This window comes from Pseudomonas sp. MF6755, from assembly GCF_016405635.1.
GTDB classification, from domain to species: domain Bacteria; phylum Pseudomonadota; class Gammaproteobacteria; order Pseudomonadales; family Pseudomonadaceae; genus Aquipseudomonas; species Aquipseudomonas haemolytica.
In genome coordinates, this window is the sequence record NZ_JAEKDA010000006.1 from 1 (window position 1) to 230,165 (window position 230,165).

Here is a 230,165-nt window from a genome sequence, read left to right on the forward strand (position 1 = left end):
AGGATTACATCGCCTACTACAACCAAGACCGCATAAGCCTCAGACTGAATGGCTTGAGTCCGATACAATTTCGGACCCAGGCACTAAATCAATAGCGTCTCCTGTCCAACTTTTGGGGGGCAGTTCATGTAAGAGCGGAACCCATAGTAGCCGTCACCTAAACAATGGATATGTACTCGAACCAACCCAACATTCTGGTCGGCTGCCAGGCCGCCTTCGCAGGCAAGCCACACAGTTCGATCGCGTCGCATCAAGTAGATAGTCGGTGGCTGTCACGCCGCCACGGGAGCAAGCCCCCTCCCACATTGGACCAAGGTGTATCAGTTGGATTATGCCCGGCCCAGGCGTTTATCCAGCCCCACCATCGCCAACGCCACCAGCACAAACCCCACCAATAATCCGCCGGCATTCACAAACACTTGGGGATAACCCAGGGTCAGCACATCAATGAACGGGTACTGATACTGCCCGAGCAAATCCCCCCGCAACAGCACATACCCGAAGTACACCAACGGGTAGATCACCCAAACACCAACGTGTCTGAACCGCAACTGGCCCTTGGGCACGCAACGCCACCAATAGATCAAAAACAACAGCGGCATCACGTCGTGCAGCAATTCGTCGGCGATAAATTGAAAGCCTTGGGGGCTCCACAAATGCCGCAGCAGCAGGTTATAGACCAGGCTCACCACGATGATGCTGGCGGCAATCGCACTGCTGACCTGGGGCGCCAGGAAAAACTGCTTCGCCGCAGATTCGCGGTTCACCAACGCATAGCTCAACACCACCATCACCAGGGTGTTGGTCAGTACGGTGAAGAAACTGAAAAAGCTGATCAAGCCGCCCAGCAGACTGGCGTCAATGCTCCAGCGCGAATAGAAAATCAGATATTGCTGGATCCCCAGTCCTACCCAACCGGCCAGCGCTGCCGCTGCGACAAAGCGCTTCATGGCCTCAATCCAGCGGGCGTTTGGTACGCATCAGCTTGACGTACAGACCTTCGACCTTCTCCCGCGCCCAAGGGGTTTTGCGCAGGAAGGTCAAGCTCGACTTGATGCTCGGGTCGCTCTTGAAGCAGCGGATATCAATACGCTCGGCCAGGCCGCTCCACTCGTAGTGTTCCACCAGGGTGGTGAGGACGTGTTGCAGGGTCACCCCGTGGAGCGGGTCGTTGCTTGTCGCGGTCATGCCAGGCCTATTGCAAAAAGAGGAAACACAGCCGCGCACCTTAGCCGACGAGGCGTGCAGGTGGAAGCATTGCATTGAATATAGCCCGCCAGGGAAAGTTCCCCCTCCAGACGAAAAAAGAGATGTTATATTGTAACCATATCTATCAGACGTTTTGCCTAGGAATATCCGATGTCCCTGCCTTCTCTCTGGCGCTTGTCCCCCCTCGCCGCCGCCCTGTTGATCAGTTCCCAAGCCCACGCCCTGGAACTGCCGCCCCAAGTTGTCACCGGCAACCCGTTGGGCAGCGAACAACTCGCTTCGCCCACCACCGTGCTGGAAGGTGATGACCTGACCCTGCAACAAAAAGGCAGCCTCGGCGAAACCCTGAACAAGCAGCCGGGTGTGTCGTCGTCGTACTTCGGCCCGGGCGCCAGTCGCCCGATCATTCGGGGCCAGGATGGCGACCGTATTCGCATCTTGCGCAATGGTGTGGGCGCACTGGATGCCTCGTCGCTGTCCTATGACCACGCGGTGCCGCTGGACCCGATCAACGTAGATCGCATCGAAATTGTGCGCGGCCCGGCCGCCCTGCTGTACGGCGGCAGCGCCATCGGCGGTGTGGTCAACACCTTCGATAACCGCATCCCCACCGAAGCCATCGAAGGCATCCACGGCGCCGGCGAACTTCGCTACGGCGGCGCCGACACCACCCGCAGCAGCGCGGGCAAGCTGGAAGCCGGCAACGGCACCTTCGCGTTGCACCTGGACGCCAATGCGCGGGAATTCAACGACCTGAAAATTCCGGGCTACGCCCGCACCCGGCACGCCCCGGCGACCGAAGACGGCCCAGGTAAAAATGGGCGCCTGGGTAACAGCGACGGGCGCCAGGACGGCGGTGCCGTGGGCGGTTCATACACCTGGGAGGATGGGTATGCCGGGCTGTCCTACAGCAACTACGACAGCAACTACGGCTCGCCGGCCGAGCAGGATGTGCGCATCCGCATGCAGCAGGATCACTACGCCTTCGCGTCCGAGATCCGCAACCTGCAAGGGCCGTTCACCTCGGTGAAACTCGACGCGGGCTACACCGATTACGAACACCGCGAAATCGAAGGCGGCGAGACCGGTACGACCTTCAAGAACAAGGGCTATGAGGCCCGAGTTGAAGCCCGTCACCAGCCTATCGGCCCGTTCGATGGCGTGGTAGGCGCCCAAGTGACCCGCAACGAGTTCTCGGCCCTGGGCGAAGAAGCCTTCGTGCCCCAGACCGACACCAACGCCGGCGCACTGTTTATCCTCGAAGAGATGCAAGCCACCGAGCGTCTGAAACTCAGCCTCGGCGCCCGCGTGGAACACACTACCGTCGACCCGGACGCCAAGGGCAACGAGCGTTTCGCCAATGCAAACAAGAGCAATCACTTCACCGCCGGCAGCCTGTCGTCCGGCGCGGTGTACAGCCTCACGCCCATCTGGTCGCTGGCCGCCACCTTGGGCTACACCGAACGCGCACCGACTTTCTACGAGCTGTATGCCAACGGCGCCCACGTCGCCACCGGCACCTACGAGTTGGGCGATGCCAACCTGAAGAAAGAAAAAGCCGTGTCCAGCGACCTGGCGCTGCGCTTTGACAATGGCACCCACAAGGGCAGCTTCGGCGTGTTCTACAGCCGTTTCTCCAATTACATTGGCCTGCTGGGCACTGGCCGCACCTTGAACGATGAAGGTGAAGAGGACGCGGGCGGTATTCCTGAATACGGATATTCCGGCGTGCGTGCGCGGTTCGCGGGCTTCGAAGCGCAGGATCACTGGAAGCTGGGTGAAGGCGCCTACGGCAAGTTCGCGCTGGAACTGTCGGGCGACTACACCCGCGCTACCAACCTGGACACCGGTGAAGCCTTGCCACGCATTGCACCGTTGCGCTTGAGCAGCGGCCTGCTGTGGGAGCTGGACCGCTGGCAGGCACGTATTGATGTGGAACATGCGGCAGGCCAAGGGCGTGCGCCGGATAACGAGAGCGGCACCGATGGCTACACCACGCTCGGTGCCAGCGCCGGTTATCGCTTCAATGTCGGCGGTAGCCAGTGGCTGGCCTTCGTCAATGGCGAAAACCTGACCAACCAGACCGTGCGCTATGCCAGCTCGATCCTGCGCGATATTGCGCCGGCGCCAGGCAGAAGCGTGCAATTCGGAGTCCGCACCACCTTCTAACAACACCGCAGTTCCCCTGTGGGAGCGGGCTTGCTCGCGAATGCGGTGTGTCAGTCAGCATCATTAGTGACCGATACACCGCATTCGCGAGCAAGCCCGCTCCCACACTTGTTTTGCAGCGACGATTCGTCACTGTTACCAGATCTGAAATGATGTATCTCGCGATTTACGCTTTCTCTTGACGCTCCAGCACCTTATCCTTGCAGCAACAAACTGAAACGTTTCACGCCTGCGATCGACCCCATCTTGCCGAATTTCCATTTACGCAAAGACAGCGCTGTCTTAAATCGATCTGCGCCCGGCGATCAATCGCACGCCTGTGGATAACCGAGTTATCCCCAGAAAAACCGAAATTACCGATGAACCAAGCCCGCGCCGAATCGTCATCTACAGTGAAGCACGGGGTTACATAATTATTCCAACGTCACGGAGAAACACACTATGAGCACTGATGGTGCTTCAAGCCCAAGCCGCCTGCTGCCCAGGCTGCTGGGGATCTTGCTGCTGATCATGGGGCTGGCCTTGCTGGCTGGCGGCGTCAAGCTGAGCATGCTCGGCGGGTCGCTGTACTACCTGCTGGCGGGTATCGGCATCGCCCTGACCGGCGTGCTGCTGCTGGCTACCCGCCGCGCCGCGCTGGGCCTGTATGCACTGGTGTTGTTCGCCAGCACCGTGTGGGCACTGTGGGAAGTCGGCCTGGACTGGTGGCAGTTGGTACCGCGCCTTGCCCTGCTGTTTGCCTTGGGCATCGTCATGCTGCTGCCGTGGTTTCGTCGTCCGTTGCTGCGTGGCCAAGCCGCGCCGCTGGGCACTGGCGCGCTGAGCGTTGCCGTGGTGCTGGCCGGTGCTACCGCCCTGGCCAGCCAGTTCACCAACCCAGGTGAAATGGTCAAGACCGGCCAACTGGACCGCGACGCGGTGCCGGGCATGGCCAACGCTGCGCCGACCCAGGCCGATGGTGACTGGAACTCCTATGGCCGTTCGGCCTACGGTGACCGTTACTCGCCACTGGCGCAGATCACCCCGGAAAACGCGCATAAGTTGGTGCCTGCGTGGACCTTCCGTACCGGCGACATTCCTGGCGCAGGCGACCCCGGTGAAACCACCGCGGAAAACACCCCGCTGAAAGTCAATGGCATGCTTTACGTGTGCACACCGCACAGCCAAGTGATTGCCCTGGACCCGGACACCGGCAAGGAAATCTGGCGTTTCGACCCGAAGATCACCACCCAGGGTGCTGAAAACTTCAAGGGTTGGGCACACATGACCTGCCGTGGCGTGTCGTATCACGATGACGCTGCCTACGCTTCCGAGCAGAGCCCGACCGGCAGCGCCAGCCCGGCTGCTGCGCCGAACGCCTGCCCGAAACGCATCTTCGTCCCGACTGCCGACACCCGTCTGATCGCCCTGAACGCCGACACCGGCAAGATGTGCGAAGACTTCGGTGACAAAGGCCAGGTCGACCTGCGTGCCAACATCGGCAGCTTCGCCCCAGGTGGTTACTACTCCACCTCGCCACCGGCCGTGACCAAGAACCTGGTCGTGATCGGCGGTCACGTGACCGACAACGTTTCCATCGACGAGCCAAGCGGTGTGATCCGCGCGTTCGACGTGCACACCGGCAAACTGGTGTGGAACTGGGACAGCGGCAACCCGGACGACACCACCCCGTTGGCCGAGGGCAAGACCTACACCCGCAACTCGCCGAACATGTGGTCCATGTTCAGCGTCGATGAAAAACTCGGCATGCTCTACCTGCCGATGGGCAACCAGATGCCCGACCAGTACGGCGGCGACCGTACCGACGATTCCGAAAAATACGCCGCTGGCCTGACCGCCCTGGACATCGACACCGGCCACGTGAAGTGGACCTTCCAGTTCACCCACCACGACCTGTGGGACATGGACGTAGGCGGCCAGCCTTCGCTGATCGACATCAAGACCGAAGCCGGCGTCAAGCAGGCGGTGATGGCGTCGACCAAGCAAGGCAGCATCTACGTGCTGGACCGTGCCACCGGCCAGCCGGTTGTGCCGATCCACGAAGTCGCGGTGCCGCAAGGCGCAGTGGCGGGCGACCGTACCTCCCCTACCCAACCGAAGTCCGACCTGAACTTCATGCCGCCGCCGTTGAAAGAACGCGACATGTGGGGCGTCACGCCGTTCGACCAGTTGATCTGCCGGATCGACTTCAAGTCGCTGCGCTACGACGGCCCGTTCACCCCGCCATCGCTGCAAGGCTCGATCGTTTACCCGGGTAACTTCGGCGTGTTCGACTGGGGCGGCATCTCGGTCGATCCGGTTCGCCAGATCGCTTTCGTGAACCCGAGCTACATGGCGTTCAAATCGAAGCTGATCCCGGCTGCCGACATCGCCAAGCAAGGCCCACGCGTCAGTGAAACCGAAGGCGTACAGCCGAACAAAGGCGCACCGTACGGTGTGATCCTCGAAGCACTGCTGTCGCCAATGGGCCTGCCGTGCCAGGCGCCGGCCTGGGGCTACGTGGCAGCGGTCGACCTGACCAACCACCAGACCATCTGGATGCACAAGAACGGCACCGTGCGTGACAGCTCGCCGGTTCCGATCCCGCTGACCATGGGCGTGCCTAGCCTGGGCGGTACGTTCACCACCGCCGGCGGCGTTGCTTTCCTCAGCGGTACTCTCGACCAGTACCTGCGCGCCTATGACGTGAAAAACGGCAAGCAATTGTGGGAAGGCCGCCTGCCTGCAGGCGCGCAAACCACACCGATGACCTACACCGGCAAGGACGGCAAGCAATACGTGCTGGTCATGGCGGGGGGCCATGGTTCCCTGGGTACTAAGCAGGGTGACTATGTGATGGCGTTCAAACTGCCGGATTAAGCAGAACCGGCGGTAAAACAAAGGCGGCTACCTGATGGGTAGCCGCCTTTTTTTCGTCCTGACAACCATCAACAATCGTCAACGTGTGAGCCATCAGTCGGCTAAAAAACCGGCGTTTCAAGATAAATCCTATCCGTCCTCTGTTCCCTTGAAACTAATTTAGTGCACACGCCCTGCGTACCCTATAAGCACACTGATAAAACTCAAAAGGGAGCTTCTGAACATGATGGACCATGCCGCGACAAAACCAACCACGTCCAAGACAACAAAAATCATAGAGCTTGAATATCTCGATACTTCAAGTCTGAAAAAGCTTATCAGTGGAGAAGTACTTGCCATTCGAGTACCTGAGTTTGCGAACGCAAAAACCAGCGAGCGATTAAATCAAATCATCGGTGATGCCGCCACGCTGGAGCAATACAGTCACGAAACCTACGAAGATGGCCGCGTCGTACAGCACTTTTATGGCGTACATCGCTGGGGCACCCCGTTCAACTCCACTTACGGCAAGGCCGTCGGCAGCGATGCCCACGTCAAATATTATGCTGACGCAGCCCATATGCGCGGGGTGATCGACAGCATTTGCGCACCTGAAAAACCTCCCATCCAACACCTGATGGAACAGCTCCAGGAGATCTGGCCGCAAGGCGCCGTCGCCGCTGCGTTTCAAGGCCAACCGATGTTCTGCGGCATTATCCGCGCCATGTTTCCCGAGACGGCGCACCTCTCGGAAACGGTGCCCCATGTGGATTGCCTACCCCGCTCGATCGCAGAACTGGAACACCAATTCAGCGCCAATATTTATCTTGAAACGCCGCCTTCAGGGGGAGAGTTGATCATCTGGGATACCGAGGCCTTTGCCTATGACGAGGTCAAGCGTTTCGAAGGCGACCAACTGCCCGAGCACCGTTTACAAAAGCCGCTGCATATCCAGCCGCGTAAAAACGAACTCGTGATTATCAATACCCGCCGCCCCCACGCCATTTGCGGATTCGAGTCGGGAAAACGCATCAGCATGCAGTCGTTTATCGGCTATAACGCGGGTGAACCGTTTTATTTCTGGTGCTAATACTTTTAACACTCTTGCAGATGGACCTCTTTTTATGACGCCCGAAGAATTCCGTCGCCATGGCTACGCCATGATCGACCTGATCGCAGACTATCGACAAAATATAGAGCAGCGCGGCGTACAGCCCACCACGGTGCCTGGCGAAATCAAGGCCGCCCTGCCGGTGAACCCGCCAGAAAGCGCCGAACCGTTTGAACAGATCATGGGCGATGTGGAAAAGCTGATCATGCCCGGGCTGCTGCATTGGCAGCATCCGAGCTTTTTCGGTTTCTTCCCTTCCAATGTGGAATTGTCCTCTGTGCTGGGCGATTGCCTGAGCACCGGCCTGGGTGTAGTGGGACTGTCTTGGCAATCAAGCCCGGCACTCACCGAAATTGAAGAAGTCACCACCGATTGGCTGCGCGACATGATCGGCCTGAGCCGTGAGTGGAGCGGCGTGATCCAGGACTCCGCGTCTACCTCCACCCTGGTGGCCCTCATCAGCGCCAGGGAACGTAGCTCCCAGTACGCACTGGTGCATGACGGCCTGCAAAACAGCGGCGCGCCGCTGATCGTCTACACCTCAGCCCATGCGCATAGTTCGGTGAACAAGGCGGCGATCCTGGCCGGGTTCGGCCAGAACAACATCCGCATGGTCGCCACCGACGCACACAATGCGATGTCGCCGCAGGCATTGGCGTACGCCATCGAACAGGACCTGGCCGCCGGCAACCGACCCTGCGCGGTCATTGCTACCACCGGGACCACGGCCGCCATGGCGATCGACCCTCTGGATGCGATTGGCGAGCTGACCCAACGCCATGGCCTGTGGCTGCATGTCGACTCGGCCATGGCCGGCGCCGCGATGATCCTGCCGGAATGCCGGGCACTGTGGAATGGCATCGAAAAAGCTGACTCGCTGGTCCTCAACCCGCACAAATGGCTGGGCGCGGCCTTCGATTGCTCGGTGTACTTCGTTCGCGACCCCGAGCATTTGATTCGCATCATGACCACCAACCCGAGCTACCTGCAGTCCAACGCCGACGGCCAGGTCAGAAACTACCGCGACTGGCGGATCTCCCTGGGCAGCCGCTTCCGCGCCCTGAAGCTGTGGTTCCTGATCCGCGAGCAGGGTGTCAGCGGCCTGCAAGCGCGGCTACGCAGAGACCTGGCCAATGCACGTTGGCTGGCGGAGCAGATTGAAGGCAGCGAGCACTGGAAGCTGGTGGCCGCGCCCGCCCTGCAAACCCTGTGTATTCGCCATGAGCCGCCAGGGTTGAACGGCGAAGCGCTGGACAATTACACGCGTGCCTGGGCAGAAAGGCTCAACCAGTCTGGAAACGCCTACGTCACCCCGGCCATCCTCGACGAACGCTGGATGGTGCGCGTGTCCATCGGGGCACTGGGCACCGAACGCCAGCACGTCGAACGGTTATGGACGTTATTGCAAACCCTGGTGGTTTAAACCGCGCTCAAGTCGGTACGCGCTCACGCCTCATCCACATCTCGAACGCCATGGCATTCAACGGCCGGCTGATCAGGTAGCCCTGGGCGGTGTCGCATTTCCAGCGTTTGAGCAGGGTGAGGCTGTGTTCGAACTCCACACCCTCGGCGACTACCTTGAGGCCCAGGTTGTGGCTCATCTCGATGGTGGAGCGCACGATCACACCGTCGCCGCTGGTGCTGTCGAGGTTGCGCACAAAGGACTGGTCAATCTTCAATTCCTGCACCGGCAAGCGTTGCAGTTGCGCCAGGGATGAATAACCGGTGCCGAAATCATCCACCGACAGGCTGATACCGCAGTCGCGCAGTTGCTCCAGGACGCTGAGGGCTTGCTGTGGGTTGTGCATGATTGCGCTCTCGGTAATCTCGAAAACCAAATGCTCGGCGGCCACGCCGTGTTGGGCCAGTAGCGCAGTGACGCGAATGGCCAAGTCGTCATCGGCCAGGTCGTTCACGGAGATATTCACCGACAACTGCATAACCAGGCCACGCTGAGCCCATTCGGCAATCTGGCGGATGGCTTCTTCAATCACCCACAAGGTCAGGGCGCCCATGCTGCCGGTGCGTTCGGCCAAGGGAATGAACTCCGTGGGGGACACCTGCCCAAGGGTCCGATGCTGCCAACGCAGCAAGGCTTCCGCCTGATCCACGTGGCCGTGCTTGAGGTCGAGTTTGGGTTGGTAGCACAGGAACAATTCGCCCTCGATCACCGCGCGGCGCAGGTCGCGAATCAAGGTGATCTGGCGTTGGTGAGCGAGGTCGCGGTCGGGCTGGTAGATCTGCAAATGCCCCGGCAGATTGGCAGCGTCATGCCGAGCAATGGCGGCGCGGTTGATCAGTTCTTCCACCTGCTGCCCGTCAGCGGGGTACGCGGCGATGCCGATGCTCACTTCATGGCGCACTTCGTCGTTGCCGATGCGCTGGGGTTCGGTCAGCAGCCCATAGAGGCGATCGGCACGGGCCACAGCACTCTCGACTTCGGTGTTTTCCAGCAAGAGTAAAAACTCACTCCCAGCGATGCGCGCTGCGGTGTCGCTGGCCGACAGACTCATGGACAGGCAACGGCTCGCTTCGCACAACATCTCCTCGACGCCTTGTGGGCCAAAGCCTTCGTTGATAACCCGGTAGTTTTCAATCCCCAGGTACAGCAACACCACCGGCCGTCGGGCGCTGATTGCACTGCCCAGGCGCTCCATGGCCAGGGCGCGGTTGGGCAGGCCGGTGAGCGAGTCGTGCAAGGCGTTATGGGCCAGTTGCCGCTCGCGCACGGCGATACCGCTTTGCATGGCGTTGAAAGCGCGGGCCAGCAGGCCGAATTCATCGTCACTGCGCACCCGCACTGGCGTGCGGTAGTCACCGGCACCAATCCGCTCGGCGGCTTGCACCAACGCATTGAGCGGGCGTGACACGCGCCGCGCCAGAAACAACGCCGCCGCCAGCGAAACCAGCAGCACCGCCAGGGCAATCCCGAGAAATTGCCGGTCCAGCGGCGCAAAGGATTCCAGGGCGTGGTCCAGCGGGCTTTGCAACAGCACACGTACCTCATCACCCTGGCCGCTATTGGCCAATGGCAATACCTGGCTGAGTACACGCTGACCATAAAACAGGTGGATCCGCGCCTCGGGATCCAGTTGCGTGCCATGCAGGAAGCCGACAACGGCGGGCCTGAACGCACCAGGCTGGGTGGTGAAAAGCTGGCCGACATGGCCGTCCTGCACACAGAGGAACGACACCTCAAGGTTGCTCATGGAGCGCAGCTCGTGGGCGAATTGCGTGTCCATGGGAAAGCCCATGACCACGCGGGCGATGGGCGCCGGGTCGAACACATCCTTTTGCACCAGCAAATAGGGGCGCCCCGCCATAGCGACGATCAACATTTGCAGGCCGCTGCGCCGCGCCTTGCGCAAGGCCTCGGCATAAGGGAACGACTGACCTGGCTTCAGCTCCAGCAAGGTACTGACCATGACCTTGTCATCCAGGCCCAGCACAACCACTTCGCTGGAGCTGACACCGGTACCATGGCGCCCCAGGGCCTCCAGGATCGGCACCGTCTCGCCACGGGCCACGGCCTGCTTGAACGGGCCGTCGGCGGTGAGCCAGTCCAACCCGTATTGCAGGCGGCGGCCGCGCAGGTCCAGCAGGCGCTCGAACACCTGCCGCCCGGTGTCCAACTGCACCTCGGCCTGATTCTCCACCGCCCGGGTGGTGGCGGTCTTGACGGCAAAATAGGTCGCGGCCACGACCACCAGCAACAACAGCGCCAGCACCCCGGCAATACGGGTTTGAAAGGTGTGGCGCCACTGCGTGGCCGTGCCCTCTGGCCGCGCTCGTCGCTCTGTGCTCAACCTTCCTTCTGTCATACGCGTCCCTGCCGACTGCTGACCTGGCGTCAAAAAAACATCCTTTTATGGCTACGTGTTGCCATAGAAGATTAGCCGGGACTGTGGATAAGTAAAACCCAATAATTACCGGGTCTTCAGCGTCATATTTTTGACCAAAAAGCAGTCGAGTGGCCCGGATTAGGCCTGCCCATCTGCTCCGCCAGATGACCACTGGTCTGCCGCGTTATTTCATGCAATATGTTGCTATCTCGCCTGCACCATTGAAACCACCGCCACCCCGCCCCATCTAACCTGCATACTTCCTTATGCAGGTGCCCCATGAGCGACCAGCAAGACGTCCCTGATTACGACCTGAACGACTACGCCGACCCCGAAAACGCTGAAACCACCTCGTCCAACACCGGCCTGGCGCTGCCTGGGCAAAACCTGCCGGACAAGGTCTACATTATCCCGATCCACAACCGGCCGTTTTTCCCGGCGCAAGTATTGCCGGTGATCGTCAATGAAGAACCCTGGGCCGAAACCCTGGAACTGGTGAGCAAATCCGACCACCACTCTCTTGCCCTGTTTTTCATGGACACGCCGCCCGAAGACCCACGGCATTTCGACACCTCGGCCCTGCCGCTGTACGGCACCCTGGTCAAGGTGCACCACGCCAGCCGTGAGAACGGCAAGCTGCAATTCGTCGCCCAGGGCCTGACCCGCGTGCGCATCAAGACCTGGCTCAAGCACCACCGCCCACCGTACCTGGTGGAAGTCGAATACCCGCACCAGCCCAGCGAGCCGACCGACGAGGTCAAGGCCTACGGCATGGCGCTGATCAATGCGATCAAGGAACTGCTGCCCCTCAACCCGCTGTACAGCGAAGAGTTGAAGAACTACCTCAACCGCTTCAGCCCCAACGATCCGTCGCCGCTTACCGACTTCGCCGCCGCGCTGACCTCGGCCACCGGTAACGAGTTGCAGGAAGTGCTGGACTGCGTGCCCATGCTCAAGCGCATGGAAAAAGTCTTGCCGATGCTGCGCAAGGAAGTCGAAGTCGCACGCCTGCAAAAAGAGCTCTCCGCCGAAGTGAACCGCAAGATCGGCGAGCACCAGCGCGAGTTTTTCCTCAAGGAACAGCTCAAGGTCATCCAGCAAGAGCTGGGCCTGACCAAGGACGACCGCAGCGCCGATGTCGAGCAGTTCGAGCAGCGCCTGGAAGGCAAGGTGCTGCCGGCCCAGGCGAAAAAACGCATCGATGAAGAACTGAACAAACTGTCGATCCTCGAGACTGGCTCGCCGGAATACGCAGTAACGCGCAATTATCTGGACTGGGCCACCTCGGTCCCCTGGGGCGTGTACGGCGCAGACAAACTCGACCTGAAACATGCGCGCAAGGTGTTGGACAAGCACCATGCAGGCCTGGACGACATCAAGAGCCGCATCCTCGAGTTCCTCGCAGTGGGCGCCTATAAAGGCGAAGTCGCCGGCTCCATCGTGCTGCTGGTGGGCCCGCCGGGCGTGGGCAAGACCAGCGTGGGTAAATCCATCGCTGAATCCCTGGGCCGGCCGTTCTACCGTTTCAGCGTCGGCGGCATGCGTGACGAGGCCGAGATCAAGGGCCACCGCCGCACCTACATCGGCGCTATGCCCGGCAAGCTGGTGCAGGCGTTGAAAGACGTGGAAGTCATGAACCCGGTGATCATGCTCGACGAGATCGACAAGATGGGCCAGAGCTTCCAGGGCGACCCGGCTTCTGCACTGCTGGAAACCCTGGACCCGGAGCAGAACGTCGAATTCCTCGACCATTACCTGGACCTGCGCCTGGACCTGTCCAAAGTGCTGTTCGTGTGCACCGCCAACACCCTGGACTCGATCCCAGGCCCGTTGCTGGACCGTATGGAAGTGATTCGCCTGTCGGGCTATATCACCGAAGAAAAAGTCGCCATCGCCAAGCGCCACCTGTGGCCAAAACAGTTGGAAAAAGCCGGCGTCGCAAAAAACAGCCTGACCATCAGCGACGGCGCACTGCGTGCGTTGATCGACGGTTATGCGCGCGAAGCCGGTGTGCGTCAGTTGGAGAAGCAACTGGGCAAGCTGGTGCGCAAGGCGGTGGTCAAGCTGCTGGATGAGCCCGACAGCGTGATCAAGATCGGCAACAAGGACCTGGAAAGCTCGTTGGGCATGCCGGTATTCCGTAACGAGCAAGTGCTGTCCGGCACCGGGGTGATCACCGGCCTGGCCTGGACCAGCATGGGCGGCGCAACCTTGCCAATCGAGGCGACGCGTATCCATACGCTCAATCGCGGCTTCAAGCTCACCGGGCAGTTGGGTGAAGTGATGAAGGAGTCCGCCGAAATCGCCTACAGCTACATCAGCTCGAACCTGAAGTCGTTTGGCGGTGATCCGAAGTTCTTCGATGAAGCCTTCGTACACTTGCATGTGCCGGAGGGTGCCACACCGAAAGACGGCCCGAGTGCCGGGGTGACCATGGCCAGTGCGTTGCTGTCCCTGGCACGTAACCAGCCGCCGAAGAAAGGCGTGGCAATGACCGGCGAGCTGACCCTGACCGGGCATGTACTGCCGATTGGCGGGGTACGTGAAAAAGTGATTGCGGCGCGGCGCCAGAAGATTCACGAGTTGATCCTGCCGGAGCCAAACCGTGGGAGCTTTGAAGAGCTGCCGGAGTATCTGAAGGAAGGCATGACTGTGCACTTTGCCAAGCGCTTTGCGGATGTGGCGAAGGTGCTGTTCTGACAGTTATGTAGTGCCTGAGCTGGCCCTTTCGCGAGCAAGCCCGCTCCCACATTTGACCGAGTTCATCCTTTGGAATGCGGTCACATGTGGGAGCGGGCTTGCTCGCGAAGAGGCCAGCCAAATCAACACAAAACCCTGCCTTGTCACACCTTGTCTCATCTTCGGTTATGCTCCCCCTTCGTCGTGAATCAACGGAGCCCCCATGACCGCTGCCCGCCTGCTTCTCCCCTTGAGCCTTGCCCTGCTGGCTGCCTGCGCCAGTGCGCCAAAGCAAAACATCAGCGTGGAAAAACAGAGCAGTTGCCCGCTCCAGCTTAAAACCGGGCAAAACCTGATCCTCACCCTGCCGAGCAATCCCACCACCGGTTATCGCTGGGCCATCCAGGATTCCGCCGGCGGTGTTTTGCACGCCTTGAGCCCCGAGGTCTACAGCAGCACCGAATCCGGTGTGATCGGTGGCGGCGGCCAGTCTACCTGGCGCTTCCAGGCGTTCGCCGCCGGCCAGGGCCGTTTGCGCCTGACCTCCCAGCAACCTTGGGAGCCGGAAGCCGAGCCCGTCGAAACCTTTGACTGCGCCATTACGGTGAACTGATATGCCATGGCTGATTCTTGCCTTGATGGGCGCCGGCACCTTTATCTACGGCTTGGCGACTCATGCGACGCTGCTGTGCCTGCTGGTCAAGCCGCTGCCGGTGCTGGCGCTGCTGGGTTGGCTGCATGACGCGCCGCCCACTGACTATCGACGCTGGATCAGCCTGGGGCTGATTTTTTCCCTGGTGGGCGATGTGTTGCTCGCCTGGCCAGGGGACCTGTTTATCTTCGGCCTGGGTGCGTTTCTGTTTGCGCACCTGGCCTATCTCAAAGCCTATTTCAGCGACTGTCGGCGTCTGGCGTTGCTGCCGCTGGTGTTGGCCCTGGGTGTCGGGGCGATCCTGCTGAGTATTCTGATTTCCCACGGCTTGGGCGAGCTACTGATACCGGTGGTGGTTTACGCACTGGTGATCAGCGCCATGCTCTGGCGTGCGTTGGCGCGGCTGGGCAGCGACGTGCCGAAACGCTCGGCTCTGCTGGCGGCGGCGGGTGCGGTGTCGTTTGTGTTTTCCGATACGTTGATCGGTATCAATCGGTTTGTGCTGGCGTTCGATGCGGCGCCGTATCTGTTGATCACCACGTATTGGCTTGGGCAGTGGGGCATCACCGCCTCTGCTTTCCATCAGACAACCCGCGCATCCGAGGGCCAACTTGGCTAAAATGCCGGCCTTTCCCCTTCGTCGCCGGAACAGCCGTGAGCAAAGAACCCGATCGCCTATTCGCCCAGCCCCTGCCCCAGGTGCCGGACTTCGCCTTTAACGAGGATGTGGTGCGGGTGTTCCCGGACATGATCAAGCGCTCGGTGCCGGGTTACCCGACCATCGTCGAAAACCTTGGCGTGCTGGCCGCGCAATTCGCCCAGCCCAATAGCGTGCTGTATGACCTGGGCTCATCCCTGGGTGCCGTCACCCAAGCTTTGCGTCGCCATGTTCGCACCGAGGGTTGCCGGGTGATCGCGGTGGATAACTCGGCGGCGATGGTCGAGCGTTGCCGCCAATACCTCAATGGCCAGGACTCGATGTTCCAGGAGTTGCTGCCGGTGGAGGTGATCGAGGGCGATATTCTCGCCCTGCAGTTCCAGCCCGCCTCGGTGGTGGCGCTGAACTTTACCCTGCAATTTATCGCCCCCGATGAACGCCTGGCGTTGCTCGGGCGTATCCGCCAATCGCTGCTGCCGGGCGGCGCGTTGATCCTTTCGGAAAAGCTGCGTTTCAACGATGTTGAAGAGCACGCACTGCTGACCGACCTGCATATCGCGTTCAAGCGCGCCAACGGCTACAGCGAACTGGAAATCGCCCAGAAGCGCAGCGCCATCGAAAACGTCATGAAGCCCGACAGCCTCGAAGAACACCGCGAACGCCTGCTGGCGGCCGGGTTCTCGAAAGTCGTGCCGTGGTTCCAGTGTCTTAACTTTGCCTCGTTGATTGCCTTGCCATGATTGATTTGTCCCCCCTCGCCCGCCACCTGGTCGGTACTCCTCTGGCCGTTTGGGCCCAGGGCCTGCAAGCGCAGCTTGATAGCAAGATGGAAAAGGGCCATGGCGACCTGGAGCGCTGGCAGAGCGCGTTGGATGCGCTGCCGCAGATCCAGCCCAGCGCAGTCGACTTGCTCAATGGCCTGGTACTGGATACCGATTGCGACGACGCCACCCGCGCACAAATGCACACCGCCTTGATGGGCCTGAGCCCGTGGCGCAAAGGCCCGTTCCACCTGTTCGGCGTGCATGTAGACACCGAATGGCGTTCGGACTGGAAGTGGTCGCGGGTGGCGCCGCACCTGGACCTGAACGGCAAGCGCATCCTCGATGTCGGCTGCGGCAACGGTTATTACATGTGGCGCATGCTCGGCGCGGGGGCCGACAGCGTGATTGGGGTGGACCCGAACTGGCTGTTCTTCTGCCAGTTCCAGGCGGTGCAGCGTTACCTGTCTGAGCCCAGGGCGTGGCACCTGCCATTCCCATTCGAAGACTTGCCGGCGAACCTGGAGGGCTTTGATACGGTATTTTCCATGGGCGTGTTCTACCACCGCCGCTCGCCCATCGAGCACCTGCTGGCACTGAAAGACTGCCTGGTCAAAGGTGGCGAACTGGTGTTGGAGACCCTGGTGGTAGAAGGCGATCAGCAACAGGTGCTGGTGCCAGAAGACCGTTACGCACAAATGCGCAACGTGTGGTTCCTGCCCTCGGTACCGGCGTTGATGCTGTGGCTGCGGCGTGCCGGGTTCAGTGAGGTGCGGTGCGTGGATGTGAGCGTGACCACGGTTGAGGAACAGCGTGGGACTGAGTGGATGAAGTATCAGTCCCTGAGTGACTTTCTCGACCCCGAAGATCACAGCAAGACGATTGAAGGGCTGCCAGCGCCGATGCGGGCGGTGATCATCGCCAAGAAGTAACGGTGAGATATCACTGAATAAACGAAGATCCAAATGTGGGAGGGGGCTTGCTCCCGATGGCGGTGGCTCAGCTGAAAACATGCTGACTGACACACTGCTATCGGGAGCAAGCCCCCTCCCACATTGGATCTCCTTTGTTGGCTAGAGTGGGGGTTTGGCCCTTCTGGCCTTGAAGAACTCACTCAAGACAGCCCCGCACTCCTCGGCCAGCACCCCACCTTCAAACAACACCCGATGATTCAGAAACCCCTGGGTAAAAAACTGCCCCTGGCTCTGCACAATCCCGGCCTTGGGCTCCAGTGCGCCGTACACCACCCTTGCGATTCGCGAATGCACAATCAAGCCGGCGCACATGCTGCACGGCTCCAGGGTCACATACAGCGTGCTGCCCACCAGGCGGTAGTTGCTGATCGCCTGGGCGGCAGCGCGGATCGCGACCATTTCGGCATGGGCGCTGGGGTCGTTGCCGCTGATCGGGCAGTTGAAGCCGCGACCGATGATTTCACCGTCCTGCACCACCACCGCGCCGACCGGCACTTCACCCAGCGCGGCGCCTTGGGCGGCGAGGGCCAAGGCTTCGCGCATGAAATCCTGGTCGCGGCTGCGGTCGATAATCGCCGCGGGGCGAATCTGGCGCATCACGCCACCTCGATGGCGGCCATCAGGCCGGTTTCCATGTGGTCGATCACATGGCAGTGGAACATCCACACCCCCGGGTTATCCGCCACCAACGCCACGCGGGCACGCTCGTTCTTGCCCAGCAGATAGGTGTCGGTGAAGTACGGGATCACCTTGTGGCGGTTCGAGGCGATCACCTTGAAACTCATGCCGTGCAGGTGGATCGGGTGTTGGTATTGGGTCATGTTCTTCAATTCGAAAATGTAGCTCTTGCCCTTTTCCAGCTTGGCAATCGGGCGGTCGGCGCAGGTCTTGTCGGTGATGTCCCAGGCCTGGCCGTTGATCTGCCACAGGCTCGGCGGCTTGCCGTTGTCCACGTTCACCGAGACCGAACCGACCCATTCAAAATTGAAGTTGAGTTTCTCGGCATTGGCCAGGTCCGGCTCGGCAATCGGGTTGGCCGGTAATGCCGGTGGCCACTCAGTGGGCGCGTCGGTATTGGCCACTGAACGAAAGGTGCCAAGGCGCACCGGGCCGTTGCGGATCGACAGCTCTTCGCCCGCCGGCGGTGCCTTGATCGCCAGGCAAATGCGCATGCCCGGGCCCAGCCAGTATTCCTTGCCCAAGGGGCGCGGCTCGATCGGGTTGCCGTCCAGCGCGTAGATCTGCGCTTCAACGCCGGGAATGTTGAGGCGGTAGGTCAGGGTGTTGTCGAGGTTGAGCAAGCGCACGCGCGTGATCTGCCCGGCCGGCAGGTCGACCACTGCCTGGGACACGCCGTTGATCGTCGACAAGCGCCCCGCCGTGCCGCCCCGCGCCGCTTCACGGGGGATGCTGAAGGCGACGAAGGCGCCCTCTTCGTCCACATGCCAGCTTTTCAGGCTGAGGGTGCGCTCGTATTTGAAACCGGTGGGCTCGCGCTCTTCGATGATCAGCGGGCCGACCAGGCCACGGCCGAGTTCTTCGCTGCTGTTCACGTGGGGGTGGTACCAGTAGCTGCCGGCGTCGGGCACGCGGAATTGGTAATCGAAATACTCGCCAGGCAGTACCGGTAACTGCGAGACGTAGGGCACGCCGTCCATTTCCAGCGGCAGGCGGATGCCGTGCCAGTGAATGGTGGTGGCAACCGGTAAATGATTGATGAAGCGTACTCGCAGCCATTCGCCCTGGCGCACGCGCAACTCGGTGCCAGGCGCCGAAGGGCCGAATGCCCAGGCTTGGGTCTGGTGCCCCGGCACCAATTCCACGTCCAGGGGCGCGGCAATCAGTTGGTAATCGCTTCCTGCGTTGGCATCGGCAACCTTACCCAGCCAGTAGCGGTAGGCACCACCGGCGCCCACACCTACAACGGCCAGGCCGGCAAGGCCACCGAGGATCTGTCGACGGGAAAACGATTGGGACACAACAACCTCACGTATCTGCCGCAGGCCAAGGCCCGCAAAGGGCAGATACGATACACCTGCATCGGCTAAACAGTAAGACTTCGCATTGCCGCATGGCGCAATTGTAAAGCCCGGCGAAGATCAAATGTGGGAGCGGGCTTGCTCGCGAAAGCAGTGTGTCAGCGAATACATCGTTAACTGATCTACCGCATTCGCGAGCAAGCCCGCTCCCACATTCTGGTCCTCAGTGTCCTTTAGACTGTGTTCGCTCAGGTCCTGGCAGCCGCCAGAATCAAGGCCTTCATCTCGGCAACCGCACCCTTGAAACCGACGAACAGCGCATGGGCCACCAACGCATGGCCGATGTTCAGCTCGTTGATGCCCTTGATCGCTGCCACCGCTTCGACGTTGTGGTAGTGCAAGCCATGGCCGGCGTTGACGATCAAACCTTCATTGAGCCCGCAGTTCACGCCATCGATGATGCGTTGCAGCTCGTCGGCCACTTCGGTCGGGGTGGTGGCATCGGCGTAGCGGCCGGTATGCAGCTCAATGGCAGGGGCACCGACACGGCGCGAGGCTTCGATCTGGCGCTCGTCAGCGTCGATGAACAGCGACACTTCACTGCCGATCTTCGACAGGCGCTCCACTGCGGCCTTGATGCGCGCTTCCTGACCGGCGACATCGAGGCCGCCTTCGGTGGTCAGTTCCTGGCGGGTTTCCGGCACCAGGCAGATGTGTGCCGGGCGGATGCGTTCGGCAAACACCATCATTTCTTCGGTGACGCCCATTTCGAAGTTCATGCGGGTTTGCAGCACGTCCTTGAGCAGCAGCACGTCGCGCTCCTGGATGTGGCGGCGGTCTTCGCGCAGGTGCACGGTGATGCCGTCGGCGCCCGCTTCTTCGGCGTCCAGCGCGGCCTTGACCGGGTCAGGGTAACGGGTGCCCCGAGCCTGGCGCAGGGTGGCGACGTGGTCGATGTTGACGCCAAGAAGAATGCGATTGCTGGTGGTCACGGAAGCGCTCCTGAAAAGGGAAAGAATCGGTGCACAGCATACACGGGGATGTCAGGGCTTTCGAAACAACTCGCGACTGACCAGCGGTCGCCCGCCCAGATGCACGGCCAGCGCCTGGCGCATCAAACGCTTGGCAGCAGACAAGGCACCCGGTGCGCTCCAATCCGCTTCGCTCATGGCCAGCAGCTCGGAGCCCTGAAACAGCCCCGGTTGCAACAGGTACACGCGTTCCAGGCCGGCATCCACTTGCAGGCGGTACATGCCATCGGCGGCGATGGGCTCGCCGTGCAGGTCGTTGCTCAGTTCAAAGCCGTAGCCGAGGTCGTCGAGCAGGCGCCATTCGAAGGCACGCAGCAGCGGTTCCAGGGGCCGCCCTTCGGCCAGGGCCAGCAGCGTGGCGGCGTAGTGATCGAAGACCGCCGGGTGTGGATCTTCAGCGGGCAGCAGGCGGATCAGCAGTTCATTGAGGTAAAGGCCGCTGAACAGCGCATCGCCGTTAAGCCAGGCGGAGGTGCCGACGCTCTCCAGGCGGCCGACGTTTTTCAGCTCGCCCTTGCCACGAAACTCCACATCCAGGGCCACGAACGGCCGCGCCAACGTACCCGCCTTGCCCCGTGCGCTGCGCAACACCGCACGCAGGCGGCCTTGGGGCGTGAGGAAATCCACCAGCGCGCTGGTCTCACGGTAGGCGCGGCTGTGCAGGACGTAGGCGAGTTGGCTGGGAGGTGGGGATTGGGACATGAGTGCTCACTGCTGGCATGCATTTTTGAAAACTACACAAACCTAAAGTGGGAGGGGGCTTGCCCCCGATGGCAGTGTGTCAGTCACTTATTTGTTAACTGACCCACCGCTATCGGGGGCAAGCCCCCTCCCACATTTTTTGCCCTGCGGTGTCCTTACAGGTCGCCATAGCCCAGGGAGCGCAGTGCACGCTCATCATCGGACCAGCCACCCTTAACCTTCACCCACAGGTTAAGCATGATCTTGGAGTCGAACAGCAACTCCATGTCCTTGCGCGCTTCGGTGCCGATGCGCTTGATGCGCTCGCCCTTGTCGCCAATGATGATTTTCTTCTGGCCGTCACGTTCGACGAGGATCAACGCATGGATATGCAGGGTCTTGCCCTGCTGCTTGAACTCTTCGATTTCGACGGTGATCTGGTACGGCAGCTCGGCACCCATCTGGCGCATGATTTTCTCACGGACCAGTTCGGCGGCGAGGAAGCGGCTGCTGCGGTCGGTGATCTGGTCTTCCGGGAAGAAGTGCTCGTTCTCCGGCAAGTAACCGGCGATCACGCGCTCCAGGGCTTCAAGGTTGTGGCCGTGCTGGGCCGAGATCGGCATGATCTGGGCGTTCGGCAGTTGTTCCTGCAGCCAGGTCAGATGCGGCATCAACTCGGCTTTGTCTTCGATGCGATCGGTCTTGTTCAGCGCGACGATCAACGGGCCGGTGACGTACTGCACGCGCTCGAGAACCATCTGGTCTTCATCGGTCCACTTGGTGCGGTCGACCACGAAGATCACCACGTCGACGTCTTTCAACGCCGCCGAAGCGGTCTTGTTCATGTAGCGGTTCAGGGCTTTCTCGCCGCCTTTGTGCATGCCCGGGGTATCGACATAGACCGCTTGCACGTTGCCTTCGGTCTTGATGCCCAGCATGTTGTGGCGGGTGGTCTGCGGCTTGCGCGAGGTGATCGCAAGCTTCTGGCCGAGGATATGGTTCAGCAGCGTGGACTTGCCCACGTTCGGGCGGCCGACGATGGCAACATAGCCACAGCGTGTTGCGGTTGAATCAGTCATGGCCATTCTCCACGCCCAGGGCAATCAGTGCTGCAGCGGCCGCTACCTGTTCGGCAATACGACGGCTCACACCCTGACCTCGGCTTTTTTCGTTCAATAAGGTGATTTCACATTCCACGAAGAACACGCGGCAATGAGGCTCACCCTGGATATCCACCACTTCGTAGCGTGGCAGTTCGCACCCGCGCGACTGCAGGAATTCCTGCAGGCGGGTCTTGGGATCTTTGTTGGTATCGACCAGCGTGAGGCTTTCGATCTCGGAGGTCAGCCAGGCCGTGACACGTGCCTTGGCGGCCTCCATGCCAGCATCCAGGTAGATCGCACCAATCAACGCTTCAAGCGCATCGGCCAGGATCGACTCACGGCGGAAACCGCCGCTCTTCAACTCACCGGACCCCAGGCGCAGGTACTCGCCCAAGCCGAAACCACGGGCCAGCACGGCCAGGGTCTCGCCCTTCACCAAGCGTGCACGCAGGCGCGACAGCTGGCCTTCACGGGCTTGGGGGAAACGCTCGAACAGCGCTTCACCGGCGACAAAATTGAGGATGGCATCACCGAGGAATTCCAGGCGCTCGTTATTGCGCCCTGCAAAGCTGCGGTGTGTGAGGGCAAGGACCATCAATTCCGGGTCCTTGAAGGTGTAGCCGAGCTGGCGCTCGAGACGACTTAGAGAAACGGTCACGGTTTATCCATATCTAGTTGGTGGCACCGGCGGCCATCGACGATTGACGCAGTGTTCAAATTCACATCCTGGTTGGTGCTGCATGGGGCCGGACGGTTAATTGTCCAAGCCCCAGAAAAGCATTCGGCGCTGTGTTCACAGCGCCGCCTGTATTACTTGATCAGCCCGACCCGCGAGAAGTTCGGCAGGTGGCTGAGCTTGGGCTCCGGCCAACTCATCCAGACCGCGAAGGCTTTGCCGACGATATTCTCGTCGGGCACCATGCCCAGCAGGTCCTTGGGAATGTTGGGGTCATCCCAGTAGCGGCTGTCATTGGAGTTGTCGCGGTTGTCGCCCATCATGAAGTAGTGCCCGGCAGGCACTTTCCACTCGCCATCAGGCATCGCGCGGTAGCGGCTGATTTCCTTGCGGATTTCGTGCTCTACCGCACCGAGTTTTTCCTGGTACAGCTCGGCGCTGCCCAGGGTGTTCGGCTCGGCGCCCAGCAGCTTCTCGGCCACCGACTCACCGTTGATGAACAGGCGCTTGTCGCTGGTGTAGCGCACCACGTCGCCCGGCAGGCCGACTACACGCTTGATGTAGTTGACGTTCGGGTCGCTTGGGTAGCGGAACACCATCACATCGCCGCGCTGCGGGTCACCGACCGGGATGACTTTCTTGTCGATCACCGGTAAACGAATTCCGTAGGAAAACTTGTTCACCAGGATGAAGTCGCCCACGTCCAGGGTCGGTTTCATCGACCCCGAAGGGATCTGGAACGGCTCTACAAGGAACGAGCGCAACACCAGCACGATGAACAACACCGGGAAGAACGACTTGCCGTATTCAACCAGCAAGGGCTCTTTGTTGAGCTTCTCGACCACCACTGCATCGGGCTGGCTGACGCTGCCCTGATAGGAAGCGATGGCAGCCCGCCGACGCGGGGCGAAGAACACCAGATCGAGCAACGCCAGGAAACCACAGACGGCAACGGCGATGACCAGCAACAGCGGGAAATTTAGTGACATAGGACCTAACTATCCAACCTGAGCACCGCAAGGAAGGCTTCTTGTGGAATTTCCACGTTACCCACTTGCTTCATGCGTTTTTTACCGGCCTTTTGCTTCTCAAGCAGCTTGCGCTTACGGCTTACGTCACCGCCGTAGCATTTGGCCAGTACGTTCTTTCTGAGAGCCTTGACGGAAGTCCGCGCAATGATCTGCCCGCCAATGGCGGCCTGGATCGCGACGTCGAACATCTGGCGCGGAATCAGTTCTTTCATCTTCTCGGTCAACTGGCGACCTTTGTAGTGCGCGTTGTCCTTGTGCACGATCAGTGCCAGGGCATCGACCTTGTCGCCGTTGATCAACACATCCAGTTTCACCAGATTAGCCGATTGGTAACGGTCGAAATGGTAGTCCAGCGAAGCATAGCCGCGGCTGGTGGATTTGAGACGGTCGAAGAAGTCCAGGACCACTTCGTTCATCGGCAAATCGTAGGTCACTTGCACCTGGGTACCGAGGAACAGCATGTCGTGTTGTACGCCACGCTTTTCGATACACAAGGTAATCACGTTGCCCAGGTGTTCCTGTGGCACAAGAATATTGGCGCGCACAATCGGTTCGCGCATGTCTTCGATGGAAGACAGGTCTGGGAGCTTGGACGGGTTGTCGACGTAAATCGTTTCACCGGTTTTCAGCGCCAGCTCAAAAATAACGGTCGGTGCCGTGGTGATCAGGTCCAGGTCGTATTCGCGCTCAAGGCGCTCCTGGATGATTTCCATGTGCAGCATGCCCAGGAACCCGCAACGGAAGCCGAAGCCCAGGGCGTCGGAGCTTTCCGGGGTGTACTGCAACGAAGAGTCGTTGAGGGTCAGCTTCTGCAGGGCTTCACGGAAGTCTTCGAAGTCGTCGGAGCTGACCGGGAACAGGCCGGCGTAGACCTGCGGCTGGATACGTTTGAAGCCCGGCAGCACGTCTACATCAGGCGTGGAGCTCAAAGTCAGGGTGTCACCGACCGGCGCACCGTGGATGTCTTTGATACCGGCGATGATGAAGCCCACTTCACCGGCCTTGAGGTCGGTGGTGGCGGTGTGTTTCGGGTTGAACACACCAACGCTGTCCACCAGGTGGATCTTGCCGGTGGACTTGACCAGGATCTTGTCGCCCTTCTTCACACGGCCATGGCGCACGCGTACCAGGGAAACAACGCCCAGGTAGTTGTCGAACCAGGAGTCGATGATCAACGCTTGCAGCGGATCTTCGTAGTTGCCGGTGGGGGCTGGAATGGTCTTGACCAGGCGCTCGAGCACTTCGTCGACGCCCAGGCCGGTCTTGGCGCTGCACTCGACGGCGTCGGTGGCGTCAATACCAATGATTTTTTCGATTTCTTCTTTGACGCGATCAGGGTCGGCTTGAGGCAAGTCGATCTTGTTCAGCACCGGCATGACTTCAAGGCCCTGCTCGATGGCGGTGTAGCAGTTGGCCACGGACTGGGCTTCAACGCCCTGCCCCGCATCCACCACCAGCAATGCGCCTTCGCAGGCCGCCAGGGAACGGCTGACTTCATAGGTAAAGTCGACGTGGCCTGGGGTGTCAATGAAGTTCAGCTGGTACTTGATACCGTCTTTGGCGGTGTAGTACAGGGTAACGCTGTGGGCCTTGATGGTGATCCCGCGCTCGCGTTCAAGGTCCATGGAGTCCAGGACCTGGGCCTCCATTTCACGTTCGGCAAGGCCGCCGCACATCTGGATAAATCGATCGGCCAGCGTCGACTTGCCATGGTCAATGTGGGCGATGATGGAGAAATTGCGGATATGACTCAAATCACTCACGGATCAACACTCAAAAAGGCTGCAGGCAGATTGCCCGCTGAAAAATAGCCGGGAATTGTACCTGATGCTCAGGCCAGACGTCATCTTTGCTGACCAGAACAAAAATGCCCCACTCATGGGAGCGGGGCATTTTTTGTGCATAAGCGCGGTTTCAACCGGCCCGGCGCAGTAGCCAGAACCCGGCCAGGGTGCAGATGGCGGTCGGCACCAGCACCGCAAACAGCGGCGAGAAACCAAACACCAGGCTCGACGGCCCGAGCAAGTCCTGGGCGATACGGAAGGTAAAGCCCACCAGTACGCCGGTGAATACCCGCTGGCCGAGGGTCACGGAACGCAATGGCCCGAAGATGAAGGAGATCGCCATCAACACCAGCGCGGCGGTGACCACCGGCTGCAGCACCTTGACCCAGAACGCCAGCCAGTAGCGGCCATTGTTCAGGCCCTGCTCCTTGAGGTAATGGATATAACTCCACAAACCAGAGATCGGCAACGTTTCCGGGACCATGATCACGGTATTGAGCAACTCCGGCTTCAGGGCGATATCCCATTGCTCGGTCGCTACGTTGATCACTTCGGTGCTGGACTGGGTGCCCTGCCCCACATTACGGAAATACGTGGTGGTGACGTCGCTCAGTTGCCATTGCTCGGCACTGTACTGCGCGCGCTTGGCGAAGCTGGAGGACAGCATGTGCCGCTCTTTATCGAACGTGTAGCGCGTCACCCCGATCAACAGGCCGCCTGGCTGCACGGCGTTGATGTGGATGAACTCATCACCCTGGCGGTGCCACAGGCCGTGCTTGGCGCTTTGCGCATCGCCTGACCCCTGGGCCAGGGCGCGATTGGCCTGGGCGGTAGCTTCAGCCGGGGGCGCGACGTATTCGCCGATCAGCACGCTGCACGCCATCAGCAGCAGCATCGGCTTCATCACCGCCCAGACAATGCGGCCAATGGAAACGCCAGCGGCGCGCATGATGGTCAGCTCGCTGTTGCTGGCCAGGGTACCCAGGCCGATCAGGCAACCGATCAGCGCGGCCATCGGCATCATGTCGTAGAGGCGGCGCGGCGCGGTCAGTGCGACGTAGCCCAGTACATCCGAGACCGTGTAGGTGTCGGTGACGTTGCCCACTTCATCAATGAAGGCGAACAACAAGGCCAGGCCGAGGATGATGCCCAATACCGCCAGGATGGCGATCAGTACGCTGCTGCCAATGTAGCGATCAAGCTTAGCCACGGGCCAACTCCTTCAGGCCACGACGGCTCTTCATTTTCAAACGGATAGGTTCCCAGTAGAGCAGCCCCAGGCCGATCACCAGGAAAACCCCGTGCACCCACCACAGGCCCAGGGCCGGCGGCAACTTGCCTTTCTCCAGGGAGCCACGGGCGGAAATCAGGATGGTCAGGTAGGCCATATACAGCAGGATCGCCGGCAGCAGCTTGAGGAAACGCCCCTGGCGCGGATTGACGCGCGACAGCGGTACGGCCATCAAGGTCACGATAAACACCAGCAGCGGCAGGGAAATACGCCATTGCAGCTCGGCGATGGAGCGCAGCTCCTGGCTGCCGAACAGCGATGAGGTCGGCAGTGCGTCGCGGTCGGTGACCTCGTCGCTGATCTCAGGCTTGGGCAGCATCACGCCATAAGTGTCGTACTTGATCGCCCGATAGTCCGCCAGGCCGGGGCTGCCGTCGTAGCGATAGCCATTTTCCAGGATCAGGTAGCGGTTGCCGTCAGGGCGTACTTCCTGGCGTCCGCTGTCGGCCACCAGAATCGAAATGCCACGGTCTTTCTGGTTCTCGCCAAGGTTCTTCTGGGAAATGAACACGCCGCCGAGGTTGGAACGGTCCTCGTTCATGGTTTCGGTATAGGTCACCCGCGTGCCGTCGCTGAGCGCCTGAAAGCGCCCGGGCTCGAGGGTGTCGAACTCGGTCATCGCATCCTGCTTGTTCAGCAGCAGCTGGAACTGCATGGCACCCTGGGGCGCCAGGCTCATGCTCAACCAGGCCACCACCAGGGCAACGCCGGCGGCCGGCACCATGGTCATGGCCAGCAGGCGCTGCTGGCTCATGCCGGTGGCCGACAGCACGGTCATTTCGCTTTCAAGGTACAACCGGCCATAGGCCAGCAGCACGCCGAGAAACAGCCCGAGCGGCAGAATCAACTGCAGCATGCCGGGCATCCGGTAGCCCATGATCAAAAACAGTGAGCCCGGATCCAGGGCGCCAGCGGCGGCTTGAGCCAGGAACTTGACGAAACGACCACTCATGATGATGACCAGCAATACCGCACTCACGGCACTCAGGGTCAACAGGACTTCGCGGGACAGATAACGGAAGACGATCAAACCAGACACTCCAGGGTTGTCAGGCTAAGGCGGCCAAACAAGCAAGCATACCGAGTCAGCCCGTTTGCACGGGCCGGCTAAAAAGATGGGGCATTATCCTGTGATTGGTCTCGCCTGTCACTGCGCAACCTCATGCGCACGCACAAAGCGTGCGCCAAGGGTTGTCAGGCTCCGCCGGCGAGGTTCAAACTGCGGCCTTTGTCGCGGGCGGCTTACAACGCCGCCAAGCTTTAAAGCCTGGGTACAAACGCCAGGCTCACCGACCTTTATAAGGGACCCGAAAATGGAACTGGTTGTAAAAAGCGTTAGCCCCGAAACGTTGAAAACCGCCACCCTCGTGGTCGCTGTCGGCGAAGGCCGCAAACTCGGCGTCGCCGCCAAGCAACTGGACGAACTGAGCGGTGGCGCGATCAGCGCGGTGCTCAAGCGCGGCGACCTGGCCGGCAAAGTCGGCCAGAGCCTGTTGCTGCAAAGCCTGCCCAACCTTAAAGCCGACCGCGTCTTGCTGGTGGGCGTGGGCAAGGACGCCGAACTGGGCGACCGCCCGTTCCGCAAGATCGTCAGCGGCATCCTTACGACCCTCAAGGGCCTGGGCGGCACTGATGCGGCACTGGCACTCGATGAAATCGTCGTCAAGGGCCGTGACAGCTACGGCAAGACCCGCCTGTTGGCCGAAAGCCTGGTGGACGGCGGCTATACCTTCGACCAATTCAAGAGCCAGAAAGCCGAACCCCGCGCGCTGAAGAAAATCACCCTGCTGACCATCAAGGCCGCCCAGGCTGAAGTCGAACGCGCCGTGACACACGCCCAGGCGATCGCCAACGGCATGTCGTTCACCCGCGACCTGGGCAACCTGCCGCCGAACATCTGCCACCCGACGTTCCTGGGCGAACAGGCCAAGGCATTGGGCAAAGAGTTCAAGAGCCTGAAAGTCGAAGTGCTCGACGAGAAGAAGATCAAGGAACTGGGCATGGGCTCGTTCTATGCCGTGGGCCAGGGCAGCGACCAGCCGCCACGCCTGATCGTGATGCAATACAACGGCGCCAAGAAGTCCGAGAAGCCTTACGCCCTGGTGGGTAAAGGCATCACCTTCGACACCGGCGGCATCAGCCTCAAGCCGGGCGCGGGCATGGATGAGATGAAGTACGACATGGGCGGCGCCGCCAGCGTGTTCGGCACCCTGCGTGCGGTGCTGGAACTCAAGCTGCCGGTCAACCTGGTGTGCATCCTGGCCTGTGCCGAGAACATGCCGAGCGGCGGTGCTGCGCGCCCAGGCGATATCGTCACGACCATGAGCGGCCAGACCGTGGAAATCCTCAACACCGACGCCGAAGGCCGCCTGGTGCTGTGTGATGCCCTGACCTACGCCGAGCGCTTCAAGCCGCAAGCCGTCATCGACATTGCTACCCTGACCGGCGCCTGCATCGTTGCGCTGGGTTCCCATACATCGGGCCTGTTGGGCAACAACGACGAACTGATCGAGCAACTGCTCAGCGCCGGCAAGGCCGCCGACGACCGCGCCTGGCAATTGCCGCTGTTCGATGAGTACCAGGAACAACTGGACAGCCCGTTTGCCGACATCGCCAACATTGGCGGCCCGAAAGCCGGCACCATCACGGCGGCCTGCTTCCTGTCGCGCTTTGCCAAGAACTTCAACTGGGCCCACTTGGACATCGCCGGCACGGCATGGACCAGCGGCGGCAAGGACAAGGGCGCCACTGGCCGTCCGGTGCCACTGCTGACCCAATACCTGCTGGATCGCGCCAAAGCCTAACCCTGTAGGAGCGAGCTTGCTCGCGAAGGTCGTTAACGATGACTCGGGAAACCAGGTTGATCGCGGCGACCTTGCGTTTTTCGCGAGCAAGCTCGCTCCTACAGATTGCGGGGCGGCCGTCACGCCGCCCCGGTCTCAGGAACCCCAATGACCCAAGTCGACTTCTATATATTGCCCAGCGCCGATCCCCTCGCGCGCCTGGACTTTGCCTGCAAACTCACCGAAAAAGCCTGGCGCATGGGCCACCGTATCTACCTGCATTGCAGCGATGCCGCCCAACGCGATGAGCTGGATGCACGCCTGTGGCGCTTCAAGGGCGAAAGCTTCGTGCCCCACGGCCCAGCCGAATCCGAACCCGAAGGCCTGGTTGCCCTGGGTTTGGGCGACAGTTGCGGCGATCACCAGGACCTGCTGGTCAACCTCGACCTGAAAGTACCGCCCTTTGCCAAGGCTTTTGCCCGCGTGGCGGAAGTGGTAGTGGAAGACCCCGCTATTCGTCAGGCTGCGCGGGAGAGTTTCCGTTTCTACCGCGAACAGGGCTATTCTCTGCAAGATCACCGGCTACAACGACTTTGAGCACACGATGGACACTCCCAACCCGCTGAAAAAAGACGACCACCTGCTGGATGACCTGGAGTCGATCCGTCAGTTGCTGGGTGATGACAACCTGCAACCGCCGCTGCTGACCGACACGGTCGATGGCGAGGTACAGATTCCGCTGTTGTTCGACATGGTCGGTGGCACGCCTGCTGCGCCGGAGCCTGTCATTACAGAGCCCGCTCCCGCCACGGAAAAAGCCCCCGATGCCCTGCTGTTGCACTTGGACAACGAACTGCGCGCCGCCGCGCAACTGATCATGCAAGACGTGATCGACGACTTTGCCCCGCATATCGAGGCCGAGATCAAGCGCCGTATGGATGCGCGGATGGAGCGGTTGCTCAGCCAATACCAGTCCTGAACCACACACAAATCCCTTGTGGGAGGGGGCTTGCTCCCGATAGCGGTGAGCCCGTCAATACAAGTGCCGACTGACACACCGTCATCGGGAGCAAGCCCCCTCCCACATTTTGATCAGCGTACTGCCCAAGTCTGTCTTCAACTCGCCCTCGCCCCTATCCCCCGTTATACTTGCCGGCTTTCCTGAATAAATGCCAACTAGGGTCCCGCCGCGCATGGATAAGACCTATCAGCCCCACGCTATCGAAACTTCCTGGTACAACACCTGGGAGTCCGAGAACTATTTCGCCCCACAAGGTGCGGGCGACTCGTACACCATCATGATTCCGCCACCGAACGTCACTGGCAGCCTGCACATGGGCCATGGCTTCAACAATGCGATCATGGATGCGTTGATCCGTTTCCGCCGCATGCAGGGCCGCAATACCCTGTGGCAGCCAGGCACCGACCACGCCGGCATCGCCACCCAGATGCTGGTAGAACGCCAACTGGAAGCCACCGGCCAGAGCCGTCACGACCTGGGCCGCGAGAAATTCCTGGAAAAAATCTGGGAATGGAAAGACCAGTCCGGCGGCAACATCAGCCGTCAGATCCGTCGCCTCGGTTCGTCCGTAGACTGGAGCCGCGAGCGCTTCACCATGGACGACGGCCTGTCCGAAGCCGTGAAAGAAGCCTTCGTGCGCCTGCATGAAGACGGCCTGATCTACCGCGGCAAGCGCCTGGTCAACTGGGACACCAAGCTGCACACGGCGATCTCCGACCTCGAAGTGGAAAACCACGACGAGAAAGGTTTCCTGTGGAACCTCAAGTACCCGCTTGCCGACGGCGCCAAGACCGCTGAAGGTAACGACTACCTGATCGTCGCCACCACCCGTCCGGAAACCATGCTCGGCGACGCTGCCGTGGCCGTTAACCCGAACGACGAGCGCTATCAGGCGCTGATCGGCAAGTTCGTTGAACTGCCGTTGGTTGGCCGTCGCATCCCGATTATCGCGGATGACTACTGCGACCCTGAATTCGGCACCGGCTGCGTGAAAATCACCCCGGCCCACGACTTCAACGACTACGAAGTCGGCAAGCGCCACAACCTGCCGCTGCTGAACATCTTCGACAAGAATGCCGCCGTATTGCCGGCCTGCCAGGTATTCAACCTGGACGGCACGCTGAACGACAGCATCGATGGCAAGATCCCGGCCGAATACGCAGGTCTGGACCGTTTTGAAGCGCGCAAGCAGATCGTTGCCGCCTTCGACGCCGCCGGCTTGCTGGTCAGCGTTGACGATCACGGCCTGAAAGTGCCGAAGGGCGACCGCTCCGGCACCGTGATCGAGCCGTGGCTGACCGACCAGTGGTACGTGTCCACCAAGCCGCTGGCCGAGCCGGCGATTGCCGCCGTGGAAGATGGCCGTATCCAGTTCGTGCCCAAGCAGTACGAAAACATGTACTTCTCATGGATGCGCGACATCCAGGACTGGTGCATCAGCCGTCAGCTGTGGTGGGGCCATCGCATCCCGGCCTGGTACGACGAGTCGGGCAAGGTCTATGTCGGCCGCGACGAAGCCGAAGTACGTGCCAAGCACAACCTGGGCCCGGACGTTGCGCTGCAACAGGACAACGACGTACTGGACACCTGGTTCAGCTCGGGCCTGTGGACCTTCTCCACCCTGGGTTGGCCTCAGCAGACCGAGTTCCTGAAGAAATTCCACTCCACCGATGTGCTGGTCACCGGTTTCGACATCATTTTCTTCTGGGTCGCCCGGATGATCATGCTCACCATGCATTTGGTGAAGAACGAAGACGGCACACCGCAGGTACCGTTCAAGACTGTGTACGTGCACGGCCTGGTACGTGACGGCCAGGGCCAGAAGATGTCCAAGTCCAAGGGCAACGTCCTGGACCCGCTGGACATCATCGACGGCATCGACCTGGAAACCCTGGTGCAGAAACGCACCTCGGGCCTGATGCAGCCGAAGCTGGCGAAGAAGATCGAGAAGCAGACCCGCGACGAGTTCGAAGGCGGTATCGCCAGCTATGGCACCGATGCCCTGCGCTTCACCTTCTGCTCGCTGGCCTCCACCGGCCGCGACATCAAGTTCGACATGGGCCGCGTCGAAGGCTATCGCAACTTCTGCAACAAGATCTGGAACGCCGCGCGTTATGTGCTGGACAAGGGCGAGGACTGCGGCCAGAACGGCGAAGCCTATGAGCTGAGCCTGGCCGACCGCTGGATCATCTCGCAACTGCAACGCACCGAAGCCGAAGTGACCCGCCAGCTCGACCAGTTCCGTTTCGACCTGGCCGCACAGGCTCTGTACGAGTTCATCTGGAACCAGTATTGCGACTGGTACCTGGAACTGTCCAAGCCCGTTCTGTGGGACGAAAACGCCCCGGTCGAACGCCAGCGCGGCACCCGTCGCACCCTGGTGCGCGTGCTGGAAGTGGCCTTGCGCCTGGCGCATCCGTTCATGCCGTTCATTACCGAAGAAATCTGGCAACGCCTGGCGCCGCTGGCCGGTATCGAAGGCAAGACCATCATGCTGCAACCTTGGCCGGTGGCCAATGAAGCACGCATTGATGAGGCGGCCGAAAGCGATATCGAATGGCTCAAGACCCTGATGCTCGGCACGCGCAACATCCGCGCCGAGATGAACATCGGGCCGGGCAAGCCACTGGCCGTGTTCGTCAAGAACGCCAGTGCCGAAGATCAGCGTCGCCTCAGCGAGAACGACGCGCTGCTCAAGAAGCTGGCGAAGCTGGAATCGATCACCGTATTGGCTGCCGATGCCGAAGCACCACTGTCCGCCACCGCGTTGGTCGGCGACATGGAAGTGCTGGTACCGATGGCTGGCTTGATCGACAAGGGCGCGGAACTGGCCCGTCTCGACAAGGAAATCGCCCGCCTCCAAGGCGAAGTGCAGCGAGTGGGCGGCAAGTTGTCCAACGCGGCGTTCGTCGACAAGGCGCCAGCGGAAGTGATCGACAAAGAACGCGCCAAACTGGCCGAAGCTGAACAGGCTTTGGGCAAGCTGGCGGAGCAACATGCGCGGATTTCCAGCCTGTAAGGCTTGAGTCGCGTAAAAAAAGAGACCTTCGGGTCTCTTTTTTTGCCTCTATGGGAGGGGACTTGCCCCCGATGGCGGTGTATCAGTCTCAGTATTTTTGACAGTCATACCGCTATCGGGGGCAAGCCCCCTCCCACATTTGACCGAGTTGTGCTCGGGAATGTGTGACAATGGCCGCCACTTTGAGCCAACACCAGAATCAACATGACCGCCCCCACTACGCCTAAACCTCCGCGCAAGAAGCCTAAATCCGCTACCCCGGCCAAGCCCGTGGTGCCGCGCAAAGAGGCCACCCTGCATCCGCGCAACCGCCACACAGGCCGCTACGACTTCCCGGCGCTGATCAAGACCACGCCGGAACTGGCGCAATTCGTGATCATCAATCCCTATGGCAAAGAGAGCATCGATTTTGCCAGCCCGGACGCGGTGCGGGTGTTCAACCGGGCGTTGCTCAAGTCGTTCTATGGCGTCCAGCATTGGGATATCCCGGCCGATTACCTGTGCCCTCCTGTACCAGGGCGTGCCGACTATGTGCATTTCCTCGCCGACCTGCTGGCCAGCGTCAACGACGGCAAGATTCCCCGGGGCTCCATCGTCAAGGTGCTGGACATCGGCATGGGCGCCAACTGCGTCTACCCGCTGATTGGCTATATGGAGTACCGCTGGAACTTCCTGGGCTCGGAAGTCGACCCTATCGCCGTGGCCGCCGCCAAGGCGATCGTGCAGTCCAACGACCTGAGCAAGGTCATCCAGCTGCGCCAGCAATCCAACCCCAAGCAGATCCTGCTGGGCTTGCTGGAGCCGGGCGAACGCTTTGACCTGACCATGTGCAACCCGCCGTTCCATGCGTCCATGGACGAAGCCACCAAGGGCAGCGAGCGCAAGTGGCGCGCCTTGGGCAAGGCAGATCCGAAACGCAAGTTGCCGGTACTCAACTTCGGTGGCCAATCGGCCGAGTTGTGGTGTGAAGGCGGTGAAGCGCGCTTTGTGACGCAGTTGATTGCCGAGAGCGCGCATTTTGCCCACAAGGTGCTGTGGTTCAGCACCCTGGTGTCAAAAGCGTCAAACCTGCCCGTGATCCAGACCGCGCTGAAAAAAGCCGGCGTACTGGAAAGCCAGGTGGTGGAGATGTCCCAGGGGCAGAAGCAAAGCCGGTTTGTGGCCTGGACGTTCCAGACCAAGAACGAGCAGCAGATCTGGCGCCAGCGCTGGGTTCGCGACTAGCCCTTCATCAGGGTAAAACCGCAGGCAACAAAAAACCGTGCCCGGATCACTCCGGAGCACGGTTTTTTTTTACTGCGTCTTACTTGTTAACAGCGTCGGTCAGGCCTTTAGCCACAACCAGCTTGATAACTTTCTTGGCAGCGATTTCGATGGCAGCGCCAGTCGAAGGGTTACGGCCAGTACGGGCAGGACGCTCGGTCACTTTCAGCTTGCCAATGCCTGGCAGAGTGATTTCGCCGCCGTTTTCCAGCTGATCAGCAACGATCTGGCCCAGTTGATCCAGAGCAGCACGCGCGGTGGTTTTTGGCGCGTCGATAGCTTCAGCGATATCAGCGATCAGTTGGTCTTTAGTCAAAGCCATTGTGGTGTTCCTTCCCTATCAAATTCATATGGATTGCAGAGTGCAGTGTCAGCCGTCGAGCCCGACCGTCATGGCCTGGCATCCCCGACCATAACCACAGAGATCGGGGTTATAGATGCTTGAAACGGGGATTGGTTCGACCTGACAAATGCTGAATGCACGCTTAACGCCGAGACTTGGCGTAAGACGGGGCAAAACTAGCACAGAGACGGGGAAATATCCGCCTCAACATACCCATTTGGTCAGCTTTATCGCTCTAAACCGTGAAAAAAAGGCATATGGCCGGTCGGAGGGGGCCAAAACGCGCTTCAAGGCACGTCTTGACCAATGGGTGCGGTACACTGGGCGACTTTTCGGGGAGGCCAACCGCTCCCCCTTCAACCAGCCGAGAAGCCTATGCCGATCCGTCATTGCATCGTCCACCTGATCGACAAAAAACCCGACGGCACACCCGCAGTTCTCCATGCCCGCGACTCCGAGCTTGCCGAGTCAGCCGCCATCGAGAACATGCTTGCCGACCTCAACGAGAGCTACAACGCCAAACAAGGCAAGGCCTGGGGTTTCTTCCATGCCGAGTCCGGCGCGCACCCGTTCAGCGGCTTGTTGAAAGAATACTTTGACGGTGGCCAGGATTTCACCAGCTTCAGTCGTATCGCCGTGGAGCACCTGCAAAAGCTGATGGAAGAATCCAACCTTTCCACCGGCGGCCACGTGCTGTTTGCCCACTACCAGCAAGGCATGACCGACTACCTGGCCATCGCCCTGCTGCACCACAGTGAAGGCGTGGCGGTGACCGATGAGCTGGACGTGACGCCGTCGCGTCACCTGGACCTGGGCCAGTTGCACCTGGCGGCGCGCATCAACGTCTCCGAATGGCAGAACAACAAGCAGTCCAAGCAATACATCTCCTTTATCAAAGGCAAGAACGGCAAGAAGGTCTCGGAGTACTTCCGCGACTTCATCGGCTGCCAGGAAGGCGTCGACGGCCCCGGCGAAACCCGCACGCTGCTCAAGGCCTTCAGTGACTTCGTTGAAAGCGAAGACCTGCCTGACGAATCCGCCCGCGAAAAAACCAAGACCCTGGTGGACTACGCCAGCAGCCAGGCCAAGCTCGGTGAACCGATGGGCCTGGAAGAACTCTCCGGCTTGATCGATGAAGATCGGCCAAAAGCCTTCTACGACCACATCCGCAACAAGGACTATGGCCTGTCGCCGGAAATCCCGGCGGACAAACGCACCCTCAACCAGTTCCGCCGCTTCACCGGGCGCGCCGAGGGCTTGTCGATCAGCTTTGAAGCACACCTGCTGGGCGACAAGATCGAATACGACGAAGCCGCCGGCACCTTGATCATCAAGGGCCTGCCGACCCAACTGACCGACCAGCTAAAGCGCCGTAACTGATGCTGGGCGGGGTGTTCAAGAAAGTCCTGCTGGTGTTGCTGGTGGTGGTAGTGATCCAGAACTGGGGCAAGGTCGAGCGACTGTTCAACCCGTCCCAGGTGGTGTCGGAGCAAGTACGCGCCTCGGCACGCGTGGTGCTCTATGCCACCGAATGGTGTGGCTACTGCAAGCAGATCCGACGCTTCCTGGACCAGAAGGGTATTCCTTACCAGGCGCTGGATATCGAGAAAGACGCCCAGGCGCGCAAGGCGTATGAGGCGTTGGGCGGCGGTGGGATTCCGTTTGTGGACGTCAATGGCACATTGATTCGCGACTACAACCCGGATGCGATCATGGCGGCCCTGAAATAACCCCCTTCTCAAAAGCACAGCAGAACTAAATGTGGGAGGGGGCTTGCTCCCGATTACGGTGTGTCAGATACAAATTAGCTGACTGACACACCGCTATCGGGAGCAAGCCCCCTCCCACATTTTTCCGCGACAGCCTGATTAAAAGTTGGCTTCCAGAGACACCATCGCCGTGCGCTCCTCCCCCACGTTGTAGTACGCCGTGCTCGGCGCCAGGCCGTTGACCGGCGCCGAGTTGAACGCCACGGTACGCGCCGAACTCAAGTACTCCTTGTCGAAGACGTTGAGCATCGACAGGCGCAGGGTCGCCGACTTGATGACCCTCTTATCCACCGGTAAGTAAATACCGGCGTTGAGATCAAACACCGTACGGCCTTCGATTTTTTCCTTGTTGGTCAAATCGCCGTAGAAGCTGCCGACGTACTTGCCCGCAATGTTGCCGTAGAACCGCGAGTCGTCATACCCGAACACCAGGTTGAACATGTTTTCCGGCACATTGGCCAATTGGTTGCCCGAGGTCGGAAGCAGCACATTCTTGCTGAGCAAATCATCCTTCTGCTCGGACTTGGTGTAGGTGTAAGACGCGTAGTAGTTGAAGTTGTGCGGCAACAGGCCACTCCACTCCAGTTCCAAACCTTTGTTAGCAACGCTGCCGACGTTGAGCACCATGTAGTCACCGGCGGCGTCGGTGGTCGACACTTGGCGATCCTTGAAGCTGATGTAGAACAGGGTTGCGCTCAACGCCATGTCGTCTTCGGTGTAGCGCCAGCCCAGTTCCTGGTTCCAGCTCAACTCGGACTTGAGGCTGACGGAGTCGCCCTTGTTGTACAGCACATAGTTGGGCGGCGTGCGCATGTTGCGGGTGACGTTGTAGAACGCCTGGTTGCTCTCATCGACCTGGTACTTGGCGCTGAAGCTGGGCAGGAACTGGTGATAGCGGGTGTTACGTTTTTCCGGTTTGTCGTAAAGGCTGCCGAGGTTGTTGCCGTCACGCTCGACGTATTGGTAGGCCACGCCACCGACAAAACTCAGGTCCGGCGTGGCTTGCCAGCTGTCCTGCACCCAGAGTTTCTGCGACGGGGTGACGGTGTAGTAGTGGCGGCCTTGTACGGTCGCGCCGTTCTTGTCGACCACCTGGCCACCGCTGTTGTAGTCGCCCCACACATCATCCGGCGCGCCTTCGCCGTTGATCCCGATAAATGGCTGGGTCTGGCGCTGGCGTGCGCGTTCATACCAGTAGCCATAGTCCAGGCTGTGCTCTTCGTTGATGTCCCACTTCATTTTGGCAGTGACACCGGGACGCCAGGTCTCGGTCCATGACGGGCGATAGTAGTTGGCCGATTGCAAGTTACTCAGGTCGTAGTTGCCGGCCTTGTCGGACTTCGGCCCCAGGCTGGAGGCGGTCTGGCCGCTGAAGCTGCCACCATTGGACCAGTAGTAGTACGGCGTGACCGTCAGCGACAAATTGTCCTGCAGTTGCCAGCGCTGGGTCAGCGTGGCGTTGACGCTTTCGAATGGGTTGCGGTTGAGTTTGTAGGAGGCAGACAACAAGCCGGCCTTATACACCGGGCTTTCGGCGTAGTCCTTGCGCCGTCCCTCATTGTCGAACTGCGACTTGCTCAGGCTGTTGTAGTTGTAGTTTTCCTGTTTGTTGTACTTCACCGTGGCCAGTGTGGAGTTGCCGTTGTCACCTTCAAACAGGCTGCTCCACTCGATTTTATCGCTGCGCAGGGTGCCCTTGCCGCGCCACTTGTCCCCTTCCAGGTGTGACGCCGAGACCCAGGTTTTCAGGCCACCAAAATCACCGGTGTTCGCCCGCACGAACGTTTTGCGCAGGGCATTGGCGCCGACGATCTGCTTGGCGAACACCCCGGCGTCCTTGGTCGGCCGGATGGTGATCATGCCGATATTGCCGCCGCTGGAGCCGATGTGCGGGCCGTCGGCCTCGGAGGAACCCTGGGTGGCGAATACCTCGGCGAGGTTTTCCGGGTCACCCAACTGGTTAGAGTAAACGCTGTAGTTGCCTGAATCGTTGATCGGTACGCCGTCCACCGAAACACCGACCTGGTCCGAACTCATGCCACGCATGGTGAAGTTGGTGCCGCTGGTACCGCTGGCGTCGTCGCTGGAAACGTTGATGCCCGGGGTGTATTTGAGCTTGTCGATGGCGTTGGCGGTGGCCGACATTTCGTCCATGGCTTCCTTGGTCACCGTCGAGCGCGCCTTGGCACTTTCTTCGCGAATCATGTGGCCGTTGCCCAGGGTTTGCTTGCCGGCAACGTTCACCGAACCCACGTCCTGTGTGTCATCAGCCATCACCAGCGGCGCAAAGCCGCCCAGGCCCGATGCCAGAAGCAGGGCATAAAGAGTGTTGTAGTTCACGTGTAGATCCCTTACTGACATTGTTGTGTTGTATGGGGCAGAGGTGCTCTTCCTGACCACTTGCTCAGGAACCCAGGGATGATCCACGGCACGTGTAACCGTTTGGTGACAGGTTTTGGTGATTGCGATGAAGGTTCGGTGAACGGTGCTGCGCCTAGCGCAACACGATGACGCGCCCCAGAAGGCTGTGCTGTTCAAAGCCCAGCACTGCTTGCAAGGCGTTCAAGGCCGCCACCGGGTCTTTGCTCGGGAAACTGCCGCTGACGCGCTTGGCGCCCATCTCGTCATTAAGCAGAAGAATTCGGCCAGGGTAATAACGCCGCAAGTCCTCAACCACATCGGCCAGCGGCGCCTTGTAGTAGTTGAGCCAGCCATCGCGCCAGGCCAGGCGAGATTCGCCGTCGACAGCGTGCATGACATCGGCGACACCATCGGCGTAAGCCACTTGCTGGCCGGCTGTCAGAACCTGCTGCGGGCCCTGTTTCGATGGCGTCACGCCCACCCGGCCGGACAACACAGTGACCTCTGCCCCGGCGGGTTGCAGGCGAACCTCAAACTGTGTGCCCAGTACCCGCGCTTCACCGCCACGCGCCTGCACCACAAAGGGCTGGCCGGTGTGGGTCACGCTGAAAAAGCCCGCCCCCCGCCGCAGTTGGATACGCCGTTCGCCATGCCTGAAATCTAGGGCGATGGCACTGTCGGCGTCGAGGGTGACCCTGGAGTAATCGGCCAGGGTGAAGGTCTTCACCTCCCCCGGCGCCGTCACGTAATCGGCACCCAGTTCATCGACCCAGCGCGACGGCTGCCAACCGGCGCCCATCGACACCATCGCCAGCAGGCAGGCGGCAATGGCCAAGGCGCCGGACCAACGCGCTGCACGGGAGCGCTTGGCGGTGTTCATTTTATTGAGGTACGCCTGCAAGGCCAGCGCATCCTCATCGGCCAGCTTGCGTGCGGGTACTTCGCTCAGCTCCCACAGCACCTGGGCCTGGGCGTAAGCCTCGACATGCGCAGGATCGGCGCGCAGCCAGCGGCTGAACGTGGCCTGGTCGCCGCTGCTGGGCTGGTCATGCAGCAGGCTTAGCCAGTCGAGTGCGGCCTGCTCCTGGGCGGGCGTGGGCGTAACGTTCACGGTGCTTTCCCTGGCGTGCGTGGCGGCGATGGTTCACGAAGGCTGGCCTTGCAGGCTTCGAGGGCGCGCATCATATGTTTTTCCACGGCACTTTGGGACAGCCCCATGGCCTTGGCAATTTCTGCGTACTTGCGCCCGTGGATACGGTTAAGCAGGAAAATCTGGCGGGTGCGCTCGGGCAAACTGCGCAAAGCAGCCTCCACATGGCGCAGGTCGTTACCCGCTTCCAGCGCCGCCTGGGGTTCGCAACCCTGGTGATCTGGCTGTTCGGGCAACCAGCCTTCACTGCTGCGGGCCCGCGCACCTTCGCTGCGCAGGTGGTCGATGGCGATATTGCCGGCGCAGCGCAGCAGGTAGGTACTGAGTTCTTCAACCTGAACCAAGGGGCGACGCCAGAAGCGCAGGAACAAATCCTGCACCAGGTCGGCCGCGGTGGCGCGGCAACCGACACGGCGGCTGACCAGCGCCTCCATTTGCGAACGCTGGGACAAGAACACCTGCAGGAAATGCGCACGCCCACCGGCCGCATCGGTGTGCGGGTTGTCCTGGGGTTCCGGCGGAGTGCTGATCATCATGGCAGCCTCAGGACAGGGCGAACGCCGCAACAGGGCTGGCCAGCAAGCCGACGCCCGCCAGGGTCAAGGCCAGCCTCGGCCGATACGGCAACAGCAACACCAGCACCAAGGCGCTGAGCATCAATACCGCACACCACTCCACCAGGCCCTGGCTCCAGCCTGCGGCAAGCACCGCTGGCCAGATCGAGACAATCAGCAGCAACCAACCGCCCAGCCGCAGCCCCAGGCGCCGAGCGGGCGAGGGTTTACTGTGCAGCAGCTCGCCGTGGTGACGATCGGTGGACAGGCACAGTGCGGTAAACCCGGCGTAGCACATCAGCAGCGCGAGGAGCATCAGTTGGCCTCCTGCTTGAGCGTCAACCCACGCGCACGTTCGGCCTTGGGTTGCGGTGCGGCGCGATGGTGCATCTTCCAGGCCGCCCAGGCGAGGAACACGCCGCTGGCCAGGCAGGTCAGGTCGAAGCCGGCCATGGCCCAGTCGCCGTTCATCAGGGAAACACCCAAGTGCTGCGAGGTGGTGAGGGCGTTAAGCAGAGGGATCGCCGCAAACAGCAACGCGCCGATGCTCAGTTGTTCGACCCAGCCCTGGCGACCGCGACGCAGCATGGCGTGGATCACAGTCAGGCCCCAGGCGATAAAGAACGCCTGCACTTCCCAGTCGGAGCGTTCGGCGAAGCTCACCGGCAACAGCCGGTTGGCCCAGAAGAACGCGGCGATCGCGATCATCAAGCCGGACATGCTGGCGATATTCAGCACTTCCACCAGGCGCAGCTCAAAGGGCATAACACCGCTCTTGGCGTGCTTGAGCTGGCGCTTGCCGAGCCAGATCACCAGCCCGGTGCCAATCATCGCCGTGCCCGCCAGGCCGCAGATAAAGTACAGCCAACGCAGCACCGGGCCGGCGAAATGGCCCATGTGCAAACCGTAGAAACTGCCACTGATCACCGCAGGCAAAGACGACTCCCCACTGGCGTGCAACAGCTCGCCGGTGGTGCCGTTGAACGACAAGGTGCTGCCTGAGGCATGCACTACGCTATCGGAGCCGGCGCGAAACACATTGACCGAGGCGTTGACATCGCTGGGGTTGTTGACCGCCACGCGCCCCACATGGCCGCCCGCCCACTGCTCCCGTGCCTGTTGGTACATCGGCATTAACGGCAGTAACTGCCCCGGTTGGCCGAGGGCCGGCGCGTTATTGGTGCTGGGGAACAACTCATTGAAGAACGCCCGGCTGTCATCGCCGTAGGACGCCATGATCGGCGCGGGCATGACCATGTTCATGAAAATCACCAGGCTGCTGTAGGTGATCATCAGGTGAAACGGCAGCACCAGCACACCCACCGCGTTGTGCCCGTCCAGCCAGGAGCGCTGGCCTTTGCGCGGACGGAAGGTGAAGAAGTCCTTGAAGATTTTCTTGTGGGTGATGATGCCGGTGATCAGCGCGACAAACATCACCATGGCCGCGATGGTCGACAGCCAGCGACCCCACGGGTAGGGCATTTGCAACTGGAAGTGGAAACGATAGAAGAACTCGCCGCCCTTGCTTTCACGGGCCTGCACGGGCTGGCCGGTGACAGGATCAAGGACTTTCTGGATGAAGTTGCCACGTTTGCCGGGCTCGACCTTGTCTTGCCACATCACCGACAAGCCGGGGTCACGGCTGGTCGGCAAGGTAATGAACCAGCGTGCAGCAGTGGGCGCCTGCTGTTGCAGATAGCTTTGCGCCACGGCGAGGCTGCGCCCGTCATCCAGGGGATGGGCCTGCACTTCGGGCTGCATCCAATGGGTTATTTCGTCTTTGAAATAGGCCAGGGTGCCGGTCAGGAAAATCGCGAACAGCAGCCAGCCGAAGATCAAACCGGCCCAGGTGTGCAGCCAGGCCATGGCCTGGCGAAAGCCCTCTTTCATGTGCGCACCATCCAGAAACCTACACCGGCCAGGGTGGCGAACAGCGCACTCGGCACCATCACCCCTGCCCAGGCACGCCACGCCGTACGGCAGGCGAAGCACCAGAGTACCGCCAGCAGGTAGAACACAAACGAACTCATCATGCCGGTGACCACCGCATCGGCGCGGGAGGTGGGCAGCCAGAGGGCCAGGCAGATGGCGGCCAGGGACGCCATCAAGTAGCCGCCGACAACGGCCGCCAGCACACGCGAGGTGACGGCGAGGCGATAGGGAACGGGCAATGAGGTTTTGCTTTTCATGCGGCAGGCGCCAAGTTAATCAGCGCGCAATATTAATGATAAATATTCTCATAAGCAAAAGAGAACGGATGAATCACCTGCGCGGGCGGATTGCCGAACCTTGTCCTGCGCCCTACAATGCGAACAATTCTTGTTCTCTAAAGCATGCCGATGCTTATGGAGTGATCGCGTTGCAGCCGTCCAACACTGTCGAAGTTCTGTACAACGACCATCACCACTGGCTCACCGGCTGGTTGCGACGCAAGCTCGGCTGCCCGGAAAACGCCGCCGACCTGGCGCAGGACACCTTTATTCGGGTGCTCAGCGCGCGGGAAACCCCGACGCTGATCGAGCCCCGCGCCTTCCTCACCACCGTGGCCAAGCGCGTGCTGTTCAACTTCTATCGCCGCCAGGACCTGGAGCGCGCCTACCTCGATGCCTTGGCGCAAATGCCCGAACATGTGGCACCGTCGGAAGAAGACCGCGCAATCATCCTGCAAACCCTGCTGGAGCTGGACCAACTGCTCGACGGCTTGCCCAGACTGGTTAAACGCGCCTTCCTGCTGGCACAACTCGATGGCCTGACCTACGCGCAGATCAGCGCGGAACTGGGCATCTCCATCGCCACGGTCAAACGCCACCTGACTAAAGCGGCCATGCGCTGCTATTTCGCCCTATGAACGTCTCCAGCCAAGTCGCCGAGCAAGCCGTGCACTGGCTGCTGGAAATGCAGCAAGGCACGCTCAACCCACGCCGACAAGCAGCCTGGCAACAATGGCTGGACGCTCACAGCGAACACCAGCGCGCCTGGGAGCAGATCCAACGGGTCAACCAACGCCTGCGCGGCATGCCCTCGCCGCTGGCCCATGCGACGTTGAATGCACCGACCTCCAACAGCCGACGCCAGGCGCTGAAGCTGCTGTTGATCCTCGGTGCCGGTACGGCGGCGGCCTGGAGCCTGCGCCAGCACCATATCTTGCCGCCGTTGAGCGCCGACTATCGCAGCCCGGTGGGCCAGCGTCGTACCGTACAACTGGCCGATGGCAGCCAGCTGAAACTCAATACGGGCAGCGCGGTGGATGTGCATTTCGATGGGCGGCAACGGCTCATCCGCCTGCTCGAAGGCGAAATTCTGCTGACCACCCGTGCAGGTAATACGCCCTTGCGCGTGCTGACCGGCCAGGGCCTGATCAGCAGCCAGGCAGCGCGCCTGAATGTGCGCCAGTTCAACGACCACACCCAACTGGCGGTGCTGGCCGGCCAGGTCGAGGTGATGCCCAACAGCTACAGTGGCCTGCCGCTGAGCGTCGAGGCGGCACGCCAGGTCAATTTCACCCGCAAAGGCTGGGACACCCCACGCCCAACCGACGCCAACAGCGGCGCCTGGGCCGACGGCATGCTGGTGGCCGCGCATATGCGCCTGGAAGACTTCCTCAGCGAATTGGGGCGTTATCGCCGCGGCCAGCTCAACTGCGACCCGCAAGTGGCGAACCTGCTGCTGTCCGGCAGCTACCCGCTGGATGACAGCGAACGCATCCTCGACCTGCTGGAGGTCAGCCTGCCGGTGAAAGTGCGGCGCTTTACGCGCTATTGGGTGACCGTGCAGGCGCGTGCCTGAATTTATTTTTTCTGTGTGTGAGCCGTTTTCCGTACCTCGCGTGACAGAGAAGGAAAGCCACCTTGATCCTTCCTTCTCAGGACCGCCTTCATGCCCCAGCAACCGACGCTTCTTGCCCGCACCTTGCGCCAACTCCTACTGGGCGCCAGCCTCAGCCTGACCGTGCTGCCCCCTGCGATGGCGGCTGACGCCAAGGCTTACCACATCGCGCCGACTACCCTGGAAGCGGCCCTGAATCAATTTGGTCGCGAAGCCGGTGTGCTGGTGTCCTTCGGTTCTGAAGTGACTGCCGGTCTGCAAAGCCGTGGGCTGTCGGGCAATTACAGCGCTGCCGACGGGCTGCAGAAACTGCTGGAAGGCACCGGCCTGCAAGCCCGGGCCGAGGGCGACAATGCCTTCAGCCTGCAACCGGCTGGTGCTCCCACCACTCTGGAATTGCAGACCTCCAACGTGGTCGGCGACTGGCTCGGTGACGCGGCGCAAACCAATGTGTTCGAACACCCCGGCGCCCGTGACGTCATCCGCCGTGAGGAGTTCGAGCGCCAGGGCGCCACCCAGGCCCGCGACGTGCTCAACCGCATCCCCGGCGTCAACGCCCCGGAAAACAACGGCACCGGCAGCCACGACATGGCGCTGAACTTCGGCATTCGCGGGCTCAACCCACGCCTGGCGTCGCGCTCCACGGTGTTGATGGATGGCATTCCGGTGCCCTTCGCGCCCTACGGCCAGCCGCAGTTGTCGTTTGCGCCGATCAGCATGGGCAATATGGACGCGGTGGACGTGGTACGCGGCGGCGGCGCGGTGCGTTACGGCCCGCAAAACGTCGGCGGCATCGTCAACTTCGTCACCCGCGCCATCCCGGATACGCCCACGGTCAAGGGCGGCTTGCAGACCGAGACCAGCCCGTCTTCCAGCCACGACGGTTTCAAGACCACCGGCAACCTGCTGGCCGGCGGCACTGGCGACAATGGCCTGGGCGGCGCGATCCTGTACTCCGGCACCCGCGGCGGCGACTGGCGCGAAAACAGCAACACGCGCATCGACGACCTGATCCTCAAGGGCAAATACCAGCTGGACGACGCCAATAGCTTCAACGCCATGGCGCAGTACTACGAAGGCCAAGCCGATATGCCCGGCGGTTTGAACGTCAAGGACTACAAGGCCGACCCGTACCAGTCGACCCGGCCCTACGATAAATTCTGGGGCCGCCGTACGATGTTCAACGTCGGCTATCGCTACGAGCAGGACCGACGCGAATTCACGGTCAACAGTTTCTTTACCAAAACCCTGCGCAGCGGCTACCTGGACCAGGGCAGCTTCCTGTCGCTATCGCCCCGCGAATATTGGGTACGCGGCCTGGAAACCCGCTTCGCCCAGGGCTTCGACCTCGGCCCGACCAGCCATGAAGTGGGCGTGGGCTACCGCTACATCAATGAAGCCGGCCACGAATTGCGCTACCGCACGCCGATTGCCGCCAACCAGCAAATCCCGACCACCAACAGCCGCAACGACCGCGACACGCGCGGCGGCACCGAAGCCAACGCGTTCTTCATCGACGACCGCATTGATATCGGCAAGTGGACCATCACCCCGGGCATCCGCTACGAGATGATCGAGTCCCAGCAGACCAACAACCTGAGCAACGTCAAATACAAGGGCGACTACAACACCGCACTGCCGGCAATGAACGTGCTCTACCACCTCACCGACGACTGGAACCTCTACGCCAACACCGAAGGCTCGTTCGGCAGCGTGCAGTACAGCCAGATGCCCAACCGCGTGAACAGCGGCGAAGTGAAGCCGGAAAAAGCCCGCACCTGGGAGCTCGGCACACGCTATGACAACGGCACCCTGCGTGCGGAGATCGGCGCGTTCCTGATCAACTTCGACAACCAGTACGACAGCAACCAGACCAACGACACGGTGATTGCCCGTGGTGAAACGCGCCACCAGGGCATCGAGTCGAGCATCAACTATGCCCTCGACGGCCTGAGCCCGGCGCTGGCCGGTTTCGATGTGTACGCCACCTACGCCTATGTCGACGCGACCATCCGCGAAGACGGCTCGAACAAAGGCAACCGTGTGCCCTTCTCGTCCAAGCACAAAGGCACCCTCGGCGTGGGTTACACCGAAGGCCCATGGAAGCTCAACCTGGACAGCAGCTACCAGAGCAGCCAGTTTGCCGACAACGCCAACACCCAGGCCGAGAGCGCCGACGGTGCCAATGGGCGGATCCCCGGCTACATGCTGTTCAGCAGCCGTGCGGCGTATGACTTTGGCCCGCAATTGTCGGACTTGAATGTGGCGGTGGGGGTGAAGAACATCTTCAACAAGCAGTACTACACCCGCTCGTTCGACGACAACAACAAGGGCAAGTATGTGGGTGAGCCGCGCACGTTGTATGTGCAGACCTCTATCGCGTTCTGATTGAAGTCTGCAGAACAACACAGGACCAACTGTGGGAGGGGGCTTGCTCCCGATGGCGGTGTGTCAGTCGGTAAATTTGCCACTGATACACCGCCATCGGGAGCAAGCCCCCTCCCACATTGGTCCCCAGTGGCTTCAGCTACCCGCCAGGCAACTGGGCGTGGCCGCCACCAGTGCATCGATGGCACAACGCGTCTTGGCCGGCATATGCGCCGCCGTCGGCCAGATGACATGGATCGGCGCCGGCTGCTCGCGATAGCTGGGTAATACCGCCTGCAGTTGCCCCCGCAACGCATAGTGGGCAATCAGCCAACTCGGCAACCAGGCCAGGCCCACGCCCGCGATGGCGGCGTCCGCTACCGCTTGGAGGTCATCCAACACCAAGGGCGAGGCCAGGCGCGAGTGATGCGCGGTGGTATTGCTGCGGTAGGCAATGCCGCGATGAGTGGCCAAGTCTTCGATACTTTCAATGCTCCCCCTGCGCTGCACATACGCCGGTGACGCCGCCAGCCCCATGACTTGCTGCCCCAGGCGGCGTGCACTCAGGCGGTCGGTATCCGGCAACGGGCCGATCCGCACGGCCAAATCGAAGCCTTCCTGCGCCAGATCGATCATGCGGTCGGAGAAGCAAATCTCGATTTCCAGCTCAGGGTAACGATCCATCAAGCCCCACAACGCCGGGGCCGCATAGTGGTGACCAAAGGCCAACGGCACGCTGGCTCGCAGCCGTCCACGTGGCTGCTGCCGGCCACTTTCCAGCACCGATTCGGCGGCTTCCAGTTCGGCCAGCGCGCGCAAGCAATGCTCGTAGTACGCCTGCCCACCCTCGGTCAACCGTTGACGCCGCGTAGAGCGCTGCAACAAGCGAGTACCTAGCCGCGCCTCCAGGCGCGCCAAGCCTTTACCGACAGCAGAGCGCGTGAGGTTCAGTCGCTCGGCAGCTTCAGTCAGGTTGCCGCTCTCGACGATTTGCAAAAACAGTTCGACACCATCAAAACGCGGGGTAGCCATGAGTCAATTGTCGCCTTTTATTCCCTTATCAGCGGAAAACTTATCACGAATAAGGAACCATCTTCCCGAGAGAATAGTGTTCTCACCTATTTAAAGGAACCTGCCATGCCACCCGCCGCCGCTGTATCGGCCCTCAGCCCGCCGCGCACCACCAGAAATGGCCTGGCCCTCACCGCCGTCTGCCTCGTGGCCCTGATGTTCGGCCTGGAAATCTCCAGCGTGCCGGTCATCCTGCCGACGCTCGAGCAACAACTGGGCACCGGCTTCCAGGACGCCCAATGGATCATGAATGCCTACACCCTGGCGTGTACCAGCGTGTTGATGGCAGCGGGTACATTGGCGGATCGCTTCGGCAGGCGGCGCATGCTGGTGTTGTGCCTGTGGCTGTTCGGGCTGGCATCGTTGGCCTGTGGGTTGGCCGACAGCGCTTCCACGCTAATCGTGGCGCGGTTTGTCCAGGGTATCGGCGCCGGGGCGATGATGATTTGCCAATTCGCCATCTTGTCCCATCAGTTCCGCGAACCGGCGGCGCGAGCGCGGGCGTTTGCGATATGGGGCGTGATCGCCGGCGTGGGCCTGGGGTTCGGGCCGATGGTGGGCGCATTGATCCTGGCCGTGGCGGACTGGCGTTGGGTGTTCCTGGCGCATGTGCCGCTGACCCTGTTCACCTTGGCGCTACTGCATGTCAGCGTGCAGGAATCTCGTGACCCGGCCAGCCATCGCCTCGACATCGCCGGTATGCTGACCTTGACGCTGGCGGTGTTCGCACTGGTCTATTTCATCACCCAGGGCAGCGACAACGGCTTTGGCACCCCGGCGATGCTGGGATGGGCCGGCCTGTCAGTGGTGGCGCTGCTGCTGTTTATCCTGATTGAACGCCGCAGCGCCCAGCCGATGTTCGACTTCTCGGTGTTCCGTATCCAGCGCTTCAACGGTGCATTGATGGGCTCGATCGGCATGAACTTCAGCTTCTGGCCGTTCATGATCTACCTGCCGTTGTATTTCCAGGCGGGCCTGGGCTACGACACCTTGACCACCGGCGCCGCCCTGCTCGCCTACACCTTGCCCACTTTGCTGGTGCCGCCGCTGGCCGAGCGCCTGGCCCTGCGCTACGGCGCCGAGCGCATCATCCCCGTGGGGCTGGGGGCGATGGGCGCGGGATTCCTGGCCATGGCCGCCGTCAATACCGCCGCACAGCCCGACACTGCACTGGTGCTGCTCAGTTGCGTGATCGCCGGCACTGGGCTGGCGCTGACCAACTCGCCCACCACCAACACCACCACCGGCGCCGTTTCCGCCGACCGTGCGGGCATGGCCTCGGGTATCGACTTCAGCGCACGGCTGATCACCCTAGCACTCAACATCGCGTTGATGGGCTTGGTGCTGTTGCTGGGTATCAGCCATCACCTGGCCAATGTGCTGCCTGACAGCACAGCATTGGAGTGGGCAACCCTTAGTCAACATATTGCCGCAGGCAAGTTGAACGCGCCGGGGCTGACTGCCCCCGATGCACAGGCGGCACTGCGCAGCGGCGCCGGTTGGGCCATGCTGTTCGCGGGTTTGGGAGCGTGCGGGTTGGCAGTACTGAGCCGGTATTTCTTCAGGCTCCGTAGCTGAACGAAAACGGGCCTGCATGTGCAGGCCCGTTTTCAGTGGGGTGTTAAAAAACGGTCAGCCGTTAATTACAGCGTTTTCGTTTTCCAGAAATTCCTCTTCGAGTGCGTCCTCATTCACTTTGTTGATTGGCTGGTTTTTCGCGGCAGCGCGGGGCTTGCCTTGCAGTTTGCCAAACAGGTGTTCCAACGCATGGTCCAGTTTGGTGGCGGCGCCATCGATCGCTTGTTCCAGCGTATCGGCTTTATGGCACACGGAAACTGGTTGATGGCCCTTTGGCCGGGCTTCCAGGCGGCAACTCAAATCGTGGGGACCGGGCTTGTCGCCGTTCTCATCCCGCAGGTAGACCTCCACGCGGGTCAGGTCTTCTTCGTAACGTTCGAGCGTGCTCTCAATGGTAGTACGTACCCACTCCTCCAGTCGGATGCTGCTTTCAATATGGTTATCGCTATTGACTTGGATTTGCATAGTTCTTCCCTTATTTCAGCTAGCTCGCCAGAGGTCACAAACTGCAACACCGGGGTGGTGAAACCATGACCTCCTGATTACACAATTGAGCACCCGCTGAAACAATTCAACCCCTTTGCAAAGATAAATCCCACATTACAAATTAACCCTGACGCCGGGCAAAAACGCTGTTAGGGTGGGGAGTTAGTTACATCTTCTTACGTCCAACCAACCTCACAATTGCCCCTCTCCCAAGGGGTGCAATCCGCGAAAAACCCCTGCTTCTTCCACCAGCCAATCATGCACCGCACGCACGCCCGGATGGCTCAACGCACCCGGCGCATACAGCAGCACGTAGCGTTTATGGTTGGGTACGGCCAGGCCGAACGGCACGATCAAGGTGCCGCGCTCCAATTCATCATTGAGCAAGGTGCGCCGCGCAATGGCCACGCCCATGCCGGCGATGGCGGCTTCGATGGTCAGGTGGTTGCGGTTGAAGGTGTGCCCGCGCCGCACGTCCGCGCCGTGGTAGCCAATGGCATTCAGGTAGAACTCCCACTCGGCATATTCATAACTCCCACGCCAGGCAGTGATGTCGTGCAATAGCGGAAAATGCGCAAGGTCAGCCGGGCCATGCAGCGGCGGCCGGCCACGCAACAGGCTGGGCGCGCACACCGGGAATATCTGCTCGTCCAACAGGGCTGTGGATAACAGGCCGGGGTAGCTGCCGTCGTTCAGGTCAATGGCCAGGTCAAAATCACCTTCGTGCAGGGCGATGCTGCTGTCTTCGGCAACCATGCGTAGCTGAATGTCTGGAAAACGCTGCTGCAAGCGTGGCAGGCGCGGGGTCAGCCACTTGCCGAGAAACGACGGGATCGAACGCAGGCGCAAAGTGCCGCTGATCATCCCCGCATCCAGGCGCTGCAACTCCGCATCAATGCTGCCATACGCCTCCCCCACTACCGCCGACAGGCGCTGCCCCTCGGCGCTCAGCTCTACGCCCCGCGCCCGCCGATGAAACAGCCGAAACCCCAGGCGCTCCTCCAACTGGCGAATCTGCTGGCTCACCGCCCCCGGCGTGATGTGCAGTTCTTCGGCGCAACGGGTGAACGACAAATGCCGTGCCGCGCAGGAAAACACGTGCAACCAGACATAGGTCTGGCCGTGAAGGGGGCGAGTCATAGCGTTTAGTCCTGCTAAAGGGTGTCTTAGGATAATTCGTTGGTCAGTGCCGATCCAGAGGCTCAGTATCGCGCCAATTGCGCTCGTCCTACAAAACATGGCAGCGATTTCTACTCCATTGCTTGTAAGGGTTTAGCATGGCTATCAGTGTTTTTGATCTATTCAAGGTGGGCATTGGTCCCTCCAGTTCCCATACCGTCGGCCCGATGCGCGCTGCGGCAACCTTTGCCCAGGCCCTGACCGACCAGCATTTACTCAGTCAAACCCGCCGCGTCGAAGTGCGCCTGTACGGCTCGTTGTCCGCCACCGGCATCGGCCATGCCACCGACCGCGCCTGTGTCATGGGCTTGATGGGCGAATGGCCGGACCGGGTCGACCCCACCTCGATCAATGCGCGTATCCAGCAATTACGCGAGTCCGGCCAATTGCTGCTCGCGGGTTCCCAGGAAATTGCCTTCAACTGGCATGCCGACCTCCTGCTACTGGACGAAAGCCTGCCCTACCACCCCAACGCCATGTCCCTGCACGCCTATGGCGACAAAGGCCTGCTGAGCGAACAAACCTATTACTCGGTGGGCGGTGGCTTCATCATCGAAGCCGCCGAAGCGGCCTCGGGCATTGCGCCGAGCAGCGATGTGGAACTGCCTTACGACTTTTCCAGTGCCGTGGAACTGCTGGCCTTGTGCAACAAGCACGGCCTGCGAGTTTCCGAACTGATGATGGCCAACGAACGTGCGTGGCGCAGCGACGAAGAAATCCGCAGCGGCCTGCTGCATATCTGGTCGGTGATGCGCGAATGCGTGGAACAGGGCCTGCGCGACGAAGGCATCCTGCCCGGTGGCCTGGACGTGCCAAGGCGCGCAGCCAAGTTGCACCGCAGCCTGTTGGAAATCGGCAAACCCAACGTCATCACCTCGACCTTATCTGCGATGGAATGGGTCAACCTGTTCGCCCTCGCCGTCAACGAAGAAAACGCCGCCGGCGGGCGCATGGTCACCGCGCCGACCAATGGTGCGGCCGGGATCATCCCGGCAGTGCTGCATTACTACATGAAGTTCAACCCTGACGCGTCCGATGACGACGTGGTCAATTTCTTCCTGGCCGCCGCCGCCGTCGGCATCCTCTGCAAGAAAAACGCCTCGATCTCCGGCGCCGAAGTCGGCTGCCAGGGCGAAGTCGGCTCGGCTTGCGCCATGGCCGCCGCCGGCTTGGCCGATATCCTCGGCGCCACCCCGGAGCAACTGGAAAACGCTGCCGAAATCGGCCTGGAACACAACCTCGGCCTGACCTGCGACCCGGTCGGCGGTCTGGTGCAAGTGCCGTGCATCGAGCGCAACGCCATCGCTGCAGTCAAGGCGATCAACGCCACGCAAATGGCCCTGCGCGGTGACGGCAAGCACTTCATCTCCCTCGACCGGGTCATCCGCACCATGCGTGATACCGGCGCCGATATGCATGACAAATACAAAGAAACTTCACGGGGCGGCCTGGCGGTCAGCTGGGTGGAGTGCTGATCGGAGCACTGCTACCCGCCCCATACGTGAGCCCGCGCAAAAATAATAACGAGGCAATACCGATGACTGATGTACGTACACCTGCTGCCGACAATCCTGTTTCAGAAGCAACGGTGACCACCGGCTGGACCAAACACGACACCACCTGGATGCTCGGCCTCTACGGCACCGCCATTGGCGCCGGCACCCTGTTCCTGCCGATCAACGCCGGCGTCGGCGGCTTCTGGCCGCTGATCGTGCTGGCGCTGCTGGCTTTCCCGATGACCTTCTTCGCCCACCGTGGGCTGACGCGTTTTGTGTTGTCGGGCAAATCCGGCGACATCACCGACGTGGTCGAGGAACATTTCGGTGTCGGCGCCGGCAAGCTGATCACCCTGCTGTACTTCTTTGCGATCTTCCCGATCCTGCTGGTGTACAGCGTAGCGCTGACCAACACCCTGGGCAGTTTCATGGAGCATCAACTGCACATGACCCCACCGCCCCGGGCGCTGCTGTCCCTGGTGCTGATCCTCGGCCTGATGGCCATTGTGCGCTGCGGCCAGGGCGTGATCGTCAAGGCCATGAGCGTCTTGGTGTACCCCTTCGTCGCCGCGCTGTTGCTGCTGGCTGTCAGCCTGATTCCCAACTGGAATGGCGCGTTCTTCGCCTCCGCCAGCGAAGGCATGCCGCTGCCGCTGTTCTTCAAGACCCTGTGGCTGGCGATCCCGGTGATGGTGTTCTCGTTCAACCATTCGCCGATCATCTCCGCCTTCGCCGTCGACCAGAAACGCGTGTACGGCGCCCAGGCCGAGCGTAAAAGCAGCGGCATCCTCGCCACCGCCCACGGCATGATGGTGTTGACGGTGATGTTCTTCTGCTTCAGCTGTGTACTGGCCCTGTCGCCGGCTGACCTGGCGGCCGCCAAGGCGCAGAACATCTCGATCCTGTCATACCTGGCCAACCACTTCCAAACCCCAGTGATCGCCTATGCCGCGCCGTTGATCGCGCTGGTGGCGATTACCAAATCCTTCCTGGGCCACTACATCGGCGCCAGCGAAGGCTTCCAGGGGCTGATCGTCAAATCCCTGCGCGGGCGCAATCGCTCGATGTCGGCAAAATGGCTGGAGCGTTGCACCGCACTGTTCATGGTGCTGACCTGCTGGGCAGTGGCGACTTTCAACCCGAGCATCCTGGGCATGATTGAAACCATGGGCGGGCCGATCATCGCGTGCCTGCTGTTCCTGATGCCGATGTACGCGATTCGCCGCGTGCCATCTTTGCGCCAGTATTCGGGCCAGCTGTCGAATGTGTTTGTGGTGGTGATCGGGCTGATTGCGCTGTCTGCGATCGTTTTTTCCGTGATGCCCTGAAACAGGTCACTTCCCTCAATAACAACACAGGTCAAATGTGGGAGGGGGCTTGCTCCCGATAGCGGTGTATCAGCCAATAAATGCTCGGCTGAAGGACCTATATCGGGAGCAAGCCCCCTCCCACATTGGGATACCGGTGCCTTGAAAGTCGCTGTACGGCACGCCCTTTGCTGTACAACTGATGAGGAAAACGGACCTTGTGAAAGCCTCAGCGACGGAGTGGCCGATGGTCAGGCGATGCGAACTAATCCCGATACCGGCCGTCAATGACTGCATGTTCTTATCAGGCGGTAACGCACCATGGACAATCCTTTTCAGATCATCACCGACACCTTCACCCCCCAATACCGCGTCAACCTGAGCATCCAGCGGCTGGACGGCAGCATCATGCTCACCCTCTCGGACGAGACCGGCGTGGTGGCCAAGCGCATGATCAGCGCCGAACAGCGCAACGACCCGCAGCGGCTGCAACGCCTGGTGCAGAGCATCCAGTTTGGTATCGCCATCGAGCAGGGTCACAGCGCGGTAGAAATCCTCGAGCTGATGACGGACGGCGACAGCCACAAGCTCCTGCAGCGACCGCCCGCCCGTGCCCTGCCCTCCAGCGTTGGGCTTTAAAGCTCGCCCTTCTCGGTCTCCAGGCTCGCCTCGCCCTTGCGACGCGGGCCTTCGACCTTCACCGAAGGGAACGCCGACGACGCATAGCGCACCACCAGAATGGCAAATGCCAACAGCAGAATCCCGCCGCACAGGTAGATGATGCCGATATCCGGCGGGTTGTGGTGCGACACGTTGGAAATCAACAGGCGCGTCAATGCGGTGATCGCCACGTAGATCAGGAAGCGCACCGGCATGTGGTTGGTCTTGAAGTAAATCCCGACCATCGCCCCCAATTCCAGATAAATGAACAGCAGCAAGATGTCATCGATCTTGATGTGCCCGTTCTCCAGCATCCCCAAGAATTCCATCACCGCCGCCCAGGCAGTCACCGCACCAATGGCAAACAACGCCAGGTAGTGAAACGACTCGACAAACAGGTTACCCAGGGACTCGGCCAGCCCGTGAACTTGCTGACGCAGCCTTTCGGCCCAGTTGATTTTCAAGATGATGCTTCCTTAGGTCGGCTCGACCGGATAATGCGGGTTGGACGTGACGATTGTTCTGCATGCAGAAAAAAGGCCAGAGGGCAGTTCTAAGATGATGGCTTGGTGACATGAGGCACATGTGAGGATGAGCAGAGTAGATACCTTGCTCATCGAAAAAGCGGACCTATCAAGGGTATCGCTGGCGTGCGTGTAAAACCGAGAGAACCCGAATGTTGTCTGTCACCTTATATACGACCAGATAATTCGGATGCACCACCATCTCTCGAGTACCAATGATTCTGCCAGGACGGTAAAGGTGGGGTCTGCGAGAGAGGGCCAGCACCGAGGCTTCGATGGAGCGCTTTAACTCGAGAGCTGCGACAGGATTGCGATGACTGAGGTATTCAATAATTTGGCGAAGTTCCACCCGCGCTGCGGGTACCCACTCAATCAGCATCGCCTTTCTTGAGTTTGGATTCGATCAGTGCTTGCATCTCGGCCATTACCTCGTCGTGAGGAATGCCGGGGCTGGTGTCATCAAGAGCGGCCTGTACCTTGGCGCGAAACCAGCGGTCGTAGCTGTCAGCCTGCTCTTCGGTATCTGCTTGGATACCAGAGGAAAAGGAAGTGTCCATAAAAGCCTCCGTTGTCGATGAGAAGCAGTCTAGTCGCTGGTGTTTTTACTGTCGTGCTTCAAGCGATGAAGTGAGTAACAGAAAAAATCCATGCTTAGCCAATCACTTTTTAGACCGTTCCCACGGTCGTGGGAACGATCGGGGTCGTAGCATCAAGCTGGTGCGACTTGCTCCAGTGCTCGATCGACTAGCAGACCGCCCATTTCAATCAGTTGGTGAATGGCCAGGACCAAGCTTCGCTGCGAACCTTCAAGGTCGAATGCCAGCGTATTGGCCATTTCCCGGGCACTGCTCAGGGTTTCGCTGGCGTTGGCCAGCAGGGTTTCCGTGTCATTGTCAGGCGTTACGTTGAAAAGAGTGACTGGCGGCTCTGGATTCAGATGATCATTGCTGCTTGAGGTATTTTTACCCATGGTAGGACTCCAAAATTAAACACGTAAGTTTTCCTTCCCTTTAATCGAGCCGCCAAGCTCGGCCATGCGAATGCAGGACCCGTGAAAGGTAAGTCACCGTAGGATTACTCAGCAACCTCAGTGTGCTGTGCGAAATTTCCGTTGTAGCAAACCCCCATTTCCCAACTACATTAAAAACCTACTATCCAAACCCCGGCGTTTGGCTTATCCTTTTCGCTGTATATAAATACAGTAGTCGCAAAAGACAACTATCGTGAAGGCATGTGAGGTGGTGAATGGCCGTCGAAGTGGTATACCGCAGCAGCCGAGATCTGGAGCGTTTGTTCATGGATAAAGCCGAAGCTGACCGTCATGACAAGATGCTTGAACTCGCCGAGTTGCTGGCAGAGGTGTTGCAAAAAGCCGTGCCGTCGTTGAGCGAGCAGCAGGTGGAGGAAGCCGGGATCTACATGGCGAAGAACCGCGATGTATTTGCCAAGGCATTCAAGAGCCAGCCGGACGTGTTGTCCGAGTTGCTGAACCCGGCAGCAGAGTAAAGCCCGAATTGAACAGGCCCTGAATCATGGATTCAGGGCCTTTTTAATGCCTGGCCTATTTGTACAGCAGGCGTTCGGCTAACTCATCGGCCACCCGTGCGGGCGAGCGTTTTTCGGCTTGGGCGTGGGCGAAGATTTCGGTCAGGCGCGTGCCGATGTTCGACAAGTGCGCGGTGATGCCGGGCAGGTCCGTACCGGCGTGTTTGAGGGCGACGTAGATCAGGCCGCCGGAGTTGATCACGTAGTCTGGAGCGTAGAGGATGCCGCGGCTTTCCAACTGGTCGGCGATGTCCAGGTTGGTCAGTTGTGCGCTGGCGGCACCTGCCACGGCGGCGCAGCGCAGTTGGCCGACGCTGTTGCGGTTGAATACGGCGCCGACGCCGCAGGGCGCAAGAATATCGCAGGGTGTGCTGAGCAAGGCGTCATTGGCAATCGGGTGGGCGCCCAGTTGCTCCATGGCCAGTTGCACCTTGCCGTGGTCGATATCACTGACTAGCAGCTCGGCACCCGCGGCGTGCAGTTGCTCGGCCAGGGCATAACCGACATTGCCCAGGCCCTGCACCGCTACGCGCAGGCCCTCGAGATTGTCACTGCCCAGGCGCGCCATGGCAGAGGTGCGGATGCCCGCGAAGACGCCCATGGCGGCATGGGGCGCGGGGTCGCCAGCGGCGGTGGTGCTGGTGACGAAGCGGGTGTGCTGGGCAATGCAATCCATGTCGGCAACCGAGGTTCCGCTGTCGATCGAGGTGATGAAACGGCCGTCGAGTTTTTCGATACAACGGCCAAACGCTTCGAACAGCGCTGCACGGCTCTCCACGTGCACCGGGCGGATGATGACCGCCGTGCCGCCGCCCACCGGCAACCCGGCGAGTGCGGCCTTGTAGCTCATGCCTTGCGCAAGGCGCGCGGCATCGGCCACAGCGCTTTCATCGTCGGGGTAGGCAAGGTAGCGACAGCCGCCCAAGGCAGGGCCCAGGCGACTGTTGTGGATGGCGATGATCGCTTTCAGCCCGGTCACCGGGTCGACACTCAGGTGCAGCGATTCAAGGCGGGTGCTGTGCATGAGCGCAAACATCATTGAGCTCCCGAATCACTTTTGGTAGTGGGCCAAGTATAGGCTTGCGGCAGGAAACTGCTGGATTGCGCTGGAATAAGCCGTGCAGTTTCGAAGGGTCTACGACATAAGGACGTGGGATATCTCTCAATATGCTGGACGAAAATTCACAGCAAGGCTAAAACAGGGGCATCCGCCGGAGAACGCAATGAATCCCCGCACCGCCTTTTTCGCCTGCCTGGACCGTTCACCCCCTGCGCTGTTTGAAGCCGCGCTGTGGATTGCCGCCGAGCACGACGCCAGCGTGCAGCCGTTGCAGATCCTGCAGGATCTGAGCCTGCTGCAACAGCAGGTCAGCCAGGGTATGCCCTTGTTGCCGGCAGATGAACTCGGCCAGCCGCTGCTGCGGCGCATGAATGACCTGGGGTTTGCCCAGGATGACCACACCCCGCTGCGCCCCGCCGCCGCCTTGCTGGACAAAGTGCTGCAACGCAAACGCGGGCAACCGTTGGCCATGGGCCTGATCGCACTGGAAATGGCGCGGCGCCTGGAGATCCCCATGGTCGGTGTGAACTTCCCGGGCCACTTCCTGCTACGGGTGCCCGGTGCCGATCACCTGCTGGACCCGTGTGGCGGCCGGCGCCTGTACCCCAACGACTGCCGCGACCTGCTGCATCGCCAATACGGGCCGAAACTCAAATTGCAGGCCGACCACCTGCACACCGCAGAGCCACGAGCAATCCTGCAGCGCCTATCGCGCAACCTGCGCCAACTGCACCTTTCCAACGACGAACCACTGGCCGCCCTGGTGGACGCCGAGCGCGTACTGGAACTGGGCAACGCCAGCGCCGCCGATTACCTGGCACGGGCCAGCTTGTATCAGCGCCTGGACTGCCCGAGCGCCGAGCGCTTTGACCTGGAACATGCCTTGATGCTCAGCGAAGACCCGATCCAGCGCCTGCGCCTGACCGAGCGGCTGGGGCACCTGCCGCCCAATTCAGTGGTGCACTAGGCCTGGGGCGCCTTGAGAATATCGCCGTGCAGCGGCCCCTGCGGCGTGTTGGCCCCCGGTGAGCGCACCTGGATGATCAACAGCGCCGCCACCACCGCCGGAATCGCGCAGAAGAAGAAAATCTGCTGCACCGGTATATGCATCGCCAGCAACAGGCTGCCAAACAACGGCCCCAGGATTGACCCGAACCGCCCTACCCCCAACGCCCAGCCCGTGCCGGTGGCGCGCACCTGCGCCGGGTAGAAATTGCTGGCAAACGCATTGAGGGTCAGTTGCCCGCCGATGATGCACAACCCCGCGGCAAACACACAGGCCACCAAGTAGCGTGGATTGTCGTGGTTCAAGCCCAGCAGGAGGGTGCACAGCGCAGCCGCGGCCAGTACGGCGGACAGCAGCCGCACCTTGCTTTTCAGACGGTCGGCGAACCAGGCCATGAGGATCGCGCCCAAGGTGCCGGCGAACAGGAACATGGAAGTGACCAGATTGGCTTCATTCAGCGCCAGGCCGCTTTCGAGCAACAGCGAAGGCAACCAGCTGATCATGAAATACAGCAGGATCAGGCTGACAAAAAAAGTCGCCCAGATCAGCAACGTCGGGCGTGCGTAGCCATTACGGAATAGCTCCACCACCGTCAGTTTGCTGCCCTGCTCCTGGCGGTTTTCGGCGTCGCTCGCGGGCGGTGGTTGCCAGTCAGGCAGCATGCGCGCCGTGACGTTGCGCAAGCGCAGATACGGCGGCGCATCTCGCAGCAAACGCGGCAGGGATTCGGGCAACAGCCACACCAGGAACGGGAACAGCAGCAATGGCGTCACACCACCGGCCAGGAACACCGCCTGCCAGCCAAAGCCATCAATAAAACCGGCGGCCACAAACCCGCCCGCCGCGCCGCCGAATGAGAAGCCACACGCGGCCAGGGTCACCATCAGCGTGCGCATGCGCGGCGGCGAATACTCCGACATCAACGCCATGGCGCTGGGCATCGCGCCGCCCATGCCGATGCCGCAGATAAACCGCGCAGCCATCAAGGTGGTCAGGGAATTGGCAAACACCATCAGCACCGTAAGGCTGGCGTAGATCAGCACACACGCCAGCAGGATACGCCGCACACCAAATCGATCCGCCAGTGGAGTCACCAGCAGCGAGCCCAGGGTCAGGCCCAGCAGGTTGGCACTGAAGACAGGGCCGAACGCGGCTTTTTCCAGGCTCCAATCCTGGGCCAGTGCCGGCACCACATAGCCCAGCACCTGGGCGTCATAGCCATCGGTGACCAGCAGCAGTGCCAACAACAGAAGGATCAACCATTGGTAGCGCGACACCGGGCGGGCGTCGAGTGCCGCACGAAAGCTGGCAATCTGATTGTGCATCGCAAGGTACCTTTATTTTTTTTGGATGACGCTGGTCAAAAAAATGTGGGAGGGGCTTGCCCCCTCCCACATTGGTTTTGTGCCCGTTTTGAGAGCTATGGGGTGTCAGGTTGGTTGGCGGGATGAGCCTGCACAAACGCCGGGTGCCGCGCCGCCAACGCCGCCACTCGGCCGATACGCGGGTAGGCCGCCAACGGCACCTTGAAGCGCTCGGCCGCATACAGCTGTGGAATCAGAAAGGCGTCCGCCATGCCCGGCTGCTCGCCAAAGCAGAAGCCCTTATCTCCAATCAACTGCTCCACCGCGGCCAGGCCCTGGCTGACCCAGTGACTGATCCACTCGAGCAATTGCGCCTCGTCATGCCCCCACTGGCGCAACAGGTTTTGAGTGCTGGAGTTGTGCAACGGGTGGATATCGCAGGCAATGATCGAGGCAACCGCCCGCTCATGGGCACGGGTAGACAGCTCTTTGGAGAGCAGCGGCACCTGTGGATAACGTTCCTCCAGGTACTCGATGATCGCCTGTGACTGAATCAGCAGGTCACCTTCATCAGCACGCAAGGCCGGCACGCGCCCTTGCGGGTTGATCGCCAGATACTCGGGCTGGTGATTGGCACCGCCTGCCGGCACCAGCAGGTTGATCGGCAGCGCGGTGAAATCCAGGCCCTTGAGTGCCAGGGCAATACGTACCCGATATGACGCGGTAGAACGGTAATAGGTATAGAGTTCCATCGCCCTGCCCTCTTAACGCGCCGCGACCACGGTACCGCGGCATTCGCCGAAACCGATGGAGGCAAAACCTTCACGGTTGCAACGGGCACGCAGGATGATTTCGTCGCCGTCCTCCAGGAATTTACGCACCTCGCCGCTGGGCAATTCAATCGGCTTCTTACCGCCTTCGGTAATCTCCAACAGGCTGCCGAACTGCCCCGACTGCGGCCCGGACAAGGTGCCCGAACCGAACAGGTCACCGGCCTGCAACTGGCAGCCGTTGACGCTGTGGTGCGCAACCATTTGTGCCACGGTCCAGTACATGTGCTCGGTGTTGCTCAAAGTCAGGCGATGGGCGGGCAGGTTCTGCTCACGCATCGAAGCCGTGGTAAGCAGCACTTCCAGTTCAATATCAAAGGCACCCGCGTTCTGATCACGCTTATCCAGCAGATACGGCAGCGGTTGCGGATCACCCTCGGGGCGCGCCGGCTGGGCTTTGCGAAATGGCTCCAGTGCCTCGGCCGTCACTACCCATGGCGAAATACTGGTGATAAAGCTTTTCGACAGGAACGGCCCCAGCGGCTGGTATTCCCAGGCCTGGATATCCCGCGCCGACCAGTCGTTAAGCAAGCAGAAACCGGCGATATGCTCGGCGGCATCGCCAATGGCAATCGCGTCGCCCATGGCATTGCCCTGGCCGATCCAGATGCCCAGCTCCAACTCATAGTCCAGGCGCGCGCAGGGGCCAAAGGTCGGCTCGGTCTGGCCGGCCGGCAGGGTCTGGCCTTTAGGGCGTCGTACATCCGTGCCCGATGGGCGAATGGTCGACGCACGGCCGTGGTAGCCAATCGGCACGTACTTGTAGTTCGGCAACAACGGATTATCCGGGCGGAACAACTTGCCGACGTTCTGCGCGTGCTCGATGCCGACGTAGAAGTCGGTGTAGTCATTGATCCTGGCTGGCAAGTGCATCTGGCAATCAGCAGCACGGTGCAGCACCTGCGCCTCGCGGGTTTGCAGCTTGCTGCCTTCGGCCAGCAGTTCCAGCAGGCGCTCGCGCAGGGCAACGCGAGGGCCGCGACCGAGTTCGAAAAACGCGTTCAGTTGGCCACCCGCCGTGGCTTCGACGGCGCGTCGGGCTTCACCGTCAAACTCGTCCAGCGCGGCATGCAGGTCGAGGATCGCGTCGCCAATCGCCACGCCACTGCGCGGTGCCGAGCCGTTGATGCTGAACACGCCCAGCGGCAGGTTTTGCAGAGGGAAATCCGCGTGGCCGTTGGCTGAGGCCACCCAGCTACGGGTAAGCGTTGGTTGCGTCATGGGTTATCTCCGGTTCGGGTTGAAGGTGGCGGGCAGCGCGGCCCAGCACGCGTCATAAGCGGGTTGCAGTTGCAGGCATTCCAGGGCGAACTGGGTCGGGCGCAGCACTTGGCTGGTCTCGAACATGAAGGCCATGGTGTTGTCGATCTTGTGCGGCGCCAGGTCCACGTTGATAGCCTTGGTGCAGGTCTCGCCGTCCGGGCCGTGAGCGCTCATGCAGCTGTGCAGCGACGCGCCGCCGGGCAGGAAGCCTTCGGCCTTGGCATCGTAGGCGCCCTGGATCAGGCCCATGTATTCGTTCATCAGGTTGCGGTGGAACCACGGCGGACGGAAGGTGTTCTCGGCCACCATCCAGCGCGGCGGGAAGATCACGAAATCGAGGTTGGCCAGGCCATGCACGCTGGTGGGTGAGGTCAATACGGTGAAGATCGACGGGTCCGGGTGATCGAAACTCACGGTGCCGAGGGTGTTGAAGCGGCGCAGGTCGTATTTGTACGGCACGTTATTGCCGTGCCAGGCGACCACGTTGAGCGGCGAATGGTCCAGCTCGCAGGCCCACAGCTCACCGAGGAATTTCTGCACCAGCGTGGTCGGTTGCTTGAGGTCTTCGTAGCGGGCCACTGGCGTCAGGAAGTCGCGGGGGTTGGCCAAACCGTTGCTGCCAATCGGGCCCAGGTCGGGCAGGCGCAGCGGGGCGCCGTGGTTTTCCGCGACGTAGCCGCGAGCCTGCGCGTCCAGCAGTTCGATACGAAATTTGAGCCCACGGGGCAGTACCACAATTTCCAGTGGCTCGACGTCGAGCACACCCAATTCGGTAGCGACGCGCAGGCGACCCTGCTCGGGGACGATCAGCAGTTCGCCATCGGCATTAAAGAACACGCGCTCCATGGAGCGATTGGCGCGGTAGTTGTAGATGCTGATGCCCGAGGGTTTTTCCGATCCCGCGTTGGCGACCATGCCGACCAGGCCGTCGATAAAGTCCGTCGGCTCGCTCGGAATATCCAGCGGGTTCCAACGCAGGCGATTGGGCGTCACCGCGCCCAACGGGCCACCGGCCAATTGACGTTCCAGCTTGACGAATGCCGGGTGATTGGCCGACGGCTGGATGCGGTACAGCCAGGTGCGCCGCGCTTCGCTGCGCGCCATGGTGAAGGCGGTGCCGGAAAACAGTTCGGTGTAGAGCCCGTAGGGGGCTTTTTGCGGCGAGTTCTGCCCGACCGGCAGCGCGCCGGGCAAGGCTTCGCTGGCGAATTCATTGCCAAAGCCCGATTGGTATTCGAGGTCCATGGATCTTCCTCTGTACAGAAGTTGTTTTTATCGTAATCCAGTTACGCATAACGTAATTTGATCACTATCGAGCGTCAAGCTATAAAGACGCCCATTCATCTCTCGGATTCTCGCCCTTCCATGGAAAAGCCCCGCGACACCGGTAAACAGAAAGTCCGTTCGGCGGAAGTCGGCACCGATATTCTCAAGGCCCTGGCCGAACTTTCCCCGGCCACCTCGTTGTCACGCCTGGCCGAGCATGTGCAGATGCCGGCGAGCAAGGTCCATCGCTATTTGCAGGCGTTGATCGCTTCGGGGTTTGCCGAACAGAACACCGCCACCAACCATTACGGCCTGGGCCGCGAAGCGTTGCGCGTGGGCCTGGCGGCATTAGGCAGCATGGATGTGTTGAAAGTCGGCGCCATGCCTCTGGCGGAGCTGCGCGATGAATTGAATGAAACCTGCTTTCTGGCGGTGTGGGGCAACCAGGGCGCGACAGTGGTGCAGATCGAGCCGGCGGTGCGTGCGGTGACGGTGGTCACACAGCTGGGCTCCGTGTTGCCGCTGCTGAGTTCGTCTACCGGTCTGGTGTTCAGCGCCTACCTGCCATCGCGGGAAACCGTGGAATTGCGCGAGCGCGAGGTTCAAGCCGGCACCGCCCACTCGCTGGCCGACGATCAGGCCTACGCCACCGTGTGCGAACAGATCCGCAGCCGTGGCCTGCACTTCGTGCATGGTTTGCTGATGCCTGGCGTGGATGCGTTGTCGGCGCCAGTGTTCAATGCGGTGGGGCAAGTGGCGGCGGTGATGACCGTGGTCGGCCCTACCTCACTGTTCCACGCCGATGAGGATGGCCCGGCGGCGCAGCACTTGCTGGCGGCGACCCGGGCCGTGAGTTGGCGCATGGGCTATCAGCCCTGAATCAATCGTCGCTGCGTGACAGCGCCACTGCCACGCGATTCTCCAGCGCCTTGACCTGCGCGCCGGCCACCACATAATTGTTGGTCAGCATCGAGAACGCCAACTTGCGCCCGTGGGCGTCGGTGATGTAACCGCTCAATGACGATACGCCGCCCATGGAGCCGGTCTTGGCATGCAGGTTGTTTTCGGCCGAGGTGCCACGCAGGCGATAACCCAGGCTGCCGCCGGTCATGCGGTCAGCGTTGCCGGCAATCGGTAGCGCGTTGTACCAGGCGTTGAACCACGGTTGTTTGCTCGCGGCCAGCAGCAGGTCGGTCAGGGTTTGCGACGACACCAGGTTACGCCGCGACAGGCCGGAGCCGTCGACCTGGTTGAGGGCGTTTGTGTCCAGCCCCTGACGCTTGAGGAACCCGGCCACCGCCACTGCACCCGCCGCTGCGGTGCCGTTGTTGGCGGTCTGGCGGCCCATGGCCTTGAGCAAGGCTTCGGACATGTTGTTGTTCGAGAGTTTGAGCAGCGGCACGATCAGTTCCTGCAACGGTGCCGATTGGTGCTCGGCGAGCACCGTTACCGCAGCCGGGCTCGCCCCGCCCATCACCCGACGCCCCAGCACCGTAATGCCCTGTTGCGCCAAGGCCTGTTCGAACAGATTGGCCACCAGCTGCGTCGGCTCCCAGACGCTGACCAGTTGCTGGCTCTGCCGGCCCGGTGCCACCGCGCCGCTGAGCTGTAGCAGGTTAGTGCCATGGCGACGGTTGATGCCATAGCTGTTGCCCGGGCCACTCACGGCGCGATTGCTCAGTTGCAGGTAATCGGTGGGCGGGTAGATCTCGACACCTACCGGCGAGCCGGCCCGCAACGGTGCCTTGGCCGTGACCAGCACGCTGCCCGCATCAAAATCCGTATTGGGTGACACGGTCAGCGCGGAAATCTGCGCGCCGTAGTAGGTGGTTTCATCATCATGGGACCAATCGACGCCCAGCCGCTCGGCATCAAACCACGTGTCGTCGAACACCAGGTCGCCCTGCACCTGGCGCACGCCCTGGCTGGCCAACTGCGCGGCGAGGGCCTGGTAGTCGGCGAACTGGATGGTCGGGTCGCCGAGGCCACGCAGGTACAGGTTGCCGGTCAAACGGTCACCCTGGCGTATGCCATTGCTCAGCAGTTGTGTGGCGAAACGGTACTGCGGCCCCAGCACATCCATCGCCGCCGCCGTGGTCAGCAGCTTGAGGTTGGAAGCGGGCACCAACCGGGTGTGTGGGTTGTGCTGGTAGAGAGTGGCGCCACTGCGGGCATCACGCACCGTCAACGACACCGTGGCGCCGTGCAGCGCCGGGTCGGTTAGCAGTTTATCCAGGGTGGCAGGCGTGGAAGTCTGCGAAACGCTGGCGCAGCCGCCCAGCAAAAAGCTCAAGCCAACCAGCAGGGTGCTGGTGTGTATCCATCGACCCAAGTGCATCAGTACCGTTTTCCTGCAAAGTCTTCAGTGGCGGCAACGCTACCAGCTCAATGCGTCGCCGGCCACTGTGGTCGATCTTAGAAGGTCAAGGTGCTGGACACCGACACCTGCCGCGCATCCCCAATAGACACAAACTGCGTATTCACCGACGAGGTGTAGTAGGTGCGGTCGAACAGGTTCTTCACGTTGAGCTGGAACTTGACCTTCTGCCCCTCGAGCTTGGTGTCATAGCTGGCGAAGACATCGGCCACGGTATAGCTCGGCAGTTCGAAGCTGTTGGCCGCGTCCCCTGCCCGCTCGCCCACATAGCGAGCACCGGCACCGACCCGCAGTTGATCACCGCCCAGGATGCTGCCGAAGTCATACACGGCCGACAGCGAGCCGGTATTTTTCGCCACGTTTTGCAGGCGGTTGCCTTTGAGCGTCGGGTCTTCGGTGACCTCGGCATCGGTGTAGGCATAGCTGCCGATCAGGCTCCAGTTGTCGCTCAACTGGCCGCTGGCATCCAGCTCCAGGCCTCGGGAGCGCACCTTGCCCGCCATGCTGTAGGTCGAAGTCAAACCGTCGCCGACCTTCACCAGCACATTGCGCTTATCGATAGTGAACAACGCCGCGCTCGCGGTGATGCGCCCCGGCATATCGAACTTGGTGCCCAGCTCCCAGGCCTTGGACTCTTCCGGTTCCAGGCTGCCATCCAACACGGTTTTATTCGCCAGTGGCGCGATGGTGGAGTTGGGTTTGAACGACTCGGTGTAGCTGCCGTAAAACGACAATTGGTCGGTGTAGCGATACACCAGACCGGCACGCGGTACCCACTTCTGGCCGTTGCCATCGGTGTTGGCAGTGAAGGGCACACCTTTGCCGGCGTACTGGTCGTACATCTGGTAGCGCGCACCGCCGACCAGGATCCACTGGTCGTTCAGATGAATCGCGTCCTGGAAGAACAGTGAATCGCTGCGCAGCAAGTCGGTCTGGTTGCTGTCCGGTGCGCTGACGGTGGTGCCTGCGACTTCATTGCCGTACACCGGATTGTTGTAGTCAAACGTGCCCCGCGGTGCCTGGCGGATCAGGTCGGCACGGTAGATTTTGCGGTACTCATCATCCAGGCCGAACACTAGGTCATGCTGCATACCGGCCACATTCACCTTGCCTTCGAGGCTGGCGGTGGCGAAGCGGTCGGTGGTCAGTGCGCCTTGGGTGCCGTCCATGCTGCGGGTCAGGGTTCCGTTGGTATTGACCTTGACCACGCGCACCTGGCTGGCGTCGTAGGTCTCGCGGTTCCAGCTGTAGCCGAAGTGGGCTTTCCAGTCGTCGTTCAGGTCGTGATCGACGGTCAGGCGATACAAATCGGAGCGGCCTTCCATATTGTTGAACGGCTCATCCAGGCGACGGGTGGCGGGGATGTTCAACGGGTGGTTGGTCTTGGGGTCGATGGCCGTGCCACGGTCGAACGGCGAAAGAAACTCGCGGTGCTCATAGGCGAAAACCACCTGGGTGGTATCGCCATACCAGGCCAGGGATGGCGCCACCAGCGTCTCGCGATGGGTGCCGTAGTTGCGCCAGTAATCTTCATCTTCGTGATCGACGATCAGCCGGTAAGCGAAGCCGCTGTCACCGATAGGGCCAGTGGTGTCGAGATTGCCACCGCTGCCGTTCTTGCCGCTACCAAAGGTCGAGCCACGGGCGGTCAGGGAGGTGGACTGCACCAGCTCGGGCTTTTTGCTGACGATATTGACCACGCCGCCCGGGTCCTGGATGCCATATAACAGCGACGACGGGCCCTTGAGCACTTCAACGCGTTCGGCAGTAGCGTTCATGGCTCGGCCCTGCACCACCGGCATGCCGTCCTTCATGATCGAGCCGTTACGGTTGTCGCCGAAACCGCGCAGCATCACCGCATCCTGGGTGCTGCCGAGGGTATTGGACTGGGTGATACCGCTGATATTGCCCAGGGCGTCATCCAGGTTGCGCGGCTGTTGGTCGCGCAATACCTGGGCCGGCACCACGTTGACGGTTTGCGGGGTTTCCAGCAGCAGGCCACGGGAACGCATCACCGAACTGGTGGGCGGCGGCTGGTAGCTGGTGCTGTCCTGCGTCGGGTTGGCGGCGCTGATGGTGGTGGCGCCGAGGTTGACCGCACCATCGGTAGGCACCGGCTCCAGGGCCAGGGTGCGGGTGTCGATCTGGCGGAAGGTGAAGCCGGTGTTGGTCAGCAGGCGCTGCAGCGCCTGGGTCGCGCTCATCTGCCCGCTGACGGCCGGGGCATTGAGGCCATAGGGCGCTTCATCGGTGTAGATCACGCTGATGCCGGTGACCCGGCTGAAATCGCTCAGGGCCTGAGGCAGCGGTTTGGCTGCCAGGGCAAAGTTGAACTGGGCGCTTTGCTGCGCTTGCGCCTGCGCCACGGCCAGGGGCAGCAACGCCAGCCCCGACACCGCCAATACCGAGGCTCCCAGCCACTGTTTTACCCAACCGCCCGCCGTTGACTTCATGCTGTGAGAACCCGTGTAGAAAACGCTGTTAATGCGAATAGATCGCAGTTTCATGCACTACACGGATGAGCAGGTGAATTACCTCACCTGAATCAGCAAATAATTTCGATCATTGATTGCCACTCGCCGCCAGACACTCCTTGGCGCTCTTCTTCAGCTTCTTGATCAACCGCTCCTGGCGCAACGCCTCACCCTTGCTCGCACATTGCTCGGTGTACACCAACGCCACCGCCGGACTGGATAAAAAGAAGCGCGCGCCCTTGCCGCTTTGGTGGGAGGCAAAGCGGCGCACCGGGTCATTGCTGATGCCGCAATACAGCGAGCCATTGGCGGCACGCACCAGGTAGACGAACCAGGGTTTGGGTTCAGCAGGATCAGTCACAGGGCGATTTCGGCAAACCAGAGGAGCGCCAATCTTATCAACGACCGGCCTGGAATGCCTTCAAGCCTTTAAGCGCCTGAGCGCGCACTGCGTTTTTCAGCGCCGGCGACCAGCCCAACAGCAGCCCTTTCAAACCCAGGGCCTGGCGCGACCATCGCCACAGGTCGAAGTGGTCGTGGTGCTCGCAGATCTTGCCGTCGCGAAACACAAAGCGCGCGCCGATATCGTTGACCACGGTATTGCCGGTAGCGCTGAACAGGTACGTCGCCACCCAATGCGCGCTGCCGGTGGTTTCGTCGCTGCGAACATGGTCGAAGGTCAGGGAAAAATCCTTGGCGCGGGTGGTGAGCATGCGCCACATATCGCCAACATCGCGCCCGCGCAGCTCACCGAATGCCGGATCGCTGAACACCACGTCATCGGTATAGCAGGCGGCCATGGCGTCGGCGTCCAGGCGTTGGAAGGCACGGTAGAACTCGGTGATCAGGGCGTTGTGGGCATCACTCATGGGCAGGGTCCGCACGATGGTCAGGGTGCTGAACGATAGTCTGCGCTACCGGGGAAAGCCATGGCTATTTGCCTCGGGAATGAGTGATGCCTGTAGGTGTTTAGAGGTACACGATATCCAGGGTCGCGTTGCCGTCTATCTGAACTTCTTCAGTAATCGGCAGATCCCGGCTCGGTGCGATCCATGCCTCGAATCGCAGGTCAGCCTCCAAGGTCTGCAACGGCTTCGGAGCAATGGAAGGCCCTGCCGCCGCTTTTATCGAACGCATCCAACCGGGTTGCCAAACTGAGTCCCAGGCATCAAACCAAGTCTGCCCATCCTTGGATTCAATCGGCTCGCCCGGAATACTATCGGCTAAAGCATCGCTTATTTTCAGTATGTACCCGCCAATCTTCGCGTCATTTGACGCCAGACCCAGGCCAAAACCTGAAAGTAGCGGTTGTGAGGGGATGCTTTTGTTATAGCCAGTCCCCAAGCGGTTGTCCGTTACCTTGACAGCAATCAAGGCAGTGGCTGCGCAATCGACCCTCATCTTGAGCGTTGTATCAGGCAACGGTGTGGATAAGGCTGGTTTCAGGTCTTGCGCCGATATCTTCCCGTAATCCACTACGTTGCTGCCAGGAAACGAAGGCGTACAAGCGGACGGGGTGATCTTACCGACCACACTCAGATCCACGCTGGAGGCGGCTATTGCATTAGAAATACCGGCCAACAAGAATGCGCCGGTAATAAGTACACGAGGCGGTTGCATATCAATGCTCACTTTCGGTCGATTATTAACAAATTAAACAAACGCACAGAGGCGCCTGCGCAACCTGCAAGTTCGACTCAACTAATAGACAGGGAATGTAATGTCCCCGCTGCACTAATGGCAGGGCGACCATGGAAATTTAGAGGACACTTCACTCAAAATTAATACAAGTAATACGAATCCCGCGGCCTGCCCCTTACTTAAATCACTGTCATAAAACTGTAACTTTCTACGGCACCATTCCCGCCGAGCGCGCATAAGCGAATAAGTCTACATCCGTGGAAATACACAGCCGGTTCATCGCGGTACTTTTCTGCTTGCTGATGGTGGAAATGCTGCGGTTGACCCGCGCCGCAATCTGGCTGACGGTCAGCCCGCTGGCCAGCATGCGCACCACTTCGCGCTCCTTGCCGGACAACTGTGGTGCCTGCGATTGATCCCCCGTCCCAGCCTCGTGCAACTGCTCGCGCAAGCACTCGCTGGCAAAGGTCTGGCCTTTGACAACCGCCTTGATTGCCGAGGGCAATTCCTTGGCCGAGGCTTTCTTGGCCACAATGGCCTGCGCACCATGGGCGAAAGACGCACGCAGGGTTGCGATATTAGCGAACATGGTGACGAGGATCACCGGTAGGGTCGGGTATTGGCGCCGTAGCAGGCTCAGCAAACTATAACCGTCGGCCTGACGCCCGCCCGGCATGGCGAAATCGGTCACCAGCACGTCACAAGGCGTGGTGCTCAGCAACACCAGCAAGTCATCGGGGCCGTTGGCTTCACCAACGACCTTGCATGTACCACTCGCTTCAATCACCACCCTTTGCCCAATGCGCACAATGGGATGATCGTCGGCAATTATTACTCGAAGCATAAATACTCACGGATAGTGGCCACTTGATTGCAGGCAAAATACCCCCGCCAGCGCTCTTCAACAACCACCTGCCAGAGGCACTTTTAAGCCGCGCCCAATGCCCTATAGCTCGCTCGATTGGGCTTACAAAATAAAAGGAAAATCCCCACACTGAAAAACTACAACTCAACAGAACAATTTCCTACAAACAACGCACCCAATAAAGCCTCACAGCGTGCTCAAGTAAGCGAAATAAAGTTTGAGGTCATGCTCAAACACCTCCAGCCTTCCCAGGTTCGCCTGCACGCCATGGATGCGGACCTGCTCAATCAGCGACCCTCCCTGGCTCTCCAAGTCATCGCAGCCTAAAAACGCCAGGCTCCCCAGCAGACGATGCAGCCGCCCCAGCGCGAGTTGGGTGTTCAACGTGATGCGCGCATCGGCCAAGGCCGCACAGTCCATGCGCGCTTCACGCAGCAGGCTGTCAAGCATCTGGTTCACCACCCGTTCGCTGCCGAAGGTCTGGATCATGTCCACCCGCGTCGGCCAGTGGGTTGAGGCCCTGGGTAATGCCGGCGACACCTCACCCGGCGGCCCGGGCAGCCAACGCCCGAGCACATCGCACACCTGTGCAAACGTCAGTGGCTTGAGCAGCCAGCCATCCATGCCGGCATCGCGGCAGCGCTGGGGGTCATCGGGTTGCAGGTTGGCGGTGAGCGCGATGATCGGAACCCGCCGATGTGCATGCCCCTGCTCGTGCAGGCGTATCGCCCGGGCAAGGGCATACCCATCCATGCCTGGCATATGGCAATCGCTGATCACCAGGTCGAAGTGCCTACGCGTAATAGCCACCAGCCCTTCACCTCCATCAGCGACCAACTCATGGCCGAGCCCGAGCTTTTGTAGAAACCAACCCAGCAAAACCCGATACGCTGAATGATCATCCGCCACCAATACCATCATGTGTCGCCAGTGATCCGGGGGGGAAAAATGCAAAGGAACGCGCTGCGAAGAGACATTGCTCGAAAGCACTCTCGCTCACCTCGTTGATAGTGACAGTTGTCCAGCCCCCTTCACCCGAGAATGTAAACGTTGTTCTGGATGAAGAAACTGACGCGACAGTCAAAGGCCACGCACTCTGCTACCTAGTTCAGAAGTTCAAATGACAGTCATCGCGACCGGAAAGTATCTTTTGATATGCCATCTGGCGATACAACAACTACGAAACTGACGCCCTACCTAATATTCAGTTTTTGAACACTGCGACTTAAATCGGCTGTGTTCACCCGCCAACTTGATTGTCGTAAAAGTTGTATGTCACCGACAACACTCTGTCGCTAGATTATTGCTCACTTCTTCAGGGCGGTCCTGCGCTACCCGAGCCGCTCTGAACAACTTAAAAAAATCCTGCCCTCGTCGACACCTTCTAGCAGCGGGTGTCGCTACGGCGTGATTCAACGTAATGGAACCACAGAAATGAACAATTGCTTTGTTTTGTTGAGCACCACTCTATTGCTCAGCGGCGCCTCAACCGCGTTTGCCGCCAGCAGCGTGGACCTGACCGTCCAGGGCATCATTACACCCAGCGCCTGCACGCCCAGCCTCTCAAGCGGCGGTGTCGTTGACCACGGCAAAATCTCGGCCAAGGATTTGAAGCCCAATGACTACACGCTCCTCAACGACCACACCCTGCAAATGTCCATCACCTGCGATGCACCAACCCTGCTGGCGCTGCAGGGCGTGGACAATCGCGGCGATGCCATTGACCCAATGAGCGGCTATGGCCTGGGCCTGGTCGACGGCAAAAAGCTCGGTTTCTACACCCTGGCGCTCGCCAACGCGACGTCCAACGGCACGGCCATCTCTGTGCTCGAGTCCAGCGACAGTGGCCTCACCTGGCGGGAAAACACCCCAGGCGACGTCATGCCGGTGACCTACCTTGCGTCGTTCGGCGACCGCTCAACGGGCAGCTGGGCGCCCACGCCCGTGCAGAACCTGACGTCAGACATGAAAGTACAAACCATTCTCGGCCCCACGGCGGGCATGAACCTGGCCAACGAGATTCCCATCCTTGGCTCCGCCACGTACGAAGTGAAGTACCTGTAAGCCTTCCATGACCCACAGGATGTGACCCTATGGCCCGCCCCCTTATTACCCTTGCCGCAACACTCTTGATCATTGGCGCAGGCCCCGTATTCGCCGACAGCAGCACGGACCTGGGCGTCACCGGAGTCATTACCCCCGGTGCCTGTACGCCCGCCCTCAGCCAGGGCGGCGTTGCTGATTATGGAAAAATCGCCGCCAGGGACCTGCAAGAAAACCAACCTACTCCCCTGCCGACCACCACCCTGCGACTGAGTGTGAGCTGTGAAGCCGCCACACTGTTTGCCCTCAACGGCGTCGATAACCGTCCGGGCTCGTCCATTGATGTCGACAGGTCGTCCTATGGCCTGGGGTTCATCAACGAGACCGAGAAGGTCGGCAGTTTCCTGGTCGTGCTCACCAACTACCTCGCCGACACCCTGCCCGTGACCAAGCTGGGCTCGCGCAACAATGGCGCCAGCTGGATCGAGCACAGTGAGGACGCCATCTGGATCCCCGGTTGGCTCGCCGCCTTCGGAAACAACGCCAGTGGCGACTGGGCCCCTATCCCGATCCGGGATCTGAGCAGCGACGTGAGAATCCACCCCTATATCGCCGCCGCCCAGAGCCTGACCCTGATCGAGGAACAACCAATCGACGGCTCCGCCACCCTGGAAGTGCGTTACCTGTAACCCCCCCCCCCACCGAATTGCCCAAAAGGACCTGTGCCCATGGAAAAAAACACGCCCGCCGCTCTTGCCCTTCTGCTGGCGGCCTGCGCGCCTGGCGCATTCGCCGCCAGTAACACCGACTTGAGCGTCAAAGGCATCATCACACCTGCCTCTTGCACACCCAGCCTGTCCGACGGCGGCATCGTCGACCACGGCAAGTTGACCGCCAGGGACCTGCACCCGGACAAGCCCACCAGCCTGCAAGCCGGTGAAATGCTGCTGGAAGTGCAGTGTGAAGGGCCGACGTTTTTCACCCTGACCACCGAAGACAGCCGTGCCGGCAGCTCGGCGATCAACCCGGCGCACCATGGGTTGGGCATGGTTAACGATGACCAGAAACTCGGCAGTGTGGCGTTCGGGCTGTTCGATCCGGTAGCAGACAACCTGCCGGTGCAAACCATTCTGTCTCGCGACGGCGGCGCCACCTGGTACCCCTCGTCGTACTTGGGCCACGCAGCCTTGACTGCCTTCGCGGCGCCAAGCGGCCCCACCACGCCGATGGCTCTGCAAACCCTGAGCGCTCGTCTGCGAGCGTTCACGATGATCGCACCCGCCAGTGACCTGACCTTGCTCGACGAAATCCCCATCGACGGCCTGGCCGTGATGCAACTCAAGTACTGGTAACCCCCCTTTTCCCATATCCCCACTCAGGAACCACATCATGAACACCGTATTAAAATCCCTTACTGCCGCCACGCTGCTGCTGGGCAGTGCCCACGTGCTCGCGGCGTCCAGCGTCGACCTCACGGTCAAGGGCCTGATTACCCCAAGCGCCTGTACCCCGACCCTGTCCAACGGCGGCGCAGTGGACTACGGCAAGATTTCGGCCAAGGACCTGAAAGTTGACCAACAGACTTTTCTGGACTCCCAGACCGTGCAATTTACCGTCACCTGTGACGCCGCTACGCTGATGGCGATGGAGGCCAAGGACAACCGCGAGGGCTCTGACGCCAATAACGACGAAATGGAATTCGGCCTGGGCCTGATCAACGGCACGGAAAAACTCGGCGGCATGGAATTGCGGATGTTGAACCCCGTTGCCGACAGTGTGCCGGTCGCCACCATCGGTTCCTACGACGGCGGCGTCACCTGGGGTACCGAGCGCAACCTGATGCGCAACAACCTCATTGCACCCGCCGTAGCCGGCGTCAATACGCCGATCCCGGTCCAACTGTGGACCGCAGACCTGAACGTCATGCCCTTTATTGCCAAGACCAGCGGGCTGACCCTGACCAACGAAGTCGCCATCGATGGTTCGGTGACCCTGACCGTGCGTTATCTGTAACGCCATCCGAATCGAACAAAGGCAGGTCTGAACGCTTGCCTTTGTCATACGCAAACGATGAACCCGGCAACCGGTGAACCTCCCCATGAAGCCTATTTCTTTACGACTTCTTGCCCTGCTTTACCTGGCCAGTGCCGGCCCGTGGGTAGTGGCGGCCTCCAGCACCGAGCTGAACGTCACTGGCCTGATCACTCCCAGCGCCTGCACCACCACATTGTCGGCCAACGGCATCATCGACCACGGCATGGTGCCGGCGCGCAGTCTCAACCAGTACGAGTACAGCGTCCTGCCCACTCAAGCGCTGGACTTGACGGTGAGCTGCAACGAACCGGTGCTGTTCGTACTGGTGGGCGTGGACAATCGCGCCAGTTCCTCCCTGGGGCCGGGGTTTTATTACGGCCTGGGTACCAATATCCATGCACCCACCGAGCGCCTGGGCACTGTGTCCCTGGCCATTCGAGAGGCCACGGGCGACGGCGAGCGCGTGCTGGTGCTGGCCTCCAGCAACAAGGGTGAAACCTGGTTCCCCGAATCCAATGCCTTCCCGAACAACTATATGGGCTTCGCCCGGCCAGGCACGTTGGTACCCGAGCCCCATCGTCTGGTGAACGCAACGCTGCAAGTCAACACGTCCATCAATGCCGCCGCCTATCTGACCCTCAAGCAGGAGGTACCGCTGGACGGTTCCATCGTGCTTGACCTGAGGTATTTGTAGCCATGACTGCCCTGCCCTTTTTCACCCGACTGTTCATCTTCGCGCGCCTGGCCTTTGTTTACCTCGGCGCGCTGCTGCTGGCGATCGGTAGCCCTGCCCTGGTACTGGCCGACGGCATGGTGCCCGACACCTCGGTGGTGATCGTCAACGAAGCCGATGGCGAAGCCTCGGTCACCGTGACCAACACCGACAATAAGCTGGCCCTGCTGCACGTAACCCTTGAAGACATTCCTGAAGACACGGCAACACTGCTGTTCGTCACCCCGCCCCTGGCCAGGGTCGAGCCGGCCAAGAGCCAACTGATCCGCTTCATTTTGCAGTCGGCCGAGCCTCTGACCACGCAGCGTTTGAAACGGGTGATCTTCGAAGGCATGCCCCAAGGCCGCTCGGCAGCGCAGGCTGGGCATGCACAGGTGGGCGTGACCGTGCGCCAGAACCTGCCGGTGATCCTGCACCCCAAGGGCCTGGCCCCCAACCGCACGCCTTGGACCGGGCTGGAGTGGCGCGTGAAGCGTGACCAATTGAGCGTGCACAACCCCAGCCCTTATGTAGTGCGCCTGGCTCAGGAACTGCGACTGCTGCCTGGCAAAGGTTCGGCCTTGTTGCCACGGACTTATGTACTGCCGGGTGAAACCCTGAACGTTGCGGTTACAGGCAACGGCGCCGGTGCAAACCGCGTGAAGTTACAACCGGCCACGGTATATGGCTTTGCCGTAGCGCCTTACGAAGCACCGATCACCCTATAAAAAGAGTGGCTTGAGGCCACCGGACGGCCTGACTGAACCGCAGAGTAAGCGGGCCACCAACACTTGAGTACGACCTTGTGAGCACAGCAATGACTGACCGCGACGGCAGAGCCGTGCCCGGCGTTTCACCACGCCACGCACGCACAATACTGACCAGTCTGGCCCTGACCCTGGGCGGCGCACTGCCGTGCGGGGCGGTACTGGCGAGTGACATCGCCGGCTCCTTCGACCCCCAGACCCTGTCCCGACGTGGCATCGACCCGGAACTGGCCAACCTGCTGCTGCAAGCCCCGCGTTTCGGGGCAGGCCGGCATGCCGTCAATCTGACTGTCAACGGCCAGCGCCGCGGGCGTGTGGACGTGGAGTTCGACCGTCAGGGTGGCCTCTGTTTCAACCGTGCCCTGCTGGATGCGGGCAACCTTATAGTGCCCGACGATGATGGAGCGCCCTCCTGTCATCGCTTTATCGAGCGCTACCCACAGACCGTCGTTGAGCCAGACCCGGCAGCCTTGGGCCTGGCCCTGGTGGTGCCCACCGACGCGCTGCGCCCCGACCGGCAGGACATCTCCGGCTACCAGACTGGCGGCACGGCAGTCCTGCTCAACTACGACCTGACCGGCCTCTACAACGAGTTCGGCGACAACAGCAACCGCTTCGGCTCGGCTAACACCGAAGTGGGTTTCAACGCGGGCGACTGGATCGTGCGTAGCCGGCAAGTGAAGACCTGGCAGGACGGCAACTCGCGCACCACCCACCTGGATGCTTATGCCCAGCGCACCTTCGCCGAGCATCAGGCGGTGTTGCAGACCGGCCAAATCAGCCTCTACAACCCGGTGCTGGCCGGTACACAAATTACCGGCGCTCAAGTGCTGACCGAAACCGCCCTGCAAGACCAGAACCAGGGGGCGACCATCACCGGTATCGCCAACAGCCCCGCCCAGGTGGAAATCCGCCAGAACGGCGCGTTGATCCACTCCACCGTAGTACCGGCCGGGCCGTTCGCGTTGACCGATGTACGCCGCTTGAACAGCCGTTCCGATGTGGAAGTCACAGTCAAGGAAACCACCGGCGAAGAACGCCGTTTTACCGTGCCCGCCGCCATGCTCGGCCTGGGCCTTCCTGCGCCGGGCTATTCGGTGGCGGCCGGACGCGTGCGCCAGATTGGCGACAGCAATGGCCGTGAGCCGTGGGTGGTCAGCGCGGGCTGGAGTGGCCCACTTCACCCGCAACTGAGCCTGAGCGCCGGCGCGCTGGTGGCCGATGCCTACCGCTCGGCAGGCGCAAGCCTGGGGTGGCTCCCCTGGCAGGACAGCCAGTTACAGTTCTCCGCCCAGGCAGCGCAGGCCAGCCCCAGGCGCATGGGAACCGAACGCGGGGTGCAGACCGACCTGTCCTGGTCCCAGCGCTTGAGTGACAACTGGTCGGTTAGCACCGCGGGCTCTTGGCGCTCCCAGGGTTACCGCGACCTTGAGGATTCCACCTACGTCGGCAATAGCGAGGATCAACAGCGGACGCGCTACCGCGACCAGCAAAGCGTCACCGCGTCGTGGGCGCATCCGGCATTGGGCGCATTCAGCGCCGGGGTTTCGCGCACGGCCTCGTATAACGGCGAAAGCAGCAGCCGCGCGCTAGCGTCCTGGGGCACCAGTTTCGGCCGGGTGTCAGTGTCGGCCAGCGCCGAATGGCAAGTGGGCGGCCGCCAGCAGAACGACAACAGCGTTTACCTGAACCTCAGTGTGCCGCTGGGTGAAACCCGTCGCGGGCGGGCCTGGGTGCGTAACACCGGTGGTGAGCATCGGCTGGGGGTTGGGGTGAGCGAACAACTCAACGATCAACTCAGTTACCGGCTGGGCGTGGAACGCGACAGCCGCGACCGCGAAGTGGAGTCGTCCCTCGGCGTGTCGGCGCTGCCGTGGTACAGCCAGTTGGATTTCAACTACACCCGCAGCAACGACGAGCGCGCCAGCTATCAAGGCGGCGCCCGCGGCGGCGTGGTAGTGCATGACGCCGGAGTGACCTTCTCGCCGTACCCGGTGCGTGACACCTTTGCCGTGATGTCGGTGGGCGAAATGGCCGGGATCAAGGTCACCACCCCAAGCGGCCCGGTATGGACCGACTGGCAGGGCCAGGCGGTGGTACCGCAGGTGAGCGCCTATGGTCGCAGCCCGGTGGAAGTGCAGACGCGCTCACTGCCGCGCAATGCCGATATCCACAACGGCCTGGCCGTGATCGCCGCCGGGCGCGGCGCGGTGGACAAGGTGCAGTTCGGCGTGGCGCTCACCCGGCGTGCGTTGCTCAACGTCACCACGGACAACGGCCAGCCGTTGCCCCGTGGATCGACGGTGAGCACTGCCGACGGTGAGTTCGTCACCTTGGTGCAGGAAGGCAGCCAAGTGTTCCTGCCTGACGTGCTCGACCCACGTCCCCTATGGGTCAAGGCACCTGGGCAACCCCGTTGCCGGATGGACTTCGAGCTGCCGAAAAAAGCCGACCCCGAGGTGTACTTCGAAACCGCACCAGCCAGGTGCCACCAGCCATGAGGACGTTCACCATGGGCCTGCAACACCGGTTATATCCCCTGGGTTTGGTACTGCTGGGCAGCGCGGCCTGGGGCGCCGAAGAATGCCAGCTCAACCTGAGCCAGACGCAGTTGGACTTCGGCCAGATGAACCGCGCCGTAATGCTCACACCGGCACCGGAGCGGCTGCTGGGGGAGCGGCGTCTGAGCCTGACGCTGAACTGCCCACACCCCACCGACATGAGCCTGTTTTATCGCGGGCTGGGCGCAGGGCCGCAGCGCTTTCGCTTCACCGAGCGCGGCAGCTACGGCTTGAGCATCAGCGATGCGGTGCTGGATGGCCAAGCGGTGGAGCTGGGCTTGATTGCAGGCCAGGGCCAGCCGCCTTCCACTGTCAGCAGCCAATTGGCCTGGCAACCGGGCCACGGTGTGGTGCCGATGCGCGGCGGGATCGCCGTGACCGGGCGCAACCTGTCGATGCAAATCGACGCCCGAGCCTGGGCCAACGAGGACGCCACGCAGGTGCGCGATGCCGTGACCTGGGACACCGCCGGGCTGTTCGACGCTCTGGCAGCCGGGCGTTCGCGGGAGCTGCGCCTGCAAGCGCGCTTTGCCCCCGCGGCGTGTACCCCGACTCTGTCCAACGGTGGCCATGTGGAGTTTGGCAAACTGTCGGTCAGCGACCTCAACCCCGACAAGGACACCCCCCTGGCCCCCCGCGCTTTGTCGCTCAGCGTGACCTGCGATGGGCCGACCTACTTTGCCGTGCGCATGCAGGACAACCGCCAGGGCTCGGCCAGCGGCAGCGTCGATGACAACACTTATGGGCTGGGCCTGGATGCCCGCCAACAGAAAATCGGCCGCTATCGGCTGTTGTTCGACCCGGCGCGCATCACCGCCGACAACTTCACCCATGTCTTTAGTACCGACTCGCCCACCGGCATGCTGCCCTGGAACAGCGCCAGCACCCGTATGGCTGCGGTAGGCGCCAATGGCTACCTGGGTTTCAGTGCTGTAGCTGGCAGCACCGCAGGCCCCAGCGCGATTCAAACCCTCAATGCCACGCTGAGCCTGGAAGCAGTCATCGCACCGCTGGGTTCGCTGGATTTGAGCAATGAGGTGCGGCTGGATGGATCGGGCACACTCGAAATTCACTATTTATAGGAGCTGAACCATGAAAACGTTATTGAACACACTGACCGCCTGTGCGTGGCTGACCTGCGCCTGTGCAGCCCAGGCCGCCTCCACCACAGAACTGACCGTGGGCGGGTCGATCACCCCCATGGCGTGCACCCCCGTACTGTCTGCTGGCGGGCTGGTCGATTTTGGCAAGATCTCGCAAAAGGACCTCAACCAGGCCACCGGCACCCGGTTACCGCTCAAATCGCTGACGCTGACCGTCAGTTGCAACGCCCCCGGCCGCTTCGCCCTGCGTATGCGCGATAACCGCGACGGCACCGCCCACGTCAACAGCGAGATCTATTACGGGCTGGGGCTGGACAGCGCCGGCAACAAACTCGGCGTCTATTCGGTGAGCTTTGATCCCAAGCAGACCGTGGCCGATACGTTGCCGGTGACCTACGGCACCGAATCCACCACTGGTGGCGTGGCGTGGCGCACCTCCAACAGCAACCCCATAGACATCGGTTCCAGGAGTTTGCTTGGCTTTACCGATCTGGCCGGCAGCACCGCCGGGCCTTCGGCCATCCAGAACCTGACCAGCACCCTGACGCTCGAAGCAGTGATCAACGCCAAGCAGAACCTGGATTTGAGTGTGGAGACACCCATGGACGGCTCCGCCACCCTGGAAGTGGTTTACCTGTAGCACCACCATTGCCCTTACGTTGGCGGGACTCCCAAGTATGGGCATCGTGCGAACAGGCCCATCTAGCTCAGCCTGTGGTTAAAGTAGATGAATACGATCGCGCAGTTATCAACACTTTTATTGCTTGTTTCCAAGGCTTCGCTGGCTATGGCCACATCATCGGTCGATGTCAGCGTCAGTGGAAAAATCACGCCGGACGCCTGTCACATTCAACTGTCCGAGGAAGGTATCGATCACGGCAAGATCCCCGCCAGCCGTTTGAACCCGGACGAATTCACAGTCTTGCCGTCACGCACATTGGAGTTGAGCATCCAGTGCGCGCAACCGATGCTGTTTGCCCTGGTGGGCATCGACAACCGTATGGACTCCTCGCTTGCCCCCGACTTTTTCTACGGCCTGGGAAGAAACATCCACGCGCCCACCGAGCGCTTGGGCTCTGTTGCGCTGTCCTACCGCAACCCGGAGGGAAACGGCCAGCCGATGCAAACGCTGGCGTCAATCGACAAGGGTCAAACTTGGGGGCCGGAGCCGAATGCCTTCCCCAATCAGTACATGGGTTTCTCGTTACCGGGTAACCGTCAGCCCGATTTCATTCGACAGCTGCGCGCCCAGCTGCGCATCGACACGTCCATCAACCTCTCGCAGCAACTGACCCTGGAGCAAGAGGTCCCACTGGACGGCTCCATTGTTCTGGATTTGCGCTACCTGTGACGCACACAGGGTAGCCTCAGCGTTTCTCGCAGGTGGCCTGCACATACTGCGCACGTCCGGCGCCCAGACCGGCGATCACTGCGCCGAGGCCGAGTACCGCGAAAATCCAGCCGACCGCCGCCCAACCGCCTGTCCAGTCATGCACCACGCCAACCGCCAGCGGACCGAGGGACGCCAGGGTGTAGCCAGTACCCTGAGCCATGCTCGACAGGTTGGCCGCCACGTGGGCGTCACGCGAGCGCAACACGATCAGGGTCAGCGCCAGGCTGAAGGTGCCACCCTGCCCCAGGCCCAGCAGAATCGCCCAGCCCCACAGCCCCTCCAGCGGTGCATACAAGCAACCGAACAGACCGCCGAGGGTCAACAGCATCACCACCACAATCGCCAGCCGCTGGTCCTTGCCCCGCATGGCCAACCAAGGCGCGACGAGGGAACTGGCCAGTTGCACGATCACCGAACCCGACAGCACCAGTCCCGCCTGGGTCGCCGTAAGTCCACGGCCAATCAGGATGGAGGGCAACCAGCCAAACACGATATACGCCAAGGACGATTGCAGGCCCATGTACAAGGTCACCTGCCAGGCCAGTGGGTCACGCAACAAACCTCTCACGCGGTAGGCCACTTGGTGGGCGCCATGCCTCTGTCCGACCTGCGGCAACCAGAACAGCGCCGCTACCAGTGCCGGCAGAATCCAGAAGCCCAGGCCAATGTTCCAACTGTCACCGAAGTAATGACTCAACGGCACCGTGGCACCCGCCGCCAGCGCCGCCCCCAGGCACAGTGCCATGGTGTACACACCGGTCATGGTGCCAGCCTGCCTGGCAAAATCACGCTTGACGATGCCCGGCAGCAACACGCCGATGATGCCAATACTCGCACCAGCCATCAGGCTGCCGGCAAACAGCCCGACCTCACCGAACGCGCTGCGCAGGATGATGCCCGCCGCCAGCGTCAGCAGAATACCCAGCACCACCCGCTCGGCCCCGAAACGCCGGGCCAGCACCGGCGCCAGCGGCGCGAACAGGCCCAGGCACAGCACTGGCAAGGTGGTCAGCAAACCGGCCTTGGCCGCCGACAACCCCAGGCTGGCGGACACTTCGCTAAGCAACGGCGCCATGCTCGACAGCGCCGGGCGCAGGTTCAGCGCCACCAGGATCAGGCCCAGCAATAGCAACCACGGCCGTGTGACATGCGGTGGCGTGTGTTGCACCACATCGTCGTCGGCTTCGGCGTCGATCAACAGCTCTTCGAGTTCGGGCGTACGTTTGGTTTCAGGGTTCATTGATCAACTGCCGGCAGAGGGATTTGGCGCGCTCGGGGTCTTGGCTTTGCACCGCGTCAAGCAGGGCTCCAATCATAGGATGAATTGTCTTACAGGCTATTCGGAGCTGCCTACAAAGGCAACGCACTAGGGTTCTTAGGCAGGAAAAGGAGCAGTATTTTCGATTGGTAAAATTACCCTCAGAGGGTAATTATTGAACTCAGGTGTCTTATGGAAAAGTACACACCTCATTACGATTTGGCGGTGATCAAAGCAGATGCCAGGCGGCTTGGAAGCAGGGCGTTTACCAGGACAGCAAAAGAGTCTGGCGAGGATCTCGGCTTTAGTATCGAGGATATGCAGCTCGTCATATACGAACTACAGAACAGGATGCTGTACAAGTCGATGACGACCTATGGGGATCATCGAACCTGGCAAGACGTGTATTACACGTACGCAAAAAATATGGAGATTTACATCAAGGTCACTTACCGCACCAACGGTAGACCGCCGGTAATCTCCTTCAAGGAGAGGCAATCATGAAAAAAACCGAGCTTTGCTACATTTGCGGCGCCCCAGACGCATTGAATTACTTCGAAGGCCGCAGCGAAACCATCAGAATCAAAGGCATGGAGCGCCGGGTCGACAATCTTTCCGGCTGGGAATGCAAGGTCTGCGGCGACGGTTTCTGGGACCCGGACAACGACAGCACCGACCGCTACGACGCAGCAAAGAATGAACTGACCCTCGCCGCCCGTAAAATGATAGGCGCCGAAATAAAACGCACGCGCCGCAAACTGCACCTTACGCAAAAAGAGGCCGTGGATTTGCTGTCCGGGGCCGGCCACAACGCATTCTCTCGTTACGAACGCGGCGAGCTTCTTGCGCCCAAGCCCTTAGTGCTGCTGATGCGGTTGTTGGATCGCCATCCGCATTTGCTTGCGGACGCAAAAATCCTGGCCGAAGGTGCTGATTTGCGTGGCGCTTTCACCTACACCATCCACGACGAGACGCAAACGCTGAAAGTCTCATGAACCACAAAAAACAAACCCGGCGCCAAGGCCGGGTTTATTCTCAAGCATGGCCCGTTGATCAATGCAGAATCTGGCTCAAGAACAACTGGGTCCGCTCATTCTGCGGGTTGTCAAAGAAGTCATTCGGCGCCGCCTGCTCCACGATCTCGCCCTTGTCCATGAAGATCACGCGGTTGGCCACGGTGCGGGCAAAGCCCATTTCGTGGGTCACACACAGCATGGTCATGCCGTCTTCGGCCAGGCTGATCATGGTGTCCAACACTTCCTTGACCATTTCCGGGTCCAGCGCCGAAGTCGGTTCATCGAACAACATGATTTTCGGTTTCATGCACAAGGCACGGGCAATCGCCACGCGCTGTTGCTGGCCGCCGGACAGTTGCCCCGGGAACTTGTGCGCCTGCTCCGGGATGCGCACGCGCTCCAGGTAGTGCATGGCGATTTCCTCGGCCTGGCGCTTGGGCATCTTGCGCACCCACATCGGCGCCAACGTGCAGTTCTGCAGAATGGTCAGGTGCGGGAACAGGTTGAAGTGCTGGAACACCATGCCAACTTCACGGCGGATCGCTTCGATCTGCTTGAGGTCGTTGGTCAGTTCCACACCATCGACCACGATGCGGCCCTGCTGGTGTTCTTCCAGACGGTTGAGGCAGCGGATGGTGGTGGACTTGCCCGAACCCGACGGGCCGCACAGCACGATGCGCTCGCCCTGCTTGACGTTGAGGTTGATGTCTTTCAACACGTGGAACTGGCCGTACCACTTGTTGACGCCCTGCATCTGGATAATGCCTTCAGGGCTCACAGGCTGTTTGATTGCTTCGCTCATAAAAAGAACTCCTAACGCTTGTGGCCTGTGTCGAGCTTGCGTTCCAGATGCATGGAATAGCGCGACATACCAAAACAGAAAATCCAGAACACCAGGGCAGCGAACACGTAGCCTTCAGTGGCCATGCCCAACCATTTGGGGTCGGCGGCGGCTTGCTTGACGCTGTTGAGCAGGTCGAACAGGCCGATGATGATCACAAGGCTGGTGTCCTTGAACAGCGCAATGAACGTGTTGACGATGCCCGGTATCACCAGCTTCAGGGCTTGCGGCAGAATCACCAGGCCCATGCTGCGCCAGTAGCCCAGGCCCATCGCCGCAGCCGCTTCGTACTGCCCCTTGGGAATCGCCTGCAAACCACCACGCACCACTTCGGCCACGTAGGCCGACTGGAACAGGATCACGCCGATCAGTGCCCGCAGCAGCTTGTCGAAGTTCATGCCTTCAGGCAGGAACAGCGGCAGCATCACCGAGGCCATGAACAGCACGGTGATCAACGGTACGCCGCGCCAGAACTCGATGAAGGTCACACAGATCACCCGAATCGCCGGCATAGTCGAGCGCCGCCCCAACGCCAGCATGATGCCCAGCGGTAAAGCGCCGGCGATGCCGACAGTGGCGATCACCAGGGTCAGCATCAGCCCGCCCCATTGGTAGGTAGCCACGTTGGTCAAGCCAAAGACGCCACCATGCAACAGGAAGAAAGCCACGATCGGGTACACCACCAGGAAGCTCAGGCCGTAGATCGCCTTGCGCTGCAGGCGCGAGATGAACAACGGCGCCGCGCCGACAATGGCCAGCCAAACGGTAAGGTCCACGCGCCAGCGCAGGTCGCTGGGGTAGTAGCCGTACATGAACTGCCCGAAGCGCTGTTGGATAAACACCCAGCAGGCACCCTGCCTGGTGCAATCGGCCTGGGTGGTGCCGATCCAGTTCGCGTCGAGGATTGCCCACTGCACAAGGGGTGGCACCACCAGGTACACCAGATAGATCGCCAGCAATGTCAGCAGGGTGTTGAGCCAACTGGAAAACAGGTTGGCGCGCATCCACGCCATCGGGCCGAAGACCCTGCCCGGCGGCGGCATGTCAGGTTTGAACGTATGCGTACTCATGCGTGTTTCCTCACCGCTCGATCAGCGCAATGCGCTTGTTGTACCCGTTCATCAGCAGGGAAATGCTGATGCTGATCGCCAGGTAAACGCTCATGGTTATAGCGATGACTTCAATCGACTGACCGGTCTGGTTGAGCACCGTGCCGGCGAACAGCGACACCATTTCCGGATAGCCGATACCGGCGGCCAACGACGAGTTTTTCGCCAGGTTGAGGTATTGGCTGGTCAGCGGCGGGATGATCACCCGCAGGGCTTGCGGGATGATGACCTTGCGCAGCGTGGGACCTGGGCGCATGCCAAGGGAACGCGCAGCTTCGGTCTGGCCGTGGCTCACAGACTGGATACCCGAGCGCACGATCTCGGCGATAAACGCAGCCGTGTAGACGGTCAGCGCCAGGGTCAGTGCCAGCAGTTCGGGGATCAACACCCAGCCGCCGACAAAGTTGAAGCCCGCCAGCCTTGGCATTTCCCAGTGCAACGGTGCGCCGAAGACCAAGGTGCACAACGCCGGAATCACGATGAGCAGCGCCAGGCCGACCCAGAACTTATGAAACGGTACACCGGTGGCTTCAAAGCGCTTATTGGCCCAACGCGTCATCAGTACGATTGCCACGATGGCGACGACGATGCTGGCAACAAACGGCCAGAAACCTTCAGACGCCAGCGCGGCCGGCATATTCAGGCCCCGGGCGCTCATAAAGAAGGTATCGCCAAAGTTATGGCTGTTACGCGGCAACGGCATGGTCAGGAACACCGCGAAATACCAGAACAGGATCTGTAGCAGCGGCGGGATATTGCGGAATACTTCCACATAAACCGTCGCCAACTTGTTGATCATCCAGTTGGGTGACAAGCGCGCCACGCCGATGATGAAGCCGAGCAGGGTTGCCAGGACCACACCGATAGCGGACACCAGCAGGGTATTGAGCAAGCCGATCACAAACACCCGTGCATAGCTGTCCGATTCGGTGTAGTCGATCAGGTGCTGCGCGATGCCGAAGCCGGCACTGCGCTCAAGAAAGTCGAAACCCGAGGTAATGCCCCGGTGTTGCATGTTGGTCTGGGTGTTATGGAACAGGTACCAGCCCAGCGAGACCACCGCAACAATCGTGATGATCTGGAATAGCCACGCACGCACTTTGGGATCGCTGAAGCTGAGCTTCTGCTTGGGTGCGCCGATTTGATTTTGCATGGAGTGCCCCGAAAATAATGGAACAGGACATCACCCGGCGGTTGGCCCACCGGGTGATAGAACCATCAGCGATCAGCGCACAGGGGGTGCGTATTGGATGCCGCCGTTGTTCCACAGCGCGTTCAAGCCACGGTCGATTTCCAGCGGCGTGCTCTTGCCCAGGTTGCGCTCGAACATTTCACCGTAGTTGCCAACCTGCTTGACGATCTGTACGACCCAATCCTTCTTCACCTTCAGGTCTTTACCGTATTCGCCGTCAGCACCGAGCAGGCGCGCGACGTCGGGGTTCTTGGTCGACTTCGCTTCAGCTTCAACGTTCTTGGAGGTCACACCGGCCTCTTCTGCGTTGAGCATGGCATAGCCCACCCAGCGCACGATGGCCAGCCACTCGTCGTCGCCGTTACGCACCACCGGGCCCAGTGGCTCCTTGGAAATGGTTTCTGGCAGCACCACGTAGTCTTTCGGCGCGGCCAGTTTGCTGCGCTGGGCGAACAGTTGCGACTTGTCGGAAGTCAGCACGTCGCAACGCCCGGACTCCAGCGACTTGGCGCTTTCATCGGAAGTGTCGAAGGTGATCGGGGTGTACTTGAGGTTGTTGGCGCGGAAGTAATCGGAAACGTTCAGCTCAGTGGTGGTACCGGCCTGGATGCAGATGGTTGCACCGTCCAGTTCCTTGGCGCTTTTCACGCCGAGCTTGCTGTTGACCAAAAAGCCGATGCCGTCGTAGTAGGTGATGAAACCCGGGAATTTCAGGCCCATGCCCGCATCGCGAGAGCTGGTCATGGTGGTGTTGCGCGACAGGATGTCGACTTCGCCCGATTGCAGCGCGGTGAAACGCTCCTTGGCGTTCAACTGGCTGAACTTGACCTTGGTGGCGTCACCGAAAACCGCAGCGGCCACGGCGCGGCAGTAGTCAGCGTCGATCCCGAGGATCTTGCCGCTGGCATCCGGCACCGAGAAGCCCGGCAAGCCGTCACTCACGCCACATTGCACAAAACCTTTCTTCTGCACGGCGTCCAGGGTGGCGCCCGCCTGGGCAAAACCACTGACACCCAGTACAGCCGCCGCAGTGACGATGGCCAGGGTGGATTTCAATACCTTCATTCAAACCTCCAGTTGCTCTTGTTGTGTCCAAGCTCCAACCTCAGCGCACCCTTATGAGGCGATATCGACCCGTGTTGGCTTTTTTTGGGGTCAAGCGGCATGAGGCTTTCGCGGTCTTTCCAGCGGCTATCCCCGGAGCGGCAGTCACTGATAGTGTTACCGTCCTAAGATAGTTCTGACATCGACCTACACATAGCAAGGCGCGTACCAGAGTGCCGGCCGAGTACTTGCAACCCGGGCTCACTGGCAAAAGATTCAACCTTGCGACATTCTCTTAACAGATCAACCTGTAGCGCACCGTTCCGACGCCCCCAATCGGAGCGCTCGCACATATATGGAGCAGACATGACCGAACCCTTGATTCTTCAGCCCGCCAAGCCCGCAGACGCCTGCGTTATCTGGTTGCATGGCCTGGGTGCTGATCGCTACGACTTCCTGCCGGTAGCCGAGGCGCTGCAGGAAAGCCTGCTGACCACCCGCTTCGTTTTGCCCCAGGCGCCGATGCGCCCGGTGACCATCAACGGCGGCTACGAGATGCCAAGTTGGTACGACATCAAGGCCATGAGCCCGGCCCGTTCTATCAGCCTGGAAGAACTGGAAACCTCGGCCAAAATGGTCATGGATTTGATCGAGGCACAGAAGAGAACCGGGATAGACGCTTCGCGAATTTTCCTCGCAGGCTTTTCCCAAGGTGGCGCCGTGGTTTTCCACACCGCGTACAAACAATGGCAAGGTCCACTGGGCGGCGTGATTGCCCTCTCCACTTATGCGCCGACCTTTGACGATGAGCTGCAATTGTCCGCCAGCCAGCAGCGCATCCCCACCCTCTGCCTGCACGGCCAGTTCGACGACGTCGTACAGAACGCCATGGGCCGCAACGCCTATGAGCACTTGAAGAGCCGTGGTGTCACCGTGACATGGCAGGAATACCCAATGGGGCACCAAGTGTTACCCGAAGAGATACGCGATATCGGCGCCTGGTTGACCACCCGCCTGGGCTGAAAACCGGCGTTTATGTAGCCGAACGACAGACGCACTACGCCGCGCCCGATTCTTGCATTACACTGGCCGGCGTACATTCCTTAACCAATTAATGAGATGACCGTGCTCAAAGCACTCAAGAAGATGTTCGGCAAAAGCGAGGCTGAGCCGCTCGCGCCTGTTCCCAGTGCCCCTGCCCCCAAGCCCGGCAACCGCCATGACGGTCAACAGCCCGGCCGTACCGCACCGGCCGCCTCACCGAAAAAAACCACGGTGACCCCGCCTGAACAGGCAACACCCGCCGAGATCGCCCCGGCGCCTGTGGCCAAGCCACGCCGCGAACGCGCGCCCAAGCCGCCCGTGACCCCGTGGAAACTCGAAGACTTCGTCGTCGAACCCCAGGAAGGCAAGACCCGCTTCCACGACTTCAAACTTGCCCCGGAACTGATGCACGCCATCCAGGACCTGGGCTTCCCCTACTGCACGCCGATCCAGGCGCAGGTGCTGGGTTTCACCCTGGCGGGCAAAGACGCCATCGGCCGCGCCCAGACGGGTACCGGCAAGACCGCCGCGTTCCTGATCTCGATCATCACCCAACTGCTGCAAACGCCGCCGCCGAAAGAACGCTACATGGGTGAGCCACGTGCCCTGATCATCGCCCCCACCCGCGAACTGGTGGTGCAGATCGCCAAGGACGCCGCCGACCTGACCAAGTACACCGGCCTCAACGTGATGACGTTCGTCGGCGGCATGGACTTCGACAAACAGCTCAAGCACCTCGAAGCCCGCCACTGCGACATCCTGGTCGCCACCCCGGGCCGCCTGCTGGACTTCAACCAGCGCGGCGACGTGCACCTGGACATGGTCGAAGTGATGGTGCTGGACGAAGCCGACCGCATGCTCGACATGGGCTTTATCCCGCAAGTGCGCCAGATCATCCGCCAGACCCCGCCGAAAAACGAACGCCAGACCCTGCTATTCTCCGCGACCTTCACCGAAGACGTGATGAACCTCGCCAAGCAGTGGACCACCGACCCGTCCATCGTCGAGATCGAGGCACTGAACGTCGCCAGCGAAAACGTCGAGCAACACATCTACGCCGTGGCCGGTGCCGACAAATACAAGCTGCTCTACAACCTGGTCAACGACAACGGTTGGGAGCGCGTGATGGTATTCGCCAACCGCAAGGACGAAGTGCGCCGCATTGAAGAACGCCTGGTTCGTGATGGCGTCAACGCCGCGCAACTGTCGGGCGATGTGCCGCAGCACAAGCGCATCAAGACCCTGGAAGGTTTCCGCGAAGGCAAGATCCGCGTGCTGGTGGCCACCGACGTGGCCGGGCGCGGCATTCACATCGACGGCATCAGCCACGTGATCAACTTCACCCTGCCGGAAGTGCCGGACGACTACGTCCACCGCATTGGCCGTACCGGGCGTGCGGGGGCTGCGGGTGTGTCGATCAGCTTTGCCGGGGAAGATGACTCGTATCAGTTGCCGTCGATCGAGACGCTGCTGGGGCGCAAGATCAGCTGCGAGACACCGCCGACGCATTTGTTGCGGGCGGTGGAGCGCAAGCGGCCGTAAGCTTGACCTGTGGGCTCATGCCAGTCAGCCAAACCTGACTGGCATTTTTTATGGCTGATCCATTAAGCCTGGCGCGCCAGCTGACTCAGAATGGGCTGGCGAATACGCATTGCCTCCCGGCGAAACGCCCCATAGAAATACGCACTGCTGCCGAGCATGTCCACCAGCCCCTGGTTCATTGGTTGCGGCTGCGGTTGCTGGGAGACGGGGGCTCCTTCGCGGTCGGCCTCAGGGGTTGACCCAGGTTGCAGGCTGTTGATTCGCGACTCCAGGCCCCGACCGAAGTTGGTCCATCTCAATACCGAGCGAGTACCGCCGAACGTTTGGCTGACGATGGTTATGCCAGGTTTGTCAGCGAACTTATAGGTCACCCCTATAGCGTTCTTGACGGCCGCCGAGAGGCCCACGATAAAGCGCTCTGAGAAAGAGAGCGCTGAGTTGGATTGGGACACCGCATTGTTAACGGCAATCGCCCCCGCCGTGACCGAGACACCAATAGCGGCAACCACCCCGACTGTGGAGAACCCGAAAGACGCCCAGCTCAGGTTCTTGATGTGCTGCGAACGGTCCCAGCCCATTTGCTTGTCGACCGCCTCGATTCCCAGCCCAGCGATCCCCAGCGTACCGCCTATGGTGCTCGCCGAGGTAGCGACAACGGCTAGCACCTTACCCGTGATTGCCAACGCACCCACGGCGGCTGCGAGCCCAGCAGCTGCGAAGCCCAACGCCACAACCGACAAGGCCAGCGAAACCCCGGTCAACGCCCATTTCAACCACGTCGGCCACAGCCCACTCGGATCCATGAGGTTGATCGGGTTACCGGCACAGTAGGCATAACTGTTGATCCCGCCCTCCTCGAAAGGCGCCAGCGGATCCGCCGAGAGAAACACCATCAGCCGCGGGTCGTAGGCGCGCCTGCCATTGCCCAAAGGGTATAGGCCGACCGCCGCATCCAACCGCTCGCCGTTAAACGCCGGCAATTGCAGGTCGGCCATCGAGCGCACTTCGCCGTCATTCGGCACAACATGCCCATCACCATACGGGGAGTAATGACGGCGCATATGCGCCTGCCCCGGCGCCGATACACCGCGCACCGAGCCCGCCGCATCGTTGCCATGAAGTTGAGGCCCCTCGACACCGCCGGTGCGGGCCTGCACCTGCCCGCCAGCATTGAAATAACGCAGTGTTCTTGCGCCCTCCACCAAGGTATCCAGACGACCATCGGTATAAGCCAACGCCACCGGCGTTTCGTCGCCACGGGCCGCCACGACTTGGCGAAACTGCGCGTCGTACTGGTAACTGTATGCCTGCGCCCCCGCCTGCACATGGGTCAACTGGTCAAAGCCGTTGTACGTATAGATCTGGCCCAAAGCTCCCCCCGTCACATTCCCCGCGGCATCATAGGTGAGGTCGTATTTCTTCGGCGGGTTGGTGTGGGTCAGGCGAGTGAGGCGGGTAGGGTCTGCGTCGGTGAAGAAACGCTCACTGATGTCCTGTGTACCGCCAGCGAAACCCGTTATCACGCGGGTAATGTTATCAAGACTGTCGAAACGAAATCGCTGCTCGACTATATCGCGCCCCAGGTGATCCTGGGGGTGTTCACGCCCTTCACAGCGGTAGGTTGTCAGGCGCGAGAAGGCGTCGTAGGTGAAGGTCTCGCCGATCACCATCTGCGCATTGGCGTCACGCAGGGTACGGCTCGCCAGCAGGCTGTCGGGATGATAGGTGCTGGTCATGATGTGCAGCAGCACGCCATTCTGTTCAAGGCGCCGCTCAGCCTCGCGGCCCAATGTGTCGTAGGTGACCCGCGTGACCAGTTGCGTATTGTCGTAGCGGGTGGTCAGCACGTCAGGGCGTGCCAGCGCATCATAACGCTGCTCAACGATGACCGGCCCGGCAACCATCTGGCGAAAACGTCCCTGGTCATCATATTCAAGTACGCTGCGCAGACCGTCATCCGCGGTGTGATGCAGCAGCCGCCCACCGAGCGAATAACCATACTGCGCGATCATGGGCGCACCGGTGACCGTCTGCACCTCTTTCTCCGGGAAGCCGTTCAGGTCGTGGAACAACTCATGTTTCAGGGCGCCGTTCTCTGAATTTTTCAGAGCCGCGCTGACCGGGTCATGGCGGTACTGGATACCTGTGTGCCCTGCCATCTTGACCCCATCGGGCACCCCCAGTTCTTTGGCATAGGACCATTGCTGGCGATGCCCCGCGCCAGAAACGATAGCGACGGGCTCTGCCCAATTGGTCTCATACTGCCAAGTGGTCGCCGGCGCCGTCCCCCTGGACTGACGCGTCAACCGGCCCAGGCTGTCGTAGGTGCGTGACCCCACCAGCTTGTCGTCTACACGGATCGTTTGCACCAACCGCTCGCTGGTACCTGGGGCGTAAACCATCACTTTTTCCCGCGCCGGGCTGCCATCCGCGGGCGTCTCAAGGGTACGCACCACTCGGTCGAACAGGTCATAAAAGTACTCGGTACGGTTATTCCCCACGTCCAGCCGCGACAGGCAACGCCCCAGGCCGTCATAGGTACGCGACTCCACTTGCGTAACCTGCCCGAGGCTGTCCACACGCTTTACCAGCACCGGTTGTTGATGCTCATTGAGATAGGTTTCCAGGCGTTCACCGCCTTCGACACCTGTCACACGGCAGTGGAGCCTCGGGTCGTATTCGTCGATCAACACGCTGCCATCGGCACGGTCGATACGGCTGGTGTTACCCCATGCGTTATAGGCATAGGTCGTCGTCAAGAAACGTTCACCATCGGGCAAGTAATCCACACGGACCTCCTCCACCCTTTGCCCAAGAGCGTCGTAACGCCAGGAGCCCAGCGGTTGTTCCTGTCGTGAATCGCCGTCCAACAATAAGGTTTCGGCAACAGGCCGCCCCGCCCCGTCATAGTAAGTGACGATACTTCTGCCTTGGGCATCCGTGGTCACCAGGTTGGCGCGTGTCGTTGGCGTTGCAAACTGATAGACATAACTGCGCTCGGCCTGCTCCGGCTTACCCGGGGCGGCCGTTTCCGTCGTCAATCGCCCCGCGACATCAAACTGCACCGCCAAGGTTGCGCCACCCTCCCCGCACATCGAGAGCTGGCGCCGGTTGATCAGCGAGATCACACTGACCGAGTCAAGCCACTGCCCCTCACGCCCTTGCAAACGGCGGGTTTCAGACAACGCATCGCCACGCTGTTCGTAGGAAAACTCGGTCACCAGCACGTGCCCCTCAACAGTGCTGGTGTCTGTCAGCAGCCGACCATGCAGGACCAAATCGCCCGGCGTGTTCTGATAAGTTTTCTGCGCACTGACACGACCAGCCTGCGTGCTCGTCAACTCCAGCACAAAGTGAGTATCTGCCAGTGTCGGTAATGAGGTGTAGGTGTAGTCGGTGACCCTCACCGCGGGCTCGCCGCCAACCGGGATCGTTCGTTCCTGTTTCACAAAACGCGGGAATAACCCATGGGGTTCGGCAGGGCACAGCCCCACCTCCCCCCCAGCCGGATAGTAGTCGTATTCAGTTATGACCCCCGAAGACTCGGTGCGACTGAGTACGTTGGCGTAGTCATCAGTCTTGACCGTCACAACCTCCTGGCGTACCGCCCCCCCGGCAACCAACTCATAGAACTTGGTGATGACCCTCGGCAACTGCAGATTGCACGGCTGATCAGGAAAGAGCCCAGGCTTCACGTTGTATTCGATCTGCGTCTTGGTCAGGGTGCCTTCACGCTGTACCAGTTCTTGGGTTAACAGATGATATTTGTTGTAGGTGGTACGGGTGACACTCACCACTGCATGGGTGGTCGCGCTGTCGATACAAGTCTCTTCCGTCCAGTAGTCATAGGCACTGCCCACCAGGTACAGATTGTCTTCGCCTTCACGAAAGCCGCCCGAGAAGGGGTAACCGGTAAAATTGCGGCCTGAGCTGTAAGCATAAGTTCGGGACATGCCGGGCTGGTTGGCACCGGGTGTTCGTACCCAACTGGTCACACGGGGAATGTATTGGCCATTGGCATATTGATGGCCGTTTTCAGCGTAGTTGATCAACTCGTCACCGCCCATCGGTGGGCGCACTCGTTTGATAGCGATCATGCCGTTGCGAAAGGCTTGTCCATACTCCAACACATAGCTTGCGCTGGGCGGCAGTTCGCGGCTGTCATAGGGGGTAGTGAAACCGGTGAGCCGACCATTGGATTGGTTGAAGAAGATCCGCGCATAACGCCCGCCATCGACACGTGTATCAGTTCTTACCAGGCGGCCACTGGTATAAGTCAGCTCCAGCAATACCTGCTGGTTGTGATCGAGAATGCTCAACAGTGATCCGCCATCGGCGTAATTCCATTTGAAATATTCACCGTTTTCAAACTGGATGGCGTCAATACGATAAGGCCGGCTACTGCTGGAGCGCTTCAATATCTCAACGGTGCCGTCCTTGTAGATGACATGAAGCGTATTGGCATCGGGCCTCTTGACCACCAGGTCCTGAAGCTTGCGGTCCTTGATCAGCAGTGTTCCTCCCACGTCGGGCAGGCTCTGGGTCTTGAATTGTTCGCCGCTGAGCAGCGTGAGGCGCGAACGGGCGACATCGAATTCGGTATTGCTGATGCGCCAACCAGTGCCATAGACCCCCGACTCGGGATTCATCATGGAGAACGACAGCGCGATATTTCTGCTCACCTCCAGCGGGCCTTGAGGGTAGAGAGTTGCCAAGTGAATCTGGCAACCGTATTGGCCGGTACGCGGGTCTACTGCGCCGCCGAGGTAGGAACTGAAATTAAAAGCCTGAGAGTAGACATTCATAACGAAACTCGCCGACTAAAATAACGAGACAAAAATGGGAGTACCGTGAGAAACATTTGCCTTAACCGTCAATCAAATTAATAACATTTCCCGAGTCGGCTTGCCCAAAACCAAAAACGTGTTCGCAGCCAAAGTTATCCCATAGGCGCCATTGGGCGCGGGAATCCCTCATAAACTGCGTATTGTATTTCCCACGACATCTTACGGCTCGCATAATTGTCTGGTACCGGTCAAACCTCACATATCTTTGATAGGCATTGGGAGGACGAGTAAAAATATCCGCTAACAACACCGATGGATTGGGAACATCTTTATTCACCACTATGCCAGCCCTATTAAATGCTCCCTGACCGTCTTTAACATCGTAAGACGCACGAAAATTCAACCCGGCGTAATCAACCGACAAAAACGCACTAAGACCTCTATTTACAATAAATCGCACACCGTTCGGCGGCACCCAATAATAGACATCAATATCACATTTATCATCGTTATAAGCACTGACATCAACGTGACCGACAAGATTTTGCGCCAACAATCTATAAGGTTGTACTGCGCGAATACTTATATATGAGTCAAACTGAACATCCTCTTTCGTGTAGTTAGTCGTATACGTGACCCCACCCACGTTAATAGAAGCCATAAATCTCATATCCTCGATAGGAGTATTTGCATCCAAGCGCAGGTAGCGGTCAACCACCTCCATTTGAATATCGGAACTCCTTACCTCCATTACGATACTTTTATTTTGCTCGCCCTCTTCGCTGGCTGCATTCCAAAGGCCGGCATCGTATATATTTTTCACGTGATCACAGCTCCAGCCCCGGGGCAACGGCTCATTAACATTCGCCGAATAGCGCGTAATTGTCAGACTGTTATGCTGTGCCTGCGTTAATCTGATGGCCGCCCAATTTCCGTCCGGCTGCATCTGTTCGGCAATAACCTCCACGACAACCTTGCATTGATGACGGCCATTGGCATAAAGCTCATTCGTTGATACCCCGCCGTTGGGTAGCTTAATTTCAAAGTGCGTGAGTCTTAAGCGCGGCTGAACCAGCGTATCTTTCAATAGCAAATAAGGAAAACCTGGCGGTACCACACCCGTAGCCGGCGCTAGGAAAAACCTATGCTCCGTACCGTAGTTATCCAATAACCGCCAGGCACTTTTAGTATCGCGACCTTCAGCGACCAATTTTGACTTCAATCGGATCGCACGCATAATAGTAGGTCTTTCATTAAATCTGACGAGAGGATTTGGTGAGGGTACGGGCAAGCCCTCGTGAATCTCATTCAGATACAGGAGTGAATCGGGATCATCTTTATTTATAAATGTTCCGGCCTTGTTGGTATCTGACTCGAGGGGATTCTGATGAATGAATGTGCTATGGAAGTCTTTGCCTTCACCGGGTATCCCAAGCGGAATATCAAAACCTATATTCTTGACAAAGCTTATCCCCGCCGGTGGCGTCCAGTAATAAACATCCACTCTTGTACGATCATCGCCATCGGAAAAGTAAGCCGCCGCATCCATAAATAGTTCAAGATCGGCCACACCCAATTGCAAGGGTGCAACGGAACTGATAGTCACAGTAGACTCAAACGCAATTCCATTCGTCGAACCCTGAGAGGTATAAACAACGCCATCAATCACAGCCCGCGCCATCAATACGGCCGGCCCGATAGGGGCATCCGGATCACAGCGTAAATAACGGCTGATACGTTCCCCCTGCGTATGATCAACCCACGCATCAACTTCAGTGTCTTGATGTTCCTGCGCTGATCCGTCGCGCCACAGCCCGAGCGCGAATTCATTTCTTTGTGCATCGCAACTCCACCCCTGTGTCAGCGTTTGAGTGTCGTGCTCCGACCACTCCACCACCGTCACACTGGCGCGCTCTTCATCAGTCAAGGGCGTAGCTATCCACTCGCCGTCTGGGCCGCGTGTCTCTTTGACAACGTCAATAACAACTTCACATTGATGGCGGCCGTTAGCATAGAGCCCATTCGCCGCCTCCGTCCTGCCTGCAAACCCGATACTCAAACCCGACAAACGAATGTTGCTTGAATGCGCGACCATTTCCCGACCCCTTCGATAAGCCAGACTTGCGTCAATGTCACAGCAATGAGCGGGTCAGCGAGATCATCGCCTTAAACTCAACGCTATTCCTCGACGCCATCAGAACCTGCAAGGGATAGGTGAAACAACTGTCAGAACTGACAGTTTTATATATTCATTTGAAATATAACCGGGGTCTTTACATGCAAGATTGCCTGAAGCAATCAGGACTTCCAGCGCTCAGCAGCAACGTCATCACTCTTGCGCCCTTCGACCCAGCGCGGACCATCCGGGGTATTTTCCTTCTTCCAGAACGGAGCCCGCGTCTTGAGGTAGTCCATCACAAACGCACACGCATCAAACGCCGCCTGGCGATGAGCACTGGCCGCCGCGACAAACACAATCGGCTCACCGGGTTCCAGTGCACCGATGCGATGCAGCACCTCCAGCTTGAGTAACGGCCAGCGCTGTTCAGCCTCGACGGCGATCTTGGCCAAAGCCTTTTCGGTCATGCCGGGGTAGTGCTCCAGAAACATCCCCGACACCTCGCGGCCGTCATTGAAGTCGCGCACATAGCCAACAAAACTCACCACCGCGCCCACGCCAACATTGGCCGCGTGCATGGCGTTGACTTCAGCGCCGGGATCAAAGGCTTCGACCTGCACACGAATGGCCATGATCAGCCTCCGGTCACGGGCGGGAAGAAGGCGACTTCATCGCCGGCATGCACTGGCTCATCGAGACTGCACAGTTCCTCGTTGCGGGCGCACATCAGGCTAGGTTCGTTGAGTACGGCAAAATCCGGGTCGCTGGCCAACGCCAGGCGCACAGCCTCGACGGTGGCGAAATCGCCCTCCATCTCCAGAGAGTCAAAGCCTACCGCTTCGGCGTAACGCGCAAAAAACAACACGTTGATGCTCATACCTGATCCGCCTTGAAGTGCCCGCTTTTACCGCCAAGCTTTTCCAGCAGGCGAATACTTTCGATGGTCATGCCACGGTCCACGGCCTTGCACATGTCGTAGATCGTCAGCGCCGCGACGCTGGCGGCGGTCAGGGCTTCCATCTCCACGCCGGTCTGGCCGGAGAGTTTGCAGCGCGCCAGGATATGCACGCTGTCGACACCGTCGGCGCGCAGTTCGACCTTGACGCCGGTGAGCATCAGCGGGTGGCACAGGGGGATCAGATCACTGGTTTTTTTCGCCGCCTGGATCCCGGCAATACGGGCCACGGCAAACACGTCGCCCTTGGGGTGGGCGCCGTCGACAATCATTGTCAGGGTTTCGGGCAACATGCGCACCCGCGCTTCGGCCACCGCCTCACGGAACGTCACGGCTTTGTCGGTGACGTCGACCATATGGGCGCGACCTTGGGAATCGAGATGAGTCAGCACAGGGATACTCCTGATCAGGAGCGGCAATTGTAAACCCGTGGGTCAAATTTGCGCAGGGCTGTTTATCCCATAAATAAAGGGGTGCAATGCACCCCTTTACCCACAACCGCCAGGGTTAGAAACGGAAGGTAAACCCGGCGTTGATGCCGTTGTTGTTACCGCGGTTGGACAGCAAGCCACTGTAGTTCAGCGACACCAGGGTGTCCTTGGTCAAGGCCATTTCCGCACTGGCCTTGATCACCGCCCCGTCCCTCGCCACCGGCACGCTGTTGACGGCGAAGGCCGTGTCGCTGCCGGCAAACTTCAGCGAGGCTTCGCGATCGGTATCACCGAACTGATGCTCCCAACCCAATTCACCGCGCAAGGTCACCGCCGAGGTGGAGCTGATCGGCAATTGCGTATGTGCACGCAAGCCCAATGTAGAAAGCGTCGCGTCCTGGCTTTGCTTGCTGGCGTGCAAGGCCGCAGCGCCGCCTTTCTCCTTGAACGAATCGCTTTGATAGTTCAGGTAAGTGAGGTTGGCGAAGGGTTCGAGCAGGTTCCATTGGGTGTAACCAATCTCGGCGAACACTTGGTCGGTGCGCGCGTCGTAGTCGCCCTTGGCATAGTCCGACTGATTGGCATACGCCACCCGCCGCGACGTGTCCAACCGGTGCCAGGTGGTGGCGCCACCCAGGCGCAGGGCAATGGCGTCAAAACGTTTGCCGCCATAGATCGACAGGTGATAGTTGTCGCTGTCCGCCGAAGCCGACTGGCCGTTGAGGTGGCTCTGGGTATAACCGGTCGCCGCCCCCACACGCCAGCCGCCGCTGACCTCGGTATCCAGGCCCAGCAGCACGCCGCTGGTGGACGAGGAATAGCCACTGGCATTGTTGTCACCGCTGACGTTATTACGCCCACCCAGCAGTTGCACCCAGCCACCGTTGTCGCTGGCCTGGATCTGCGCGCTGGAGTCCAGCGCCTGGGCCTGTTGCAGACGGCCGTTGACCGCTTCACGCAGGTAACGGCTGTCGGCCATTTGCGCCGCCGCCACATCCGAATGCAGTTGCCCTGATAGTTGCTTGAACGCGTCCCGTGCCTGGGCGGCGGAATCCGAAGCCAACAGGCTTTCGTATACAGGGCTGCCGGCGCCCAGTGTCTCGGCCGCCGTCGCCACCGCCCGCTCGTTACGGGTTTGCGCGACGCTGGCGAACGTGGTTTGGTTACGCGCTATCGCCAGGGTCAACTGGTTAGGTTGATAGTTGAGTTGCGTGCCGATGAACAGGTAGTTGGGCGCGAACGCCGCAAACTGGCCATTGATGCCTTGGCTGGCGCTGAGGATGCTGAACTGCTGGCCCAGCACACTGCGCGCCTCGCTGGCGGACAGCAGGTTGGGGCTGTTCTCCAGGGACACATTCACCACACCGCCATTAAGGGTCGCCACGCCGCTGCTCTGGATCTGGTCGCTGCGGCCATTGGCGCCGACTTCAACGGCATATACCGAGCCCGGGTTGAAGGTCACATCGCCGGTATGTAGCGTGCCGATCGAATGCCCTGGCGCCACACGCCCGCCATTGTTGACGGTCAAGGCGCCTACCGTGCCGTTGCCAGCCAGGGTGCCGCCCAATGTGGTCACTACGCCGTTATCTGCATTGCGCGTGCCCACGGCGCTGCCATCCACCGTCACGGCAGAGGTCAACACGCCGTCCACCGACAATTTGCCACCGCGCACCCAGGTGCTGCCTGAATAGCTGTTCTGGCCTTCCAGCACCAGTTCGCCATCCCCCGACTTGATCAGGCTACCGACGTAGGTGGCGCCGGTGAGCAGGTCCTGGCCACGGGTGAGCGTCACCTGCTCCCGGGCATGACCGATCTCGTATTCGAACTGGTCATCGGCCGAGGCATTGGCGGGCAGGCCATTGAGCCAGCCCTTTTGCTGCTTGGTGGCCGACCAGGTGGCCTGCTCGGCAGTGTCTTCTGCGCGGCGAGCGCGAATGGCCTCATCGGAAATCGGGTTGGCCCAGATATCGCGGGTACCGGTAGGCAAGGCCACCGCCACCGCACCGAGGAACTGTCCTGGCCCTTGCATGGCTTTTTGCAGATTGGGCAAGCCCCAGCCACTGACTACGCCTGGCACTTGTGGCGTGCCCGGCGCGGCGTCGTGCACCGGTTGCAGGTTGTCGTAGGTTCGACCACCGGTCTGGTTGCCTACTGGCGTGTCCGGACCATCCGGCGCCTGCAGGCTGGAGGTGGTGAGCAACACGTCCCGCGCCTGGCTGGCGGTCATGTAGGGAAAGCGCTGGATCACCAGGGCCAAGGCGCCGGAGACGCTCGGCGCCGCGGCGGAGGTGCCGTTGGCGTTCGGGATGATTTCACCCTCAGGCCCCGCGGACGGGATACCCGACACACCCATCACGCACCACCACTTTGAGGTACCGCAGCGGTTGTAGACCTGGGCGCTGGTCTCGTCGTAGCCGGTGATCGAGAGGAATTTGCCTTCGATGTCCGGCTTGAAAAACGGCAGGTTGGCGTTGGTGTCCGGGTTGGCACCGTGGCTGTCGTTGCCCGCCGAGATGATCTGGATAAAGGTGTTTTGCCGTGCGGTGTCGGCTATGGCGTCCATCCAGGTTTTGTGCCCGGCGTGGGCCTTGTCCCAGAACGGGCGATAGGCTGCGGTCATGTCCCGCAGGTTTTGCGCGGCGCTGTCGCCGACATTGCCGAAGTGGTTCTCCACGTCATCGCGCGAGCTTTGCCCCCAGCTCTGGTTGACGATCGACACGTTCTTTGCCGCCAGGGCGTTGTAGCTGGCCATGAACGCGTTGTAATCGAGGTCGTTGGAGCCTTGGTACCGATCGTTGTCGCTGCCGCCGGTGTTGGCGACAAAGATATTCGCATCGAAGGCAATGCCGTGCATGCCGGTGCCGTTGCGGCTGGCCCCGAGCACACCGGACATTTCCGTACCGTGGCCATCGTTGAACGCCGGGTCATATTCCCCAGGGATACTGAAATGTTCACCCTGCTTGAACTCGCCGCTGGGCACTTCAAGACGGTAGCGCGGATGGGTGGCGTAGTACTCACCCGTGGAGGTCACCGCCTGCACGCGGTCCTGGCCCTGGGCATTCTTGCCCTGGAACTCGAAGTGTTTGGTGAGAATGCCCGAGTCCAGTACACCAACATTCACGCCCTTGCCGGTGATGCCCAGGGCATAGGCGTAATACGCGTTGGTGCGGTCCAGGCCGGAGTTGACCTGGGCTTCCGGGGTCTTCCAGGTTTGCGCGTTGGCACTCCAGTCACGGGTCGCCCCAGCCCAGGATTGGCCGGCGTTCAACTGCCCATTGAGGTTGCTGCTCACACCCGGCTCTACGTAGGTGTAAGGCTTGGCAGCCGGCAGGTTGGCGATGATGGCCTTGGAGAAATCGAGAATATTGGTCGTGTAGCGACCGTTGTTGCTGAACAGCCGGCTGCGGTAGTAATCCAGGCGCGAGGCGTAATCCAGCGGCCGTGTGGTATCGCCGAGCATGGCGCCGATGGTGAGGTTTTCCGGTTGCAGCTCGTAGTTTTGCTTGAGGGCCGAATCGAACCTGCCGGACTGGGCGGCGAAATCCTTGGCCGCCAGGTCGACGATATCCGCGTAGGCAAACCGCAGGTTTTTGTACACGTCGGTGTCGGGGCCGAATGACGCGACGGCTTTCCTGAACGCCGATTCCAATACTTGTGACGTGTAAGGATTGTCATCGGCCCACGCCATCGAGCCCTGCCCCAGCCATAGGGCCAGGCCGAGTGCGATGGGTGTAAGGGGTATCTGCTTGAAACGAGTGGCGCGCGTGCGTTGCGACAAAGTGAAGCCATTACCTGCTACGTCCATTTTCCTTTCCCTTTGGAGATGTGCGTCGTCAATGAGCGATGTTTCGGGCTTTGTAATAGGCAGGGTCACGTTGAAAACCCTAAGGCAGGTCTTCTAAACATTCGTCGAATCTAGGAGGTGGTGTTCCGACGGGGTCACGCAGTGTTCTTATAGTTTTTACCGCGAGAAAAATGTAACAAAATAATTACAAAAACCACAAGCACCCAGGGCGCGTTATCGCAGGCAAATGTCGCACACAACAAAAACCCCGGATTTCGTGAAAAATCCGGGGTGGTTCGTGGCATTTAGCCACTTGTTAGTTTAAGGGTAGTTACAGGTGGGACTCGGCATACTCGGCCAGGATCGAACGAGGTACCCCTTGCAGCGCAATGTGCACGCCGTTGGGGAAGTCTTTGAAGCGTTCCGTCAGGTAGGTCAGCCCGGAGCTGGTCGCGGACAGGTAAGGGGTATCGATCTGCGCCAGGTTGCCCAGGCACACCACTTTGGAACCGGCGCCGGCACGGGTGATGATGGTTTTCATCTGGTGCGGGGTAAGGTTCTGGCATTCATCGATCAGGATCAGGCTCTGCTGGAAGCTGCGACCTCGGATGTAATTGAGGGATTTGAACTGCAACGGCACTTTGCTGAGGATGTAGTCGACGCTGCCATGGGTGTTTTCGTCATCCATGTGCAAGGCTTCGAGGTTGTCAGTAATCGCCCCCAGCCACGGCTCCATTTTTTCCGCCTCGGTGCCGGGCAGGAAGCCGATTTCCTGGTCCAGGCCCTGCACGCTGCGGGTGGCGATGATGCGGCGATAGCGCTTGGTCACCATGGTCTGCTCGATGGCGGCAGCCAGGGCGAGGATGGTTTTCCCCGAGCCTGCGGCGCCGGTCAGGTTGACCAGGTGGATGTCCGGGTCGAGCAACGCATACAGCGCCAGGCTCTGGTAGATATCACGCGGTTTCAGGCCCCAGGCTTCCTGGTGCAACAGGGGTTCCTGATGCAGGTCGAGGATCAGCAGCTTGTCGACCTGGATCTCTTTGATCCAGCCCACGAAACCCTGCTCGTCGACGATGAATTCATTGATATGCACGGCTGGCAAGTTGTCGATCAGCTGCACCTGATGCCAGGTGCGGCCGTGGTCCTGACGGGTTTCGACCTTGCTGACGCGGTCCCAGAATGAGCCGGTCATCATGTGATAACCACGGGACAGCATCGACACGTCGTCGACCAGTTGGTCGGTGCTGTAGTCCTCGGCAGCGATCCCACACGCTCGTGCCTTGAGGCGCATATTGATGTCTTTGGTCACCAGCACCACGCGCAGGTCCTTGTCGCGAGCGTGCAGGTCGATCAATTGGTTGATGATTTTGTTGTCGTTCAGGTTTTCCGGCAGCAGGCTGTTGGGCTCGCTGCGCTTGCTCATCAGGATCGACAGCAAACCCTTGGGCCCGCTCTTGCCACGCTGGATCGGCACGCCGAGCTCAACGTTCTCGGGCGAGGCTTCGCCCAACGTCTTGTCGATCAGGCGGATGGCCTGGCGGCACTCGGCGGCAACGCTGTGGTGGCCGCTTTTGAGTTTGTCGAGCTCCTCAAGCACGATCATCGGGATGGCGACGTGGTGTTCTTCGAAGTTAAGCAGTGCGTTTGGATCGTGGATCAATACGTTGGTATCAAGCACATAAAGGATTGGCTGGTCGGAAGAAGGGTTACGTCCATGATCATCCATACTCGGTCACCTTTGTGGGAGCCAGTCGACGCAATACCTGGGCGGTGCTGCGCCTCGATTCGACCACCGACCACACCTGAGTGACGTCAAGTGCAGTGCCCACATGAGGAGTCTTGGAAGACGCCACCTGTGTTGCAGGGTTCGGCGATCTGACTTCGTAATACCGCAAAACCCATGACAGGAAAAAGCACTTTGACGCTTTTTTGAAGTTTATTTTTCAGGATGACGAATAGCACTAGCCGAGTGCCAGCCACCCCGTTAAAGTCGGAAGTCCGCCTGCATCGAAATGTCGCAGCAAATCACCCCGAAAACCCCTCATCCCCAACAGGGCCGGGCACTTCATCGAAATGCCTCGCGACACTCCTGCCAGCCCAAGCCACTCTGCGCCGTAGCCTGCAACACCCTCGGTAATGCCACCCGCGCCTTGTCCTGGGTGTCGTGAAACGCAATCACGCCTTTGCGCCATAACAGCATCAGCGTCAGCACCCGTTGCGCCGACTCATCGGCCTTGAGCTTGCCCGGCTCGTCCTGGGAATCGATGTCCCATAACGCCACCTGCAAACCTTGCTGCTGGAAAAAACCCTGGCTGTCTGCACGGCGCTGCCCATAAGGCGGCCGGAACAGCGGCACATAGTTTTCCGGCATCAGGTGCTGCACCAGCGAGGCACTGCGGGTGATGGAGCTTTGCCACTCGACCCAATGGCTATGGGACCGATACTCCCACCCCTGGATACCCACGCACTGCCCCTGGTACAGCGCCTGCACATCGGCGGCAGAACTGCGCTCCACACGGGTCTGCAGGCTGCTGCCAAGGGCAAAGAACGTGGCGTTTATCTTCTGCTTGCGCAGGTAGTCGGTGAGCCAGTCAGTATTGCCGCCAACCGGCGCCGGGCCACCGTCGAAGGTCAGCAGGAACATGCGGTCGTTGAGCTCGTCGCCATTGCGCTCATGATCGCCAAAGCGTGCCACCTCACTGCTGATCTGCGGAAACAGCGCAGCCTTGCGCAGCAGTTCATCGAGATAACGCTCATGGAAGTGCCGACTGGGGCCGGCCCAGCCTATATAGAAGGAGTTGTCACTGACCTCGAACTTGCCGGCCTGCTCACGCAGATCGTCCATGTTTTCCACCAGGTAGCAGAACGAGGCGTCTTCCTCGCAGCTCTGCTGGGCGAACGTATAGTTCTCCAACAGCCGTTGCCACAGCTGGCGACGCAGGTCGTCGATAGCCGCCAGGTTGATGATCTTCAGCCCCAGCCGCTGCTTGAGCGCAGTTTCGTCCTGGGCCTCACTGGCCAGCAGGCTGTGGGCAAACATCAGGATTTCCGCCCGCGAACCCACATCGAACAGCGCCGGGCTGCTGAGTTTTTCCGGCCAGGTGTTGCGGTCCAGGCTCGCCACATCCACCGGCGCCGCCTGGACATTCAGGCAGATAAGGCAAGCCGACAATAAAAGCGCTAATCGCACACAGGGTCTCCCTCTCCAGAGTTGCCGGCCATCATAGCGGATCGCATCTATCGCCATCATAGGTGGAGTCAAAACGCCCTACCGCCTAGAATCTCGCCCACGATTACAGGAGCCAACTTCATGCTGATGGTGATTTCCCCCGCCAAAACCCTCGACTTCGAGTCAAAGCCGGTCACTGCGCGCTTCACCCAGCCGCAATACCTGGACCACTCCCAGGCGCTGATCGAACAGCTGCGCGAACTGAGCCCGGCGCAAATCAGCGAGTTGATGCACGTATCCGACAAGATCGGCGGCCTCAACGCCGCCCGCTTCGGCAGCTGGACGCCAGCCTTCACCCAGGCAAATGCCAAGCAGGCCTTGCTGGCGTTCAAGGGCGATGTTTACACCGGCCTCAACGCCGAAACCTTCAGCGACGCCGATTTCAGCTATGCCCAGGACCACCTGCGCATGCTCTCGGGCCTGTATGGCCTGCTGCGCCCGCTGGACCTGATGATGCCGTATCGCCTGGAGATGGGCACCAAGCTCGCCAACGCCCGTGGCAAGGACCTCTACGCCTTCTGGGGCACGCGTATCAGCGAATGGTTGAATGAAGCACTGGCCGCACAAGGCGATGACGTGCTGCTCAACCTGGCTTCCAACGAGTACTTCTCGGCGGTCAAGCGCCCGGCGCTGAATGCGCGGGTCATCAACACCGAGTTCAAGGACCTGAAGAACGGCCAGTACAAGATCATCAGCTTCTACGCGAAAAAGGCCCGGGGCATGATGAGCCGCTTTGTGATCGAGGAACGCATCAACGATCCGGCTAAGCTCAAGCAGTTCGATGTGCAGGGTTATCGCTTCAATGCGGAGCAGTCCAAGCCGGATAACCTGGTGTTCTTGCGCGATCACGCACCGGAATAAGGCCTGCCCATCTCATCCAGGCCATGAGTTCCAAATGTGGGAGGGGCGGTGCGACGATTCGACTTGCTCCCGATAGCAGTGGGTCAGCCAATACTTCAATGACTGGCCCACTGCTATCGGGAGCAAGCCCCCTCCCATATTTTGCTTGTATTCCAAATCACGAATCGTCATTTATTTGGCGCCAGAAAAACATCAAGACACATCTCTAACAATTTTTTCACTCGACACTCGTCGGTTTTTTTCGTAGTGGCACCACTTTTTTTAATCAGTAGTGGCACAAAACTATCTCCTCGCACCAACTCCCCATAACTACTGGCCTAAGTAGCAAGTACTATCAATATAGTACCAGTGCCATCTTTTCTAATATTTCAAGAAATTTCCAGAAACAGGATGAGCGGCCAGGAACTTCGTCTTGAAGCACGCCTCATACCACCGGTAACGAAATTCTCTGTTTACGTAAGAGATGACTTACATAGCGACCAACGGAAGTAGTCAAGTTGTCATAAAACACTTTGACTCTATGGTCATATCATCAACTGATTGAGTTGAGGGTGGCAAAAAGGACTCATTGCCAACCCCTATAGGCCACGGCAGCGCTGACCTAAATGTGCCAGTGTGACAACCCAAGGCATTGATATCAAAAGGCTTATAGCCTGTATCAAAGCCCTGCGACACTGGCGCCGGAACCTTCCGCCAAGGAAGCCCGGCTGCATTTCAGGGCAAGCCCCAATAATAAGGCCACGTTGCGCACAACTTGAGTGCAATAGTTAGTCACTCACTATTAAACATGCCTGCACGCGGTAAGTCGGCGTCTATTCGCCCAACTTTCGCGGCATCAGTGACGCTTGTAAACATGAACTCCGGCCATCTAATTGGCATGATTAACAACGTCTTCAGTGACAAAGAGGTAAATGCGATGCGTATCAGCATATTTGGTCTAGGTTACGTGGGTGCAGTCTGCGCCGGTTGCCTGTCTGCCCGTGGCCATGAAGTGGTCGGTGTAGACATCTCCAAGGAAAAGATCGACCTGATCAATGCGGGTAAATCGCCGATCGTTGAACCAGGCCTGGGCGAATTGTTGAGCCAAGGTATCGAGACCGGCCGACTGCGCGGCACCACCAACTTCGCCGAAGCCATTCGTGACACCGACCTGTCGATGATCTGCGTCGGTACGCCGAGCAAGAAGAACGGCGACCTGGAGCTCAACTACATCGAATCGGTGTGCCGCGAGATCGGTTTTGTACTGCGTGACAAGACCACCCGCCACACCATCGTGGTACGCAGCACCGTATTGCCCGGCACCGTGGCCAACGTGGTGATCCCGATCCTCGAAGACTGCTCCGGCAAAAAAGCCGGCGTCGACTTCGGCGTTGCGGTCAACCCGGAGTTCCTGCGTGAATCCACCGCCATCGCTGACTACGACCTGCCGCCGATGACCGTCATCGGTGAATTCGACACAGCCTCCGGCGATGTCCTGCAGTCGCTGTACGAAGAACTCGATGCGCCGATCATCCGCAAGGACATCGCCGTTGCCGAGATGATCAAGTACACCTGCAACGTGTGGCACGCCACCAAGGTCACCTTCGCCAACGAGATCGGCAACATCGCCAAGGCTGTCGGTGTCGATGGTCGCGAAGTGATGGAAGTGGTCTGCCAGGACAAGACCCTCAACCTGTCCCAGTACTACATGCGCCCGGGCTTCGCCTTCGGTGGTTCTTGCCTGCCCAAGGACGTGCGCGCCCTGACCTACCGCGCCGGCTCCCTGGACGTGGAAGCCCCGCTGCTCAACTCGCTGATGCGCAGCAACGAGTCCCAGGTACAGAACGCCTTCGACATCGTTTCCAGCCACGACAAGCGCAAAATCGCGCTGCTGGGCCTGAGCTTCAAGGCCGGCACCGACGACCTGCGTGAAAGCCCGCTGGTAGAGCTGGCGGAAATGCTGATCGGCAAGGGCTACGACCTGAGCATCTACGACAGCAACGTCGAGTACGCCCGTGTCCACGGCGCGAACAAAGACTACATCGAAGGCAAGATCCCCCACGTGTCGTCCCTGCTCAACTCGGACTTCGACGCCGTGATCAACAACTCCGACGTGATCATCCTCGGTAACCGTGACGAGAAATTCCGTGCCCTGGCGCATAACGCCCCGCATGGCAAGCAAGTGGTCGACCTGGTGGGCTTCATGTCCAAGGCCACCAGCGTGAGCGGCCGTACTGAAGGTATTTGCTGGTAACAGCAACGGCAAGTTTCAGGCTGCAAGTGTCTTTATCCCCAGCGCTTGCAGGCTGAAGCCTCCTCCCCTTCCGGATGACGCTTATGTCCAAGTTAAAACATGTATTTCTGCAAGCAGCCGGCTGGCTGTTGTTCCTCAGCCTTCTGATGGGTCTCGCCCTGCTGTTGCCGGCGAGCACCTTCGATTCGCAATCGAAGAATTTTATTTTCCTGATTGGCGCCGTGGGTATCTGGCGTTACTCGATGGGTGCGACGCATTTCTTTCGCGGCATGCTGTTCCTCTACGTGGTCTACCCGCACCTGCGCCGCAAAGTGCGCAAGCTGGGCAAGGCCGCCGACCCGTCCCATGTGTTCCTGATGGTCACCAGCTTTCGTATCGACGCGCTGACCACCGCCCAGGTCTACAGCTCGGTGATTCGTGAAGCCATCGAATGCGGCTTCCCCACCACCGTGGTCTGCTCGCTGGTGGAAATGTCCGATGAGCTGCTGGTGAAAAGCCTCTGGGAAAAGATGAACCCGCCGGCCCACGTCAAGCTCGACTTCGTGCGTATCGCTGGTACCGGCAAGCGTGACGGCCTGGCCTTTGGCTTTCGTGCCATCTCCCGCCACCTGCCGGATGACCGCGCCGTGGTGGCCGTGATCGATGGCGACACGGTGCTGGCCGAGGGCGTAGTGCGCAAGACCGTGCCGTGGTTCCAACTGTTCGGCAATGTCGGCGGCCTGACCACCAACGAGTTCTGCGAAGTGCGCGGCGGCTACATCATGAGCGAGTGGCACAAGCTGCGCTTCGCCCAGCGTCACATCAACATGTGTTCCATGGCCTTGTCCAAGCGTGTGCTGACCATGACCGGGCGCATGTCGGTGTTCCGTGCCAGCGTGGTCACCGACCCGGGCTTTATCGCCGATGTGGAAAGCGACTCGCTGCAACACTGGCGCCTGGGCCGCTTCAAGTTCCTGACCGGTGATGACAAGTCCAGCTGGTTCAGCCTGATGCGCCTGGGCTACGACACCTTCTACGTGCCGGACGCCGCGATCAATACCGTGGAACACCCGCCGGAAAAAAGCTTTATCAAGGCCAGCCGCAAGCTGATGTTCCGCTGGTACGGCAACAACCTGCGCCAGAACTCCCGCGCCCTCGGCCTGGGCGTGCGTCGCCTGGGCCTGTTCACCAGCGTGGTGCTGTTCGACCAGCGCGTGTCGATGTGGACCTCCCTGCTCGGCCTGACCGTGGCAATCATCGCCACCTTCAAGTACGGCGGCGCGTTCATCCTCGCGTACCTGCTGTGGATCGGCATCACCCGCCTGATCCTGACCCTGCTGCTGTCGTGCTCCGGCCACAAGATCGGCCCGGCCTACCCGGCGATTCTCTATTACAACCAGATCATGGGCGCGTTGGTGAAGATCTACGTGTTCTTCCGCCTTGATCAACAGTCCTGGACCCGCCAGGACACCAAACTGACCCGCGATTTGGCCAGCTTTCAACGTTGGTTCAACACCTGGTCGTCTCGGACCATGACCTTCTCCGCCGGCAGCATCTTCGTTGCCGTGTTGCTGATGATGGTCTGACCCTGCCAAGCCTGAATTAACTAGGAACTAGAACATCATGAATAGCCAAGTAAACGCCAACGTTGTCCACGAATCCGAAGCCCAGCGCCAGCACGCCCGGGTCAAAATCCCGGCCAAGCTGCGCTTCTTCAACAGCGACCGCACGCCCACTGAAGCGCGGGTCATCGACCTGTCCGCCGGCGGCCTGGCCTTCACCGCGACCCAGCCACTCACCGTCGGCCAAGTGCACAAAGGCCGCCTGCAATTCGTGATCGATAACCTCGGCCTGGCCATGGACGTAGAGCTGCAGATTCGCTCCTACGACCGCCAGACCGGCCGCACCGGTTGCCAGTTCCAGAACCTCGATGCCCAGGATATTTCCACCCTGCGCCACCTGATCACCTCGCACCTGTCCGGTGACATCGTGACCATGGGCGACGTACTGGCGACCCTGCAACGCGACAACTTCACCAAGGCGCGCAAGGTCAAGGACGGCGGCAGCGGCATGACCGCGTTCGGTCGCCTGCGCGCCGTGGTATTCAGCGCCGGCATCTTCATCGTTGGCCTCGCAGCGTTCGGTTTTGTCTTCAAGTCGGTGTATGGCATGTACTTTGTCAGCCACGCCCAGGCCGGCCTGGTGAGCGTGCCGGGCATGAACGTGACCATGCCGCGCGACGGCACCGTGCAAAGCCTGCTCAAAGGTGACGCGGTTGCCGCCAAAGGTGCGCCACTGGCGACCTTCAGCACCAGCATGCTCGATGTGCTCAAGGGCCATCTGGACGAAGACCAACTGCAACCGGCCAAGGTTGAAGAACTGTTCGGCAAGCAAATGACCGGCACCCTGACGTCGCCGTGCGATTGCGTAGTGGCCCAGCAACTGGTCGCTGACGGCCAGTACGCCAGCAAGGGCGATGTGATCTTCCAACTGGTGCCGCGCGGTAGCCAAGCCAATGTGGAAGCGCGCTTCACCTATCGCCAGTTCGGCGATGTGCGCCCTGGTACGCCAGTGAGCTTCCAGGTCGCCGACGAAGAGCAAGTACGCACTGGCACCATTGTCAGCAGCACCAGCCTGAACAGCGCTGACCTGTCCTCCGACATCCGCGTGCAGATCAAGCCGGACGCCCCGCTGGACAGCACCTACGCCGGCCGCCCGGTGGAAGTCATCAGCGACCGTGGCCCGTCCCTGAACTGGCTGATCGATAAAGCCATGGCTCACGGTCTGTAAGCGAGGACATGCCTGTGACGAATTTCTCAAATACACCCAGGTCAATGTGGGAGCGGGCTTGCTCGCGAAAGCAGTGTGTCAGCCAACACATGCATCAACTGACAGGGCCTCTTCGCGAGCAAGCCCGCTCCCACATGAGTACTGCGGCGTTGCTGGCTGTTGCGGTCAGCCTCGCCGGTTGCGCCGGCCTGCCCGACCAACGCCTGGCCAATGAAGCGCTCAAGCGCGGCGACACGGTCACCGCCCAGCAGAATTACCAGCAACTGGCAGACCTGGGCTACAGCGAGGCCCAGGTCGGCCTGGCTGATATCCAGGTAGGCACCCGCGATCCGGCGCAAATCAAACAGGCCGAAGCCACCTACCGCGCCGCGGCGGACACTTCGCCCCGCGCCCAGGCACGCCTCGGTCGCCTGCTGGTAGCCAAGCCTGGCGCTACAGAAGCCGAACACCATGAAGCCGAGAGCCTGCTGAAAAAAGCCTTTGCCAATGGTGAAGGCAACACCCTGATTCCGCTGGCGATGCTGTATCTGCAATACCCGCACAGCTTTCCCAACGTGAATGCCCAACAGCAGATCAGCAAGTGGCAGGCAGCCGGTTATCCGGAGGCCGGCCTGGCCCAAGTGCTGCTGTATCGCACCCAGGACACCTACGACCAGCACCTGGATGATGTGGAGCGCATCTGCAAAGCCGCGCTGAACAGCACCGATATCTGCTACGTCGAACTGGCCACGGTCAACCAGAAAAAAGCCCAGCCGGAACAACAGGCCGAGCTGCTCAAGCAGATGGAAGCCGGCTACAGCCGTGGCAGCGTCACCGCGCAGCGCGTGGATAGCGTCGCTCGCGTGTTGGGCGATTCATCGCTGGGCAAAACCGACGAGAAAACCGCCCAGGCCCTGCTGGAAAAAATCGCCCCGGGCTACCCGGCATCCTGGGTCAGCCTGGCGCAGCTGCTCTATGACTTCCCCGAACTGGGCGATGTCGACCAGATGATGAAGTACCTGGAAAACGGCCGCGCCGCCGACCAGCCGCGTGCCGAGTTGCTGCTGGGCAAGCTCTACTACGAAGGCAAGTGGGTGCCGGCCGACGCCAAGGCCGCGCAAGCGCACTTCGAAAAAGCCGTGGGCCGTGAAGTGGCCGCCGATTACTACCTCGGGCAGATCTACCGCCGTGGCTACCTGGGCAAGGTCTACCCGCAAAAAGCCCTGGACCACCTGCTGACCGCTGCGCGCAACGGCCAGAACAGCGCCGACTTCGCCATCGCCCAACTGTTTTCCCAGGGCAAGGGCACCCAGCCCGACCCATTGAACGCCTATGTCTTCAGCCAACTGGCCAAGGCCCAGGACACGCCAGAGGCCAATGACTTGGCCACGCAGCTCGAAGCGCCGCTGACGCCTGAGCAACGCGCCGAAGGCCAACGCCTGGTGCAACAGGAACTGGCCGCCCGCGGCACCCTGGCCCAGAGCACGCTGCAACTGCACGCCCTGCAAGAAGAAGACGGCGAGGAATCCCTATGAAGCTCAACCCATTCGTCAAGGCCGGCATTGGCCTGACCTTCGCCCTGCTGTGGTCGTGCCCGACCCTGGCCGCGCTGACCGAAGCCAAGAACTTCGGCCTGGAAGTCAAAGCCACCGCGCAGTCCGAAGACGACCGCGACCTCGGCACCCAGAAAGGCGGCGACGTCAACGGCATCGGCCTTGACGTGCGCCCGTGGATCTACGGCGAAAGCGGCGCGTGGAGCGCCTACGCCATGGGCCAGGCGGTCGTGTCCAGCGACATCATCGAGACCGACACCCTGCAACAGTCGGCCGATGACACGACCGAACAATCGAGCAACGACGACCGCAAGGCCAAGAAAAACTACCTGGCCCTGCGCGAGTTCTGGGTCGGCTACAGCGGTTTCACGCCCTACCCCGGCGAGATCCTCAAGTTCGGCCGCCAGCGCCTGCGCAATGACGACGGCCAATGGCGCGACACCAACATCGAAGCGCTGAACTGGACCTTCGACACCACCTTGCTCAAGGCCAATGTCGGCGCCGCTGAACGTTTCAGCGAGTACCGCACCGACCTCAAAGAACTGTCGCCCAAGGACAAGGACCGCCAGCACTTCTACGCCGACGCCGCCTACCAGTGGACGCCGGGCCAGTGGATCGGCCTGCGCGGTCACCATACCCATGACGACGGCAAACTCGACTACGCCGAACCGGGCGTGGCCACTGACCCGTTGGACAAGCGCGAGAACGGCGACCTGACCTGGCTCGGCATCGAAGCCAACAGCGACGCTTATAACTGGCGCAACACCAACACCGTCAACTACTGGGCCAGCATCACCGGCATGAAAGGTGACCGCGACACGGTCAACGCCTTGAACGCCGACGGTAGCCGCCCCACCAACGCCAAGCGCAGCGATGACGTGAATGGCTGGGCCACCGATATCGGCGTGCGCTTGCGCCTTGACCCGCAGTGGCAAGTGGGCGCGGCGTATTCACGCGCCAGTGCCGAATACGAGCAGAACGGCCTGCAAAGCAACCGTTCGAACTGGACCGGCACCCAGTCCCGTGTGCATCGCTTCGGTGAAGCGTTCCGCGGCGAGATGAACAACATGCAGTCCATGAGCCTGTTCGGTTCCTGGCAGCTGCGCGAGGACTACGACGCTAGCCTCGTGTACCACAAGTTCTGGCGTGTAGACGGCAACAAGCCGGTGGGCAGCAATGGCATCGATGCGGTGCAGAACAACACCGACGACGTCATCGGCGCGATCCTCTCCAGCACGTCCCTGCCCCTGGAAGACGGCAAGAAAGACCTCGGCCAGGAGATGGACCTGGTGGTCACCAAGTACTTCAAGAAAGGCTTGCTACCCGCCGCGCTGAGCCAGTCGATCGACGAGCCATCGGCCCTGGTGCGCTTGCGTGCCGGCGTGTTCAAGCCGGGCGACGCCTATGGCAGCCAGGTCGACTCGTACATGCACCGCGCGTTTGTCGACGTGGTCTGGAAATTCTGATGGGAGCCTGCGCAATGAATGCTCAAAGCCTACTCGTCGCGGCAATGCTGATGGCCAGCGCCACAGCGTTTGCCGATACGGCGGCCAAGGCGCCGATCATCGCCAAGGAACTGCAACAGGCCAAGACCTACACCATTTCCAGCCCGCCCACCGCGCCGCTGGAAATGGCCAAGCCGGCGTTGCCTGACCTGTCGGGCTATACCGCTGCGGCCATGGAAAAAAAGATCGTAAGAACCAAGCCGGGCAAAATCAGCATCCGCCGCATGATGCAGGAAGACGCGCTCAAGGACTTTATCGGTGGCGACAACAAGATGGCCGAGTGGGTGGTACGCCAACACGGCATTCCCCAGGCGATCTTTGTCGACGACGGCTACATGAACCTCAAGGACCTGCTGGGCAAGGTGCCCAAGCAGTACTTCAGCGAGACGTCGCCGGGTGTGTTCCTGGCCAAATTGCCGATCGTGGTCGGGCGTAAAGGCATCCTCGATATCGACAAAAACACCCAGGAATTGCGCCTGTCCCAACAAGCCGGTTCGTTCCTGATCAACGACGGCCAGCTGTTTGTGCGTGACACCAAGGTCACCGGCTGGGACGAAAAAACCAACGGCCCGGCGTTGTTCAAGTCGGCCAAGGAATTCCGCCCGTTCCTGCTGGCCTGGGGCGGCACCGAGACCTATATCTCCAAGACCAGGATGGCCAGCTTCGGCTACGCCAACAGTAAGTCGTACGGGGTGAGTATTTCCCAGTACACGCCGAACATGGCCAAGGTGCTCAAGCGCCCTGAGCCGACCGGCTGGATCATCGACTCCGAGTTCTCGGACATGTGGTACGGCTTTTACTGCTACGAGACCACAGGCTTCGTGATCAAGGGCAATACCTACAAAGACAACATCGTCTACGGCATTGACCCCCATGACCGTTCCCACGGCCTGATCATCGCCGACAACACTGTGTACGGCACCAAGAAGAAGCACGGCATCATCATTTCCCGTGAAGTGAACGACAGCTTCATCTTCAACAACCGCAGCTACGACAACAAGCTCTCGGGCCTGGTGATCGACCGTAACAGCGTGAACAACCTGATCGCCGACAACGAGATCTACCGCAACCACACCGACGGCATCACCCTCTATGAGAGCGGCGACAACCTGCTGTGGGGCAACAAGGTGATCAGCAACCGTCGTCACGGGATCCGTGTGCGTAACAGCGTGAACATAAAGCTCTACGAAAACACCTCGATGGCCAACGGGCTGACCGGCGTGTACGGCCACATCAAGGACTTGACCGACACCGACCGCGACATCGCCCTCGACCCGTTCGACACCAAGGTCTCGCTGATCGTGGTCGGCGGTGAGCTGGCGGGTAACGGCAGCGGGCCGCTGTCCATCGATTCGCCGTTGAGTATCGAGCTGTATCGCGTGTCGATGCTGGCGCCGACCAAATCCAGCGGCATCAGCTTCTCCGGCATTCTGGGCGACCGCCAGGAAGAAATTCTCGACCTGCTGGTGCGCCAGCAGAAAGCCGTGCTGATCGACCCCGTCGAACGCCAGACCGAACTGCAGGACTGAGGATGACCCTTATGCACTCACACATGATCAAACTGCTGAGCCTCTCGGGTCTGACCCTCGGCCTGCTTGCGGCCAGCCAGGGCGTGCGCGCCGACGAAGTCAAGGCGCCGACCTTCAGCGCCGAACCGTGCTGCAGCCTGTGCCCGGCCGCCCACGACGCGAAGAACTACACCACGCGCTACCAGCAGAACTTCACCACCCTGGTGCAAGCCCAGGGCGACTGGCTGTTCCGCACCCAGGAAGACCTGCGCACCGAATTCGACACCAGCCCCGCCGGCTACAAGCGCATGCAGCAACTGCACGATGCGTTCAAGGCCAAGGGCGTGGAACTGGTGGTGGTCTACCAGCCGACACGTGGCCTGGTGAACCGCAACAAGCTCAACCCCGAGGAAAAAGCCAAGTTCGATTTCGACAAGGCCCTGGGTAACTACAAGACCATGCTCGGCCGTTTCGCCAAGATGGGCTACGTGGTGCCGGACCTCTCGCCGTTGACCAACGAGCAACTGCCGGACGAATTGCCGGCCCACGATTTCTACTTCCGCGGCGACCAGCACTGGACGCCTTATGGCGCCCAGCGCACGGCAAAAATCGTTGGCGCCAAAGTGCGTGCAATGCCTGAATTCGCCGATATTCCCAAGCGCGAATTCGAAACCACGCGCTCGGGCCGCATGGGCAAGACCGGCACCCTGCACAACATGGCCGGGCAACTGTGCGGCACCAGCTACGCGATCCAGTACATGGACCAGTTCACCACCGAGCCCAAGGGCGAAGCCGGCGACGGTGACCTGTTCAGCGATTCGGGCAACCCGCAGATCACCCTGGTGGGCACCAGCCACAGCGGCAAGAACTACAACTTCGCCGGCTTCCTCGAACAGGAAATCGGTGCCGACATCCTCAACGTCGCCTTCCCTGGCGGTGGCCTGGAAGGTTCGATGATCCAGTACCTGGGCAGCGACGAATTCCAGAAGACCCCGCCGAAGATCCTGATCTGGGAATTCTCGCCGTTGTATCGCCTCGACCAGGAAACCATCTACCGCCAGATGATGGCGCTGCTGGACAACGGCTGCGAAGGCAAGACCGCGCAGATGTCCGCCAGCACCACATTGAAGCCCGGCAAGAACGAGCTGATGGTTAACAGTGCCAACAAAGACCTGCGCAACGCCAACCACCAGGTGGATATCCGCTTCGCCGACCCTTCGGTGAAAACCTTGCAAGCCACCCTCTGGTACATGAACGGGCGCCACGAGGACATCAAGATCGAGAAACCCGAAACATCCGATACAGACGGGCGTTTCGCCTTTGAACTGCGCACCGATGAAGACTGGGCCTCGCAGAAATTGCTGGCCGTGGAAGTGCAGGGCCCGGAAAAGGGCGCTGCCGCGCAGAAGGTCGAAGCAAAAATTTGCACACGCAACGTATTCCCAAGCGGTGGTCAACAGACCGCTTCAACGCCTTGAAATAAGCGTGCAATGAGGTTACTTATGCAGAAGCTATTGATTCCATCGTTACTGGGCCTGGCGATCTTCGCCGGCTCAGTCAACGCCGCCGCGCCGCTGCGTCCGCCCCAAGGCTATTTCGCGCCAATCGAAGCGTTCAAGACCGGCGACTTCAAGAATGACTGCGACGCCATGCCGGCGCCGTACACCGGCTCGCTGCAATTTCGCAGCAAGTACGAAGGTTCGGACAAGGCGCGCTCCACGCTGAATGTGCAGTCGGAAAAAGCCTTCCGCGACAGCACCGCCGACATCACCAAGCTGGAAAAAGACACCAGCAAGCGCGTGATGCAGTTCATGCGCGACGGCAGGCCCGAGCAGCTGGAATGTACGCTGAACTGGCTGGCTACATGGGCTCGGGCAGACGCACTGATGTCCAAGGACTTCAACCACACCGGCAAGTCCATGCGCAAATGGGCGTTGGGTAGCATGGCCTCGGCCTATGTGCGCCTGAAATTCTCCGAGTCGCAGCCGCTGGCCAAGCACCCGCAGGAATCCCAGCAGATCGAGGCCTGGTTCAACAAGCTGGCGGATCAGGTGGTGAGCGACTGGGACAACCTGCCGCTGGAAAAAACCAACAATCACTCCTACTGGGCCGCTTGGTCGGTGATGGCGACTTCCATCGCCACCAACCGCCGCGACCTGTTTGATTGGGCGGTGAAGGAATACAAGGTCGGCGCCAACCAGGTCGATGACCAAGGCTTTTTGCCGAACGAGTTGAAGCGTCAGCAACGTGCCCTGTCGTACCACAACTACGCATTGCCGCCATTGTCGATGATCGCCAGTTTTGCCCTGGTCAACGGTGTCGATCTGCGCCAGGAAAACAACAGCGCACTCAAGCGCCTGGGCGACAAGGTGCTGGCCGGGGTGAAAGACCCGGACATCTTCGAGCAGAAGAACGGCAAAGAGCAGGACATGAAGGACCTCAAGGAAGACATGAAATTTGCCTGGCTTGAGCCCTTCTGCACGCTCTACACCTGCGCGCCGGAGGTGATCGAACGCAAGCATGGCATGCAGCCGTTCAAGACCTTCCGCCTGGGCGGCGACCTGACCAAGGTCTACGACCCGGCGCATGAGAAAGGCAACAAAGGTTCCTGAGCGTACTCGGTAAAAAATGTGGGAGGGGCGGTGCGACGATTCGACTTGCTCCCGATGGCGGTGTAACAGTCGCCATGTGTGTTGAATGACACACCGTTATCGGGAGCAAGCCCCCTCCCACATTTGAAGCCGGTTTCGACAGTGAGAATGCAATACAACCTCCCCGAAATTCGTGGGGGGGTTTGGGGGGGCTCTGGCCCTTGACTGTTGGTTAAACATGGAGAGATCGGGATGGTTTTCTCGTCCAATGTGTTCCTGTTTCTGTTCTTGCCGATCTTCCTCGGCTTGTACTATTTGAGCGGGCAACGCTATCGCAACCTGCTGCTGCTGATTGCCAGCTATGTGTTCTACGCCTGGTGGCGAGTGGACTTCCTGGCGCTGTTCGCCGCCGTGACGCTGTGGAACTACTGGATCGGCCTCAAGGTCGGTGCAGCCGGCGTGCGCACCAAGCCGGCGCAGCGCTGGCTGTTGCTCGGCGTGGCAGTCGACCTGTGCATCCTTGGCTACTTCAAGTACGCCAACTTCGGCGTCGACAGCATCAATGTGATGATGAAGTCGGCGGGCCTGGAGCCGTTCATCCTTACCCACGTGCTGTTGCCGATTGGTATCTCGTTCTACATCTTCGAGTCCATCAGCTACATCATCGACGTGTACCGTGGCGATACCCCGGCGACCCGCAACCTGATCGACTTCGCGGCGTTCGTGGCGATCTTCCCGCACTTGATCGCAGGTCCCGTGTTGCGCTTTCGTGACCTGGCCGACCAGTTCAACAACCGCACCCACACCCTCGACAAGTTCTCCGAGGGCTGCACGCGGTTCATGCAGGGTTTCATCAAGAAAGTCTTCATCGCCGACACCCTGGCGGTGGTGGCCGACCACTGTTTTGCCCTGCAAAACCCTACTACCGGCGATGCCTGGCTGGGTGCGCTGGCCTACACCGCACAACTGTACTTCGACTTCTCCGGCTACAGCGACATGGCCATCGGCCTGGGCTTGATGATGGGCTTCCGCTTCATGGAAAACTTCAAGCAGCCGTACATCAGCCAGTCGATCACCGAGTTCTGGCGGCGCTGGCACATCAGCCTGTCCACCTGGCTGCGTGACTACCTGTACATCACCCTGGGCGGCAACCGCAAAGGCACGCTGACCACCTACCGCAACCTGTTCCTGACCATGCTGCTCGGTGGCCTGTGGCACGGTGCAAACATCACCTACATCGTGTGGGGTGCCTGGCACGGCATGTGGCTGGCGATTGAAAAAGCCATCGGCCTCAACACCGCGCCACGCAGTTTCAACGTGGTGCGCTGGGCCTTCACCTTCCTGCTGGTGGTGATGGGCTGGGTGATCTTCCGCGCCGAAAACCTGCACGTCGCCGGGCGCATGTACGGTGCGATGTTCAGCTTTGGCGAGTGGTCGCTGTCGGAACTCAACCGCGCCAACCTCACCGGCCTGCAAGTGGCAACCCTGGTGGTGGCCTACGCAACCCTGGCGTTCTTCGGCCTGCGCGACTTCTACACCAACCGCCCTGCCGAGAAAACCAAGCCGGCCGACCCGAGCCTGATCAAGGCGGTACCGGGCGACAACCCTGGCAGCATCCATGAGCCCGGTTTCACCGTGGGCCAGGACGCCGCCGTGCAACCGGCCTACTGGACCGCTGACTGGCCACGCTACGCCATGCGCGCGGCGGTGCTGCTGCTGTTCGTGGCGTCGATCCTGAAACTGTCGGCGCAGAGTTTCTCGCCGTTCCTTTACTTCCAATTCTGAGGGAGCCGACCATGACCCGTTCATTACGCGTCCTCTATATCGCGCTGTTCCTGGTGGTGCTGTTGGCATTGGGCGCCTGGTCGCTGCGCAGCTTCATGGGGTTCAGCACCAACGCCGAGGCCACCGTGCTTAACGGGCGCTGGACCAAGGCCGTCGAGACCCACTACGACGACGAGTTCCCGATCAAACGCATCGGCACCAACCTGTGGGCGGCGCTGGACTACAAGCTGTTCAATGAAGGCCGCCCTGGCGTGGTGCTGGGTCGCGATCACTGGCTGTACAGCGACGAGGAGTTCAACCCCGCCGTCAATGAAGACCAGAACCTGGAGGGCAACTACGCGCTGGTCGAAGGCGTGCGCCAGAAGCTCAAGGCCCAGGGCATCCAACTGGTGATGGCGATTGTGCCGGCCAAGGTGCGCCTGTACCCGGAACACCTGGGTGAAGTGAAACCGGCGAGCATCCACGCCAACCTGTACCAGGACTTCCACGCCCGTGTCGCAGCCGACCAGATTATCGCCCCGGACCTGCTCGGCCCGCTGCAACAGGCCAAGCTGGGCGGCAAGCAAGTGTTCCTGCGCACCGACACCCACTGGACCCCGGACGGTGCGGAAATCGCCGCCAAGCAACTGGCGAAGACCATTGCCGACAAGACGCCACTGAGCGGCGAGCCGCAGCGTTTTGTCACCGAGGCCGAGAAAACCGAACCGCATAAAGGCGACCTGCGTCTGTTCCTGCCGCTGGACCCGCTGTTTGAAAACCTGATGCCGCCTAAAGAGCCGCTGCAAAAACGCGTCACGCACCTGGCCGAAACCAAAGGCGACGACGCGCTGTTCAGCGACAGCGAAACCCCGGTGGCACTGGTGGGCACCAGCTACAGCGCCAACCCCAACTGGAACTTCGTCGGCGCGCTCAAGCAAGCCTTGCACAGCGACGTGGTCAGCTACGCCGAAGACGGCCACGGCCCGATCCTGCCGATGCTCAGCTACCTGAAAAGTGACGACTTCAAGAACAACCCGCCCCAGGTGCTGATCTGGGAGTTTCCTGAACGCTATCTGCCCGTGAATAACGAAATCGGTGATGCCGACCCATCGTGGGTTGCGCAGCTTAAACAAGCCGGTTCGCGCCAACAGAACATGGCAATGAACACCCCAGCTAAAAACCCTAAATCCGAGACGCCCGACCGGGCGCAAAACTGAAAGAGAGGTAACTCACATGACTTTCACTACTACTCCGCGTCGTCTCGCTAAGACTCTGGCCCTGGCTGCCGGTATGAGCTTGGTATCCCTGTCCGCCTTCGCCGGTGACGCTGCCTTGTACGGCCCAGTCGCACCGAAAGGCTCAAGCTTCGTGCGTGTCTACAACGCCTCCAACCAGGAAGTCAGCGCCACCGTCGGCGCCACCAACCTCAGCGACGTCGCGCCGCTGGCCAGCAGTGACTTCAGCTTCATGCCAGGCGGCGACTACAGCGCCAAGGTCGGCAGCCAGACCGTGCCGGTCAAACTGGCCGCCGATCACTACTACACCCTGGTCAACAACAGCAGCGGCCAGCCGCAGTTGATCGAAGAACCGCCGTTCAAGAACAAGCAGAAATCCCTGGTACGCGTGCAGAACCTTAGCGACAAGGCCCTGACCCTGAAAACTGCTGACGGCAAGACCGACGTGGTCAAGTCGGTGGCCGCCAAGGGCCGTGGTGAGCGTGAGATCAACCCGGTGAAGGTGAGCCTGGCGCTGTATGACGGTGACAAGAAGGTCGGCGATGTGAAGCCGGTTGCGTTGGAACGTGGTGAAGCGGCGGTGCTGTATGTCACCGGCTCAGGTTCGAGCTTGTCGCCAGTCTGGGTCAAGCGCCCAGTGTCGACCCGCTGATTAGATTCTGAAATTGACGCTCCCCCTGTGGGAGCGGGCTTGCTCGCGAATGCGATAGTTCAGCACCCAATGTGCCGACTGAAACACCGCTTTCGGGAGCAAGCCCCCTCCCACAGGCTCTGACCCAAACTGATTCAAGGAGAAACACCCATGATCCCAGTAATCCTTTCCGGTGGTAGCGGCTCACGTCTTTGGCCGCTTTCCCGTAAACAGTTCCCAAAACAGTTCCTGGCCCTGACCGGCGAGCACACGCTGTTCCAGCAAACCCTGGAACGCCTGGTGTTCGAAGGCATGGACTCCCCTATCGTGGTCTGCAACAAGGACCACCGTTTCATCGTCAACGAGCAGCTGAGCGCACGTAAGCTCGAATGCCAGCGCATCCTGATGGAACCGTTTGGCCGCAACACCGCACCGGCCGTGGCGCTGACCGCGATGATGCTGGTCAACGAAGGCCGCGACGAGCTGATGCTGGTACTGCCCGCCGACCACGTGATCGACGACCAGAAAGCCCTGCAACGTGCACTCGCCCTGGCCACCGTGGCGGCCGAGCGTGGCGAGATGGTGCTGTTCGGCGTGCCGGCGACCCGTCCGGAAACCGGTTACGGCTACATCAAGTCCAGCAACGACTCGCTGCTGCCTGAAGGCGTGAGCCGCGTACAACAGTTCGTGGAAAAGCCCGATGAAAAGCGCGCCATCGAGTTCGTCAAAAGCGGCGGCTACTTCTGGAACAGCGGCATGTTCCTGTTCCGCGCCAGTCGCTTCCTCGAAGAACTGAAAAAACACGATCCGGACATCTACGACACCTGCGTGCTGACCCTGGAACGCAGCGAGCAGACCCACGACACCGTGACCTTCGACGACGCCACCTTCGCCTGCTGCCCGGACAACTCCATCGACTACGCAGTGATGGAAAAAACCCAGCGCGCCTGTGTAGTGCCGCTGAGCGCCGGCTGGAGCGACGTGGGATGCTGGGCCTCGCTGTGGGCGGTCAACGATAAAGACGCCGACGGCAACGTGAGCAAAGGCGATGTAGTGATTCAGGACAGCCGCAATTGCATGATCCACGGCAACGGCAAGCTGGTCTCGGTGATCGGCCTGGACAACATCGTGGTGGTGGAAACCAAGGACGCGATGATGATTGCCCACAAGGACAAGGTCCAGGGCGTCAAGCAGATGGTCTCCACCCTCAACGAACAGGGCCGCAGCGAAACCCAGAACCATTGTGAAGTCTATCGTCCGTGGGGCTCCTACGACTCGGTGGACATGGGCGGACGCTTCCAGGTCAAGCACATCTCGGTCAAGCCGGGCGCATGCCTGTCGCTGCAGATGCACCACCACCGCGCCGAACACTGGATCGTGGTCAGCGGCACCGCCGAAGTCACCTGTGACGATAACGTGTTCCTGCTCTGCGAGAACCAGTCCACCTACATCCCGATCGCGTCGGTGCATCGCCTGCGCAACCCAGGCAAGATCCCGCTGGAGATTATCGAGGTGCAATCGGGCAGCTATCTGGGTGAGGACGATATCGAGCGGTTCGAAGATATCTACGGTCGCTCGACGCCGGTTGAACGTGGCGTGTCGGTGAAAACTATCGCGCAGTAAAACAGTCGTACAAGAAGCCCTCGCCCAACCCATTGCGTCCCCTATCCGCAGTGGGTTGGGTGGGGGCTTTTTGTTTGGGATTGGTGGTGCCTGTCAGGCCCTCATCGGGAGCAAGCCCAACCAACACACCTTTCAAGGTAGCCAATCCCACCTACGCTTAAGTTAGGATGCTCGTTCCCTATTTGAGGTGGTCTCCATGTTCTTCGGCGTTCTCCTGATCATCACCTGGCTGATCCTGCTGCTGCGCTACCCGGCCAAGGCGCTGCCGGTGTCACTGGCAGCGGCCGTCGGCCTGGGGTTCGTCGCCGTCTGGGTGGTATGGCTGGACAACCGCGAAGCCGCGCAATTGGCCCGCCTCGAGCTGCGAATCACCTATGCCCCGCTGGAATGCCCGGCCGACCGTCCTTTAAAACTGACCCTGAACAACGGCAACGACGTACCGCTGACCGAACTGCGCTGGCGCGTCGCCGCCTATGCGCCAGGCGACACGGTCAACCTGGCTGACAACGTCTACGCCGCCCCACGCTATCGCGGCCCCGGCGAATTGCAGGCCGGTGCCACCTGGGACGATTGCCTGCCCGCACCGCCGCTGCGCCCCGGCTATCGCCCGCAAACCCTGGAATTTCGCGCCGAGCACCTGCAAGGCAGTTTCTCGGACTGACAAAGGAATGATGCATGCCCAACGTACTGATCACCGGTTGCTCCAGCGGTATCGGCCGCGCCCTCGCCGACGCCTTCAAAGCCGCCGGTTTCGAGGTGTGGGCCAGCGCCCGCCAACCCGATGACGTTGCCGCTCTCGCCGCCGCCGGCTTTAACGCCGTGCAGTTGGATGTCAACGACAGCGCCGCCTTGCAGCACTTGACCGAGCAGTTGGGCGAGCTGGATGTGCTGGTCAACAACGCCGGCTACGGCGCCATGGGCCCGTTGCTCGACGGCGGCACCGAGGCGATGCAGCGCCAGTTCGAAACCAATGTGTTTTCCATCGTCGGCGTGACCCAGGCGCTGTTTCCCGCCTTGCGTCGCAGCAAGGGCCTGGTGGTGAATATCGGCAGCGTTTCCGGGGTGCTGGTCACACCGTTCGCCGGCGCTTACTGCGCGTCCAAAGCTGCCGTACATGCCTTGAGCGATGCCCTGCGCATGGAGCTGGCACCGTTTGGCGTGCGCGTGATGGAAGTCCAGCCCGGTGCGATCAATACCAGCTTTGCGAAGAACGCCGGAGCCCAGGCCGAATTGTTGATCAACGAAAAATCGCCATGGTGGCCGCTGCGCGAAGGCATTCGTGCGCGCAGCCAGGCCTCCCAGGACAAGCCAACCCCAGCCACTGAGTTTGCGGCGGCTGTGCTCAAGGCCGTACAACAAGCGCAGCCACCGCGCTTGCTGCGCTCGGGCAATGGCAGCCGGGCGTTACCATTGATGGCGGCACTGTTGCCCAAGGGGTTGTTGGAGTGGGTGTTGAAGAAGCGCTTTGGCTTGGGCTGCAGGCTCTAACCCTTCATAAAATCAATAAACGCCCGCACCTTCAGCGGCAAATGCCGGGTGTCCGGATACATCGCATAGATGCCCTGGGGCGCGAAGCGATGGTCCGCCAACAAGCGCACCAACCTTCCAGCATCCAGATCCTCCTGCACCAGCCATTGCGGCAAAATCGCTACACCGTGGCCGCGCACGGCAAACGCTTGGAGCACCGCCGCACTGTCGGCCACCAACGCTGCCGGGCCGGCGCGGTATTGATGTTCATTGCCTGCCGGGTCGGTCACGCTCAACTCGGTCAAGCGGCCATGGCCCAGCCTGGGCACCTGGTCCAACTCATCCAGGGTTTGAACCCCGGCAAACTGCGGTGCCGCAATGGCGAACACATCGAACGTCGACAACTGCACGGCGCGGTGACTGGAGTCCATCAAGCGCCCCAAACGAATTGCCACGTCAAAACGCTCGGAAATCAAATCGGCGTGAGTGGAGGATGTGGATAAGTGGATATGCAGGTCCGGGTGCAGGCGACGGAAGGCTTCCACCGCTGGGGCAACCACTGCCAACGCATATTCCACGGTGGTGGTGATGCGCAGGGTGCCTTTGAGCTGGGCATGTTCCGAGCGGGCCTCTTCCACCGCCAACTGGGCCTCTTCCAACATGCGCGTGCAGCGCAGGTAAAAGCGTTCGCCAGCATCGGTCAGCGCCAGTTGGCGGGTGTTGCGGGTCAGCAGGGTGACGCCCAGTTCCGCCTCCAGGCGCTTGAGGTTGAAGCTGACCACGGCCCGGGTCTGGCCGAGTAGATCCGCCGCGGCGGTGAGCGAGCCGGCCTCGACTACGGCCTTGAAAGTGTCGAATCGGTCCAGGCTGACCATCAATCACGCCCCCTTTTGTCAAAATATTTTTGACAAACTAGCAGGCAAACCGGTGTATCCCAAACCCTGCGTGCGGCCTACCCTGCCCGCTTCACTCGCAGGATCGCGTTCATGACCTACCGCTCGAAAGTCGCCTGGATCTTTTTACTGGGCTTTGCCCTGGACCTGGTGAACATGTTTGTCGCCACCGTCGCCTACCCGGATATCGCCCGCGAACTGCACGCCTCGGTCACGCAACTGGCGTGGATCAGCAATGCCTACATGCTTGGGCTGACCCTCATCATTCCGTTGAGTGTGTGGCTGGCGGCAATCATGGGCGAGCGCACGCTGATCGCCACCAGCTTGCTGCTGTTCGCCGGCGCCTCTGTCATGGTGGGCCAGGCTGGCTCCATCGACGCGTTGATTGGCTGGCGTGCCGTACAAGGGCTCGGTGGCGGCCTGCTGATTCCCGTAGGGCAAGCCATGGCTTACCGGCACTTTCCAGCGGCCGAGCGCAGCCAGTTGACGGCGCGGGTGATGTCAGTGGCGTTGCTGGTGCCGGCGCTGTCCCCGGCGTTGGGCGGGGTGATTGTCGACAGCGTGTCCTGGCGCTGGATCTTCTACGCCAACCTGCCACTGGCCTTGGTGCCCCTGCTGCTGGCGCTGCTGTGGATAAAACCCGATGTGCCTGAAAGCGTGCGCCCGCGCCTGGACCTGGGCAGCATTTTCAAACAGGCCGCCAGCCCTATGCTACGCGTGGCGATGTTGGTCTACCTGTGCATTCCCGGGGTATTTATCGGCACCAGCCTGATCGCCATCCTTTATGTGCGCGGCCTGGGGTATGACGCCACCCAAACCGGCGCACTCATGTTGCCCTGGGCACTGGCCTCGGCAGTGGCGATTTACCTGAGCAAGAAACTCTTCAATCGCTGCGGCCCGAAACCTTTGCTGCTGGCGGGCATGGTGCTGCAATGCGGCGGCATCTTGTTGCTCAACGAACCGGCCATGATCATTGCGGCCTACGTCTTGATGGGCCTGGGCGGCAGCCTGTGCAGCAGCACCGCGCAGACCCTGGCTTTCCTGGATATCCCCGCCGACCGCATGGGCCACGCCAGCGCCTTGTGGAATATCAACCGCCAAGTGAGTTTCTGCGTGGGCGCCGCCGTACTCAGCGCGGTGCTGTCGGCCTTGGATTCCTATGCCATAACCTTCACGATGGCGGCAGGCTTGACCCTGTTGCCGCTTTTCGCAGTGCTGCGCCTGGATGCGTCCAGGGTACGCAGGCTGCTTCACCCTTCCAGCGAGCCCAACCATGATTGATTACAGCGATTTTTTTGAAGAAGTGATCCAGACCCACGTCGAGATCGAGCAATGGTTTGCCGGCGTTGCGCCTGAGGGCACGCTGCAAAATCTGCTGGCGCGCTTCTCACCCGAGTTCAGCATGATCGCGCCCGCCACGGGCACACGGGTCAATACGGCCGGGGTCAATGCGTTGTTCACCCGCCTGGGTGGGATGCGTCCGGGATTGAAAATCACCTTGAGTGAAATGACCGGGATTGACCGGCATGCACGGGGGGCCACGGTGACTTACCGCGAACATCAGGTGGATGACAGCGGTACGCAGACGGATCGACGCGCCACGGTAGTGTTCGAGAAGCAGGCCAGTGGTGCGCTGTTGTGGCGGCACTTGCATGAAACTTATGTAGCGCCATGAAATAACCGTTCGGCCAGATCCTACAGAAAACAGCGAACGGCCTGACATCATTACGAGGAAGCTATCCCCAGGCTCTCTCACCTCTGTCTAATCACAGGTGAAAGGATGCCAAGCGCTTTCCTGCGAAGCGGTGTGCCTGATGCGCACACCACGACTCGCCAGCGGCTAATCAATCTGCTGGACCTGCCCAAACTCTATCGAACCATTGACGCCGACCCGGCCATCGTCGGCGCCGGCGTAGTGCATATCGGCAGTGATTATCAGGTGACGGTGCTGCGTGAGTTTGTGCCGTCGTGCAGTATCAAGCCCAAGCGAGTGATTCTGCGGGAAGTGACAGGCCCAATGATGACTGCTGATGAGTACGCGCATTGGGTGGCAAACTCGCCACGCGAGTCGCAGATATGGCGCGAAGCCGCGGGAATGGCCGTAGCATGCGGTGGGGCGGTGATTGGGATTATTGTTGCCAAGGCAGGCATCGCGTCAGCGCCCCTCAGTGCAGGTTCCAGCCTTGCAGTTACTTACATTGCTTATACAGCTGCAGCCGCCAGTGCTTTGCAATGTGGCAACGGCCTATGGCGAACCTACAAAGAACTAACCAATCCGTCTGACAACGATTATTACGACAGCCATAGTTGGTATCAGGCAATGACCGTAGCCCTGGACGGCATTTCGCTGGTGGGCGCGGGCAGCACGACGTTTGTTACGGTAAAGACCGTCATGACGATCAAAAATACGACCGGCCGCAACCTGACCGACATCTTGAGGCACATGAGCCGCCAGGAGCGCGCAAAGCTGACAAACGAAGTAATACGCCTGCAAAACCCTCGCCATCCTCGCGAAATGATTCGGTTAAAGCAGCTGGCCGGAACACTCCCCAAACGCTTCAGCAATACCCGGTTACGCCAAGACCTTCTCACTCAACTCTCCGATCAGGTAGGTGCCGCTCTGGCGATTACTGGCAGCGGACTGTCCGGGAATATCAACCCTATCCTTATCGGCATCTATGAAGAGTTCAACAGCCATGAACAATGACATCGATACCCTGCAGGCCCCCCGAACGTTAAGTCGTTACACACGACGTTTTGCATTCACGGTGGGTATGGGGGTATCAATGAACTTAGTCAGCATTTCAGGCAACCTGTCACATAGCCTGTCGTATTACGCCCGAATAAATTATCTCCCTGGCGAATATGCGATCGTGGCGGGCATGGCTCTGCTACTGGCAATGTGCATTGGCCTGGCCTTAGTGGCGGCAGGGTATCGTTCGGGGCCTCCACTGCTTGTAGGCGTCTCGGCCCTGAACGCCTTGCTTTCGGCAGGCTACTTGGGAAACAACCCAGTGACTATGTTTGCAGTATTTCCATTGTTTCAATCGCTGTTCTGCCTGCTGATCCTCAATACAAGAAACCACCGCCGCTTCGTCGGCATGCTGCGGGTCAAGCGTCGACGGAAAATCAGAGCCCACACACAAACCTGAGGCGGTGCCCAATCCGCCCCTCCCACATTTCAGTTTTGTGTTGGGTTGACGATAACGGTGCAGGTAATACCCGCCGCCAACAACACCCCTTCCGGCACTTCATCGATATGAATGCGCACCGGCACGCGCTGGGCCAGCCTCACCCAGTTGAACGTCGGGTTCACGTCGGCGATCAGCTCGCGGCTCTCGGGGTTGTCGCGGTCGTAGATACCGCGCGAGATGCTTTCCACGTGGCCCTTGAGTGTCTCGCCACTCATCAATTGCATATCGGCTTTATCACCGACTTTGACGTGGGGCAGCTTGGTCTCTTCGAAGAAGCCGTACACCCAGAACGAGTTCATATCGACCACGGCCATCTTGGCTTCGCCGATGCGCGCGTAGTCACCGCGATGCACGTTGAGGTTGGTGACGTAGCCGTCCACTGCCGCCAGCACTTGCGTGCGTTTCAAGTTGAGTTCGGCGGCTTCCAGTTGCGCCAGCGCATGCTGGTAATCGGCCAGGGCCGAGTCGGCGATGTTGCTGGCGTCGTCACGGTTTTCCTTGGAGATCACCAGCGCGTCGAGGTCGGCGCGGCGGTGGGCGTTGACCTTGCGCATTTCCCAGGTGGCCTTGCGTGAAGCCACCAGCGATTGCGCCTGTTTCACCGCGATGCGGTAGTGCTCGGGGTCGATCTGCATCAGCAGGTCGCCTTTTTTCACCAACTGGTTATCGCGCACCGGCACGTCGACCACTTCGCCTGTAACGTCGGCGGCGACGTTGATGATGTCAGCGCGTACGCGGCCGTCGCGGGTCCACGGCGTTTGCATGTAGTGCACCCACAACGTGCGGCCAATCCAGATCGCCAAAGCCAGTACGAGCAAGGTCGCGAGCAGGCTGAAAAACTTTTTCATCGGGGCATTCTCAACGGTAGACGGTCAGCGCCAGGGCGCCGAACAGGCAAGCGAACAGGCTCAGGCGCAGTAACGCCGGATGCCAGAAAAAACGGTACAGGTCGAACCCGGCCAGGAAGCGATCAACCGCCCAGGCCAGCCCCGCCGCGATCAGGAACATCAGGGTCATGGTCGGCATATAGACGCCGTGGAATGCGATTTCACGAGGCATGCGGGGCTCCTTTGAGGGCCGCAAGCGGCGATTGCGGGTCGAGCAGCGAGGTGCGGATAAAGTGCAGGTAGCTCTTCACCCGGCGCAGGGCCGAGGTATCGAAGTGGGGGGCGAAAGGTTCGTCGGTGGCCTGCACGCGGCTGATCGCATGGTCGACGGCGATCAAGCCGCGCTCCAGGTTGCTGGCGCTGGGTTGCAGGAACAGCCGCACCAGCGAACGGCCCATCACGCGGATTGCCTGGCGCCACGGCTGGGACTCGGCATACGCCGGGTGCACCGGCAGGATCGCCTGCTCCTTGCGCAACTCGATGATCGCGTGGCCGACTTCCAGCACTACGAACATCCAGCGCAGCAAGTCGCGCTGCACCTGCGGCTGGCCGACCGCGAGGCCGTAGGCCTGGTGCAGCAGGTCGCGGGTGCGGCTTTCAAAACTCGACGCCAACCCCTTGAGTTTGCCGCTGATCGCGTACACCACCTGCTCGCGCAGATCCTGCTCCAGGCGCCGCCACAACCAGCGACTATTGGGCGGCAGGATGATCGCCCCCGCCGCCGCGCACACCAGCATGCCGATGACCATGGCGATGTAGTCGTTGATAAAGGTGTAGGGGTTGTAGACCGTGAGGTTGTCCGGCACCGAGCCGGTGCTGAAGAAGATCAACAGACCCACGCCGACACCCGCGTATCGGGGGCGGGAAGAGAGGAAGGCACCGAAGATGATCACCGGCGCGAGCATCACGCACAGTAGCGGGAAGCCGTCGATCCGGGGGAACACGAAGAACATCTCGACAAAGCCGACCAACGCGCCGATCAAGGTGCCGCAGGCCATCTGGAACGCCATGCGCTTGGGGTTCGGCGAAGCGGCGGAAAGGCCCACCGTGGCCGCCGCAATCAAGGTCATGGTTGCGCCGCTGGGCCAGGCGGTGGCCACCCAGTAACTGCCCAGCACGATGAGGATGAACGAGGCCCGCACACCGGCGGCGGCGCAGGCCAGCCAGTTGGTTTTCGGCGTATAGGCTTCGTGCCAGTCTTCCCGCGCGTGGCGGTGGTCGGCCAGGGAAGCATGGGTTTGTGCGTAGTTGTGCAGGTCGTCGACGAAGCGGTACAGCAGCTCGTAGGCGGTATGGAAATCCAGTTGCTCGGCTTCCGTGGGGCCGTCTACCTGGAAGCTCGCCCGCAGGCTGCGCACCTTGGCGGGCAGGCCGTCCTTGTAGGCGCTCATCTGGTTGACCAGGCGCGCGGCATCCGGGCTGGTGAGGGCGCGGCCTGAGAAGCTGTCGAGCACTTCAGCTAAGTCTTGCAGGCCGGGTTTGATCGCTGCGACCACATGATCGGCCGCATCGGCACGCAGGCGTTCAAGCAACTGGTGCAGGGCGTTGAAGCGCGTGGTGATGCTCATGAATTCGCTGTTGAGGCGACTGAGCCGGCCGTTGCGCCGACGCATGTGCGGGTCTTCGAACACGGTGACACTGCGCAACCCTTCCAGACCCACGGCTTCGGCGATAAAACGCACGTTGCTGGCCTCGAAAGCCTCGCGCTGGCTGCGCCCACGCAGGCCGTCGGTGACGAACAGCGCGAACACGCCAAAGCGCTGGTAGAGCGCGTTACGCATGGCGGCGCTGGAGGTCTGCGGCAGGATCGCCGCGCTGACCAGCGTAGAGCAAAGAATCCCCAGGGAAATTTCCAGCACCCGCCACACCGCCGCCATAAAGGCACCGTCCGGGTGGGCCAGGGCCGGCAGGCCGACCATCGCCGCGGTGTAGCCGGCGAGCACAAAGCCATAGGCGCGGAAGTTACGATTGCGCGTGGCGCCAGCGGTGCAAATGCCCACCCAGATCGCCAGCGCGCCGAGGAACAGTTCAGTGTTCTGCGCAAACAAGGCGATCAGCAGCACCATCACCGCCGACCCCGCCAGGGTGCCGAGGAAACGATAGAAGCTCTTGGCGAACACCTGGCCGCTCTGGGGCTGCATCACGATAAATACGGTGATCATCGCGGTGCGCGGTTGCGGCAGTTCCAGGCGCATGGCCAGCCACAGCGTGAGGAATGCGGCGACCAACACCTTGAAGATATACACCCAGGTCACGCCGTCGCTACGTGCCCAGTCGAAGAAACCACGGCGCCACTCAAGGGAATGCAGCCAGCGCAGCGGTGCAGGCAAGGGAGTCATTAAATCCTACTCAGTGATCAAACACGGCAAGCGCCGTCGGGGTCTTGCTTGGAAGGGTCTTGGCATCCTCGGGCGCATCGTTGCCGGCGCCGAGGCCGCCGCCCAGGGCCGTCACCAGCTCGGCATGCGCACTCAGGCGTGCCGCCTGCACCTGCTGCTCGACCTGTTGCTGACGGAACAGCAGGGTCTGGGCGTTCAGTACGTTGAGGTAATCGGTAAGGCCACGCTGGTAGGCGATCATGGCGATGTCGTAGGTTTTCTGCGCCGAGGCCACCGACTGCGCGGCGAAGGTCGACTGCTTATCCATGGACTCGCGGCGGATCAACTGGTCGCTGATGCCCTTGAGCGCATTGACCAGGGTCTGGTTGTACTGGGCGACCGCGATGTCATAGCCGGCACTGGCTTCGCCCAGTTCGGCGCGCAGGCGGCCGCCGTCAAAGATCGGCAAGGTGATCGCCGGGCCGACGTTGTAGTTGAATTTCTTGCCGGCGAGGAACTCCAGCATACCGCCGCCGGTGGCCATGTAGCCGAGGCTGCCGACCAGGTCGACATTGGGGTAGAAACCCGCATGGGCCACATCAATGCCCCTCGCCTGGGCCGCCACCTGCCAGCGGCTGGCAACCACGTCCGGGCGCTGGCCGAGCAGTTGCGCCGGCAGGCTCGAGGGCAGTTTCAAAGGCGCGGCGAGGGCCAGGGTAGGGCGTTGCAACTGGGCGCCCTGCCCCGGGCCTTGGCCGGCCAGCGCCGCCAACTGGTTACGGCTCAGGGCGATTTCTTCGTCGAGAGCATCCAACTGGCGATGGGTTTCCGGCAGCGGAGTTTCGGCCTGGCTGACGTCGAAGTGTGTACCGATCCCGGCGTTCAGGCGTTTGTTGGCCAGGTCGAGGATCTGCTGTTGCTGGGCCAAGGTGGCGGCGGCGATATCGCGGTTGGCGTAATGCAGCGACAGCTGGATATAGGCGCGCACTACGTTGTTCTGCAGTTCGAGCTGGGCCTGGCGCGCTTCGGCGGCGCTCATATGCGCGAGGTCGACGGCGCGCTCGGTGCTGTTGCTTTCACGGCCCCACAGGTCAAGGGCATAGCTCAGGCCCAGGGACGAATTGTTGTCCCAGGTGTTGGCGCCGCTTAATTCGCCGGGGCCGTAGAACTGATCTTTCGGCCAGTTGTGGCGCTTGAGGGTGGTGTCGCTGTTGATCTGCAACGACTCGGCCGACTCTGCAACCCCGGCCAGCGCCCGAGCCTGGCGCACGCGCGCGGCGGCCATGGCCAGGCTGGGACTGTTCTGGGTGGCGAGCTCGACCCAACGGTTGAGTTGCAGGTCGCCGTAGGCTTGCCACCAGTGTGTGGTGGGCCAGTGGGCGTCCTGGGCGGCGCTCTGGATGGCTTCGTCGGTGGCCAGGGTATTGGCGTTGATGGCCTGGCTGTGCGGGGCGATCCCTCCGGTTCCGATGCAACCGCTGATGGCTAACGATAAGGCGCAAATACTGAGAGCCTTCAGCTCTCTGCTGATGTGACGCGGCACGGCAAGCGAATTCCTGAAAGGGTGTAGCGCAAGAGGTGGCGCAATTCTAGGCGGCGGCAGGAAGGACGATAAGCTGGCATTCCTGTGAATCTTTGTTACCGTTCAGGCGATAATCCGTTGGTAGGGATCACTGGACGGCGTAACTTTCTGTCACAATTTGTTATCTCCCTTGAGAACACTCCATGGACACTTTGCAAAACATGCGCGCCTTCAGTTGCGTGGCTGAAGCCGGCAGCTTCACCGCCGCCGCCGTGCAACTGGACACCACCACGGCCAATGTCTCGCGCGCGGTCTCCAACCTTGAGGCCCACCTGCAAACCCGCTTGCTCAACCGCACCACCCGGCGCATCGCGCTGACCGAAGCCGGCAAGCGCTATTTGTTGCGCTGCGAGCAGATCCTCGCCTATGTGGAAGAAGCCGAGGCCGAAGCCAGCGACGCCCACGCCCGCCCCGCCGGGCAGTTGAAAGTGCACACCATGACCGGCATCGGCCAGCACTTCGTCATCGACGCAATTGCCCGTTACCGCCGCACGCACCCCGACGTGACCTTCGACCTGACCCTGGCCAACCGCGTGCCGGACCTGCTCGACGAGGGCTACGACGTCTCCATCGTGCTGGCCAGCGAACTGCCGGATTCAGGGTTCGTATCCCAGCGCCTGGGCATCACCTACAGCATCGCCTGCGCCTCACCGGAATACGTCAAGGCCAAAGGCTGCGCACAACGGCCCCAGGATTTGCTCAACCATGCGTGCCTGCGCCTGGTCAGCCCGGTGATCCAACTGGACAAATGGACCTTCAACGGCCCTGAAGGTCAGGAAAGCGTGTCGATCAATAGCTCGCCATTCCTCGTCAACTCGGCCGACGCCATGAAAACCGCGATCACCAGCGGCATGGGCGTCGGCCTGTTGCCGGTGTACGCCGCCATCGAAGGGCTGCGCAACGGCACACTGGTGCGAGTGATGCCGACCTACCGTTCCCAGGAGTTGAACCTGTACGCCATCTACCCCTCGCGCCAATACCTGGATGCGAAGATCAAGACCTGGGTGGAATACCTGCGTGGTTCGTTGCCGGAGATTCTGGCCGCGCACCAGGCGGAGTTGGTGGCGTATGAGTTGAGCGGAGGCTTGGGTGGCGTGCGGATGGCGAACTGAGTCTTACCAAACGATAGAGATTAAATATGGGAGGGGCGGTGTCCTGACAACTGTAACCAGGAATGTTAGCGTGCTTGGCATTCTCCCGTAGCCGATGAGCCCGCCTGCAATGAAAAAGACTGTCCTGGCCTTCAGCCGTATCACCGCGCCCATGATCGAACGCCTGCAACAGGATTTCGAAGTGATCACGCCCAACCCCAAGCTGGGTGACATCAACGCGCAATTCAACGAAGCCCTGCCCCACGCTCACGGCCTGATCGGCGTAGGTCGCAAGCTGGGCCGTGAACAGCTTGAAGGCGCGAGCAAGCTGCAAGTGGTGTCCAGCGTGTCGGTGGGCTACGACAACTATGACGTGCCGTACTTCAACGAGCGCGGGATCATGCTCACCAACACCCCTGACGTGCTCACCGAAAGCACCGCCGACCTGGCCTTCGCCTTGCTGATGAGCAGCGCGCGCCGGGTGGCCGAACTGGACGCCTGGACCAAGGCCGGCCAATGGAAAGCCAGCGTCGGCGCACCGCTGTTTGGCTGCGATGTGCACGGCAAGACCCTGGGCATCGTCGGCATGGGCAATATCGGCGCGGCCGTGGCTCGACGTGGGCGCCTGGGCTTCAATATGCCAATCCTTTACAGCGGCAACAGTCGCAAGAGCGCGCTGGAACAAGAGCTGGGCGCGCAGTTTCGCAGCCTCGACCAGTTGCTGGCCGAGGCGGACTTCGTCTGCCTGGTGGTGCCGTTGAGCGACAAGACCCGCCACCTGATCAGCACCCGCGAATTGGGCCTGATGAAGCCCAGCGCGATCCTGATCAATATTTCCCGTGGGCCGGTGGTGGATGAACCGGCGCTGGTCGAAGCCCTGCAAACCCAGCGTATTCGTGGCGCCGGCCTGGATGTGTATGAAAAGGAACCGCTGAGCGATTCGCCGCTGTTCCAGCTGAGCAATGCCGTGACCCTGCCGCATATCGGTTCGGCAACGAATGAAACCCGTGAAGCCATGGCCAACCGCGCCCTGGACAACCTGCGCGCCGCCCTGCTGGGCCAGCGCCCGCAGGATCTGGTGAACCCTCAGGTGTGGAAAGGCTGACACCTAATCCATGTGGGAGGGGGCTTGCTCCCGATAGCGGTGTATCAGTGAAGAATCTATTGCCTGACACTCCGCAATCGGGAGCAAGCCCACTCCCACACTGATCCAGCCCGACACAAAATCCGGTTAAAGCCTGGCGCGCCCAAGTCGATAACCTTCCATAGATCATCATCCCTGATCCACAGAAGGTTTTTATGTCCACCACCAAAGCCCGCGCAGACTCACTCTCGCTTCTGCTCTTTACCTTGCGCAGCGGCAAGCTGATGGCCATCAACCTGCTGAAAGTCAGTGAGATCATTCCCTGCCCGCCGCTGACCAAGCTGCCGGAGTCGCACCCCCACGTCAAAGGCATCGCCACCTTGCGCGGTGCTTCGCTGGCGGTGATCGACCTGAGCCGCGCCCTGGGCGAAATGCCCCTGCAGGACCCGGACGGTGGCTGCCTGATCGTTACCGATGTCAGCCGTTCCAAGCAGGGCCTGCATGTGCAGGCGGTGAGCAAGATCGTGCATTGCCTGACCACCGATATTCGCCCGCCACCCTACGGCTCTGGCGGCAACCGTGCGTTTATCACGGGGGTGACCCAGGTGGAAGGTGGCCTGGTGCAAGTGCTGGATATCGAGAAAGTCATTCACGGCATCGCCCCGGCGCCGATTGAAGTGGCGCCGACCGACCTGACCATGGAAGAAGCCGAAGTGCTCGGCAACGCTCGCATCCTGGTAGTGGACGACAGCCAGGTGGCCCTGCAGCAATCGGTACACACCCTGCGCAACCTCGGCCTGACCTGCCACACCGCCCGCAGTGCCAGGGAAGCCATCGATGTATTGCTGGAGCTGCAAGGCACCGGCGAGCAGATCAACGTGGTGGTGTCGGATATCGAAATGTCCGAGATGGACGGCTACGCTCTCACCCGCACCCTGCGCGAAACTCCGGACTTCAAGGACCTCTATGTGCTGTTGCACACCTCTCTGGACAGCGCGATGAACAGCGAGAAAGCACGCCTGGCCGGTGCCGATGCGGTGCTGACCAAGTTCTCCTCCCCAGAATTGACCAAGTGCCTGGTAATCGCCGCACAAACCGTGGCGCAAAAGGGCCTGTAAGCGTTGGCCGACTATTTCCAGCTGCTGCGTCGCGACCTCACGGGCAGCCTGCCCGCCCCGCAGTGGCCGGCGGATACTCGGCTGGATCATTACCGTGATGAACTGGCCCCGGCGATCCACGCCGTGCTGCGCATGACCCAGGATCAGGGCGGTGGCCGTGTCGCCAGCCTGGATGACTGGCGCCGGCAGTTCGTGAGCGATGCCGAGTGCGACCCGACACTGTGCCTGGTGGCCAGCAACGCCGACGGTATCCTCGCAGTGGCCCAATGCTGGACCAGTGCCTTTATCAAGAACCTTGCCGTACACCCTTGCGCCCAAGGCCAGGGGCTTGGGCGCGCCTTATTGCTGCACAGCTTCCAGGTGTTCAAGCAGCGCGGCGAACCCTATGTGGACCTCAAGGTGCTGGAGAGCAACCTGCGGGCCCGGCAACTGTATGAAAGTGCGGGAATGAGATTTGTCCTACGAGACATAGTGCCCAAGGGCTGACCATCACTGGCGCATAACTTGCTTTCAGAGAGCCCGAGCGGTGGATAGAGGTAAAAACCCGTCACCCCTCAAGCGTCCCCTCTGACCTTGCCTAGTGACAGATCCGCCATGAACACTCAGTTTTCTTGCGTAGGTTGCGGCAAATGCTGCAGCGACCATCACGTCCCGCTGACTCTCGAAGAAGCCCGGAGTTGGGCGGCCGACGGTGGTAACGTTATCGTCCTGGTCGAGGGTTTTCTCGGCAATGGCCTGGGCTTGCCTGCGCAACAACGTGAACACGCCGAGCGCCGTTCGGTGGTCGTGCCCAGCGGCAATACCCAGGCGTTTGTGGCAATTACCTTTGCCGCCTATAACGCCGGGCGCTGCCGGAATCTTGACGAAGACAACCTCTGCCGCATCTATGAGCGGCGGCCACTGGTGTGCCGGATCTACCCGATGGAGATCAATCCGCATATCCCGCTGAACCCGAGCACCAAGGACTGCCCACCGGAATCCTGGGAACAGGGCCCGGCGCTGATCGTCGGTGGCGAACTGATGGATCAGGAACTGGCTGAGCTGATCCGCCGTTCACGCCAGGCCGACCGTGATGATGTTCAGGCCAAGGAAGCGGTGTGCGCGTGGCTCGGCATTCGTACTACAGCGCTCAAGGGCGACGGCTTTACCGCATACCTGCCGGATATGCAGGCGTTTGCCCAAGCCATTGAGCGGGCGACTGAACAGCCCACCATGGCCAGTGAATGGGTGTTTCATGTGTCCGGGATGGACATCGCCGAACAACTGCTGGACGCCGGGGCGCAGATCGTCACCGAGGTGGCGACCAACTATGCATTTATCTCGCTGAGGGCGGCTTAGCTGCTGCTCCCGTGGCGGCCTGACAGTCAGCGTCGTCTGCGCCAAAACTCCTGCGCCAACTGACGCAAATCCTCAGCCAGCGACGCTACGCCCCCTGAGCTGAGCTCGCTCTGCTGCCCGGCGCTGACGGTGGCCTCGCCGGCATTGCGGATACCGACGATATTGCGGTTGATGTCCTCACTCACTGCGCTCTGCTCTTCCACCGCCGCCGCGATCTGCTGGCTCATGGCGGTAATCTGGGTGACGCGCCGGCTGATGCCGTCCAGTGCCAGCGCAGCCTGTTGCGCCTGCTCGACGCTGGCTTCAACGTGCTCGCTGCTGTGGGCCATGGCCTGCACCGCATCACGGGCACCGCCTTGCAGGGTGCTGATCATGCGTTGGATTTCGTTGGTCGATTGCTGGGTGCGCTGCGCCAGGCCTCGCACTTCATCGGCGACGACGGCAAAGCCTCGCCCTTGCTCACCCGCTCGCGCCGCTTCGATGGCGGCGTTGAGTGCCAACAGGTTGGTCTGCTCGGCAATCGTGCGAATCACTTCCAGTACGCCGCTGATTTCGCCGCTGTGGTGCTCCAACTGCTGAATCACTTCGGTGGCGCGCGCCAATTCCTGGGACAAACGCAACACTGCGTCGCGGCTTTGATCGACGCGCTGATGGCCTTCGTGAGTTTCACCACCAGCCTGATCCGCTGCCTTGGATGCCTCAAGTGCGTGGCTGGCGACCTCGGCCACGCTGGCCGCCATTTGATGTATGGCCGCCGCTACCTGATCGGTCTGGGCCTGCTGGCCAAGCATGCTGGCGTGGCTGTTGTGCAGATGTTCGACCAACTGTGCGGCATGCCCCGACAAGCGCTGGGATGCGTCGCCAATGCGACCGACCACCGCGCTCACCTGGGCTTCGAGCATTTGCAGGGCGAATTCGATCTGCCCGCACTCGTCACCGCGCCCGGTGTAGATCATCTGGCTCAACGGGTTATCGGCAAGCGCCCGCGCCCGCTGATTCAACCGCGCCAATGGCTGCATGATCGCGCGCGTACCGACCACACCCACCGCACACCCGCCCACAAGCGCCAGCAGTTGCCAGGCCAGCGACCACGTGGCCAGGCCCAGGCCCAAGGCCCAGGCGACTGCGCAGCTGACGGTGACCCAGGCCGATACTTTCACGCCCATGCCGAACACAGACCAACGCTGACGTTTACCCGAGCGTAGCCGCGCATACATGTGCTCCGCCGTTGCGATCCTGCGCGCATCAGGTTTGGTGCGCACAGACTGGAACTCCACTGTGACCCCGTCCCGCGTCACCGGCGTGGCATATGCGCTAACCCAATAATGGTCGCCGTTCTTACAGCGGTTTTTCACCATGCCCATCCACGAGCGACCCCGTTTGAGGGTCTGCCACATATGCGCGAAAGCAGCGGGTGGCATGTCGGGATGGCGCAGCAGGTTGTGCGGCGAGCCGAGCAGTTCTTCGCGGCTGTAGCCACTGATGTCGATGAAGTCCTGGTTGGCGTAGGTAATCGCGCTGGTCAGGTCGGTGGTCGAGAGGATGTTGGCGTCCGGGGCAACGTCCACATTCCGACCGGTGACCGGCAGATTGATCTTCATGGATAGGCGCGCTCGTGATTATTGGAGGAGTCGGCAGGGCGTCGACTCTAAGCGCACTCATCGGGCAAAGATTGATCTAGCTCATATTCCGCGCAATTAATTAGCCATCATGGACTGGAAGACAATAGGTCAAGACGATAGGGCTTGAGGATGCGCTGGTATTCGCCATTGTGCATCAGTTGCTCAAGCGCGTAGTTGAGTTCGTTACGCAGCGCGGTATCGAGCTTGCGCACCGCGATCGCCACGCTGTTGCCCAACAGGTCGGATGATACGGGGGGGCCGACGAAATCGAAGTCCATGCCGGCTTCCTTGTCGAGCAAAGCCTCACGCACCTCCACGGCGCCTTGCAGGGTCGCATCGATCTCGCCCGCGAGCAGGCTCTGGACCAGTTGGTCGTTGAGCCAGAAACTCCTGATGATCACACCCGACGGCGCCCACTGCGACAGGGCAAAGGCTTCACGATTGCTCCTGACCAACACGCCCACACGCTTGCCCTTGAGCGACCGCCGGGTAGGCGTCAGGCCTGATGTCTTACGCGCCACCAGGCGGGTTGTAATCGGGTAGAGGTCATCGGTGAAATTCACCCGCTGTCGCCGACGACATGTCGGCGCGATGCCCATGATTGCATCAAATTGCCTGGCTTCGAGGGCCTGGAAGTTTTCCATGACGACTTGGTCAACCCAAATACAGCGTACGCTGAGTTGCTCGCACAGGGCGTTGCCCAGTTCGATATTCAACCCCACCAGTTGTCCCTGCGGATTGCGACTTTGAAAGGGCGGGAAATGTGCGGCAACGGCGAAACGGATTTCACGCCGCGGTTGATCATCCGCGACGACGGCAGTCGCCGACAGCAAGAGAGCAAGCACTGCACAGAGGTGTATCAGGGGCACGGGAATGTCCTTTTCCGGAAAGCTGACTCGCTACGCCCCGATGGGCGTCATCGGGACAGAGCAAACGCTGTGCAAGCTTTCAAGAATCGGTCACGGACCTACAAGTAGAAATCTCGACGGGCGACGTAGGCAATAGCCTATAACTCGAACGCTGATTTAATCTCAGCGTTTACCCATCGAACGGCGTGTGCCCGGTGGTGCCATGCCCGGCGTCTTGGTATGGCCGTTCTTGGCGCCGCCTTTATACCAAGGCTGGCTGGCGTTCTTGGCCCCGCCCAGCTCACCCGGCTTGAAAGGGAACTTGAACGCCGGGATCTCGGCTTTTTCAACGCCGTCGGCAGTGGCCGATTCGACAAGGTCGGCCGCGTCAACAGAGGGTTGGGTCGGGGAATTCATAGGAGGCTCCGGCGCAGCTGTAGGTGTAAAACCGCGAGTATACGGGGGTGGAGCGGCAAGCGGCGAGCTTCAAGCTGCAAGTTAAAGCGCCTAGCTGTCACGGCTGTCAGTTTGCCGTCACCGTGCTGACCGGGTTACAGAGCTAAAGGCATTTACACACTCTTCAACTTGCAGCTTGCAGCTTAAAACTTGCAACTGCGCCCCCGGCGCCCTTCTATGCAAATAAAACGAATCACGGCCCTGATGGTGGGCGTCCTCTTGGTACTGGCCGTTGCAGCCTGGGCGTTGACCCGACCGGTCAAGACCCGCCTCGCAGCGCCTACCGCGATTCCGGTGCGGGTGGTGAGTGTGGTGCAACAGGATGTTCCACGATTTGTCAGCGGCATCGGCTCGGTGTTGTCGTTGCACAGTGTGGTGATTCGCCCGCAGATCGACGGCATTCTCACCAAACTGTTGGTCAAGGAAGGCCAATGGGTAAAAGCCGGTGACCTGCTGGCGACCATCGACGACCGCTCTATCCGGGCCAGCCTTGACCAGGCCAAGGCGCAATTGGGCGAGAGCCAGGCGCAACTGCAAGTGGCACTGGTCAACCTCAAGCGCTACAAAGAGCTGAGCATCGACGACGGCGTGTCGAAGCAGACCTATGACCAGCAACAGGCGCTGGTCAACCAGCTCAAGGCCACTGCACAAGGTAACCAGGCCGCGATAGACGCTGCTCAGGTACAACTTTCCTATACCCAGATTCGCTCCCCGGTCAGCGGCCGCGTGGGTATTCGCAGCGTGGATGAAGGCAACTTCCTACGCATGAGCGACACCCAGGGGCTGTTTTCAGTCACCCAGATCGACCCGATTGCCGTCGAGTTCTCCTTGCCGCAGCAGATGCTGCCAACCCTGCAGGGCTTGATCGCCGCACCCATCCAAGCCAGTGTCGACGCCTACCTGGGCGCCGATACCAACGGCCAGACCGGCGACCTGCTCGGCGAGGGCCACTTGAGCCTGATCGACAACCAGATCAGCTCTACCACCGGTACGCTACGGGCCAAGGCCGAGTTCAACAACCCATCGCAAAAGCTGTGGCCAGGGCAACTGGTGACGATCAAGATCCAGACGGCCCTCGACAGGAACGCTCTGGTGGTACCGCCGACCGTGGTGCAACGCGGCCTGGACGCGCACTTCGTGTACCGGGTGATGGGTGACAAGGTGGAGGTGGTGCCGGTGCAGGTCGCCTACCAGAACAGCGAGATCAACATCATCAAAGGCGTGCAGGCCGGGGATGTGCTGGTCAGCGACGGGCAGTCGCGGCTCAAGGCCGGCGCGCAGGTGGAGGTGCTCAAGGAGCCGCCACAAGTGATCCAGACCGCTGACACCAAGGTGCAACCATGAGCGGCAGCCGTTCGCCCTCGGCCTGGTGCGTTGATCACCCGGTCGCCACCCTGCTGCTGACGTTCGCCTTGGTGCTGCTAGGGGTCATTGCCTTCCCACGCCTGGCTGTCGCGCCACTGCCGGAAGCGGAATTCCCGACAATCCAGGTCACCGCGCAACTGCCCGGCGCCAGCCCGGACACCATGGCTTCATCGGTGGCCACGCCTCTGGAGGTGCAATTCAGTGCCATCCCCGGCATGACTCAGATGACCTCCAGCAGCGCCTTGGGCTCCAGCCTTTTAACCCTGCAATTCACCCTGGAAAAAAGCATCGACACCGCCGCCCAGGAGGTCCAGGCCGCGATCAATACCGCGTCCGGCAAGCTGCCCAGCGATATGCCCAGTTTGCCGACCTGGAGGAAGGTCAACCCGGCGGACAGCCCGGTGCTGATCCTCAGCGTCAGCTCCGCCAGCATGCCCAGCACCGAGCTGAGCGACTACGTGGAAACCCTGCTAGCGCGTCAGATCAGCCAGATCGACGGTGTCGGCCAGATCAACATCACCGGCCAGCAGCGCCCGGCGATTCGCGTGCAGGCGTCCCCCGACAAACTCGCGGCCATCGGCCTGACCCTCGCCGATATCCGCCTGGCCATTCAGCAGTCGAGCCTGAACCTGGCCAAGGGCGCGATTTATGGCGAGAACAGCGTGTCGACCCTGTCGACCAACGACCAACTGTTTCACCCGGAGGAATACGGCCAGTTAATCGTTTCCTACAGGGACGGTGCGCCGGTTCAACTGCGCGATATCGCCAAAGTCATCAATGGTTCGGAAAACGCCTACATACAAGCCTGGTCCGGCGACACGCCTGGGGTCAACCTGGTTATTTCACGCCAGCCCGGCGCCAACATCGTCGAGACCGTCGACCGCATCCAGGCCGAACTGCCGCGCCTGGAAGGCATGTTGCCGGCCTCGGTGCAGGTCAGTGTATTGACCGACCGCACCAAGACCATCCGCGCCTCCCTGCATGAAGTGGAAATGACCCTGCTGATCGCTATCCTGCTGGTGGTGGCGGTCATGGCGCTGTTCCTGCGCCAGCTGTCGGCGACGCTGATTGTGTCTGCCGTGCTCGGTGTATCGTTGGTGGCCAGTTTCGCCTTCATGTACGTGATGGGGTTCAGCCTGAACAACCTGACCCTGGTGGCCATCGTGATTGCCGTGGGCTTTGTGGTGGACGATGCGATTGTGGTGGTGGAGAACATTCACCGGCACCTGGAGGCCGGCCTCGGCAAGCGCGAAGCCGCGATCAAGGGTTCCGGTGAAATTGGCTTTACCGTGGTGTCCATCAGCTTCTCGCTGGTGGCGGCGTTTATTCCGCTGCTGTTCATGGGCGGCGTGGTCGGGCGGTTGTTCAAGGAGTTCGCGCTGACGGCCACCTCGACCATCCTGATTTCAGTGGTGGTCTCGCTGACATTGGCACCGACCCTGGCCGCCTTGTTCATGCGTGCGCCGACCCACCATGCCCACGCCAAGCCCACCTTCAGCGAACGCCTGTTGGCCGGCTATGCACGCAACCTGCGCCGCGCGCTGGCGCACCAACGCAGCATGGCCGCGATCTTCGTGGTGACCCTGGCCCTGGCCGTGGTCGGCTACGTGTTTATCCCCAAGGGTTTCTTTCCGGTCCAGGACACCGGTTTTGTGCTCGGCACCAGCGAAGCGGCGGCCGATGTGTCGTACCCGGACATGGTCGCCAAGCACAAGGCCCTGGCCGAGATCGTCAAGGCCGACCCGGCGGTGCAAGCCTTTTCCCATTCGGTGGGCGTCACCGGCAGCAACCAGACCATCGCCAACGGGCGCTTCTGGATCGCCCTGAAAGACCGTGGTGATCGTGACGTGTCCGCCAGCCAGTTCATCGACCGCCTCCGCCCGCAACTGGCCAAGGTGCCGGGTATCGTGCTGTACCTGCGCGCCGGCCAGGACATCAACTTGAGCTCCGGCCCCAGCCGCGCTCAGTATCAATACGTGCTCAAGAGCAACGACGGCCCGACGCTCAATACCTGGACCCAACGCCTCACCGAAAAACTGCGCGCCAACCCGGCGTTTCGCGACCTGTCCAACGACCTGCAACTGGGCGGCAGCATCACCCACATCAGCATCGACCGCCAGGCCGCCGCCCGCTTCGGCCTGACCGCCACCGATGTCGACCAGGCGCTGTACGACGCCTTCGGCCAGCGCCAGATCAACGAGTTCCAGACCGAGATCAACCAATACCAAGTGATACTCGAACTGGACAGCCAACAGCGCGGCAAGGCCGAAAGCCTCAATTATTTCTACCTGCGCTCGCCGCTGACCAACGAGATGGTGCCCCTCTCGGCACTGGCCAAGGTCGACCCGCCCACCGTAGGGCCGTTGTCCATCAGCCATGACGGCATGTTCCCCGCCGCCAACCTGTCGTTCAACCTGGCGCCCGGCGTGGCCCTGGGCGATGCAGTGATCATGCTCAACCAGGCCAAGAACGAAATCGGCATGCCGAGTACCCTCATCGGCAACTTCCAGGGCGCGGCACAGGCGTTCCAGAGTTCGCTGGCCAGTCAGCCGTGGCTGATCCTCGCGGCGCTGGTGGCGGTCTACATTATCCTGGGTGTGCTGTATGAGAGTTTCGTGCACCCGCTGACGATCATTTCCACCTTGCCCTCGGCGGGGCTCGGTGCGCTGATCATGCTGTGGCTGCTGGGCCAGGATTTTTCGATCATGGCCTTGATCGGCCTGGTGCTGCTGATCGGCATTGTGAAGAAGAACGGCATCCTGATGATCGACTTCGCCCTGGAAGCCCAACGCGTGCGCGGGCTGCCGCCGGAGGATGCGATCTATGAAGCCTGTGTCACGCGGTTCCGGCCAATCATCATGACCACCCTCGCCGCGCTGCTCGGTGCGGTGCCGTTGATGCTGGGCTCGGGCCCGGGTGCGGAGTTGCGCCAGCCACTGGGCATCGCGGTGGTCGGTGGCTTGCTGGTGAGCCAGGCGCTGACGCTGTTCACCACTCCGGTCATATACTTGTACCTTGAACGGCTTTTCCACAGGCCCAAACCAGCGCGAGCGCTGGCGACCACACACTGAGGCGGTCATGCGCGTCCTGATTATTGAAGATGAAGAAAAAACCGCGGACTACCTGCACCGCGGCCTGACGGAGCAAGGCTACACCGTCGATGTGGCACGCGAAGGCGTCGAAGGTTTGCACCTGGCGCTGGAGAACGATTACGCGGTGATCGTGCTCGACGTGATGCTCCCCGGCCTGGATGGCTTCGGCGTGTTGCGGGCCTTGCGCGCCCGCAAGCAGACGCCGGTGATCATGCTCACCGCCCGCGAACGCGTGGAAGACCGCATACGCGGCCTGCGCGAAGGTGCCGATGATTACTTGGGGAAGCCCTTTTCGTTCCTGGAACTGGTGGCACGCCTGCAAGCCCTGACCCGGCGCAGCGGCGGCCACGAACCGGTACAGGTGACGGTCGCCGACCTGTGGATCGACCTGATCAGCCGCAAGGCCAGCCGCAACGGCCAGCGCCTGGACCTGACGGCCAAGGAGTTTTCGCTGCTCAGCGTATTGGCACGGCGCCAGGGTGAGATCCTGTCCAAGACCGCCATTGCCGAGATGGTCTGGGACATCAACTTCGACAGCGATGCCAACGTGGTGGAAGTGGCGATCAAGCGCCTGCGCGCCAAGCTCGACGGGCCGTTCGAACATAAGCTGCTGCACACTATTCGCGGCATGGGCTACGTGCTGGAGAGCCGTAGTGTCGACTAATTCCATCGCCCTGCGCCTGAGCAGCATGTTCACCCTGGTGGCGCTGCTGATCTTCGTATTGATCGGCGGCGCACTGTACCAGCAGGTGGACCGCGGCTTGGGGCTGTTGCCGGGGGCCGAACTGGATGCGCGCTACAGCGTGCTGGAATCATCGGTCAATCGCTTCGGCACGCCGGACCATTGGGTCAAGATCAAGGCCAAGCTCAAGCTGCTGGGAGAAGAAGACAAGCGCATCCGCTTCTGGGTGGTCAGCAGCGACCCGAGCTACGAGTACGGCGAGCCGGACGCCAAGATTCGCGCCTTCGCTGAAGGCTCGACGGGCAAGCGCGACCTGCGCCTGCCCGGCCACGATTACCCGTTCAAGGTGCTGGTCAGCCAGTTTCCAGCCAAGGACCAGCGCCCGGCACTGCGCTTTATGATCGCCATCGACACCGAAAACTTCCGCGCCACCCAGCACCACTTGCTGATGGCGTTGGTCAGCCTGGCGCTGGTCGGTGTGGTGCTGGCGGCGTTGCTGGGGTTCTGGGTCGCGCGTATCGGCCTCAAGCCCCTGGGCAAACTCTCGGATGAAGCGCAAAAACTTGCGCCGCCCAAACTCTCCGGGCGCCTGCAGTTGTCGCCACTGCCGCCGGAATTGAGTCAGTTCGTCAACTCGTTCAACGCCACCCTCGACCGCGTTGAACAGGCTTACTCGCGCCTGGAATCGTTCAACGCCGACGTCGCCCATGAGCTGCGCTCGCCGCTGACCAACCTGATCGGCCAGACCCAGGTAGCCCTCACCCGTGGCCGTTCGGCGGAGCAGTATTTCGAGGTGCTGCAATCGAATCTGGAAGAGCTGGAGCGACTGCGCTCGATCATCAATGACATGCTGTTCCTCGCCAGCGCCGACCAGGGCAGCAAGGCCACCAAGCTGATCGAAAGCTCCCTGGCCGATGAAGTGGCAACCACCCTCGACTATCTGGATTTCATCCTCGAAGACGCCCAGGTCGAGGTGCGGGTGCACGGCGACGCCCTGGTACAGATCGAAAAGGCCCACCTGCGCCGTGCGCTGATCAACCTGCTGAGCAACGCCGTACAACACACCGCGCCCGGGCAGGTTATCGACGTGCATATCGAAATACAGGAGCAACAGGTAGCGATTGGCGTGACCAACCCCGGGCGAGCGATTGCCAGCGAACACTTGCCACGCTTGTTCGAACGCTTCTATCGGGTGGATGCATCGCGCAGCAACAGCGGGGCGAATCACGGGCTGGGGCTGGCCATCGTCAAGGCGATTGCGTTGATGCATGGCGGGGATGTGTTTGTACGCAGTGAAGGCGGCGGTAATACCTTCGGCATCACCCTGCCGGTCTGACTGTTGCGATTTGGGCAATAGTTATTATCTTGTTACACTCTGTATCGCACCGCTCGCCTGCGTTAATTTGACGCATCGATGAGCGCGACGGCAAAGGCAGCTGACCCGCTTACCCGAATTTCCCTCGACTTTTTTCCAGGGCTCTACACTGGGAATCTGTCTTAAAGCCGCTGACTTCAGCGGCTTTTTTTTGCCGTAAATAAAGGCCGGGCACACCCCCACGACACTGGCCGTTCTTGATTGACCAAAGGAGCTCCACCGGTGAAGACCTCGCTGACGTTCACCCCGCTATTCCTCGCGATTGCCGCAACGATCGCCCCTCTTGCCCAGGCGGCAGACACCTCCTCCACAGACGGTTTCGTCGAAGGCTCCCACCTCACGATCAACACTCGCAACTACTACATGAACCGCGACCGTCGCGACATTCACACCGATGACAGCAAGGAATGGGGCCAGGGCTTTATCGGCACCTTTGAATCCGGCTACACCCAAGGCACCGTCGGCTTCGGCCTGGACCTCAATGCCATGCTCGGCCTCAAGCTCGATGGCGGTGGCGGCACTGACGGCTCCAGCATCCTTCCCTACGGCAGCGGCAACGGCAAGGCACCCGGTTCGTTCTCCACCGCCGGTGGCACCTTGAAAATGCGCGCCTTCGATACCGAACTGAAGGCCGGCGACCTGTTCCTCAATAACCCGGTGATTGCCGGCGGCATGACCCGCATGTTGCCGCAGACCTTCCGTGGCGTGAGCGTGACTAACCACAGTTTCGACGGTTGGATGATCGAAGGCGGCCAGGCCAGCTTCACCAAGCTCTATAACCAGAGCGGCCATCGGCGCATCGGCACCAGCTACGGCGCATTGCCCACCAACACCGACAGCCAGCACCTGGACTGGGCCGGCGTATCATTCAGCGATATCCCAGGGCTGACCAGCAACCTGTACGCCTCTGAGCTCAAGGATGTATGGCACCAGTATTACTACGACCTGGAATATACCTACGCGCTGAATGACCTGATCAGCCTGACCCCCGGCCTGCACTACTACCACACCCAGGACACCGGCCAATCTTTGCTGGGTGATATCGACAACAACACCTACAGCCTGCATTTCACCGTAGGCGTGGGCAACCACAGCGTCACTGCCACCTACCAGCGGGTCAACGGCAACACCCCGTTCGACTACATCGCCCAGGGCGACAGCATTTACCTGGACAACTCCCAGCAGTACTCGGACTTCAACGGCCCCAACGAGCGCTCATGGAAGCTCAAGTACGCTTACGACTTCGCCGGCCTCGGCGTGCCTGGCCTGACGTCCGCCGTGTCGTACATCAGCGGCAAGACCGACCTGACCAAGGTCGACCCCAACAGCCGCGGCTACAGCAGTTGGTACAGCGCCGATGGCAAAGACGCCAAGCACTGGGAACGGGATATTGACCTCAAGTATGTGGTGCAGGGCGGCAAGGCCAAGGACCTGGCCGTACGCCTGCAATGGGCAACCAACCGTGGTGGCAATGGCTACTCGGCGGTGGATCGGGATGTGGATGAGTACCGCGTGATCGTGGACTATCCGATCAACGTGTTCTGACAACGTTCCAAATGTGGGAGGGGGATTGCTCCCGATAGCGGTGGGTCAGTCGACATATTATTGACTGACACTCAGCTATCGGGAGCAAGGCCCCTCCCACATTTTGGTTCTGCGCCCTATTCCGGAGTTGCTACTAAGCTATTGGCATCCTCAAAGCAGAAGTACCTCCGATGAGTCCAAGCCTCGTTCGCCCCAACCGCCGCCCGGAGCGCTTGCTGATCCTGGGCAGCGCGCTCACGGTGTTGCTGATCGTGGGCATCGTCACTGCACTGCTGATTCGTGAACATGCCAATACCTTGCAGGCGGCCAAGCGCACCGCCAACACCATCACGCAATTGATCGACGCCGACGTGCTGCGTAACGTCGAGCTCTATGACATGGCCCTCAAAGGCCTGATCACCGCCACCGAGCGCACTGACCTGCAGGACGTATCAGAGGGCATCCGCCATCTGGTGCTATTCGACCGCTCTGCCGCCGCGCCCTACAAGGGCGATATCCTGCTGCTGGACCCGACCGGCGAGGTGATTGCCGACTCCTCTGTGCTCACACCGAAGATGGTGAACTTCGCCGATCGGGACTACTTTCAGGTGCACCGCAGCAATCCCGATGCTGGGTTGTACATCAGTCGCCCGTTCATGGCCCGCTGTGTGTGCGATGACCCATGGCGTATCGCATTCAGCCGCCGCGTGTCGTCACCGGACGGGCGCTTCCTGGGTGTGGCCGCCGCGTCCATGCGCCTGTCGTACTTCCACCAATTGTTCAGCAGCCTGAATATCGGCAGCAACAGCACCATCAACCTGATCAACCATCAAGGCATCCTGTTGGCGCAGGAGCCGTTGCTTGAAGTGGGTATGATCGACAAGGACATGAGCCAGCGCCCCAACGTGGCACGCATGCTGCGCGAGCGCGATGGCAGCTTCCAGAGCATCTCCAGTGTCGACCGCCAGGCACGGCTCTACAGTTTCTCCAATGTGGGTAACTTGCCGCTGATCGTCGCGGTGGCGTTGTCCAGCGATGAGGTATTCGCACCCTGGCGGCGTGCGGCATGGTTAGTGAGTATCGCAACGGGCGTGCTGTGCGTGGGCCTGCTGTGGCTGACCTGGGCATTGTGTGTGGAGCTGCGTCGTCGCCATGGCGTTGAGCAGATGCTGTCAGAACTGGCAGCAACAGATGCCCTCACCGGCCTGGCTAACCGCCGTACCCTGGACGAACGCCTGCGCCTGGAATGGGACCGGGCACAACGCTCAACCGAGCCGCTGACGGTGCTGATGATCGACGTGGACCACTTCAAAGCCTTCAACGACCGCCATGGCCACCAGGGCGGCGATGATGCACTGCGTACGGTGGCGCAAGTGATCGACAGCAATATCCGGCGCCCAGCCGACCTGGCGGCACGCTATGGAGGTGAAGAGTTCGCCGTGGTGCTGCCCCACACCGACGCCAAGGGCGCCTGGGTGATCGCCGAGCATATCCGCGAGGGCGTTCAACACTTGCCGCGGGTAGGCGGGGACGCACAGCCGATTACCGTAAGCATCGGCATGAGCACCTGGCACAAACGCAGCCGTATGACCCTTGAGGGTTTGCTGCTCAAGGCTGACCAGGCGTTGTATGAGGCCAAGAACAGGGGGCGCAACCGGATCGTGGATGCTGAACAGATCTAGTGTGCGAGCAAGCGCGCGCCCACATTTAGCTACTCATCGCCCATAAAAAAAGGCCACCCGAAGGCAGCCTTTCAAAACTAAAGAAAGAGAGTTGTTACTTACACCGCCGCAACGGGACGCATGTAAGAGATCGGTGCGGTGCTGGCATCTTCGAAGGTCACGACTTCCCAAGCGTCTGTCTGCTCAATCAACTTGCGCAGCAGCTGGTTGTTAAGGGCGTGGCCCGACTTGAAGCCTTTGAACTCGCCTATCAGGCTATTGCCCAGCAGGTAGAGGTCACCGATTGCATCGAGGATCTTGTGCTTCACGAACTCGTCTTCATAGCGAAGGCCGTCTTCGTTCAGTACACCATCCGCGTCGACCACAATGGCGTTTTCAACGCTGCCGCCGAGTGCGAGGTTGTGCTTGCGCAGGTACTCGATGTCACTCATGAAACCAAAGGTACGGGCGCGGCTGACTTCTTTTACGAACGAAGTGCTGGAAAAATCCACGCTTGCACTTTGGGTGCGGTCACGGAATACCGGGTGATCGAAATCGATCTCAAAGCTCACTTTAAAGCCTTCGAACGGGACGAAGGTGGCGCGCTTGTCGCCGTCTTCTACTGTCACTTCCCGCAGAATGCGAATGAACTTCTTGGCTGCGTCCTGTTCTTCCAGGCCGGCAGATTGAATCAAGAATACGAAGGGACCAGCGCTGCCATCCATGATCGGGACTTCGGACGCGGAGAGCTCGACGTAGGCGTTATCGATGCCCAGGCCAGCCATGGCCGAGAGCAAGTGCTCCACCGTGTCCACTTTGACGTCACCGTTGACCAATGTGGTCGACATAGTGGTTTCGCCAACGTTTTCCGCGCGAGCAGGAATCTGCACCACAGGGTCCAGGTCGGCACGCACAAACACGATGCCGGTGTCGACAGGTGCAGGCTTGAGGGTCAGGTATACCTTCTCCCCGGAGTGCAGACCTACACCTGTGGCACGAATAATATTCTTCAGGGTGCGTTGTTTAATCATGGCTTGGACCGCTTCAGCGCAAATTGCGAACTGGTATCAACAAAGGCTGGCGATAATAGCAGACCAGACCTTTGCTGAACACCAATCACCTTCATAGCCCTGATACATTCCATTAATCGGCCTGACGACGCAGGAATGCCGGGATGTCCAGGTAGTCCAGATCATCTTGCGGATTCGGGCTACGGGATGCCGCAGCACCGGCCTGAGCCTGGTTGCGCATCACGGTCGGACGATCCAGGTCACGGTAGTTAACAGACGGCAGTTCCTGGCGCGCAGGCGCTGGAGCGGCAGCTTGTTGGCTGGCGTGGCTGTTATGGCCGGTGTGAACGGTATTGTCGATGACCTTCACAGGCTTCTCGATTTTCGCGCCCAGGCCGGTAGCAACCACGGTTACATGCAGTTCATCGCGCATGTCCGGGTCGATAACGGTACCGACTTTGACCATGGCGTGCTCGGAAGCGAAGGCTTCGATGATGCTACCCACGTCGGAGTACTCACCCAGGGACAGGTCAGGACCGGCAGTGATATTCACCAGGATGCCGCGTGCGCCTTGCAGGTTCACGTCTTCGAGCAACGGGTTGCGGATGGCCGCTTCGGTGGCTTCGCGTGCACGGTTCGGACCGCTGGCGCAGCCAGTGCCCATCATCGCCATGCCCATTTCGCTCATGACAGTACGTACGTCGGCAAAGTCGACGTTGATCATGCCCGGGCGCTTGATGATGTCGGAGATACCGCGAACGGCACCGGCCAGTACATCGTCAGCCTTGGCGAACGCGGACAGCAGGCTTGCGTCCTTGCCCAGGATGGTCAGCAGTTTCTCGTTGGGGATGGTGATCAACGAGTCGACGCTTTCAGACAGCAGACGGATACCTTCGTCGGCGATCTGCATGCGCTTGCGGCCTTCGAACGGGAACGGACGGGTCACGACTGCGACTGTCAGAATCCCCATTTCCTTGGCCACTTCGGCAATGATCGGCGCAGCACCGGTACCGGTACCGCCGCCCATGCCGGTGGTGATGAACACCATGTTGGTGCCTTGCAGCACTTCGGCAATACGTTCGCGGTCTTCCAGGGCGGCTTGACGGCCGACTTCCGGATTGGCGCCAGCGCCGAGCCCCTTGGTCACGGCTGTGCCCAATTGCAGGATGGTCCGCGCGCCGATGCTTTTCAGCGCCTGGGCATCAGTGTTGGCGCAGATGAATTCAACGCCTTCAATGTTGCTCTTGACCATATGATTGACAGCGTTGCCGCCGCCACCGCCGACACCGATTACTTTGATAACCGGGCTTGCGGGGATGTTGTCTACGAGTTCAAACATTTTCCCTCTCCTTTCGTTTTCTCTAGTTTTTTCGCCTACTGCTTACTGCGGGTGCTGCGGTGTCGCGGTAAATCTTTAGAAATTGCCTTTTACCCAAGCCTGCAGCCGCTCGAACAACGGCGCTTTCGCTTCGTCGTCACTGCGGTAGCTGTCACGGATGCTCGGGCCCGACAGGGAAATGCCGTCGGTCTGCTTTTGCAGCCCGTACAACAGCAAGCCCACACCGGTGGAATAAATCGGGTTGCGTACTACGTCGCCCAGGCCTTTGACGCCATGGGGAACGCCCAGGCGGACCGGCATGTGGAAGATTTCCTCGGCCAGCTCGACCGCGCCTTCCATCTTCGACGTGCCACCGGTCAGCACAATGCCGGCCGGGATCAGGTCTTCGTAGCCGCTGCGGCGCAGTTCAGCCTGGATCAGGGTGAACAGTTCGTCGTAGCGCGGCTCGACCACTTCAGCCAGGGCCTGGCGCGACAGTTCACGCGGTGGACGGTCGCCCACGCTTGGCACCTTGATGGTCTCGCCGGCACCGGCCAGCTTGGCGAGGGCGCAGGCGTAGCGAATCTTGATTTCTTCGGCGTACTGGGTCGGCGTACGCAGCGCCATGGCGATGTCGTTGGTGACCTGATCGCCGGCAATCGGGATCACGGCGGTGTGACGGATCGCACCCTCGGTGAAGATCGCGATATCGGTGGTACCGCCGCCGATGTCCACCAGGCACACGCCCAGTTCTTTTTCGTCGTCAGTCAGCACCGAATAGGCCGAAGCCAACTGCTCGAGAATGATGTCGTCGATTTCCAGGCCGCAGCGGCGCACGCATTTTTCAATGTTCTGTGCGGCGTTGACGGCGCAGGTCACTACGTGGACCTTGGCTTCCAGGCGAACGCCCGACATGCCCAGGGGCTCACGCACGCCTTCCTGGTTATCGATCACGTAGTCCTGCGGCAGGGTGTGCAGCACGCGCTGGTCAGCCGGGATCGCCACGGCCTGGGCGGCATCGAGTACGCGTTCGAGGTCGGCCGAGCTGACTTCGCGGTCGCGGATCGCCACGATGCCGTGGGAGTTCAGGCTGCGGATGTGGTTGCCGGCGACGCCGACGAACGCCGAATGGATCCGGCAACCGGCCATCAGCTGCGCTTCTTCGATAGCGCGCTGGATCGATTGCACGGTGGACTCGATGTTCACCACCACGCCCTTCTTCAGGCCCCGGGACGGATGCGTGCCAATACCGACGATTTCGATCGTGCCGTCTTCCCCGACCTCGCCAACCAGCGCCACCACCTTGGAGGTGCCGATATCGAGACCGACGATCATTTTGCCGCTTTGCACGTTTGCCATGGGTCCTGCCTCTTCTTAATTCTTCGCGACAGCGGGTTGTGCTGCCGTGGGCGCAGCCGGTGCACGCCAGCCGACGGCCAGGCCGTTGGCGTAACGCAGGTCGACGCTCGCAATGTTCGTAATCTGTTCTTTCAAGGTTTTTTCATAGATGGCAATAAAGCGGCGCATCTTTTCCACCAAGCGGTCGCGTCCCAGCAACAACTCGATGCCCGGGCCGGAACTGCCTGCCCCGGTCGTCAAAAACCAGCTGCCCCGCTCACGCAATTCCAGGCGTGCAATGGAGAAGCCCAGCGGCCGCAGCATCTGGCTCAAGGCCTGGTACTGCTGCATCACTTGCTGCTGCGCCCGCTGCGGCCCGAACAGCTGCGGCAGGTGCTCATAGTTCGCCAGTTCACGCGGGGTGAACGCCTGGCCCTGGTTATTCAACAGCGCGCCATCGCCCCAACGGGCCACGGGCAGTTGTTCTTCCAGGCGGATCGTCACCTGGTCCGGCCAAACACGGCGGACTTCGGCGTGAGCGATCCAGGGCATCTGTTCCAGCTCCGCGCGCATGCCGGCCAGATCGATGGTAAAGAAGCTCGCCGCCAGGTACGGGCCGATGCGCTGCTGTACCGCTTGCTGGCTGATGTAGCTCAAGTCGCCCTGCACACTGATCTTGGTGATCGGCCGGTCGGCATACGGCAACAGGCGCTGCGCACCTTCGTAGGTACCGAAGCCCAGCACCACCAGCAACACCGGCCAGAACAGCGCCTTGATAAAACCAAAGTTGGCTTTCGGCAGGCGCGCCGACATCGGCTCTTTAGCCACCATTCGGCTGGCACCCCGTGGCACCGGCTTGCGGCTCGGGGCTTGTGGGGGCTGATGACGAAGCGATGCGCCGTTCATGTGTTTAGCCTCTTGGCTCAATGCTGTCGGCCAGGATCGACAGCACCAACTGCTGGAAGTCCAGACCGGCGGCACGGGCGGCCATGGGAACCAGGCTGTGGTCGGTCATACCCGGTGCAGTGTTGACTTCAAGGAACCAGAAATTCCCTTGCTCATCCTGCATCACGTCTGCCCGTGCCCAACCGGCGATACCCAGCGCCTCACAGGCTTTCGCCGTGAGGTCCATCAATTCGTGTTCCTTGGTTGCATCGAGGCCGCACGGGATCCGGTACTGGGTATCGGAAGCCACGTACTTGGCGTCGTAGTCATAAAAGGTGTGGGGTGTGCCCAATGCGATAGGCGGCAATACCTGGCCACGCAGGGTGGCGATGGTGTACTCGGGACCGGAGATCCACTGTTCCACCAACACTTGCGAATCGTAGGTACTTGCCGCTTTCCATGCGTCGATCAATTCGGCGGCCGAGTTCACTTTAGCCATGCCGATACTGGAGCCTTCATGGGCTGGTTTGACGATCAAAGGCAGGCCCAGTTCCTTGGCCGCAGAAATACAATCGTCTTCGCTGCACAGCACGGCGTGACGTGGCGTCGGAATCCCCAAACTGTGCCACACCTGCTTGGTGCGCAACTTGTCCATGGCCAGCGCCGACGCGAGGATGCCGCTACCGGTATAAGGAATGCCGACGCACTCCAGCAGGCCCTGCATGCTGCCGTCTTCACCGCCACGGCCATGCAGGATGATGAAGGCGCGGTCGATCTTTTCGGCTTGCAGGCGAGCGAGGAAGTCATCGCCCACGTCGATTCCGAATGCGTTCACACCAGCGCTTTGCAGAGCCTCAAGCACGGCATTGCCGGAATTGAGCGACACTTCGCGCTCAGCGCTCTTGCCGCCGAACAGCACTGCCACGCGGCCGAAGTCGGCAGGCGTGAGGGTGGAGAACAGGGCGTCGTAATTCGTGGTCATTTCGACTTCCCCTGTGCGGCGGCGGCAAACAGCGGGCTCGCCAGCAACTTGGGTGCAAGGCCGCCGATATCACCGGCGCCTTGGCACAGCAAAATGTCACCCGCGCGCAGCAGCGGCTTGACGATAGGCGCCAGGTCCACGCCACGTTCGATGTAGATCGGGTCCAACTGGCCACGCTGGCGGATGCTGTTGCACAGCTTGCGGCTGTCAGCGCCAGGGATCGGCTCTTCGCCGGCCGGGTAGACTTCCATCAACAGCAGCACGTTGGCATCGGCCAATACATTGACGAAATCGTCGTACAGGTCGCGGGTACGGCTGTAGCGGTGCGGCTGGTAGACCATCACCAGGCGGCGCTCCGGCCAGCCACCGCGCACGGCCTTGATCACCGCTGCAACTTCAGTCGGGTGGTGACCGTAGTCGTCCACCAGCATCACGTCACCGCCTTCAACCGGCAGTTGGCCGTAGACCTGGAAGCGTCGGCCCACACCGGCAAAGCGCGACAGACCTTCGACGATGGCTTCATCGCTGACGCCTTCATCGGTGGCGATGCAGATGGTCGCCAGGGAATTGAGCACGTTGTGGTTGCCCGGCATGTTGACCGACACGTCCAGCGGCTCGCGGTCGGGGCGCAGCACGGTGAAGTAGGTTTGCATGCCTTCCTGGCGCACATTGATCGCACGCACATCGGCATCTTCGCTGAAGCCGTAGGTCACGGTCGGGCGCTTGACCTGAGGCAGGATCTCACGCACTACCGGGTCGTCCAGGCACACCACCGCCAGGCCGTAGAACGGCAGGTTATGCAGGAAGTCGACGAAGGTTTTCTTCAACTTGTTGAAGTCACCGTCGTAGGTCGCCATGTGGTCTTCGTCGATGTTGGTGACGACGGCGACCAGCGGTTGCAGGTGCAGGAAGCTCGCATCGCTTTCATCGGCTTCGGCGATCAGGTAGCGGCTGGTGCCGAGCTGGGCATTGGTACCGGCTGCATTCAGGCGGCCACCGATGACGAAGGTCGGGTCCAAGCCACCGGCGGCGAACACCGAGGCGATCAGGCTGGTGGTGGTGGTCTTGCCATGGGTACCGGCAACGGCGATGCCGTGGCGGTAGCGCATCAGTTCGGCGAGCATCTCGGCACGCGGCACCACCGGGATACGGCGCTCAAGGGCGGTGGCCACTTCCGGGTTGGAGGTGTTCACGGCACTGGATACCACCAGCACGTCAGCCTCGGCGGCGTTCTCGGCACGGTGGCCGATAAATATCTGCGCGCCAAAGGACTTCAGGCGATCGGTAACCGGCGACTCTTTCAAGTCCGAGCCGGACACCTGGTAGCCCAGGTTCAGCAGCACTTCGGCGATGCCACACATGCCCACGCCGCCGATACCAACGAAGTGAATACGACGGATGCGGCGCATCTCGGGTTGCGGCATGGCTTTCTGATTCTCAACCATGAGCCACCTCCAGGCAGATATCGACTACGGTGCGGGTTGCATCAGGTTTGGCCAGGCGGCTTGCGGTGCTCGCCATGCTGTTGAGTCGTTCCGGTTGCATCAAAACCTCGGTCAGGCGTGCGGCCAAATCGGCGGCGCCAGTCGTTCTTTGCGGCAGCAGAAAGGCAGCGCCCTCCCCGGCCAAATATTCGGCGTTGCGGGTCTGGTGATCGTCGATGGCGTGGGGCAAAGGCACCAGCAAGGACGGCAGACCGGCAGCGGCCAGTTCACTGACGGTCAGCGCACCAGCGCGGCAAACCACCAGGTCGGCCCAGCCATAGGCTTGGGCCATGTCTTTGATGAAGGGCTGTACATTCGCCTCTACACCGGCCTCGCGATAACGTGCGGCGGTGACTTCATCGTGGTTCTTGCCGGCCTGATGGAAGATCTCCGGGCGCAATTCCACAGGGAGCTGCGCTACCGCTTCGGGCAGCAATTTGTTCAGCGGTTCGGCGCCCAGGCTTCCGCCGAGGATCAGCAGGTGCGCCTTGCGCCCGGCCAATGCATCACGCGCAATCGCCATGAACAGCTCGGTACGCACCGGATTGCCGGTGGTGCGCAGCTTGTCCGAGGCGGCGAACGTTTTCGGGAAGGCTTCACACACCCGCGAGGCCAACGGCACCAGCAGGCGGTTGGCGGTACCAGCGACGGCATTCTGCTCGTGCACGATCACCGGCACACCGGCGAGCTTGGCCGCGACACCGCCAGGGCCAGTCACGTAACCGCCAAAACCGAGCACACATACCGGTTTCAATTCACGAATAACGTTGCGTGCTTGCCACACCGCCTTGAGCAACACGAACGGCGCCTTGAGCAGGGACAACTTGCCCTTGCCGCGCAGGCCGGTGACGTTGATCAGATGCAGCGGCAGGCCGGCGTTCGGTACCAATTCGTTTTCGATACCACGCGGTGTACCCAACCAGTGCACGGTGTAGCCACGGTTCTGGAATTCACGCGCGCAGGCCAGGGCCGGGAACACATGGCCCCCGGTGCCGCCCGCCATGATCAGCACGTTAGCGCCCATGGGTCGGCTCCTCGGCAAAGTCGCTTTCGCTGAACTCCATCTCTTCGCTGCCCAGGTGGGTTCGACTCTCCCACTCGATGCGCAGCAACAAGCCGAGACAGGCGCAGCAGATCACCAACGAGCTGCCGCCATAGCTAAGGAACGGCAGGGTCAGGCCCTTGGTCGGCAGCAGGCCGACGTTCACACCGATGTTGATCAGGAACTGGCCAATCCACAGGAATGCCAACCCATAAGCAACGTAGGCGGCGAAGAACTGCTTGGCTTTCTCGGCCCACAGGCCGATGTACATGGCGCGTACGCAGACGAATACAAACAGCCCGACCGTGCACAGCGAACCCACTACACCCAGCTCTTCGGCAAGTACCGAGAACACGAAGTCGGTGTGGGCTTCCGGCAGGTAGAACTGCTTCTGCACACTGTTGCCCAAGCCCACGCCCAACCACTCGCCGCGACCGAAGGCGATCAGCGCCTGGGTCAACTGGTAGCCGGAACCGAACTGGTCGGACCAGGGGTCGGTAAAGGTGATCAGGCGCGCCATCCGGTAGGGTTGCGCCTGCACCAGAATCGTCACCGCAGCCACCGCCAGCACCACCATCAAGGTGAAGCGGAACAGGCCGACGCCGCCGAGGAACAGCATCGCCGCCGCCGCGCCCATCATGACTACGGTGGCGCCGAAGTCGGGTTCCATCAGCAACAGGCCGGCCATCGGCAGCAGCACAATGAACGGCTTGAAGAAGCCCATCCAGCTTTCGCGTACTTCTTTCTGGCGCCGCACCAGGTAGCCGGCGAGGTAGATCACCACGAACACCTTGGCGATTTCCGAGGGCTGCACGTTGAACGCGCCGAAGCCGATCCAGCGCATCGAACCGTTCACCTCGCGGCCGATGCCTGGCAGGATCACCATCACCAACAGGCCGAACGCACCGATCAGCATCAGCCAACCCAGGCGCTGCCAGGTGGCGATGGGGATCATCATGGTGACGATGCACGCGCCGAGGCCGATCACCAGGTACACCAGGTGACGGATCATCATGTACAGGGTGTTGCCCGACTGCACGGCGGCCACTTCGGAAGATGCCGAGGTGATCATCACCAGCCCCAGGCCCAGCAATGCCAGGCAACCCGCGAGCATTGGGAAGTCGAGGTCGATACCGCGCCCAGTGATGATCGGCGACGGGTACGGCTTGATGATATTTCTGAAGTCGATACTCATGCCAAGGCCTCCACGGCGCGGGCGAACAGCTGGCCGCGCTCTTCGTAGTTCTTGAACATGTCGAAACTGGCGCACGCCGGCGACAACAGCACCGCATCGCCCGGCTGGGCCAGGGCTTTGCACTGGGCGATGGCGTCGTCCAGGGACGTGGCGCGTACTTGTTGCACGCCTTCGCCCAAGGCAGCAGCGATCAAGTCAGAATCGCGCCCCATCAGCACCACGGCACGGCAATGTGCAGCGACCGGACCTTTAAGGTCCTTGAAGTCGGCACCTTTGCCGTCACCGCCAGCGATCAGTACCAGCTTGCCTTCGATATCGGCGCCAAGGCCCTCGATGGCAGCCAGGGCCGCACCGACGTTGGTGGCCTTGGAGTCGTTGTAATAGCTGACGCCATCCAGGTCACGTACCCACTGGCAGCGATGCTCAAGACCGCCGAAGGTGCGCAGCGCCGACAGCATGGCGTCGAACGGCAGGCCCACGGCATGGCCGAGCGCCAAGGCCGCCAGGGCGTTGGACTGGTTATGTGCGCCACGGATTTTCAGCTCGCGCACCGGCATCAGGTTCTGGAATTCGAAGGCCAGGTATTTCTCGCCGTTCTCTTCGCGAATGCCGAAGGCTTTGAAATCAGGCTTGCTCAGGCCGAAGGTCCAGCATGGCAGGCCCTCGCCCATCAGCGGACGGCTCAATGCATCCTGGCGATTGACCACCACTTGCCTGGCACCACGGAAGATCCGGTGCTTGGCCAGATGGTAAGCCGGCAGGCCGCTATAGCGATCCATATGGTCTTCGCTGACGTTCAATACGGTGGCGACTTCAGCACCGAGGTCGTGAGTCGTTTCCAGCTGGAAGCTCGACAGTTCCATCACGTACAGCTCAACGTCGTCGCTCAGCAGGTCGAGCGCCGGCGTGCCGAGGTTGCCGCCCACGGCCACACGCTTGCCGGCCGCAGCCGCCATCTCGCCGACCAGGGTGGTCACGGTGCTTTTCGCATTCGAGCCGCTGATGGCGATAATCGGTGCCTTCGCGTTACGTGCAAACAGGTCGATATCGCCGGACAGCTTCACGCCCCGCGCCGCTGCGGCTTGCAGGGCCGGTGTCGCGATTGTCAGGCCCGGGCTCACGTAGAGCTCATCGGCACGGCACAGAAACTCGACATCCAGCTCGCCACAACGCACTTCCACGTGCGGGTAGTCACGGCGCAGCGTGACCAGCTCCGGTGGATTTTCCCGCGTGTCAGCCACGGCAAACGACGTGCCCCGGTTCGCCAGGAAGCGAACCAGGGACATGCCGCTCTTGCCGAGGCCGACAATGATGCGGAAGTGGTCTGAAGCGATCAGGGACACTCGTTTCTACCTCAGTTTCAGGGTGGCAAGGCCGACCAGTACCAGAATCACGGTGATGATCCAGAAACGGACAATCACGCGTGGCTCGGGCCAGCCCTTGAGTTCAAAGTGGTGGTGGATCGGCGCCATGCGGAACACGCGACGCCCGGTCAACTTGAAAGAAGCCACCTGGATGACCACCGACAGGGTTTCCATCACGAACACGCCGCCCATGATGAACAACACGATTTCCTGGCGAACGATCACCGCGATGGTGCCCAAGGCTGCGCCCAGCGCCAGTGCGCCGACGTCGCCCATGAAGACTTGTGCCGGGTAGGTGTTGAACCACAGAAACCCCAGGCCAGCGCCGATCAGCGCGCCGCAGAATACGATCAGTTCACCCGCGCCCGGTACATAAGGGATCAATAGGTATTCGGCAAATTTCACGTTGCCCGACAGGTAGCAGAAGATGCCGAGCGCGCCGCCGACCATCACCGTGGGCATGATCGCCAAGCCGTCGAGGCCATCGGTGAGGTTCACCGCGTTGCTGGAGCCGACGATCACGAAGTAGGTCAGCACCACGAAACCGATGCCCAGGGGAATGCTGGCGTCCTTGAGCATCGGGATGATCAGGGTGGTCTCGACCGCACTCGGCGCAGTTGTGTAGAGGAAGATCGCCGCGGCCAGGCCGAACACCGACTGCCAGAAATACTTCCAGCGGCTTGGCAGCCCCTTGGAGTTTTTCTCGATCACTTTGCGGTAGTCATCCACCCAGCCGATGGCGCCGAACAACAGGGTCACCAGCAACACTACCCACACATAGCGGTTGTGCAGGTCGGCCCACAGCAAGGTGCTGATGCCAATGGACGACAGGATCAACGCACCGCCCATGGTCGGGGTGCCGGACTTGGACAGGTGCGACTGCGGGCCGTCATTACGAACCGATTGACCAATTTGCAGGCTCTGCAGGGTGCGGATCATCCACGGCCCCAGGAACAGCGACAAACACAGCGCGGTCAGCACACCGAGGATCCCGCGCAGGGTCAGGTACTGAAAGACCGCGAAGCCTTTGTGGAACTGTTGCAGATACTCAGCCAGCAGCAGCAGCATTAATGTTTCTCCGTACTTGAGCCACACAAGGCTGCGACGACGTTTTCCATCACCGCGCTGCGCGATCCCTTGATCAAAATGGTTGTGTGTTTGTCGTGTTCAGTCGCGGCCAACGCCTGGATCAGCTCGGCCTGGCTGGCGAAATGCAGTGCGCCGGCACCGAAGGCGTTAACCGCGTGAGCCATGTTCGGGCCAACGGCGTAGAGCGCGTCGACCTTGCCGCTGGCGTAGGCGCCGACTTCGCGATGGGACTGTTCGGCCCAGTCGCCCAGTTCGGCGATATCACCCAGCACCAGCACCTTGCGACCGTCGAAGCCCTTGAGCAGATCGATGGCGGCGCAGACCGAGGACTGGTTGGCGTTGTAAGTGTCATCAATCACGCGCATGCCGTTGCTGGCCAATTGCGCCACGGTGCGGCCCTTGACCGGCTGCACCGCGCCCAGGCCGGTAGCGATACCGAACAGCGACACACCCAGGGCATGAGCGGCAGCGGCGGCGGCCAACGCGTTGGCGACGTTATGGTTGCCCAACAGGTTCAACTGCACGTGTTCCTCACCTTGCGGGGTATGCAAGGTAAAGGACGGGCAGCCCCGGGCGTCGACGCGGATGTTGGAGGCGTGGAAATCGGCGGCTGCATTCAGCACCGCAAACGTCAGCACCTTGCGACCGGCGGCGCGTACACGCCAGGTCTCGAAAGCCTTGTCGTCCAGGTTCAGTATGGCGGTACCCGAAGCGTCAAGCCCTTCGAGGATTTCGCCCTTGGCTTCGACGATTTTTTCCGGCCCGCCGAACTCACCGACATGGGCGGTACCGGCGTTGTTGATAATTGCAACGTGGGGCTTGGTCAGCGCTACGGTGTAGGCGATTTCGCCGATGCGCGAAGCACCCAGCTCGATCACCGCCGCCGTGTGTTCCGGGGCCAGTTCGAGCAGGGTCAGCGGTGCGCCGAAATCATTGTTCAGGTTGCCACGGGTAGCAAGTACCGGCCCGCGCGTGCGCAGGACACCGGCGAGCAGTTCCTTGACCGTGGTCTTGCCGCTGGAGCCGGTAATGGCCGCCACCGGCTTATCAAAAGCGGCACGGTTGAGTGCACCCAACTGGCCCAGGGCCAAGCGAGTATCGACAACCAGTAATTGCGGCAAGGTCGAATCGGCCACTTCACGCTGCACCAAGGCGCCAACGGCACCTTTGGCGGCGACGTCATTGAGGTAGTCGTGACCATCGAAACGCGGGCCCGTCAGGGCGATAAACAATTGCCCCGGCTTGATGTTGCGGCTGTCGATACTGACGCCGTTGAACGTGCAATCGCTTGACAGCACACGGGCCGACAGGGCCTGGGCCAGCTCGCTGAACTTCATCGCTTTAAGCATGGGCGACCTCCCAGGCGGTCAAGGCATGATCGGCCTCGACCAAGTCGGAGAAGGCATGGCGCTCACCCTTGATTTCCTGATAGTCCTCGTGACCTTTACCCGCCAGGACCACCACATCGTCAGCGCTGGCGCTAGCGATCAATTGGGCAATGGCAGTACCACGGCCGGCAACGAAGGTGACCTTGCCCGCATCTTTGAAGCCGACACGGATGTCGTCGAAAATCTGCTTCGGATCTTCGCTGCGTGGGTTGTCGTCGGTGACCAGCACGCCATCGGCCAAGCGCTCGACAATCTCGGCCATCAACGGACGCTTGCCACGATCACGATCACCGCCACAGCCGAACAGGCAGAGCAATTTGCCCTTGGCATGCGGGCGCAGGGCTTCGAGGACTTTTTCCAACGCGTCCGGGGTGTGGGCGTAATCGACCACCACCAGCGGCTGCGTGCCGCCACCCAGGCGCTGCATGCGCCCAGCCGGGCCTTCGAGCTTGGGCAGCACACGCAGGATTTCATCCAGGGCGTAATCCAGGCCCAGCAACGCGCCGATGGCGGCGAGCACGTTGCTGAGGTTGAAGCGACCGAGCAAGGTGCTGCGCAAGTGGTGCTCGCCCTGGGGCGTGACCAACGTGGCGCGCACGCCTTCGTCATTGAATTGAGCTTCGCGGCAATACAGGTAAGCGCTGGAATCTTTCAGGCTATAGCTGATCAGGCGAGATTCGCTGTCTTCGGCGGCCAGTTGGCGGCCGAATGCGTCGTCCAGGTTGACTACCCGGCACCTCAGGTCATTCCAGGCAAATAGCTTGGCCTTGGCGGCGGCATACGCCTCCATGGTGCCGTGGTAATCGAGGTGGTCGCGGGACAGGTTGGTCATCACCGCAACGTCAAAGGCCAGCGCGGTGACTCGCCCCTGGTCCAGGCCGTGGGAGGAGACTTCCATGGCAACCGCCTTGGCCCCGGCTTTTTTCAGGTCGGCCAAGGTCGCTTGCACGGCAATAGGATTCGGCGTGGTGTGCAGGCCGCTTTGCAGAGCGCCATAGAAGCCAGTGCCCAGGGTGCCGACGATGCCGCAGTGCTGGCCCAACAGGTCAAGGGCCTGGGCGACCAATTGGGTCACGCTAGTCTTGCCATTGGTGCCAGTCACACCTACCAGGTTGAGCTGGCGGCTTGGGTCACCATAGAAACGCCCGGCAATGTCGGAGAGCTGCGCAGCCAGGCCCTTGACCGGGATCAACGGCACGTCGGTGATCGGCAGCACAGTCGCGCCTTCCACTTCATAGGCCACAGCGGCAGCACCGCGTTGCAGGGCGTCGGCGATGTGCGCACGGCCATCGAACTTGCCGCCGGGCACTGCCAGGAACAGGTCACCGGCACGCACATTACGGCTGTCCAGGCTCAACTCGCGAATCAACAGATCGCGGCCGGCGTGGGCAAAAATCTTGTTCAGGCTAAGAGACATCAGCCACGCCCTCCATTGGCTTTTACAGCAGCGGCCGGTGGCCCGGCGTTCGCTTGTTGGGTCGGCGGCAGGTTGTCCGGCGTGATGTTCATCAGACGCAGGGTGCCGGACATCACTTTGCTGAACACCGGCGCCGATACCAGGCCACCGAAGTAACCGGCTTTGCTCGGCTCATCGATCACAACAACGATTGCGTAGCGCGGGTCGCTCATCGGGCCGAAGCCTGCGAACAACGAACGGTAGGAGTTTTCGGCATAACCCTTGGTGCCTACCGACGTCTTACGCGCAGTACCGGACTTGCCTGCTACGTGATAGGCCGGCACCTGGGCGCGGAACACGCCACGGGGCGCCTCGATCACTTGTTGCAGCATGCCCTGGATGGTCTTGGCGACCTTTTCCGGGATGACCTGGGTAGCTTTCGGCGCTTCGTCGACGTGGATAAGGCTCAGCGGGACCATGCGGCCATTATTGGCCAACACAGAGAACGCGTGGGCCAGTTGGATGGCAGTCACCGACAGGCCGTAGCCGTAGGAAAGCGTAGCGGTCTCGGCCTTTTTCCATTCGCGGTAGTTCGGCAGGTTACCGACCCGCTCACCCGGGAAATCGAGGCCAGTGGGTTGCCCCAGGCCAATTTTTTGCGCCAGGTGATAGATGGTCTCGCCGCCGATATCGAAGGCCACTTTACTCATGCCGACGTTACTGGAGTTGATCAGGATGCCTGTCAGATCCAGCACTGGGCCTTCGCTGCGGGACACGTCACGAATGGTGTATCTGCCGAGCTGAAGAGTGCCTGGGTACACCTCGACCTTGTCGCTGGGCTTCCAGCGCCCGGTTTCCAGGGCGGCGCTCATGGAAATGGCTTTCATGGTCGAACCGGGCTCGAACACGTCGATCATCGCGCGGTTACGCATCATTGCCGGCTGCAGGTTGCGGCGGTTGTTCGGGTTATAGGTCGGCTGGTTGACCATGGCGAGGATCTCGCCGGTCTTCACGTCCATGATCACCAGGCTGCCGGCCTTCGCGCCGTTCTCGATAATCGCGTTGCGCAGTTCGCGGTTGGCCAGGTATTGCAGGCGCAGGTCAATCGACAACGCCAAGGGCTTGCCGGCCTTGGCGTTTTTGGTGACCTGGACATCCTTGATCAATCTGCCGCGCCGATCCTTGATGACCTGTCGCTTGCCGGGAACCCCGGCCAGCCATTCGTCATAGGCCAGCTCTACACCTTCGCGGCCATGGTCATCAATATCGGTAAAACCGACCATATGTGCGGTGGTTTCGCCGGCCGGGTAGAAACGACGAAACTCCTCGATGCCGTAGACACCGGGGACTTTAAGGTCGAGCACTTGTTGACCTTGTTCGGGGGTCAGCCCACGAACCAGGTAGATGAATTCTTTATTGGCCTGGGCTTCCAGGCGCTCGGTCAGGGCTTTGCGATCCTGGCCGAGAGCGGCGGCAAGTTCAGGCCACCTGTCCTTGGCGACCTGCAATTCCTTGGCGTTGGCCCACAGGGTGGTCACCGGAGTACTGACAGCCAGAGGCTCGCCATTACGATCGGTGATCAGGCCGCGGTGCGCAGGAATCGGGATATGCCGCAGGCTGCGGGCATCACCCTGGCCGATCAGGAAGTCACGATCGACCACCTGCAGGTCGAAGATGCGCCAGACGATCGCGCCCACCATCAATGCCAGCAAGCCGAGCATCAGGCGGAAGCGCCATGGGTAGAGTGCGCCTTCGAGCTTCATCATGGCGCCACCATGCGGACTTCGGCCGCGCCAGGGATGTGCATTTTCAGCTGTTCGGTAGCCAGTACTTCGATACGGCTGTGGGCTGTCCAGGTACTTTGCTCGAGGATCAGCCGGCCCCACTCCGCCTGCGCTTTATCACGCACGCTCAATTCCCCATACAGGGTATTGAGCAACTGGCGGTTCCAGTGGGCGCTGTAGGACACCGCAATCGCGGACACCAGCACGCCGACAAACAGCAGCAACATAAAGAAGCTACCGCCCGGGAGGGGCTTGGCGAAAAGCTTGCTCACCGCAGCTTCTCCGCGACGCGCATGACGGCGCTACGGGAACGTGGGTTGGCCTTGAGCTCGGCTTCGGAAGCGAACTGCGCTTTGCCATGGATTTTGATTTTCGGCACAAAGGCTTCGAAACGTACCGGCAAGTTGCGCGGCAGGTTGTCGGACTCGCCCTTGACCAGACGACGCATGAACAGCTTGACGATGCGGTCTTCGAGGGAGTGGAAGCTGATCACCACCAGGCGACCGCCCACTTCCAAAGCGTCCAGAGCGGCTTCGAGGCCGGCTTCCAGATCGCCCAATTCGTTGTTGACGTGAATGCGCAGGCCCTGGAACGCACGGGTGGCCGGGTTCTTGCCCTTTTCCCACGCCGGGTTGGCGACTTTCAGCACTTCGGCCAGGTCAGCTGTACGCTCGAATGGCTGGATTTCACGGCGCTCGACTACGGCACGCGCCATGCGACCGGCGAAGCGCTCTTCGCCATATTCCTTGAAAACGCGGGCGATTTCTTCCACCGGAGCAGTAGCGATGAACTGCGCGGCACTGACGCCACGGGTAGGGTCCATGCGCATGTCGAGCGGCCCGTCGTTCATGAAACTGAAGCCGCGCTCAGGGTCGTCGAGCTGTGGCGAAGACACGCCCAGGTCGAGCAAAACCCCGGCCACCTTGCCCGCCATGCCACGCTCGGCGACTTCGGCGCCCAGCTCGGCAAAGCTGCGTTGCACAACGACAAAGCGGCCGTCTTCGGCCGCTAGCGCTTGCCCGGTGGCAATCGCTTGAGGGTCTTTGTCAAACCCGAGGAGCTTACCGTCGGAGCCGAGCTGGCTGAGTATCAACCGGCTGTGCCCACCCCTGCCGAAGGTGCCATCCAAATAGCAGCCATCCGCGCGTACGGCGAGAGCCTCGACGGCTTCGTCAAGCAGTACGGTGATGTGGTTAAAGCCGCTATCAATAGTCACAGGATCAAATCACGCAGTTCATCAGGCATGGCGCCCGGTTGTTGAATAGCAGCCAGGTCTGCTGCAGACACAGCATCCCAGGCATCTTCGTCCCATAATTGGAACTTGTTCAGTTGGCCCACCAGCATTGCGCGCTTGTCGAGCTTGGCGTACTCGCGCAGACGCGGCGGCACCAGGAAACGACCGCTGCCATCGAGCTCAAGGTCGACGGCATTACCAATCAGCAAACGCTGCAGGCGACGGTTTTCTTCACGCAATGAAGGCAGCGCGCGCAACTTGGTTTCGATCAACTCCCACTCATCGAGGGGGTAAACACACAAACAAGGGTCAACAGCGTCAATCGTGATGATTAACTGCCCTGAACTTCGCGAAATGAGCTCGTCACGATACCGGCTCGGCATGGCGAGACGGCCTTTTGCATCGAGACTGATAGCGTTAGCTCCGCGAAACACAGATGCGTTTCTCCAAATTTTAGCGTTTTACGTTCAAAAAACCCACTTTGTGCCACTTTCCGCCACTTGCGCACACTATAGGAATGCGCCTACCACACCGTCAAGGCGCGTATTCAAGGAAAAGCCTTACAGAACGGAGATTTAGGAGTGTAAAAGGAGGAGAAACGAGAGTTTGGAGATGTTTTTGACTCAAGAACGGCAGATAGCTCATAGAGCTACGACCTAAAGTTAAAGTAATTTATTAAGAGTAAGATTTTTTTGGTATTACGAAGATGCATCTGCCAATGATTTGGCAGGGAGGGATTCTTGCGTTGCTACCGGGTTTGCGCACGAGATTCGAACGCAAGGAAAAAAGGTGGAGAGTCGATCTATAAGCCGGGTTCTGTCTTGAACAGTCATTCGTCTACGATGGCCATCACTGGACATCTTTAGCAACCTACCCGGTCCCAGCGCGGGCCACGCCTTGGGACCCTATTTGGTCTTGCTCCAAGTGGGGTTTACCTAGCCACGAACTGTTGCCAGTCGTGCGGTGCGCTCTTACCGCACCTTTTCACCCTTACCGGCACCGAAGTGCTTAGGCGGTTATTTTCTGTGGCACTTTCCGTAGGCTCACGCCTCCCAGGCATTACCTGGCACTTCGCCCTATGGAGCCCGGACTTTCCTCCCCCCCCTAATTTTCATAGAGGGCAGCGACTGTCCAATCGACTCTCCGCCGCGCAGGTTAACGGCACGGCGGTCTCAGGACAAGTATTAAAGTGCAGCAGTGCCATCACGTTCAGACGGAATACAGGTTTACCCCTGGAACTATTCGGCTTTCTGTTTATCCAGCGCTACCTGATACAACACATTTTTGCGCACCCCGGTAATTTCCGCCGCCAGGGCGGCGGCGCGCTTGAGTGGCATTTCCTTGAGCAGCAAATCAAGGATGCGCATGGCCTCGCTCCCCACGGCGTCTTCATTCTCCGGTGCGGTCCAGCCCGCCACCAGCACCACACACTCGCCCCGCTGTTGATTGCTGTCGCCCTCGACAAACGCGCGCAGCTCTTCCAGCGGCAAGCCCTTGAGGGTCTCGAAGGTCTTGGTCAGCTCACGGGCCAACAACGCCAGACGCTCGCCGCCAAACACCAGCTCCATATCTTGCAGGCATTCCAGGATACGGTGCGGGGCTTCGTAGAAGATCAGGGTGCGCGGCTCTTCTTTTAGCGCTTGCAGGCGTGCACGACGCCCTACCGCCTTGGCCGGAAGGAAACCCTCGAAGATAAAGCGATCCGACGGCAAGCCGGCGGCAGATAATGCAGCGATCAGCGCGCACGCCCCCGGAACAGGCACTACATTGATACCAGCGGCGCGCGCCTGGCGGACCAAGTGGTACCCCGGGTCGGAAATCAGGGGCGTACCCGCATCGGAGATCAACGCCACGTCATCACCGGCCAGCAGGCGCGTGATAAAACGGCTGCCCTCTTCACGTTCGTTGTGCTCGTGGCATGCCGCTAATGGCGTGCTGATTCCAAAATGTTGCATCAACCGCTGGGAGTGCCGCGTGTCTTCTGCCGCGATCAATTTAACCTCGCGCAACACTTTCAGCGCACGCGCACTGATGTCGTCCAGGTTGCCAATGGGCGTCGCCACGACAAAAAGCGAGCCTGCAGTGGAATTCAATGGACCTGGAGCAGTCAAAACGCACACCTCGATGGTTGGCAAAAGCCACATTGTAGCGCGTAGATGCTTTGAAAATATGCCATCACGGTAGATGCCGTTTCAGCCACCGTTAGTTAACCGCAACATTTGCACGACCTAAATCCACGGTTTCACGCCACTAACATCGCGCCTGGGCCAGTGCTTGGGTACAATTCCACGCTAATTTGATCGGTATCAGGACACTTACATGATCGCTTGCCTGCGGCTGCTCTCCGCCCTCTGCCTCGCTGCCTTGCTGGCCGCTTGCGCCAGCTCGCCCTCGTCCAGCCTTGGCGACCTTCCACGGACTCCGGATGCCAGTATCGAGCAACTGCTCGAACAGGCAACGAACGCCAAGACGCCAGAAAAGGCCGCGATGCTGCGCCTGAGTGCGGCTGACCTGGCCTACCAGCAGAATAATCCCGGCCGCTCGTCGCAGATTCTTGCGCAGGTGCCCCTGGATGTCCTGAAGCCGGCCGCGCAAGTATTTGCCAGCACCCTGGCCGCCGAACTGGCGATGACGCGCAACCAGCCCAAGGCGGCATTGGCGGCGTTGAACCACCCCAGCCTGCAGAGCCTGAAGGAACTGCCGGCAGACCAGCAGATCCGCACCAGCACCGTGCATGCCCGCGCCTATGAAGCCGACGGCCAGACCCTCGCCGCCGCTCGCGAGCGTGTAGCCATCGCGCCGCTGCTCACCGGCGATGCCGCCGCAAGCAACCACGAAGCCATCTGGGTATTGATTGCCGCGCTGCCAGCCGAACAACTGCAAGCGACGGGCAACCCGACACTGGACGGCTGGATTACCCTGGCCCAAGCGGTCAAGGGTGCTGGCACCCTGGAGCAACAACAAGCCGCCATCGATACCTGGCGCGCGCAGAACCCGGGCCACCCGGCGGCAGTGCAACTGCCAACGCCGCTGACCAAGCTCAAGGAACTGGCCAGCCAGCCCCTGAACAAGATTGCCGTGCTGCTTCCACAGGAAGGCCCGCTGGCTTCGGTCGGCAAGGCGCTGCGTGAAGGTTTCATGGCGGCTCACTACCAGGCTGAACAAGCCGGGCAGAAGGCGCCGGTCATTGAGTTCTACGACAGCTCGCGCCTGACCTCCATCGACGATTTCTACGCCAAGGCCCAGGCCGCTGGCGTGCAATTGGTGGTTGGCCCGCTGGAAAAACCACTGGTCAAACAACTCAGCGCACGCCCGCAATTGCCGATCACCACCCTGGCGCTGAACTACAGCGAGACCGATCAAGGCCCGGCGCAGTTGTTCCAGTTCGGCCTGGCCGCTGAAGACGAAGCCCGTGAAGTATCGCGCCGTGCCCGTGCCGATGGCCTGCATCGCGCCGCCGCCATGGTGCCCCGTGGCGAATGGGGTGAGCGCGTCTACAAAGCCTTCCGCCAGGATTGGGAAGCCAATGGCGGCACCGTCATGGGCGTCGAGTACGTCGATCAGCCCGTGGCACTGGCCCAGCAGATCGCCGATCTGTTCCAACTGCGTAAAAGCGAAGGCCGCGCCAAGAGCCTGCAAAGCACGGTCGGCACCGACGTTGCCGCACAGCCTTCGCGTCGCCAGGACATCGAGTTCATCTTCCTGGCCGTTACTCCGCAACTGGCCCAACAGATCAAGCCGACCCTGAACTTCCAGTACGCTGGGGATGTGCCGGTCTACGCAACGTCCCACGTGTTCAGTGCCAGCGGTGACAGGAACCAGTACCTGGACATGACTAACGTGATGTTCTGCGAAACCCCTTGGCTGCTCAACACCACTGACCCGCTGCGCAACCAGGTAGCCACGCAATGGCCGCAGGCCAATGGCAGCCTGGGTCGCCTGTACGCCATGGGTGTCGATGCCTACCGCCTGGCGCCACGCCTGGGCCAACTCAAGGCGTTGCCGGACACCCGTGTCGACGGTCTCTCGGGCAACCTGGGCATCAGCGCCAACCAGCGCGTTGATCGTCAGATGCCATGGGCGAAATTCGTCGGCGGCGAGATCCAGCGCCTGCCCGATACCCCGCGCTGATGCCCGAGCGCTCCAGCGCACAAAGCGGCAAGGATGCCGAACTTCAAGCGCTGAAATACCTGCAACAACAGGGTCTGCGCCTTCTGGCGCAGAACTGGTTGTGCAAACGCGGCGAGCTTGATCTGGTCATGCTTGACGGCGATACAGTAGTATTCGTCGAAGTCCGCTACAGAAAACACGCACAATGGGGTGGCGCGCTCGCCAGTATTGACGGGCGCAAGCGTCAGAAACTGATACTCGCTGCGCAGTTTTTCCTGCAAAAAGAGCATCGCTGGGCTGACAGCCCCTGCCGTTTCGATGTGGTTGCCATAGAAAGCACACCGTCGGGTCCTGCTGATCTGAACTGGCTCAAAGATGCCTTCGACAGCTGACGCTCCCGGCACCTTCACCACACACACTTTTGCTCTTTGCTTTGCGGGCTGCACATTACCTGTGCCAAACAGCCGCGCTACTTAAGGTCACACAGATGGACATGCAATCCCGAATTCGCCAGCTTTTCCAGGCCAGCATCGACACCAAGCAACAGGCGATGGACGTACTTGCACCGCACATCGAGCAAGCCAGCCAGGTCATGGTCAACGCGTTACTCAACGAAGGCAAAATGCTTTCCTGCGGCAACGGTGGTTCGGCCGGCGACGCCCAGCATTTTTCTTCCGAGTTGCTCAACCGCTTCGAGCGTGAGCGCCCCAGCCTGCCGGCCATTGCCTTGACCACTGATTCGTCGACGATCACCTCGATCGCCAACGACTACAGCTACAACGAAATCTTCTCCAAGCAGATCCGCGCCCTCGGCCAACCAGGCGACGTGTTGCTGGCGATTTCCACCAGCGGCAACTCGGCGAATATTATTCAAGCGATCCAGGCCGCACATGATCGCGAAATGATTGTCGTAGCCTTGACCGGCCGCGACGGCGGCGGCATGGCTTCGCTGCTGCTGCCGGAGGACGTGGAGATTCGCGTCCCGGCCAATGTCACTGCACGCATTCAGGAAGTCCACCTGCTGGCGATCCACTGCCTGTGCGATCTGATCGACAGCCAACTGTTCGGGAGTGAAGAATGACCGTTAACCGCCTCAGCCTTATGGCTATTACGCTGTGCCTTGCCATCAGCGGCTGCAGCTCGGCAATCACCGCTACACGGGACACCCCCATTCAGGACGACCGGGGCACGCGCACTTTCGGCAGCACCATCGACGACTCGCTGATCGAAACCAAGGTCAAGGTCAACGTCGCCAAGGCTGCTACAGACCTGGGCAACGGCGCCTCACGCATCGTGGTGACCAGCTTCAACGGCATCGTCCTGCTGGCAGGGCAAACACCCCGCGCCGACCTCAAGGCCCAGGCAGAACAAGCTGCCTCGACCGTGCAACGGGTCAAGAAGGTCCACAACGAATTGCAGGTCATGGACCCGATCACCCTGCTGGCCATCAGCAACGATGCCTTGCTGACCACCAAGATCAAGGCGCAGATGCTCACCGACAGTGCGGTCCCTGGCTCGCGGATCAAGATCGTCACCGATAACGGCATCGTCTACATGATGGGCCTGCTGACCCAGGCGGAAGCGACCCGCGCGGCCAACCTGGTACAGGGCGTATCTGGTGTGCAGAAGATTGTGAAGGTGTTCGAATACATCGACTGATGTAGCAGCTATAAAAAAGGGCGCCGTGCATTGACTGCACGGCGCCCTTTTTAGTGGCCAGCGTTTATTGGTACTGCTGGTACGGGTTGCCCTGGAACTGGTTGTTCTGCTGTGGCGCTTGTTGCTGCTGGCCAGGCTGGCCGTATTGCTGGCCAGGGATCGGGCCAAGATTGACCTCGACACGACGGTTCTGGGCACGGCCATTCACGTCAGCGTTGCTGGCAATCGGGTTATCCGGGCCGGCACCGCGTGCGCTCAGGTTGGCAGCGCTGACGCCCTGGGAGGTCAGGTAGTTGGCCACGCTCTGCGCACGGCGTTGGGACAGGTCCATGTTCAGCTGGCGGCTGCCGGTGCTGTCGGTATAGCCGACGATCTGGATGGTGTTCTGGTTGAACTGCTTGAGGGAGTTGGCCAGGTTGTTCAGCGGCTGGTAGAAGCTGCTGGAGATCGCGTCCGAGTTGGTGGCGAAGGTGATATTGCCCGGCATGATCAGCTTGATCTGGTCACCCTGGCGCTGCACCTCCACGCCGGTGTTGGCCATGCTTTCGCGCAGTTTTTTCTCTTGCTGGTCGGCGTAGTAGCCATAACCAGCCGCGCCAGCACCCGCAACGACCGCGCCAATCAGCGCGCCCTTGCCACGGTTGTTATGGTCGATGGCCGCACCGGCCAATGCGCCAGCCAGCGCACCGAGGCCGCCGTACTTGGCGGTCTTGCTCATACCGCTTTCGGAACCATTGCTGGCCTGTCCCTGGCTGCCGTCATAAGGATTAGGTGAAGCGCAGCCAGACAACAGGGCTACGGCGGTAGCGACAACAAGCAGACGACGCGGAGTAAACATGAAGGGAGCTCCTACTTTTGCATTCTGTGATGCAGAGGACATTGGCAATGGACCTGTGCCGAGTTTGGAACGCGACCAGCGGTAAAAATTCCGTGAGTGGCGCCTATGCTGTAACAAAAGGTTCAGCCACTTTCATCGTTACAGAAACCGTAGCAGACGCAGGCTGAATACGACCTGAGTTTTTGCTGCAACGCCTGTCAGACACAACAGCGCTGCCAGCCGGACAATTCCATGCTCGTTCGCCACCTCGCCCAGAAATTGATCGGGCCTGGATATGTTTAAGAACTGCTAATGTTCAGTTCATAAACTTTGGATCCATTATTTCGCGTCATTCCCGCCTCGAATCCGGCTCTTCAATTGACAGGTTGCCCACCTGTTTATTTATGATTTTATTCATTAAATTCATAGTGTTAGGTTTTCCACTGCAGAAACACATACGCCCCTCTATCGTGATGTTTGCGTCTCTCTACCCCCGTAGCTGCCAACTTGAGTTCTTTAACGGATCTGCTATAGATGTCGAACTTCCTAAAGACGTATGGAAATGTCGACGATCCACAGTGATCGTTTTATTAAGGTAAAGGAGTACTGGGATGCTGGGGTTCCCCCGTGACGAATCTGCTTTGCCTGAACTGATGGCTGAGGTCTGTCGTATTTCGCTGGATTTTCTGGCAGACGCTCGTAATGCCGATGTGGTCAATACTCAGCCTCACCACCGCACGATTCAGTCCGCGATGCCTGAGCAGGGGATTGGCGGGTTAGCCGCTCTGGCAACGTATTGGGAAAACTACGGCGAATCCCACACTCGCAGTACAGGCCCGCGATACTTTGGTTTTGTCACCGGGGGTACTACGCCCGCAGCGTTGGCTGGTGATTGGCTGGTTTCCGTGCTGGATCAGAACGTTGCGACTGAACGCCATTCTATAGCAGCGTTCATCGAAGCCCAGACCCTCAGTTTTCTGGCAGATTTACTCAGGCTCCCATCAGGTGCTTTCCACGGCGTACTGACAACAGGCGCCACCGCAGCGAATCTCGTCGGCCTGGCCACCGCCCGTGAATGGTGTGGTGAACAGAACAACGTCAGCATCGCCCGGGACGGTCTTCAGGCCGCGCCTCCCGTAATGGTTTTCTGCGCCTCGCCCCACTCAAGCATTGTCAAAGACCTGGGGCTTCTCGGTATAGGTCAGCGTAACTTTATCAATGTAACTTGCCTGCCTGATCGCGAAGTGTTTGATCTACAGGCGCTGGAACAGGCGCTTGGCACTTGCCCATCGACCTGTCGAATCGTGGTGGCCAGTGCAGGCACCGTTAACAGTGGCGATTTTGATGATCTGGTTTCGCTGGCCGCGTTATGCAAAAAATACGCTGCATGGTTGCATGTCGATGCAGCGTTCGGTGCCTTCGCGAGGTGCTCGAGTCAGTATGCGCATCTGGTAGAAGGCTTGGAGCTTGCGGACTCTATTACAGCCGACGCGCATAAATGGCTCAACGTTCCATATGACTGCGGCATCGCATTTACCCGCCATGTCACTCTTCATGAGCGAGCATTTTCAGCTGATGCGCCCTACGTTCCGATGGAAGGGCAATTACCGGCTTTCATGAACCGTGGTGTCGAACAGTCTCGACGCTATCGGGCGCTGCCGTTATGGATGACGTTGATAGCCTATGGCAAGGCTGGATACAGGGAACAGATAGAACGCCACTGTGGTTATGCCCAGCGTATCGCCGCATGGATTAATGAAAGTCCCAGCTTTCAACTTTTATGTGAAGTCAGGTTGAATCTCCTGGTCTTTCGTTACTTCAAAGACGCTTGCTCTCCCACTGCCTTGGCGGAACTCAATAAACAGGTGCTGAGTAACCTCAACAGCAGTGGCGAATTGTATATCACCCCGACGACATACAAAGGTGAATACGCGTTGCGTTTATCCATCAGTAATTGGATGACCCAAGTGGAAGATATTGATCGGGTGACCGCCGCGTTAAAACGCGCAGCTGATTAATTCCTCTACCGACTCATCACTTTCGATTCCACAAGGAAAGAAGCCCATGTCTTCACAAACGTCCGCGAGCCACGCTACTGGCAACGGGCTGTTCGGCCTGTTTTGCCTGGGCAGCTATTTACTATCCCTGTCTTACGGCACTACTTTCCTATTGGCAATGAAGCTCAGGGAAAGCGGCGGCAGCGAGTCCGACGCCGGTACGATCATCTCGGTTGCGATGCTCAGTACGTTCCTGGCAGTCATATTCTCAGGCCACTTGACCGATCTGATCGGCGCGCCCAGAGCCATCGCAGCGGGTGCTGTGCTACTGGCAGCGGCTTGCCTGGGCTTCGCAACCGTGCCTGCTTTCGGCGTGGCACTGTTGGCCAGCGGCTTGATCCTGGGGTTTGGATGGGGCGTGTTCTACACCCTTGGACCAATCATTGTGGCGATGATCATAGAACCTGCCCGGCGCGTGAAGTATTTTGCCTTGCTGTCGGGCAGCATGATGAGTGGCATAGGCACGGGGCCTTTGGTCGGGCGAGCCTCCGAGGCGCTGGGCTATTCCGTGGAGTCGGCGTTTGTAGTGGCCGCGATCGCCAGCCTGGCAGGGGGATTGGTGTTTTTCCTGCTCGGGCCGAACATCAAGCAGCAACAAGCGCGCCTTGGGCCGGTGACCGTTTGCAAGATCAGCGCCCGGGCAGCGCAGGCAGTGCTAAGTTCCAAGGCGGTATTTGCCATCATCATGGTTGGCCTCGGCGGCGCGATCTTCGGCGGACTCTCGAGTTTCCAGACGTCCTATGCCGCGCTTAATCATCTCGATTACTCCCTGTTCTTCCTGGGCTTCATGAGCGCAGCGATCTCCTGTCGCCTGCTGGTCGCAGGCTATATCGTCAAACGTGATCCCTACCTGATGTCCAGCCTGTTGAGTGCGCTGATGGTGGTTTCGGTGTTGATGTTCACTTTCTTCGTACACTCCTCAGCAGCGTATTTGCTAGCCGCCGTTGTGCTCGGGGTAGGTTATGGCCTGACTTACTCCGTGATAAACGGACTGGCAGCCAATGAAGCACCCGCCGGCCAGACCGCTCAATCATTGGTGTTATTCAGTCTCTCCTACTTTGTCGGTGTGTTCGGGTTTCCGTTGTTGGCCGGTAAAGTCATCGTCAACCATGGCATGTCGACGTTGCTCTATATCATCCTGGTTGTCGCCCTGTGCAACTGGTCGATCACATTGGCGCGTCTTGTATGGCGACGAACAATGGTCGGCGCGACGGCGTAAATGCGTTATTACAATCAACGCTGACTAACTATCGCCGCACCTCGAAGACGGGGCCGGCAATCAACCTGGCAACAAGAACTCTCTCGGGCAGCCGGGACAATAAAAAACAAACGCTAACGTGTCGAGTGCGATTCACATCGCGCTCGCCACAGTGACGCACCTCAACGTTCTCCAGCATGGATGTGAATGAACATGTCTACCTTGATGACTTCGCCTGCTCTTCCCTATGAAACCGTCGGTGACGGTGTCGAGTCGCGCAATGCGGCCTGGAGTTTCGGTGGCACAACGCCGCAGCACTTTGACTCGCATGTATCAAAGTCCGTCCCCCGATATAAAGATGGGCATGAAATCGTTTTGTCACTCAGCGACTTTTTTGTAAAGAGCGACAGTACCTGTTATGAACTGGGCAGTTCTACCGGCACCCTGACTCGCCAACTTGCATTACGCCACTGCGCCTCGACAAAGTGGGTAGGCATCGATGTGGAAGATGCGATGACGTGCCAGGCGAACACACTGTTGAGCGCGGCACCGCAGCCCAATGTCAGCTTTGTAACTGATGACATACTGACGTTCGATTATCAAAAAAGCGATTTGATCGTGGCTTATTACACGGTGCAATTCGTGCACCCGCGCATCCGCCAGGCCCTGTTTGATCGAATATACGAAGCATTGAATTGGGGAGGCGCGTTCATCATGTTCGAGAAAGTCCGCGGGCCGGATGCGCGCTTTCAGGACATTCTCAGTAGTCTCTACGTGGACTACAAACGCGACCAAGGTTATAGCGCCGATGAAATACTGGCGAAGACCAGAAGCCTCAAAGGTGTCCTTGAACCCTTCTCCACCGCCGGAAATATCGACCTGTTAAGCCGTGCAGGCTTTAAGGATATAACCACGGTATTCAAATACATCTGCTTTGAAGGTTTTTTCTGCATCAAGTGACCAGGATGTCATCGTGAGCACACCTATAGAACAAAAATACTTACAACGCTTGCAAATGCCTGACACTTTTCGCGCGCACAAGATGGACTGCGAACTGTGCAACTCCAAACAACACTGGGTACTATTGCACAGCGTTCATGGGCCGGGCGAGCAGGCGGTAGACTTGCCTGTACTGGGTTGCCAGGAATGCGGGCATATTTTTCAGCAATACCGCTTCGAGGAAGCCTTCTATAACGCTTACTACGACAAGTTTTACCGCCTGAGCCTGTTCGGCAATTCAGAACCGGAGCGCGCGTTTTTTCTTGACCAGGTACGCCGCGGAGAACACCTGTATCGGTACCTCAAAGAGCTACTTCCCGCCACAGGCAAAATGCTCGACGTCGGTTGTTCCGCGGGCGGGTTGATGATCCCGTTTGCCAAACATGGCTGGGCGGTCAGAGGCAATGATCCCGACCGTGCCTATGTGGAATACGGCAAGAGGATCGGCCTGGACATCGACCTGGTGGGCGCTGAGCACATGAGCCCCACTGGCGAATACAACCTGATCATCATCAATGGGTCACTGGAACATGTCCATGACGTCAATCAGGTCATGCAATTGTGCCGGCAGGCCAGTGCGGACGATGGGTTGTTGTTGATTGAGGGCCGCGCCCTGGGCTACGGCCTCGAACAGGGCTTCCTGACCCATAACCATCGACGCTACCTCAGCGCCAGCAGCATCGAACACCTGATGTGTAAACATGGCTGGGAACCGATCCGCACCACCCATGAACCCGTCTGCGGCCCAACCCGCCCTGGGGCGGTTTTTGTGCTGGGCCGCGCCAGTCATCAGCGCACGGACGAGCGCCTGGCCGACGTCAAGGCTCAAGGCCGCAAAGCGCTGGTGGAAACCTATAGGCCGCGCCTGCACGCGTGGTGGGCTCAGCCATGAGCAGCTCAGCCTATGCGACCAGGAAGCTTGCAGCGCCAGCCCATGCCTGTTTCAGAAATGACCTGATCGTGACACCGCCGGCAGCCGATAGCGCCGTGCAACGTTACCAACTCTATGACCCGTCTTCGGACCTCGGTTTTGAACTGGGCAAGGCCGAGTACTCCCTCGCGTTGCTATTCGATGGCCACAGCAGCCACTCCGACATCATGGCCTCAGCCCTTGCCCGTCACCGAATGAAGATCAGTCCCGAGAAGCTGGTGCAATTCGAGCGAAAGTTGCTCAACCTGAAACTGCTGAGCAGCGAGCACACGGCTCATAAAAGTAACTTGCGCGACCCGGCCACGGGTATCACCTATGGCCCGCTGAAAGAACACTTGTTGATCAACCTTGTGAAGACCAACCCGCAGCCGTTGCTCGATCACCTTTACCGGTGGGCTCCATGGTGTTGTCGCGCGACCTTTAATGTGCCGCTACTGGTGTTGGCGCTGGCGAGTTTCGTTTACCTGGGTATGCACTTTGACGCGTTCATGGCTGACGCTGCCGCGACCTATGTGCACAGCTACCGTTGGTTGATCTGGCACTTCCCCGTCATCATCACGTCCATTGCCCTGCATGAGCTTGGCCATGCCATGGCATGCCGACATTATGGCGTCAAAGTCAACGATTTCGGCATTGGTATCTACTTGCTACTGGCCACAGGCTGGGTACGTCCAGTGCAAAAACAGTGGTCGCAACTTCCCCTGAATCAACGCGTCATCACCATCCTGGCAGGCCCGATGGTCAGCCTGATGTACGCCGGTGCCGGGATCGTCCTGTGGGCGTTGTACCGAGATGCCCAAGGCGTTTTCCCCGCGCTGTTCGTGGTGATGGTCGTAGCGTCGTTCATTTCCCTGATACCGACCCTGCTCCCGATCTTCAATGGCGACACCTACCTGGCAATTATCGAATGCCTGGAGCAGCCACGCTTGCGCCAGCGAGCGTTCAATTATGTGCGGCGCTCGCGCCGCGCAGCGCCGGAGCCGGTCTCCCCACAGCTGCGCAGACTCTACTGGAGCACCTGTGTGTTGACCTGCCTGGGATGGGTCATCGCCTGGTGCTTCACGGCCTTCACTGTGATCCGCCTATTCAACCACCCCTGAGGAAAGTGCCATGACTCAATCTCCAACCACCCCGATCGTCAATAACGAACACCCCGCCGAAAACGCGTCCGTTCCCGCGCCCCAAGCGACCGAAGAGGCGCTGTTCGAGGAGTTCGACCTGGATGACATCGAAGTCATCGAGAGCAAGGTTTTTGCCTGACGGTTCCAAACCTTCCCCGGCCTGCAGCCGGGGAAGCCCCTTCTTTCGCCTGACAGGGCAACCCATGACTCAATTCGTTAAGCCCGACCCGATTGGCGTGGGCATTCAGTACAACCCCGAGATCCTTGACTGGTTTCCCTTCGAGGACATTGAAGTCGATGTCCTGGAAATCCTGCTCGATAACATCATGGCGCCCATGGACGGTCCGCAGATCATCAAGCCGGCGGCCAGAGCGATGATGGAGCGGCTGGCCGAGAAGTTCACGTTATTGGCGCACTCCAATTACGGCTGCGACTTTGGTTTCAGCCCTTTGGAGCAAACTGCTGCGGTGCAGCGCCATGTACCCCTGGCGAAGATGTTGAACAGCCCGTGGGTGGCCAATCATTGCTTTTATGGCGATAACTCATGGCTGGATATCTGGAGCAGCCCCCTGCAGTTCTCCAACGCCGAAGTACTGCGCTGTGCCGAACGGGCCAAGGCGTTGCAAATGCACTATGGGATGCCGCTGGCCCATGAAAACGCAGCCTATTATCTGCAATGCCCAGGCGCAGAAATGCGCGAAGCCGAGTTTCTCGCCCGGCTGGTGCAGCAGTCCGGTACGTTTCTGCACCTGGACCTGCACAACATCTACACCAACCACCTGAACCTCAAGGATTTCGACCTGCGTGACTACCTGGATACCTTGCCGCTGGACAAGGTGATCTCGGTGCACCTGGCCGGGGGCAGTTGGCACGAGGGGCTTTATCACGACTGGCATGACACCAGCGTGCCCGAGCCTGTCTGGGACCTGTACGAAGAACTGATGTCACGGGCCCGACCTTCGGCGATCATCCTGGAATATCAAGGGCAGGCCCACCATGCGCTCACCCGGGTAATGGATGCCAATGACGAACACATGATCGTCACCGACGTCCGGCGAGCACAGAAAATCTGGAATCATTACACCCAACCTGCACGGGAGCTGGCGCATGGATGCTGAGCAGGTCTGGAAGCTTTGGCGGCGTCTGCTGCGCGATGAAACCTTGCAGCAACAGTTGTTCCAGGCGCAGGGAGCAACGCAATGGCTGCAACATTTTCCTGAGGATGAACGCACGATTCTGCAAGCCTATGCCGGCCAGTTCGACCGCGTGAAGTGGTTCGTCGAAAACTACCAGTTCCGCCTGGTCAACTCCTTTACCAATGCGCTGGAGACCGGCGCCCCGCTGACCTTGCGCGCGCTGATCAACATCGGATTGGATCTACCCACACTCTCCCGGACGTTTTTGCGCGAACACGACTGGTTCGACTTTGGGCCAAGGGTGTATGGCTATTGCGACGCGGTACTGGAATTCTTACTGGAACGCCAGGAGCTGGCCGATCATCCCGAGATCCGGGACCTGATCGGGCTTGAACGCGAGTGCGTTCATTTATACACCGGGTTGATGGACGTCGCCGTTCCGGTACCTGGCCGTTATCAACGTACCGCCCAGGCCCGCCTTCACCATAGCCGCTTTGCGCTCTCACACTGGCTGCGCGATAAGACCCAACTGGGACGCGGGCCGCTGGAACCGGCCTGTCAGCACATCCTGGTGTATTTACCCAACCCCGAGGCTCGGCACAAATTCACGCTCATCAGCCCGCAGGCGGCACGCCTTTACGCCGACCTGGAACAGCCACGGTTGCTTGAGGATCTGGCATCGCATGTCCCCCACAACGGCGATGATCTCGCGGTGCTTGGCAAGCTGCATCAACTCAACGCAATAAGGATGCCGGCCTGAATCATGCAAAGCTCACATTACTTCTGGCTGCGCTCAACCGGTTTCCCCATTCATCACCTAACCGCGCTCGGAGGCTTTTCCGAGCTGCCTGCCTGCGGTGCCTTTGAACAGCGTTTTCGCGCACTGCAAGCGGTGAAGGCCATCCTGTTTGAAGCGGCCAATGCCCACTCACCCCAAGCCTGCCGCAAGCTGATTCGTAAACTCAACGAAGGCCTCACGCTGCAGATCGCCGACCTGCCGCAAGCCTTGCGCGAGCCCTTGACCGCTGCCGTACACGACTGGAATGGCTTACTGGAACAGACCGCAACACGCACAGAGGCAGACCAGCAATACCAGGCTTACCTGGAACGCACCCGCCAAGGGTTGATCGACTTTCTGGATGACGACGCAGTCGCCGAGGCTCTGTTCATTTCCAACCCGGCCGCATTGACGCGCACGCGTGAGCTGATTCGCGACCGGTACGCCAAAAACGATACGCGCAAGAAACAGAAGCTGCGATTAGGCTGGAGCTATGCCCAGCGTTTCTGCGCCAAAAACGACACCTCAAGCTTTTTCGGCCCCCTGGCCTGGGGCCGATTCGATCCCCAGCAGGCAGAGAACATGCACGTCACTTACGGTGATGCATGGATCAAGGACCGCCATACGTTTTTCGAAAACTGGGCAGTACAACGTCTGGTCGATCAAATCAACCAGCAATGCCCTGCCCTCGACTGCATGCCATTGCAACTCAACACGGGTTGCTACCTGCAAGAACAGACCTTGTTCATGCCGATCGGCAAAAAGCAGCACCTGAGCCCGCCAACCGCGCAGGTATTGGCCTACGTCAACAACCCAGGCGATGGCACGCCGACATTTCGCGGGTTGTTGAACGCCAGTGCGGACACGCCAGCCAGCGCCCTGCGCGACCTGCTGGAACATTTGGTCAGCAAACGCATCGTGCGTCGTGGCTGGCGAATGTCGCCGCGCGAGCGTCAGCCGATAGAACAGATGCAACGCTGGCTGGAAGATGCCCGACTACCTGAAGCCTTTCGCCAAACCTGGCAATTGCGCCTGGAGAAGCTGGAAAACGCACGCCGCGACTACGCCATAGGCGACCTTGAGCGCCGCACGGAATGCCTGGATACGCTGAACCAACTGCTCGCTGAAGCCAGTGTCGACCTCAGTCGAGAAACCGGTGCTATGTATGTCGGTCGTTACCCCGTGTACGAAGACTGTTCGAGAAACATGACTATCAGTCTGGGTGGAGGCTTGCTCGCGCAGATAAATGATGACTTGGGGCCACTAATGCGAATCCACCAATGGCTCATCAAAGCCATCGCGCATCAGCTCAACCAGGCGTTCATTGAAGTATGGGAGCAGCGTCAAAACGCCCTGGCGGGCACGCCCGTGGATTTTCTCGACCTGCTCAACTCACTGGCTCCACTATTGCCAGCGATTGAAGCGCGAATTGTCATCGACCTGGAGCAGCGCCTGGACAATGCCTGGGCACAGCAACTGGAGGACTTCCCGGACAACCTCGATGTGCATCTGCGGGCTGCAGACGTCGAACGCCTGATAAGCCGTCTGGATGCCGAACTGGGCGTCACCGACTTCGAGGTGTTTGGCAGTGACTACCACTCGCCGGACTTTCTGCTTTCCAGTGCATCGGTGGACGCTATCAACCGAGGCGATTACGCCATCATCGTGGGTGAAGTTCACCCGGCGGTGCATACCCTCAGCCAGCCCGTTGCGGCACCCTTCGGTCCGTTCAATACTCAGGTGAACGAAGAGGTAGAGGCGATCTTCCAGCGTCCGCGGCTGGTTCTGGCTGACTCGCCGGAAAGTTACCAGCGGTCCCATATCGACTGGCCACTGCTGCCGTCCTATCAGCAATTGGTACTGCCCACCGGCGGGGGTTGCGTCGCCGCGCATCAACAGTTTGCCGCCGGCCGGGCAAAAGTGACGTACGCCAATGGACGCTTGCAGGTAATCGATGCCCTGGGCCAATTCAGCGAAGATTTGCTCTGCGTCTACCCGACCCCACTGCATCGCCTCGGTTTCGCCCTGGCCGGCAGCGCTGTCGCCAAACACGATCAGCGCCGTATCTGGCTGGGGCGCGCGCTCTACAAACGGGCTTCCTGGTTGTTCTCAAGCGACCAACTGCCGCAACTGAAAACCTCCATCGACGATCTTGACCATACGTTGCAATGGCGCTCCTGGGCAGTAGCCCAGGGGTTGCCGCGCTATGCCTTCATCAAGATTGACTCCGAGCCCAAGCCCTTATTTCTCGACTTTGATAACCCGTTGTCGTTAGACGGCATCAGCAATGCCCTGCAGAGCGCCAGCCAGGTGAAGTTCTCGGAAATGCGCCCTTGCCCTGAGGAGCTATGGCTCGCGCAAGCGCGAGGCCGATTTTGTTGTGAAATACGCACAACGTTTTCTACCCATAAGGAGATAAAGCGTTAGGTAAAACGGTGGCATCCGCTGCTAAGCTACGCAAACGCGATTGCCCCCCGGCAGCGGCCAACACCGCAGCCGGTCGCATTTGGAGCAGCACCTATGGCGAATCAGCAGATCATCTGCGAACACTGCGACTGCGTGTACGAAAAGGTCACGCTCGCCAAGCATCAAAAAGCCTTGTGCGTACGCTGCTCGGGCGTGCTGCAGCGCTATAACGGCCTGTCGGTACAACAACGCCTCGCCCTGACGGTGACCGCCGCGGTGCTGTGGACCTTCGCCAACTTTTATCCGGTGATGAGCATCAGCCTGCAGGGCTTGAAAAACAGCGCGACCCTCTGGGATTCGGTAGTGGCGTTGAGCCTTGGGCCGATCACGTTCATTGCGTTGGTGGCGGCGATTTCCATCATCATCGCGCCGGTGTTTCAGCTGCTGTTGCTGATCTGGGTATTGAGTTACGCCCTGGCCGGCAGGCGCTCCCCGGCGTTCAAGCTGTGCATGCGCTGGCTGGAAGCGCTCAGGCCCTGGAGCATGCTGGAAGTCTGCCTGCTGGGCGCGATGGTCGCGGTGTTCAAACTGGCAGGCATGCTGGATGTGATCCCCGGCACCGGCCTGTTTGCCTTGGCCGCCCTCAGCCTGTTGCTCATCCGCATTGCCGGGCGCGATGTGCGCGACCTGTGGGACACCGTATGAATTCACCCCCCACCGCCCGCGAACTCAACCTGTGCCTGTGCCATACCTGCGGCCAGCCCTGCGACATGCGCTTGGAACCCACCGAGTGCGACCGCTGCGGCGCGCCCTTGCACCGGCGCAAGGTTCAATCCCTGACCCGAACCTGGGCCTACATGCTCACCGCCCTCGCCTTTTATGTACCGGCAAATTTGCTGCCGGTCATGAACACCACCATGCTCGGCTCGGGCGCAGACAGCACTATCATGAGCGGCGTGCTGGAGTTCTGGCAGCATGGTGCCTGGGACATTGCCCTGATCATTTTCATCGCCAGCATCGCCGTGCCAGGCATCAAGTTCGTGTCACTGGCCCTGCTGCTGATCACCGTGCAGCGCAACAGCCTTTGGGCGCGTAAAGAGCGCTCGAAGCTGTTCCGGTTTATCGAGCTGATCGGCTACTGGTCGATGCTCGATGTGATCGTGGTCGCACTGGTGGCCGCGCTGGTGAAGTTCCAGGCCCTGGGCACTATCGAGCCGCGCCTGGGCATTCTGTTTTTTGGCCTGGTGGTGGTGTTCACCATGCTTGCGGCCATGAGTTTCGATCCACGGCTTATCTGGGAAAACCCACACTATAAGGAGCGCTCGGATGACGCCACACGACGTTGACACCCCTGCGGGGAAACCTGCGATCAAGACGCGTCGCTTCAGCGTTTCGCTGGTGTGGATCGTGCCGATTGTCGCCGTGCTGGTGGGCATCTCGCTGGTGGTTCACAGCGTCATGCAACAAGGCCCGACCATCACCCTCAACTTCAAGACCGGCAGCGGGCTTGTGGCCAACAAAACCGAGGTCAAATACCGTAACGTGGTGATCGGCCAAGTCTCGAACGTCGCCTTGAGCGATGACCAGAAAAGTGTCAACGCCACCATCGAGCTGTCCAAGCAGGCCGAAAGCTTCACCCGCGAAGACTCGAAGTTCTGGGTGGTACGCCCGCGCATTGGCGCGGGCGGCGTGTCCGGCATCGACACCTTGCTTTCCGGTGACTACATCGGCGCCGACATCGGCCAATCCGAAACCCGCGCCAAACATTTCACCGGCCTGGAAAACCCTCCACCCATCACCTACGGCGAGCCCGGCAAACGTTTCACCCTGCACACCCAGGGCCTCGGCTCACTGGATATAGGCTCGCCAGTCTATTACCGGAAAATCCCGGTGGGCCAGGTGGTGGCCTATGAGTTGGACAACGAGGGCAAGGGCGTGAATATCGAAGTCTTCGTGCATGCGCCCAATGATGTGTATGTCACCGAAAACACCCGTTTCTGGAATGCCAGCGGCGTCGATTTAAGCGTGGGTGCCAATGGCTTCGCACTGAAAACCGAATCCTTGTCGTCGATGTTGATGGGAGGCATCTCCTTCCAGGCGCCGCCCTACAACCCCAACGACAAGCCGGCTGAGGAAAATCGCGGCTTTGAGCTGTTCGAAGATCAGCAAAGCGCCCTCGCCCCACCCAATGGCAAGGGGCAATACATGGTCCTGCGCTTTGACCAGGCCCTGCGCGGGCTGAAAGTCGGCGCGCCGGTCGAGTTCCTCGGCGTCGAATTCGGCAAGGTGGTGTCGATCAACCTGGATTTCGATGCGAAGAAACGCAGCTTCCCGGTCAACGTCGGCATCGTGATTTATCCACAATTGCTCGGGGAGGCTAATACCAAGCTACTCAAGGCCACTAACCGCGACCCCGATGACGAAGCGGCCGGCGTGCGCTTGATCGGCACCTTTATCGAGAACGGTCTGCGCGCCCAGGCCCGCAGCGGCAGCCTGTTGACCGGCCAGCTGTATATCGCCCTGGATTTCTTCCCCAAAGCCGACAAAGTCGCGTTTGACCCGAACCAGCGTCCCGTCGGTATTCCCACCATCCCCGGCAACCTGGAACAGTTGCAGGAAAAATTCGAAGGCATCGTCAACAAGATCAACCAACTGCCGATCGAGCGCATTGCCGGCAATCTCGACAGCAGCCTGGTGGAGTTGCGCAAGGGCCTGGCCCAGTTCAACGCCAAGACATTGCCCGGCGTGCAGAACACCCTGTCTGACGTGAGCAAGACCCTGCAATCGGCCAGTTCAACCCTGGCCGAAGACTCACCGCAGCGTGAACAACTGACCCAGACCCTGGATGAACTGGCGCGCATGTCACGCTCTCTGCGCGAGCTCTCGGATTACCTCGGACGGCATCCGGAGTCGCTGATTCGCGGTCGCCCCGATAACGCCGCGCCGACCGACCTGCAAGGACCACCGCGCAAATGACCCCTGGAGCCGCCATGACATTGCCGTTGAAGATCACGCTGCTGACCACCCTGCTGCTGCTCGCAGCGTGTCGCAGTGAACCCATCGCCTTCCACACCCTGACCCCGGCGCACTGGAGTAGCAGCTCACGAGCGGATGCTGGCGGTGTGCGCATCGAAAGCATCAGCGTGCCGCCCCAGGTCGAACGCGCACAGATAGTCGTTCGCCAGGGCGACAGTGGGTTGGCGATTCTTGAAACCCAGTGGTGGGCCGCCAGCCTCGCCGATGAGCTGAGGAGCGCGCTGGTGGATCAATTGGCCAACAGCAATCCCCGGCAAGCGGTGGCCTTGCGCGTGGAAGTACAGCGCTTTGACTCGCTACCCGGGCAGTACGCGTTGCTCGACGTGCGCTGGCGCCTCAGGCAGGTCAATGGCGATCGCCCGGCCCTGACCTGCCGCAGCACGTTGCAGTCACCCGCTGGGCCGAGCATTGACGACTTGGTGGTAGCGCACCAGAACAACCTCAAGCGTTTCGCGGCGCTGATCAATCAAACCGTCGACACGTCACTCAAAGGCTGCCCGAGCGCACCATAAGCCAAGCACTCAGGCCAGCAAGCCCATGGACTTGGCTCGCGCCACCGCCTGGGTTCGTCGCTCCACGCCGAGCTTGCTGTTGATATGGCTGGCGTGGGTCTTCACCGTGTGCAGGGAGATAAACAGCTGGTTGCTGATTTCCTGGTTTGAACACCCTTGGGCAATCAATTGCAGCACCGCCAACTCTCGGGTGCTCAGGGTTTCGTGATGCGCCGAGGTCTGGGCCACGCTGGCTTGGGGTAGCAGCGCCAGCAGGCTCTGGTTCAGCAGGCCATGGGTATCCTTGCCCAACTGCTCGCGCATCCAGCCTGGGTGGCCTTCCAGCAACCGTTGGAACGGCTGCAGCGCGCCCCCCGAGCCGGCTTCAAGAGCGCGGGTCAATACCAACCTGGCCGTGGCCTCCTGACCGCACTCCAGCAGCAGCTGAGCCTGCTGGGTCAAGGCCATCAGGGCAATCATCTGGCGCCCGCTGCTTTGGGCCTGCTGCGCCAGAGCCTCCAAACGTTGCAGTGCGCTGTCAGGCTGATGGCGCGTGGCATCCAGTGCGGCTTGTTGCAGCTCGATATGTTGCGGCAGGTGCGGATGAAATTCCGGGGCGGCGGCAGCGTGCTCGCCGTTGTAGGTCTGCCCCAGCCGGGTCAGCCAGGCGTCGGCCAGGTCAGTGCGCCCCTGGGCCAGCCACAGTTCGCATTTGATCAGGGTGATCATCGCCAGGTAGTAGATCGGCGGCACGTCCCAGATATGCATCAAGCGCTCAGCCTCGGCCAACTCGGCAAAGGCACTGGAAAAGTCGCCGCGCCGCCCTTCGAAGTTGGCGATCACACAATGCCCGATCAGCACGCTGATATCCCGGCAGGCGCGGGCTTCGGTAAGGCCGGCGCGCAAACGCGCAAGACCGGCTTCGGGCTGGCAACGCGCCAGCAGCAAATAGCCTTCGTACAGCGACAACCGCGCGCGCACGGCATATAGGCGCTGGGGGGCCAAGCCGTGCAGGCGCTCCAGACCCTGGCGCACTTCGTCCAGGGAGCGCAGGATCTCGCCGCGCGCCTGCAGCACCCGGGCACGATCGTAATGGGCCAAGGCTTCAAACAGCGGGTTGCCGACGCGCTGCGCCAGCTCCAGGGACTCGCGGTTCAGGCCACGGGCGCGCCACAGGTCGGCATCGACAATCGCCAGGTTGGACAGGGTCGACAGGCACATAAGACGCTGGCCGTAACGCTTCTGCGGCAAGCTTTCCAGCGCCTCGTTGCAATAGCGCTGGGTCAATTCGCGATCCCCGCGCCCACGGGCAATGATCCCGCTCAGCGCCAGCCATTGGGCCAGCATGGATTTTTGCGCAGTGGCCGATGGCGCCGGCAGGAAGCGACTGAGGTAGCTGGACAGCTCCTGCGCCGCATCCAATTGACACGCCAGCCCCAGCGCCCAGCTGTACAGCACGATCAAACGCGGCGTGCTGATCAGCAGGCTATCGGGCAAGTCCATCTTCCAGCGCAGTAGCATGCCGACGTTCTGCTCCGCCAACAGTTGCTCTTCGGACAGGTTCTGTACCAGGTTCGCTGCGACATCCAGGTGGCCGGCCCGCAGCGCCTGCTCCACCGCCTCGTCGATCAAACCCTGGGCGTTGAACCAGCGGCAGGCACGCAAGTGCAAACTGGCAGGCGGCAAGGTGGCACTCTTCTCGCGGCGGGTGCGCAGCAGGTCGGAAAACAAGTGGTGATAGCGGTACCAGTGGCCTTGGTCATCCAAGGGCACCAGGAATACTTGATGAGCCTGCAAATAGCGCAAGATTTCTGCGCTGTCATGGGCGTCGCGCACGGCGTCACACAACTCGCTGCAAAAGCGCTCCTGAGGGGCGATGTCGTACAGGAACGCTTGCACTTCGGCAGGCAGGCAGTCGATGACTTCTTCCAGCAGGTAATCGCGAATCAACCCTTCGCCACCATGCAGGCTCTGGGGCAAGGCACCGTCATTACCGCCAGCTTCGGAAGCCGCCAACAACCAGAAGCGCAGGCCGGCGACCCAGCCCTCGCTACGGCGGATCAGGTTTTCCAACGCCTCGCCGCGCAACGCACTGCTGTGCCCATCCAGCACGGCCAGGGATTCGTCGTGGGTCAGGCGCAGGTCTTGCTCATGCAGTTCCAGCAGGTGCCGCGACAGGCGCAGGCGCGCCAGGTGCCAGTCGGGGCGCTGCCGGCTGGTAACAAGGACCACAAGGCCATCGGGCAGATGATTGAGAAAAAACTGCAGGCAGCGATCCAGCACCGGTCCCTGGGCCAAATGGTAGTCATCCAGCACCAGCAATAAAGGCGAGCGCGGCGACAGCTGGACCGCCAGCTCATCGAGCAAGCCATCCAGCCATTCTTCGAAGGCAAAGGGTTGATGACGCTGGCGCATTTTCAGCAAGCCGAGGGATTGGGCGCCGAGTTGCGGGAAATATTGCTGCAAGCCATCCAGCAGCCGCTCCAGGAAGCGCCCGGGGTCGCTGTCCCGTGGGCTCAGGCCCAGCCAGAGGCTTCGCCAATGGGCTGGCAGGCCCTGGCAGAACTCCACCGCCAACGAACTCTTGCCGAACCCCGCGGGTGCGCAGACCAGCAACAGTCGCCCGTCCAAGCCGGCATTCAGCCGTTCGCACAGGCGCGGGCGCAGCACGTAGCCGTCAGGCAATGGCGGCCTGTAGAAACGACCTTCCAGGGTGGGGATCACCACCCTGGCAGGCGCTTGGATTCGGGACAGATCAGTCATCGCCGGGCTCTTGTAGAAGGCTGTTGTCGGCATTGCAGATGTCCGCAGACTAGCGGTAAAAGCGGCGGGATTGTAGATCTTTGCAACAATTGGCTGAAAAAGAACTGCGACAAAAAATATCCCTACAGACAGCACATACAAAAAGTGGGAGGGGGCTTGCTCCCGATAGAGGCGGATCAGTCAATGCATGCGTTGACTGTCACACCGCTATCGGGAGCAAGCCCCCTCCCACATTGAGTCACTCGTGCAGGTTAGCGAACACCGTCCTGGCGCAGGGCCGCCGGGGTGAAATCGCTGGTGGTGGCGGTGAAGCCGAAGTCATAAGCCTGCTTCTCTTCGTTCTTCATGCCCAGGGCCAGGTAGCGGCCGGACTGCAGGTCGTAGAGGGTTTCCACGGCGTACCACGGCACTTGCTTGTCGTAGTAGTTCTCGGCATGGGCTTCGGCGACGCGCCACAGTTGGCCACGGCCGTCGTAGTGGTCGATCACCGCGGCTTGCCAGGTGTCTTCGTCGATGAAGAAGTCACGCTTGGCGTAGATGTGGCGCTGGCCCTCCTTCAAGGTGGCGACTACGTGCCAGACACGGCGCAATTCATAGCGCGCCAGATCCTGGTTGATGTGGCCAGCCTTGATGATGTCGGCGTACTTGAGCTTGGGATCGTCGAGCTTGTAGCTGTTGGAGGCGATGTAGATTTCTTTCTTGCCCTCCAGCTTCCAGTCGTAGCGATCCGGCGCACCGTTGTACATGTCGAGGTTGTCGGAAGTGCGCAGGCCATCGGCGGCAGTACCCGGCCCGTCATAGGACACTTGCGGCGCCCGGCGCACGCGGCGCTGGCCGGCGTTGTAGACCCACGCCGAACGCGGTTCCTTCACCTGGTCCAGGGTTTCGTGCACCAGCAGTACACCACCGGCCAGGCGTGCCGGCGCGGTGACTTGCTGCTTGAAGTAGAACAGCACGTTGCCTGGGTTTTTCGGGTCGAAGTCCTTCATTTTGTCGCGGAACACGAACTGGTCGCGGAAGTACACCAGGCTATAGGAGCCGTTGGTTTGCGGTGTGGCCTGGGTGACCAGGCGAGTCACGCTGCCGCCGCGATAACGGGTGATGTGGTTCCAGATGACTTCGACGCCGCTCTTGGGAATCGGAAACGGTACGGCGGTCTCGAAGTTTTCCAGGCCGTTGCCGCCGGACACCAGGTTGGTGGTGGTGGCATTCTTCTTGATCGAGGCAAACACATCAGCCGGCACGGTGGCACCGCGATGTGTCGGGTAGACCGGCATCTTGAAGCTGTCCGGGTAGCGCTTGAACATCGCGTACTGCCCCGGGGCCAGCTTGTCTTTGTACTGCTCGACGTTCTGCGCGGTGATGGTGAACTGCGGTTGTTCGCTGGCATACGGGTTGGCCAGGAAGCCACGGGCATCCACCGCGCCGGCGTTGGTCGGCATTGGCGACCATTTAGGGATGGTACCGGCCGCGTTGCCGGCCATCTCGGCGCCCATCGGAGTCAGGGTCGTGCCGAGCTTGGCGGCTTCATCCGCCGAGACTGCCGCCATGACGTTGCTCGCCAGGATCGACAGCCCAAGCACACCCACGTGCAACAGACTTTTAGTTATTTTCATACTCTGGTCTTCCTGAATACATACCACTTGAAAAGAGTGTGCTTAGAAGTTGGCGCCGAAGCTCAACGCGACGAAGTCGCGGTCATCCACGGTGCTGAACTTGCCACCAAAGAAGTTGGTGTAGGCCAGGCTCGCGGTGTAGGTGTTCTGGTATTCGGCATCCAGGCCCAGGCTGACGGCCTTGCGACCTTCTTCAAAGTTGCCGCCAGGGCCTGGCGAGTACCCCTTGACGTCATGGGACCAGGCCACGTTGGGCTTGAGGTTGACGCCAGCGAACACGTCCGGGTATTCCCAGATGGCACGGGCGCGGTAGCCCCAGGACGTTGCGGTGGTGTAGCCGTCGTTATTGCAGTTGGTGTTCAGGCCGGCAGCGTTGGGCAGGCCCGCGCCGGTAGCGGTCGAATTGTTAAGCGCGTTGCAGAAGCCACCCGGCAAGGTGCCTGGGCCGAACACTGGATCTCGGCCATAACGCGCCTGGGATTTGCTTTCCAGCCCACCCACATGGGTCACGCCAATTTCACCCACGGTAGTCAGGCGGCTAGCGCCCATGACTTGGTCGAAGAAGTGCGTGAAGGTGGTCTGGAACTGGGTTACTTCCTTGCGGTTGTAGCCATGCAGGTCCTGGCCCGGCGAACCTTTGAGCACAGAAGCATTACCATAGCCCGGGATCGGCGTCACACCGGCGAACAGGATGTCGGTGGTGCTCAACTGCACCGGAGCATTCGGCCGGTAGCTCAATTCACCACTCCAGGCAGTGCCGGTAGGCAGCGTGGTGGAGAAGCTCAACCCATAGAGGCGGATATCTTCCGGGTACTCGACGAAGTAGTTCGAACTGCCGGCTACGATCAGCGGACGCAAGGCGGCCAGCGGCCCCAGCGGACGGGTATAGGCCGAAGATGGGGCACCCTGCGCACTGAAGATCGGCGCACGGCTGTGGTAGTTCATGAAGTAAGCGCCGAACTCGGTATCCAGCGGCTCGAAGTTGTAGTGCATGGCCACGCCGAACTGGCCACTGTCCCGTGCATCACGGTCCGGCCCACGCCGCACCAGTACACCTTCGCTGTTAACGTCCACACCCAGGGCATTCAGGGTCGGCAGTGCCGCACCAGGAATGGTCGAGCGCTTGTTCAATACGCGCAGGTTATTGCTGCAACCATCGGAGATCACGTCCGGCTGCGAGAAGAAGGTGCCGCAGTTATCGGTAACCGTCTGGTCCCACTCCAGCTGATAAAACGCCTCGGCCGACAGGTTGTCGGTGAGCGTCTGGGACACATAGAACATGTTGACCGGAATCAAGCCTTCCTTGATCTCGGCGCCCGGACGACGGAACGCCGACACGTCGATCGGATTGATGGAGTTGATGCCGCCGCCGATGAAGGTACTTTCACCCCAGCTCACCACTTGCTTACCAAAACGCACGGAGCCCGGCGCATCGGCGATCGAGTAGTTGTGGTAGATGAACGCATCGAGGATCTGCCCGCCCGAAGACTTGGCGCCCTCTTTGCGGTTGTTGTCGCTGATGTCCTTGAACGGACGGCTTTCGTCCTTGAGCTCAAAGTCATACCAGTACTTGCCACGCACAAACACGCCGGTGTCGCCGTACTTCAGTTCCAGGTCGTGGATGCCCTTGAAGATCTTCGAGAACGTCTCGCCGCGCTTGAAGTTCAGATGACCGTCATCGGAAGTCTGGGACAGGCCCTTGCCTCCGTTGTTGGCACCGATCAAGTCGCGGTTGGGCTTGGCCGTGGACCAGCTGGCCCCGACGGAGAGCGACGAGTCAAAACTCCCTTCGATCTCGCCAATGTTGAAACTGACGCCGAATGCGGGCCCGGCGAGCGTAGAAGCGAGACTGACGGCCAGGGGCAGTCTTGCCCGGCGCCAGAACTGGTTTACTGAGGTCATCGACGCTACTCCATGTGCATTTTATTGTTATGGCAGTGAGTTCTGCGGCTGGATGCATGTAACGGCCGGAATACAACGATTCCAATGCCGCACGACAACCGGGCCCCCATGGCCCGAAGCACAACATCCTTGAAAAACTCTGAAGGGGACTATAGCCAGCGGGGGGTATCGCTTGATCCCTCTAAAGTGTGATTTGCATCACCAACCCGTCTGCCACGACCCTTTCGCCACACCGACGAAGGCCGGCGCGAGAAGGATGGCTGAAATTCGGCAAACCACAAGTAGAGCCGCAAGATAGAGCATTGCCGCGCCCGAACGGGCGCGGCGAGGGGCATTAGAGTGTGGACAGGAAGGTGCTGTTGTTGGCCTGCCATTCGATGATGTCGATGCGGATACGTTTTTTGTCGAGTTTTCCTACACTGGTCTTGGGAATTTCAGTAACAACGGCGATCTGGCTTGGGATCGCCCACTTGCTCAAATGTCCCTGTTCAACGAAAGGCTTGAGGTGTTCCTTGAGCTCCCGCGCACCGATTGCGTGCCCCTCATGCACCACCAGCAAGGCGAACGGGCGCTCGCCCCATTGCGGGTCAGCAATGCCCACCACCGCGACTTCGCGGACCGCCGGGTGGCGGCTGACCAGGTCTTCCAGGGCCAGGGACGAGATCCATTCCCCCCCGGTCTTGATCACATCCTTGATGCGGTCGCGGATATCGATCACGCCGAACGCATCCAGCGTGGCCACGTCACCGGTGTGCAACCAGCCACCATCCCACAGCTCGGCGCCCTTCTGAGGCTCGTTGTAATACCCCTCGGTAAGCCAAGGTGCACGCAGTACCAACTCGCCTTGGGATTCGCCATCGGCGGGTAGGAAATTGCCGTCCATGTCCATGATCGCCGCCTCCACCAACGGCCCAGGCACGCCGGCCTTGATGCGATAGGTGGTGCGTTCATCTTCGCTGCCGGCCATCAGCTCTTCATTGAGATGCGCACAGGACACCAACGGCCCGGTTTCGGACATGCCGTACGCGGCGGTCAGTTGAATGCCACGGGCCTTGGCCGCTTCGTACAGCGAGCGGTTAAGCGCGCTACCGCCGATAACGATTTTCCAACCGCCAAAATCCACACCCTGGGCAGCCTTGGCGTTGAGCACCATTTGCAGGATGGTCGGCACACAGTGGGAGAAGGTGACCTTCTCCTTGCGCCACAGCTCCACCAGGTATTCGGGGTCGTAGCGGCCGGGGTAGACCTGCTTCAAGCCGAGCATGGTCGCCACATACGGCAGGCCCCAGGCGTGTACGTGGAACATCGGCGTGATCGGCATGTACACATCGTTGGTGCCCAGCAGGCGCACGCTGTCGACACTGCCCATGATCATCGCCACGCCAATGGAGTGCAGCACCAGTTGACGATGGGTGAAATACACCCCCTTGGGGTTGCCGGTGGTGCCGGTGGTATAGAACGTGGTGGCGACGGAATTTTCGTCGAAATCCTCGAAGTCGTACTTGGGGCTGGCGGCAGCCAGCAGGGTTTCGTACTCACCGACCAGGTTGGGTAGCTCGGCAGTCTTGGTGTCACCATCGGTAATCAACAACGTCTTGTCGACCGTGGTCAGTTGCCCGGCAATTGCCTGGTAGAGCCCCAGGAACTCACTGTTGACCAGCACAAAGCGGTCTTCGGCGTGGTTCATGGTGTAGAGAATCTGTTCCGGCGACAGGCGCACGTTGATGGTGTGGATCACCGCACCGATCATCGGGATGGCGAACATACACTCCAGGTAACGGTGGCTGTCCCAGTCCATCACGGCCACGGTGTCACCGGCCTTGACCCCGGCGGCGGTCAACACATTGGCCAGGCGCGCGACGCGCTCGATCAGCGTCGGGTAGGTGTAGCGCAGCTTGTCGCGGTAGACGATTTCCCGGGTCTTCTCGTAGCGCGTCCCGGACATCAGCAGGCGTTTGATCAACAGCGGGTATTGGTACGCACCTTCGGCGGGCGGGATAACACGGGTCTGCAACATAAGAATCCCTTTAATGACTGCACGGTCTTGGCTTGAAGACCTGCACTGTAGAGGGCTTATGTTTCAGCCAAATCAGCCAAAGGAATGATTTGCAGGGCCCAGCAAATGCTAGCTTTGCGCCAGTATCTTCGGCTCATGGAAATCTAATGTGGGAGGGGGCTTGCTCCCGATTGCGGTGGATCAGCTGATGAATACTTGGCTGAAACACCGCAATCGGGAGCAAGCCCCCTCCCACATTTGGACCGTACCCACTTAAGTTGGAAGCGTTACTTCATGCTGGTGAACGCCAACTTCACCCCAATCGCAATCAGCACCGCGCCCATGGTCCGATCAAACCAGTGCCCCATCCGCGCAAACCCGGCGCGTACACGCTGCTGGCTGAACAGCATGGCCACCATGCAGAACCACAACGCCGTCGCCACCGCCAGGTACACGCCATAACCCGCCTGTACCGCCAGCGGTGTGTGCGGGTTGATCACCACGGTGAACAGCGACAGGAAGAACAGCGTAGCCTTGGGGTTCAACCCGTTGGTCACAAAGCCTGCGGTAAATGCACCGCGTGGCGTGCGCTCGCCGGCTTCACGGTGCAACTCGCCCTCGGCGACAGGCTTGGCCGGCTGGGCGCGCAGGGCTTTGAAGCCGATATACAACAGGTAGGCCGCCGCCGCCCATTTCAATGCGTTGAACAGCACGATGGACTGGGACACGATCAAGCCGATACCCAGCAACGAATAACCTACATGCACGAAAATCGCCGTGCCGACGCCCAGGGCCGTCCAGGTCCCGGCGCGACGACCGTGGGTCACACTTTCACGCACCACCACGGCGAAATCCGGGCCGGGGCTGGCCACCGCCAACAAGTGAATCAAGGCTACGGTCAAAAACTCGGCGACGTACATGCTCACTCCATTAAGTAACTGATTATTTCATCTGATAGGCTCGGCAGATTACGCCTTCGAACCTCGTCGCAAAAGGTACAGTTGATCATGAACAATCGCCGCGCCGTCTTCCTTGACCATCCCTCCCTGGACCTGGGAGACCTCGACCTCAGCGGTTTGCGAGCATGCTTCAGCGACCTGCAGTTGTTTGAGCAGACCACGCCGCAAAATGTGGTGGAACGCTTGCAAGGCGCCCACGTCGCGATCAGCAACAAAATCCCGCTAACGGCTCAAACCCTGGCGGCCTGCCCGGAGCTCAAGCTGATCCTGGTATCAGCCACCGGCACCAACAATATCGACCTCGAAGCCGCACGCGCCCATGGCATTACCGTCAGCAACTGCCAGGGTTATGGCACGCCGTCGGTGGCGCAGCATACGATCATGCTGTTGCTCAACCTGGCGACGCGCCTGAACGACTACCAGCGGGATGTAGCCGCTGGCAAATGGCAACAGGCCAAACAGTTCTGCCTTCTGGACCACCCGATTGTCGAGCTGGAGGGCAAAACCCTCGGCCTGCTCGGCCATGGTGAACTGGGCAGTGCCGTGGCGCGCCTGGCCGAAGCCTTCGGCATGCGCGTGATGCTGGGCGCGATACCCGGGCGCCCTGCCCGCGCCGACCGCGTGCCACTGGATGAGTTGCTCGCCCAGGTCGATGCGCTGACCCTGCATTGCCCACTCAACGAACACACCCGCGACTTTATCGGTGCCCGCGAATTGGCGCTGCTCAAGCCCGGCGCGTTTATCGTCAACACCGCACGCGGCGGCTTGATCAATGAACAGGCATTGGCCCACGCGCTACGCAACGGTCATCTGGGCGGCGCGGCGACCGACGTGTTGAGTGTCGAACCGCCAGTAAATGGCAATCCGCTGCTGGCCGATGACATTCCACGCTTGATCGTCACGCCTCACAACGCCTGGGGCAGTCGCGAAGCACGGCAGCGCATCGTCGGCCAACTGACGGAAAACGCCCGGGGCTTTTTCAGCGGCGCCCCGCTGCGCGTTGTGAGTTGATAAACTGCGCCCCTTTTCAAGGAGCAGACCATGGATCCGCGCAGTGAAGTACTGCTTCGTCAGGCCGAACTTTTTCAAGGCAACCTGCTGCTCGTAGGTTTGCCCGCCGACGATTTGCTCGGGCGCCTGCCCAACGCCCACGGCTGGTGCTGGCATGCCGGCGACCAGGCGGCGCTTGATGCGCGTTTCCCCGAGCGCAGCCAGTTTGGCGTGAATGTGCCTGACCGCGCGTTCGATGCGGCAGTCATCTTCCTGCCCAAGTCCAAGGACCTCACCGACTACCTGCTCAACGCCGTGGCGGCACGCCTGCCGGGTGCCGAGCTGTTTCTGGTGGGCGAGAAAAAAGGCGGTATCGAAAGCGCGGCCAAGCAAATGATCCCCTTCGGCAAGCCACGCAAGCTGGATAACGCGCGGCATTGCCAGCTGTGGCAGGTCACCGTGGCCAACGCCCCGCAAGCGGTGGAGCTGGAGAGCCTGGCGCAGGTCTTTGATGTACCGCTGGCCGAAGGCCCGCTGAAGGTGGTGAGCTTGCCGGGTGTGTTCAGCCACGGGCGCCTGGACCGCGGCACCGAGCTGCTGCTGGAGCATCTGGACAAGCTGCCCAGCGGGCATTTGCTCGACTTCGGTTGCGGCGCCGGCGTACTCGGCGCGGCGGTCAAGCGTCGCTACCCGCATAACACGGTGACCCTGCTGGATGTGGATGCGTTCGCCGCCGCAAGCAGCCGCCTGACCCTGGCTGCCAATGGCCTGGAAGCCGAGGTGCTGACCGGTGATGGCATTGACGCGGCGCCTATGGGTTTGAACGCGATCTTGAGCAACCCGCCGTTCCATGTCGGCGTGCATACCGATTATTTCGCCACGGAAAACTTGCTGCGAAAAGCGGCGAAACACCTGGCAAAAGGCGGCGAACTTCGCTTAGTGGCCAACAGCTTCCTCAAGTATCAGCCGCTGATCGAAGAGCATCTGGGCATCTGTGCGATCAAGGCCGAAGGCAATGGCTTTCGTATCTACCGTGCCAAGCGCCCCTGACGGGCGTTTGAAAAAGAAGGCTTGCCGAATGGGTTTTGCCTAGGCAGAATCCGCTCCGTCCTAGGGGAGTAGTCTCCCACGAGCGTCACGCTCGTCCGGCATACGTCAACATACTTGGTCAGCAGACCATGGCGTATGCGACCCAGGAGTCCGCACAGACGGACCGGGGTTTGACAAGACCTATGACACGCACACCTTACCCGGGGCGGGAAGGCTGTACGTGTCATAGCCGTGTCGACCCGCCCCTGGAAACTACCTGATGCTGGATTCATTACTCGTTCCTACCGCAATCGTTGCCTTGGCCGAAATCGGCGACAAGACGCAACTGCTCGCGCTCATCCTTGCCGCACGCTTTCGCAAACCCTGGCCGATTATCGCCGGTATCGTTGCCGCGACCCTGGCCAACCATGCGGCTGCCGGTGCCGTAGGGGCCTGGTTTGGGAGTTTCTTCTCGGACGCGGTGCTGCACTGGATCCTCGCCGCAAGCTTCTGCGCCACGGCGCTGTGGACTCTGGTACCGGACAAACTCGATGATGACGAAGCCAGTACCACCCGTAAGTTCGGGCCTTTCCTGACCACCTTGATCGCGTTCTTCCTCGCCGAAATCGGTGACAAGACCCAGATCGCCACGGTGATGCTGGCGGCGCAATACCCGGAACTGTGGCTGGTGATTATCGGCACCACCCTGGGCATGTTGATTGCCAACGTGCCGGTGGTTCTGGCGGGGAATTTCGCGGCGGAGAAACTGCCGCTGACTTTGATTCGTCGATTGGCCGCTACGGCGTTTTTCGTTCTGGCGATTGTGGCGGTGTACAAAGCCATGCAAAGCAGTGGCTGGATCTAAGACTGTAACCCAATCTATTGTGGGAGGGGGCTTGCTCCCGATAGCGATAGATCAGTCAGTAAATCTGTGGCTGATTAACCGCTATCGGGAGCAAGCCCCCTCCCACATTGGTTTTTTTCACAAGATCAGGATTTTTTGGCCTGTTGGTACAGCGGCATCACCTTTGGAATGGCCGCCTGCAACGAAGCGATGCGGCTGTCGGAAGCCGGGTGGGTGCTCATGAATTCCGGCGGTGCGCCTTCGGATGCCTTGGCCATCTTGTTCCACAGGGTGATCGCCGCGTTCGGGTTGTAGCCGGCGCGGGCCGAGAGTTCCAGGCCGATCAGGTCCGCTTCGTTTTCGTTGCTGCGGCTGTTGGGCAAGGTCATGCCGTAGTTAGCCACTGTGTCAGCCAATGCCAGGCTGTCCTGACCAAGCCCGAATATCGCACCGGCGCCCTGCTTGGCCATTTCGATGCCGTAGGCCTTGGACATGGCTTCACGCCCGTGTTCGCGCAAGGCGTGAGCGATTTCATGGCCCATTACCGCGGCCAACTCGTCATCGGTGAGCTTGAGGTTATCGATCAAGGCGCTGTACACGAAGATCTTGCCGCCAGGCCCGCAGTTGGCGTTCATCTCGTCGCTCTTGATCAGGTTTACTTCCCACTTCCACTGCGCCGCATCCGGTCGGAAGGTCGGCGCCTGGGCAATCAGACGCTTGGCGATGGCCTGCACGCGCTTGGCGTTGGCACTGGTCTTGTCCACCATGCCCTTGCTGCTGGCTTCACCCAGGGTCTGCTGGTAGGACTGGGCATACATCTGGTCGACTTCCTGGCTCGACAGCATGCTGAACATGTACTGCTTGCGCTCTACCCCAACGGCGCCACCGCTGGTGGTATTAACCGACTGACAACCCGCCAGCAGCATTGCCGCAACCAAACCGCTTACCACCAATGACTTCTTCATGAACACGCTCCCTGAACACATGGCGCGTATCGTAGGCGGTCGTTTGTATCAGCGCCAGATACACCAGACATTTAACAGCTGAATTTCGGATACATCCCACAGCGCGAAAGGCCCGGTTGGCATCGGCTCACGCTGGGGTCAGGCACTCCGGCCCATTGAGCTTCGGGTCGTTGACCATATTGGCCAGCACGCGCTCGCGCAACGCCGCGGGTTCGCCGGCCAGCAGGCCCTGCAACACGTGCAGCGGCGTCTCGGGGTCGAGCCAGGCTGCCTGCCCTGCCGCATCCAGGATCAACGGCCGCCGCTGACTTTGCGCCGCCTGGGTGATCACTGCAGTACTCAGCCACACTTGCTCCTGCACCGGATACGCTTCCCAGATAGCGGCAAAAAACAACGTGGAGCCCTCCCCAGGTGTCAACCAGTACGGGCGCTTGCGCTGGGTACCGCGCCATTCGTAGAAACCGTTGGCGGGTAGCAGGCAGCGGCGCTGGCGGAACGCCTCGCGGAACATCGGTTGCTCGGCCAGGGTTTCGGCGCGGGCGTGGGCCGGAGTGCGGGAAAGGTCTGTGAGCCAGGGCGGCGTGAGACCCCAACGCGCACGGGCCAGGGTGAGCTGGCCTTCGCTCAGGCGCTGGATCAGCACTGAATCATTGGGGGAGATGTTCCACTGGGCCTGCTGGTCGGCGGGGAAGCCGGGCAAGGCAGCAAAGGCAGGGTTCCAGCGAAACAGGGCATAACGTCCACACATGGGGCAACACGACTCTTGGGTAAACCAACCGACAGCCTAACAGACCAATACGTCGGGGAAGCTGTCAGGTTCATCGCCAGGCAACGGTTGCGCGCCGATATAGGCCGTGATCAGCTCGCGGGCGCTGGCAGCCTGGTCGTTGTCGACTTCCAGCCCGAGCAAGCCGAAGATCGGCAGCTCGCCGGTACCACCGAGCAAATGGCGGCCGACCAAGTGCGCTTCGATGCCCTCACTGGCAAGCATCTGTTGCAGCAGCTCGCCTTCCATCAGGTTTTCCGGTTCGTAGATTCGCTGCATGGGCGCGTACCTTTTTATTTGTTCTCGCTACGCATTATTCGTTTTCGCTGCGGGTTTCAAGCATCCACTCGTCGCCATGGACTTGCAGGTCGAATGTGATCGGCCGGCAACACACTTGGCAGTCTTCTATATAGGTCTGGTCACCACCAGACAAATCCACCGTTGTCTCGACCGCTTCGCCACAATAAGGACAATCGTACAGCGCAGTTTCCAGCATCGCAGTCTCCAAGGTGACTTGTGCGTATAATCGCCGGTCTATTTACAGGGCTATTTCCGGCTGAGCCAGTTTACTCACGCCGCTCCTGCTATTCCCTTTACTTACCCTAGCCGTTTCTAACAAGAGAGCATGATGGGCGAATTCGATACCATCCGACCTTACAACGACAGCGAAGTCCCGGCAGTGCTGGCGCGTCTGTTCAGTGACAAGGCCTTTCTGGACATCCTGACTCACTTCCGCTTCCCGCGCTTTGCCGGCGCCCTGGGCTGGTTGCTCAAGCCGATGATCGCGCGCAAATTGCGCCGCGAGTTTGCCGGCGTCACCACCGTGGCCACGCTGCAAGACAAAGTCGAGTATTACGTCGACCACACCATTGACCGGGCGACCGACGGCGTGACCTATACCGGCGTCGAGCAACTGAAATCCGGCACCGCCTATCTGTTCTTGGCCAACCATCGCGACATCGTGATGGACCCTGCCTTCGTCAACTATGCCGTGTATCACGCCGGCCTGCCGACGCCACGCATTGCCATCGGCGACAACCTGCTGCAAAAGCCGTTTGTCAGCGACCTGATGCGCCTGAACAAGAGCTTCATCGTGCACCGTTCGATCACCGGGCGGAAGGAGAAGATGGCGGCCTATAACCTGTTGTCGGCCTACATCAACCATTCGATCCGCAACGACTGCCAGTCGATCTGGATTGCCCAGGCTGAAGGCCGGGCCAAGGACGGCGATGATCGCACCGAATCGGCGATCCTCAAGATGTTCCACGTCAGCCGCAAGGACGAGCCGTTTGCCGAGGTGATCCAGTCGTTGAACCTGACGCCGGTGTCCATCAGCTACGAGTACGACCCCTGCGACGCCGCCAAGGCCCGCGAGCTGTTCATCCGCGCCACCACCGGCACCTACGCCAAGGCGCCGGGCGAGGACGATGTGAGCATTGCCCTGGGGATCACCGGCTACAAGGGCCGGGTGCACGTGAACTTCGCACCGCCGATCACCGAGCGCTTCGAAGATACCAAGCTGCTGGCGGTGGAAATGGATCGGCAGATCCTAGGCGGTTACCGCTTATTCCCGGTGCATTACCTGGCGTATGCGCAGTGGAGTGATGCCGACCCGCAGTTGCAAGTGCCAAAGGCCGCGGATGTATTCCCGGCCGATGAGCTGGCCAAGGCGAAAGCCGAATGGGAACGGCGCTTGAATGAATGCCCGGCGGAGCACCGGCCTTTTCTGGTGGTGCAGTATGCGACGCCGGTACGTAATCAGTATCGGGTGAAGGCCGGAATCCCCCTGTAAACACCGATAAAAATGTGGGAGGGGGCTTGCTCCCGATAGCGGTGGGTCAGCTACAGATTAGCTGACTGGCACACTGCAATCGGGAGCAAGCCCCCTCCCACATTTGCTTGGTGGTGTCATTAAAAGTGGGTGCTGAGCCAGGAGACGGCCAGGGCTAGGCCAAGGCAGGCGAACCCGACGCGGTAAGCCAGACGTTGCGACCGCTCGGTGCGCACATCCAGAAACAACATCGGCTGGTCGATTGCGCGATCTTCGCTTTGGGCGGTCAGATCAGCGAGCGCTCGCTGTTCGAGCAAGCGGGTAATGAACAGCAGCGCTGCCCCCAAGCAGGCAACCAACAGGGCAACAGCATTGATGAACAGTGCGGGCAGCGCCATCGCAAACCTCGGCGGATCAGTGTTCGGGTATCAGTCCAGATACAAAGCTGAACGATAGTCGCCTCCTGCGCCTTTGATACTCCCTTCCCCTTAACGGCTAATGTATCGAGTAATTTACAGCGTCACCTGAACGTCACCTTAACAAGCCACTCTGTTGCCCTTCGACGCTTGAGGAGCTTGTCATGTTGCATGCGCAAAACCAGGATCGGCTGTATCTGATTGCCCAAAGCGATGAGCAAGAGGCACTGATCGGCGGCCTCGCATTCAATGTTCAGGACCGCCACTGGCTGGTGTATTGCGCCCTCGGCGGGCACCAGCATGCCGACCTGCCGGAGCTGGATGGGCTCACTGGCGTGAGTGTGCTGGACTTTTATGTCGATACGGCGGCATGACCAAACCACAGGCATAAAAAAACCGGGCTCAGCGATGAGCCCGGTTTTTTGTGAACAGCTTATTGCGAACTGAGCAATTGGCCGATGCTTGGATCCTTGAACAGACGGGTCAGGGCATCACTGAGCACGTCGCTGACCAGCTTGGTGTTGGTTTCCTGGTTGGGCGACATACCGAAGCGCTGGTTGAGCGAGGCAGCGTAGCGGCCACTGTAGCGACGGGTACCGGCGCTGACGTCGGACTTGAAGGTCGCACCAATGGAAGCTTCAGTCACATACAGCCCCTCTTTGGGCGACTGATATTTCAGTTCGGCCAGGGTCACGGTCAGTTGCGGCACGCCTGGGGAATTGGTCGGGGTAAAGCCCAGCAAGCGCACGGCGGCTTCAGCCTGGGCCTGCAACTTGGGCAGCACATCCTGGCCGGTCACCGAAATCAGTGCAGTCTCCGGATACAGGCCGCCACGCGAACCCAGGGTCGGCGACGGACGACCGTCCACCACCCGTACCGACACCGGCTGGCCATGGCCTACGGCGGCCAACGGCGCACTGACTTTAGGTTGCGGGCTGAGTTGTTGCGGGCTGTTGGCGCAGCCAACCAGGGTCAAACTGGTCACAGTGATCAAACCGAACAACAGGCGTTGCAACATACTCATTTCTCCAGGACTAGGTGCAGACAGGTCGCCAGTATAACGGTGCACGCGCGCCACTCACCAGCGATCCTGAACGGCGGCTGAAGCCATGTGCAAATTACAAATTCGCATAAATTCGTCACCCCAGTGTCATGCCACACTGGCAACCTTCAAGCATGTAACGCAATAGGTACACAGCCATGCGCCTTCTCAAGACACTGTTCATGTCACACGCCCCTCGCCGCCACTTCGCCCTGCTCGATGCCCACGGCCATTGCCTGGCATTCAAGCAGTGCAGCCTGCGCCCGTCGGTGAGGGCTGGGTAGAAGTAACAGAGATTCACCTGGGCTGGATGCACCGCCCACTGCCAGCCAGCGCTCGAGTCAGCCCACAGGTTTTTCGCGCACGACACCGGCAAGCGTTGGTCTCCTGACCGAGCTCCTAATTAAAGTCATAAAACACGCCCATTTCCTTGGCGTTCTTCGCTACAATCTCCCCCCGATTATAAGGACGTCTCCTGATCGGGCCTCGCAGCATCGTTAATGCCTCGGCATTAGCCCCCAAATCGCCCACAGAGAGCCGCCCACACAGATCGAGTGAAGCTGGCGTGCTTGCTGTTACCTTTGCAAACCACCCCGTCTTTATCGAATCTGCCAGAGCTGCCATTGCGCTCGGCCACTTGAGTTGTTTGCCCGTTTTGCCGCGTGTCGGCAGAGGTTCGCGGGCCAGGTGCCAGGTAGGGGCAGCCCTTTTTTGAGGTTCACGTCTTCAAAAGAGCGTGAAAAAACGGGTTTTCACAACTTCACAAGAGTGTGGCGAGCAAATGAATAGTTTGGCGTTTGTACAAGCACCATCAGCGTCTGGGGCAGCCCAATTACACAGGATCGAGCATTCCTCAAAAATTGGAGCTTGAGCCTGTCCGCTACGGATTGGTTGCACGAATCGCACGCTTTGACCATAAGTCGAATTGCCACAGGGGCCTATGAATGCGTTCATAGGCAGATTAGCCCGGCAGGAAGCGTGTGCTGAAGTTGCAAAGAATTGCGAATCGGACATGGCGATCCTGGCCATGGGTAACCTGGGGCAACACGTGAACCGCCCCGTCACTCCTGGCAGCCATGCCGTCAATTTGGTGCTGCAGATTTTGGAGACGCGTTAAATGGCGCATAACGAAGCAGTCGACGTAGTTCTGGTAGGGGCCGGCATCATGAGTGCCACCCTGGCCGTACTGCTCAAAGAGCTCGACCCCGGCCTCAAGCTGGAAGTCGTTGAGCTGATGGATTCGGGTGCCGCGGAGAGTTCCAATCCGTGGAACAACGCCGGTACCGGCCACGCCGGGCTGTGTGAGCTGAACTACACGCCGCAGGCCGCCGATGGCTCCATCGACATCAAGAAAGCCGTGCACATCAACACCCAGTTCGAGGTGTCGAAGCAGTTCTGGGCGTACCTGACCAAGAAGGGCACCTTTGGCTCGTCCAAATCATTCATCAGCCCGGTCCCGCACCTGAGCTTCGTACAGGGCGAAAAAGGTGTGTCCTTCCTCAAGAAGCGCTTTGAGACCCTCAGCCAGCACCACGCGTTTTCGGACATGCACTACACCGAAGACCGCAGCGAAATGGCCGAATGGATGCCGCTGATGATGCCGGGCCGTCCTCTCGACGAAAAAATCGCCGCCACTCGCGTGATGAACGGCACTGACGTCAACTTCGGTGCACTGACCAATCAGTTGCTCAGCCACCTGACCAGTTCGCCGGACGCACAGGTCAAGTACTGCAAGCGCGTCACCGGCCTCAAACGCAACGGTGCCGGCTGGACCGTGAGCATCAAGGACGTCAACAGCGGCAACAGCCGTGACGTCGATGCCAAGTTCGTATTCCTCGGTGCCGGCGGTGCGGCCCTGCCGCTGCTGCAAGCCTCGGGCATCGAAGAAAGCAAAGGTTTCGGCGGTTTTCCGGTCAGCGGCCAGTGGCTGCGTTGCGACAACCCGGAAGTGGTCAAGCAGCATCAGGCCAAGGTTTATAGCCAAGCTGCCGTCGGCTCGCCACCGATGTCGGTGCCGCACCTGGACACCCGCGTGGTGGAGGGCAAGAAATCCCTGCTGTTCGGGCCATACGCCGGCTTCACCACCAAGTTCCTCAAGCACGGCTCGTTCCTTGACCTGCCGATGTCGATTCGCGCCGGTAACATTGGCCCGATGCTGGCCGTGGCCCGCGACAACATGGACCTGACCAAGTACCTGGTCAGCGAAGTACGGCAGTCCATGGAGCAGCGCCTGGAATCCCTGCGCCGTTTCTACCCTGAAGCAAAAGCCGAAGACTGGCGCCTGGAAGTGGCCGGCCAACGGGTGCAGATCATCAAGAAAGACCCGAAGAAAGGCGGCGTGCTGCAATTCGGTACCGAGTTGGTGGCGGCCAAGGATGGTTCACTTGCGGCGCTGCTGGGCGCGTCCCCAGGCGCTTCGGTCACCGTGTCGATCATGCTCGAGCTGATTGAGCGCTGCTTCCCGCAGAAAACTGCCGGTGAATGGGCGACCAAGCTGCACGAGATCTTCCCGGCCCGGGAAAAGATCCTCGAGACTGATGCCGAGCTGTATCGCAAGATCAACACGCAGAACAACATCAGCCTGGAATTGGTTGAGCAAAGCAGCGAGACCCAAAGCTACGCTTGAGGTCTGGCTACAATAAAAAACGCCCCGCTCTCAGCGTGAGAACGGGGCGTTTTTTATGTCTCGGATAATCAGCCGCGGGCGTTGTCGATCAGCTCGATGTACTCGGCGGCGTTGCGCTGGTCCTTGATCAGCTCAACGAAGGTCTGACCATGCTCGTCCTTGCCATCCAGATCCAGGCCGGCGTCCTTGAAAAAGCCCAGGAACCGCTCGAAGTCGTCGATACGCAGGCCGCGATAAGCCTTGATCAGTTTGTGCAGGGACGGCGAAGTCGCATCAACCGGCTCGAAGTCCAGGAACAACTTGATTTGGTCGTCACCGATCTCGTCGCCAATCACCTGTTTCTTATCTTTACGCATTACCGACTCCAGCCTGCAGACATATACACGGGAAACGCAGTTTACCTGCGGGGCGGTGGCTTCGGAAGCGACGAAAATGGCCGGGCTTACATGCCTTTGACAGCATAGATGCCATTGGCGTTACGCCAGTAGCCCTTGTAGTCCATGCCATAACCGAAGATATAGCGGTCGACGCACGGCAACCCGACAAAATCGGCTTTCAGCTCAGGACGGGCCTTGCGGTCGTGGTCTTTGTCGATCAGCACGGCAGTGTGCACTTTACGTGCGCCGGCGTGTTTGCAGAAGTCGATGATCGCGCCCAGGGTGTGACCTTCATCGAGGATGTCATCGATGATCAGCACGTCGCGGTCGATGAACGAGACTTCCGGCTTGGCTTTCCAGAACAGGTCGCCGCCGCTGGTTTCGTTGCGATAGCGGGTGGCGTGCAGGTAAGAAGCTTCCAGTGGGAATTGCAGATGGGTGAGCAATTTACCGGCGAAGATCAGGCCACCGTTCATCACGCAGAAGACCACCGGGTTGGTGTCGGCCATTTCACGGGTGATGTGCGCGCCAACCTTGGCGATCGCTGCTTCGACTTGCGCTTCGGTGTACAGGCAGTCAGCCTCGTGCATGATTTGACGGATATGCTCGAGATCAGCGGACATGGCGCTCTCCAGGGGGTGCTGTGGCAAGAAAAGCGGGCGAAGGTACGCTTCTCGTGCGCTCCAATCAAGCCTTTATGGACTAACGTACTGGTTGTCTATAGGACAACACCCTCGGATAGATTAATCTAGGCCGGTTTTTTTGCCCGCCGCCGGAGCCTTTCCCATGCCCACTCGCGAGATCCGCCACCCGCTGATCAGACACAAACTCGGCCTTATGCGCCGTGCCGACATTAGCACGAAGAATTTCCGTGAGCTTGCTCAGGAAGTCGGAGCGTTGCTCACTTACGAAGCCACCAAGGATTTACCCCTGGAAACCTACGAGATTCCCGGTTGGGCTGGTCCCGTACAGGTCGAGAAAATCGCCGGTAAGAAAATTACCGTCGTGCCGATCCTGCGCGCCGGTATCGGCATGCTCGAAGGCGTACTCAGCCTGATACCCGGCGCCAAGGTCAGCGCCGTGGGCGTAGCCCGCAACGAAGAAACACTGCAGGCTCACACCTACCTGGAAAAACTCGTCCCGGAAATCAACGAACGCCTGGCCATGATCATCGACCCGATGCTCGCCACCGGCAGCTCCATGGTCGCGACCATCGACCTGCTGAAAAAGGCCGGTTGCAAGGACATCCGCGCCATGGTGCTGGTGGCCGCGCCCGAAGGTATCGCCGCCGTCGAGAAAGCCCATCCGGACGTGCAGATCTACACCGCATCCATCGATGAGCGCCTGAACGAACACGGCTACATCATCCCAGGCCTGGGCGATGCCGGTGACAAGATCTTCGGCACCAAGCAGAAGGACGCGTGAGCATGCAGGATGAATTCAACGACCCGCTTTGGCGCCAGATCCTGTCTGGCGCACAAATGCTCTTCGTAGCATTTGGTGCGTTGGTGTTGATGCCACTGATCACAGGTCTTGATCCAAACGTCGCACTGTTTACCGCGGGCCTGGGCACGTTGCTGTTCCAGGTGGTGACAGGGCGGCAGGTGCCGGTATTCCTGGCATCGAGCTTTGCGTTTATCACCCCGATCATTCTCGCCAAGGGCCAATTCGGCCTGGCGGCGACCATGGGCGGGGTGATGGCGGCAGGTTTCGTCTATACGTTCCTGGGCCTGGCCGTGAAGGTCAAGGGCACCGGGTTTATCGACCGGCTGCTGCCGCCAGTGGTGATCGGCCCGGTGATCATCTCCATCGGCCTGGCCATGGCACCGATTGCCGCCAATATGGCCATGGGTAAATCCGGCGACGGTGCTGAGTTGATCCATTACCAGACGGCGATGCTGATCTCGATGCCGGCGCTGCTCACCACCTTGATCGTGGCGGTGTTCGGCAAGGGCATTTTTCGCCTGGTGCCGATCATTTCCGGGGTGCTGGTGGGGTTTGCCATGTCGTTCTACTTTGGTGTGGTCGATACAGCGAAGATCGCCGCTGCGCCTTGGTTCGCCCTGCCCCACTTCACCGCGCCGGAGTTCAACTGGCAGGCGATCCTGTTTATCGTCCCGGTGGCCCTGGCCCCGGCGATCGAGCATATCGGCGGTGTGATTGCGGTCGGCAGCGTAACCGGTCGTGATTACCTGAAGAAGCCGGGCCTGCATCGCACTCTGCTGGGTGACGGTATTGCCACCACGGCCGCAGGCATGTTTGGCGGCCCACCGAACACCACTTACGCCGAGGTGACCGGCGCCGTCATGCTGACCAAGAACTACAACCCGAAAATCATGACCTGGGCGGCGGTATTTGCCATCAGCCTGGCGTTTGTCGGCAAGTTCGGCGCGCTGCTGCAGAGCATCCCGGTACCGGTGATGGGCGGGATTCTGTGCCTGCTGTTCGGCTCGATTGCCGCAGTGGGGATGAACACGCTGATTCGCCACAGAATCGACCTGGGTGAAGCGCGTAATCTGGTGATTGTGTCGGTGACCCTGGTGTTCGGGATTGGTGGCGTGCTGGTCGGCACTGGCACCGGCCCGGATGATTTCGGCCTCAAGGGCATCGCCCTGTGTGCGGTGGTGGCGATTGGCTTGAACCTGCTGCTGCCGGGCAATGATGGCTGGAAGAACAAAAAGCCTGACGAGCCCCTGATCTAACTAACACCATACAAACCAATGTGGGAGGGGGCTTGCTCCCGATAGCGGAGAGTCAGTCAACATATGCATTGACTGACACACTGCTATCGGGAGCAAGCCCCCTCCCACATTTGATTTTCAGCGTCTGTTAAAGCTCGCCGAGCCCATCAATCAGCGCCTGGTTCTGCTCCGGCGTGCCGATGCTGATCCGCAGGAACTGGGCAATCCGCTCCTGCTTGAAGTGCCGCACGATGATCCCCTGCTCACGCAACTTGGCCGCCAATCCAGCCGCGTCATGCCGTGGGTGGCGCGCGAAGATGAAGTTCGCTGCCGACGGCAACACTTCAAACCCCTTGTCTTCCAGTTGCGCGACCACCTTGTTGCGGCTGTCGATCACCAGCTGGCAGGTCTTCTCGAAGTATTCACGGTCTTCGAACGCCGCCGCCGCGCCGACAATCGCCAAACGATCCAGCGGGTAGGAGTTGAAGCTGTTCTTGACCCGCTCCAGCGCTTCGATCAGGTCCGGGTGGCCCACGGACAGGCCTACACGCAAACCGGCCAGTGAGCGCGATTTGGACAGGGTCTGGGTCACCAGCAGGTTCGGGTAACGATCCACCAGGCTGATAGCGGTTTCGCCGCCGAAGTCGATATAGGCTTCATCGACCACCACCACCGAGTCCGGGCTGGCCTTGAGGATCTGCTCCACCGCGTCCAGCGCCAGTACACAGCCGGTGGGCGCGTTCGGGTTGGGGAAGATGATCCCGCCATTGGGCCTGGCGTAGTCCGCCACGCGAATCTGGAACTGCTCGTCCAACGGCACGGCGTCGAACTGTATGCCGTACAGGCCGCAGTACACGGGATAAAAGCTATAGCTGATATCCGGGAACAGCAGAGGCAGGTCGTGCTGGAACAGGCCATGGAAGATGTGCGCCAGGACCTCATCGGAACCGTTGCCGAGGAATACCTTGCCGGCATCGACCCCGTAAAACTTGGCCACGGCCTGCTTGAGCAGGTCACTGTTGGGGTCCGGGTACAAGCGCAAGTTGTCGTTCAACTCGGCCTGCATCGCCGCCAGTGCCTTGGGCGATGGCCCATAAGGGTTTTCGTTGGTGTTGAGCTTGACCAACCTGGTCAGCTTCGGCTGCTCGCCGGGTACGTATGGCACGAGGTCCTTGACGAAAGGGCTCCAGAATTTGCTCATTTCTCAGTTCCCCTTCTCTTCAAGGATGCGATATTCGGCACTGCGTGCGTGGGCACTCAAGGATTCACCACGGGCCAGCACCGAAGCGGTCTTGCCCAGTTCGGAAGCGCCTTGCGGCGAGCAGAAGATGATCGACGAACGTTTCTGGAAGTCATACACGCCAAGCGGCGACGAGAAACGCGCGGTACCGGAGGTGGGCAGCACGTGGTTCGGGCCGGCGCAGTAGTCGCCCAGGGCTTCGCTGGTGTGGCGCCCCATGAAGATCGCACCGGCGTGGCGAATCGACGGCAGCCAGGCTTGTGGGTCGGCTACGGACAACTCCAGGTGCTCCGGTGCGATGCGGTTGGCCACTTCGATAGCCTGCTCCATATCACGCACCAGGATCAGCGCACCGCGGCCATTGATCGATTTTTCAATGATTTCGGCACGTTCCATGGTCGGCAGCAGCTTATCGATGCTGGCAGCGACCTTGTCGAGGAATTCGGCGTCAGGGCTGACCAGGATCGCCTGGGCGTCTTCGTCGTGCTCGGCCTGCGAGAACAGGTCCATGGCGATCCAGTCCGGGTCGGTCTGGCCGTCACACACCACGAGAATTTCCGAGGGGCCGGCGATCATGTCGATGCCGACCTGGCCAAACACATGGCGCTTGGCCGTGGCGACGTAGATGTTGCCCGGGCCGACCACTTTGTCGACCTTCGGCACGCTTTCGGTGCCGTAGGCCAGTGCCGCAACGGCTTGGGCGCCACCGATGGTGAACACGCGGTCGACGCCGGCGATGCAGGCGGCCGCCAGCACCAGCTCGTTGATTTCTCCACGCGGGGTCGGTACCACCATGACCACTTCGGTCACGCCCGCCACTTTGGCCGGGATCGCATTCATCAACACAGACGACGGATACGAGGCTTTACCGCCCGGTACATACAAACCAGCGCGGTCCAGTGGCGTGACCTTCTGGCCCAGCACGGTCCCATCGGCCTCGGTGTAGCTCCAGGAGTCCTGCTTCTGTTTTTCGTGGTAGCTGCGCACACGTGCCGCCGCTACCTCAAGAGCTTCACGCTGAGGCGCGGTGATGCGGGTCAGGGCCAGTTCCAGGCGCTCGCGGGGCAGAATCAGGTCTGCCATGGACTTGACGTCCAGGCCATCGAACTGACGGGTGAAGTCCACCAGCGCCGCATCACCGCGCTCGCGCACGGCCTTGATAATGTCGAGCACCCGCTGGTTGACCGAATCGTCGGACACGCTTTCCCAGCTCAGCAGATGATCCAGATGATGGGCGAAATCCGGGTCGGCAGCGTTGAGTCGGGCAATTGCAGTGGACGTGGTCATAGCGAGGGCCTCAATAGAATTGGCAAAAACTCAGGCGCCCTAAACTAGCAGTCGTTTCCGCTTGGGCACCTGAGAATTCTGGCTATGAGGCGGATAGACGTGCGTAGCTTTTCAGCTACGCGGGTGAGTCAACCGCGGTGTCGAGACTCCACTGCCCTGCGCAGGGTGTCGATCAACGCCTGGATACGGGCGTGCTGCATCTTCATCGAAGCTTTGTTGACGATCAGGCGGGAGCTGATGTCGGCAATGAAATCCTGTGGTTCCAGACCGTTGGCACGCAGGGTGTTGCCGGTGTCGACCACGTCGATGATCTTGTCGGCCAGGCCGATCAGCGGCGCCAGCTCCATCGAGCCGTAGAGCTTGATGATATCGACCTGGCGGCCTTGTTCGGCGTAGTAGCGCTTGGCGACGTTGACGAACTTGGTCGCTACGCGCAGGCGGCCCTTGGGCTCGACATCGCCGACACGGCCGGCGGTCATCAGCTTGCACAGGGCGATACGCAGGTCCAGCGGCTCGTACAGGCCCTGGCCACCGTATTCCATCAGCACGTCCTTGCCGGCAACACCCAGGTCGGCGGCACCATGTTCAACATAGGTCGGCACGTCGGTAGCCCGCACGATCAGCAGGCGAACGTCGTCCTGGGTCGTGGGGATGATCAGCTTGCGGCTCTTGTCCGGATTCTCGGTCGGCACGATGCCCGCTTCAGCCAGAAGCGGCAAAGTGTCGTCAAGGATGCGGCCCTTGGACAGTGCGATGGTCAACATGGGAAACGTCAATCCTTCATCAGGCTATTGCTGTACGGTCGCAGATGGCGCCGGACGCAGATCGAGGCCATTACAGCCTCGATTTGAAACAAATCAGTTAACAGCAAACACAGTGCTGTGTTTGCTGTCTCGGGGGTTAGCCCGGTACGCGGCGGATTTTCGCGCCGAGCATCTGCAGTTTTTCCTCGATGCACTCGTAACCACGGTCTATATGGTAGATGCGGTCGATCAGGGTGTCGCCTTCGGCGCACAGCGCCGAGATTACCAGGCTGGCAGAAGCACGCAGGTCGGTAGCCATGACTGGCGCGCCCTTGAGCTTGTCGATGCCGGTCACGATGGCAGTATTGCCCTCGACCTGGATCTTGGCGCCCATGCGGTGCAGTTCATACACGTGCATGAAGCGGTTTTCGAAGATGGTCTCGATTACGGCACCGGTGCCTTCGGCAATCGCGTTCAGGGAGATGAACTGCGCTTGCATGTCGGTCGGGAACGCCGGGTAAGGAGCAGTGCGCACGTTGACGGCTTTTGGCCGCTTGCCGTGCATGTTCAGCTCGATCCAGTCTTCACCGGTGGTGATTTCTGCACCGGCTTCCTTGAGTTTTTCCAGGACGGCTTCAAGGATGGTCGGATCGGTGTCCTTGACCTTCACGCGGCCACCGGTCACGGCAGCGGCAACCAGATAAGTGCCGGTCTCGATACGGTCCGGCATGACCTTGTAGGTGGCCGAGTGCAGGCGCTTCACACCGTCGATGGTGATGGTGTCGGTGCCGGCGCCAGAGATGTTGGCGCCCATGGCAATCAGGAAGTTGGCCAGGTCGACCACTTCCGGCTCGCGCGCGGCGTTTTGCAGGACGCTGCGGCCATTGGCCAGGGCAGCAGCCATCATGATGTTCTCGGTACCGGTTACGCTGACGGTATCAAAGAAGAAGTTCGCACCACGCAGGCCACCTTCCGGCGCCTTGGCCTTGATGTAGCCACCTTCGACGTCGATGGTCGCGCCCATGGCTTCCAGGCCACGGATGTGCAGGTCGACCGGACGCGAACCAATGGCGCAACCGCCAGGCAAGGCCACTTCGGCTTCGCCGAAACGGGCAACCATCGGGCCCAGCACCAGGATCGATGCACGCATGGTTTTCACCAATTCGTACGGAGCGATCAGGGTTTTGATGGTGCGCGGGTCGATTTCGACAGACAGCTTCTCGTCGATCACCGGCTCAATGCCCATGCGACCGAACAGCTCGATCATGGTGGTAATGTCGTGCAGGTGCGGCAGGTTGGCCACGGTGACCGGGCCATCGCACAGCAGGGTCGCTGCCAGGATCGGCAAGGCGGAGTTTTTCGCACCGGAAATGCGAATCTCGCCATCAAGGCGGGCACCGCCGGTAATAATCAATTTATCCATAAGAATCTCGACGCCTTGGGGGCTCAGGTGCGCTCGGCCCAGGCCGCGCGGCTGAAAAATTTCATAGTGACCGCGTGGATGCTGCCATCGGTGATCCACGGGTTCAAATGGGCATAGATCTGCTGTTGACGCTTGACCGGGCTCAACGCCGCCAGTTCATCGCTAATCACATTCAGCTGGAAGTTGCAGCCTTCGCCTTCAACTTCTACGCTCGTTTCCGGCAGCTTTCCTTCAAGGAAGCTTTTAACTTCTAGGGCCTGCATGCTCAACCTCTATCGGCGCCCAGTGCGCACGGGTCGCACATCATACAAAAAAGCCCCGCGCCTGCGAACCCCGCATAGCAGGACTCTGACGGGGGGCTTTCTGAAAGTGTGTGTTAAGGATGCGCCAACAGCTCGGTCAGACCAGAAACCTGGGCAATCTCACGCATGTCTTCAGGCAAGGCGCGGATGCTGACCGGCTTTTGGGCCGCCTCGGCATCGCGCATGAAGCACAGCAACAACGACAGACCGACACTGCTGGACTTGGTCACCGCCGAGCAATCGAGCACCAATGCAGGCGCTTTGCTCGCCTTGATCAACACCTGGCCCTGCTTGCGCAGGTCAGGCCCGGTGCGGTAATCCAGCACGCCGCTGAGGAACAGCTCGCCGGCGTCGCCGATACGAACAGCCGACTCGGTCATTGCGCAGGCTTCCCGGCAGCTTTGTCGGTTTCTTCCTTGGCCTTGGCAACTTCACCGGCCCAACCATTGATGGTCTTGTCCAGGTTATTGCCATTGCGCTGCATCGCGTCGGCGAACTGGTCACGGAACAGTTTGCCAATGTTGATGCCGTTGATGACCACGTTGCGCAGCTTCCATTCACCGTTGATCTTGGTCAGGGTGTAGGACACTGGATAGATCGCGCCATTGCTTCCCGAGACTTTCATGCCAACCTCGGCACGATCGCCCGACTCATCCTTGGGCGGGTCAACGATAATGCCTTGGTTGTTGTATTCCAGCAGGGCGTTGCCGTAGAACTGGAACAGGCCACGCTTGAAGTTTTCCTGGAACGTCTTCATCTGCGCAGGCGTTGCCTTGCGCGAATACTTGACCGTCATGATGCTTTTGGAAATGCCTTCAGCATCGACCACCGGACCAACAATGGTGTTGAGTGCTTCGTAAAACCGGGAAGGGTCTTGCTTGTACTGTTCTTTGTTGGCTTTCAGGTCAGCCAGCATCTTGCTGGTAGTGTCCTGCACCAAATCGTGCGCAGAACCTGCCGCGTTGGCCATCAGCGGCAACGCTGCAAGCAGTACCAGCAGGCCGCGTCGCAAGGTAGAGATCATGAACAGATTCCTCATTTGGCGTCTTTATTGACCGTATTGAGCAGGAATTTACCGATCAGGTCTTCAAGTACCAACGACGACTGTGTGTCGTGGATTGTCGAGCCATCCTTGAGCAGGGCTGTTTCCCCGCCCACGCTGACACCGATGTATTTCTCGCCCAGCAGACCCGCAGTGAGGATAGATGCCGTGGAGTCAGTCGGCAGATTATCTACCTTCTTGTCCAACTGCATGGTCACTCGCCCGGTGAAGCTGTCGCGGTCCAGATCGATTGCCGTGACCTTGCCGATGGTAACGCCGGCCATGGTCACTTTAGCTCTGACCGTCAAACCGGCGATATTGTCGAAGTACGCGTAAAGTTTATAAGTATCGGCAGTGGGGCTGGCCGACAGGCCGCTGACTCGCAGGGCCAACAACAGTAAAGCCAGGATGCCAGCCAGCAAGAAAAGGCCGACACCGATTTCCACAGTGCGGTTTTGCATCAGAAATCTCCAAACATCAAGGCGGTCAAAATGAAGTCAAGGCCCAGTACCGCCAGCGAGGCGTACACAACGGTCTTGGTGGTGGCGCGACTGATCCCTTCTGAGGTGGGCTCACAGTCATAGCCTTGGAATACGGCAATCCACGTCACTACAAAGGCAAAGACAATGCTCTTTATGATGCCGTTGAGCACGTCACCGGTGAAGGTCACGCTGTTTTGCATGTTGGCCCAGTAGGAGCCGTCATAGACCCCCAACCAGTCAACCGCCACCCACGAACCGCCCCAGATACCAACCACGCTGAAAATCATCGCCAGCAATGGCAGGGAAATGAAGCCGGCCCAGAGGCGCGGGGCAACAATGTACTTGAGCGGGTCCACGCCGATCATTTCCAGGCTGGACAACTGCTCGGTGGACTTCATATTGCCGATTTCGGCGGTCAACGCCGAACCTGCACGCCCCGCGAACAACAAGGCGGTAACCACCGGGCCGAGTTCACGCAACAGGGTCAAGGCCACCATCTGGCCCACAGCCTGCTCCGAACCGTAGCTGGACAGGATGCTGAAGCCTTGCAGCGCCAGCACCATGCCGATGAACATCCCGGAGACCACAATGATCACCAGGGACATCACCCCGACGGAATGCAACTGCTTTAGCAGCAAGCCAAAGCCGCCACCGATACCGCCGCGCCCTAGCAAGGCGTGGAACAGGAAAATAGTCGAACGGCCCAGGACTTCGACGATGTCGATGCCCGAACGACCGAAAAGGCGAACCTTTTCGATAAGAGATGTCTTGCGCATCAGCGCTTCCCCAGAAGATCTGAGCGGTAGTCCGCTGCCGGAAAGTGAAAAGGCACCGGGCCATCGGGATCGCCGGTCATGAATTGGCGAATGCGCGGGTTATCAGAGTTCATCAACTCTTCAGGCGTACCCTGCCCCAGCACCTGACCATCACCCACTACATAAAGGTAGTCGGCGATGCTCGCGGTTTCGGCCAAATCGTGGGACACCACGATACTGGTGATCCCCAATGCATCATTGAGCAGACGGATCAGGCGCACCAGCACGCCCATGGCGATCGGGTCCTGACCAACGAATGGCTCGTCGTACATGAGGATCTGCGGGTCGAGGGCAATGGCCCGCGCCAGGGCGACACGGCGCTTCATACCACCGGACAACTCGTCCGGCATCAGGTCGACGGCACCGCGAAGGCCCACGGCCTGAAGCTTCAACAACACAATGTCACGAATCATTTCATCGGACAGCTGGGTATGCACCCGCAGCGGAAACGCTACGTTTTCGAAAACATCGAGGTCGGTGAACAGCGCGCCGCTCTGAAACAACACGCCCATATGCTTGCGCGCATCGAACAGATCACTGCGCGACAGCGTCGGCAGGTTCTGGCCGTTGACCCACACTTCGCCGGCACTGGGGCGCAATTGCATGCCCATCAGGTGCAACAGGGTGGTCTTGCCGCAACCGGAAGGCCCCATGATGCCCGTGACCTTGCCGCGAGGAATGCGAATATCGACGTTATTGAAGATGCTGCGCGTCCCGCGCTTGAAGGTAAGGCCCTTCAGCTCGACCGCGTAGGCGTTATCGGCACTCATCTAATCTCCTTGGGATGCAGCCTTTCACTCAGACACCATGTGTGCGACTTTGGTTTGCAACGGATGCGCAATAATTAGGCACATGGGTTGGGCGGACCGAACTGGCGGCGAACTATATCACTGCTGGTACAGAGCCCCCAAGGCCGGAACAGCGCTCGTTCAGATTTGGGACAGGGAAAAAGCGTTGCCGGCTATGCTGCCGATGATGATTGCCAGGCACCTGGCGCACAAAGCCTGACGAACTTACGTGAGGGAATTGATCATTACCGCTATAATCGCCGACTTTTCGTCAGGCTATACGATTTCAGACATGAGCCAATCCAGCGACCTTATTCAATCCGCACAACGCACCATTCGCCTCGAGCTTGAAGCCGTAGAAGGTTTGCTGGCCCATATCGACGCGGATTTCGTACGCGCCTGCGAGATGATTCTGGCCAGCAAGGGCCGCGTTGTCGTGGTCGGCATGGGCAAGTCGGGCCACGTCGGCAACAAGATCGCCGCGACCCTGGCCAGTACCGGGACCACTGCGTTTTTCGTGCATCCGGCCGAAGCCAGCCACGGCGACATGGGCATGATCACCAAGGAGGACGTGATCCTGGCGCTGTCCAACTCCGGCACCACCAACGAAATCGTGACCCTGTTGCCGTTGATCAAGCGCCTGGGCATTCAGATGATCAGCCTGACCGGCAACCCGGAATCAACGCTGGCCAAGGCCGCTGACGTTAACCTGAACGTGCATGTGACCCACGAAGCCTGCCCGCTGAACCTGGCACCCACCTCCTCCACCACCGCCGCTCTGGTAATGGGCGATGCCCTGGCCGTGGCGCTGCTGGAAGCCCGCGGGTTTACCGCTGAAGACTTCGCGTTCTCCCATCCAGGTGGCGCCCTGGGCCGTCGCTTGCTGCTGAAAGTGGAAAATGTCATGCATTCCGGCGCCGAACTGCCGAGCGTTCCACGCGGCACCCTGCTCAGGGATGCGCTGATGGAAATGACCCGCAAGGGATTGGGCATGACGGCAATCCTCGAAACCGATGGTCGCCTGGCTGGAATATTCACCGACGGCGATCTGCGTCGCACCCTGGACCGCACCATTGATATCCACACCGCGACCATCGACGCGGTGATGACACCTCACGGCAAGACCGCCCGCGCTGAAATGCTCGCGGCTGAAGCGCTGAAAATCATGGAAGACCACCGAATCGGTGCGCTCATCGTCGTCGACAATGATGATCGTCCGATCGGAGCCCTTAACCTTGGCGACTTGCTGCGCGCAGGAGTGATGTAAATGACCAGCGATCTGTTGCAACGCGGTAAAAACATCAAGTTGGCGATTTTCGACGTTGATGGCGTGCTGACTGATGGCCGCCTGTACTTTCTCGAAGACGGCAGCGAGTTCAAGACGTTCAACACCCTCGATGGCCAGGGCATCAAGATGCTGATGGCGGCGGGCGTGCAAACGGCGATTATCAGCGGTCGTAAAACACCGGTTGTGGAACGTCGCGCACAAAACCTCGGGATTCCTCACCTGTATCAGGGCCGCGAGGATAAACTGGTGGTGCTGGACGAGCTTCTTGGCCAACTCAACCTAAGCTATGAACAGGTCGCCTATCTGGGTGACGACCTGCCGGACCTGCCGGTGATTCGTCGGGTGGGCCTGGGCATGGCCGTCGCGAATGCTGCGGCGTTTGTGCGCGAACACGCCCACGGCATCACCACCGCCCGTGGCGGCGAAGGTGCCGCACGCGAGTTCTGCGAGTTGATCCTGCGTGCCCAAGGCAGTCTTGAAGCGGCCCACGCCGCCTACTTATAGAGCGTTATATGCTGAGCAAAAAGATTCGCAACTTCCTGCTATTCGGGGTCATCGCCGCGCTGCTCCTGGCGGTGGGCTACTGGAATATCAGCCCGGAGCGCTTTCTCGACAAGCCTGTTGCACAGGTTGACGAAGGTGTCATCGACTATTACGCCACCAATGCCTACAGCATTCAGTACCTGCCCGACGGCAAGGTGCAATATGAGATGACGTCTGACAAGGTCGAGCATTTGAAAGCCTCCGAGGTCAGCCTGCTGACCAACCCGGACCTGAACCTGTATCGCGGCACCGAGTTTCCATGGCACGTCACCAGCAAGCGTGGCGAGGTCAACCCGGACGGCACCGAAGTTGAACTGATCGACTCGGTGCGCATCGCACGTACAGACGCGCAGAACCGCGACACCGTCATTACCAGCAGTCGCATGACCGTATTCCCACAGAAGCAATATGCGCAGACCGAGCAAGACGTTAGAATCGACGGCGCTGGCGGTGTATCGACCGGCAAGGGAATGAAAGCGTATTTGAAAGAAAGCAGGATACACCTGCTATCGAACGTAAGAGGACAGTATGAGGCTCGTTAAAACCCTCCCTATTTTGCTCGGTCTGGGCGCAGCACTGGGAAGCGTGAGCGCCTGGGCTCTGCCGAACGATAGCCAGCAACCGATCCACATCTCGGCTGACGATGCGCAGCTCGATGACAAGCAAGGTGTCGCAACCTACACCGGTGGCGTGATCATCACCCAGGGTTCGATGAAGATCACCGGCAACACGGTGACACTGACGCGCACCAAGACCGGTGATATCGATGTCGTGACCTCGGTGGGCAATCTGGCTTACTTCGAACAGCAGCAAGCAGCCAAAGACCCTGGCCCGATGAAGGGCTATGGCAAGACCATCCAATACCACGCCCAGCAAAACCGCATCGTCCTGATCGACCAGGCCAAGGTCCTCAGTGCTGACGGCAACTCGACCGAAGGCGAGAAAATCGTCTACAACACCCAGACCCAGGTCGCACAGGCGGGTCGTGCCAACGGCAGCAAGGTCACCGCACCTCGCCCACGCATCGACATGGTTATCCAGCCGAAGAAGAAGGCCGAGTAATGGCAACCCTGAAAGCCCAGCATCTGGCCAAGGCCTATAAGAGCCGTCAGGTCGTACGCGATGTCAGCCTGTCGATCGACAGCGGCCAGATCGTCGGCTTGCTCGGCCCCAACGGCGCCGGCAAGACCACTTGCTTCTATATGATTGTCGGGCTGGTCCAGGCGGATCAGGGGCGCGTATTGATCGACGACCTGGACGTCAGCCACCAGCCGATGCACGGTCGTGCGCGCGCAGGTATCGGCTATCTTCCCCAGGAAGCGTCGATCTTCCGCAAACTGTCGGTTGCCGACAACATCATGGCGATTCTCGAGACCCGCAAGGAACTCGACCGCGATGGTCGCCGCAAAGAGCTGGAAAGCCTGCTGCAGGAATTCCATATCAACCATATTCGCGACAACCTCGGCATGAGCCTGTCCGGTGGCGAGCGTCGCCGCGTAGAAATCGCCCGCGCCCTGGCGACTGCGCCGAAGTTCATCTTGCTGGACGAACCGTTTGCCGGCGTCGACCCGATCTCGGTGGGCGACATCAAGCAGATCATCCACCACCTCAAGGCCAAGGGCATTGGTGTTCTGATCACCGACCACAACGTGCGCGAGACCCTCGATATCTGCGAAACCGCCTATATCGTCAATGATGGTCAGTTGATTGCTGAAGGCGATGCCGAGACGATCCTCGCTAACGAACTGGTCAAGGAAGTGTACCTGGGTCACGAGTTCCGCCTGTAGACACAGTGGTATCGCGCCTTTCCCCGGAGCGCGCAGGAGTCAATAGAAACCTTGGTTTTTTTATTGTTACCGCGCTCTAGGCAAAGGCCCCGAGATCAGGCATATAATTTGCTTATGTTTGGCGCTCACGCGCCCTGTCGTGGATGGCGCATTGCGCCGGCGAATAAGGTGTTAAGCCCCTGCCATGAAACCATCGCTAGTCCTGAGAATGGGCCAGCAGCTGACGATGACACCTCAGCTGCAACAGGCCATCCGCCTGCTCCAATTGTCGACCCTGGACCTGCAACAGGAAATCCAGGAGGCCCTGGAGTCCAATCCGATGCTCGAACGCCAGGAAGAAGGCGACGACTTCGATAATGCAGACCCGCTGGCTGACAACATCGAGCAAAAACCCAACCCCGACGTGCAGGAGCCCTCCTATCAGGAAACCGCCCCTACGGTGGATAACCTGGAAGAAGGCGAATGGAACGACCGCATTCCCAACGAACTCCCCGTGGACACCGCGTGGGAAGACGTGTACCAGACCAGCGCCAGCAGCCTGCCAAGCAATGATGATGACGAGTGGGACTTCACCACCCGCACCTCCACGGGTGAGAGCCTGCAGAGCCACTTGTTGTGGCAACTGAACCTGGCGCCCATGTCAGACACCGATCGCCTGATCGCAGTTACCCTGATCGATTGCATCAATAACCAGGGTTACCTGGACGAAACCCTCGACGAGATTCTCGAAGCCTTCGACCCGGAACTGGATATCGAACTGGACGAAATCGAAGCCGTCCTGCACCGCATCCAGCAATTCGAGCCCGCCGGGATTGGCGCCCGCACACTCGGCGAGTGCCTGCTGTTGCAACTGCGCCAATTGCCGGCCAAGACGCCGTGGCTTACCGAAGCCCAACGCCTGGTCAACGATTATATCGACCTGCTGGGCAGTCGCGACTACAGCCAACTGATGCGCCGCATGAAGCTCAAGGAAGACGACTTGCGCCAGGTCATCGAGCTGGTGCAGAGCCTCAACCCGCGTCCGGGTTCGCAGATCGAGTCCAGCGAAGCCGAATACGTGGTCCCCGACGTTATCGTGCGCAAAGACAACGAACGCTGGTTGGTGGAGTTGAACCAGGAATCGATGCCACGCCTGCGCGTCAATCCGCAATACGCCGGTTTTGTGCGCCGCGCCGATACCAGTGCCGACAACACCTTCATGCGCAACCAGTTGCAGGAAGCGCGCTGGTTCATCAAGAGCCTGCAAAGCCGCAACGAAACGCTGATGAAAGTGGCTACCCAGATCGTCGAGCACCAACGTGGCTTCCTGGAGTACGGCGACGAAGCGATGAAACCGCTGGTACTGCATGACATCGCCGAAGCAGTCGGTATGCATGAGTCGACAATTTCCCGGGTGACCACGCAGAAATTCATGCATACCCCACGGGGTATTTATGAGCTGAAATACTTTTTCTCCAGCCACGTCAGCACCTCGGAAGGCGGCGAATGCTCGTCCACGGCGATCCGCGCGATCATCAAAAAACTGGTTGCCGCGGAAAATCAGAAAAAGCCGTTGAGTGACAGCAAGATCGCTGGTTTACTGGAAGCACAAGGCATTCAGGTCGCCCGTCGAACCGTCGCCAAGTACCGCGAGTCCCTCGGGATCGCGCCTTCCAGCGAGCGTAAGCGTTTGATGTGACGGGCAGGCCACAGCGTTCCAGTGGCAGGCGTCTTGCCTGCCGCTTTATGCACTGGCAACGAAGGAGAAGCTGTATGCAAGTCAACATCAGTGGACACCATGTAGAAGTCACCCCTCCACTGCGCGACTATGTCGAGCAGAAGCTGAGGAAACTTGAAGGCCATTTCGACAAGATCACCAACGTTCAGGTCATCATGAAGGTCGACAAGCTTCAGCAGAAAATCGAAGCGACCCTCCAGATCCCCGGTGGCGAAGTGGTTGCCAATGCCGAGCATGAAGACATGTATGCATCGATTGACTTGCTCACCGACAAGCTCGACCGCCAACTCAAAAAGCATAAGGAAAAGAATCTGAGCCTGCTACAAGGCACAGGTCGTTAACTCTCCCCCCATGATCCGACTTGAAACCATCCTGACCCCCGGCCGTTCACTTGTGAACGCGCCGGGCGGCAGCAAGAAGAAAGCCCTCGAGCAAATTGCCAACCTGATCAGCAGCCAAGTGCCTGCGCTGGAGATGCAAGATGTGTACGAGGCTCTGATTGCCCGTGAAAAACTCGGTTCGACCGGTTTTGGCAACGGTATCGCCATCCCTCACTGCCGCCTGCAAGGTTGCGAAACGCCCGTCAGTGCGCTGCTGCACCTTGAAAAACCTATTGATTTCGACGCCATCGACGGTGCCCCGGTCGACCTGCTGTTCGTCCTGCTGGTCCCGCAAGCCGCCACCGATGCGCACCTGGAACTGCTCCGGCAGATCGCCAGCATGCTCGACCGCAAGGAAGTACGCGAAAAACTGCGCAGTGCCAGCAGCAATGAGGCGCTGTATCAGGTCGTCCTGGATGAACAAAGCGGGCAGTAATCATGCGTTTGATCATCGTCAGCGGCCGTTCCGGCTCAGGTAAAAGCACTGCCCTCAACGTTCTTGAGGACAACGGTTTCTATTGCATCGACAACCTGCCCGCCGGCCTGCTGCCCGAGCTGGCGGAGCGCGCCCTGATTCACACCGAATTGGCACAACCGCTGGTCGCCGTGTCTATCGATGCCCGCAACCTGCCCAGCCACCTCTCGCGGTTCCCGGAACTGCTCGAAGAAGTGCGCGCCAAGCACATTCATTGCGATGTGCTGTATTTGGATGCCGACGAAGAAACCCTGCTCAAGCGCTTTTCCGAGACCCGCCGGCGGCACCCACTCAGCAGCGCCAACCGCTCCCTCGCCGAAGCCATCGAGGACGAAACCAAACTGCTGGGGCCGATCATTGATTTGGCCGACCTGAAAATCAACACCACCAATCTGAACCTGTATCAACTGCGCGATGCGATCAAGCTGCGCCTGTTGAACCAGCCAGAGCCTGGGACGGCGTTTCTGGTCGAGTCATTTGGCTTCAAGCGTGGCATGCCGGTAGATGCCGACCTGGTGTTCGACGTGCGCTGCCTGCCCAACCCCTATTGGAAACCGGAGTTACGCGATCAGTCCGGGCTGGACCAGCCAGTGGTCGACTACCTGGCTGCACAACCGGATGTGGAAGAGATGTTCCAGGACATCTCCAGCTACCTGCTCAAATGGTTGCCACGTTTTGCCGCGAGCAATCGGGCCTATGTCACCATTGCCATTGGTTGCACCGGTGGCCACCACCGCTCCGTCTATTTGACTGAGCGGCTGGGCCAAGTGCTGCAACAAACCCTCAAGAACGTCCAGGTCCGCCACCGCGACCTTAGCTGAAGGAACACCTGCGCGATGCCCGCTCTGGAAATTGAAATCATCAACAAGCTGGGCCTGCACGCCCGCGCCTCGGCCAAATTCGTCGGCGTGGCCGGGCAGTTCCCTTGCCAGATCCGGGCTGGGCGTACACCGGAATCCATGGTCGATGGCAAAAGCATCATGGCGATGATGATGCTGGCGGCCGGCAAAGGCACCACGATTCACCTGAAGACCGAAGGTGAGCAAGAGCAAGAGGCGATGGACGCATTGGTTGCGCTGATCAATAACTACTTCGACGAAGGTGAATAACCGCTGATGTAGGAACGAGTTTTATCCCAGCGCCGTATCCATCACCATCATCAGGCAAAACCCGATACACAGTCCCAGGCTGGCGAGCTTTTCGTGACCATTTCGGCGCGACTCGGGGATCACTTCGTGAGTGACCACCAACAGCATTGCGCCAGCCGCCAGCGCCAGGCCCAAGGGCAATAGAACTTCAGCCAGACTCACCAACCACGCACAAAGCACCGCAAATACTGGCTCGACCAAGCCTGACGCAGCGCCGATCAAGAACGCTTTGACCCGCGACATCCCCGCCCCAGCCAGCACCAACGCAATCACCAGGCCCTCTGGTACGTCCTGCAAGGCAATGCCCATGGCCAGGCTGTCAGCATCCGGCATGCCGCCACCTGCGGAGACGCCCACAGCCATCCCTTCAGGAATGTTGTGAGCGATGATGGCAAACACAAATAGCCAAATACGTGGTGGGATTACGGGTTTATCCGGCGTACCCACCAGCATTTCCGGGCTGGCACTGGAGACCTTGCGGTCCACAAGGTACAGACCGAACGCCCCCAGCATGATGCCGAAGCTGATCAGCCCCCCCGCGCCCCAGGGCGAAAGACCCAGGCTTTCAGCCGCGGTAATACCTGGCACGACCAGCGAGAAGGCGGTCGCCGCCAGCATCACACCACCGCCGAAGCCCAACAAGGTATCGCTCAACGCTATCGGCATCCGCCGGATCACCAAGACCGGCACGGCGCCCAGCGCCGTGCCGAGCGCGCAGATCGCACCGCCCTGCAAAGCGCGCAGAATGCGTGGCTCAAGGTTCAACCAGGCCAGCCCATGGGCCACCAGCAACGCAGTACCTGCCAATAGCAGCAGCGAACCAAACGCATAACGAAACATTCGCACGCTACTGATCGCCAGTGTTTCAGTGCCCATAGTCGGCCTTAGATCTTGTTATAGAGGAATATCAGGCCAAGGCGGCCTGGTAGCGTGCAGCGACTTCCGGCCAGTTGATGACACTGTAGAAGGCATTGATGTATTCGGGACGGCGGTTCTGGTACAGCAGGTAATAAGCGTGCTCCCAGACGTCCAGGCCGAGGATAGGCGTGTTACCGCTCATCAGTGGGCTGTCCTGGTTGCCGCTGCTTTCCACAACCAGTGTTTTTTGCGGGGTGACGCTCAGCCAGGCCCAGCCGCTGCCGAAACGGGTCAACGCGGCCTTGGTGAAAGCCTCCTTGAAACTGTCATAACCGCCCAGTTGCGCATCGATGGCCTCGCCCAGCGCTCCTTCTGGCTTACCGCCGCCTTTGGGCGACATGACGGCCCAGAACAATGAATGGTTCGCGTGCCCGCCGCCTTGGTTGATCACCGCAGCACGTAGCTTTTCCGGCAGTTGCTGGACGCTGGAAACCAGTTTTTCCACCGGCCAACCGGCGAACTCAGTGCCCTCTACCGCAGCATTGAGGTTGTTGATATAGGTCTGATGGTGCTTGGTGTAGTGAATCTCCATGGTTTGCGCATCGATATGCGGCTCAAGAGCGTCGTAAGCGTAAGGCAAAGCCGGCAAGGTGTAGGTCATATCAATGTGCTCCGTATTGAGACGTGGTCGATTGCGGCGCCGCAGCGCCCAGCAAGCGATGGGTGCGCGGGTACTCGCCGTGATCGCTGATGAAGTTCAACAACTCAACATAGGTCTTGCTGCTCTGACGCAACGCCGCCTCGCGCAGTTGCGGGCTTAGGCGCGGGTCTTGCATGGTCTGCAACAGGCGCTGGTGGATGGCACAAAGGTATTCTGCGCTTTCCTCAGGCTGGTTCAGGCGCAAGTGCAGGTCCGCCAGGTTGTGATGGGAAATGACGCAAGCCGCCACTGCTTCGTCGGCATCTGCCCAGCGTTCGAACAACACTTGGGCCAGGGCCAGGGCTTGCAGATAAGCCTCGCGGGCGTCAACCAGCTCACCCGCCATAAAGCAGCGATTGGCCCGTTCGATCGTGCGTTTCCAGTGCTCCATGGTGAGCCTCCAAAGCAGGGTCGTTGATTACACGCCGCCTGCCGTGAGCTTTTCCGGGTCCAGCAGGACCTCCAGTTGGCTGCGCGGCAGGTCGGT

Annotated in this window: 211 protein-coding genes, 1 other RNA gene, 2 pseudogenes and 1 riboswitch (1 of these 215 running past the window's edge); of the genes and pseudogenes, 107 read left to right on the forward strand and 107 right to left on the reverse strand. The window is 60.3% G+C overall.

The genetic code is table 11. The features are described from left to right. On the forward strand, positions 1 to 95 hold a 95-nt coding region (locus tag JFT66_RS08800; RefSeq protein ID WP_198859121.1), incomplete at its 5' end, for an IS3 family transposase. Positions 96 to 329: 234 nt separating this feature from the next. On the opposite strand, the gene JFT66_RS08805 is transcribed toward JFT66_RS08800, so the two are convergent. Both JFT66_RS08805 and JFT66_RS08810 read right to left on the reverse strand, forming a co-directional pair. Beyond that, on the reverse strand, positions 330 to 950 hold the full coding sequence (locus tag JFT66_RS08805; RefSeq protein ID WP_198859122.1) for a Pr6Pr family membrane protein: 621 nt from the start codon (positions 948 to 950) through the stop codon (positions 330 to 332). 4 nt (positions 951 to 954) lie between these two features. Continuing rightward, positions 955 to 1,188 carry a VF530 family DNA-binding protein gene (locus JFT66_RS08810; protein WP_003188882.1) on the reverse strand — a complete coding sequence of 78 codons (234 nt, stop codon included), beginning with the start codon at positions 1,186 to 1,188 and terminating at the stop codon, positions 955 to 957. A 171-nt stretch (positions 1,189 to 1,359) separates the two neighbouring features. On the opposite strand from JFT66_RS08810, the gene JFT66_RS08815 reads away from it, so the two are divergent. From JFT66_RS08815 to JFT66_RS08830, 4 genes are all read left to right on the forward strand, one after another. After that, on the forward strand, positions 1,360 to 3,378 hold the full coding sequence (locus JFT66_RS08815; RefSeq protein ID WP_198859123.1) for a TonB-dependent receptor: 2,019 nt from the start codon (positions 1,360 to 1,362) through the stop codon (positions 3,376 to 3,378). 441 nt (positions 3,379 to 3,819) lie between these two features. Next, positions 3,820 to 6,237 carry a glucose/quinate/shikimate family membrane-bound PQQ-dependent dehydrogenase gene (locus tag JFT66_RS08820; protein ID WP_034118293.1) on the forward strand — a complete coding sequence of 806 codons (2,418 nt, stop codon included), beginning with the start codon at positions 3,820 to 3,822 and terminating at the stop codon, positions 6,235 to 6,237. 223 nt (positions 6,238 to 6,460) lie between these two features. Further along, positions 6,461 to 7,306, forward strand: coding sequence for a 2OG-Fe(II) oxygenase (locus tag JFT66_RS08825; RefSeq protein WP_034118292.1), 846 nt, complete (start codon positions 6,461 to 6,463; stop codon positions 7,304 to 7,306). A gap of 34 nt (positions 7,307 to 7,340) precedes the next feature. After that, the gene (locus tag JFT66_RS08830; RefSeq protein ID WP_153838809.1) at positions 7,341 to 8,750 is read left to right on the forward strand and encodes a pyridoxal phosphate-dependent decarboxylase family protein; all 1,410 of its coding nucleotides are present in this window, start codon (positions 7,341 to 7,343) and stop codon (positions 8,748 to 8,750) included. A 7-nt stretch (positions 8,751 to 8,757) separates the two neighbouring features. Here the strand turns inward: JFT66_RS08830 and JFT66_RS08835 are convergent, their stop codons facing one another. Next, positions 8,758 to 11,148, reverse strand: a complete 2,391-nt coding sequence (locus tag JFT66_RS08835) for a putative bifunctional diguanylate cyclase/phosphodiesterase (RefSeq protein WP_198859124.1) — start codon at positions 11,146 to 11,148, stop codon at positions 8,758 to 8,760. A 300-nt stretch (positions 11,149 to 11,448) separates the two neighbouring features. Between JFT66_RS08835 and lon the strand changes: the two genes are divergently transcribed. The 5 genes from lon to cmoB all read left to right on the forward strand — a co-directional run bounded on the left by lon (position 11,449) and on the right by cmoB (position 16,851). Continuing rightward, positions 11,449 to 13,869, forward strand: coding sequence for an endopeptidase La (gene lon, locus JFT66_RS08840; RefSeq protein WP_034118290.1), 2,421 nt, complete (start codon positions 11,449 to 11,451; stop codon positions 13,867 to 13,869). A gap of 202 nt (positions 13,870 to 14,071) precedes the next feature. Next, positions 14,072 to 14,461, forward strand: coding sequence for a protease inhibitor I42 family protein (locus JFT66_RS08845; protein ID WP_034118289.1), 390 nt, complete (start codon positions 14,072 to 14,074; stop codon positions 14,459 to 14,461). A gap of 1 nt (position 14,462) precedes the next feature. Continuing rightward, on the forward strand, positions 14,463 to 15,119 hold the full coding sequence (locus JFT66_RS08850; RefSeq protein WP_198859125.1) for a lysoplasmalogenase: 657 nt from the start codon (positions 14,463 to 14,465) through the stop codon (positions 15,117 to 15,119). 35 nt (positions 15,120 to 15,154) lie between these two features. Continuing rightward, positions 15,155 to 15,898: a carboxy-S-adenosyl-L-methionine synthase CmoA gene (cmoA, locus tag JFT66_RS08855; RefSeq protein WP_034118287.1), complete on the forward strand. Its 744-nt coding sequence runs from the start codon at positions 15,155 to 15,157 to the stop codon at positions 15,896 to 15,898. Further along, positions 15,895 to 16,851, forward strand: a complete 957-nt coding sequence (gene cmoB, locus JFT66_RS08860) for a tRNA 5-methoxyuridine(34)/uridine 5-oxyacetic acid(34) synthase CmoB (protein ID WP_034118286.1) — start codon at positions 15,895 to 15,897, stop codon at positions 16,849 to 16,851. Before cmoA ends, cmoB begins: the two co-directional genes overlap by 4 nt. Before the next feature lie 141 nt (positions 16,852 to 16,992). Here cmoB and tadA read toward each other — a convergent pair whose 3' ends face one another. From tadA to lptF, 10 genes are all read right to left on the reverse strand, one after another. After that, positions 16,993 to 17,490, reverse strand: coding sequence for a tRNA adenosine(34) deaminase TadA (gene tadA / locus JFT66_RS08865; protein WP_198859126.1), 498 nt, complete (start codon positions 17,488 to 17,490; stop codon positions 16,993 to 16,995). Beyond that, entirely contained in the window at positions 17,490 to 18,872 is a 1,383-nt protein-coding gene (locus tag JFT66_RS08870) for a multicopper oxidase family protein (protein ID WP_034118284.1), read from the reverse strand. The genes tadA and JFT66_RS08870 overlap by 1 nt, the downstream gene beginning before the upstream one ends. Positions 18,873 to 19,120: 248 nt before the next feature. Next, positions 19,121 to 19,864 carry a pyridoxine 5'-phosphate synthase gene (pdxJ, locus tag JFT66_RS08875; RefSeq protein WP_034118283.1) on the reverse strand — a complete coding sequence of 248 codons (744 nt, stop codon included), beginning with the start codon at positions 19,862 to 19,864 and terminating at the stop codon, positions 19,121 to 19,123. Between the two features lie 51 nt (positions 19,865 to 19,915). Next, positions 19,916 to 20,605 carry a DNA repair protein RecO gene (gene recO, locus JFT66_RS08880; RefSeq protein ID WP_034118281.1) on the reverse strand — a complete coding sequence of 230 codons (690 nt, stop codon included), beginning with the start codon at positions 20,603 to 20,605 and terminating at the stop codon, positions 19,916 to 19,918. A 155-nt stretch (positions 20,606 to 20,760) separates the two neighbouring features. Then, the gene (gene era / locus JFT66_RS08885; protein ID WP_005785147.1) at positions 20,761 to 21,663 is read right to left on the reverse strand and encodes a GTPase Era; all 903 of its coding nucleotides are present in this window, start codon (positions 21,661 to 21,663) and stop codon (positions 20,761 to 20,763) included. Beyond that, positions 21,656 to 22,345, reverse strand: a complete 690-nt coding sequence (gene rnc / locus JFT66_RS08890) for a ribonuclease III (RefSeq protein ID WP_034118280.1) — start codon at positions 22,343 to 22,345, stop codon at positions 21,656 to 21,658. The genes era and rnc overlap by 8 nt, the downstream gene beginning before the upstream one ends. A gap of 152 nt (positions 22,346 to 22,497) precedes the next feature. Beyond that, positions 22,498 to 23,352, reverse strand: coding sequence for a signal peptidase I (gene lepB, locus JFT66_RS08895; protein ID WP_153838816.1), 855 nt, complete (start codon positions 23,350 to 23,352; stop codon positions 22,498 to 22,500). Between the two features lie 5 nt (positions 23,353 to 23,357). Beyond that, positions 23,358 to 25,157 (reverse strand): translation elongation factor 4, encoded by a 1,800-nt coding sequence (gene lepA / locus JFT66_RS08900; protein WP_003210439.1) that lies wholly within the window; start codon positions 25,155 to 25,157, stop codon positions 23,358 to 23,360. A gap of 151 nt (positions 25,158 to 25,308) precedes the next feature. Further along, positions 25,309 to 26,388, reverse strand: a complete 1,080-nt coding sequence (gene lptG / locus JFT66_RS08905) for an LPS export ABC transporter permease LptG (RefSeq protein ID WP_198859127.1) — start codon at positions 26,386 to 26,388, stop codon at positions 25,309 to 25,311. Then, positions 26,381 to 27,499 carry an LPS export ABC transporter permease LptF gene (gene lptF, locus JFT66_RS08910; RefSeq protein ID WP_198859128.1) on the reverse strand — a complete coding sequence of 373 codons (1,119 nt, stop codon included), beginning with the start codon at positions 27,497 to 27,499 and terminating at the stop codon, positions 26,381 to 26,383. The genes lptG and lptF overlap by 8 nt, the downstream gene beginning before the upstream one ends. 283 nt (positions 27,500 to 27,782) lie before the next feature. On the opposite strand from lptF, the gene JFT66_RS08915 reads away from it, so the two are divergent. From JFT66_RS08915 to rlmF, 5 genes are all read left to right on the forward strand, one after another. Beyond that, complete coding sequence (locus JFT66_RS08915) at positions 27,783 to 29,273, forward strand: leucyl aminopeptidase (RefSeq protein ID WP_153838817.1); 1,491 nt, start codon at positions 27,783 to 27,785, stop codon at positions 29,271 to 29,273. 147 nt (positions 29,274 to 29,420) lie between these two features. Beyond that, positions 29,421 to 29,849 (forward strand): DNA polymerase III subunit chi, encoded by a 429-nt coding sequence (locus tag JFT66_RS08920; protein WP_153870271.1) that lies wholly within the window; start codon positions 29,421 to 29,423, stop codon positions 29,847 to 29,849. 7 nt (positions 29,850 to 29,856) lie between these two features. Beyond that, positions 29,857 to 30,231: a DNA polymerase III subunit chi gene (locus JFT66_RS08925; RefSeq protein ID WP_198859129.1), complete on the forward strand. Its 375-nt coding sequence runs from the start codon at positions 29,857 to 29,859 to the stop codon at positions 30,229 to 30,231. Between the two features lie 214 nt (positions 30,232 to 30,445). Continuing rightward, a complete protein-coding gene (locus JFT66_RS08930) occupies positions 30,446 to 33,292 on the forward strand; it encodes a valine--tRNA ligase (RefSeq protein WP_198859130.1) in 2,847 nt (948 codons plus the stop codon). A gap of 204 nt (positions 33,293 to 33,496) precedes the next feature. Beyond that, entirely contained in the window at positions 33,497 to 34,516 is a 1,020-nt protein-coding gene (gene rlmF / locus JFT66_RS08935; protein ID WP_034118272.1) for a 23S rRNA (adenine(1618)-N(6))-methyltransferase RlmF, read from the forward strand. 79 nt (positions 34,517 to 34,595) lie between these two features. On the opposite strand, the gene JFT66_RS08940 is transcribed toward rlmF, so the two are convergent. Beyond that, positions 34,596 to 34,877, reverse strand: coding sequence for an HU family DNA-binding protein (locus tag JFT66_RS08940; protein WP_005785131.1), 282 nt, complete (start codon positions 34,875 to 34,877; stop codon positions 34,596 to 34,598). 396 nt (positions 34,878 to 35,273) lie between these two features. On the opposite strand from JFT66_RS08940, the gene yejK reads away from it, so the two are divergent. Both yejK and JFT66_RS08950 read left to right on the forward strand, forming a co-directional pair. Further along, positions 35,274 to 36,278 carry a nucleoid-associated protein YejK gene (gene yejK / locus JFT66_RS08945; RefSeq protein WP_198859131.1) on the forward strand — a complete coding sequence of 335 codons (1,005 nt, stop codon included), beginning with the start codon at positions 35,274 to 35,276 and terminating at the stop codon, positions 36,276 to 36,278. Continuing rightward, positions 36,278 to 36,628, forward strand: a complete 351-nt coding sequence (locus tag JFT66_RS08950) for a glutaredoxin family protein (RefSeq protein WP_034118270.1) — start codon at positions 36,278 to 36,280, stop codon at positions 36,626 to 36,628. Before yejK ends, JFT66_RS08950 begins: the two co-directional genes overlap by 1 nt. A 138-nt stretch (positions 36,629 to 36,766) precedes the next feature. On the opposite strand, the gene JFT66_RS08955 is transcribed toward JFT66_RS08950, so the two are convergent. The 6 genes from JFT66_RS08955 to JFT66_RS08980 form a co-directional block, all read right to left on the reverse strand. After that, entirely contained in the window at positions 36,767 to 39,007 is a 2,241-nt protein-coding gene (locus JFT66_RS08955; RefSeq protein WP_198859132.1) for a TonB-dependent receptor domain-containing protein, read from the reverse strand. A 154-nt stretch (positions 39,008 to 39,161) separates the two neighbouring features. After that, positions 39,162 to 40,139, reverse strand: a complete 978-nt coding sequence (locus tag JFT66_RS08960; RefSeq protein ID WP_198859133.1) for a FecR family protein — start codon at positions 40,137 to 40,139, stop codon at positions 39,162 to 39,164. Next, the gene (locus tag JFT66_RS08965) at positions 40,136 to 40,714 is read right to left on the reverse strand and encodes an RNA polymerase sigma factor (RefSeq protein ID WP_034118267.1); all 579 of its coding nucleotides are present in this window, start codon (positions 40,712 to 40,714) and stop codon (positions 40,136 to 40,138) included. Before JFT66_RS08965 ends, JFT66_RS08960 begins: the two co-directional genes overlap by 4 nt. Before the next feature lie 7 nt (positions 40,715 to 40,721). Continuing rightward, on the reverse strand, positions 40,722 to 41,048 hold the full coding sequence (locus JFT66_RS08970) for a DUF3325 domain-containing protein (protein WP_153870267.1): 327 nt from the start codon (positions 41,046 to 41,048) through the stop codon (positions 40,722 to 40,724). Continuing rightward, positions 41,048 to 42,622, reverse strand: coding sequence for a PepSY-associated TM helix domain-containing protein (locus tag JFT66_RS08975; protein WP_198859134.1), 1,575 nt, complete (start codon positions 42,620 to 42,622; stop codon positions 41,048 to 41,050). Before JFT66_RS08975 ends, JFT66_RS08970 begins: the two co-directional genes overlap by 1 nt. Further along, the gene (locus JFT66_RS08980) at positions 42,619 to 42,921 is read right to left on the reverse strand and encodes a DUF3649 domain-containing protein (protein ID WP_034118264.1); all 303 of its coding nucleotides are present in this window, start codon (positions 42,919 to 42,921) and stop codon (positions 42,619 to 42,621) included. Before JFT66_RS08980 ends, JFT66_RS08975 begins: the two co-directional genes overlap by 4 nt. 170 nt (positions 42,922 to 43,091) lie before the next feature. Between JFT66_RS08980 and JFT66_RS08985 the strand changes: the two genes are divergently transcribed. The 3 genes from JFT66_RS08985 (at position 43,092) to fecA (ending at position 46,945) form a co-directional block, all read left to right on the forward strand. Next, entirely contained in the window at positions 43,092 to 43,580 is a 489-nt protein-coding gene (locus tag JFT66_RS08985; protein WP_198859210.1) for a sigma-70 family RNA polymerase sigma factor, read from the forward strand. Continuing rightward, positions 43,577 to 44,518, forward strand: a complete 942-nt coding sequence (locus tag JFT66_RS08990; protein ID WP_034118262.1) for a FecR domain-containing protein — start codon at positions 43,577 to 43,579, stop codon at positions 44,516 to 44,518. Before JFT66_RS08985 ends, JFT66_RS08990 begins: the two co-directional genes overlap by 4 nt. Before the next feature lie 90 nt (positions 44,519 to 44,608). After that, entirely contained in the window at positions 44,609 to 46,945 is a 2,337-nt protein-coding gene (gene fecA / locus JFT66_RS08995; protein ID WP_198859135.1) for a TonB-dependent Fe(3+) dicitrate receptor FecA, read from the forward strand. A gap of 135 nt (positions 46,946 to 47,080) precedes the next feature. On the opposite strand, the gene JFT66_RS09000 is transcribed toward fecA, so the two are convergent. Then, positions 47,081 to 47,956, reverse strand: a complete 876-nt coding sequence (locus JFT66_RS09000) for a LysR family transcriptional regulator (RefSeq protein ID WP_198859136.1) — start codon at positions 47,954 to 47,956, stop codon at positions 47,081 to 47,083. A 105-nt stretch (positions 47,957 to 48,061) separates the two neighbouring features. Between JFT66_RS09000 and JFT66_RS09005 the strand changes: the two genes are divergently transcribed. Beyond that, positions 48,062 to 49,573 carry an MFS transporter gene (locus JFT66_RS09005; RefSeq protein WP_198859137.1) on the forward strand — a complete coding sequence of 504 codons (1,512 nt, stop codon included), beginning with the start codon at positions 48,062 to 48,064 and terminating at the stop codon, positions 49,571 to 49,573. A 54-nt stretch (positions 49,574 to 49,627) separates the two neighbouring features. Here the strand turns inward: JFT66_RS09005 and JFT66_RS09010 are convergent, their stop codons facing one another. Together JFT66_RS09010 and JFT66_RS09015 are read right to left on the reverse strand one after the other, a co-directional pair. Continuing rightward, complete coding sequence (locus tag JFT66_RS09010) at positions 49,628 to 50,038, reverse strand: HPF/RaiA family ribosome-associated protein (RefSeq protein ID WP_034118258.1); 411 nt, start codon at positions 50,036 to 50,038, stop codon at positions 49,628 to 49,630. Between the two features lie 213 nt (positions 50,039 to 50,251). Then, on the reverse strand, positions 50,252 to 51,199 hold the full coding sequence (locus JFT66_RS09015; protein WP_034118257.1) for a LysR substrate-binding domain-containing protein: 948 nt from the start codon (positions 51,197 to 51,199) through the stop codon (positions 50,252 to 50,254). Between the two features lie 137 nt (positions 51,200 to 51,336). On the opposite strand from JFT66_RS09015, the gene JFT66_RS09020 reads away from it, so the two are divergent. The 3 genes from JFT66_RS09020 (at position 51,337) to JFT66_RS09030 (ending at position 54,680) form a co-directional block, all read left to right on the forward strand. Next, a complete protein-coding gene (locus JFT66_RS09020) occupies positions 51,337 to 52,713 on the forward strand; it encodes an L-serine ammonia-lyase (protein ID WP_034118256.1) in 1,377 nt (458 codons plus the stop codon). A gap of 62 nt (positions 52,714 to 52,775) precedes the next feature. Continuing rightward, positions 52,776 to 54,062: a serine/threonine transporter gene (locus JFT66_RS09025; RefSeq protein WP_153838827.1), complete on the forward strand. Its 1,287-nt coding sequence runs from the start codon at positions 52,776 to 52,778 to the stop codon at positions 54,060 to 54,062. A 300-nt stretch (positions 54,063 to 54,362) separates the two neighbouring features. Next, positions 54,363 to 54,680 (forward strand): DUF3509 domain-containing protein, encoded by a 318-nt coding sequence (locus JFT66_RS09030; protein WP_198859138.1) that lies wholly within the window; start codon positions 54,363 to 54,365, stop codon positions 54,678 to 54,680. Here JFT66_RS09030 and JFT66_RS09035 read toward each other — a convergent pair. The 4 genes from JFT66_RS09035 to JFT66_RS09050 all read right to left on the reverse strand — a co-directional run bounded on the left by JFT66_RS09035 (position 54,677) and on the right by JFT66_RS09050 (position 56,195). Next, entirely contained in the window at positions 54,677 to 55,165 is a 489-nt protein-coding gene (locus tag JFT66_RS09035) for a phosphate-starvation-inducible protein PsiE (RefSeq protein ID WP_056845459.1), read from the reverse strand. The genes JFT66_RS09030 and JFT66_RS09035 overlap by 4 nt on opposite strands. A 169-nt stretch (positions 55,166 to 55,334) precedes the next feature. Then, complete coding sequence (locus JFT66_RS09040) at positions 55,335 to 55,604, reverse strand: type II toxin-antitoxin system RelE/ParE family toxin (protein ID WP_198859139.1); 270 nt, start codon at positions 55,602 to 55,604, stop codon at positions 55,335 to 55,337. Next, positions 55,594 to 55,782 (reverse strand): type II toxin-antitoxin system RelB family antitoxin, encoded by a 189-nt coding sequence (gene relB, locus JFT66_RS09045; protein WP_124376454.1) that lies wholly within the window; start codon positions 55,780 to 55,782, stop codon positions 55,594 to 55,596. Before relB ends, JFT66_RS09040 begins: the two co-directional genes overlap by 11 nt. Before the next feature lie 152 nt (positions 55,783 to 55,934). Further along, complete coding sequence (locus JFT66_RS09050) at positions 55,935 to 56,195, reverse strand: DUF6124 family protein (RefSeq protein ID WP_198859140.1); 261 nt, start codon at positions 56,193 to 56,195, stop codon at positions 55,935 to 55,937. Between the two features lie 275 nt (positions 56,196 to 56,470). Between JFT66_RS09050 and JFT66_RS09055 the strand changes: the two genes are divergently transcribed. Next, positions 56,471 to 56,731 (forward strand): YebG family protein, encoded by a 261-nt coding sequence (locus JFT66_RS09055; RefSeq protein WP_153870259.1) that lies wholly within the window; start codon positions 56,471 to 56,473, stop codon positions 56,729 to 56,731. A 55-nt stretch (positions 56,732 to 56,786) separates the two neighbouring features. Here the strand turns inward: JFT66_RS09055 and JFT66_RS09060 are convergent, their stop codons facing one another. After that, positions 56,787 to 57,806, reverse strand: coding sequence for a Glu/Leu/Phe/Val dehydrogenase family protein (locus JFT66_RS09060; protein ID WP_034118252.1), 1,020 nt, complete (start codon positions 57,804 to 57,806; stop codon positions 56,787 to 56,789). A 187-nt stretch (positions 57,807 to 57,993) separates the two neighbouring features. On the opposite strand from JFT66_RS09060, the gene JFT66_RS09065 reads away from it, so the two are divergent. After that, positions 57,994 to 58,797, forward strand: coding sequence for a SirB1 family protein (locus JFT66_RS09065; protein WP_198859141.1), 804 nt, complete (start codon positions 57,994 to 57,996; stop codon positions 58,795 to 58,797). On the opposite strand, the gene JFT66_RS09070 is transcribed toward JFT66_RS09065, so the two are convergent. From JFT66_RS09070 to hmgA, 4 genes are all read right to left on the reverse strand, one after another. After that, positions 58,794 to 60,161 carry an MFS transporter gene (locus JFT66_RS09070; protein WP_198859142.1) on the reverse strand — a complete coding sequence of 456 codons (1,368 nt, stop codon included), beginning with the start codon at positions 60,159 to 60,161 and terminating at the stop codon, positions 58,794 to 58,796. The two genes, JFT66_RS09065 and JFT66_RS09070, sit on opposite strands and share 4 nt — an antisense overlap. A 95-nt stretch (positions 60,162 to 60,256) precedes the next feature. Further along, entirely contained in the window at positions 60,257 to 60,892 is a 636-nt protein-coding gene (gene maiA, locus JFT66_RS09075) for a maleylacetoacetate isomerase (RefSeq protein WP_198859143.1), read from the reverse strand. A gap of 12 nt (positions 60,893 to 60,904) precedes the next feature. Next, positions 60,905 to 62,191: a fumarylacetoacetase gene (gene fahA, locus JFT66_RS09080; RefSeq protein ID WP_198859144.1), complete on the reverse strand. Its 1,287-nt coding sequence runs from the start codon at positions 62,189 to 62,191 to the stop codon at positions 60,905 to 60,907. Between the two features lie 3 nt (positions 62,192 to 62,194). Next, positions 62,195 to 63,478, reverse strand: a complete 1,284-nt coding sequence (gene hmgA / locus JFT66_RS09085; RefSeq protein WP_198859145.1) for a homogentisate 1,2-dioxygenase — start codon at positions 63,476 to 63,478, stop codon at positions 62,195 to 62,197. A 120-nt stretch (positions 63,479 to 63,598) separates the two neighbouring features. Between hmgA and JFT66_RS09090 the strand changes: the two genes are divergently transcribed. After that, positions 63,599 to 64,378 carry an IclR family transcriptional regulator gene (locus JFT66_RS09090; RefSeq protein ID WP_198859146.1) on the forward strand — a complete coding sequence of 260 codons (780 nt, stop codon included), beginning with the start codon at positions 63,599 to 63,601 and terminating at the stop codon, positions 64,376 to 64,378. A gap of 1 nt (position 64,379) precedes the next feature. Here JFT66_RS09090 and dacB read toward each other — a convergent pair whose 3' ends face one another. The 7 genes from dacB to JFT66_RS09125 all read right to left on the reverse strand — a co-directional run bounded on the left by dacB (position 64,380) and on the right by JFT66_RS09125 (position 71,777). Beyond that, a complete protein-coding gene (gene dacB, locus JFT66_RS09095; RefSeq protein ID WP_153870252.1) occupies positions 64,380 to 65,837 on the reverse strand; it encodes a D-alanyl-D-alanine carboxypeptidase/D-alanyl-D-alanine endopeptidase in 1,458 nt (485 codons plus the stop codon). A 77-nt stretch (positions 65,838 to 65,914) separates the two neighbouring features. Further along, complete coding sequence (locus JFT66_RS09100; protein ID WP_153870251.1) at positions 65,915 to 68,329, reverse strand: TonB-dependent siderophore receptor; 2,415 nt, start codon at positions 68,327 to 68,329, stop codon at positions 65,915 to 65,917. A gap of 109 nt (positions 68,330 to 68,438) precedes the next feature. Beyond that, a complete protein-coding gene (locus JFT66_RS09105) occupies positions 68,439 to 68,711 on the reverse strand; it encodes a GIY-YIG nuclease family protein (RefSeq protein WP_198859147.1) in 273 nt (90 codons plus the stop codon). A gap of 37 nt (positions 68,712 to 68,748) precedes the next feature. Then, positions 68,749 to 69,219 (reverse strand): nuclear transport factor 2 family protein, encoded by a 471-nt coding sequence (locus JFT66_RS09110; RefSeq protein WP_034118242.1) that lies wholly within the window; start codon positions 69,217 to 69,219, stop codon positions 68,749 to 68,751. Between the two features lie 100 nt (positions 69,220 to 69,319). Further along, complete coding sequence (locus JFT66_RS09115; protein ID WP_034118241.1) at positions 69,320 to 69,970, reverse strand: DUF1120 domain-containing protein; 651 nt, start codon at positions 69,968 to 69,970, stop codon at positions 69,320 to 69,322. Positions 69,971 to 70,199: 229 nt separating this feature from the next. After that, positions 70,200 to 70,835 carry a response regulator transcription factor gene (locus tag JFT66_RS09120; RefSeq protein ID WP_034118240.1) on the reverse strand — a complete coding sequence of 212 codons (636 nt, stop codon included), beginning with the start codon at positions 70,833 to 70,835 and terminating at the stop codon, positions 70,200 to 70,202. 207 nt (positions 70,836 to 71,042) lie between these two features. Next, entirely contained in the window at positions 71,043 to 71,777 is a 735-nt protein-coding gene (locus JFT66_RS09125) for a response regulator (RefSeq protein WP_034118239.1), read from the reverse strand. A gap of 513 nt (positions 71,778 to 72,290) precedes the next feature. Between JFT66_RS09125 and JFT66_RS09130 the strand changes: the two genes are divergently transcribed. The 10 genes from JFT66_RS09130 to JFT66_RS09175 all read left to right on the forward strand — a co-directional run bounded on the left by JFT66_RS09130 (position 72,291) and on the right by JFT66_RS09175 (position 81,427). Beyond that, the gene (locus JFT66_RS09130) at positions 72,291 to 72,920 is read left to right on the forward strand and encodes a DUF1120 domain-containing protein (RefSeq protein ID WP_034118238.1); all 630 of its coding nucleotides are present in this window, start codon (positions 72,291 to 72,293) and stop codon (positions 72,918 to 72,920) included. Between the two features lie 29 nt (positions 72,921 to 72,949). Continuing rightward, positions 72,950 to 73,588, forward strand: coding sequence for a DUF1120 domain-containing protein (locus JFT66_RS09135; protein ID WP_034118237.1), 639 nt, complete (start codon positions 72,950 to 72,952; stop codon positions 73,586 to 73,588). A 39-nt stretch (positions 73,589 to 73,627) separates the two neighbouring features. Then, entirely contained in the window at positions 73,628 to 74,251 is a 624-nt protein-coding gene (locus tag JFT66_RS09140) for a DUF1120 domain-containing protein (RefSeq protein WP_034118236.1), read from the forward strand. A 37-nt stretch (positions 74,252 to 74,288) separates the two neighbouring features. After that, a complete protein-coding gene (locus JFT66_RS09145; RefSeq protein ID WP_198859148.1) occupies positions 74,289 to 74,912 on the forward strand; it encodes a DUF1120 domain-containing protein in 624 nt (207 codons plus the stop codon). A gap of 85 nt (positions 74,913 to 74,997) precedes the next feature. After that, positions 74,998 to 75,627, forward strand: a complete 630-nt coding sequence (locus tag JFT66_RS09150) for a DUF1120 domain-containing protein (RefSeq protein ID WP_034118234.1) — start codon at positions 74,998 to 75,000, stop codon at positions 75,625 to 75,627. Positions 75,628 to 75,629: 2 nt separating this feature from the next. After that, positions 75,630 to 76,373, forward strand: coding sequence for a fimbria/pilus chaperone family protein (locus JFT66_RS09155; RefSeq protein ID WP_080752936.1), 744 nt, complete (start codon positions 75,630 to 75,632; stop codon positions 76,371 to 76,373). Between the two features lie 89 nt (positions 76,374 to 76,462). Then, complete coding sequence (locus tag JFT66_RS09160; RefSeq protein ID WP_080752935.1) at positions 76,463 to 78,913, forward strand: fimbria/pilus outer membrane usher protein; 2,451 nt, start codon at positions 76,463 to 76,465, stop codon at positions 78,911 to 78,913. A gap of 11 nt (positions 78,914 to 78,924) precedes the next feature. Further along, positions 78,925 to 80,055: a DUF1120 domain-containing protein gene (locus JFT66_RS09165; RefSeq protein WP_198859211.1), complete on the forward strand. Its 1,131-nt coding sequence runs from the start codon at positions 78,925 to 78,927 to the stop codon at positions 80,053 to 80,055. 10 nt (positions 80,056 to 80,065) lie between these two features. Beyond that, entirely contained in the window at positions 80,066 to 80,716 is a 651-nt protein-coding gene (locus JFT66_RS09170) for a DUF1120 domain-containing protein (protein WP_034118231.1), read from the forward strand. Positions 80,717 to 80,803: 87 nt separating this feature from the next. Next, on the forward strand, positions 80,804 to 81,427 hold the full coding sequence (locus tag JFT66_RS09175) for a DUF1120 domain-containing protein (protein WP_198859149.1): 624 nt from the start codon (positions 80,804 to 80,806) through the stop codon (positions 81,425 to 81,427). A 16-nt stretch (positions 81,428 to 81,443) separates the two neighbouring features. Here the strand turns inward: JFT66_RS09175 and JFT66_RS09180 are convergent, their stop codons facing one another. Together JFT66_RS09180 and JFT66_RS09185 are read right to left on the reverse strand one after the other, a co-directional pair. Continuing rightward, positions 81,444 to 82,709 (reverse strand): CynX/NimT family MFS transporter, encoded by a 1,266-nt coding sequence (locus JFT66_RS09180; protein ID WP_198859150.1) that lies wholly within the window; start codon positions 82,707 to 82,709, stop codon positions 81,444 to 81,446. After that, positions 82,699 to 82,776 (reverse strand): annotated as a pseudogene (locus JFT66_RS09185) (GntR family transcriptional regulator); the annotation flags it as partial. The gene JFT66_RS09180 and the pseudogene JFT66_RS09185, both read right to left, overlap by 11 nt. A gap of 143 nt (positions 82,777 to 82,919) precedes the next feature. Between JFT66_RS09185 and JFT66_RS09190 the strand changes: the two are divergent. Together JFT66_RS09190 and JFT66_RS09195 are read left to right on the forward strand one after the other, a co-directional pair. Continuing rightward, positions 82,920 to 83,231 (forward strand): type II toxin-antitoxin system MqsR family toxin, encoded by a 312-nt coding sequence (locus tag JFT66_RS09190; protein ID WP_198859151.1) that lies wholly within the window; start codon positions 82,920 to 82,922, stop codon positions 83,229 to 83,231. Continuing rightward, positions 83,228 to 83,722 carry a type II toxin-antitoxin system MqsA family antitoxin gene (locus JFT66_RS09195; RefSeq protein ID WP_198859152.1) on the forward strand — a complete coding sequence of 165 codons (495 nt, stop codon included), beginning with the start codon at positions 83,228 to 83,230 and terminating at the stop codon, positions 83,720 to 83,722. The genes JFT66_RS09190 and JFT66_RS09195 overlap by 4 nt, the downstream gene beginning before the upstream one ends. A gap of 58 nt (positions 83,723 to 83,780) precedes the next feature. Here JFT66_RS09195 and JFT66_RS09200 read toward each other — a convergent pair whose 3' ends face one another. The 4 genes from JFT66_RS09200 to JFT66_RS09215 all read right to left on the reverse strand — a co-directional run bounded on the left by JFT66_RS09200 (position 83,781) and on the right by JFT66_RS09215 (position 87,950). After that, complete coding sequence (locus JFT66_RS09200; RefSeq protein WP_034118227.1) at positions 83,781 to 84,545, reverse strand: amino acid ABC transporter ATP-binding protein; 765 nt, start codon at positions 84,543 to 84,545, stop codon at positions 83,781 to 83,783. 11 nt (positions 84,546 to 84,556) lie between these two features. Next, positions 84,557 to 85,654, reverse strand: a complete 1,098-nt coding sequence (locus JFT66_RS09205) for an amino acid ABC transporter permease (protein WP_153838836.1) — start codon at positions 85,652 to 85,654, stop codon at positions 84,557 to 84,559. Positions 85,655 to 85,664: 10 nt separating this feature from the next. Next, entirely contained in the window at positions 85,665 to 86,846 is a 1,182-nt protein-coding gene (locus tag JFT66_RS09210; RefSeq protein ID WP_034118225.1) for an amino acid ABC transporter permease, read from the reverse strand. A gap of 72 nt (positions 86,847 to 86,918) precedes the next feature. Then, positions 86,919 to 87,950, reverse strand: a complete 1,032-nt coding sequence (locus JFT66_RS09215; protein ID WP_034118224.1) for an amino acid ABC transporter substrate-binding protein — start codon at positions 87,948 to 87,950, stop codon at positions 86,919 to 86,921. A gap of 345 nt (positions 87,951 to 88,295) precedes the next feature. On the opposite strand from JFT66_RS09215, the gene JFT66_RS09220 reads away from it, so the two are divergent. Then, on the forward strand, positions 88,296 to 88,952 hold the full coding sequence (locus JFT66_RS09220) for an alpha/beta hydrolase (protein ID WP_034118223.1): 657 nt from the start codon (positions 88,296 to 88,298) through the stop codon (positions 88,950 to 88,952). A gap of 96 nt (positions 88,953 to 89,048) precedes the next feature. Then, positions 89,049 to 90,515, forward strand: a complete 1,467-nt coding sequence (rhlB, locus tag JFT66_RS09225) for an ATP-dependent RNA helicase RhlB (RefSeq protein ID WP_034118222.1) — start codon at positions 89,049 to 89,051, stop codon at positions 90,513 to 90,515. Positions 90,516 to 90,577: 62 nt separating this feature from the next. On the opposite strand, the gene JFT66_RS09230 is transcribed toward rhlB, so the two are convergent. The 8 genes from JFT66_RS09230 to JFT66_RS09265 all read right to left on the reverse strand — a co-directional run bounded on the left by JFT66_RS09230 (position 90,578) and on the right by JFT66_RS09265 (position 105,781). Beyond that, positions 90,578 to 95,320, reverse strand: a complete 4,743-nt coding sequence (locus JFT66_RS09230; protein WP_198859153.1) for an RHS repeat domain-containing protein — start codon at positions 95,318 to 95,320, stop codon at positions 90,578 to 90,580. 61 nt (positions 95,321 to 95,381) lie between these two features. Beyond that, a complete protein-coding gene (locus JFT66_RS09235) occupies positions 95,382 to 97,397 on the reverse strand; it encodes a hypothetical protein (RefSeq protein WP_198859154.1) in 2,016 nt (671 codons plus the stop codon). Positions 97,398 to 97,600: 203 nt separating this feature from the next. Beyond that, positions 97,601 to 98,053 carry a molybdopterin synthase catalytic subunit MoaE gene (gene moaE / locus JFT66_RS09240; protein WP_034118219.1) on the reverse strand — a complete coding sequence of 151 codons (453 nt, stop codon included), beginning with the start codon at positions 98,051 to 98,053 and terminating at the stop codon, positions 97,601 to 97,603. Positions 98,054 to 98,055: 2 nt separating this feature from the next. Then, the gene (moaD, locus tag JFT66_RS09245; RefSeq protein ID WP_034118218.1) at positions 98,056 to 98,298 is read right to left on the reverse strand and encodes a molybdopterin converting factor subunit 1; all 243 of its coding nucleotides are present in this window, start codon (positions 98,296 to 98,298) and stop codon (positions 98,056 to 98,058) included. Continuing rightward, positions 98,295 to 98,768 (reverse strand): cyclic pyranopterin monophosphate synthase MoaC, encoded by a 474-nt coding sequence (moaC, locus tag JFT66_RS09250; RefSeq protein WP_034118217.1) that lies wholly within the window; start codon positions 98,766 to 98,768, stop codon positions 98,295 to 98,297. Before moaC ends, moaD begins: the two co-directional genes overlap by 4 nt. A gap of 115 nt (positions 98,769 to 98,883) precedes the next feature. Then, on the reverse strand, positions 98,884 to 102,612 hold the full coding sequence (locus JFT66_RS09255; protein ID WP_198859155.1) for an autotransporter domain-containing protein: 3,729 nt from the start codon (positions 102,610 to 102,612) through the stop codon (positions 98,884 to 98,886). Between the two features lie 310 nt (positions 102,613 to 102,922). After that, a complete protein-coding gene (locus tag JFT66_RS09260) occupies positions 102,923 to 104,317 on the reverse strand; it encodes a PhoH family protein (RefSeq protein ID WP_034118215.1) in 1,395 nt (464 codons plus the stop codon). Positions 104,318 to 104,656: 339 nt separating this feature from the next. Further along, positions 104,657 to 105,781, reverse strand: a complete 1,125-nt coding sequence (locus JFT66_RS09265) for a polysaccharide deacetylase family protein (RefSeq protein ID WP_198859156.1) — start codon at positions 105,779 to 105,781, stop codon at positions 104,657 to 104,659. A gap of 120 nt (positions 105,782 to 105,901) precedes the next feature. Between JFT66_RS09265 and yaaA the strand changes: the two genes are divergently transcribed. From yaaA to JFT66_RS09340, 15 genes are all read left to right on the forward strand, one after another. Continuing rightward, positions 105,902 to 106,681, forward strand: coding sequence for a peroxide stress protein YaaA (gene yaaA / locus JFT66_RS09270; RefSeq protein WP_034118213.1), 780 nt, complete (start codon positions 105,902 to 105,904; stop codon positions 106,679 to 106,681). Positions 106,682 to 107,597: 916 nt separating this feature from the next. Then, positions 107,598 to 108,914, forward strand: a complete 1,317-nt coding sequence (locus JFT66_RS09275; RefSeq protein WP_034118790.1) for a nucleotide sugar dehydrogenase — start codon at positions 107,598 to 107,600, stop codon at positions 108,912 to 108,914. A gap of 83 nt (positions 108,915 to 108,997) precedes the next feature. Next, positions 108,998 to 110,479, forward strand: coding sequence for a mannuronan synthase (gene alg8 / locus JFT66_RS09280; protein ID WP_198859157.1), 1,482 nt, complete (start codon positions 108,998 to 109,000; stop codon positions 110,477 to 110,479). A 37-nt stretch (positions 110,480 to 110,516) separates the two neighbouring features. Next, positions 110,517 to 111,683 carry an alginate biosynthesis protein Alg44 gene (locus tag JFT66_RS09285; protein WP_034118211.1) on the forward strand — a complete coding sequence of 389 codons (1,167 nt, stop codon included), beginning with the start codon at positions 110,517 to 110,519 and terminating at the stop codon, positions 111,681 to 111,683. 89 nt (positions 111,684 to 111,772) lie between these two features. Then, positions 111,773 to 113,197, forward strand: coding sequence for an alginate biosynthesis TPR repeat lipoprotein AlgK (gene algK / locus JFT66_RS09290; protein ID WP_233097052.1), 1,425 nt, complete (start codon positions 111,773 to 111,775; stop codon positions 113,195 to 113,197). After that, the gene (locus JFT66_RS09295; protein WP_198859159.1) at positions 113,194 to 114,681 is read left to right on the forward strand and encodes an alginate export family protein; all 1,488 of its coding nucleotides are present in this window, start codon (positions 113,194 to 113,196) and stop codon (positions 114,679 to 114,681) included. Before algK ends, JFT66_RS09295 begins: the two co-directional genes overlap by 4 nt. Further along, positions 114,681 to 116,249, forward strand: coding sequence for a mannuronan 5-epimerase AlgG (algG, locus tag JFT66_RS09300; protein ID WP_198859160.1), 1,569 nt, complete (start codon positions 114,681 to 114,683; stop codon positions 116,247 to 116,249). The genes JFT66_RS09295 and algG overlap by 1 nt, the downstream gene beginning before the upstream one ends. 11 nt (positions 116,250 to 116,260) lie before the next feature. After that, positions 116,261 to 117,706, forward strand: coding sequence for an alginate O-acetyltransferase (locus tag JFT66_RS09305; RefSeq protein WP_198859161.1), 1,446 nt, complete (start codon positions 116,261 to 116,263; stop codon positions 117,704 to 117,706). 24 nt (positions 117,707 to 117,730) lie between these two features. After that, complete coding sequence (locus tag JFT66_RS09310; protein WP_080752934.1) at positions 117,731 to 118,840, forward strand: mannuronate-specific alginate lyase; 1,110 nt, start codon at positions 117,731 to 117,733, stop codon at positions 118,838 to 118,840. A 231-nt stretch (positions 118,841 to 119,071) separates the two neighbouring features. Beyond that, a complete protein-coding gene (locus JFT66_RS09315) occupies positions 119,072 to 120,604 on the forward strand; it encodes an MBOAT family O-acyltransferase (protein WP_034118206.1) in 1,533 nt (510 codons plus the stop codon). A gap of 11 nt (positions 120,605 to 120,615) precedes the next feature. After that, a complete protein-coding gene (locus JFT66_RS09320; protein ID WP_034118205.1) occupies positions 120,616 to 121,800 on the forward strand; it encodes an alginate O-acetyltransferase in 1,185 nt (394 codons plus the stop codon). A 16-nt stretch (positions 121,801 to 121,816) separates the two neighbouring features. Beyond that, a complete protein-coding gene (locus JFT66_RS09325; protein WP_034118204.1) occupies positions 121,817 to 122,470 on the forward strand; it encodes an alginate O-acetyltransferase AlgF in 654 nt (217 codons plus the stop codon). Between the two features lie 150 nt (positions 122,471 to 122,620). Then, complete coding sequence (locus JFT66_RS09330) at positions 122,621 to 124,072, forward strand: mannose-1-phosphate guanylyltransferase/mannose-6-phosphate isomerase (RefSeq protein WP_034118203.1); 1,452 nt, start codon at positions 122,621 to 122,623, stop codon at positions 124,070 to 124,072. 196 nt (positions 124,073 to 124,268) lie between these two features. After that, positions 124,269 to 124,733, forward strand: a complete 465-nt coding sequence (locus JFT66_RS09335; RefSeq protein ID WP_034118202.1) for a hypothetical protein — start codon at positions 124,269 to 124,271, stop codon at positions 124,731 to 124,733. A 14-nt stretch (positions 124,734 to 124,747) separates the two neighbouring features. After that, on the forward strand, positions 124,748 to 125,560 hold the full coding sequence (locus JFT66_RS09340; protein WP_198859162.1) for an SDR family oxidoreductase: 813 nt from the start codon (positions 124,748 to 124,750) through the stop codon (positions 125,558 to 125,560). On the opposite strand, the gene JFT66_RS09345 is transcribed toward JFT66_RS09340, so the two are convergent. Further along, complete coding sequence (locus tag JFT66_RS09345; protein WP_034118200.1) at positions 125,557 to 126,414, reverse strand: LysR family transcriptional regulator; 858 nt, start codon at positions 126,412 to 126,414, stop codon at positions 125,557 to 125,559. The two genes, JFT66_RS09340 and JFT66_RS09345, sit on opposite strands and share 4 nt — an antisense overlap. 111 nt (positions 126,415 to 126,525) lie before the next feature. On the opposite strand from JFT66_RS09345, the gene JFT66_RS09350 reads away from it, so the two are divergent. From JFT66_RS09350 to JFT66_RS09365, 4 genes are all read left to right on the forward strand, one after another. Next, on the forward strand, positions 126,526 to 127,713 hold the full coding sequence (locus tag JFT66_RS09350) for an MFS transporter (RefSeq protein ID WP_198859163.1): 1,188 nt from the start codon (positions 126,526 to 126,528) through the stop codon (positions 127,711 to 127,713). Continuing rightward, the gene (locus JFT66_RS09355; RefSeq protein ID WP_034118198.1) at positions 127,706 to 128,107 is read left to right on the forward strand and encodes a hypothetical protein; all 402 of its coding nucleotides are present in this window, start codon (positions 127,706 to 127,708) and stop codon (positions 128,105 to 128,107) included. The genes JFT66_RS09350 and JFT66_RS09355 overlap by 8 nt, the downstream gene beginning before the upstream one ends. A 105-nt stretch (positions 128,108 to 128,212) precedes the next feature. After that, positions 128,213 to 129,139, forward strand: a complete 927-nt coding sequence (locus JFT66_RS09360; protein WP_198859164.1) for an NAD synthetase — start codon at positions 128,213 to 128,215, stop codon at positions 129,137 to 129,139. Further along, positions 129,129 to 129,584 (forward strand): hypothetical protein, encoded by a 456-nt coding sequence (locus tag JFT66_RS09365; RefSeq protein ID WP_233097053.1) that lies wholly within the window; start codon positions 129,129 to 129,131, stop codon positions 129,582 to 129,584. The genes JFT66_RS09360 and JFT66_RS09365 overlap by 11 nt, the downstream gene beginning before the upstream one ends. Before the next feature lie 29 nt (positions 129,585 to 129,613). Here the strand turns inward: JFT66_RS09365 and JFT66_RS09370 are convergent, their stop codons facing one another. From JFT66_RS09370 to JFT66_RS09385, 4 genes are read right to left on the reverse strand one after another with little or no spacing between them, the layout of a single operon-like run. Continuing rightward, positions 129,614 to 130,474, reverse strand: a complete 861-nt coding sequence (locus tag JFT66_RS09370; protein ID WP_153870220.1) for an efflux RND transporter periplasmic adaptor subunit — start codon at positions 130,472 to 130,474, stop codon at positions 129,614 to 129,616. 10 nt (positions 130,475 to 130,484) lie between these two features. Next, entirely contained in the window at positions 130,485 to 130,685 is a 201-nt protein-coding gene (locus JFT66_RS09375) for a DUF1656 domain-containing protein (protein ID WP_034118195.1), read from the reverse strand. Further along, positions 130,675 to 132,852: an FUSC family protein gene (locus tag JFT66_RS09380; protein ID WP_034118194.1), complete on the reverse strand. Its 2,178-nt coding sequence runs from the start codon at positions 132,850 to 132,852 to the stop codon at positions 130,675 to 130,677. Before JFT66_RS09380 ends, JFT66_RS09375 begins: the two co-directional genes overlap by 11 nt. A 10-nt stretch (positions 132,853 to 132,862) precedes the next feature. Continuing rightward, a complete protein-coding gene (locus JFT66_RS09385) occupies positions 132,863 to 134,374 on the reverse strand; it encodes an efflux transporter outer membrane subunit (protein WP_034118193.1) in 1,512 nt (503 codons plus the stop codon). 182 nt (positions 134,375 to 134,556) lie between these two features. Here JFT66_RS09385 and JFT66_RS09390 point away from each other — a divergent pair, with 182 nt between their 5' ends. From JFT66_RS09390 to JFT66_RS09410, 5 genes are all read left to right on the forward strand, one after another. Continuing rightward, entirely contained in the window at positions 134,557 to 135,525 is a 969-nt protein-coding gene (locus JFT66_RS09390) for a LysR family transcriptional regulator (RefSeq protein WP_034118192.1), read from the forward strand. A gap of 109 nt (positions 135,526 to 135,634) precedes the next feature. Beyond that, positions 135,635 to 136,609, forward strand: a complete 975-nt coding sequence (locus JFT66_RS09395) for a 2-hydroxyacid dehydrogenase (RefSeq protein WP_153870218.1) — start codon at positions 135,635 to 135,637, stop codon at positions 136,607 to 136,609. Between the two features lie 194 nt (positions 136,610 to 136,803). Then, positions 136,804 to 137,706 carry a chemotaxis protein CheV gene (locus tag JFT66_RS09400; RefSeq protein ID WP_198859165.1) on the forward strand — a complete coding sequence of 301 codons (903 nt, stop codon included), beginning with the start codon at positions 136,804 to 136,806 and terminating at the stop codon, positions 137,704 to 137,706. Between the two features lie 3 nt (positions 137,707 to 137,709). Next, positions 137,710 to 138,192 (forward strand): GNAT family N-acetyltransferase, encoded by a 483-nt coding sequence (locus JFT66_RS09405; RefSeq protein ID WP_153838861.1) that lies wholly within the window; start codon positions 137,710 to 137,712, stop codon positions 138,190 to 138,192. A 108-nt stretch (positions 138,193 to 138,300) separates the two neighbouring features. Next, a complete protein-coding gene (locus JFT66_RS09410; protein WP_198859166.1) occupies positions 138,301 to 139,044 on the forward strand; it encodes a YkgJ family cysteine cluster protein in 744 nt (247 codons plus the stop codon). Positions 139,045 to 139,070: 26 nt separating this feature from the next. On the opposite strand, the gene JFT66_RS09415 is transcribed toward JFT66_RS09410, so the two are convergent. From JFT66_RS09415 to JFT66_RS09425, 3 genes are all read right to left on the reverse strand, one after another. Further along, positions 139,071 to 140,645, reverse strand: a complete 1,575-nt coding sequence (locus JFT66_RS09415) for a methyl-accepting chemotaxis protein (RefSeq protein WP_198859167.1) — start codon at positions 140,643 to 140,645, stop codon at positions 139,071 to 139,073. Positions 140,646 to 140,752: 107 nt separating this feature from the next. Beyond that, positions 140,753 to 141,535: a transporter substrate-binding domain-containing protein gene (locus JFT66_RS09420; protein WP_198859168.1), complete on the reverse strand. Its 783-nt coding sequence runs from the start codon at positions 141,533 to 141,535 to the stop codon at positions 140,753 to 140,755. 162 nt (positions 141,536 to 141,697) lie between these two features. Next, positions 141,698 to 141,931: a hypothetical protein gene (locus JFT66_RS09425; protein ID WP_034118185.1), complete on the reverse strand. Its 234-nt coding sequence runs from the start codon at positions 141,929 to 141,931 to the stop codon at positions 141,698 to 141,700. Between the two features lie 216 nt (positions 141,932 to 142,147). Here JFT66_RS09425 and JFT66_RS09430 point away from each other — a divergent pair, with 216 nt between their 5' ends. The 6 genes from JFT66_RS09430 to JFT66_RS09455 all read left to right on the forward strand — a co-directional run bounded on the left by JFT66_RS09430 (position 142,148) and on the right by JFT66_RS09455 (position 151,690). Continuing rightward, positions 142,148 to 143,314: an efflux RND transporter periplasmic adaptor subunit gene (locus JFT66_RS09430; protein ID WP_153838864.1), complete on the forward strand. Its 1,167-nt coding sequence runs from the start codon at positions 142,148 to 142,150 to the stop codon at positions 143,312 to 143,314. Then, the gene (locus tag JFT66_RS09435) at positions 143,311 to 146,406 is read left to right on the forward strand and encodes a multidrug efflux RND transporter permease subunit (protein WP_198859169.1); all 3,096 of its coding nucleotides are present in this window, start codon (positions 143,311 to 143,313) and stop codon (positions 146,404 to 146,406) included. Before JFT66_RS09430 ends, JFT66_RS09435 begins: the two co-directional genes overlap by 4 nt. A gap of 7 nt (positions 146,407 to 146,413) precedes the next feature. After that, complete coding sequence (locus tag JFT66_RS09440; RefSeq protein ID WP_034118182.1) at positions 146,414 to 147,091, forward strand: heavy metal response regulator transcription factor; 678 nt, start codon at positions 146,414 to 146,416, stop codon at positions 147,089 to 147,091. Further along, positions 147,081 to 148,445, forward strand: coding sequence for a heavy metal sensor histidine kinase (locus JFT66_RS09445; RefSeq protein WP_198859170.1), 1,365 nt, complete (start codon positions 147,081 to 147,083; stop codon positions 148,443 to 148,445). Before JFT66_RS09440 ends, JFT66_RS09445 begins: the two co-directional genes overlap by 11 nt. A 261-nt stretch (positions 148,446 to 148,706) precedes the next feature. Beyond that, positions 148,707 to 150,029 (forward strand): OprD family porin, encoded by a 1,323-nt coding sequence (locus tag JFT66_RS09450; protein ID WP_162524912.1) that lies wholly within the window; start codon positions 148,707 to 148,709, stop codon positions 150,027 to 150,029. A 170-nt stretch (positions 150,030 to 150,199) separates the two neighbouring features. Continuing rightward, positions 150,200 to 151,690, forward strand: coding sequence for a sensor domain-containing diguanylate cyclase (locus tag JFT66_RS09455; protein WP_198859171.1), 1,491 nt, complete (start codon positions 150,200 to 150,202; stop codon positions 151,688 to 151,690). 98 nt (positions 151,691 to 151,788) lie between these two features. On the opposite strand, the gene lpxC is transcribed toward JFT66_RS09455, so the two are convergent. The 18 genes from lpxC to rsmI form a co-directional block, all read right to left on the reverse strand. Next, positions 151,789 to 152,700, reverse strand: coding sequence for a UDP-3-O-acyl-N-acetylglucosamine deacetylase (gene lpxC, locus JFT66_RS09460; RefSeq protein ID WP_003171886.1), 912 nt, complete (start codon positions 152,698 to 152,700; stop codon positions 151,789 to 151,791). A 112-nt stretch (positions 152,701 to 152,812) separates the two neighbouring features. Next, complete coding sequence (gene ftsZ, locus JFT66_RS09465) at positions 152,813 to 154,018, reverse strand: cell division protein FtsZ (protein WP_017138180.1); 1,206 nt, start codon at positions 154,016 to 154,018, stop codon at positions 152,813 to 152,815. A 75-nt stretch (positions 154,019 to 154,093) separates the two neighbouring features. Further along, complete coding sequence (gene ftsA, locus JFT66_RS09470; protein ID WP_137199717.1) at positions 154,094 to 155,356, reverse strand: cell division protein FtsA; 1,263 nt, start codon at positions 155,354 to 155,356, stop codon at positions 154,094 to 154,096. A gap of 15 nt (positions 155,357 to 155,371) precedes the next feature. Continuing rightward, a complete protein-coding gene (locus tag JFT66_RS09475) occupies positions 155,372 to 156,241 on the reverse strand; it encodes a cell division protein FtsQ/DivIB (protein ID WP_034118176.1) in 870 nt (289 codons plus the stop codon). 4 nt (positions 156,242 to 156,245) lie between these two features. Next, on the reverse strand, positions 156,246 to 157,202 hold the full coding sequence (locus tag JFT66_RS09480) for a D-alanine--D-alanine ligase (protein ID WP_198859172.1): 957 nt from the start codon (positions 157,200 to 157,202) through the stop codon (positions 156,246 to 156,248). Next, complete coding sequence (murC, locus tag JFT66_RS09485) at positions 157,199 to 158,647, reverse strand: UDP-N-acetylmuramate--L-alanine ligase (RefSeq protein WP_034118174.1); 1,449 nt, start codon at positions 158,645 to 158,647, stop codon at positions 157,199 to 157,201. Before murC ends, JFT66_RS09480 begins: the two co-directional genes overlap by 4 nt. Further along, a complete protein-coding gene (murG, locus tag JFT66_RS09490; protein WP_034118173.1) occupies positions 158,640 to 159,710 on the reverse strand; it encodes an undecaprenyldiphospho-muramoylpentapeptide beta-N-acetylglucosaminyltransferase in 1,071 nt (356 codons plus the stop codon). Before murG ends, murC begins: the two co-directional genes overlap by 8 nt. Beyond that, entirely contained in the window at positions 159,700 to 160,923 is a 1,224-nt protein-coding gene (ftsW, locus tag JFT66_RS09495) for a putative lipid II flippase FtsW (protein WP_034118172.1), read from the reverse strand. Before ftsW ends, murG begins: the two co-directional genes overlap by 11 nt. Beyond that, positions 160,920 to 162,266: a UDP-N-acetylmuramoyl-L-alanine--D-glutamate ligase gene (murD, locus tag JFT66_RS09500; protein ID WP_198859173.1), complete on the reverse strand. Its 1,347-nt coding sequence runs from the start codon at positions 162,264 to 162,266 to the stop codon at positions 160,920 to 160,922. The genes ftsW and murD overlap by 4 nt, the downstream gene beginning before the upstream one ends. A gap of 6 nt (positions 162,267 to 162,272) precedes the next feature. After that, positions 162,273 to 163,355: a phospho-N-acetylmuramoyl-pentapeptide-transferase gene (mraY, locus tag JFT66_RS09505; RefSeq protein ID WP_034118170.1), complete on the reverse strand. Its 1,083-nt coding sequence runs from the start codon at positions 163,353 to 163,355 to the stop codon at positions 162,273 to 162,275. Continuing rightward, positions 163,355 to 164,725 carry a UDP-N-acetylmuramoyl-tripeptide--D-alanyl-D-alanine ligase gene (locus JFT66_RS09510; protein ID WP_198859174.1) on the reverse strand — a complete coding sequence of 457 codons (1,371 nt, stop codon included), beginning with the start codon at positions 164,723 to 164,725 and terminating at the stop codon, positions 163,355 to 163,357. Before JFT66_RS09510 ends, mraY begins: the two co-directional genes overlap by 1 nt. Continuing rightward, positions 164,718 to 166,181 carry a UDP-N-acetylmuramoyl-L-alanyl-D-glutamate--2,6-diaminopimelate ligase gene (locus JFT66_RS09515; protein ID WP_153838871.1) on the reverse strand — a complete coding sequence of 488 codons (1,464 nt, stop codon included), beginning with the start codon at positions 166,179 to 166,181 and terminating at the stop codon, positions 164,718 to 164,720. Before JFT66_RS09515 ends, JFT66_RS09510 begins: the two co-directional genes overlap by 8 nt. Then, positions 166,181 to 167,923, reverse strand: a complete 1,743-nt coding sequence (locus JFT66_RS09520; RefSeq protein ID WP_167524251.1) for a peptidoglycan D,D-transpeptidase FtsI family protein — start codon at positions 167,921 to 167,923, stop codon at positions 166,181 to 166,183. Before JFT66_RS09520 ends, JFT66_RS09515 begins: the two co-directional genes overlap by 1 nt. After that, complete coding sequence (gene ftsL / locus JFT66_RS09525) at positions 167,923 to 168,216, reverse strand: cell division protein FtsL (RefSeq protein ID WP_003188663.1); 294 nt, start codon at positions 168,214 to 168,216, stop codon at positions 167,923 to 167,925. The genes JFT66_RS09520 and ftsL overlap by 1 nt, the downstream gene beginning before the upstream one ends. Then, the gene (gene rsmH / locus JFT66_RS09530; RefSeq protein WP_004371992.1) at positions 168,213 to 169,160 is read right to left on the reverse strand and encodes a 16S rRNA (cytosine(1402)-N(4))-methyltransferase RsmH; all 948 of its coding nucleotides are present in this window, start codon (positions 169,158 to 169,160) and stop codon (positions 168,213 to 168,215) included. Before rsmH ends, ftsL begins: the two co-directional genes overlap by 4 nt. Continuing rightward, positions 169,157 to 169,612, reverse strand: a complete 456-nt coding sequence (gene mraZ / locus JFT66_RS09535; RefSeq protein ID WP_003171868.1) for a division/cell wall cluster transcriptional repressor MraZ — start codon at positions 169,610 to 169,612, stop codon at positions 169,157 to 169,159. The genes rsmH and mraZ overlap by 4 nt, the downstream gene beginning before the upstream one ends. 355 nt (positions 169,613 to 169,967) lie before the next feature. Next, an RNA gene (rnpB, locus tag JFT66_RS09540) (RNase P RNA component class A) lies at positions 169,968 to 170,321 on the reverse strand. Between the two features lie 95 nt (positions 170,322 to 170,416). Beyond that, entirely contained in the window at positions 170,417 to 171,322 is a 906-nt protein-coding gene (gene rsmI / locus JFT66_RS09545) for a 16S rRNA (cytidine(1402)-2'-O)-methyltransferase (protein WP_152612317.1), read from the reverse strand. A 175-nt stretch (positions 171,323 to 171,497) separates the two neighbouring features. Here rsmI and JFT66_RS09550 point away from each other — a divergent pair, with 175 nt between their 5' ends. From JFT66_RS09550 to JFT66_RS09565, 4 genes are all read left to right on the forward strand, one after another. Beyond that, the gene (locus tag JFT66_RS09550) at positions 171,498 to 173,309 is read left to right on the forward strand and encodes a penicillin-binding protein activator (RefSeq protein WP_034118165.1); all 1,812 of its coding nucleotides are present in this window, start codon (positions 171,498 to 171,500) and stop codon (positions 173,307 to 173,309) included. Continuing rightward, positions 173,309 to 173,680 (forward strand): YraN family protein, encoded by a 372-nt coding sequence (locus JFT66_RS09555; RefSeq protein WP_034118164.1) that lies wholly within the window; start codon positions 173,309 to 173,311, stop codon positions 173,678 to 173,680. Before JFT66_RS09550 ends, JFT66_RS09555 begins: the two co-directional genes overlap by 1 nt. A 95-nt stretch (positions 173,681 to 173,775) precedes the next feature. After that, the gene (locus JFT66_RS09560; protein WP_007904374.1) at positions 173,776 to 174,369 is read left to right on the forward strand and encodes a phosphoheptose isomerase; all 594 of its coding nucleotides are present in this window, start codon (positions 173,776 to 173,778) and stop codon (positions 174,367 to 174,369) included. After that, positions 174,366 to 174,947 (forward strand): BON domain-containing protein, encoded by a 582-nt coding sequence (locus JFT66_RS09565; RefSeq protein ID WP_034118163.1) that lies wholly within the window; start codon positions 174,366 to 174,368, stop codon positions 174,945 to 174,947. The genes JFT66_RS09560 and JFT66_RS09565 overlap by 4 nt, the downstream gene beginning before the upstream one ends. Positions 174,948 to 175,011: 64 nt before the next feature. Here JFT66_RS09565 and JFT66_RS09570 read toward each other — a convergent pair whose 3' ends face one another. Then, positions 175,012 to 175,785, reverse strand: a complete 774-nt coding sequence (locus tag JFT66_RS09570; RefSeq protein WP_034118162.1) for an OmpA family protein — start codon at positions 175,783 to 175,785, stop codon at positions 175,012 to 175,014. A 590-nt stretch (positions 175,786 to 176,375) separates the two neighbouring features. Between JFT66_RS09570 and JFT66_RS09575 the strand changes: the two genes are divergently transcribed. The 13 genes from JFT66_RS09575 to JFT66_RS09635 all read left to right on the forward strand — a co-directional run bounded on the left by JFT66_RS09575 (position 176,376) and on the right by JFT66_RS09635 (position 189,938). Further along, the gene (locus tag JFT66_RS09575) at positions 176,376 to 177,782 is read left to right on the forward strand and encodes a pyridoxal phosphate-dependent decarboxylase family protein (protein ID WP_198859175.1); all 1,407 of its coding nucleotides are present in this window, start codon (positions 176,376 to 176,378) and stop codon (positions 177,780 to 177,782) included. Positions 177,783 to 177,828: 46 nt separating this feature from the next. Next, positions 177,829 to 179,040 carry an MFS transporter gene (locus tag JFT66_RS09580; RefSeq protein WP_034118160.1) on the forward strand — a complete coding sequence of 404 codons (1,212 nt, stop codon included), beginning with the start codon at positions 177,829 to 177,831 and terminating at the stop codon, positions 179,038 to 179,040. Between the two features lie 192 nt (positions 179,041 to 179,232). After that, on the forward strand, positions 179,233 to 179,979 hold the full coding sequence (locus JFT66_RS09585; protein ID WP_233094140.1) for a methyltransferase domain-containing protein: 747 nt from the start codon (positions 179,233 to 179,235) through the stop codon (positions 179,977 to 179,979). 13 nt (positions 179,980 to 179,992) lie between these two features. Then, a complete protein-coding gene (locus tag JFT66_RS09590) occupies positions 179,993 to 180,910 on the forward strand; it encodes a class I SAM-dependent methyltransferase (RefSeq protein ID WP_034118159.1) in 918 nt (305 codons plus the stop codon). Then, the gene (locus tag JFT66_RS09595) at positions 180,907 to 182,049 is read left to right on the forward strand and encodes a M50 family metallopeptidase (protein WP_052224541.1); all 1,143 of its coding nucleotides are present in this window, start codon (positions 180,907 to 180,909) and stop codon (positions 182,047 to 182,049) included. Before JFT66_RS09590 ends, JFT66_RS09595 begins: the two co-directional genes overlap by 4 nt. Positions 182,050 to 182,059: 10 nt before the next feature. Continuing rightward, complete coding sequence (tglA, locus tag JFT66_RS09600; RefSeq protein WP_198859176.1) at positions 182,060 to 182,209, forward strand: 3-thiaglutamate biosynthesis pearlin carrier peptide TglA; 150 nt, start codon at positions 182,060 to 182,062, stop codon at positions 182,207 to 182,209. A gap of 64 nt (positions 182,210 to 182,273) precedes the next feature. Beyond that, positions 182,274 to 183,188, forward strand: coding sequence for a DUF692 domain-containing protein (locus tag JFT66_RS09605; RefSeq protein ID WP_153870206.1), 915 nt, complete (start codon positions 182,274 to 182,276; stop codon positions 183,186 to 183,188). Further along, positions 183,178 to 183,966, forward strand: coding sequence for a hypothetical protein (locus tag JFT66_RS09610; RefSeq protein WP_034118157.1), 789 nt, complete (start codon positions 183,178 to 183,180; stop codon positions 183,964 to 183,966). Before JFT66_RS09605 ends, JFT66_RS09610 begins: the two co-directional genes overlap by 11 nt. A 3-nt stretch (positions 183,967 to 183,969) precedes the next feature. Continuing rightward, a complete protein-coding gene (locus JFT66_RS09615) occupies positions 183,970 to 186,411 on the forward strand; it encodes a lantibiotic dehydratase (RefSeq protein ID WP_198859177.1) in 2,442 nt (813 codons plus the stop codon). Positions 186,412 to 186,504: 93 nt separating this feature from the next. Continuing rightward, on the forward strand, positions 186,505 to 187,095 hold the full coding sequence (locus JFT66_RS09620) for a paraquat-inducible protein A (protein ID WP_153838877.1): 591 nt from the start codon (positions 186,505 to 186,507) through the stop codon (positions 187,093 to 187,095). Beyond that, entirely contained in the window at positions 187,092 to 187,736 is a 645-nt protein-coding gene (locus JFT66_RS09625; protein ID WP_034118154.1) for a paraquat-inducible protein A, read from the forward strand. Before JFT66_RS09620 ends, JFT66_RS09625 begins: the two co-directional genes overlap by 4 nt. After that, positions 187,717 to 189,366, forward strand: a complete 1,650-nt coding sequence (locus JFT66_RS09630) for a PqiB family protein (RefSeq protein ID WP_034118153.1) — start codon at positions 187,717 to 187,719, stop codon at positions 189,364 to 189,366. Before JFT66_RS09625 ends, JFT66_RS09630 begins: the two co-directional genes overlap by 20 nt. A gap of 14 nt (positions 189,367 to 189,380) precedes the next feature. Beyond that, entirely contained in the window at positions 189,381 to 189,938 is a 558-nt protein-coding gene (locus JFT66_RS09635) for a PqiC family protein (protein WP_198859178.1), read from the forward strand. A gap of 9 nt (positions 189,939 to 189,947) precedes the next feature. On the opposite strand, the gene JFT66_RS09640 is transcribed toward JFT66_RS09635, so the two are convergent. The 5 genes from JFT66_RS09640 to JFT66_RS09660 form a co-directional block, all read right to left on the reverse strand. After that, a complete protein-coding gene (locus JFT66_RS09640) occupies positions 189,948 to 192,680 on the reverse strand; it encodes a LuxR C-terminal-related transcriptional regulator (protein WP_198859179.1) in 2,733 nt (910 codons plus the stop codon). 251 nt (positions 192,681 to 192,931) lie between these two features. Further along, entirely contained in the window at positions 192,932 to 194,296 is a 1,365-nt protein-coding gene (locus JFT66_RS09645) for a DUF1329 domain-containing protein (protein ID WP_034118150.1), read from the reverse strand. A gap of 42 nt (positions 194,297 to 194,338) precedes the next feature. Next, positions 194,339 to 196,198, reverse strand: a complete 1,860-nt coding sequence (locus tag JFT66_RS09650; RefSeq protein ID WP_153870202.1) for a DUF1302 domain-containing protein — start codon at positions 196,196 to 196,198, stop codon at positions 194,339 to 194,341. A gap of 334 nt (positions 196,199 to 196,532) precedes the next feature. Next, on the reverse strand, positions 196,533 to 198,215 hold the full coding sequence (locus JFT66_RS09655) for a fatty acid--CoA ligase (RefSeq protein WP_198859180.1): 1,683 nt from the start codon (positions 198,213 to 198,215) through the stop codon (positions 196,533 to 196,535). A gap of 266 nt (positions 198,216 to 198,481) precedes the next feature. Then, positions 198,482 to 199,114, reverse strand: coding sequence for a LysE family translocator (locus JFT66_RS09660; RefSeq protein ID WP_153870201.1), 633 nt, complete (start codon positions 199,112 to 199,114; stop codon positions 198,482 to 198,484). Positions 199,115 to 199,201: 87 nt separating this feature from the next. On the opposite strand from JFT66_RS09660, the gene JFT66_RS09665 reads away from it, so the two are divergent. The 3 genes from JFT66_RS09665 (at position 199,202) to JFT66_RS09675 (ending at position 202,037) form a co-directional block, all read left to right on the forward strand. Then, on the forward strand, positions 199,202 to 200,164 hold the full coding sequence (locus tag JFT66_RS09665) for a 2-hydroxyacid dehydrogenase (protein ID WP_233097054.1): 963 nt from the start codon (positions 199,202 to 199,204) through the stop codon (positions 200,162 to 200,164). 30 nt (positions 200,165 to 200,194) lie between these two features. Next, entirely contained in the window at positions 200,195 to 201,193 is a 999-nt protein-coding gene (locus JFT66_RS09670) for a class I SAM-dependent methyltransferase (RefSeq protein ID WP_034118146.1), read from the forward strand. 50 nt (positions 201,194 to 201,243) lie between these two features. Then, a riboswitch (yybP-ykoY riboswitch) is annotated at positions 201,244 to 201,365 on the forward strand. A gap of 87 nt (positions 201,366 to 201,452) precedes the next feature. Further along, positions 201,453 to 202,037 carry a TMEM165/GDT1 family protein gene (locus JFT66_RS09675; protein WP_005784895.1) on the forward strand — a complete coding sequence of 195 codons (585 nt, stop codon included), beginning with the start codon at positions 201,453 to 201,455 and terminating at the stop codon, positions 202,035 to 202,037. Positions 202,038 to 202,162: 125 nt separating this feature from the next. Here the strand turns inward: JFT66_RS09675 and JFT66_RS09680 are convergent, their stop codons facing one another. From JFT66_RS09680 to JFT66_RS09695, 4 genes are all read right to left on the reverse strand, one after another. Continuing rightward, the gene (locus JFT66_RS09680) at positions 202,163 to 202,981 is read right to left on the reverse strand and encodes a M48 family metallopeptidase (protein WP_198859181.1); all 819 of its coding nucleotides are present in this window, start codon (positions 202,979 to 202,981) and stop codon (positions 202,163 to 202,165) included. Positions 202,982 to 203,108: 127 nt separating this feature from the next. After that, the gene (locus JFT66_RS09685) at positions 203,109 to 203,729 is read right to left on the reverse strand and encodes an SOS response-associated peptidase (RefSeq protein WP_198859182.1); all 621 of its coding nucleotides are present in this window, start codon (positions 203,727 to 203,729) and stop codon (positions 203,109 to 203,111) included. Between the two features lie 36 nt (positions 203,730 to 203,765). Then, entirely contained in the window at positions 203,766 to 204,026 is a 261-nt protein-coding gene (locus JFT66_RS09690) for a putative signal transducing protein (RefSeq protein WP_003188624.1), read from the reverse strand. Positions 204,027 to 204,060: 34 nt separating this feature from the next. Next, on the reverse strand, positions 204,061 to 204,243 hold the full coding sequence (locus JFT66_RS09695; RefSeq protein ID WP_034118142.1) for a CPXCG motif-containing cysteine-rich protein: 183 nt from the start codon (positions 204,241 to 204,243) through the stop codon (positions 204,061 to 204,063). Positions 204,244 to 204,375: 132 nt separating this feature from the next. On the opposite strand from JFT66_RS09695, the gene JFT66_RS09700 reads away from it, so the two are divergent. Then, on the forward strand, positions 204,376 to 205,539 hold the full coding sequence (locus tag JFT66_RS09700) for a 1-acyl-sn-glycerol-3-phosphate acyltransferase (RefSeq protein WP_198859183.1): 1,164 nt from the start codon (positions 204,376 to 204,378) through the stop codon (positions 205,537 to 205,539). A 119-nt stretch (positions 205,540 to 205,658) separates the two neighbouring features. Here the strand turns inward: JFT66_RS09700 and JFT66_RS09705 are convergent, their stop codons facing one another. Further along, positions 205,659 to 205,916: a hypothetical protein gene (locus JFT66_RS09705; protein WP_034118139.1), complete on the reverse strand. Its 258-nt coding sequence runs from the start codon at positions 205,914 to 205,916 to the stop codon at positions 205,659 to 205,661. Between the two features lie 182 nt (positions 205,917 to 206,098). Between JFT66_RS09705 and JFT66_RS09710 the strand changes: the two genes are divergently transcribed. Beyond that, positions 206,099 to 206,308 carry a hypothetical protein gene (locus JFT66_RS09710; protein ID WP_034118138.1) on the forward strand — a complete coding sequence of 70 codons (210 nt, stop codon included), beginning with the start codon at positions 206,099 to 206,101 and terminating at the stop codon, positions 206,306 to 206,308. A gap of 59 nt (positions 206,309 to 206,367) precedes the next feature. On the opposite strand, the gene JFT66_RS09715 is transcribed toward JFT66_RS09710, so the two are convergent. Beyond that, positions 206,368 to 206,952 carry a YajG family lipoprotein gene (locus JFT66_RS09715; protein ID WP_034118137.1) on the reverse strand — a complete coding sequence of 195 codons (585 nt, stop codon included), beginning with the start codon at positions 206,950 to 206,952 and terminating at the stop codon, positions 206,368 to 206,370. 182 nt (positions 206,953 to 207,134) lie between these two features. Between JFT66_RS09715 and JFT66_RS09720 the strand changes: the two are divergent. Then, positions 207,135 to 207,367, forward strand: a pseudogene (locus JFT66_RS09720) (hypothetical protein). A 726-nt stretch (positions 207,368 to 208,093) separates the two neighbouring features. Continuing rightward, positions 208,094 to 209,602 carry a malate dehydrogenase (quinone) gene (mqo, locus tag JFT66_RS09725; RefSeq protein ID WP_034118135.1) on the forward strand — a complete coding sequence of 503 codons (1,509 nt, stop codon included), beginning with the start codon at positions 208,094 to 208,096 and terminating at the stop codon, positions 209,600 to 209,602. A 68-nt stretch (positions 209,603 to 209,670) separates the two neighbouring features. Here mqo and JFT66_RS09730 read toward each other — a convergent pair whose 3' ends face one another. Both JFT66_RS09730 and JFT66_RS09735 read right to left on the reverse strand, forming a co-directional pair. Then, positions 209,671 to 209,958, reverse strand: a complete 288-nt coding sequence (locus JFT66_RS09730; protein WP_034118134.1) for a PA4642 family protein — start codon at positions 209,956 to 209,958, stop codon at positions 209,671 to 209,673. 86 nt (positions 209,959 to 210,044) lie between these two features. Further along, entirely contained in the window at positions 210,045 to 210,602 is a 558-nt protein-coding gene (locus tag JFT66_RS09735) for a hypoxanthine-guanine phosphoribosyltransferase (RefSeq protein ID WP_003188610.1), read from the reverse strand. 163 nt (positions 210,603 to 210,765) lie between these two features. Between JFT66_RS09735 and upp the strand changes: the two genes are divergently transcribed. Both upp and JFT66_RS09745 read left to right on the forward strand, forming a co-directional pair. Beyond that, complete coding sequence (gene upp / locus JFT66_RS09740; RefSeq protein WP_017138223.1) at positions 210,766 to 211,404, forward strand: uracil phosphoribosyltransferase; 639 nt, start codon at positions 210,766 to 210,768, stop codon at positions 211,402 to 211,404. A gap of 2 nt (positions 211,405 to 211,406) precedes the next feature. Then, the gene (locus JFT66_RS09745) at positions 211,407 to 212,681 is read left to right on the forward strand and encodes a uracil-xanthine permease family protein (RefSeq protein ID WP_034118133.1); all 1,275 of its coding nucleotides are present in this window, start codon (positions 211,407 to 211,409) and stop codon (positions 212,679 to 212,681) included. Between the two features lie 127 nt (positions 212,682 to 212,808). On the opposite strand, the gene hisC is transcribed toward JFT66_RS09745, so the two are convergent. The 10 genes from hisC to JFT66_RS09795 all read right to left on the reverse strand — a co-directional run bounded on the left by hisC (position 212,809) and on the right by JFT66_RS09795 (position 220,764). Further along, positions 212,809 to 213,861 carry a histidinol-phosphate transaminase gene (hisC, locus tag JFT66_RS09750; RefSeq protein WP_198859184.1) on the reverse strand — a complete coding sequence of 351 codons (1,053 nt, stop codon included), beginning with the start codon at positions 213,859 to 213,861 and terminating at the stop codon, positions 212,809 to 212,811. A gap of 3 nt (positions 213,862 to 213,864) precedes the next feature. After that, positions 213,865 to 215,187 carry a histidinol dehydrogenase gene (gene hisD, locus JFT66_RS09755; RefSeq protein WP_034118131.1) on the reverse strand — a complete coding sequence of 441 codons (1,323 nt, stop codon included), beginning with the start codon at positions 215,185 to 215,187 and terminating at the stop codon, positions 213,865 to 213,867. A gap of 128 nt (positions 215,188 to 215,315) precedes the next feature. Continuing rightward, positions 215,316 to 215,951 carry an ATP phosphoribosyltransferase gene (hisG, locus tag JFT66_RS09760; protein WP_153838888.1) on the reverse strand — a complete coding sequence of 212 codons (636 nt, stop codon included), beginning with the start codon at positions 215,949 to 215,951 and terminating at the stop codon, positions 215,316 to 215,318. Between the two features lie 136 nt (positions 215,952 to 216,087). Next, on the reverse strand, positions 216,088 to 217,353 hold the full coding sequence (murA, locus tag JFT66_RS09765; protein WP_034118130.1) for a UDP-N-acetylglucosamine 1-carboxyvinyltransferase: 1,266 nt from the start codon (positions 217,351 to 217,353) through the stop codon (positions 216,088 to 216,090). A gap of 23 nt (positions 217,354 to 217,376) precedes the next feature. Further along, positions 217,377 to 217,616 carry a BolA family protein gene (locus JFT66_RS09770; protein ID WP_049709972.1) on the reverse strand — a complete coding sequence of 80 codons (240 nt, stop codon included), beginning with the start codon at positions 217,614 to 217,616 and terminating at the stop codon, positions 217,377 to 217,379. A gap of 113 nt (positions 217,617 to 217,729) precedes the next feature. Further along, complete coding sequence (locus tag JFT66_RS09775) at positions 217,730 to 218,035, reverse strand: STAS domain-containing protein (protein ID WP_034118128.1); 306 nt, start codon at positions 218,033 to 218,035, stop codon at positions 217,730 to 217,732. Next, the gene (locus tag JFT66_RS09780) at positions 218,032 to 218,679 is read right to left on the reverse strand and encodes an MlaC/ttg2D family ABC transporter substrate-binding protein (RefSeq protein ID WP_153870192.1); all 648 of its coding nucleotides are present in this window, start codon (positions 218,677 to 218,679) and stop codon (positions 218,032 to 218,034) included. The genes JFT66_RS09775 and JFT66_RS09780 overlap by 4 nt, the downstream gene beginning before the upstream one ends. A gap of 11 nt (positions 218,680 to 218,690) precedes the next feature. Continuing rightward, positions 218,691 to 219,158, reverse strand: a complete 468-nt coding sequence (gene mlaD, locus JFT66_RS09785) for an outer membrane lipid asymmetry maintenance protein MlaD (RefSeq protein ID WP_003171814.1) — start codon at positions 219,156 to 219,158, stop codon at positions 218,691 to 218,693. Further along, on the reverse strand, positions 219,158 to 219,955 hold the full coding sequence (mlaE, locus tag JFT66_RS09790; RefSeq protein ID WP_034118126.1) for a lipid asymmetry maintenance ABC transporter permease subunit MlaE: 798 nt from the start codon (positions 219,953 to 219,955) through the stop codon (positions 219,158 to 219,160). The genes mlaD and mlaE overlap by 1 nt, the downstream gene beginning before the upstream one ends. Then, positions 219,955 to 220,764 (reverse strand): ATP-binding cassette domain-containing protein, encoded by an 810-nt coding sequence (locus tag JFT66_RS09795; protein ID WP_034118125.1) that lies wholly within the window; start codon positions 220,762 to 220,764, stop codon positions 219,955 to 219,957. Before JFT66_RS09795 ends, mlaE begins: the two co-directional genes overlap by 1 nt. A 310-nt stretch (positions 220,765 to 221,074) precedes the next feature. Between JFT66_RS09795 and JFT66_RS09800 the strand changes: the two genes are divergently transcribed. From JFT66_RS09800 to JFT66_RS09845, 10 genes are all read left to right on the forward strand, one after another. Beyond that, positions 221,075 to 222,049: a KpsF/GutQ family sugar-phosphate isomerase gene (locus tag JFT66_RS09800; protein ID WP_034118124.1), complete on the forward strand. Its 975-nt coding sequence runs from the start codon at positions 221,075 to 221,077 to the stop codon at positions 222,047 to 222,049. Next, entirely contained in the window at positions 222,050 to 222,574 is a 525-nt protein-coding gene (locus tag JFT66_RS09805) for a KdsC family phosphatase (protein ID WP_034118123.1), read from the forward strand. A gap of 8 nt (positions 222,575 to 222,582) precedes the next feature. Next, on the forward strand, positions 222,583 to 223,155 hold the full coding sequence (lptC, locus tag JFT66_RS09810; RefSeq protein WP_034118122.1) for an LPS export ABC transporter periplasmic protein LptC: 573 nt from the start codon (positions 222,583 to 222,585) through the stop codon (positions 223,153 to 223,155). Beyond that, the gene (lptA, locus tag JFT66_RS09815; RefSeq protein ID WP_034118121.1) at positions 223,142 to 223,675 is read left to right on the forward strand and encodes a lipopolysaccharide transport periplasmic protein LptA; all 534 of its coding nucleotides are present in this window, start codon (positions 223,142 to 223,144) and stop codon (positions 223,673 to 223,675) included. Before lptC ends, lptA begins: the two co-directional genes overlap by 14 nt. Then, positions 223,675 to 224,400, forward strand: coding sequence for an LPS export ABC transporter ATP-binding protein (gene lptB, locus JFT66_RS09820; protein WP_005784841.1), 726 nt, complete (start codon positions 223,675 to 223,677; stop codon positions 224,398 to 224,400). The genes lptA and lptB overlap by 1 nt, the downstream gene beginning before the upstream one ends. A gap of 184 nt (positions 224,401 to 224,584) precedes the next feature. Further along, complete coding sequence (locus JFT66_RS09825; RefSeq protein WP_034118120.1) at positions 224,585 to 226,078, forward strand: RNA polymerase factor sigma-54; 1,494 nt, start codon at positions 224,585 to 224,587, stop codon at positions 226,076 to 226,078. A gap of 74 nt (positions 226,079 to 226,152) precedes the next feature. Beyond that, entirely contained in the window at positions 226,153 to 226,458 is a 306-nt protein-coding gene (gene hpf / locus JFT66_RS09830) for a ribosome hibernation-promoting factor, HPF/YfiA family (RefSeq protein WP_027604812.1), read from the forward strand. Between the two features lie 10 nt (positions 226,459 to 226,468). Further along, complete coding sequence (gene ptsN, locus JFT66_RS09835) at positions 226,469 to 226,933, forward strand: PTS IIA-like nitrogen regulatory protein PtsN (RefSeq protein WP_198859185.1); 465 nt, start codon at positions 226,469 to 226,471, stop codon at positions 226,931 to 226,933. Positions 226,934 to 226,935: 2 nt separating this feature from the next. Next, positions 226,936 to 227,793, forward strand: coding sequence for an RNase adapter RapZ (gene rapZ / locus JFT66_RS09840; protein WP_003188578.1), 858 nt, complete (start codon positions 226,936 to 226,938; stop codon positions 227,791 to 227,793). A gap of 15 nt (positions 227,794 to 227,808) precedes the next feature. Beyond that, on the forward strand, positions 227,809 to 228,081 hold the full coding sequence (locus tag JFT66_RS09845; protein WP_034118117.1) for an HPr family phosphocarrier protein: 273 nt from the start codon (positions 227,809 to 227,811) through the stop codon (positions 228,079 to 228,081). A 21-nt stretch (positions 228,082 to 228,102) separates the two neighbouring features. Here the strand turns inward: JFT66_RS09845 and JFT66_RS09850 are convergent, their stop codons facing one another. The 4 genes in view from JFT66_RS09850 to JFT66_RS09865 are tightly spaced (at most 31 nt apart) and all read right to left on the reverse strand, a layout consistent with a single transcriptional unit that may run on beyond the window. After that, positions 228,103 to 228,996: a ZIP family metal transporter gene (locus tag JFT66_RS09850; RefSeq protein ID WP_034118116.1), complete on the reverse strand. Its 894-nt coding sequence runs from the start codon at positions 228,994 to 228,996 to the stop codon at positions 228,103 to 228,105. A gap of 31 nt (positions 228,997 to 229,027) precedes the next feature. Continuing rightward, a complete protein-coding gene (locus JFT66_RS09855; protein WP_034118115.1) occupies positions 229,028 to 229,639 on the reverse strand; it encodes a superoxide dismutase in 612 nt (203 codons plus the stop codon). Position 229,640: 1 nt separating this feature from the next. Continuing rightward, positions 229,641 to 230,069 carry a hypothetical protein gene (locus JFT66_RS09860; RefSeq protein ID WP_153838890.1) on the reverse strand — a complete coding sequence of 143 codons (429 nt, stop codon included), beginning with the start codon at positions 230,067 to 230,069 and terminating at the stop codon, positions 229,641 to 229,643. Between the two features lie 27 nt (positions 230,070 to 230,096). Next, positions 230,097 to 230,165, reverse strand: partial view of a class II fumarate hydratase gene (locus tag JFT66_RS09865; protein WP_153870187.1) — the 3' end only. Its footprint extends 1,308 nt past the window's final position; only the last 69 of its 1,377 coding nucleotides appear in the window; its start codon lies beyond the right edge, outside the window — the gene reads right to left on this strand; its stop codon occupies positions 230,097 to 230,099.

Coding starts and splice junctions, on each gene's coding strand:
- JFT66_RS08920 (WP_153870271.1), top strand. CDS start 29,421: ATGACCCAAGTCGACTTCTATATATTGCCCAGCGCCGATCCCCTCGCG.
- hisG (WP_153838888.1), bottom strand. CDS start 215,951: ATGTTGACCATCGCACTGTCCAAGGGCCGCATCCTTGACGACACTTTG.
- mlaE (WP_034118126.1), bottom strand. CDS start 219,955: ATGCGCAAGACATCTCTTATCGAAAAGGTTCGCCTTTTCGGTCGTTCG.
- JFT66_RS08925 (WP_198859129.1), top strand. CDS start 29,857: ATGGACACTCCCAACCCGCTGAAAAAAGACGACCACCTGCTGGATGAC.
- JFT66_RS09195 (WP_198859152.1), top strand. CDS start 83,228: ATGAAAAAAACCGAGCTTTGCTACATTTGCGGCGCCCCAGACGCATTG.
- JFT66_RS09630 (WP_034118153.1), top strand. CDS start 187,717: ATGACGCCACACGACGTTGACACCCCTGCGGGGAAACCTGCGATCAAG.
- JFT66_RS09610 (WP_034118157.1), top strand. CDS start 183,178: ATGGATGCTGAGCAGGTCTGGAAGCTTTGGCGGCGTCTGCTGCGCGAT.
- JFT66_RS09615 (WP_198859177.1), top strand. CDS start 183,970: ATGCAAAGCTCACATTACTTCTGGCTGCGCTCAACCGGTTTCCCCATT.
- JFT66_RS09670 (WP_034118146.1), top strand. CDS start 200,195: ATGGATCCGCGCAGTGAAGTACTGCTTCGTCAGGCCGAACTTTTTCAA.
- JFT66_RS09330 (WP_034118203.1), top strand. CDS start 122,621: ATGATCCCAGTAATCCTTTCCGGTGGTAGCGGCTCACGTCTTTGGCCG.
- JFT66_RS09560 (WP_007904374.1), top strand. CDS start 173,776: ATGGACATGCAATCCCGAATTCGCCAGCTTTTCCAGGCCAGCATCGAC.
- ftsA (WP_137199717.1), bottom strand. CDS start 155,356: ATGGCAAACGTGCAAAGCGGCAAAATGATCGTCGGTCTCGATATCGGC.
- hisD (WP_034118131.1), bottom strand. CDS start 215,187: ATGACCACGTCCACTGCAATTGCCCGACTCAACGCTGCCGACCCGGAT.
- JFT66_RS09435 (WP_198859169.1), top strand. CDS start 143,311: ATGAGCGGCAGCCGTTCGCCCTCGGCCTGGTGCGTTGATCACCCGGTC.
- rlmF (WP_034118272.1), top strand. CDS start 33,497: ATGACCGCCCCCACTACGCCTAAACCTCCGCGCAAGAAGCCTAAATCC.
- JFT66_RS09745 (WP_034118133.1), top strand. CDS start 211,407: ATGCAGGATGAATTCAACGACCCGCTTTGGCGCCAGATCCTGTCTGGC.
- JFT66_RS09715 (WP_034118137.1), bottom strand. CDS start 206,952: ATGTTGCAACGCCTGTTGTTCGGTTTGATCACTGTGACCAGTTTGACC.
- JFT66_RS08825 (WP_034118292.1), top strand. CDS start 6,461: ATGATGGACCATGCCGCGACAAAACCAACCACGTCCAAGACAACAAAA.
- JFT66_RS09255 (WP_198859155.1), bottom strand. CDS start 102,612: ATGGACGTAGCAGGTAATGGCTTCACTTTGTCGCAACGCACGCGCGCC.
- JFT66_RS09310 (WP_080752934.1), top strand. CDS start 117,731: ATGCAGAAGCTATTGATTCCATCGTTACTGGGCCTGGCGATCTTCGCC.
- JFT66_RS09190 (WP_198859151.1), top strand. CDS start 82,920: ATGGAAAAGTACACACCTCATTACGATTTGGCGGTGATCAAAGCAGAT.
- JFT66_RS09660 (WP_153870201.1), bottom strand. CDS start 199,114: ATGTACGTCGCCGAGTTTTTGACCGTAGCCTTGATTCACTTGTTGGCG.
- JFT66_RS09685 (WP_198859182.1), bottom strand. CDS start 203,729: ATGTGTGGACGTTATGCCCTGTTTCGCTGGAACCCTGCCTTTGCTGCC.
- JFT66_RS09055 (WP_153870259.1), top strand. CDS start 56,471: ATGGCCGTCGAAGTGGTATACCGCAGCAGCCGAGATCTGGAGCGTTTG.
- tadA (WP_198859126.1), bottom strand. CDS start 17,490: ATGCGCCAGATTCGCCCCGCGGCGATTATCGACCGCAGCCGCGACCAG.
- JFT66_RS09150 (WP_034118234.1), top strand. CDS start 74,998: ATGAAGCCTATTTCTTTACGACTTCTTGCCCTGCTTTACCTGGCCAGT.
- JFT66_RS09205 (WP_153838836.1), bottom strand. CDS start 85,654: ATGAGTACGCATACGTTCAAACCTGACATGCCGCCGCCGGGCAGGGTC.
- JFT66_RS09390 (WP_034118192.1), top strand. CDS start 134,557: ATGGACACTTTGCAAAACATGCGCGCCTTCAGTTGCGTGGCTGAAGCC.
- JFT66_RS09120 (WP_034118240.1), bottom strand. CDS start 70,835: ATGCTTCGAGTAATAATTGCCGACGATCATCCCATTGTGCGCATTGGG.
- JFT66_RS09050 (WP_198859140.1), bottom strand. CDS start 56,195: ATGGGTAAAAATACCTCAAGCAGCAATGATCATCTGAATCCAGAGCCG.
- JFT66_RS09695 (WP_034118142.1), bottom strand. CDS start 204,243: ATGCTGGAAACTGCGCTGTACGATTGTCCTTATTGTGGCGAAGCGGTC.
- JFT66_RS09855 (WP_034118115.1), bottom strand. CDS start 229,639: ATGACCTACACCTTGCCGGCTTTGCCTTACGCTTACGACGCTCTTGAG.
- JFT66_RS09005 (WP_198859137.1), top strand. CDS start 48,062: ATGCCACCCGCCGCCGCTGTATCGGCCCTCAGCCCGCCGCGCACCACC.
- JFT66_RS09585 (WP_233094140.1), top strand. CDS start 179,233: ATGTCTACCTTGATGACTTCGCCTGCTCTTCCCTATGAAACCGTCGGT.
- JFT66_RS09320 (WP_034118205.1), top strand. CDS start 120,616: ATGACCCGTTCATTACGCGTCCTCTATATCGCGCTGTTCCTGGTGGTG.
- lptC (WP_034118122.1), top strand. CDS start 222,583: ATGCTGAGCAAAAAGATTCGCAACTTCCTGCTATTCGGGGTCATCGCC.
- JFT66_RS09215 (WP_034118224.1), bottom strand. CDS start 87,950: ATGAAGGTATTGAAATCCACCCTGGCCATCGTCACTGCGGCGGCTGTA.
- JFT66_RS09575 (WP_198859175.1), top strand. CDS start 176,376: ATGCTGGGGTTCCCCCGTGACGAATCTGCTTTGCCTGAACTGATGGCT.
- JFT66_RS09090 (WP_198859146.1), top strand. CDS start 63,599: ATGGAAAAGCCCCGCGACACCGGTAAACAGAAAGTCCGTTCGGCGGAA.
- JFT66_RS09800 (WP_034118124.1), top strand. CDS start 221,075: ATGAGCCAATCCAGCGACCTTATTCAATCCGCACAACGCACCATTCGC.
- algK (WP_233097052.1), top strand. CDS start 111,773: ATGCATCAACTGACAGGGCCTCTTCGCGAGCAAGCCCGCTCCCACATG.
- JFT66_RS09805 (WP_034118123.1), top strand. CDS start 222,050: ATGACCAGCGATCTGTTGCAACGCGGTAAAAACATCAAGTTGGCGATT.
- JFT66_RS09295 (WP_198859159.1), top strand. CDS start 113,194: ATGAAGCTCAACCCATTCGTCAAGGCCGGCATTGGCCTGACCTTCGCC.
- JFT66_RS09700 (WP_198859183.1), top strand. CDS start 204,376: ATGGGCGAATTCGATACCATCCGACCTTACAACGACAGCGAAGTCCCG.
- JFT66_RS09340 (WP_198859162.1), top strand. CDS start 124,748: ATGCCCAACGTACTGATCACCGGTTGCTCCAGCGGTATCGGCCGCGCC.
- JFT66_RS09595 (WP_052224541.1), top strand. CDS start 180,907: ATGAGCAGCTCAGCCTATGCGACCAGGAAGCTTGCAGCGCCAGCCCAT.
- JFT66_RS09040 (WP_198859139.1), bottom strand. CDS start 55,604: ATGCTGATTGAGTGGGTACCCGCAGCGCGGGTGGAACTTCGCCAAATT.
- JFT66_RS09680 (WP_198859181.1), bottom strand. CDS start 202,981: ATGAAGAAGTCATTGGTGGTAAGCGGTTTGGTTGCGGCAATGCTGCTG.
- JFT66_RS09410 (WP_198859166.1), top strand. CDS start 138,301: ATGAACACTCAGTTTTCTTGCGTAGGTTGCGGCAAATGCTGCAGCGAC.
- JFT66_RS09690 (WP_003188624.1), bottom strand. CDS start 204,026: ATGCAGCGAATCTACGAACCGGAAAACCTGATGGAAGGCGAGCTGCTG.
- JFT66_RS09315 (WP_034118206.1), top strand. CDS start 119,072: ATGGTTTTCTCGTCCAATGTGTTCCTGTTTCTGTTCTTGCCGATCTTC.
- JFT66_RS09455 (WP_198859171.1), top strand. CDS start 150,200: ATGAGTCCAAGCCTCGTTCGCCCCAACCGCCGCCCGGAGCGCTTGCTG.
- JFT66_RS09565 (WP_034118163.1), top strand. CDS start 174,366: ATGACCGTTAACCGCCTCAGCCTTATGGCTATTACGCTGTGCCTTGCC.
- JFT66_RS08845 (WP_034118289.1), top strand. CDS start 14,072: ATGACCGCTGCCCGCCTGCTTCTCCCCTTGAGCCTTGCCCTGCTGGCT.
- ptsN (WP_198859185.1), top strand. CDS start 226,469: ATGATCCGACTTGAAACCATCCTGACCCCCGGCCGTTCACTTGTGAAC.
- JFT66_RS09640 (WP_198859179.1), bottom strand. CDS start 192,680: ATGACTGATCTGTCCCGAATCCAAGCGCCTGCCAGGGTGGTGATCCCC.
- JFT66_RS09160 (WP_080752935.1), top strand. CDS start 76,463: ATGACTGACCGCGACGGCAGAGCCGTGCCCGGCGTTTCACCACGCCAC.
- JFT66_RS09140 (WP_034118236.1), top strand. CDS start 73,628: ATGGAAAAAAACACGCCCGCCGCTCTTGCCCTTCTGCTGGCGGCCTGC.
- JFT66_RS09135 (WP_034118237.1), top strand. CDS start 72,950: ATGGCCCGCCCCCTTATTACCCTTGCCGCAACACTCTTGATCATTGGC.
- JFT66_RS09710 (WP_034118138.1), top strand. CDS start 206,099: ATGTTGCATGCGCAAAACCAGGATCGGCTGTATCTGATTGCCCAAAGC.
- JFT66_RS08975 (WP_198859134.1), bottom strand. CDS start 42,622: ATGAAAGAGGGCTTTCGCCAGGCCATGGCCTGGCTGCACACCTGGGCC.
- lepB (WP_153838816.1), bottom strand. CDS start 23,352: ATGTCACTAAATTTCCCGCTGTTGCTGGTCATCGCCGTTGCCGTCTGT.
- JFT66_RS09130 (WP_034118238.1), top strand. CDS start 72,291: ATGAACAATTGCTTTGTTTTGTTGAGCACCACTCTATTGCTCAGCGGC.
- alg8 (WP_198859157.1), top strand. CDS start 108,998: ATGTCCAAGTTAAAACATGTATTTCTGCAAGCAGCCGGCTGGCTGTTG.
- JFT66_RS09550 (WP_034118165.1), top strand. CDS start 171,498: ATGATCGCTTGCCTGCGGCTGCTCTCCGCCCTCTGCCTCGCTGCCTTG.
- JFT66_RS09030 (WP_198859138.1), top strand. CDS start 54,363: ATGGACAATCCTTTTCAGATCATCACCGACACCTTCACCCCCCAATAC.
- lptB (WP_005784841.1), top strand. CDS start 223,675: ATGGCAACCCTGAAAGCCCAGCATCTGGCCAAGGCCTATAAGAGCCGT.
- JFT66_RS08815 (WP_198859123.1), top strand. CDS start 1,360: ATGTCCCTGCCTTCTCTCTGGCGCTTGTCCCCCCTCGCCGCCGCCCTG.
- tglA (WP_198859176.1), top strand. CDS start 182,060: ATGACTCAATCTCCAACCACCCCGATCGTCAATAACGAACACCCCGCC.
- JFT66_RS09350 (WP_198859163.1), top strand. CDS start 126,526: ATGACCTACCGCTCGAAAGTCGCCTGGATCTTTTTACTGGGCTTTGCC.
- JFT66_RS08930 (WP_198859130.1), top strand. CDS start 30,446: ATGGATAAGACCTATCAGCCCCACGCTATCGAAACTTCCTGGTACAAC.
- JFT66_RS09605 (WP_153870206.1), top strand. CDS start 182,274: ATGACTCAATTCGTTAAGCCCGACCCGATTGGCGTGGGCATTCAGTAC.
- JFT66_RS08980 (WP_034118264.1), bottom strand. CDS start 42,921: ATGAAAAGCAAAACCTCATTGCCCGTTCCCTATCGCCTCGCCGTCACC.
- JFT66_RS08820 (WP_034118293.1), top strand. CDS start 3,820: ATGAGCACTGATGGTGCTTCAAGCCCAAGCCGCCTGCTGCCCAGGCTG.
- JFT66_RS09100 (WP_153870251.1), bottom strand. CDS start 68,329: ATGAAGTCAACGGCGGGCGGTTGGGTAAAACAGTGGCTGGGAGCCTCG.
- JFT66_RS09555 (WP_034118164.1), top strand. CDS start 173,309: ATGCCCGAGCGCTCCAGCGCACAAAGCGGCAAGGATGCCGAACTTCAA.
- JFT66_RS09780 (WP_153870192.1), bottom strand. CDS start 218,679: ATGATCTCTACCTTGCGACGCGGCCTGCTGGTACTGCTTGCAGCGTTG.
- JFT66_RS09015 (WP_034118257.1), bottom strand. CDS start 51,199: ATGACTCGCCCCCTTCACGGCCAGACCTATGTCTGGTTGCACGTGTTT.
- mlaD (WP_003171814.1), bottom strand. CDS start 219,158: ATGCAAAACCGCACTGTGGAAATCGGTGTCGGCCTTTTCTTGCTGGCT.
- JFT66_RS09400 (WP_198859165.1), top strand. CDS start 136,804: ATGTCCACCACCAAAGCCCGCGCAGACTCACTCTCGCTTCTGCTCTTT.
- JFT66_RS08990 (WP_034118262.1), top strand. CDS start 43,577: ATGAACGTCTCCAGCCAAGTCGCCGAGCAAGCCGTGCACTGGCTGCTG.
- JFT66_RS09515 (WP_153838871.1), bottom strand. CDS start 166,181: ATGTCTCTTAGCCTGAACAAGATTTTTGCCCACGCCGGCCGCGATCTG.
- JFT66_RS09375 (WP_034118195.1), bottom strand. CDS start 130,685: ATGCCTCGTGAAATCGCATTCCACGGCGTCTATATGCCGACCATGACC.
- JFT66_RS09850 (WP_034118116.1), bottom strand. CDS start 228,996: ATGGGCACTGAAACACTGGCGATCAGTAGCGTGCGAATGTTTCGTTAT.
- ftsZ (WP_017138180.1), bottom strand. CDS start 154,018: ATGTTTGAACTCGTAGACAACATCCCCGCAAGCCCGGTTATCAAAGTA.
- JFT66_RS09475 (WP_034118176.1), bottom strand. CDS start 156,241: ATGAACGGCGCATCGCTTCGTCATCAGCCCCCACAAGCCCCGAGCCGC.
- JFT66_RS09125 (WP_034118239.1), bottom strand. CDS start 71,777: ATGATGGTATTGGTGGCGGATGATCATTCAGCGTATCGGGTTTTGCTG.
- JFT66_RS09370 (WP_153870220.1), bottom strand. CDS start 130,474: ATGAAAAAGTTTTTCAGCCTGCTCGCGACCTTGCTCGTACTGGCTTTG.
- JFT66_RS08950 (WP_034118270.1), top strand. CDS start 36,278: ATGCTGGGCGGGGTGTTCAAGAAAGTCCTGCTGGTGTTGCTGGTGGTG.
- JFT66_RS09235 (WP_198859154.1), bottom strand. CDS start 97,397: ATGGTCGCGCATTCAAGCAACATTCGTTTGTCGGGTTTGAGTATCGGG.
- JFT66_RS09675 (WP_005784895.1), top strand. CDS start 201,453: ATGCTGGATTCATTACTCGTTCCTACCGCAATCGTTGCCTTGGCCGAA.
- JFT66_RS09635 (WP_198859178.1), top strand. CDS start 189,381: ATGACATTGCCGTTGAAGATCACGCTGCTGACCACCCTGCTGCTGCTC.
- JFT66_RS08940 (WP_005785131.1), bottom strand. CDS start 34,877: ATGGCTTTGACTAAAGACCAACTGATCGCTGATATCGCTGAAGCTATC.
- hmgA (WP_198859145.1), bottom strand. CDS start 63,478: ATGGACCTCGAATACCAATCGGGCTTTGGCAATGAATTCGCCAGCGAA.
- JFT66_RS09360 (WP_198859164.1), top strand. CDS start 128,213: ATGCCAAGCGCTTTCCTGCGAAGCGGTGTGCCTGATGCGCACACCACG.
- JFT66_RS09845 (WP_034118117.1), top strand. CDS start 227,809: ATGCCCGCTCTGGAAATTGAAATCATCAACAAGCTGGGCCTGCACGCC.
- JFT66_RS09325 (WP_034118204.1), top strand. CDS start 121,817: ATGACTTTCACTACTACTCCGCGTCGTCTCGCTAAGACTCTGGCCCTG.
- JFT66_RS08830 (WP_153838809.1), top strand. CDS start 7,341: ATGACGCCCGAAGAATTCCGTCGCCATGGCTACGCCATGATCGACCTG.
- JFT66_RS09275 (WP_034118790.1), top strand. CDS start 107,598: ATGCGTATCAGCATATTTGGTCTAGGTTACGTGGGTGCAGTCTGCGCC.
- JFT66_RS09155 (WP_080752936.1), top strand. CDS start 75,630: ATGACTGCCCTGCCCTTTTTCACCCGACTGTTCATCTTCGCGCGCCTG.
- JFT66_RS08810 (WP_003188882.1), bottom strand. CDS start 1,188: ATGACCGCGACAAGCAACGACCCGCTCCACGGGGTGACCCTGCAACAC.
- rhlB (WP_034118222.1), top strand. CDS start 89,049: ATGACCGTGCTCAAAGCACTCAAGAAGATGTTCGGCAAAAGCGAGGCT.
- rsmI (WP_152612317.1), bottom strand. CDS start 171,322: ATGTGGCTTTTGCCAACCATCGAGGTGTGCGTTTTGACTGCTCCAGGT.
- JFT66_RS08805 (WP_198859122.1), bottom strand. CDS start 950: ATGAAGCGCTTTGTCGCAGCGGCAGCGCTGGCCGGTTGGGTAGGACTG.
- JFT66_RS09345 (WP_034118200.1), bottom strand. CDS start 126,414: ATGGTCAGCCTGGACCGATTCGACACTTTCAAGGCCGTAGTCGAGGCC.
- JFT66_RS09175 (WP_198859149.1), top strand. CDS start 80,804: ATGAATACGATCGCGCAGTTATCAACACTTTTATTGCTTGTTTCCAAG.
- relB (WP_124376454.1), bottom strand. CDS start 55,782: ATGGACACTTCCTTTTCCTCTGGTATCCAAGCAGATACCGAAGAGCAG.
- lpxC (WP_003171886.1), bottom strand. CDS start 152,700: ATGATTAAACAACGCACCCTGAAGAATATTATTCGTGCCACAGGTGTA.
- moaD (WP_034118218.1), bottom strand. CDS start 98,298: ATGAGCATCAACGTGTTGTTTTTTGCGCGTTACGCCGAAGCGGTAGGC.
- murC (WP_034118174.1), bottom strand. CDS start 158,647: ATGGTTGAGAATCAGAAAGCCATGCCGCAACCCGAGATGCGCCGCATC.
- JFT66_RS09775 (WP_034118128.1), bottom strand. CDS start 218,035: ATGACCGAGTCGGCTGTTCGTATCGGCGACGCCGGCGAGCTGTTCCTC.
- JFT66_RS09580 (WP_034118160.1), top strand. CDS start 177,829: ATGTCTTCACAAACGTCCGCGAGCCACGCTACTGGCAACGGGCTGTTC.
- JFT66_RS09655 (WP_198859180.1), bottom strand. CDS start 198,215: ATGTTGCAGACCCGTGTTATCCCGCCCGCCGAAGGTGCGTACCAATAC.
- JFT66_RS09060 (WP_034118252.1), bottom strand. CDS start 57,806: ATGTTTGCGCTCATGCACAGCACCCGCCTTGAATCGCTGCACCTGAGT.
- JFT66_RS09665 (WP_233097054.1), top strand. CDS start 199,202: ATGAACAATCGCCGCGCCGTCTTCCTTGACCATCCCTCCCTGGACCTG.
- JFT66_RS09200 (WP_034118227.1), bottom strand. CDS start 84,545: ATGAGCGAAGCAATCAAACAGCCTGTGAGCCCTGAAGGCATTATCCAG.
- JFT66_RS08970 (WP_153870267.1), bottom strand. CDS start 41,048: ATGCTCCTCGCGCTGCTGATGTGCTACGCCGGGTTTACCGCACTGTGC.
- JFT66_RS09210 (WP_034118225.1), bottom strand. CDS start 86,846: ATGCAAAATCAAATCGGCGCACCCAAGCAGAAGCTCAGCTTCAGCGAT.
- maiA (WP_198859143.1), bottom strand. CDS start 60,892: ATGGAACTCTATACCTATTACCGTTCTACCGCGTCATATCGGGTACGT.
- lptA (WP_034118121.1), top strand. CDS start 223,142: ATGAGGCTCGTTAAAACCCTCCCTATTTTGCTCGGTCTGGGCGCAGCA.
- JFT66_RS09795 (WP_034118125.1), bottom strand. CDS start 220,764: ATGAGTGCCGATAACGCCTACGCGGTCGAGCTGAAGGGCCTTACCTTC.
- yaaA (WP_034118213.1), top strand. CDS start 105,902: ATGCTGATGGTGATTTCCCCCGCCAAAACCCTCGACTTCGAGTCAAAG.
- JFT66_RS09425 (WP_034118185.1), bottom strand. CDS start 141,931: ATGAATTCCCCGACCCAACCCTCTGTTGACGCGGCCGACCTTGTCGAA.
- JFT66_RS08835 (WP_198859124.1), bottom strand. CDS start 11,148: ATGACAGAAGGAAGGTTGAGCACAGAGCGACGAGCGCGGCCAGAGGGC.
- JFT66_RS09415 (WP_198859167.1), bottom strand. CDS start 140,645: ATGAAGATCAATCTGCCGGTCACCGGTCGGAATGTGGACGTTGCCCCG.
- JFT66_RS09020 (WP_034118256.1), top strand. CDS start 51,337: ATGGCTATCAGTGTTTTTGATCTATTCAAGGTGGGCATTGGTCCCTCC.
- moaE (WP_034118219.1), bottom strand. CDS start 98,053: ATGGCCATTCGTGTGCAGGTCGAAGCCTTTGATCCCGGCGCTGAAGTC.
- JFT66_RS09115 (WP_034118241.1), bottom strand. CDS start 69,970: ATGCAACCGCCTCGTGTACTTATTACCGGCGCATTCTTGTTGGCCGGT.
- JFT66_RS09180 (WP_198859150.1), bottom strand. CDS start 82,709: ATGAACCCTGAAACCAAACGTACGCCCGAACTCGAAGAGCTGTTGATC.
- mqo (WP_034118135.1), top strand. CDS start 208,094: ATGGCGCATAACGAAGCAGTCGACGTAGTTCTGGTAGGGGCCGGCATC.
- JFT66_RS09145 (WP_198859148.1), top strand. CDS start 74,289: ATGAACACCGTATTAAAATCCCTTACTGCCGCCACGCTGCTGCTGGGC.
- JFT66_RS08850 (WP_198859125.1), top strand. CDS start 14,463: ATGCCATGGCTGATTCTTGCCTTGATGGGCGCCGGCACCTTTATCTAC.
- dacB (WP_153870252.1), bottom strand. CDS start 65,837: ATGCACTTGGGTCGATGGATACACACCAGCACCCTGCTGGTTGGCTTG.
- JFT66_RS09510 (WP_198859174.1), bottom strand. CDS start 164,725: ATGCTTAAAGCGATGAAGTTCAGCGAGCTGGCCCAGGCCCTGTCGGCC.
- JFT66_RS09650 (WP_153870202.1), bottom strand. CDS start 196,198: ATGACCTCAGTAAACCAGTTCTGGCGCCGGGCAAGACTGCCCCTGGCC.
- rapZ (WP_003188578.1), top strand. CDS start 226,936: ATGCGTTTGATCATCGTCAGCGGCCGTTCCGGCTCAGGTAAAAGCACT.
- era (WP_005785147.1), bottom strand. CDS start 21,663: ATGACTGATTCAACCGCAACACGCTGTGGCTATGTTGCCATCGTCGGC.
- fahA (WP_198859144.1), bottom strand. CDS start 62,191: ATGACGCAACCAACGCTTACCCGTAGCTGGGTGGCCTCAGCCAACGGC.
- JFT66_RS09335 (WP_034118202.1), top strand. CDS start 124,269: ATGTTCTTCGGCGTTCTCCTGATCATCACCTGGCTGATCCTGCTGCTG.
- JFT66_RS09025 (WP_153838827.1), top strand. CDS start 52,776: ATGACTGATGTACGTACACCTGCTGCCGACAATCCTGTTTCAGAAGCA.
- yejK (WP_198859131.1), top strand. CDS start 35,274: ATGCCGATCCGTCATTGCATCGTCCACCTGATCGACAAAAAACCCGAC.
- JFT66_RS09365 (WP_233097053.1), top strand. CDS start 129,129: ATGAACAATGACATCGATACCCTGCAGGCCCCCCGAACGTTAAGTCGT.
- JFT66_RS09645 (WP_034118150.1), bottom strand. CDS start 194,296: ATGAAAATAACTAAAAGTCTGTTGCACGTGGGTGTGCTTGGGCTGTCG.
- JFT66_RS09620 (WP_153838877.1), top strand. CDS start 186,505: ATGGCGAATCAGCAGATCATCTGCGAACACTGCGACTGCGTGTACGAA.
- JFT66_RS09355 (WP_034118198.1), top strand. CDS start 127,706: ATGATTGATTACAGCGATTTTTTTGAAGAAGTGATCCAGACCCACGTC.
- JFT66_RS09285 (WP_034118211.1), top strand. CDS start 110,517: ATGAATAGCCAAGTAAACGCCAACGTTGTCCACGAATCCGAAGCCCAG.
- JFT66_RS09735 (WP_003188610.1), bottom strand. CDS start 210,602: ATGTCCGCTGATCTCGAGCATATCCGTCAAATCATGCACGAGGCTGAC.
- JFT66_RS09065 (WP_198859141.1), top strand. CDS start 57,994: ATGAATCCCCGCACCGCCTTTTTCGCCTGCCTGGACCGTTCACCCCCT.
- JFT66_RS09380 (WP_034118194.1), bottom strand. CDS start 132,852: ATGACTCCCTTGCCTGCACCGCTGCGCTGGCTGCATTCCCTTGAGTGG.
- lon (WP_034118290.1), top strand. CDS start 11,449: ATGAGCGACCAGCAAGACGTCCCTGATTACGACCTGAACGACTACGCC.
- recO (WP_034118281.1), bottom strand. CDS start 20,605: ATGTCCCAATCCCCACCTCCCAGCCAACTCGCCTACGTCCTGCACAGC.
- JFT66_RS08965 (WP_034118267.1), bottom strand. CDS start 40,714: ATGATGATCAGCACTCCGCCGGAACCCCAGGACAACCCGCACACCGAT.
- JFT66_RS09570 (WP_034118162.1), bottom strand. CDS start 175,785: ATGTTTACTCCGCGTCGTCTGCTTGTTGTCGCTACCGCCGTAGCCCTG.
- JFT66_RS09070 (WP_198859142.1), bottom strand. CDS start 60,161: ATGCACAATCAGATTGCCAGCTTTCGTGCGGCACTCGACGCCCGCCCG.
- JFT66_RS09730 (WP_034118134.1), bottom strand. CDS start 209,958: ATGCGTAAAGATAAGAAACAGGTGATTGGCGACGAGATCGGTGACGAC.
- JFT66_RS09860 (WP_153838890.1), bottom strand. CDS start 230,069: ATGGAGCACTGGAAACGCACGATCGAACGGGCCAATCGCTGCTTTATG.
- JFT66_RS09000 (WP_198859136.1), bottom strand. CDS start 47,956: ATGGCTACCCCGCGTTTTGATGGTGTCGAACTGTTTTTGCAAATCGTC.
- murA (WP_034118130.1), bottom strand. CDS start 217,353: ATGGATAAATTGATTATTACCGGCGGTGCCCGCCTTGATGGCGAGATT.
- JFT66_RS09230 (WP_198859153.1), bottom strand. CDS start 95,320: ATGAATGTCTACTCTCAGGCTTTTAATTTCAGTTCCTACCTCGGCGGC.
- hisC (WP_198859184.1), bottom strand. CDS start 213,861: ATGAGCAAATTCTGGAGCCCTTTCGTCAAGGACCTCGTGCCATACGTA.
- JFT66_RS09260 (WP_034118215.1), bottom strand. CDS start 104,317: ATGGATGATCATGGACGTAACCCTTCTTCCGACCAGCCAATCCTTTAT.
- JFT66_RS09770 (WP_049709972.1), bottom strand. CDS start 217,616: ATGCAGGCCCTAGAAGTTAAAAGCTTCCTTGAAGGAAAGCTGCCGGAA.
- JFT66_RS09220 (WP_034118223.1), top strand. CDS start 88,296: ATGACCGAACCCTTGATTCTTCAGCCCGCCAAGCCCGCAGACGCCTGC.
- JFT66_RS09305 (WP_198859161.1), top strand. CDS start 116,261: ATGCACTCACACATGATCAAACTGCTGAGCCTCTCGGGTCTGACCCTC.
- JFT66_RS09110 (WP_034118242.1), bottom strand. CDS start 69,219: ATGAGTGATGCCCACAACGCCCTGATCACCGAGTTCTACCGTGCCTTC.
- JFT66_RS09170 (WP_034118231.1), top strand. CDS start 80,066: ATGAAAACGTTATTGAACACACTGACCGCCTGTGCGTGGCTGACCTGC.
- ftsW (WP_034118172.1), bottom strand. CDS start 160,923: ATGAGTATCGACTTCAGAAATATCATCAAGCCGTACCCGTCGCCGATC.
- algG (WP_198859160.1), top strand. CDS start 114,681: ATGGGAGCCTGCGCAATGAATGCTCAAAGCCTACTCGTCGCGGCAATG.
- JFT66_RS09010 (WP_034118258.1), bottom strand. CDS start 50,038: ATGCAAATCCAAGTCAATAGCGATAACCATATTGAAAGCAGCATCCGA.
- JFT66_RS09395 (WP_153870218.1), top strand. CDS start 135,635: ATGAAAAAGACTGTCCTGGCCTTCAGCCGTATCACCGCGCCCATGATC.
- hpf (WP_027604812.1), top strand. CDS start 226,153: ATGCAAGTCAACATCAGTGGACACCATGTAGAAGTCACCCCTCCACTG.
- JFT66_RS09520 (WP_167524251.1), bottom strand. CDS start 167,923: ATGAAGCTCGAAGGCGCACTCTACCCATGGCGCTTCCGCCTGATGCTC.
- murG (WP_034118173.1), bottom strand. CDS start 159,710: ATGGGCGCTAACGTGCTGATCATGGCGGGCGGCACCGGGGGCCATGTG.
- JFT66_RS09165 (WP_198859211.1), top strand. CDS start 78,925: ATGGGCCTGCAACACCGGTTATATCCCCTGGGTTTGGTACTGCTGGGC.
- fecA (WP_198859135.1), top strand. CDS start 44,609: ATGCCCCAGCAACCGACGCTTCTTGCCCGCACCTTGCGCCAACTCCTA.
- JFT66_RS09705 (WP_034118139.1), bottom strand. CDS start 205,916: ATGGCGCTGCCCGCACTGTTCATCAATGCTGTTGCCCTGTTGGTTGCC.
- JFT66_RS09625 (WP_034118154.1), top strand. CDS start 187,092: ATGAATTCACCCCCCACCGCCCGCGAACTCAACCTGTGCCTGTGCCAT.
- mraY (WP_034118170.1), bottom strand. CDS start 163,355: ATGCTGCTGCTGCTGGCTGAGTATCTGCAACAGTTCCACAAAGGCTTC.
- JFT66_RS09430 (WP_153838864.1), top strand. CDS start 142,148: ATGCAAATAAAACGAATCACGGCCCTGATGGTGGGCGTCCTCTTGGTA.
- JFT66_RS09440 (WP_034118182.1), top strand. CDS start 146,414: ATGCGCGTCCTGATTATTGAAGATGAAGAAAAAACCGCGGACTACCTG.
- JFT66_RS08915 (WP_153838817.1), top strand. CDS start 27,783: ATGGAACTGGTTGTAAAAAGCGTTAGCCCCGAAACGTTGAAAACCGCC.
- JFT66_RS09480 (WP_198859172.1), bottom strand. CDS start 157,202: ATGACCACGAATTACGACGCCCTGTTCTCCACCCTCACGCCTGCCGAC.
- cmoB (WP_034118286.1), top strand. CDS start 15,895: ATGATTGATTTGTCCCCCCTCGCCCGCCACCTGGTCGGTACTCCTCTG.
- JFT66_RS09825 (WP_034118120.1), top strand. CDS start 224,585: ATGAAACCATCGCTAGTCCTGAGAATGGGCCAGCAGCTGACGATGACA.
- upp (WP_017138223.1), top strand. CDS start 210,766: ATGCCCACTCGCGAGATCCGCCACCCGCTGATCAGACACAAACTCGGC.